The organism is Streptomyces sp. TSRI0107 (assembly GCF_001905845.1).
Classification (GTDB): Bacteria; Actinomycetota; Actinomycetes; order Streptomycetales; family Streptomycetaceae; genus Streptomyces.
In genome coordinates, this window is the sequence record NZ_LIVZ01000009.1 from 1 (window position 1) to 228,843 (window position 228,843).

At 72.2% G+C, this 228,843-nt stretch carries 196 protein-coding genes, 2 tRNA genes, 6 pseudogenes and 2 riboswitches (1 of these 206 only partly in view); of the genes and pseudogenes, 77 read left to right on the forward strand and 127 right to left on the reverse strand.

What is annotated here, in order from left to right; all coding sequences use genetic code 11:
• Window positions 1-49 precede the first annotated feature (49 nt).
• Window positions 50-1,012: a prolyl aminopeptidase gene (pip, locus tag AMK31_RS24265; protein ID WP_073942754.1), complete on the reverse strand. Its 963-nt coding sequence runs from the start codon at window positions 1,010-1,012 to the stop codon at window positions 50-52.
• Between the two features lie 91 nt (window positions 1,013-1,103).
• A complete protein-coding gene (locus tag AMK31_RS24270) occupies window positions 1,104-1,817 on the reverse strand; it encodes a uracil-DNA glycosylase (RefSeq protein WP_073942755.1) in 714 nt (237 codons plus the stop codon).
• A 345-nt stretch (window positions 1,818-2,162) separates the two neighbouring features.
• Here AMK31_RS24270 and AMK31_RS24275 point away from each other — a divergent pair, with 345 nt between their 5' ends.
• Complete coding sequence (locus AMK31_RS24275; RefSeq protein WP_073943037.1) at window positions 2,163-2,666, forward strand: RNA-binding S4 domain-containing protein; 504 nt, start codon at window positions 2,163-2,165, stop codon at window positions 2,664-2,666.
• An 81-nt stretch (window positions 2,667-2,747) separates the two neighbouring features.
• Here the strand turns inward: AMK31_RS24275 and AMK31_RS24280 are convergent, their stop codons facing one another.
• A complete protein-coding gene (locus AMK31_RS24280; RefSeq protein WP_107468708.1) occupies window positions 2,748-3,431 on the reverse strand; it encodes a class I SAM-dependent methyltransferase in 684 nt (227 codons plus the stop codon).
• A 229-nt stretch (window positions 3,432-3,660) separates the two neighbouring features.
• Between AMK31_RS24280 and AMK31_RS24285 the strand changes: the two genes are divergently transcribed.
• Entirely contained in the window at window positions 3,661-3,927 is a 267-nt protein-coding gene (locus AMK31_RS24285; RefSeq protein ID WP_073942757.1) for a DUF6343 family protein, read from the forward strand.
• On the opposite strand, the gene AMK31_RS24290 is transcribed toward AMK31_RS24285, so the two are convergent.
• The 4 genes from AMK31_RS24290 to rpsA form a co-directional block, all read right to left on the reverse strand.
• Complete coding sequence (locus AMK31_RS24290; protein ID WP_073942758.1) at window positions 3,924-4,301, reverse strand: tetratricopeptide repeat protein; 378 nt, start codon at window positions 4,299-4,301, stop codon at window positions 3,924-3,926. The two genes, AMK31_RS24285 and AMK31_RS24290, sit on opposite strands and share 4 nt — an antisense overlap.
• A gap of 73 nt (window positions 4,302-4,374) precedes the next feature.
• Window positions 4,375-4,995 (reverse strand): dephospho-CoA kinase, encoded by a 621-nt coding sequence (gene coaE, locus AMK31_RS24295; RefSeq protein WP_073942759.1) that lies wholly within the window; start codon window positions 4,993-4,995, stop codon window positions 4,375-4,377.
• An 84-nt stretch (window positions 4,996-5,079) separates the two neighbouring features.
• Window positions 5,080-6,018: a PAC2 family protein gene (locus AMK31_RS24300; RefSeq protein ID WP_073942760.1), complete on the reverse strand. Its 939-nt coding sequence runs from the start codon at window positions 6,016-6,018 to the stop codon at window positions 5,080-5,082.
• Window positions 6,019-6,251: 233 nt separating this feature from the next.
• On the reverse strand, window positions 6,252-7,742 hold the full coding sequence (gene rpsA / locus AMK31_RS24305) for a 30S ribosomal protein S1 (RefSeq protein ID WP_073942761.1): 1,491 nt from the start codon (window positions 7,740-7,742) through the stop codon (window positions 6,252-6,254).
• 368 nt (window positions 7,743-8,110) lie between these two features.
• Between rpsA and AMK31_RS24310 the strand changes: the two genes are divergently transcribed.
• A complete protein-coding gene (locus tag AMK31_RS24310; protein WP_073942762.1) occupies window positions 8,111-8,950 on the forward strand; it encodes a class I SAM-dependent methyltransferase in 840 nt (279 codons plus the stop codon).
• A 3-nt stretch (window positions 8,951-8,953) separates the two neighbouring features.
• The gene (gene hrpB, locus AMK31_RS24315; protein WP_073942763.1) at window positions 8,954-11,524 is read left to right on the forward strand and encodes an ATP-dependent helicase HrpB; all 2,571 of its coding nucleotides are present in this window, start codon (window positions 8,954-8,956) and stop codon (window positions 11,522-11,524) included.
• Here hrpB and AMK31_RS24320 read toward each other — a convergent pair.
• The 3 genes and pseudogenes from AMK31_RS24320 to AMK31_RS24325 all read right to left on the reverse strand — a co-directional run.
• Window positions 11,514-11,933: pseudogene (locus AMK31_RS24320) on the reverse strand (porin PorA family protein); the annotation flags it as partial. The gene hrpB and the pseudogene AMK31_RS24320 sit on opposite strands and share 11 nt — an antisense overlap.
• Before the next feature lie 32 nt (window positions 11,934-11,965).
• Window positions 11,966-12,100, reverse strand: a complete 135-nt coding sequence (locus tag AMK31_RS39990) for an SPW_0924 family protein (protein ID WP_107468709.1) — start codon at window positions 12,098-12,100, stop codon at window positions 11,966-11,968.
• A gap of 144 nt (window positions 12,101-12,244) precedes the next feature.
• The gene (locus AMK31_RS24325) at window positions 12,245-13,993 is read right to left on the reverse strand and encodes a lytic transglycosylase domain-containing protein (RefSeq protein ID WP_073942764.1); all 1,749 of its coding nucleotides are present in this window, start codon (window positions 13,991-13,993) and stop codon (window positions 12,245-12,247) included.
• A 260-nt stretch (window positions 13,994-14,253) separates the two neighbouring features.
• Between AMK31_RS24325 and AMK31_RS24330 the strand changes: the two genes are divergently transcribed.
• The gene (locus AMK31_RS24330; RefSeq protein WP_073942765.1) at window positions 14,254-15,114 is read left to right on the forward strand and encodes a DUF4184 family protein; all 861 of its coding nucleotides are present in this window, start codon (window positions 14,254-14,256) and stop codon (window positions 15,112-15,114) included.
• On the opposite strand, the gene AMK31_RS39250 is transcribed toward AMK31_RS24330, so the two are convergent.
• Complete coding sequence (locus tag AMK31_RS39250; RefSeq protein ID WP_198948565.1) at window positions 15,029-15,430, reverse strand: hypothetical protein; 402 nt, start codon at window positions 15,428-15,430, stop codon at window positions 15,029-15,031. The genes AMK31_RS24330 and AMK31_RS39250 overlap by 86 nt on opposite strands.
• 388 nt (window positions 15,431-15,818) lie before the next feature.
• Window positions 15,819-18,545 carry a DNA polymerase I gene (gene polA, locus AMK31_RS24340; RefSeq protein WP_073942766.1) on the reverse strand — a complete coding sequence of 909 codons (2,727 nt, stop codon included), beginning with the start codon at window positions 18,543-18,545 and terminating at the stop codon, window positions 15,819-15,821.
• Window positions 18,546-18,767: 222 nt separating this feature from the next.
• Here polA and AMK31_RS24345 point away from each other — a divergent pair, with 222 nt between their 5' ends.
• The 7 genes from AMK31_RS24345 to AMK31_RS24375 all read left to right on the forward strand — a co-directional run bounded on the left by AMK31_RS24345 (window position 18,768) and on the right by AMK31_RS24375 (window position 27,956).
• A complete protein-coding gene (locus tag AMK31_RS24345; protein ID WP_073942767.1) occupies window positions 18,768-21,047 on the forward strand; it encodes an FdhF/YdeP family oxidoreductase in 2,280 nt (759 codons plus the stop codon).
• A gap of 46 nt (window positions 21,048-21,093) precedes the next feature.
• Window positions 21,094-21,582, forward strand: a complete 489-nt coding sequence (locus AMK31_RS24350; RefSeq protein WP_073942768.1) for a hotdog fold thioesterase — start codon at window positions 21,094-21,096, stop codon at window positions 21,580-21,582.
• 668 nt (window positions 21,583-22,250) lie between these two features.
• A complete protein-coding gene (locus AMK31_RS24355; protein WP_073942769.1) occupies window positions 22,251-23,486 on the forward strand; it encodes a branched-chain amino acid ABC transporter substrate-binding protein in 1,236 nt (411 codons plus the stop codon).
• A 114-nt stretch (window positions 23,487-23,600) separates the two neighbouring features.
• The gene (locus AMK31_RS24360; RefSeq protein ID WP_073942770.1) at window positions 23,601-24,530 is read left to right on the forward strand and encodes a branched-chain amino acid ABC transporter permease; all 930 of its coding nucleotides are present in this window, start codon (window positions 23,601-23,603) and stop codon (window positions 24,528-24,530) included.
• 5 nt (window positions 24,531-24,535) lie between these two features.
• Window positions 24,536-26,359, forward strand: coding sequence for a branched-chain amino acid ABC transporter permease (locus tag AMK31_RS24365; RefSeq protein WP_073942771.1), 1,824 nt, complete (start codon window positions 24,536-24,538; stop codon window positions 26,357-26,359).
• A 5-nt stretch (window positions 26,360-26,364) separates the two neighbouring features.
• Window positions 26,365-27,243: an ABC transporter ATP-binding protein gene (locus tag AMK31_RS24370; protein WP_073943038.1), complete on the forward strand. Its 879-nt coding sequence runs from the start codon at window positions 26,365-26,367 to the stop codon at window positions 27,241-27,243.
• Window positions 27,240-27,956, forward strand: a complete 717-nt coding sequence (locus AMK31_RS24375; RefSeq protein ID WP_073942772.1) for an ABC transporter ATP-binding protein — start codon at window positions 27,240-27,242, stop codon at window positions 27,954-27,956. The genes AMK31_RS24370 and AMK31_RS24375 overlap by 4 nt, the downstream gene beginning before the upstream one ends.
• Before the next feature lie 73 nt (window positions 27,957-28,029).
• Here the strand turns inward: AMK31_RS24375 and AMK31_RS24380 are convergent, their stop codons facing one another.
• Window positions 28,030-28,683, reverse strand: coding sequence for an ANTAR domain-containing response regulator (locus tag AMK31_RS24380; RefSeq protein ID WP_073942773.1), 654 nt, complete (start codon window positions 28,681-28,683; stop codon window positions 28,030-28,032).
• 102 nt (window positions 28,684-28,785) lie between these two features.
• On the opposite strand from AMK31_RS24380, the gene AMK31_RS24385 reads away from it, so the two are divergent.
• Window positions 28,786-28,858, forward strand: a tRNA-Leu gene (locus AMK31_RS24385).
• Between the two features lie 81 nt (window positions 28,859-28,939).
• On the opposite strand, the gene pyk is transcribed toward AMK31_RS24385, so the two are convergent.
• Complete coding sequence (gene pyk, locus AMK31_RS24390; protein WP_073942774.1) at window positions 28,940-30,376, reverse strand: pyruvate kinase; 1,437 nt, start codon at window positions 30,374-30,376, stop codon at window positions 28,940-28,942.
• Between the two features lie 198 nt (window positions 30,377-30,574).
• Entirely contained in the window at window positions 30,575-31,294 is a 720-nt protein-coding gene (locus AMK31_RS24395; RefSeq protein WP_073942775.1) for an SIMPL domain-containing protein, read from the reverse strand.
• Window positions 31,295-31,473: 179 nt separating this feature from the next.
• Here AMK31_RS24395 and AMK31_RS24400 point away from each other — a divergent pair, with 179 nt between their 5' ends.
• The gene (locus tag AMK31_RS24400; protein ID WP_073942776.1) at window positions 31,474-33,279 is read left to right on the forward strand and encodes a bifunctional metallophosphatase/5'-nucleotidase; all 1,806 of its coding nucleotides are present in this window, start codon (window positions 31,474-31,476) and stop codon (window positions 33,277-33,279) included.
• Window positions 33,280-33,299: 20 nt separating this feature from the next.
• Here the strand turns inward: AMK31_RS24400 and AMK31_RS24405 are convergent, their stop codons facing one another.
• The 7 genes from AMK31_RS24405 to AMK31_RS24435 all read right to left on the reverse strand — a co-directional run bounded on the left by AMK31_RS24405 (window position 33,300) and on the right by AMK31_RS24435 (window position 41,742).
• Window positions 33,300-34,727 (reverse strand): lysine N(6)-hydroxylase/L-ornithine N(5)-oxygenase family protein, encoded by a 1,428-nt coding sequence (locus tag AMK31_RS24405; RefSeq protein ID WP_073942777.1) that lies wholly within the window; start codon window positions 34,725-34,727, stop codon window positions 33,300-33,302.
• Window positions 34,724-36,124: a pyridoxal phosphate-dependent decarboxylase family protein gene (locus tag AMK31_RS24410; protein WP_073942778.1), complete on the reverse strand. Its 1,401-nt coding sequence runs from the start codon at window positions 36,122-36,124 to the stop codon at window positions 34,724-34,726. The genes AMK31_RS24405 and AMK31_RS24410 overlap by 4 nt, the downstream gene beginning before the upstream one ends.
• A 77-nt stretch (window positions 36,125-36,201) precedes the next feature.
• Entirely contained in the window at window positions 36,202-37,035 is an 834-nt protein-coding gene (locus AMK31_RS24415) for an NmrA family NAD(P)-binding protein (RefSeq protein WP_073942779.1), read from the reverse strand.
• 341 nt (window positions 37,036-37,376) lie between these two features.
• Window positions 37,377-39,863, reverse strand: coding sequence for an aminopeptidase N (pepN, locus tag AMK31_RS24420; protein WP_073942780.1), 2,487 nt, complete (start codon window positions 39,861-39,863; stop codon window positions 37,377-37,379).
• Window positions 39,864-39,999: 136 nt separating this feature from the next.
• Window positions 40,000-40,350 carry a chorismate mutase gene (locus AMK31_RS24425; protein WP_073942781.1) on the reverse strand — a complete coding sequence of 117 codons (351 nt, stop codon included), beginning with the start codon at window positions 40,348-40,350 and terminating at the stop codon, window positions 40,000-40,002.
• Window positions 40,351-40,383: 33 nt separating this feature from the next.
• Window positions 40,384-40,836, reverse strand: a complete 453-nt coding sequence (locus tag AMK31_RS24430) for a GNAT family N-acetyltransferase (RefSeq protein WP_073942782.1) — start codon at window positions 40,834-40,836, stop codon at window positions 40,384-40,386.
• A 141-nt stretch (window positions 40,837-40,977) separates the two neighbouring features.
• On the reverse strand, window positions 40,978-41,742 hold the full coding sequence (locus tag AMK31_RS24435) for a S1 family peptidase (protein ID WP_073943039.1): 765 nt from the start codon (window positions 41,740-41,742) through the stop codon (window positions 40,978-40,980).
• Window positions 41,743-41,942: 200 nt separating this feature from the next.
• Here AMK31_RS24435 and AMK31_RS24440 point away from each other — a divergent pair, with 200 nt between their 5' ends.
• Entirely contained in the window at window positions 41,943-42,839 is an 897-nt protein-coding gene (locus AMK31_RS24440; RefSeq protein WP_073942783.1) for a hypothetical protein, read from the forward strand.
• A 27-nt stretch (window positions 42,840-42,866) separates the two neighbouring features.
• Here AMK31_RS24440 and AMK31_RS24445 read toward each other — a convergent pair whose 3' ends face one another.
• A complete protein-coding gene (locus AMK31_RS24445; RefSeq protein ID WP_073942784.1) occupies window positions 42,867-45,281 on the reverse strand; it encodes a polysaccharide lyase 8 family protein in 2,415 nt (804 codons plus the stop codon).
• Window positions 45,282-45,492: 211 nt separating this feature from the next.
• Between AMK31_RS24445 and AMK31_RS24450 the strand changes: the two genes are divergently transcribed.
• The 6 genes from AMK31_RS24450 to AMK31_RS24475 all read left to right on the forward strand — a co-directional run bounded on the left by AMK31_RS24450 (window position 45,493) and on the right by AMK31_RS24475 (window position 52,810).
• Window positions 45,493-46,572: a LacI family DNA-binding transcriptional regulator gene (locus AMK31_RS24450; RefSeq protein ID WP_073942785.1), complete on the forward strand. Its 1,080-nt coding sequence runs from the start codon at window positions 45,493-45,495 to the stop codon at window positions 46,570-46,572.
• Between the two features lie 87 nt (window positions 46,573-46,659).
• Window positions 46,660-48,441, forward strand: coding sequence for a glycoside hydrolase family 35 protein (locus AMK31_RS24455; protein WP_073942786.1), 1,782 nt, complete (start codon window positions 46,660-46,662; stop codon window positions 48,439-48,441).
• 163 nt (window positions 48,442-48,604) lie between these two features.
• A complete protein-coding gene (locus AMK31_RS24460; RefSeq protein ID WP_073942787.1) occupies window positions 48,605-49,915 on the forward strand; it encodes an ABC transporter substrate-binding protein in 1,311 nt (436 codons plus the stop codon).
• A gap of 41 nt (window positions 49,916-49,956) precedes the next feature.
• Window positions 49,957-50,877 (forward strand): carbohydrate ABC transporter permease, encoded by a 921-nt coding sequence (locus tag AMK31_RS24465; protein WP_079186918.1) that lies wholly within the window; start codon window positions 49,957-49,959, stop codon window positions 50,875-50,877.
• A gap of 2 nt (window positions 50,878-50,879) precedes the next feature.
• Window positions 50,880-51,791 (forward strand): carbohydrate ABC transporter permease, encoded by a 912-nt coding sequence (locus tag AMK31_RS24470; RefSeq protein ID WP_073942788.1) that lies wholly within the window; start codon window positions 50,880-50,882, stop codon window positions 51,789-51,791.
• A gap of 38 nt (window positions 51,792-51,829) precedes the next feature.
• The gene (locus AMK31_RS24475) at window positions 51,830-52,810 is read left to right on the forward strand and encodes a hydroxyacid dehydrogenase (RefSeq protein ID WP_073942789.1); all 981 of its coding nucleotides are present in this window, start codon (window positions 51,830-51,832) and stop codon (window positions 52,808-52,810) included.
• A 12-nt stretch (window positions 52,811-52,822) separates the two neighbouring features.
• On the opposite strand, the pseudogene AMK31_RS41635 reads toward AMK31_RS24475, so the two are convergent.
• Window positions 52,823-52,954, reverse strand: a pseudogene (locus tag AMK31_RS41635) (short-chain dehydrogenase); the annotation flags it as partial.
• Between AMK31_RS41635 and AMK31_RS24480 the strand changes: the two are divergent.
• Window positions 52,952-53,413 (forward strand): annotated as a pseudogene (locus AMK31_RS24480) (NAD(P)H-dependent flavin oxidoreductase); the annotation flags it as partial. The pseudogenes AMK31_RS41635 and AMK31_RS24480 sit on opposite strands and share 3 nt — an antisense overlap.
• 33 nt (window positions 53,414-53,446) lie before the next feature.
• Here AMK31_RS24480 and AMK31_RS24485 read toward each other — a convergent pair.
• The 3 genes and pseudogenes from AMK31_RS24485 to AMK31_RS24495 form a co-directional block, all read right to left on the reverse strand.
• The gene (locus tag AMK31_RS24485) at window positions 53,447-54,604 is read right to left on the reverse strand and encodes an acetyl-CoA C-acetyltransferase (protein ID WP_073942791.1); all 1,158 of its coding nucleotides are present in this window, start codon (window positions 54,602-54,604) and stop codon (window positions 53,447-53,449) included.
• Between the two features lie 24 nt (window positions 54,605-54,628).
• Entirely contained in the window at window positions 54,629-55,261 is a 633-nt protein-coding gene (locus AMK31_RS24490) for a TetR/AcrR family transcriptional regulator (protein ID WP_073942792.1), read from the reverse strand.
• Window positions 55,262-55,290: 29 nt separating this feature from the next.
• Window positions 55,291-55,722, reverse strand: a pseudogene (locus AMK31_RS24495) (SDR family oxidoreductase); the annotation flags it as partial.
• Between the two features lie 10 nt (window positions 55,723-55,732).
• Here AMK31_RS24495 and AMK31_RS24500 point away from each other — a divergent pair.
• Window positions 55,733-56,302 (forward strand): annotated as a pseudogene (locus tag AMK31_RS24500) (aldo/keto reductase); the annotation flags it as partial.
• 117 nt (window positions 56,303-56,419) lie between these two features.
• On the opposite strand, the gene AMK31_RS24505 reads toward AMK31_RS24500, so the two are convergent.
• The gene (locus AMK31_RS24505; RefSeq protein ID WP_073943041.1) at window positions 56,420-57,142 is read right to left on the reverse strand and encodes a vWA domain-containing protein; all 723 of its coding nucleotides are present in this window, start codon (window positions 57,140-57,142) and stop codon (window positions 56,420-56,422) included.
• 162 nt (window positions 57,143-57,304) lie between these two features.
• Between AMK31_RS24505 and AMK31_RS24510 the strand changes: the two genes are divergently transcribed.
• Window positions 57,305-58,222: a rhomboid family intramembrane serine protease gene (locus tag AMK31_RS24510; protein WP_073943042.1), complete on the forward strand. Its 918-nt coding sequence runs from the start codon at window positions 57,305-57,307 to the stop codon at window positions 58,220-58,222.
• A 112-nt stretch (window positions 58,223-58,334) separates the two neighbouring features.
• Here AMK31_RS24510 and AMK31_RS24515 read toward each other — a convergent pair whose 3' ends face one another.
• From AMK31_RS24515 to AMK31_RS24525, 3 genes are all read right to left on the reverse strand, one after another.
• Window positions 58,335-59,795, reverse strand: coding sequence for a glutamate synthase subunit beta (locus AMK31_RS24515; protein ID WP_073942793.1), 1,461 nt, complete (start codon window positions 59,793-59,795; stop codon window positions 58,335-58,337).
• The gene (gltB, locus tag AMK31_RS24520) at window positions 59,788-64,380 is read right to left on the reverse strand and encodes a glutamate synthase large subunit (protein WP_073942794.1); all 4,593 of its coding nucleotides are present in this window, start codon (window positions 64,378-64,380) and stop codon (window positions 59,788-59,790) included. The genes AMK31_RS24515 and gltB overlap by 8 nt, the downstream gene beginning before the upstream one ends.
• Window positions 64,381-64,783: 403 nt before the next feature.
• Window positions 64,784-65,515 (reverse strand): VIT1/CCC1 transporter family protein, encoded by a 732-nt coding sequence (locus tag AMK31_RS24525; protein ID WP_073942795.1) that lies wholly within the window; start codon window positions 65,513-65,515, stop codon window positions 64,784-64,786.
• A 259-nt stretch (window positions 65,516-65,774) separates the two neighbouring features.
• On the opposite strand from AMK31_RS24525, the pseudogene AMK31_RS24530 reads away from it, so the two are divergent.
• The 6 genes and pseudogenes from AMK31_RS24530 to AMK31_RS24555 all read left to right on the forward strand — a co-directional run.
• A pseudogene (locus AMK31_RS24530) lies at window positions 65,775-66,758 on the forward strand (ADP-ribosylglycohydrolase family protein); the annotation flags it as partial.
• The gene (locus tag AMK31_RS24535; RefSeq protein WP_385312593.1) at window positions 66,674-68,104 is read left to right on the forward strand and encodes an ADP-ribosylglycohydrolase family protein; all 1,431 of its coding nucleotides are present in this window, start codon (window positions 66,674-66,676) and stop codon (window positions 68,102-68,104) included. The pseudogene AMK31_RS24530 and the gene AMK31_RS24535, both read left to right, overlap by 85 nt.
• An 8-nt stretch (window positions 68,105-68,112) precedes the next feature.
• A complete protein-coding gene (locus tag AMK31_RS24540) occupies window positions 68,113-69,288 on the forward strand; it encodes an ADP-ribosylglycohydrolase family protein (protein ID WP_073942796.1) in 1,176 nt (391 codons plus the stop codon).
• Entirely contained in the window at window positions 69,276-70,649 is a 1,374-nt protein-coding gene (locus AMK31_RS24545) for an ADP-ribosylglycohydrolase family protein (RefSeq protein WP_073942797.1), read from the forward strand. The genes AMK31_RS24540 and AMK31_RS24545 overlap by 13 nt, the downstream gene beginning before the upstream one ends.
• Window positions 70,650-70,758: 109 nt before the next feature.
• A complete protein-coding gene (locus tag AMK31_RS24550; protein ID WP_073942798.1) occupies window positions 70,759-71,952 on the forward strand; it encodes a CaiB/BaiF CoA transferase family protein in 1,194 nt (397 codons plus the stop codon).
• Complete coding sequence (locus AMK31_RS24555; RefSeq protein WP_073942799.1) at window positions 71,949-72,773, forward strand: HpcH/HpaI aldolase/citrate lyase family protein; 825 nt, start codon at window positions 71,949-71,951, stop codon at window positions 72,771-72,773. Before AMK31_RS24550 ends, AMK31_RS24555 begins: the two co-directional genes overlap by 4 nt.
• A gap of 76 nt (window positions 72,774-72,849) precedes the next feature.
• On the opposite strand, the gene lgt is transcribed toward AMK31_RS24555, so the two are convergent.
• The 11 genes from lgt to hisI all read right to left on the reverse strand — a co-directional run bounded on the left by lgt (window position 72,850) and on the right by hisI (window position 81,694).
• A complete protein-coding gene (lgt, locus tag AMK31_RS24560) occupies window positions 72,850-73,818 on the reverse strand; it encodes a prolipoprotein diacylglyceryl transferase (RefSeq protein WP_073942800.1) in 969 nt (322 codons plus the stop codon).
• Window positions 73,819-73,910: 92 nt separating this feature from the next.
• Window positions 73,911-74,687 (reverse strand): thioredoxin domain-containing protein, encoded by a 777-nt coding sequence (locus tag AMK31_RS24565; RefSeq protein WP_073942801.1) that lies wholly within the window; start codon window positions 74,685-74,687, stop codon window positions 73,911-73,913.
• A 114-nt stretch (window positions 74,688-74,801) separates the two neighbouring features.
• Entirely contained in the window at window positions 74,802-75,617 is an 816-nt protein-coding gene (trpA, locus tag AMK31_RS24570; RefSeq protein WP_073942802.1) for a tryptophan synthase subunit alpha, read from the reverse strand.
• The gene (gene trpB / locus AMK31_RS24575; RefSeq protein ID WP_073942803.1) at window positions 75,614-76,897 is read right to left on the reverse strand and encodes a tryptophan synthase subunit beta; all 1,284 of its coding nucleotides are present in this window, start codon (window positions 76,895-76,897) and stop codon (window positions 75,614-75,616) included. The genes trpA and trpB overlap by 4 nt, the downstream gene beginning before the upstream one ends.
• Before the next feature lie 69 nt (window positions 76,898-76,966).
• Window positions 76,967-77,179 (reverse strand): tryptophan biosynthesis modulator TrpM, encoded by a 213-nt coding sequence (gene trpM / locus AMK31_RS24580; RefSeq protein ID WP_073942804.1) that lies wholly within the window; start codon window positions 77,177-77,179, stop codon window positions 76,967-76,969.
• A 22-nt stretch (window positions 77,180-77,201) separates the two neighbouring features.
• Window positions 77,202-78,011, reverse strand: a complete 810-nt coding sequence (trpC, locus tag AMK31_RS24585; RefSeq protein WP_073942805.1) for an indole-3-glycerol phosphate synthase TrpC — start codon at window positions 78,009-78,011, stop codon at window positions 77,202-77,204.
• Between the two features lie 138 nt (window positions 78,012-78,149).
• A complete protein-coding gene (locus AMK31_RS24590) occupies window positions 78,150-78,581 on the reverse strand; it encodes a DUF2752 domain-containing protein (protein ID WP_073942806.1) in 432 nt (143 codons plus the stop codon).
• A gap of 84 nt (window positions 78,582-78,665) precedes the next feature.
• The gene (locus AMK31_RS24595) at window positions 78,666-78,950 is read right to left on the reverse strand and encodes an HGxxPAAW family protein (RefSeq protein ID WP_073942807.1); all 285 of its coding nucleotides are present in this window, start codon (window positions 78,948-78,950) and stop codon (window positions 78,666-78,668) included.
• Between the two features lie 164 nt (window positions 78,951-79,114).
• On the reverse strand, window positions 79,115-79,765 hold the full coding sequence (locus AMK31_RS24600) for a TIGR02234 family membrane protein (RefSeq protein WP_073942808.1): 651 nt from the start codon (window positions 79,763-79,765) through the stop codon (window positions 79,115-79,117).
• A 52-nt stretch (window positions 79,766-79,817) separates the two neighbouring features.
• Complete coding sequence (locus AMK31_RS24605) at window positions 79,818-81,296, reverse strand: anthranilate synthase component I (RefSeq protein ID WP_073942809.1); 1,479 nt, start codon at window positions 81,294-81,296, stop codon at window positions 79,818-79,820.
• 11 nt (window positions 81,297-81,307) lie between these two features.
• A complete protein-coding gene (gene hisI / locus AMK31_RS24610; RefSeq protein ID WP_107468710.1) occupies window positions 81,308-81,694 on the reverse strand; it encodes a phosphoribosyl-AMP cyclohydrolase in 387 nt (128 codons plus the stop codon).
• A 141-nt stretch (window positions 81,695-81,835) separates the two neighbouring features.
• Here hisI and AMK31_RS24615 point away from each other — a divergent pair, with 141 nt between their 5' ends.
• Window positions 81,836-82,471, forward strand: a complete 636-nt coding sequence (locus tag AMK31_RS24615; protein ID WP_073942811.1) for a TIGR03085 family metal-binding protein — start codon at window positions 81,836-81,838, stop codon at window positions 82,469-82,471.
• A gap of 4 nt (window positions 82,472-82,475) precedes the next feature.
• Here AMK31_RS24615 and AMK31_RS24620 read toward each other — a convergent pair whose 3' ends face one another.
• From AMK31_RS24620 to hisD, 10 genes are all read right to left on the reverse strand, one after another.
• Entirely contained in the window at window positions 82,476-83,714 is a 1,239-nt protein-coding gene (locus tag AMK31_RS24620; RefSeq protein WP_073942812.1) for an MFS transporter, read from the reverse strand.
• A gap of 14 nt (window positions 83,715-83,728) precedes the next feature.
• Window positions 83,729-84,319 (reverse strand): ArsR/SmtB family transcription factor, encoded by a 591-nt coding sequence (locus AMK31_RS24625; protein ID WP_073942813.1) that lies wholly within the window; start codon window positions 84,317-84,319, stop codon window positions 83,729-83,731.
• A 141-nt stretch (window positions 84,320-84,460) separates the two neighbouring features.
• The gene (gene hisF / locus AMK31_RS24630) at window positions 84,461-85,216 is read right to left on the reverse strand and encodes an imidazole glycerol phosphate synthase subunit HisF (protein ID WP_073942814.1); all 756 of its coding nucleotides are present in this window, start codon (window positions 85,214-85,216) and stop codon (window positions 84,461-84,463) included.
• Window positions 85,213-85,617, reverse strand: a complete 405-nt coding sequence (locus AMK31_RS24635) for a RidA family protein (protein WP_073942815.1) — start codon at window positions 85,615-85,617, stop codon at window positions 85,213-85,215. The genes hisF and AMK31_RS24635 overlap by 4 nt, the downstream gene beginning before the upstream one ends.
• The gene (gene priA, locus AMK31_RS24640; RefSeq protein ID WP_073942816.1) at window positions 85,614-86,339 is read right to left on the reverse strand and encodes a bifunctional 1-(5-phosphoribosyl)-5-((5-phosphoribosylamino)methylideneamino)imidazole-4-carboxamide isomerase/phosphoribosylanthranilate isomerase PriA; all 726 of its coding nucleotides are present in this window, start codon (window positions 86,337-86,339) and stop codon (window positions 85,614-85,616) included. The genes AMK31_RS24635 and priA overlap by 4 nt, the downstream gene beginning before the upstream one ends.
• A gap of 4 nt (window positions 86,340-86,343) precedes the next feature.
• Window positions 86,344-86,985, reverse strand: coding sequence for an imidazole glycerol phosphate synthase subunit HisH (gene hisH, locus AMK31_RS24645; RefSeq protein ID WP_073942817.1), 642 nt, complete (start codon window positions 86,983-86,985; stop codon window positions 86,344-86,346).
• Window positions 86,985-87,149, reverse strand: coding sequence for a hypothetical protein (locus AMK31_RS41080; RefSeq protein ID WP_198948566.1), 165 nt, complete (start codon window positions 87,147-87,149; stop codon window positions 86,985-86,987). Before AMK31_RS41080 ends, hisH begins: the two co-directional genes overlap by 1 nt.
• Window positions 87,146-87,739 carry an imidazoleglycerol-phosphate dehydratase HisB gene (gene hisB / locus AMK31_RS24650; RefSeq protein WP_073942818.1) on the reverse strand — a complete coding sequence of 198 codons (594 nt, stop codon included), beginning with the start codon at window positions 87,737-87,739 and terminating at the stop codon, window positions 87,146-87,148. The genes AMK31_RS41080 and hisB overlap by 4 nt, the downstream gene beginning before the upstream one ends.
• The gene (locus AMK31_RS24655; protein WP_073942819.1) at window positions 87,736-88,842 is read right to left on the reverse strand and encodes a histidinol-phosphate transaminase; all 1,107 of its coding nucleotides are present in this window, start codon (window positions 88,840-88,842) and stop codon (window positions 87,736-87,738) included. The genes hisB and AMK31_RS24655 overlap by 4 nt, the downstream gene beginning before the upstream one ends.
• Window positions 88,839-90,164 carry a histidinol dehydrogenase gene (gene hisD, locus AMK31_RS24660; RefSeq protein WP_073942820.1) on the reverse strand — a complete coding sequence of 442 codons (1,326 nt, stop codon included), beginning with the start codon at window positions 90,162-90,164 and terminating at the stop codon, window positions 88,839-88,841. Before hisD ends, AMK31_RS24655 begins: the two co-directional genes overlap by 4 nt.
• Before the next feature lie 178 nt (window positions 90,165-90,342).
• Between hisD and AMK31_RS24665 the strand changes: the two genes are divergently transcribed.
• From AMK31_RS24665 to ybaK, 3 genes are all read left to right on the forward strand, one after another.
• Window positions 90,343-91,926 (forward strand): oxidoreductase, encoded by a 1,584-nt coding sequence (locus AMK31_RS24665; RefSeq protein ID WP_073942821.1) that lies wholly within the window; start codon window positions 90,343-90,345, stop codon window positions 91,924-91,926.
• Between the two features lie 81 nt (window positions 91,927-92,007).
• Window positions 92,008-92,748, forward strand: a complete 741-nt coding sequence (locus AMK31_RS24670; protein WP_073942822.1) for an LON peptidase substrate-binding domain-containing protein — start codon at window positions 92,008-92,010, stop codon at window positions 92,746-92,748.
• A 28-nt stretch (window positions 92,749-92,776) separates the two neighbouring features.
• Complete coding sequence (gene ybaK / locus AMK31_RS24675) at window positions 92,777-93,280, forward strand: Cys-tRNA(Pro) deacylase (protein ID WP_073942823.1); 504 nt, start codon at window positions 92,777-92,779, stop codon at window positions 93,278-93,280.
• A gap of 141 nt (window positions 93,281-93,421) precedes the next feature.
• Here ybaK and AMK31_RS24680 read toward each other — a convergent pair whose 3' ends face one another.
• The 4 genes from AMK31_RS24680 to AMK31_RS24695 all read right to left on the reverse strand — a co-directional run bounded on the left by AMK31_RS24680 (window position 93,422) and on the right by AMK31_RS24695 (window position 97,406).
• Entirely contained in the window at window positions 93,422-94,108 is a 687-nt protein-coding gene (locus tag AMK31_RS24680) for an AAA family ATPase (protein ID WP_073942824.1), read from the reverse strand.
• Window positions 94,109-94,142: 34 nt separating this feature from the next.
• Window positions 94,143-94,964 (reverse strand): ABC transporter permease, encoded by an 822-nt coding sequence (locus AMK31_RS24685; protein ID WP_073942825.1) that lies wholly within the window; start codon window positions 94,962-94,964, stop codon window positions 94,143-94,145.
• 64 nt (window positions 94,965-95,028) lie between these two features.
• Complete coding sequence (locus AMK31_RS24690) at window positions 95,029-96,003, reverse strand: ABC transporter ATP-binding protein (protein ID WP_073942826.1); 975 nt, start codon at window positions 96,001-96,003, stop codon at window positions 95,029-95,031.
• A 185-nt stretch (window positions 96,004-96,188) separates the two neighbouring features.
• A complete protein-coding gene (locus AMK31_RS24695) occupies window positions 96,189-97,406 on the reverse strand; it encodes an NYN domain-containing protein (protein WP_073942827.1) in 1,218 nt (405 codons plus the stop codon).
• Window positions 97,407-97,652: 246 nt separating this feature from the next.
• On the opposite strand from AMK31_RS24695, the gene AMK31_RS41085 reads away from it, so the two are divergent.
• Complete coding sequence (locus AMK31_RS41085) at window positions 97,653-97,817, forward strand: hypothetical protein (RefSeq protein ID WP_198948567.1); 165 nt, start codon at window positions 97,653-97,655, stop codon at window positions 97,815-97,817.
• 82 nt (window positions 97,818-97,899) lie between these two features.
• Here the strand turns inward: AMK31_RS41085 and dnaE are convergent, their stop codons facing one another.
• Window positions 97,900-101,439 (reverse strand): DNA polymerase III subunit alpha, encoded by a 3,540-nt coding sequence (dnaE, locus tag AMK31_RS24700; RefSeq protein WP_073943044.1) that lies wholly within the window; start codon window positions 101,437-101,439, stop codon window positions 97,900-97,902.
• A gap of 265 nt (window positions 101,440-101,704) precedes the next feature.
• On the opposite strand from dnaE, the gene AMK31_RS24705 reads away from it, so the two are divergent.
• From AMK31_RS24705 to AMK31_RS24725, 5 genes are all read left to right on the forward strand, one after another.
• Window positions 101,705-103,033, forward strand: a complete 1,329-nt coding sequence (locus AMK31_RS24705) for a DUF2252 domain-containing protein (protein WP_073942828.1) — start codon at window positions 101,705-101,707, stop codon at window positions 103,031-103,033.
• 75 nt (window positions 103,034-103,108) lie between these two features.
• The gene (locus AMK31_RS24710; protein ID WP_073942829.1) at window positions 103,109-103,807 is read left to right on the forward strand and encodes a hypothetical protein; all 699 of its coding nucleotides are present in this window, start codon (window positions 103,109-103,111) and stop codon (window positions 103,805-103,807) included.
• Between the two features lie 82 nt (window positions 103,808-103,889).
• Complete coding sequence (locus AMK31_RS24715; RefSeq protein WP_073942830.1) at window positions 103,890-104,690, forward strand: DsbA family protein; 801 nt, start codon at window positions 103,890-103,892, stop codon at window positions 104,688-104,690.
• A gap of 97 nt (window positions 104,691-104,787) precedes the next feature.
• Complete coding sequence (locus AMK31_RS24720; protein ID WP_073942831.1) at window positions 104,788-106,446, forward strand: alkaline phosphatase D family protein; 1,659 nt, start codon at window positions 104,788-104,790, stop codon at window positions 106,444-106,446.
• Between the two features lie 330 nt (window positions 106,447-106,776).
• Complete coding sequence (locus AMK31_RS24725; RefSeq protein WP_073942832.1) at window positions 106,777-107,781, forward strand: zinc metalloprotease; 1,005 nt, start codon at window positions 106,777-106,779, stop codon at window positions 107,779-107,781.
• A 5-nt stretch (window positions 107,782-107,786) separates the two neighbouring features.
• Here AMK31_RS24725 and AMK31_RS24730 read toward each other — a convergent pair whose 3' ends face one another.
• Window positions 107,787-108,359 carry a dienelactone hydrolase family protein gene (locus AMK31_RS24730; protein WP_073942833.1) on the reverse strand — a complete coding sequence of 191 codons (573 nt, stop codon included), beginning with the start codon at window positions 108,357-108,359 and terminating at the stop codon, window positions 107,787-107,789.
• Between the two features lie 108 nt (window positions 108,360-108,467).
• On the opposite strand from AMK31_RS24730, the gene AMK31_RS24735 reads away from it, so the two are divergent.
• Window positions 108,468-109,592 carry a mechanosensitive ion channel family protein gene (locus AMK31_RS24735; RefSeq protein ID WP_073942834.1) on the forward strand — a complete coding sequence of 375 codons (1,125 nt, stop codon included), beginning with the start codon at window positions 108,468-108,470 and terminating at the stop codon, window positions 109,590-109,592.
• Between the two features lie 7 nt (window positions 109,593-109,599).
• Here the strand turns inward: AMK31_RS24735 and AMK31_RS24740 are convergent, their stop codons facing one another.
• The 5 genes from AMK31_RS24740 to AMK31_RS42175 form a co-directional block, all read right to left on the reverse strand.
• Window positions 109,600-111,186, reverse strand: a complete 1,587-nt coding sequence (locus AMK31_RS24740) for a Na+/H+ antiporter (protein ID WP_073942835.1) — start codon at window positions 111,184-111,186, stop codon at window positions 109,600-109,602.
• A 58-nt stretch (window positions 111,187-111,244) separates the two neighbouring features.
• A complete protein-coding gene (locus AMK31_RS24745; protein ID WP_073942836.1) occupies window positions 111,245-111,715 on the reverse strand; it encodes a GNAT family N-acetyltransferase in 471 nt (156 codons plus the stop codon).
• The gene (locus tag AMK31_RS24750; RefSeq protein ID WP_073942837.1) at window positions 111,712-112,656 is read right to left on the reverse strand and encodes an RluA family pseudouridine synthase; all 945 of its coding nucleotides are present in this window, start codon (window positions 112,654-112,656) and stop codon (window positions 111,712-111,714) included. Before AMK31_RS24750 ends, AMK31_RS24745 begins: the two co-directional genes overlap by 4 nt.
• A 43-nt stretch (window positions 112,657-112,699) precedes the next feature.
• Window positions 112,700-113,320, reverse strand: coding sequence for a signal peptidase II (lspA, locus tag AMK31_RS24755; RefSeq protein WP_073942838.1), 621 nt, complete (start codon window positions 113,318-113,320; stop codon window positions 112,700-112,702).
• Between the two features lie 61 nt (window positions 113,321-113,381).
• Window positions 113,382-114,905, reverse strand: coding sequence for a TraR/DksA C4-type zinc finger protein (locus AMK31_RS42175; RefSeq protein ID WP_073942839.1), 1,524 nt, complete (start codon window positions 114,903-114,905; stop codon window positions 113,382-113,384).
• A 590-nt stretch (window positions 114,906-115,495) separates the two neighbouring features.
• Between AMK31_RS42175 and ileS the strand changes: the two genes are divergently transcribed.
• Window positions 115,496-118,636, forward strand: a complete 3,141-nt coding sequence (ileS, locus tag AMK31_RS24770; RefSeq protein ID WP_073942840.1) for an isoleucine--tRNA ligase — start codon at window positions 115,496-115,498, stop codon at window positions 118,634-118,636.
• Between the two features lie 102 nt (window positions 118,637-118,738).
• Here ileS and AMK31_RS24775 read toward each other — a convergent pair.
• The 17 genes from AMK31_RS24775 to rsmH all read right to left on the reverse strand — a co-directional run bounded on the left by AMK31_RS24775 (window position 118,739) and on the right by rsmH (window position 136,600).
• Window positions 118,739-118,812, reverse strand: a tRNA-Ala gene (locus AMK31_RS24775).
• A 90-nt stretch (window positions 118,813-118,902) separates the two neighbouring features.
• Window positions 118,903-120,051 (reverse strand): DivIVA domain-containing protein, encoded by a 1,149-nt coding sequence (locus tag AMK31_RS24780; protein ID WP_073942841.1) that lies wholly within the window; start codon window positions 120,049-120,051, stop codon window positions 118,903-118,905.
• 52 nt (window positions 120,052-120,103) lie between these two features.
• Window positions 120,104-120,388, reverse strand: a complete 285-nt coding sequence (locus AMK31_RS24785) for a YggT family protein (RefSeq protein ID WP_016435858.1) — start codon at window positions 120,386-120,388, stop codon at window positions 120,104-120,106.
• Between the two features lie 75 nt (window positions 120,389-120,463).
• Window positions 120,464-121,105, reverse strand: coding sequence for a cell division protein SepF (locus AMK31_RS24790; RefSeq protein ID WP_073942842.1), 642 nt, complete (start codon window positions 121,103-121,105; stop codon window positions 120,464-120,466).
• 129 nt (window positions 121,106-121,234) lie between these two features.
• Window positions 121,235-121,954 (reverse strand): YggS family pyridoxal phosphate-dependent enzyme, encoded by a 720-nt coding sequence (locus tag AMK31_RS24795; protein ID WP_073942843.1) that lies wholly within the window; start codon window positions 121,952-121,954, stop codon window positions 121,235-121,237.
• A 6-nt stretch (window positions 121,955-121,960) separates the two neighbouring features.
• Window positions 121,961-122,689 (reverse strand): peptidoglycan editing factor PgeF, encoded by a 729-nt coding sequence (pgeF, locus tag AMK31_RS24800; RefSeq protein WP_073942844.1) that lies wholly within the window; start codon window positions 122,687-122,689, stop codon window positions 121,961-121,963.
• Complete coding sequence (gene ftsZ / locus AMK31_RS24805) at window positions 122,686-123,888, reverse strand: cell division protein FtsZ (protein WP_073942845.1); 1,203 nt, start codon at window positions 123,886-123,888, stop codon at window positions 122,686-122,688. Before ftsZ ends, pgeF begins: the two co-directional genes overlap by 4 nt.
• 279 nt (window positions 123,889-124,167) lie before the next feature.
• Window positions 124,168-124,974 (reverse strand): cell division protein FtsQ/DivIB, encoded by an 807-nt coding sequence (locus AMK31_RS24815; RefSeq protein WP_073942847.1) that lies wholly within the window; start codon window positions 124,972-124,974, stop codon window positions 124,168-124,170.
• A gap of 20 nt (window positions 124,975-124,994) precedes the next feature.
• The gene (gene murG, locus AMK31_RS24820; RefSeq protein ID WP_073942848.1) at window positions 124,995-126,083 is read right to left on the reverse strand and encodes an undecaprenyldiphospho-muramoylpentapeptide beta-N-acetylglucosaminyltransferase; all 1,089 of its coding nucleotides are present in this window, start codon (window positions 126,081-126,083) and stop codon (window positions 124,995-124,997) included.
• Window positions 126,084-126,089: 6 nt separating this feature from the next.
• Complete coding sequence (gene ftsW / locus AMK31_RS24825) at window positions 126,090-127,436, reverse strand: putative lipid II flippase FtsW (RefSeq protein ID WP_073942849.1); 1,347 nt, start codon at window positions 127,434-127,436, stop codon at window positions 126,090-126,092.
• A 63-nt stretch (window positions 127,437-127,499) separates the two neighbouring features.
• Window positions 127,500-128,918 carry a UDP-N-acetylmuramoyl-L-alanine--D-glutamate ligase gene (gene murD, locus AMK31_RS24830; protein WP_073942850.1) on the reverse strand — a complete coding sequence of 473 codons (1,419 nt, stop codon included), beginning with the start codon at window positions 128,916-128,918 and terminating at the stop codon, window positions 127,500-127,502.
• A complete protein-coding gene (gene mraY, locus AMK31_RS24835; RefSeq protein ID WP_073942851.1) occupies window positions 128,900-129,970 on the reverse strand; it encodes a phospho-N-acetylmuramoyl-pentapeptide-transferase in 1,071 nt (356 codons plus the stop codon). Before mraY ends, murD begins: the two co-directional genes overlap by 19 nt.
• Window positions 129,970-131,376, reverse strand: a complete 1,407-nt coding sequence (locus AMK31_RS24840; protein ID WP_073942852.1) for a UDP-N-acetylmuramoyl-tripeptide--D-alanyl-D-alanine ligase — start codon at window positions 131,374-131,376, stop codon at window positions 129,970-129,972. Before AMK31_RS24840 ends, mraY begins: the two co-directional genes overlap by 1 nt.
• A gap of 28 nt (window positions 131,377-131,404) precedes the next feature.
• The gene (locus AMK31_RS24845) at window positions 131,405-133,075 is read right to left on the reverse strand and encodes a UDP-N-acetylmuramoyl-L-alanyl-D-glutamate--2,6-diaminopimelate ligase (RefSeq protein ID WP_198948568.1); all 1,671 of its coding nucleotides are present in this window, start codon (window positions 133,073-133,075) and stop codon (window positions 131,405-131,407) included.
• A 37-nt stretch (window positions 133,076-133,112) separates the two neighbouring features.
• On the reverse strand, window positions 133,113-135,083 hold the full coding sequence (locus tag AMK31_RS24850; RefSeq protein WP_274535976.1) for a peptidoglycan D,D-transpeptidase FtsI family protein: 1,971 nt from the start codon (window positions 135,081-135,083) through the stop codon (window positions 133,113-133,115).
• Between the two features lie 5 nt (window positions 135,084-135,088).
• Entirely contained in the window at window positions 135,089-135,580 is a 492-nt protein-coding gene (locus AMK31_RS24855) for a septum formation initiator family protein (protein WP_073942855.1), read from the reverse strand.
• Window positions 135,581-135,643: 63 nt separating this feature from the next.
• Window positions 135,644-136,600 carry a 16S rRNA (cytosine(1402)-N(4))-methyltransferase RsmH gene (gene rsmH, locus AMK31_RS24860; protein WP_073942856.1) on the reverse strand — a complete coding sequence of 319 codons (957 nt, stop codon included), beginning with the start codon at window positions 136,598-136,600 and terminating at the stop codon, window positions 135,644-135,646.
• Window positions 136,601-136,959: 359 nt separating this feature from the next.
• On the opposite strand from rsmH, the gene AMK31_RS24865 reads away from it, so the two are divergent.
• The 4 genes from AMK31_RS24865 (at window position 136,960) to AMK31_RS24880 (ending at window position 142,700) form a co-directional block, all read left to right on the forward strand.
• Entirely contained in the window at window positions 136,960-137,574 is a 615-nt protein-coding gene (locus AMK31_RS24865) for a beta-class carbonic anhydrase (protein ID WP_073942857.1), read from the forward strand.
• Between the two features lie 238 nt (window positions 137,575-137,812).
• Entirely contained in the window at window positions 137,813-138,847 is a 1,035-nt protein-coding gene (locus AMK31_RS24870; protein ID WP_073942858.1) for an AAA family ATPase, read from the forward strand.
• On the forward strand, window positions 138,847-140,208 hold the full coding sequence (locus AMK31_RS24875; RefSeq protein ID WP_198948570.1) for a DUF58 domain-containing protein: 1,362 nt from the start codon (window positions 138,847-138,849) through the stop codon (window positions 140,206-140,208). The genes AMK31_RS24870 and AMK31_RS24875 overlap by 1 nt, the downstream gene beginning before the upstream one ends.
• On the forward strand, window positions 140,205-142,700 hold the full coding sequence (locus AMK31_RS24880) for a transglutaminase TgpA family protein (protein WP_073942860.1): 2,496 nt from the start codon (window positions 140,205-140,207) through the stop codon (window positions 142,698-142,700). The genes AMK31_RS24875 and AMK31_RS24880 overlap by 4 nt, the downstream gene beginning before the upstream one ends.
• 108 nt (window positions 142,701-142,808) lie before the next feature.
• Here AMK31_RS24880 and AMK31_RS24885 read toward each other — a convergent pair whose 3' ends face one another.
• The 3 genes from AMK31_RS24885 to AMK31_RS24895 all read right to left on the reverse strand — a co-directional run bounded on the left by AMK31_RS24885 (window position 142,809) and on the right by AMK31_RS24895 (window position 144,977).
• The gene (locus AMK31_RS24885) at window positions 142,809-143,201 is read right to left on the reverse strand and encodes a DUF3040 domain-containing protein (RefSeq protein ID WP_073942861.1); all 393 of its coding nucleotides are present in this window, start codon (window positions 143,199-143,201) and stop codon (window positions 142,809-142,811) included.
• Window positions 143,202-143,477: 276 nt separating this feature from the next.
• The gene (locus AMK31_RS24890) at window positions 143,478-144,257 is read right to left on the reverse strand and encodes a methyltransferase (protein ID WP_073942862.1); all 780 of its coding nucleotides are present in this window, start codon (window positions 144,255-144,257) and stop codon (window positions 143,478-143,480) included.
• A 159-nt stretch (window positions 144,258-144,416) separates the two neighbouring features.
• Window positions 144,417-144,977, reverse strand: coding sequence for an SAV_6107 family HEPN domain-containing protein (locus AMK31_RS24895; RefSeq protein WP_073942863.1), 561 nt, complete (start codon window positions 144,975-144,977; stop codon window positions 144,417-144,419).
• 153 nt (window positions 144,978-145,130) lie between these two features.
• Between AMK31_RS24895 and AMK31_RS24900 the strand changes: the two genes are divergently transcribed.
• The 4 genes from AMK31_RS24900 to AMK31_RS24915 all read left to right on the forward strand — a co-directional run bounded on the left by AMK31_RS24900 (window position 145,131) and on the right by AMK31_RS24915 (window position 150,753).
• On the forward strand, window positions 145,131-146,072 hold the full coding sequence (locus tag AMK31_RS24900) for an ATP-binding cassette domain-containing protein (protein WP_073942864.1): 942 nt from the start codon (window positions 145,131-145,133) through the stop codon (window positions 146,070-146,072).
• Window positions 146,044-148,128, forward strand: a complete 2,085-nt coding sequence (locus tag AMK31_RS24905; protein ID WP_073942865.1) for a YhgE/Pip family protein — start codon at window positions 146,044-146,046, stop codon at window positions 148,126-148,128. The genes AMK31_RS24900 and AMK31_RS24905 overlap by 29 nt, the downstream gene beginning before the upstream one ends.
• A gap of 50 nt (window positions 148,129-148,178) precedes the next feature.
• Entirely contained in the window at window positions 148,179-148,808 is a 630-nt protein-coding gene (locus AMK31_RS24910) for a TetR/AcrR family transcriptional regulator (RefSeq protein ID WP_073942866.1), read from the forward strand.
• A 445-nt stretch (window positions 148,809-149,253) separates the two neighbouring features.
• The gene (locus AMK31_RS24915; RefSeq protein WP_073942867.1) at window positions 149,254-150,753 is read left to right on the forward strand and encodes a phytoene desaturase family protein; all 1,500 of its coding nucleotides are present in this window, start codon (window positions 149,254-149,256) and stop codon (window positions 150,751-150,753) included.
• Window positions 150,754-150,793: 40 nt separating this feature from the next.
• Here AMK31_RS24915 and AMK31_RS24920 read toward each other — a convergent pair whose 3' ends face one another.
• The 6 genes from AMK31_RS24920 to AMK31_RS24945 form a co-directional block, all read right to left on the reverse strand.
• Window positions 150,794-151,711: an SCO2102 family sporulation regulator gene (locus AMK31_RS24920; protein WP_073942868.1), complete on the reverse strand. Its 918-nt coding sequence runs from the start codon at window positions 151,709-151,711 to the stop codon at window positions 150,794-150,796.
• Between the two features lie 56 nt (window positions 151,712-151,767).
• The gene (gene metF, locus AMK31_RS24925; RefSeq protein WP_073942869.1) at window positions 151,768-152,691 is read right to left on the reverse strand and encodes a methylenetetrahydrofolate reductase [NAD(P)H]; all 924 of its coding nucleotides are present in this window, start codon (window positions 152,689-152,691) and stop codon (window positions 151,768-151,770) included.
• A 136-nt stretch (window positions 152,692-152,827) separates the two neighbouring features.
• Window positions 152,828-153,481, reverse strand: a complete 654-nt coding sequence (gene thiE / locus AMK31_RS24930) for a thiamine phosphate synthase (protein WP_073942870.1) — start codon at window positions 153,479-153,481, stop codon at window positions 152,828-152,830.
• A gap of 120 nt (window positions 153,482-153,601) precedes the next feature.
• Window positions 153,602-153,967, reverse strand: a complete 366-nt coding sequence (locus AMK31_RS24935) for an Rv2175c family DNA-binding protein (RefSeq protein WP_073942871.1) — start codon at window positions 153,965-153,967, stop codon at window positions 153,602-153,604.
• 91 nt (window positions 153,968-154,058) lie between these two features.
• Window positions 154,059-155,300 (reverse strand): NAD(P)/FAD-dependent oxidoreductase, encoded by a 1,242-nt coding sequence (locus AMK31_RS24940; RefSeq protein WP_073942872.1) that lies wholly within the window; start codon window positions 155,298-155,300, stop codon window positions 154,059-154,061.
• 32 nt (window positions 155,301-155,332) lie between these two features.
• Window positions 155,333-155,695, reverse strand: a complete 363-nt coding sequence (locus AMK31_RS24945; protein WP_073942873.1) for a hypothetical protein — start codon at window positions 155,693-155,695, stop codon at window positions 155,333-155,335.
• Between the two features lie 52 nt (window positions 155,696-155,747).
• Window positions 155,748-155,859: riboswitch (TPP riboswitch) on the forward strand.
• Here AMK31_RS24945 and thiO point away from each other — a divergent pair.
• The 5 genes from thiO (at window position 155,857) to AMK31_RS24970 (ending at window position 161,110) form a co-directional block, all read left to right on the forward strand.
• Window positions 155,857-157,128, forward strand: a complete 1,272-nt coding sequence (thiO, locus tag AMK31_RS24950; RefSeq protein ID WP_079186920.1) for a glycine oxidase ThiO — start codon at window positions 155,857-155,859, stop codon at window positions 157,126-157,128. It overlaps the preceding riboswitch by 3 nt.
• Window positions 157,125-157,325, forward strand: coding sequence for a sulfur carrier protein ThiS (gene thiS / locus AMK31_RS24955; protein ID WP_073942874.1), 201 nt, complete (start codon window positions 157,125-157,127; stop codon window positions 157,323-157,325). Before thiO ends, thiS begins: the two co-directional genes overlap by 4 nt.
• A gap of 3 nt (window positions 157,326-157,328) precedes the next feature.
• Complete coding sequence (locus tag AMK31_RS24960) at window positions 157,329-158,123, forward strand: thiazole synthase (protein WP_073942875.1); 795 nt, start codon at window positions 157,329-157,331, stop codon at window positions 158,121-158,123.
• 96 nt (window positions 158,124-158,219) lie between these two features.
• A complete protein-coding gene (gene pknB, locus AMK31_RS24965; protein ID WP_073942876.1) occupies window positions 158,220-160,139 on the forward strand; it encodes a Stk1 family PASTA domain-containing Ser/Thr kinase in 1,920 nt (639 codons plus the stop codon).
• 92 nt (window positions 160,140-160,231) lie between these two features.
• Window positions 160,232-161,110: a deoxyribonuclease IV gene (locus AMK31_RS24970; protein ID WP_073942877.1), complete on the forward strand. Its 879-nt coding sequence runs from the start codon at window positions 160,232-160,234 to the stop codon at window positions 161,108-161,110.
• A gap of 35 nt (window positions 161,111-161,145) precedes the next feature.
• On the opposite strand, the gene AMK31_RS24975 is transcribed toward AMK31_RS24970, so the two are convergent.
• Window positions 161,146-161,778 (reverse strand): sulfite oxidase-like oxidoreductase, encoded by a 633-nt coding sequence (locus AMK31_RS24975; RefSeq protein ID WP_073942878.1) that lies wholly within the window; start codon window positions 161,776-161,778, stop codon window positions 161,146-161,148.
• 176 nt (window positions 161,779-161,954) lie between these two features.
• Here AMK31_RS24975 and bfr point away from each other — a divergent pair, with 176 nt between their 5' ends.
• The gene (bfr, locus tag AMK31_RS24980; RefSeq protein ID WP_073942879.1) at window positions 161,955-162,431 is read left to right on the forward strand and encodes a bacterioferritin; all 477 of its coding nucleotides are present in this window, start codon (window positions 161,955-161,957) and stop codon (window positions 162,429-162,431) included.
• A gap of 32 nt (window positions 162,432-162,463) precedes the next feature.
• On the opposite strand, the gene AMK31_RS24985 is transcribed toward bfr, so the two are convergent.
• Complete coding sequence (locus AMK31_RS24985) at window positions 162,464-162,688, reverse strand: (2Fe-2S)-binding protein (protein ID WP_198948571.1); 225 nt, start codon at window positions 162,686-162,688, stop codon at window positions 162,464-162,466.
• A 167-nt stretch (window positions 162,689-162,855) separates the two neighbouring features.
• Entirely contained in the window at window positions 162,856-164,208 is a 1,353-nt protein-coding gene (locus tag AMK31_RS24990; protein WP_073942881.1) for a class II 3-deoxy-7-phosphoheptulonate synthase, read from the reverse strand.
• A gap of 117 nt (window positions 164,209-164,325) precedes the next feature.
• On the opposite strand from AMK31_RS24990, the gene AMK31_RS42440 reads away from it, so the two are divergent.
• Both AMK31_RS42440 and AMK31_RS25000 read left to right on the forward strand, forming a co-directional pair.
• Window positions 164,326-164,382: a trp operon leader peptide gene (locus tag AMK31_RS42440; RefSeq protein ID WP_073943045.1), complete on the forward strand. Its 57-nt coding sequence runs from the start codon at window positions 164,326-164,328 to the stop codon at window positions 164,380-164,382.
• 97 nt (window positions 164,383-164,479) lie between these two features.
• Window positions 164,480-166,360, forward strand: coding sequence for an anthranilate synthase family protein (locus AMK31_RS25000; RefSeq protein WP_073942882.1), 1,881 nt, complete (start codon window positions 164,480-164,482; stop codon window positions 166,358-166,360).
• On the opposite strand, the gene AMK31_RS25005 is transcribed toward AMK31_RS25000, so the two are convergent.
• From AMK31_RS25005 to AMK31_RS25040, 8 genes are all read right to left on the reverse strand, one after another.
• Entirely contained in the window at window positions 166,312-167,307 is a 996-nt protein-coding gene (locus tag AMK31_RS25005) for a 2-hydroxyacid dehydrogenase (RefSeq protein WP_073942883.1), read from the reverse strand. The genes AMK31_RS25000 and AMK31_RS25005 overlap by 49 nt on opposite strands.
• Before the next feature lie 58 nt (window positions 167,308-167,365).
• Entirely contained in the window at window positions 167,366-168,223 is an 858-nt protein-coding gene (locus AMK31_RS40470) for a hypothetical protein (RefSeq protein WP_073942884.1), read from the reverse strand.
• Between the two features lie 5 nt (window positions 168,224-168,228).
• Window positions 168,229-168,570 carry a hypothetical protein gene (locus AMK31_RS25015; protein ID WP_073942885.1) on the reverse strand — a complete coding sequence of 114 codons (342 nt, stop codon included), beginning with the start codon at window positions 168,568-168,570 and terminating at the stop codon, window positions 168,229-168,231.
• 29 nt (window positions 168,571-168,599) lie between these two features.
• On the reverse strand, window positions 168,600-172,316 hold the full coding sequence (locus AMK31_RS25020) for a CHAT domain-containing protein (protein WP_143204254.1): 3,717 nt from the start codon (window positions 172,314-172,316) through the stop codon (window positions 168,600-168,602).
• A 43-nt stretch (window positions 172,317-172,359) separates the two neighbouring features.
• Complete coding sequence (locus AMK31_RS25025; protein WP_073942887.1) at window positions 172,360-173,388, reverse strand: 6-phosphofructokinase; 1,029 nt, start codon at window positions 173,386-173,388, stop codon at window positions 172,360-172,362.
• Between the two features lie 165 nt (window positions 173,389-173,553).
• Entirely contained in the window at window positions 173,554-174,240 is a 687-nt protein-coding gene (locus AMK31_RS25030) for a response regulator (RefSeq protein ID WP_073942888.1), read from the reverse strand.
• Window positions 174,237-175,463, reverse strand: coding sequence for a MacS family sensor histidine kinase (macS, locus tag AMK31_RS25035; protein WP_073942889.1), 1,227 nt, complete (start codon window positions 175,461-175,463; stop codon window positions 174,237-174,239). Before macS ends, AMK31_RS25030 begins: the two co-directional genes overlap by 4 nt.
• Window positions 175,464-175,556: 93 nt before the next feature.
• On the reverse strand, window positions 175,557-176,330 hold the full coding sequence (locus tag AMK31_RS25040) for a lysophospholipid acyltransferase family protein (protein WP_073942890.1): 774 nt from the start codon (window positions 176,328-176,330) through the stop codon (window positions 175,557-175,559).
• 177 nt (window positions 176,331-176,507) lie between these two features.
• On the opposite strand from AMK31_RS25040, the gene AMK31_RS25045 reads away from it, so the two are divergent.
• Complete coding sequence (locus AMK31_RS25045) at window positions 176,508-177,293, forward strand: alpha/beta hydrolase (RefSeq protein ID WP_073942891.1); 786 nt, start codon at window positions 176,508-176,510, stop codon at window positions 177,291-177,293.
• Window positions 177,286-177,945 carry a hypothetical protein gene (locus AMK31_RS25050; protein WP_073942892.1) on the forward strand — a complete coding sequence of 220 codons (660 nt, stop codon included), beginning with the start codon at window positions 177,286-177,288 and terminating at the stop codon, window positions 177,943-177,945. The genes AMK31_RS25045 and AMK31_RS25050 overlap by 8 nt, the downstream gene beginning before the upstream one ends.
• Window positions 177,946-177,956: 11 nt before the next feature.
• On the opposite strand, the gene AMK31_RS25055 is transcribed toward AMK31_RS25050, so the two are convergent.
• The 6 genes from AMK31_RS25055 to AMK31_RS25080 form a co-directional block, all read right to left on the reverse strand.
• Window positions 177,957-178,715: an endonuclease/exonuclease/phosphatase family protein gene (locus AMK31_RS25055; protein WP_073942893.1), complete on the reverse strand. Its 759-nt coding sequence runs from the start codon at window positions 178,713-178,715 to the stop codon at window positions 177,957-177,959.
• Between the two features lie 108 nt (window positions 178,716-178,823).
• Window positions 178,824-179,777, reverse strand: a complete 954-nt coding sequence (locus AMK31_RS25060; protein ID WP_073942894.1) for an ROK family glucokinase — start codon at window positions 179,775-179,777, stop codon at window positions 178,824-178,826.
• 54 nt (window positions 179,778-179,831) lie between these two features.
• Window positions 179,832-180,359 (reverse strand): DUF5304 domain-containing protein, encoded by a 528-nt coding sequence (locus AMK31_RS25065; RefSeq protein ID WP_073942895.1) that lies wholly within the window; start codon window positions 180,357-180,359, stop codon window positions 179,832-179,834.
• A 57-nt stretch (window positions 180,360-180,416) separates the two neighbouring features.
• Window positions 180,417-181,592, reverse strand: coding sequence for an ArsA family ATPase (locus AMK31_RS25070; protein WP_073942896.1), 1,176 nt, complete (start codon window positions 181,590-181,592; stop codon window positions 180,417-180,419).
• 101 nt (window positions 181,593-181,693) lie between these two features.
• Window positions 181,694-182,137, reverse strand: a complete 444-nt coding sequence (locus tag AMK31_RS25075; protein WP_073942897.1) for an SRPBCC family protein — start codon at window positions 182,135-182,137, stop codon at window positions 181,694-181,696.
• A 150-nt stretch (window positions 182,138-182,287) separates the two neighbouring features.
• Window positions 182,288-183,094 carry a metallophosphoesterase family protein gene (locus tag AMK31_RS25080; RefSeq protein WP_073942898.1) on the reverse strand — a complete coding sequence of 269 codons (807 nt, stop codon included), beginning with the start codon at window positions 183,092-183,094 and terminating at the stop codon, window positions 182,288-182,290.
• A 316-nt stretch (window positions 183,095-183,410) separates the two neighbouring features.
• Between AMK31_RS25080 and AMK31_RS25085 the strand changes: the two genes are divergently transcribed.
• Window positions 183,411-185,207: an AMP-dependent synthetase/ligase gene (locus AMK31_RS25085; RefSeq protein WP_073942899.1), complete on the forward strand. Its 1,797-nt coding sequence runs from the start codon at window positions 183,411-183,413 to the stop codon at window positions 185,205-185,207.
• Window positions 185,208-185,222: 15 nt separating this feature from the next.
• Here the strand turns inward: AMK31_RS25085 and AMK31_RS25090 are convergent, their stop codons facing one another.
• Together AMK31_RS25090 and AMK31_RS25095 are read right to left on the reverse strand one after the other, a co-directional pair.
• A complete protein-coding gene (locus tag AMK31_RS25090) occupies window positions 185,223-185,993 on the reverse strand; it encodes an FAD-binding protein (RefSeq protein WP_079186921.1) in 771 nt (256 codons plus the stop codon).
• 139 nt (window positions 185,994-186,132) lie between these two features.
• A complete protein-coding gene (locus AMK31_RS25095) occupies window positions 186,133-187,275 on the reverse strand; it encodes a glycosyltransferase family 4 protein (protein WP_073942900.1) in 1,143 nt (380 codons plus the stop codon).
• Window positions 187,276-187,340: 65 nt separating this feature from the next.
• On the opposite strand from AMK31_RS25095, the gene AMK31_RS25100 reads away from it, so the two are divergent.
• Window positions 187,341-188,579, forward strand: coding sequence for a glycosyltransferase family 87 protein (locus tag AMK31_RS25100; RefSeq protein WP_073942901.1), 1,239 nt, complete (start codon window positions 187,341-187,343; stop codon window positions 188,577-188,579).
• Here the strand turns inward: AMK31_RS25100 and AMK31_RS25105 are convergent.
• Window positions 188,540-189,862 carry an MATE family efflux transporter gene (locus AMK31_RS25105; protein ID WP_073942902.1) on the reverse strand — a complete coding sequence of 441 codons (1,323 nt, stop codon included), beginning with the start codon at window positions 189,860-189,862 and terminating at the stop codon, window positions 188,540-188,542. The two genes, AMK31_RS25100 and AMK31_RS25105, sit on opposite strands and share 40 nt — an antisense overlap.
• Window positions 189,863-189,968: 106 nt before the next feature.
• Between AMK31_RS25105 and AMK31_RS25110 the strand changes: the two genes are divergently transcribed.
• The gene (locus AMK31_RS25110) at window positions 189,969-190,514 is read left to right on the forward strand and encodes a PadR family transcriptional regulator (protein WP_073942903.1); all 546 of its coding nucleotides are present in this window, start codon (window positions 189,969-189,971) and stop codon (window positions 190,512-190,514) included.
• On the opposite strand, the gene AMK31_RS25115 is transcribed toward AMK31_RS25110, so the two are convergent.
• The 5 genes from AMK31_RS25115 to AMK31_RS25135 form a co-directional block, all read right to left on the reverse strand.
• Window positions 190,499-191,689: a hypothetical protein gene (locus AMK31_RS25115; RefSeq protein WP_073942904.1), complete on the reverse strand. Its 1,191-nt coding sequence runs from the start codon at window positions 191,687-191,689 to the stop codon at window positions 190,499-190,501. The two genes, AMK31_RS25110 and AMK31_RS25115, sit on opposite strands and share 16 nt — an antisense overlap.
• A gap of 30 nt (window positions 191,690-191,719) precedes the next feature.
• Window positions 191,720-192,736: a C40 family peptidase gene (locus tag AMK31_RS25120; RefSeq protein WP_073942905.1), complete on the reverse strand. Its 1,017-nt coding sequence runs from the start codon at window positions 192,734-192,736 to the stop codon at window positions 191,720-191,722.
• 264 nt (window positions 192,737-193,000) lie between these two features.
• Window positions 193,001-194,035, reverse strand: a complete 1,035-nt coding sequence (locus tag AMK31_RS25125) for a C40 family peptidase (RefSeq protein WP_073943046.1) — start codon at window positions 194,033-194,035, stop codon at window positions 193,001-193,003.
• Between the two features lie 210 nt (window positions 194,036-194,245).
• Entirely contained in the window at window positions 194,246-195,589 is a 1,344-nt protein-coding gene (locus AMK31_RS25130; RefSeq protein ID WP_073942906.1) for an NYN domain-containing protein, read from the reverse strand.
• A 100-nt stretch (window positions 195,590-195,689) separates the two neighbouring features.
• On the reverse strand, window positions 195,690-195,929 hold the full coding sequence (locus AMK31_RS25135; RefSeq protein WP_014672226.1) for a hypothetical protein: 240 nt from the start codon (window positions 195,927-195,929) through the stop codon (window positions 195,690-195,692).
• Between the two features lie 157 nt (window positions 195,930-196,086).
• On the opposite strand from AMK31_RS25135, the gene AMK31_RS25140 reads away from it, so the two are divergent.
• The 7 genes from AMK31_RS25140 to AMK31_RS25170 all read left to right on the forward strand — a co-directional run bounded on the left by AMK31_RS25140 (window position 196,087) and on the right by AMK31_RS25170 (window position 202,272).
• Window positions 196,087-196,821 (forward strand): rhomboid family intramembrane serine protease, encoded by a 735-nt coding sequence (locus AMK31_RS25140; RefSeq protein WP_073943047.1) that lies wholly within the window; start codon window positions 196,087-196,089, stop codon window positions 196,819-196,821.
• On the forward strand, window positions 196,818-197,099 hold the full coding sequence (locus tag AMK31_RS25145; RefSeq protein WP_073942907.1) for an Lrp/AsnC family transcriptional regulator: 282 nt from the start codon (window positions 196,818-196,820) through the stop codon (window positions 197,097-197,099). Before AMK31_RS25140 ends, AMK31_RS25145 begins: the two co-directional genes overlap by 4 nt.
• A gap of 100 nt (window positions 197,100-197,199) precedes the next feature.
• The gene (locus AMK31_RS25150; protein ID WP_073942908.1) at window positions 197,200-197,481 is read left to right on the forward strand and encodes a small secreted hydrophilic protein; all 282 of its coding nucleotides are present in this window, start codon (window positions 197,200-197,202) and stop codon (window positions 197,479-197,481) included.
• Window positions 197,426-198,904 carry a sensor histidine kinase gene (locus tag AMK31_RS25155; protein ID WP_079186922.1) on the forward strand — a complete coding sequence of 493 codons (1,479 nt, stop codon included), beginning with the start codon at window positions 197,426-197,428 and terminating at the stop codon, window positions 198,902-198,904. The genes AMK31_RS25150 and AMK31_RS25155 overlap by 56 nt, the downstream gene beginning before the upstream one ends.
• A 22-nt stretch (window positions 198,905-198,926) precedes the next feature.
• Entirely contained in the window at window positions 198,927-199,592 is a 666-nt protein-coding gene (locus tag AMK31_RS25160; RefSeq protein WP_073942909.1) for a response regulator transcription factor, read from the forward strand.
• Window positions 199,593-199,649: 57 nt separating this feature from the next.
• Window positions 199,650-201,065: an SLC13 family permease gene (locus tag AMK31_RS25165; protein WP_073942910.1), complete on the forward strand. Its 1,416-nt coding sequence runs from the start codon at window positions 199,650-199,652 to the stop codon at window positions 201,063-201,065.
• A 10-nt stretch (window positions 201,066-201,075) separates the two neighbouring features.
• Entirely contained in the window at window positions 201,076-202,272 is a 1,197-nt protein-coding gene (locus tag AMK31_RS25170; RefSeq protein ID WP_073942911.1) for a glycerate kinase, read from the forward strand.
• On the opposite strand, the gene AMK31_RS25175 is transcribed toward AMK31_RS25170, so the two are convergent.
• The 6 genes from AMK31_RS25175 to ctaE form a co-directional block, all read right to left on the reverse strand.
• Window positions 202,227-203,594, reverse strand: a complete 1,368-nt coding sequence (locus tag AMK31_RS25175; RefSeq protein ID WP_073942912.1) for an aminotransferase class V-fold PLP-dependent enzyme — start codon at window positions 203,592-203,594, stop codon at window positions 202,227-202,229. The two genes, AMK31_RS25170 and AMK31_RS25175, sit on opposite strands and share 46 nt — an antisense overlap.
• 129 nt (window positions 203,595-203,723) lie before the next feature.
• A riboswitch (SAM riboswitch) is annotated at window positions 203,724-203,841 on the reverse strand.
• 76 nt (window positions 203,842-203,917) lie between these two features.
• The gene (gene trpD, locus AMK31_RS25180) at window positions 203,918-204,982 is read right to left on the reverse strand and encodes an anthranilate phosphoribosyltransferase (RefSeq protein WP_073943049.1); all 1,065 of its coding nucleotides are present in this window, start codon (window positions 204,980-204,982) and stop codon (window positions 203,918-203,920) included.
• A 135-nt stretch (window positions 204,983-205,117) separates the two neighbouring features.
• Window positions 205,118-206,755 carry a cytochrome bc1 complex cytochrome b subunit gene (qcrB, locus tag AMK31_RS25185; RefSeq protein WP_073942913.1) on the reverse strand — a complete coding sequence of 546 codons (1,638 nt, stop codon included), beginning with the start codon at window positions 206,753-206,755 and terminating at the stop codon, window positions 205,118-205,120.
• Window positions 206,752-207,810, reverse strand: coding sequence for a cytochrome bc1 complex Rieske iron-sulfur subunit (gene qcrA / locus AMK31_RS25190; protein ID WP_073942914.1), 1,059 nt, complete (start codon window positions 207,808-207,810; stop codon window positions 206,752-206,754). Before qcrA ends, qcrB begins: the two co-directional genes overlap by 4 nt.
• A complete protein-coding gene (gene qcrC, locus AMK31_RS25195) occupies window positions 207,807-208,619 on the reverse strand; it encodes a cytochrome bc1 complex diheme cytochrome c subunit (protein WP_073942915.1) in 813 nt (270 codons plus the stop codon). The genes qcrA and qcrC overlap by 4 nt, the downstream gene beginning before the upstream one ends.
• Window positions 208,620-208,698: 79 nt before the next feature.
• Entirely contained in the window at window positions 208,699-209,319 is a 621-nt protein-coding gene (ctaE, locus tag AMK31_RS25200; RefSeq protein ID WP_073942916.1) for an aa3-type cytochrome oxidase subunit III, read from the reverse strand.
• A gap of 146 nt (window positions 209,320-209,465) precedes the next feature.
• On the opposite strand from ctaE, the gene AMK31_RS25205 reads away from it, so the two are divergent.
• Window positions 209,466-209,867, forward strand: coding sequence for a response regulator transcription factor (locus AMK31_RS25205; RefSeq protein ID WP_073942917.1), 402 nt, complete (start codon window positions 209,466-209,468; stop codon window positions 209,865-209,867).
• Between the two features lie 22 nt (window positions 209,868-209,889).
• Here the strand turns inward: AMK31_RS25205 and AMK31_RS25210 are convergent, their stop codons facing one another.
• From AMK31_RS25210 to ctaC, 4 genes are all read right to left on the reverse strand, one after another.
• Window positions 209,890-211,152, reverse strand: coding sequence for a L,D-transpeptidase (locus AMK31_RS25210; RefSeq protein ID WP_073942918.1), 1,263 nt, complete (start codon window positions 211,150-211,152; stop codon window positions 209,890-209,892).
• Window positions 211,153-211,282: 130 nt separating this feature from the next.
• Complete coding sequence (locus tag AMK31_RS25215; protein ID WP_073942919.1) at window positions 211,283-211,681, reverse strand: cytochrome c oxidase subunit 4; 399 nt, start codon at window positions 211,679-211,681, stop codon at window positions 211,283-211,285.
• Window positions 211,678-213,408 carry an aa3-type cytochrome oxidase subunit I gene (ctaD, locus tag AMK31_RS25220; protein ID WP_073942920.1) on the reverse strand — a complete coding sequence of 577 codons (1,731 nt, stop codon included), beginning with the start codon at window positions 213,406-213,408 and terminating at the stop codon, window positions 211,678-211,680. The genes AMK31_RS25215 and ctaD overlap by 4 nt, the downstream gene beginning before the upstream one ends.
• Entirely contained in the window at window positions 213,405-214,364 is a 960-nt protein-coding gene (gene ctaC, locus AMK31_RS25225) for an aa3-type cytochrome oxidase subunit II (RefSeq protein ID WP_073942921.1), read from the reverse strand. Before ctaC ends, ctaD begins: the two co-directional genes overlap by 4 nt.
• Before the next feature lie 420 nt (window positions 214,365-214,784).
• On the opposite strand from ctaC, the gene AMK31_RS25230 reads away from it, so the two are divergent.
• Window positions 214,785-216,164, forward strand: coding sequence for a cysteine desulfurase/sulfurtransferase TusA family protein (locus AMK31_RS25230; protein WP_073942922.1), 1,380 nt, complete (start codon window positions 214,785-214,787; stop codon window positions 216,162-216,164).
• A 72-nt stretch (window positions 216,165-216,236) separates the two neighbouring features.
• On the opposite strand, the gene AMK31_RS25235 is transcribed toward AMK31_RS25230, so the two are convergent.
• Window positions 216,237-217,211, reverse strand: coding sequence for a carbohydrate kinase family protein (locus tag AMK31_RS25235; RefSeq protein WP_073942923.1), 975 nt, complete (start codon window positions 217,209-217,211; stop codon window positions 216,237-216,239).
• Between the two features lie 131 nt (window positions 217,212-217,342).
• Here AMK31_RS25235 and AMK31_RS25240 point away from each other — a divergent pair, with 131 nt between their 5' ends.
• Both AMK31_RS25240 and AMK31_RS25245 read left to right on the forward strand, forming a co-directional pair.
• On the forward strand, window positions 217,343-217,558 hold the full coding sequence (locus tag AMK31_RS25240) for a hypothetical protein (RefSeq protein ID WP_073942924.1): 216 nt from the start codon (window positions 217,343-217,345) through the stop codon (window positions 217,556-217,558).
• 91 nt (window positions 217,559-217,649) lie between these two features.
• On the forward strand, window positions 217,650-219,461 hold the full coding sequence (locus AMK31_RS25245; RefSeq protein ID WP_079186923.1) for a hypothetical protein: 1,812 nt from the start codon (window positions 217,650-217,652) through the stop codon (window positions 219,459-219,461).
• A 78-nt stretch (window positions 219,462-219,539) separates the two neighbouring features.
• Here AMK31_RS25245 and AMK31_RS25250 read toward each other — a convergent pair whose 3' ends face one another.
• Window positions 219,540-219,896, reverse strand: a complete 357-nt coding sequence (locus tag AMK31_RS25250; RefSeq protein ID WP_030582488.1) for an iron-sulfur cluster assembly accessory protein — start codon at window positions 219,894-219,896, stop codon at window positions 219,540-219,542.
• Window positions 219,897-220,258: 362 nt separating this feature from the next.
• Between AMK31_RS25250 and nadA the strand changes: the two genes are divergently transcribed.
• Window positions 220,259-221,443 (forward strand): quinolinate synthase NadA, encoded by a 1,185-nt coding sequence (gene nadA / locus AMK31_RS25260; RefSeq protein ID WP_073942926.1) that lies wholly within the window; start codon window positions 220,259-220,261, stop codon window positions 221,441-221,443.
• Window positions 221,444-221,494: 51 nt separating this feature from the next.
• Here the strand turns inward: nadA and AMK31_RS25265 are convergent, their stop codons facing one another.
• Window positions 221,495-223,732 carry a protein kinase domain-containing protein gene (locus tag AMK31_RS25265; protein ID WP_073942927.1) on the reverse strand — a complete coding sequence of 746 codons (2,238 nt, stop codon included), beginning with the start codon at window positions 223,730-223,732 and terminating at the stop codon, window positions 221,495-221,497.
• Between the two features lie 175 nt (window positions 223,733-223,907).
• On the opposite strand from AMK31_RS25265, the gene AMK31_RS25270 reads away from it, so the two are divergent.
• Both AMK31_RS25270 and AMK31_RS25275 read left to right on the forward strand, forming a co-directional pair.
• Window positions 223,908-225,335, forward strand: a complete 1,428-nt coding sequence (locus AMK31_RS25270; RefSeq protein WP_073942928.1) for an esterase/lipase family protein — start codon at window positions 223,908-223,910, stop codon at window positions 225,333-225,335.
• Window positions 225,328-228,843 carry the 5' portion of an ATP-binding protein gene (locus tag AMK31_RS25275; RefSeq protein WP_073942929.1) on the forward strand. 837 nt of this gene lie beyond the right edge of the window, so the window shows 3,516 of its 4,353 coding nt (coding positions 1-3,516); it begins with the start codon at window positions 225,328-225,330; the stop codon falls past the right edge of the window. The genes AMK31_RS25270 and AMK31_RS25275 overlap by 8 nt, the downstream gene beginning before the upstream one ends.

Here is a 228,843-nt window from a genome sequence, read left to right on the forward strand (position 1 = left end):
CAGGCCAATCGCCAATCAGCCGAGTGAACAACGCTCCAGGCCAATACACCTAGCCGCGGGCGTACCCGTCCGTCGCGGCGACCAGCAGATCCGCGATGCCGGGCGCGCCCGCGCTGTGCCCGGCCTGGTCCACGATCCGCAGCTCGCTGCCGGGCCAGGCCTGGTGCAGACGCCATACGACGCCCAGGAGGTTGCCGAAGTCGAGGGCGCCCTGCACCAGGGTGCCCGGGACGCCCTTCAGCAGGTGGGCGTCGCGCAGCACCACCCCCTCGTCGTTGCCGTCGCCGAGGAAGTGGTCGTGGCCCCAGTAGTGCGTCACCGTCCGGGCGAAGCCCATCCGGAACTCCGGGTCCTCGTAGCGCTCCACCGAGCGCGGCGGGGCCGGCACGATCGCCGTCTCCCAGTCGGTCCAGCCGCGCGCCGCGCGCTCCCGCACCTCCGGGTCCGGGGACTCCAGCAGCCGGTTGTACGCGGCGGCGAGATTGCCGTCGCGCTCGTCCTCGGGCACGAGGGACAGAAATCGCTCGAAGGCCTCCGGGAAGATCTTTCCCAGCCCCCTGGTCATCAGGGCCACTTCGGGGTTCGAGCCGGTCGCGACCCCCGTGAGCACCAGCTCCGAGACCACCCCGGGGTGCGTCTGCGCGTAGCGCAGCCCGAGCACCGAGCCCCACGATCCGCCCCACACCAGCCACCGTTCGACACCCAGATGCCGGCGCAGCAGTTCCAGATCGGCCATGACGTGGGCCGTCGTGTTGACGCTCATGTCGGTCCCGTGGACGCTCGCGTGCGGTGTCGAGCGCCCGCAGCCGCGCTGGTCGAGCTGCACGATCCGGTAGGCCGCGGGGTCGAACAGCCGCCGGAAGTAGGGCAGGCTGCCGGAGCCGGGCCCGCCGTGCAGCACCAGCGCCGGCTTGCCGCGCGGGTAGCCGCTGGTCTCCCAATAGACATGGTTGCCGTCGCCGACGTCCAGCATGCCGTGGTCGTACGCCTTGATCTCGGGGTAGAGGGCCATCGCAGCAACGTAACGCCGCCCCGGCGGACTGTCGCCCGGTTTCCGGCCGGGCGACAGTCCGCCGGGGCGGCGGCCGACAGCGGCTCCGGCCCTACGGCAGCCCGGCCGCGGTCGCCGCCGTGCGCAGTACCTCGCGCAGCATCTCCGGGGTGAGCCGGCCGGTGAAGGTGTTGCGCTGACTGACGTGGAAGCAGCCGAAGACGTCGAGGCCGACGGCGCTTTCGGGGGCGTCGGAGGCGTCGAGGTGGACGCGAGCGCCGTGTGCGAAGGCGGGGCGCGGCCTCGGCACGGTCCAGCCCGCCTCCGCGAACGCGGGCAGCGCCGCCTGCCAGCCGAAGGCACCGAGCACGACCACCGAGCGCAGCGTCGGACGCAGCAGCCTCAGCTCCTGGACGAGCCAGGACCGGCAGGTGTCCCGCTCCCCCGGCGTGGGCTTGTTGGCGGGCGGGGCGCAGTGCACGGGCGCGGTGACGCGCACCCCGTACAGCTCCAGGCCGTCGTCGGCGCTGACGGCCGTGGGCTGGGAGGCGAGCCCCACGTCGTACAGCGCCTGGTACAGCACGTCACCCGAGCGATCGCCGGTGAACATCCGCCCGGTGCGGTTGCCGCCGTGCGCGGCCGGGGCGAGCCCGACGATCAGCAGCCGGGCGCCCGCCGGCCCGAACCCCGGGACGGGGCGGCCCCAGTAGGTCCAGTCGGCGAAGGCGGCGCGTTTGACGCGGGCCACCTCCGTACGCCACGCGACCAGCCGCGGGCACGCGACGCAGTCCGCGATCCGGGCGTCCAGGTCGGCCAGGCTGTCCATGCCTCAACGGTACGGGCGCGGCGTTAAGGTCGGGGCATGGCTTCCGAGCGTACGGACAGGAACAGAGGCGACGGCCGCCGCGGGGACCGCCGACGGGGCACCGAGGTCCCCGGCCCCACCGGGAGCGGACCGCGGGACGCCGTGGCACGCCGGGAACCGGAGGGCACGGGGCCGGACGGAAGCCGGGAGCACGCGCGGCCGACCGCTCAGGATCAGGTCCTTCCGCGGACCGGCGACGGCGCGAAGCCCGAGGAGAGCGCCGCGGCGGCCGCGCCGGACACCGTCGGCACCGGCTCCGGCTCCGACGGCCACCCCGCTCCCGCCCCCGACGCCGGCTCCGGCCCCGTGGATCCCAAGGTCGCCGCGGCCATCGCCGCCGCCGAGGCCGCCGCGCCGGCGAGCGGCGAGACCGTACGGGTGGACAGCTGGATCTGGTCGGTACGGCTGGTCAAGACCCGCTCGCTCGGCGCCGCCGCCTGCAAGGGCGGGCACGTCCGGGTGAACGGTGAGCGGGTCAAGCCCGCGCACTCGGTACGGATCGGCGACGAGGTGCGCCTGCGGCACGAGGGCCGCGAGCGTGTCGTCGTCGTCAAGCGGCTGATCCGCAAGCGGGTCGGTGCGCCGGTCGCCGTGCAGTGCTACATCGACAACAGCCCGCCTCCACCACCCCGCGAGGCCGTGGCCCCCGCCGGAATCCGCGACCGCGGCGCCGGCCGGCCGACCAAGCGCGACCGCCGCGAGCTGGAACGCCTCCGCGGCCTGGGAGGCCTCGGCGGCCCCGGCGGCCCCGGGGGTGTCGGAGGCTCCGGAGGTCCCGGAGGCCTCGGAGGGCGCCCCGGAGGGCGATGAAGCCAGGTGGGGGCGGCGTACGGCCTGACAGATGCACGGGGACGGCGGCCTAACGGCCGACGGGCCTACCGGCCTACCGGCCTACCGCCCCACCGGCACCGACCTCACCCATATCCGGTCATCCGTCAGATATCTGTCCACCTTCAGCCCTGCCTCCGCCAGCGCGTCCTCGAACTGCTCCTTGGTCAGGGGCCGCGCCCGGAACGTCTGGGTCCAGGAGGCGTCCGGGAACTCGTACTCCGCGCGCACCGAGCGCAGGCCGTCGCCGACCGGTTCGGACGACACGATCCGCACGGTGAAACCGCTGGGGTCGACCCGCTCACGCGGCACGTCGGTGTGGTAGTCCTCGCCCTCCCGCTGGATCAGCACGCAGCCGTCCTCCGCCACGTGCCGCACACAGGTCCGCAGCAGCCCCCTCCGCACCTCCGGGTCCCCGGTGTGCACCAGGAAGGAGGCGAGCAGCACCGCGTCGAACGTCTCACCCAGGTCCAGGTCCTCGATCGGGCTGAGGACCGTCCGCGCCCCGCGGACGCGCTCCAGCATCTCGGGTGACTCGTCGACCGCCGTCACCCGGAAGCCACGCTCCAGCAGCGGATGTGTCATCCGACCCACCCCGCTGCCCAGCTCCAGGATGTGCGCGCCCGCCGGCAGGGCGGAGGCGACGACGTCCGGCTCCGGCCCGGCCGGAAGCCGTGAGTAGAGCTCGACCGCGCAGCCGTCCGGGGTGATCGCCCCGGGCCCCGTCCCCTGATGTCCCGCTCGCATTTTCAGCTCCATGACCGGCCAACGGACCGCTCCCGCACGCCCGTTCCCACCCCACCGCGACACCACCCGTTCGAGTGACACCCGGCGAAGCCCGGTCGACGCCTGGTCGACTTCCGGCCGGCACCCCGGCCGGCACCCGGCCGGGAGAACGCCTGGCGGGACGGGGGTGGGCCCGGGCCTGGAGCGTGACGGCGCCCAGGAGTACGTTTCAAGGAGGAGTGGTGGTCCGATGCGTACCGGCAGTGAGCCGATGACCGCGCGCAGTGCACTGCGGGCGCGCTTCTGGCTGAGCCTGTGGGGGCTGACCTGGGCGATCTTCGGCACGGCCGCGTTCGCGCTGGTGGGGCGGGTCGGCTGGGCGATCGCCTGCGGCGTGCTGTGGCTGGTGGCCACGATCGACATGATCATGGTCCTCCGGCACATCCGCCAGGGCCCGCACTACCAGCCCGGTCCCGACGTCCCGCCGTACGAGCCGCCGAAGGGCCCCCCGCGTTAGTCGAAGCGCGCCGCCTTCAGGTACTCCGGGTTGGGGTCCAGCGCGGCCGCCAGGCGGAAGTGGCGCTTGGCCTGGTCGGGGCGGCCCTGGCGCTCGTAGGTGCGGGCGAGCGCGAAGTGCGCGAACGCGTTGTCCGGCTCGCGCTCCAGCACGATGGTGAACTCCAGCTCGGCGGGCCGCAGTTGCGCGGCCGCGAAGAAGGCGCGGGCGCGCAGCAGCCGCGCGGCGGTGTTCTCGGGGTGCGCGGCGATGACTCCGTCGAGCAGCTTCACCGCGCCCCGCGGGTCGCGCGCGGCGAGCAGTTGCTCGGCAGCGCGGAAGTCGATGACGTCCGTCTCCGGCGTACGTCCGGTCGAACCGCTGATCTCGGGCACGGCTTGTTCCTTCCCTCGCTGCACCCGTTCAACGCCCGCAAGACGGGCCGCTATTCCTGGCCCATGCCCCGGCCTACTCCTGGGCCGGCTGCTTCGGCGTGCGCGCCCGGCGCGCCAGTTCGGCCCAGACGTCCTTCACCCGCCGCTCCAGCTCCTCCAGCGGTACGTCGTTGTCGATCACGATGTCCGCGATCTCCCGGCGCTTCTCGCGGGTCGCCTGTGCCGCCATCCGCGCACGGGCGTCCTCCTCGGTCATGCCGCGCAGCCTGACGAGGCGGTCGAGCTGGGTCTCCGGGGCGGCGTCGACGACGATCACCACGTCGTACAGCGGGGCCAGGCCGTTCTCCGTGAGCAGAGGTACGTCGTGCACGACGACGGCGTCCGGCGCGGCCGCGGCCTCCAGCTCGCGGGAGCGGGCGCCGACCAGGGGGTGCACGATCGAGTTGAGGACGGCCAGTCTCCCGGGATCGGAGAAGACGATCGAGCCCAGCTTGGGCCGGTCCAGGCCGCCGTCCGGGCCGAGCACGTCCTCGCCGAAGGCCTCGACGACCTCGGCGAGCCCGGGCGTCCCGGGCGCGACCACCTCACGTGCGATGCGGTCGGCGTCGATCAGTACGGCACCGCACTCCACGAGGAGCCGCGACACCTCGCTCTTGCCGGCGCCGATGCCGCCGGTCAGGCCCACTGTCAGCATGAGCGGAAGCTTAGGCCCTGCCGACGACGGCGCACCCCGGCGGGGCGTCGGCCGGGAGGACCCGGCCCACCCCGCCCCCGCGTCTCAGCCGTCTCCCTCACGTTCCGCGAGGAACCGCTCGAACTCCCGCCCGATCTCGTCCGCCGACGGGATCTCCACGGGCTCGGCGAGCATGTTGCCGCGTGTCTCGGCGCCGGCGACCGCGTCGTACTGGTGCTCAAGACCCTGGACGAGCGCCGTCAGCTCCTCGTCGCCCTCGCGGATCTGGCGCTCGATCTCCGTCTGGGTGCGGTGCGCGTCGGTGCGCAGGGAGTGCGCGATGCCGGGGAGGACGAGCCCGGTGGCCGCGGTGACGGCCTCCAGGACGGTCAGCGCCGCGTCCGGGTACGGCGAGCGGGCGATGTAGTGCGGCACGTGCGCGGCGACGCCCAGCACGTCGTGCCCGGCCTGCATCAGGCGGTACTCGACCAGCGACTCGGCGCTGCCGGGCACCTGCGCCTCCTCGAAGGGGCTGCGGTGGCCGGGCACCAGCTCGCTGCGGTTGCCGTGCGGCGTGAGGCCCACGGGGCGGGTGTGCGGGACGCCCATGGGGATGCCGTGGAAGTTCACGGCGAGGCGCACGCCCAGCCGCTCCACGATCTGCTCGACGGCCGCCGCGAAGCGCTCCCACTCCACGTCCGGCTCGGGGCCGGACAGCAGCAGGAAGGGCGCCCCGGTGGCGTCCTGGACGATCCGGACGGCGAGCGTGGGCTCCTCGTAGCCGGTCCAGCGGTCGCGCCGGAAGGTCAGCAGCGGACGGCGGGCCCGGTAGTCCACGAGCCGGTCGTGGTCGAAACGGGCCACGACCTGGTGGGGCAGCGAGTCGAGGAGCCGGTCGACGATCTGGTCGCCGGTCTCGCCCGCGTCGATGTATCCGTCGAAGTGGTAGAGCATGACAAGACCGGCCGACTCCTGGGCGAGCGCCATGTCGACGACGGCCAGGCCCTTCGGCTCCCACGTGTACAAACCCTGCGGATCAAGCACTGTGACCGCTCCTCCTCGTGTTCGTACTGCACAACGCGGTGCGGAGCGCGGGCATTCCCGTCCGGTCCCGATCAACTACCGCGCGTGGTGGGCGGCTTCGCCACGGGGCACCGAGTCGCCCGCGTGCGGTCCCGGAAACGGAGATGCCGAAGGCCCGCATCCCTGACAGGATGCGGGCCCTCGGTCATCGGCTAACCCTCAGCGAGGAGCTGGGGTGCCCCCTCGGGGGGAGCTCAGCTCTGGCCGCCGGCGAGCTTCTCGCGCAGCGCGGCAAGCGCCTCGTCCGACGCCAGGGCGCCGGAGGTGTCGCCGCCCTCGGAGGAGTACGAACCGCCGGTCGCGGCCGGAGCGGCGGCCTCGCCACCCTCGGCGGCGGCAGCGGCGTCCGCCTCGCGGGACTTGATGACCTGCTGCTGGTGCTGCTCGAAGCGGGACTGCGCCTCGGCGTACTGGCGCTCCCACTCCTCGCGCTGCTTCTCGTAGCCCGGCAGCCAGTCGTTGGTCTCCGGGTCGAAGCCCTCGGGGTAGATGTAGTTGCCCTGGTCGTCGTAGGACGCGGCCATGCCGTACAGGGTCGGGTCGAACTCGACCGCGGACGGGTCGGCACCGAAGGACTCGTTGGCCTGCTTCAGCGAGAGGCTGATGCGACGGCGCTCGAGGTCGATGTCGATGACCTTGACGAAGATCTCGTCGTTGACCTGGACGACCTGCTCCGGGATCTCCACGTGGCGCTCGGCCAGCTCGGAGATGTGGACCAGACCCTCGATGCCCTCGTCCACGCGGACGAACGCACCGAACGGAACCAGCTTCGTGACCTTGCCGGGCACGACCTGGCCGATCTGGTGGGTGCGGGCGAACTGCTGCCACGGGTCTTCCTGGGTCGCCTTCAGCGACAGGGAGACGCGCTCGCGGTCCATGTCCACGTCGAGGACCTCGACGGTGACCTCCTGGCCGACCTCGACGACCTCGGACGGGTGGTCGATGTGCTTCCAGGACAGCTCGGAGACGTGGACCAGACCGTCGACGCCACCCAGGTCCACGAAGGCACCGAAGTTGACGATCGAGGAGACCACGCCGGAGCGGACCTGACCCTTCTGCAGGGTCGTGAGGAACGTCTGGCGGACCTCGGACTGGGTCTGCTCGAGCCAGGCACGGCGGGACAGGACCACGTTGTTGCGGTTCTTGTCCAGCTCGATGATCTTCGCCTCGAGCTCCTTGCCGACGTACGGCTGAAGGTCGCGAACACGGCGCATCTCGACCAGGGAGGCCGGAAGGAAGCCGCGGAGGCCGATGTCGAGGATGAGACCACCCTTGACGACCTCGATGACGGTACCGGTGACGATGCCGTCCTCTTCCTTGATCTTCTCGATGGTGCCCCAGGCACGCTCGTACTGGGCGCGCTTCTTCGAGAGGATCAGGCGGCCTTCCTTGTCCTCCTTCTGGAGGACCAGGGCCTCGATCTCGTCGCCGACGGCGACGACCTCGTTCGGGTCGACGTCGTGCTTGATCGAGAGCTCGCGGCTCGGGATGACACCTTCGGTCTTGTAACCGATGTCGAGCAGGACCTCGTCCCGGTCGACCTTCACGATGACGCCGTCGACGATGTCGCCGTCGTTGAAGTACTTGATCGTCTCGTCGATCGCTGCGAGGAAGGCTTCCTCGTTACCGATGTCGTTGACCGCTACCTGCGGGGTGGTGGCGGTGGTCTCGGTGCTGCTCGTCATGTGGGAAAGGGCTCCGGTACGGACATTGAAGTCGTAGGTACTGCTACGCCGGGAGCCCGTTTCGCTCTGCAGAAGCCGGACAGCCAAGGAAGCGCCTCACCGGCGGAAACCGGTGTTGGCGCCTCGACAACCGAGGGGACAACAACAGATGCGAGCGCAGCCTGCTACGTCTGAGGTGCGCAGGCCCGCAGCGCAACTTGTAGCATACGGGGGCAGCCGGGCAGGGTCAATGCGCGAAGCCGCACACCCGGGGCGGTTCGCCGCATTCCCGGCACAAATCCTGTCTCCTGAGGCCACGATGGCCTCGGCGCGTCCCCGCGGCGACGCCGCCTGGACGGGTTGCACGGAAGAGTACGACGAGGGAGCCCATCATCCAAGAGCCCGTTTCTCCCGAGCCCTTTTCCTCCGAGCCCGCATCCGAGCCCGAGGCCACCCGCCGTGACGCCGGGGTCGCCGAGAGCGCTCGGGCCAACCGGGGCTGGTGGGACCGCAACGCCGACGAGTACCAGACCGAGCACGGCACGTTCCTCGGCGACGACCGGTTCGTGTGGGGCCCGGAGGGCCTGGACGAGGTGGAGGCCGAGCTGCTGGGCCGGCCGGAGGAGCTGAAGGGCAAGGACGTCCTGGAGATCGGCGCCGGCGCGGCGCAGTGCGCGCGCTGGCTGGCCGGCCAGGGGGCCCGCCCGGTCGCCCTGGACCTCTCCCACCGCCAGCTCCAGCACGCCCTGCGGATCGGCGGATCGTTTCCGCTGGTGTGCGCCGACGCGAGCGCGCTGCCCTTCGCGGACGCCTCCTTCGACCTGGCGTGCTCGGCGTACGGCGCGCTGCCGTTCGTGGCGGACCCGCGGCTGGTGCTGCGGGAGGTGCGCCGGGTGCTGCGGCCGGGCGGTCGCTTCGTCTTCTCGGTGACCCATCCGATCCGGTGGGCCTTCCCGGACGAGCCGGGCCCGGAGGGGCTGTCGGTCTCCGCCTCCTACTTCGACCGCACGCCCTACGTCGAGCAGGACGACGAGGGCCGCGCGGTGTACGTGGAGCACCACAGGACGCTCGGCGACCGGGTCCGGGACGTCGTGGCCGCCGGTTTCCGGCTGGTGGACCTGGTGGAGCCGGAGTGGCCCGCGTGGAACACCGCCGAGTGGGGCGGCTGGTCGCCGCTGCGCGGCAGCCTGATCCCCGGTACGGCGATCTTCGTCTGCGAGCGGGACTGAGGCGTGATCCGGCACGACGCACTGGACGCCCTGCCCGTCCGCGATGCCCTGCCCGCGCTGCGGGACGCCCTGGAGGGGCCCGGTGCCGCCGTGCTGGTGGCGCCGCCCGGTACCGGCAAGACGACGCTGGTGCCGCTGGCGCTCGCGGGGCTGCTGGGTGAGGGGCCCGCGCGGCGGGTACTGGTCGCCGAGCCGCGGCGGATCGCCGCGCGGGCGGCGGCCCGGCGGATGGCGTGGCTGCTGGGCGAGAAGGCGGGCGGGACCGTCGGCTACACGGTGCGCGGCGAGCGGGTGGCCGGGCGGCACACGCGCGTGGAGGTCGTCACGACCGGTGTGCTGCTGCAGCGGCTGCAGCGGGACCAGGAGCTGACCGGGGTCGACGTGGTCGTGCTCGACGAGTGCCACGAGCGGCATCTGGACGCGGACACGGCGGCGGCCTTCCTGTGGGACGTACGGGAGGCGCTGCGGCCGGAGCTGCGGCTGGTGGCCGCGTCGGCGACGACGGACGCCGAGGGGTGGGCGCGGCTGCTGGGCGGGGCGCCGGTGGTCGAGGCGCGGGGCGTCTCCCATCCGGTGGAGGTGGTCTGGGCGCCGCCGGCCCGTCCCGTACGGCCGCCGCACGGGATGCGGGTGGATCCGGCGCTGCTGACGCATGTGGCGTCGGTGGTGCGGCGGGCGCTGGCCGAGCGGCCGGGGGACGTCCTGTGCTTCCTGCCCGGTGTCGGGGAGATCGCCCGGGTCGCCGGGCAGCTGGGGGATCTCGGGGACGTCGAGGTGCTCCAGGTCCACGGGCGGGCCCCGGCGGAGGTGCAGGACGCGGTGCTGGCGCCGGGGGCGCGCCGTCGGGTGGTGCTGGCGACGGCGGTCGCGGAGTCGTCGCTGACGGTCCCCGGGGTGCGGGTGGTCGTCGACGCGGGGCTGGCGCGGGAGCCGCGGGTGGACCACGCGCGCGGGCTGAGCGCGCTGACGACGGTACGGGCCTCGCAGGCGGCGGGGCGGCAGCGGGCCGGGCGTGCGGGGCGTGAGGCGCCGGGTGCGGTGTACCGCTGCTGGGCGGAGGCCGAGGACGCGCGTCTGCCGCGTTTCCCGGCTCCGGAGATCCAGGTGGCCGACCTGACGGCGTTCGCGCTCCAGGCCGCCTGCTGGGGCGACCCGGAGGCGACCGGGCTGGCGCTCCTCGATCCGCCGCCGGGTGGCGCGATGGCGGCGGCGCGGCAGGTGCTGTCGGCGGTCGGCGCGGTGGACTCCGCCGGGCGGGCCACCGAGCGCGGCGTACGGCTCGCCCGCCTCGGTCTGCATCCCCGGCTGGGCCGTGCCCTGCTGGACGCCGCGCCGCTCGTGGGTGCCGACCGGGCCGCCGAGGTCGTGGCGCTGCTCAGCGAGGAGCCGCCGCGTGAGTACGGTGACGATCTGGCCGGTGCCCTGCGGGCCGCCCGGCGCGGCGGTGACGGGTACGCGGCTCGGTGGCGCGCGGAGGTGCGGCGGCTGCGGGCCCTGGCCGGCGAGGCCGGCGGTTTCGACCGGGCGGCCGGGGCGGACGGCGCGAACGATCGGACGAACACGGCTGGTGAGCGAAGTGCGGGCGGTCGGGCGGACACCGGAGAGGACCACCTCGTCGGGCTGGTCGCCGCCCTGGCCTACCCGGAGCGGACGGCCCGCGTCGACGGTGGCTCCTATCTGATGGTGTCCGGGACGCGGGCCGAGGCCGGTGAGGGCACGGCGCTGCGGGGGGCGCGGTGGATCGCGGTCGCGGTGGCCGACCGGCCCGTCGGCCGGGGGCACGCGCGCGTGCGGCTCGCGGCGGTCGTCGACGAGGACGTCGCGCGGCGGGCGGCGGGGGCGCTGCTGGCGGAGGGCGACGAGATCCGCTGGGCGGACGGCGACGTCGTCGCCCGGCGCGTGGAGCGGCTGGGGGCGGTCGAGCTGGCCGTACGGCCCCTCGCCGAGCCCGCACCGGGTCTCGTGCGGGAGGCGTTGCTCGACGGCCTGCGGCGGGAGGGGTTCGGGCTGCTGCGGTGGTCGCGGGAGGCCGTCGTGCTGCGGCAGCGGCTCGCGTTCCTCCGGCTGCACCTCGGCGAGCCCTGGCCCGAGGTCTCCGACGAGGCGCTGCACGCGCGCGTGGCGGAGTGGCTGGAGCCGGAGCTGGGCCGGGCGCGGCGGCGGGCGGATCTGGCGCGGATCGACGCCGGGGAGTGTCTGGCGCGGCTGCTGCCGTGGGCGTCCGGCGACGCCGCGCGGTTCGACGAGCTGGCGCCGGAGCGGATCCCCGTGCCGAGCGGGTCGGCCGTACGGATCGACTACGCGGATCCGGAGCGGCCGGTGCTCGCCGTGAAGCTCCAGGAGATGTTCGGGCTGCAGGAGTCGCCCCGGGTGGCCGGTGTGCCGCTGCTGGTGCACCTTCTCTCCCCCGCCGGGCGGCCGGCGGCCGTCACCGCCGATCTCGCCTCGTTCTGGAAGGACGGCTACCGGGGTGTCCGCGCGGAGCTGCGCGGCCGGTATCCGAAGCATCCGTGGCCCGAGGATCCGGCGACGGCGGAGCCGACCCGGCACACCAACGCGCGGCTCAGGCGGTGAGCGGGGCGGGTTCGGTGGTCCGCGCGGGGGGCGGGCCGCCGGGCCGGCGGCCGCGGGCCTCCAGGAGGAGGGCGCAGGCCAGCAGGAGGGCGCCGACGATCAGCAGGCCCCAGGGAAGGTAGGACGTCATCAGCAGGACGAGGACGCGGTTGGCGCGGACGAGGTCCACGGTGTCCCGGATGTAGGCCTCGCGCATCTTCACGTGCCCGGCGAAGGCCGTCACCTTGTCGCGTCCGCCGAGCAGGGTGCCGCCCCGCAGTTCCTCCCGGTGGATCTCCTCGCCGTAGACGGGGGCGCCGGTGAGCGGTTCGACCCAGAACCTGCGGACCGTGGTGTACCAGCGGGTGGTGCCGGTCCCGGCGGCGGACTCGGGGGTGACGCCCTCCACCGGCATGGTCTTGGGGAACGGCCTTGCGGCGCATCTCGGCCTCCCTCCCGGGGTCACGGGTGTGCGGGCACGGTCGTCAGCAGCGGGTTCGGGGAGGTCTCGCCGTCCGGTGTGCCGAGCGCGGTGAGGGTGAGGACGAGGGCGAACGCGAGGGCGAGACCGGTCGCGGCGGCGATCAGGGCGCGCATGCGGGCCTCCCGGCTCCGGAAGCTGATACATCGTCAGATCGGGGCACCGTAGCAACGCCGGGGTGAGATGAGAACACGTCGCACGCATGACGAGGGCGCCCGTCCGCCGCAGCGGAGGGGCGCCCTCGGGTGTGCCGGGTGCGGTTACGCGCCGGCCGGGGCCGACTCGCTCGCCGACGGGCTGGGCGACGCCTCGGGTGCCGTCACCGTCAGCTCCACGGTCAGCGTGGCGCCGCCCGTGGTGGTGATGCGCAGCAGGAACGTGCCGGTGGCGTCGTCCGCGTACAGCTTCGGCAGCGTCAGCAGGCCGTCCTCGTCGGTCTTCAGGTCCTTCAGGGTGCGTACGGGCTTGCCGTCCGCGTCCTTGAAGTAGGGGCCCTTGTCGTTGGCCGTCGGGTCGTCCGCCGACTTGACGAGGGTCGCGGTGGCCGCGACACCGTCCGCGACGTCGCCCTTGTACGTCGCCTTCACCTGGACCTGGTCGGCGAACTCGCCGCCCGCGACGCAGGTGAGCGCGGTGTCGCCGGTGCGGGCGAGGGTGTCGGCGGCCCGCGCGGTGACGGTGGCGGTGTAGCCGACACCGCTGATCGAACGGCCCACGACGTTGGCGCGCACGGTGAACGCGCCGGTCTTCTCCCCCGCCTGGAGGGCGGGCGCGACGGCCACGCCGGCGCTGCTGGTGACGACGGTGGCGACCTTCTCCCCGCCGGGGAAGGTGGCGTCCGTGGTGCCGACGATGGTGAAGCGGACCCGCACCTTGCCGACGCCCTCGCCGGACTCGGTCTCCGCGCGGGTGCTGATCCGCTCGGCGAACGTGTCGCCCGCCATGGCGGTCAGCTTCCCGGTGCCCGCGTCCTCCAGATGGTGCACGGTGTCGGTCGGGGTCGGCGGGGTCGTGGCCGGCGGCGGGGTGGCCGGCGGGGTCGTGCCGGGCGGGGTGGTCGGCGGGGCCGGGGTCTGGGAGCCGCCGCCCGGGGCGGGCGGGGTGGGCTTCGGCTTGTGCGTGGGCGGCTTCGAGGTCGCGGGCGGCGTCGGCGACGGGCTCGCCCCCACGGTGTCGTCGCTGCGGTCGGCAGGCAGCTGGCCGGTGCCGTCCGGGACCTCGTGGGTGCCCTTGCGGTAGTACTCCAGCCACGACAGGACCGTGTTCAGGTAGTCCGTCGAGTTGTTGTAGCTGAGGATCGCGCTGCGCAGATCGGCGTCGGTGGACAGGTCCCAGCCGAAGCGGCACAGGTAGTGGCCGGCCGCGAGGGCGGCGTCGTAGACGTTGTTGGGGTCCTTCTTGCCGTCGCCGTTGCCGTCGCGGCCCGCCCACTCCCAGGTGGACGGGATGAACTGCATCGGGCCGACGGCACGGTCGTAGGAGGCGTCCCCGTCGTAGGCGCCGTCGTCGGTGTCGCTGATGTTGGCGAAGCCGACGCCGTTGAGCTGGGGGCCGAGGATCGGGCTGATCGTGGTGCCGTCGGTGGTCACCCGGCCGCCGCGGGCCTGACCGGACTCCACCTTGCCGATGGCGGCGAGGAGTTGCCACGGCAGGTTGCAGCCGGGCTTGCTCTCGCGCAGCTCGGCCTCGGCCTTCTTGTAGGCGTCGAGGACGGTGGCGGGTATGCCCGCCGCGGTCTCGCCGGTGACGCCCGGGGTGGCGGTGGCGCCGCTGGAGGGCGAGGGTTTCGGGCTGTTCAGCGGCGGCAGGTCCGTGTAGTACGGCGAGTTGCCGGTCGCGCTGTCGTCGGCGGGCGCGTCGGGCGAGGGCGTGCCGGAGGTGGTCGGTCTGCCGGCGCCGTCGGTCGTCAGATCGGGAGCCTGGGACGCGGCCAGGGCCGCGACCGCGGCCGCGGCCACGGCGGTGTTCGCCGCCCCCTTGCGCAGCCTCGTGCCGAAATGCGCCGCCATGAAGTGAACCCCTCCCAGCGGGCGTCCCAGCGCCCGCGTCTGCCTGTCCTGTTGGCGTTGATCCGCTTTTGTGATTTTGTTGGCCGGCTCGACGCGCTCCCCGCACGCCAACCCTGGCGACCCTACGACAACTTGGTACGCACGGGCACCCGTCGGTGCCCGTTTTCCCCTACTTGGCACGCGACAGTCACACACGCGGTTCCCGAGGGCGCGGACACCCGGCGCATACTGGGCGTCAACGTTCTTCGCGGGGGGTTCCGTTGCCGTTCACACTCAGCCACGCGGCAGCCGTACTGCCCGCCGTACGCACCGACGGAACCGGCCGGTGGCGCCTGCTGCCGGCCGTGCTGGTCGCGGGGTCGTTCGCGCCGGACATGACGTACTACGCGGCGAGCGCCCTGCCCGAGGCGATGGAGTTCGGCGACGTCACCCACTCCTTCCCCGGGGTGTTCACGGTCGATGTGGCGGTGGCCTGGCTTCTGGTGGGGCTGTGGCTGCTGATCCGGGAACCGCTGGTGGCACTGCTTCCGCGCACGGGGCAGCACCGCGTGGCGTCACTGCTGCGGTGCGGGGCGCCCCGCGCGCGCGTGCGGGCCGATCTGGTGCTGCGCTGGTACGCCTCCGCGTCGCTCGGGGCGCTGACCCATGTCGTGTGGGACGCGTTCACCCACTTGGACCGGTGGGGCATGCGGCTCTTCCCGGTGCTCGGTGAGGAGATCGCGGGTTCGCCGCTCTACTGGTACCTGCAGTACGGCGGTTCGGCGGTGGCGGCGGCCGTGATCGCCGTGTTCGCCGCCCGGGCGCTCCGGCGTGCCCCCGCCGCGCAGCCGTCGGGCGTGCCGGTGCTGTCGTCGCGGGACCGGTGGTGGGCGGCGGCCCTGATCGGCGGTTGCGCCGGGGTCGCGGCGGCGCGGCGGGTGATGCGGTGGTGGGACCGCTGGGGTGCCATGGCCGAGCCCTGGGAGCTGATCCCCACGCTGTGCTTCGGCGCGGGCGCCGGGCTCGTGGTCGGCGTGCTGCTGTACGCCGTGGGTGTCAGGGTGTGGCGCCCGGTCCCGGTGCCGGACGGTACGGGCACGGGCGGCGCGGACCGGCCCCGGAGCCGTTCGGCGGCTCGCTGAGCGCGGGGACCGTCGCGGTGAAGACGGTCACGGTGTACGCCGGCCGGGGTCGTGACAGCAGACGTGACATCAGGGCCAGGAACAGGGCCAGATAGCCGCGGACCAGATCGGCCCGCAGCCGCCGGGCCCCGGTGGCGTCACGCAGGCGTACGGCGGACGGCACGCGTCGGCCGATCCGGCGCCGGAGGTCCGTCGCGGTGTGCCGCAGGACCGTCGCCGGGCCGGCGACACGGGCGGTGCTTGCGCCGGCCGAGAAGGCCGGGGCCGGCCGGAGCGGGGTCGCCGTCCGGCGGAGGCTGAGCATGCGTATACCCATGGCGGCATCTTGACGGCAGCGGTGGGTGGGGGGCGTTTTCACGGGGGCCACGCGGGTGAAGGTGCCCTCCGGGGTCAGCCGGGTCTTCCCTGAGCGTCTGCCGGGTTGCTTGTCGTCCGCGGGTGCGGGTCGGCTGTGGCTGGTCGCCCGGTTCCCCGCGCCCCTTGGCGGCACAGCCGTCCCGCCCCCGGAAACACCCCTGCTAGGCCCTGTCGTTTGGATCACCCCGGCGTCGCGGGGTCTGGCACGCCCATCTGCCGCGTTGTCGTCGGTCCCCGACGCTCCGCGTCGACTCCCTCCTCCGCCTTGCAGCTGCACGCACCAGACCCCGCTCGACTCGGCCAAGACGCACCGTCCCTCACAGCCGGCCTGATCCAAACGACAGGGCCTAGTGCGCCGCCGACTCCCAGTCCGGGCCCACGCCCACCGAGACGTCCAGGGGAGCCCTGAGCTGTACCGCGGTGGCCATCTCGTGGCGGACGATCTTCTCGACGGTGTCGCGTTCGCCGGGGGCGATCTCCAGGACGATTTCGTCGTGGACCTGGAGGAGCATGCGGGAGGTGAGATCCGCCTCCCTCAGGGCGCGGTCGACGTTCAGCATGGCGATCTTGACGATGTCCGCGGCGGTGCCCTGGATGGGGGCGTTGAGCGCCATCCGCTCGGCGGCCTCGCGGCGCTGCCGGTTGTCGCTGTTGAGGTCGGGCAGGTAGCGGCGGCGCCCGAAGAGCGTCGCCGTGTAGCCCGTCGCCCGCGCCTCGTCGACGACCCTGCGCAGATAGTCCCGCACGCCGCCGAACCGGTCGAAGTAGGCGTCCATCAAGGTGCGGGCCTCGGCGGCCTCGATGTTCAGCTGCTGGGAGAGACCGAAGGCCGACAAGCCATAGGCCAGGCCGTACGACATGGCCTTGATCTTGCGGCGCATCTCCGCGTCGACCGCGCCGGGCTCGACGGAGAAGACCTGCGCGGCGGCGGTGGTGTGCAGGTCCTCGCCGGAGGTGAACGCCTCGATCAGGCCCGCGTCCTCCGACAGGTGGGCCATGACGCGCAGCTCGATCTGGCTGTAGTCGGCGGTCATCAGGGACTCGAAGCCCTCGCCGACCACGAAGCCGCGCCGGATCGCCCGGCCCTCGTCGGTGCGGACCGGGATGTTCTGCAGGTTCGGGTCGGTCGAGGAGAGCCGGCCCGTCGCGGCGACGGTCTGGTTGAACGTGGTGTGGATCCGGCCGTCCGTCGCGATCGTCTTGATCAGGCCCTCGACCGTGACCCGGAGCTTCGCCTGCTCGCGGTGGCGGAGCATGATCACCGGCAGCTCGTTGTCGGTCTGGCCGGCGAGCCAGGCCAGGGCGTCGGCGTCGGTGGTGTAGCCGGTCTTGGTCTTCTTGGTCTTGGGCAGGCCCAGCTCGCCGAAGAGGACCTCCTGGAGCTGCTTGGGCGAGCCCAGGTTGAACTCGTGCCCGGCCGCCGCGTGGGCCTCCTTCACGGCCTGCTGCACGGCGCCCGCGAACATCTGTTCCATGGCTTCCAGGTGCGCGCGGTCCGCCGCGATGCCGTGCCGCTCCATCCGGGCCAGCAGCGCGGAGGTGGGCAGCTCCATGTCCCGCAGCAGGTCCGCCGCGCCGACCTCACGCAGCCGCTCCTGGAAGGCCTCGCCCAGGTCCAGCACCGCGCGGGCCTGGATCATCAGCGCCTCGGCCTCCGCGCCGTCGTCCGTGCCGAAGGCGAGCTGGCCGTCGGCCGCGGCGGCGGGTGCCAGCTCGCGGTGCAGGTACTCCAGGGACAGCGCCTCCAGGTCGAAGGAGCGGCGGCCCGGCTTCACCAGGTAGGCGGCGAGCGCGGTGTCCATGGTGACTCCGGCGACGGTCCAGCCGTGCTCGGCGAAGACCCGCATCGCGCCCTTGGCGTTGTGGAAGACCTTGGGCCGGGCCTCGTCGGCCAGCCAGCCGGCGAAGGCCGTCTCGTCGGCCTCGTCGAGCTGCGAGGGGTCGAACCAGGCTGCCGGTCCGGAGGCGGCGGCGAGGGCGACCTCGGCGACCGAGCCGGTGCCGAGCGCCCAGGTGTCGACGGTGGCCACGCCGAGCGGGCCGGTGCCGTGCTCGGTGAGCCAGCCGGCCAGCTCGCCGGTGCCGAGCACCGTGCCGTCCAGCTCCACCCCGTCCGCGATGACCGGGGTGGTCTCGGCCTCCTGGGCGCCGGGGTCGACGGCGAGCAGCCGCTCGCGCAGCGAGGGGTTGCGGATCTCCAGGGTGTCGAGGACCATCGCGACGGCCTTGCGGTCGTACGCCGCCCGCTCCAGGTCGGCGACGGTCTTCGGCAGCTCGACCGTGCGCACCATCTCGGTGAGCCGGCGGTTGAGCTTGACGGCCTCCAGGTGGTCGCGCAGGTTCTGGCCGGCCTTGCCCTTGACCTCGTCGACCCGCTCGACCAGCTCGGCGAAGGACCCGAACTGGTTGATCCACTTCGCGGCGGTCTTCTCGCCGACGCCGGGGATGCCGGGGAGGTTGTCGGACGGGTCGCCGCGCAGGGCGGCGAAGTCCGGGTACTGGGCGGGCGTCAACCCGTACTTCTCGATGACCTTCTCCGGGGTGAACCGGGTCAGCTCGGAGACGCCCTTCGTCGGGTAGAGCACCGTGGTGTGCTCGCTGACCAGCTGGAAGGAGTCGCGGTCACCGGTGACGATCAGCACCTCGAAGCCCTCGGCCTCGGCCTGGGTGGCGAGGGTGGCGATCACGTCGTCCGCCTCGAACCCGTCGATCGCGAAGCGGGAGACGTGCATCGCGTCGAGCAGCTCGCCGATCAGCTCGACCTGGCCCTTGAACTCGTCCGGGGTCTTGGAGCGGTTCGCCTTGTACTCGGTGAACTCCTCCGAGCGCCAGGTCTTGCGGGAGACGTCGAAGGCCACCGCGAAGTGCGTGGGCTCCTCGTCACGCAGAGTGTTGGCGAGCATCGACGCGAAGCCGTAGATCGCGTTGGTCGGCTGGCCCGTCGCGGTCGTGAAGTTCTCCGCGGGCAGCGCGAAGAACGCGCGGTAGGCCAGGGAGTGCCCGTCCATGAGCATCAGCCGGGGACGGCTCCCGCCGGAGGGGTTGTCGGTCTTCTTCGATGCTGTCTCTGCCACGTCCCCGATCCTGCCACGCCCCACTGACAGTCGGCCCCCACCCGGGGACCGCCGCCGTGCCCGGGCGCCGCGCGGAAAGGGGCCGCGACGGGGCGCGCGAACCCCGGGGCGTTCCGCAAGCATTGCTCACGCGGGCCCCCGACCCCGCGGGCTGATCGTCGTCGGTGCCCCGTGCGAGGATCGGAGACGTACCTCACACGAGTACGCGAAGGAGAGCGCGCGATGGCGACGAAGCCCCCGAAGGCCGATCCGGTGCAGGACGCGCCGCGGGTCGCCGAGCCGAAGCACGCCGCGGCGGGGCTCCCGGCCATCGGGCACACCCTGCGCGCCGCCCAGCGGCAGATGGGCCTCAAGCGGACGGCGCTGACCCTGCTCAGCGTGAACCAGAAGGACGGCTTCGACTGCCCGGGCTGCGCCTGGCCGGAGCCGGAGCACCGGCACAAGGCGGAGTTCTGCGAGAACGGCGCGAAGGCGGTCGCCGAGGAGGCGACGCTGCGCCGGGTCACCCCCGAGTTCTTCGCCGCGCACCCGGTGGCAGACCTCGCGAACCGCAGCGGCTACTGGCTCGGCCAGCAGGGCCGTCTCACGCACCCCATGTACCTGCCGGAGGGCGGCGAGCACTACGAGCCGGTCACCTGGGAGCGGGCCTTCGACATCGTCGCCGAGGAGATCGCCGCGCTCTCCTCCCCCGACGAGGCCGTCTTCTACACCTCGGGCCGCACCAGCAACGAGGCCGCGTTCCTCTACCAGCTCTTCGCCCGCGAGCTGGGCACGAACAACCTGCCGGACTGCTCGAACATGTGCCACGAGTCCTCCGGCTCGGCACTGGGCGAGACGATCGGCATCGGCAAGGGCAGCGTCCTGCTGGAGGACCTCTACCAGGCCGACCTGATCATCGTGGCGGGCCAGAACCCGGGCACGAACCATCCCCGCATGCTCTCCGCCCTGGAGAAGGCCAAGGCGGGCGGCGCGCGGATCATCAGCGTCAACCCGCTGCCCGAGGCGGGCCTGGAGCGCTTCAAGAACCCGCAGACCCCGCAGGGCATGCTGAAGGGCGCCGCCCTCACCGATCTCTTCCTGCAGATCCGCATCGGCGGCGACCAGGCCCTCTTCCGGCTGCTGAACAAGCTGATCCTGGAGACCGAGGGCGCGGTGGACGAGGAGTTCGTCCGCGAGCACACCCATGGCTACGAGGAGTTCGCCGAGGCAGCCCGCGCCGCCGACTGGGACGCCACGCTCACCGCGACCGGTCTGACCCGGCCGGAGATCGAGGAGGCCCTGCGCATGGTGCTGGCCTCGAAGCGCACCATCGTCTGCTGGGCCATGGGCCTCACCCAGCACAAGCACTCGGTGCCGACCATCCGCGAGGTGGTCAACTTCCTTCTGCTGCGCGGCAACATCGGCCGCCCCGGCGCGGGCGTGTGCCCGGTGCGCGGTCACTCCAACGTGCAGGGCGACCGCACGATGGGCATCTTCGAGCGGCCCGCGCCGGCCTTCCTGGACGCCCTGGAGAAGGAGTTCGGCTTCGCTCCCCCGCGCGAGCACGGCTACGACGTCGTGCGGGCGATCCGCGCGCTGCGCGACGGCGAGGCGAAGGTGTTCTTCGCCATGGGCGGCAACTTCGTCTCCGCCTCCCCCGACACGGAGGTCACCGAGGCGGCGATGCGGCGGGCGAGGCTCACCGTGCACGTGTCGACGAAGCTGAACCGCAGTCACGCGGTCACGGGCGCCCGGGCGCTGATCCTGCCGACGCTGGGCCGCACCGAGCGCGACGTCCAGGGCGGCGGCGAGCAGTTCGTGACCGTCGAGGACTCCATGGGCATGGTGCACGCCTCGCGCGGACGCCTGGAACCGGCGAGCCCGCGGCTGCTCTCCGAGCCGGCCATCGTGTGCCGGCTGGCCCGCCGCGTGCTGGGCGAGGACAGCCGTACGCCGTGGGAGGAGTTCGAGAAGGACTACGCGACGATCCGCGACCGCATCGCGCGCGTGATCCCCGGCTTCGAGGACTTCAACGCGCGCGTGGCCGTCCCCGGCGGCTTCGCCCTGCCGCACGCCCCGCGGGACGAGCGCCGCTTCCCGACGGCCACCGGCAAGGCGAACTTCACCGCCGCGCCCGTGGAGTACCCCGAGCTGCCCGAGGGCCGGCTGCTGCTGCAGACCCTGCGCTCGCACGATCAGTACAACACCACGATCTACGGCCTGGACGACCGTTACCGGGGCATCCGGAACGGCCGCCGCGTGGTGCTGGTGAACCCCGAGGACGCCGCCGCTCTCGGCGTCGCGGACGGGTCGTACGTGGACCTGGTGAGCGAGTGGAAGGACGGGGTCGAGCGGCGCGCGCCCGGGTTCCGGGTGGTGCACTACCCGACCGCGCGGGGCTGCGCGGCCGCGTACTACCCGGAGACCAATGTCCTGGTGCCGCTGGACGCCACCGCGGACACCAGCAACACCCCGGCCAGCAAGTCGGTCGTGGTGCGTCTGGAACAATCGGCGACCGACTGAGCGTTTGCTCAGCCAGTGCGACGACAGACGAACGGAGCCGGGTCCCATGGGCGAGCAGCACACCGTGAAGTTCCCGCAAGAGGTCATCGACGAGTACGCGGCGCTGGGCGTCGACCTGCCCGCCCTGTTCTCCGCCGGGCACCTCGGCACGCGGATGGGCGTGCAGATCCTGGAGGCCTCGGCGGACCGGGTCGTCGGCGTCATGCCGGTGGAGGGCAACACCCAGCCGTACGGGCTGCTGCACGGCGGCGCCTCGGCGGTCCTGGCCGAGACGCTGGGCTCGGTGGGTTCGATGCTGCACGGCGGTGTCTCGAAGATCGCCGTCGGCGTCGACCTGAATTGCACGCATCACCGCGGCGTGCGCTCGGGCATGGTCACCGGTGTGGCCACGCCCGTGCACCGGGGGCGGTCCACGGCGACGTACGAGATCGTGATCAGCGACGAGGAGGACCGGCGGGTGTGCACCGCGCGGCTGACCTGTCTGCTGCGCGAGGTGACCCCGAGCGACGAGAAGCGCGCGAGCTCGCTGGGCTGACGACCCGCCAGGTCTCCCAAGAGCCGCCGTGTACCGGCCCGTTGCCTCGGGCCGGCGCGGCGGCTTTCGCGTGTTCCGGAGCCTTTCCGTGACGGAACCTCACCCGTCTTTCCGGACGAAGACCGGCGAAGACCGCCGAAGACCGGCGAAGACCGCCGAAAACCGGATTCCTCCGCAAGATCACCCTTCCCATGCCGGTGATCGAATGCGCGAAAGCACCTCCGGAACCTCAGATTCCCTTTCACGGGTGTAACTCTTCGTAATACGCGCGCAATACAAAGGCGCCCTTTTCGGCATCCCCTCACACCCGGCGGACCCCGCCGTACGGCCGCTCCCCCAGGCCTCTCAAGTAGCCTGCAGCAACGATTCCGCGACATCAGCAAATGGCAAGAACACTACTGATAGAGGCAATGAAGGCCTGCGCGTCTCACGATATGGAACGGGCGAATCGGCCAGAATTCCGCTCTTCCACCCGTCGAGTACCGCTCTGCATTACGCCGTGTCATAACAAGAGAGTCACAGCCTTCGACAGGGTCTCCTCCACGTTCCCCACACACGCTTAGAGTCACGGCCAGTCACCGCGCCAACGGATTCGAAGTCACTTCGGTCCCGCGCTCGACTCGGCGTGCTCCACAGGGAGCCGGCGTGCCAGGGAAAGGACCTGATTCGTGCGTCAACGTTCGCTCATTGCCATCACGGCCGCGCTCGCGGCGGGATCGCTCACCCTCACCGCATGCGGGTCGCGCGACGACAGCAGCAACGGCGGCGGCGGCGGTGGCGACAAGACCACTGTCGTGATCGGCGTCGACGCCCCTCTGACGGGTGACCTCTCCGCCCTCGGCCTCGGCATCCGCAACTCTGCCGAGCTGGCCGTCAAGACGGCCAACAAGGAGGAGTTCGTCGAGGGCGTCGAGTTCAAGCTGGAGGCCCTGGACGACCAGGCCCAGCCGTCCGTCGGCCAGCAGAACGCCCAGAAGTTCATCAGCAACAAGGACGTCCTCGGCGTCGTCGGCCCGCTGAACTCCAGCGTCTCGCAGCAGATGCAGAAGCCGTTCAACGACGCCGGCCTGGTCCAGGTCTCCCCGGCCAACACCGGTACCGAGCTGACCCAGGGCGACGGCTGGAAGACCGGCAACTCGGTCCGCCAGTTCAAGACGTTCTTCCGCACCGCCACCACGGACGAGATCCAGGGCGCCTTCGCCGCCGAGTACCTGTACCAGAAGGCCGGCATCAAGAAGGTCTACCTGATCGACGACCAGAAGACCTACGGCGCCGGTCTCGCCGCCTCCTTCAAGACGAACTTCACCAAGCTCGGTGGCAAGATCGTCGGCAGCGACCACATCAACCCCGACGACCGCGACTTCAACTCCGTCGTGGCCAAGATCAAGAAGACCGGCGCCGAGGCCCTCTACTACGGCGGCGAGTACCCGGCCGCCGGCCCGCTGAGCCAGCAGCTCAAGGACAGCGGCCAGAAGATCCCGCTCATGGGCGGCGACGGCATCTACTCCGCCGAGTTCCCGAAGCTGAACAAGAAGGCCGAGGGCGACCTCGCCACCTCCGTCGGCAAGCCGGTCGAGCAGCTCGACTCCGCCAAGACGTTCATCAAGAACTACGAGGCCGAGAACTTCGAGGACGACTACGAGGCCTACGGCGGTCTGACGTACGACGCCACCTGGTCGATCATCGAGGCCGTCAAGCTGGCGGTCGAGGGCAACGACGGCAAGCTTCCGTCCGACGGCCGCAAGGCCGTCCTGGACGCCATGGCCAAGGTCAAGTTCGACGGCGTCACCGGCACCATCTCCTTCGACGAGTTCGGCGACACGACCAACACGCTGATGACCGCGTACAAGGTCAAGGACAACGCCTGGGCGCCGGAGTACAGCGCCTCCCCCAAGGTGGACTGAGCAGGGGACGAGTAGAGAGAGCATCCCCCTCACACATTGATCAGGCCGCGCGGGTAGCGCCCACCAGCGCTCCCGCGCGGCGCCATATCCGAACCACTCCACGGAGGCCCTGCGGTGCACGAACTGCCGCAACAGCTGGCCAATGGACTCATCCTCGGCGCGATGTACGGACTCATCGCGATCGGCTACACGATGGTCTACGGCATCGTTCAGCTCATCAACTTCGCCCACGGCGAGATCTTCATGGTCGGGGGCTTCGGGGCCCTCACCGTCTGGCTGATACTCCCCGACGGCTTCGCGCTCGGCGCGGCCGTCCCCCTCATGATCGTCGGCGGCATCCTCGCCTCGGTGGCCGTCGCCACCGCGGCGGAACGCTTCGCCTACCGACCGCTGCGCACCGCGCCACGGCTCGCACCGCTGATCACCGCGATCGGCCTGTCCATCGTCCTCCAGCAGGTCGTGTGGATGTGGTACCCGGACGCGAAGAAGGACGTCTCCTTCCCGCAGTTCGACGGCGACCCCATCGAGATCCTCGGCGCCAACATCCAGCGCGGTGACCTCTTCGTCCTGATCGCCGCCCCGCTGTGCATGGTCGCGCTCGGCCTCTTCGTCACGAAGACCCGCTCCGGCCGCGGTATGCAGGCCACCGCCCAGGACCCCGACACGGCCAAGCTGATGGGCATCAACACCGACCGCATCATCGTCATGGCCTTCGCCATCGGTGCCGCGTTCGCCGCCATCGCCGCCGTCGCCTACGGCCTGAAGAACGGTCAGGTCGGCTTCCGCATGGGCTTCCTGATGGGCCTCAAGGCCTTCACCGCAGCCGTGCTCGGCGGCATCGGCAACATCTACGGCGCCATGCTCGGCGGCATCGTCCTCGGCGTCGCCGAGTCCCTCGCCACCGGATACATCGGTGACATCCCCGGCATGGAACTCTTCGGCGGCGGCGCCTGGAAGGACGTGTGGGCCTTCTCGCTGCTCATCCTCGTCCTGCTCTTCAGACCACAGGGCCTGCTCGGCGAACGCGTCGCGGATCGGGCGTGATACCCATGACCACGAACACCACCAAGACCGACGCCACCACCAAGGTGGCCACCGCACCGACCACCCCGATCGTCCCGCTGCCGCCCGCCGCGGCCCGCGCGATCGCCGTCGCGGGCTCCGCCGTCGCCTTCGTCGGCACCTTCCTCGCCTGGACCTGGACCAGGGAGTTCCCCGGCAACCTCACGGTGACGGGCTACCCCGGCGGCCTGCAGGTGCTCACGCTCGTGGGAGCACTGCTGACGCTGCTGTTCGCCGTCTCCGGCTACGGCATCCGGGGCCTTCGCTGGCTCACCCCCGGCGGCACCAACAGCCCCGTCCTGCTGAGCGCCCTCGGCGTCCTCGGCGTCACCGGCTACGCGCTCGGCGCGATCAGCTACGAACTCGGCGGCCTGGTCAACCTGGAGCCCGGTGCCTACGTCTCCGGCGCCGGCGCCCTGCTCGCCCTCGTCGGCGCCCTCGGCCTCCCGGCCGACCAGCCCTACGACGCCGGCGACCCGGACCCGAGCCTGTGGGGCCGCGTCCGCCACGCGTTCACCGCACCCGAGCCCACCCGCGCCAAGGAACTGCCCTCCTGGGCGGAGATCCTGATCATCGCCGCCGGCTTCGGTGTCGGCCTGTACGTCTTCGCGTACGGCATCGGCACCGAGTACTCCGAGCTGTTCATCGGCTTCCTGATCGTCACCGCGCTCGGTTTCACCGCCGTCACCCGCGCGGGCCTGCTCAAGCGGCTCTCGGCGCTGACCGCCAAGCACCGCAACGTCACCATGGCGGCGGCGTTCGTCGCGGCGATCTGCTTCCCGTTCACCCAGTCGAACGACCAGTTCGCGCTGATCGGCGCCAACATCCTGATCTTCGCCACGGTCGCCCTGGGCCTGAACGTGGTCGTCGGCCTCGCCGGCCTGCTCGACCTCGGTTACGTCGCCTTCCTCGGCGTCGGCGCCTACGCGGCAGCCCTGGTCTCCGGCTCCCCGCAGTCGAGCATCGGCGTCGAGTTCCCGTTCTGGGCGGCCGTCCTCACCGGTGCCCTCGCCTCGCTGATCTTCGGCGTGGTGATCGGCGCCCCGACCCTGCGGCTGCGCGGCGACTACCTCGCCATCGTGACGCTCGGTTTCGGTGAGATCTTCCGCATCACCATGAACAACCTGAACGGCAACAGCGGTCCGGACGTCACCAACGGCTCCAACGGCATCCCGAACATCCCCGACCTGGAGGTCTTCGGGTTCAACCTCGGGATCCCGCACAACGTCCTCGGCCACGAGCTGACCCGCTCCGGCAACTACTACCTGCTGATGCTGCTGTTCACGGCGATCGTCGTGCTGGTCTTCCGCCGCTCCGCGGAGTCCCGCATCGGCCGTGCCTGGGTCGCCATCCGCGAGGACGAGACCGCCGCCACCGCCATGGGCATCAACGGCTTCCGTCTGAAGCTGCTCGCCTTCGCGCTCGGCGCCTGCCTCGCCGGTCTGGCCGGCACCGTCCAGGCGCACGTGTCGTACAGCGTCACCCCCGAGCAGTACCAGTTCGCCGGTTCCGTGCCGCCGAACTCGGCCTTCCTGCTCGCCGCCGTCATCCTCGGCGGCATGGGCACCATCAGCGGCCCGCTCATCGGTGCCGCGCTGCTCTACCTGATCCCGGCCAAGCTGCAGTTCATGGCGGAGTACCAGCTGCTCCTCTTCGGCATCGCGCTGATGCTCCTGATGCGCTTCCGCCCCGAGGGCCTGGTCGCCGACCGCAGGAAGCAGCTCGAATTCCACGAGACCGGACAGCTCGACGTACCGGAGGACAAGTCGCTGCCCGAGGGCGCGACCGGCGTCGCCAAGGCAGGGGCGTGACCGCCATGACCACCACCACGACCGCACCCACCAGCACCACGGTGCTCGACGCCAGCGGCGTCACGATGCGCTTCGGCGGCCTCACCGCCGTCCGCGGCGTCGACCTCACCGTGAACACCGGGGAGATCGTCGGCCTCATCGGCCCCAACGGCGCCGGGAAGACGACCTTCTTCAACTGCCTCACCGGCCTGTACGTGCCGACCGAGGGCAAGGTCTCCTACAAGGGCACCGTCCTGCCGCCCAAGCCGCACCTGGTCACCCAGGCCGGCATCGCCCGTACGTTCCAGAACATCCGGCTCTTCGCCAACATGACCGTTCTGGAGAACGTGCTGGTCGGACGGCACACCCGCACCAGGGAAGGCCTCTGGTCGGCCCTGCTGCGCCTGCCCGGCTTCAAGAAGGCCGAGCAGGAGTCCCGGGAACGCGCCATGGAACTCCTGGAGTTCACCGGTCTCGCCGCCAAGGCCGACCACCTCGCCCGCAACCTGCCCTACGGCGAGCAGCGCAAGCTGGAGATCGCCCGGGCGCTGGCGAGCGAGCCGGGTCTGCTCCTCCTCGACGAGCCGACCGCCGGCATGAACCCGCAGGAGACCCGGGCCGCCGAGGAGCTGATCTTCGCGATCCGGGACAAAGGCATCGCCGTCCTCGTCATCGAGCACGACATCCGGTTCATCATGAACCTCTGCGACCGGGTCGCCGTGCTCGTCCAGGGCGAGAAGATCGTCGAGGGCCCCGCCGAGGTCGTCCAGGCCGACGAGCGGGTCATCGCCGCCTACCTCGGTACGCCCTTCGAGGGCGCGCCGGGCAAGGAGGAGGCCGCCGAGGTCGAGGCCGCGGAGGCCGAGGCCGAGGCGCACAGCACCACAGAGGGAGACGACAAGTGACCGCACTGCTGGAGGTCGAGGACCTCAGGGTCGCCTACGGCAAGATCGAGGCCGTCAAAGGCATCTCGTTCAAGGTGAACGCGGGCGAGGTCGTCACCCTCATCGGCACCAACGGCGCGGGCAAGACCACCACGCTGCGCACGCTGTCCGGGCTGCTCACGCCGGTGTCCGGCGAGATCCGCTTCGACGGCAAGTCGCTGAAGAAGGTCCCCGCCCACAAGGTCGTCTCGCTGGGCCTCGCCCACTCCCCCGAGGGGCGGCACATCTTCCCCCGGATGACCATCGAGGACAACCTCCGTCTCGGCGCCTTCCTGCGCAGCGACAAGGAGGGCATCGAGAAGGACATCCAGCGCGCCTACGACCTGTTCCCCATCCTCGGGGAGCGCCGGAAGCAGGCCGCGGGCACCCTCTCGGGCGGTGAGCAGCAGATGCTCGCCATGGGCAGGGCGCTGATGTCCCGGCCCAAGCTGCTGATGCTCGACGAGCCCTCCATGGGCCTGTCGCCGATCATGATGCAGAAGATCATGGCGACCATCCAGGAGCTGAAGTCCCAGGGCACCACCATCCTGCTCATCGAGCAGAACGCCCAGGCCGCGCTCTCGCTGGCCGACCACGGCCATGTCATGGAGGTCGGCAAGATCGTCCTGTCGGGCACGGGCCAGGACCTGCTGCACGACGAGTCGGTTCGGAAGGCGTACCTCGGCGAGGACTGATCGCCCCTACGGGTGAGGCCCGCGTCCCCCTCGGGGGGCGCGGGCCTCACTCATGCCGGTGCGGTGCCGGGCGTCAGCCCTTGGCGGCCTTCTTCTCCTCGGCGTCCTGGATGACGGCCTCGGCGACCTGCTGCATGGACATCCGGCGGTCCATGGAGGTCTTCTGGATCCAGCGGAACGCGGCCGGCTCGGTCAGGCCGTACTCCGTCTGCAGGATGGACTTCGCCCGGTCGACGAGCTTGCGGGTCTCCAGTCGCTGGGTGAGGTCGGCGACCTCCTTCTCCAGCTCCTTGAGCTGCGTGTACCGGGAGACGGCCATCTCGATCGCCGGTACGACGTCGCTCTTGCTGAACGGCTTCACCAGGTACGCCATCGCACCGGCGTCCCGGGCCCGCTCGACGAGGTCGCGCTGGGAGAAGGCGGTGAGCATCAGCACCGGGGCGATGGACTCCTCGGTGATCTTCTCGGCCGCGGAGATGCCGTCGAGCTTCGGCATCTTCACATCGAGGATCACCAGGTCGGGCCGGTGCTCGCGGGCCAGCTCCACGGCCTGCTCGCCGTCGCCGGCCTCGCCGACGACCGTGTAGCCCTCTTCCTCCAGCATCTCTTTGAGGTCGAGCCGGATCAGGGCCTCGTCCTCGGCGATGACGACTCGGGTCGTCAGCGGAGGCACGTGCGACTTGTCGTCGTCGGGCGCGTCTACGGGCTGGGGCGACTCGGCGGTCACGGGGGCTCCTTGTTCAGGGCAGGGGTACTGCTGACAAGAGCCTACCTAGCTGCGGTAAGGTGGGGACACGGCGGGTAGCCGCCAACCTTCTTTTTGAAGGGGGCCCCGGTAGCCCAGCGGTAGAGGCAATGGTCTCAAACACCATCCAGCGTCGGTTCGAATCCGACCCGGGGTACTTTTCCTTAATCTCCAAGGTCACGCCAAAAGCGGATGTCCACACTCATGTGAACATCCGCTTTTCTTCGTTCTCCGCGGCTTATCGCGTACCGCGGTCCTCTCCGATGTGGTGGACGTGAACCAGATTGGTCGTGCCGGACACACCGGGCGGGGAGCCGGCGGTGATGACGACCGTGTCGCCCTTCTGGCAGCGGCCGTATTCGGTGAGGAGTTCGTCCACCTGGGCGACCATGGCGTCCGTCGACCCGACGTGCGGCCCGAGGAAGGTCTCCACGCCCCACGACATGCTGAGCTGGGAGCGGGTGGCCGGGTCCGGGGTGAAGGCGAGGAGCGGGATCGGGGAGCGGTAGCGGGAGAGGCGGCGGACCGTGTCGCCGGACTGGGTGAAGGCGACCAGGAACTTCGCGCCGAGGAAGTCGCCCATCTCGGCGGCGGCGCGGGCGACGGCTCCGCCCTGGGTGCGGGGCTTGTTGCGCTCGGTCAGCGGCGGCAGGCCCCTGGCGAGCAGGTCCTCCTCGGCGGCCTCGACGATCTTCGCCATCGTGCGGACCGTCTCCACCGCGTACTTGCCCACGCTCGTCTCGCCGGACAGCATCACCGCGTCCGTGCCGTCGATCACCGCGTTGGCCACGTCGCTGGCCTCGGCACGGGTCGGCCGCGAGTTCTCGATCATCGAGTCCAGCATCTGGGTGGCGACGATGACCGGCTTGGCGTTGCGCTTGGCCAGCTTGATCGCGCGCTTCTGGACGATCGGGACCTGCTCCAGCGGCATCTCGACGCCCAGGTCCCCTCGCGCGACCATGATGCCGTCGAAGGCGGCGACGATGTCCTCGATGTTCTCGACCGCCTGCGGCTTCTCGATCTTGGCGATGACCGGGAGGCGGCGGCCCTCCTCGTCCATGATGCGGTGGACGTCCTCGGCGTCCCGGCCGCTGCGGACGAAGGACAGGGCGATGACGTCGAAGCCGTTGCGCAGGGCCCAGCGCAGGTCGGCCTCGTCCTTCTCGGACAGGGCGGGCACGGAGACGGCGACGCCGGGGAGGTTGAGGCCCTTGTGGTCGGAGACCATGCCGCCCTCGACGACGGTGGTGCGGACGCGGGGGCCGTCGACCTCGGTGACCTCCAGGGTGACCTTGCCGTCGTCGACCAGGATGCGTTCGCCGGGGGTGACGTCGGCGGCGAGCCCCTTGTAGGTGGTGCCGCAGGAGTGCCGGTCGCCCTCGGCGCCGTCCTCGACGGTGATGGTGAAGGTGTCGCCGCGTTCGAGGAGTACAGGGCCTTCGGTGAAACGGCCGAGCCGGATCTTCGGGCCTTGAAGGTCGGCGAGGATCCCGACGCTGCGGCCCGTCTCGTCGGCGGCCTTGCGCACCCGGTGGTAGCGCTCCTCGTGTTCGGCGTGGCCGCCGTGGCTGAGGTTGAAGCGGGCGACGTCCATTCCGGCGTCGACCAGGGCCTTGATCTGGTCGTACGAGTCGGTGGCGGGCCCAAGGGTACAAACGATCTTTGCTCGGCGCATGTTTCGAGCCTATGACTTACCGGCGGGTAGACAATTGGCCGGGCATGACTACTCAACAACCTTTGCGTGAAGGGGTGTTGACAAGCGTTGAATTGTGCGGCAGGGCGCTCTGATGAGCATTTCGAGCAACCCATTTGCCGGTACTCCCTTTCCGGACTCGACCGCTTATTCGACTTCCGGGCCGGCCCGGCATTCTCCTCACAGCCGGGGCGGCGCCATGGTGAAGCGGGCGTTGACCGCGGCGAACACGTGCTGCCGCTGCGGTTCCAGGTCGAGCGGCGGTGCCGCGCCGGGCTCCGCGGGGCCGGCGAGGGCCGCGGCCCGCGCCCGGCCGGGAGCCCGCGGGAAGGACGCCTCCGGCCCCTCCGCGCCGATGTCGGCGAGTTCGACGAGGGCCGCGAGGGTGGTGCCCAGCGCGTCGGCGTACTCGCGGGCACGCTGCACCGCCTCCCGGACCGCCTGCCGGCGGGCGTCGCGGTAGGCGGGTGAGTCGCGGCGCAGCGCCCACCAGGGGCCGTCGACCCGGGTGAGGTCGAGGTCGGCCAGACGGGTGGTGAGTTCGCCGAGCGCCGTGAAGTCGGACAGTTCGGCGGTGACGCGGACGCCGCCGTGGTAGGTGCGGACGCGTTCGCCGCGGCCGTGCTTGACGAGTTCGGGGGTGATGGAGAAGGCGCCGGTCTCCAGCCGTTCCACCGCGTCGCCGTAGGACTTCACGAGCTCCAGGACGGTGGCGTTGCGGCGGGTGAGGTCGTCCAGGGCGGCGCGCCGGTCGCGGCCGCGGGCGCTGACGGTGATGCCGAGCCGGGCGATCTCCGGGTCGACTTCGAGGCGCGCCTCGCCGCGGACGGCGATACGCGGGGCGTCGGGGGTGCCGTAGGGGACGGCGGGCTGGTCTTCGGCTGCGGCGGGGCTGGTCATGGGACCCACTCTGTCACTCGTGCGCGGGGTCCAACCCCCCGGCGGCGCACCAGGGTTTCACCGGTGAGGTCACCAGATCGAAACCTCGCGGACCTGTTGCGGTCGGGCATGTCCGGGTCAGAATCTACGCGCGTTTCGTCTACGCGCGTCATCGACCGTGGCACCGAGGAGAGCACGACATGCCGTTGAACCGCCGGAAGTTCCTGAAGAAGTCCGCCGTGACCGGAGCCGGGGTGGCGCTCGCCGGTGCGGCGGCGGCGCCGTCGGCTCAGGCCGCGGAGACGGAGAAGGGCGCGAAGCCGGCCAAGCGGTACTCGTTCACCGTGATGGGCACCACCGACCTGCACGGCAACATCTTCAACTGGGACTACTTCAAGGACGCGGAGTACACCGACGCCAAGGGCAACGCGAAGGGCCTGGCGCGGATCGCCACGCTGGTGGAGCAGGTCCGCGAGGAGAAGGGCCGCCGCAACACCCTGCTGCTGGACGCCGGTGACACGATCCAGGGCACCCCGCTGACGTACTACTACGCGAAGGTCGACCCGATCACCGCCGAGGGCGGCCCGGTGCACCCGATGGCGCAGGCGATGAACGCCATCGGCTATGACGCGGTGGCGCTCGGCAACCACGAGTTCAACTACGGCATCGAGACCCTGCGCAGGTTCGAGGAGCAGTGCGACTTCCCGCTGCTCGGCGCGAACGCGGTGGACGCGAAGACGCTGAAGCCCGCGTTCCCGCCGTACTTCATGAAGAAGTTCAAGGTGCCGGGCCTGCCGCCGGTCAAGGTCGCCGTGCTCGGCCTGACCAACCCGGGCATCGCGATCTGGGACAAGGCGTACGTGCAGGGGAAGCTGGCGTTCCCGGGTCTGGAGGAGCAGGCCGCGAAGTGGGTGCCGAAGCTGCGTTCGATGGGCGCGGACGTGGTCGTGGTGTCGGCGCACAGCGGTTCCTCCGGCACGTCCTCCTACGGCGACCAGCTGCCGCACGTGGAGAACGCCGCCGCGAACGTGGCGAAGCAGGTGCCCGGGATCGACGCGATCCTGGTCGGCCACGCGCATGTGGAGATCGAGGAGCTGCTGGTCACCAACGAGAAGACCGGCCGGACCGTCGTCCTGTCCGAACCCCTGTGCTACGCCGAGCGGCTGACCCTGTTCGACTTCGAGCTGGTCTTCCGCAAGGGCCGCTGGCACGTCGAGTCGGTGAAGGCGTCGCTGCGCAACTCCAACACCGTCGAGGACCACCCGTACATCGGCAAGCTGCTCGACGACGAGCACGCCAAGGTCGTGGCGTACGTCAACCAGGTCGTCGGTACCGCCACCGACACCCTGACGACGGTCGACGCCCGGTACAAGGACGCCCCGATCATCGATCTGATCACCAAGGTCCAGGAGGACGTGGTGAAGGCGGCCCTGGCGGGCACCGAGCACGCCTCGCTGCCGGTGCTGGCGCAGGCCTCGCCGTTCTCCCGGACCAGTGAGATCCCGGCCGGCGACGTGACGATCCGGGACCTGTCCAGCCTGTACGTGTACGACAACACGCTGGTCGCCAAGCTGATGACGGGCGCGCAGCTGCGGGCGTACCTGGAGTACTCGGCGGAGTACTTCGTGCAGACGGCGGCCGGCGCGCCGGTCGACGTGGACAAGCTGACCAACGCGAACGGCCGTCCCGACTACAACTACGACTACGTCTCCGGCCTGTCGTACGACATCGACATCGCCCAGCCGGCCGGCTCCCGGATCAGGAACCTCACGTACGGCGGTGCCCCGCTGGACGACGCGGCGCGGTTCGTGCTCGCGGTGAACAACTACCGGGCCAACGGCGGCGGCGCGTTCCCGCACGTCGCCTCGGCGCCGGAGCTGTGGGCGGAGTCGACGGAGATCCGCACCCGGATCGCCGAGTGGGTGACGGCGAAGGGCGTGCTGGACCCGAAGGACTTCGCGTCGGTGGACTGGAAGCTGACGCGCAACGGCACGCCGGTCTTCTGAGCCCGGCTCGGAGAACGGCCTCAGATTCCGTCCGCCAGCGGAGTCAGCGCCTTCGGGTGCTGGGCGGACGGGATCCGGGGCCGTCCCTGTTCCAGGCCGAACGTGGTGAACGCGGTGCGGTCGGGCAGCGGGTAGGGCTCCTTGCCGGTGAGGGAGTTCAGGATGCTCGCGCCGCGCCAGGCGGCGAGGCCGAGGTCGGGGGTGCCGACGCCGTGGGAGTGCGGTCCGGCGTTCTGCACGTACACCGAGCCGGTCACGGACGGGTCCAGGACCAGCCGGAACTCGTCGTCCACGCGCGGGCGCTCGCGGCTGTCGCGGCGCAGGTAGGGGTCGAGACCGGCGAGGATGCGGCCGAGGGGGCGCTCGCGGTAGCCGGTGGCGAGGACGACGGCGTCGGTGGTGAGCCGGGAGCGGGTGCCCTGCTGGAGGTGCTCCAGGTGCAGTTCGATCCTGGTGGTGGCGATCCGGCCGGCGGTGCGCACCCTGACTCCGGGGGTGAGGACGGCGTCGGGCCAGCCGCCGTGCAGGGTGCGGCCGTACAGCTCGTCGTGGACGGCGGCGATGGTTCCGGCGTCGATGCCCTTGTGGAGCTGCCACTGGGCGGCGACGAGTCCGTCGCGGACCGGTTCGGCGAGGGCGTGGAAGTAGCGGGCGTAGTCGGGGGTGAAGTGCTCCAGGCCGAGCTTGGAGTACTCCATGGGCGCGAACGCCTCGGTGCGGCCGAGCCAGTGCAGCCTCTCCCGGCCGGCCGGGCGGCCGCGCAGCAGGTCGAGGAAGATCTCGGCGCCGGACTGCCCGGCACCGACGACGGTGACGTGCCCGGCGGCGAGCAGGGCGTCGCGGTGGGCGAGGTAGTCGGCGGCGTGCACGACGGGCACGCCGGGCGCCTCGACGAGGGGGCGCAGCGGGTCGGGGACGTACGGCTCGCTGCCGATGCCGAGGACGACGTTGCGGGTGTACGTCCGGCCCAGGGCCTCCGCCTCCCCGTCGGCGTCGAGCTGGGTGAAGTCGACCTCGAAGACATCGCGTTCCGGGTTCCAGCGGACGGCGTCGACCTGGTGGCCGAAGCGCAGTCCGGGCACGCTCTGCGACACCCAGCGGCAGTAGGCGTCGTACTCGGCGCGCCGGATGTGGAAGCGCTCGGCGAAGTAGAAGGGGAAGAGCCGGTCGCGGCTCTTGAGGTAGCTGAGGAACGACCAGGGGCTGGCCGGGTCGGCGAGGGTCACCAGGTCGGCGAGGAACGGCACCTGGATGGTGGCGTCGTCGAGGAGCAGGCCGGGGTGCCAGTCGAAGGCGGGGCGCTGGTCGTAGAAGACGGCGTCGAGTTCGGTGAGCGGGTGGGCGAGGGCGGCGAGGGAGAGGTTGAACGGTCCGATGCCCACGCCGACCAGGTCGCGGGGTGCTTCGGGTTCGGTCCGGGGGGCTCGGGGGGCGGGGGCCGGGGTCATCGGGGGGTGTGTCCTTCCACCAGTTCCAGGAGCGCGGCCAGGTCGTCGGGCCGGGCGTGCGGGTCGAGCAGGGTGGCCTTCAGCCAGAGCCGGCCGTCGATGCGGGCCCGGCCGAGGACGGCCCGGCCGTCGGCGAGGAGGGCGCGGCGTACGGCGGCCACGGCGTCGTCGGCGGCCCGTGCGGGCCGGAAAAGGACCGTGCTGATCGCGGGCCGGTCGTACAGTTCGAGGGCGGGGCGCGCGGCGATCAGGCCGGCCAGTTCGCGGGCGCGGTCGCAGACCCGGTCGACGAGGGCGCCGAGCCCGGCGCGGCCGAGGGCCTTGAGGGTGACGGCGATCTTGAGGGCGTCGGGGCGGCGGGTGGTGCGCAGGGAGCGGCCGAGCAGGTCGGGCAGCCCGGCCTCGGTGTCGTCGTCGGCGTTGAGGTAGTCGGCGCGTTGGTGCAGGGCGGCGAGGTCGCGGGCGTCGCGCACCGCGAGGAGTCCGGCGGCGACCGGCTGCCAGCCGAGTTTGTGCAGGTCGAGGGTGACCGTGTCGGCGGCGTCGAGTCCGTCGAGGAGGGCCCGGTACCGGTCGCTGAACAGCAGGCCGCCCCCGTAGGCGGCGTCGATGTGCAGCCGGGCGCCGTGGGCCCGGCAGCGGGCGGCGATCTCCGGGAGCGGGTCGATGATCCCGGCGTCGGTGGTGCCGGCGGTGGCGGCGACGAGCAGCGGGCCGCGCAGGGCCGTGAGGGCGTCGCCGAGGGCGGCCGGGTCGAGGGTGCCCGCGGGTGCGGGGACGACGACGGGTTCCGGCAGGCCGAGCAGCCACGCGGCGCGGGTGAGCGAGTGGTGCGCGTTGGCCCCGAGGACCAGGCGCACGCCGCCGCCCAGGGCCTCGCGGGCGAGGAGGAGAGCGAGGTGGTTGGACTCGGTGCCGCCGGTGGTGACGAGGCAGTCGGGGCCGGGGGCCTCGTCCGTCTGTGGTCCGGGGGCGTCCGCGCGGCCGTACACCTCCGCCGCGAGCGTCTCCGTCACCAGCGCCTCCAGGGCGGAGGCGGAGGGGGCCTGGTCCCAGGAGTCCAGGGACGGGTTCAGGACGCTCGCGGCGAGGTCGGCGGCGGTGGCGACGGCGAGCGGCGGGCAGTGCAGGTGGGCGGCGCAGAGCGGGTCGGCGGGGTCGGCGGCGCCCGCCGCGAGGGCGTGCACGAGCAGGCGCAGGGCGTCCGGGTCGCCTTCGTCGGGGAGCACCTCCCCCACCGCCGCCCGCAGCCGCGCGGCGACCGCGTCGGGGCCGCCCCTCGGGAGCGGGCCGCCTCGCGCCCGGCCGCCGGCCGCCAGCGCGTCGAGGACCGTGTCGAGCAACGGCCGCAGCGCGCCGGGGCCTTGGGGGCCCGAGGCGAGAGGCGGCATGTGCATGCGGTCAGCTTGTACACGGCCGTGGCCGCGCGCCCGGGAAGCGTGGAATCAGTACCCGAAAGGGGGTACCGCCGGCTTCAGCGCCGGAAGTCCGCCGCGTGGTCCTCGGCCCACTCGGTGAAGGTGCGGGCCGGGGTGCCGGTGACCTTCTCCACGGTCCGGGTGATCTCGGGTTCGGTGCCGACCATGTCCCCCATCGTCTTCAGCAGGACGCGCAGCATGCCCTCCGGGACGTGCGGGAAGAGGTCGGGGCCCGCCTCGTGCGGCGGGACCTCGACGAAGCGCAGGTCCCGGCCGATCGCCCGGCCGATCGCCGCGACCTGACCGGCGTGGGTGACCGCCTCCGGCCCGGTGAGCCGGTGCACGGCGCCTTCGTGGCCGTCGTCGAGGAGGGCGCGTTCGGCGACGGCGGCGATGTCGTCCTCGTGGATCGGCGCGGCGGGCGCGTCGGCGAAGACACCGCGCACGGTGTCGCCGGAGCGGATCTGCGGGAGCCACTGGAAGGCGTTGGTGGCGAACGCGTTGGGACGCAGGAAAGTCCACTCCAGGCCGCTGTCGCGGACCTGGCGTTCGACGGTGGCGTGCATGACGTGGATCGGGTGGGTCTCGTCGGCGCCGTCCTGGATAATCCCGGAGGAGAGCATCACGACGTGCCGCACCCCGGCCTCGCGCGCGGCGGCGAGGAAGGCGCCGGTGCGGTCCCCGGCACCCTGCGCGTACAGGAACAGCCTGGAGGCACCGGCGAACAGCGGCGCGGGGTCGTCGAGGTCCAGCCGCGCCACCTCGGCTCCCTCGGGCAGCGCGGCACGCGCCGGGTCCCGGGTCAGTGCCCGGACCGGGTGCTCGCGGGCGATGAGACGGCCGACGAGGGCACGGCCGACGTTGCCGGTGGCTCCGGTCACCACGATCACGGGTTGCCTCCTGGGGGCGCTGGGCTGATCGGTCTTCGCCCGGTCGAGCCTAGGAAGACCGATCAGCCGCCCGCGTCGGCTGATGGGAGGAGCCGCGCCCTACGTCGAACGCCCTAGGGCTCCAAGGGGCGCGGCCCTAGGGCGTGTCCGCAAAGTCCCGCCTGGCTCGCGACGCCTGGCACGCACTCCCCCAAGCTCTTCGAGCAGGGGGGACCCCCAGCCGCGTTGTCGGGCCGCCCGCGTACGCCCAGTACGCGGGCGGCCCTCCGCCTTGCGATCGCACGCACCAGACGCCGCGAGCCCTGCCCTCCGGGCAGACGGCGCTACTTTGCGGACACGCCCTAGGACGCGGCCTCCCGGACCCGCAGCGCGCGGGCCAGGTCGTCGAGCTGGTCGACGAGCTTGCGGCGCAGCGCGGGGATGGGGTCGCCGTCGCGCAGGCACCGCTCGCCGAGGGCCAGGTTCTCGGCGTCGACGGCGTGCGCGGGGAACGCCCAGCGGCCGGCGGCGTCGGCGATGGCGGGGCCGCGCCGGGCGGCGACGGCGAGCGCGTCGTCGTAGAAGCGCGCCACGTACGGGCGTACCAGCTCGGCCTGTTCGGGCTGCCAGAAGCCGCGGGCGGTGGCCGTGAACAGGTAGTTGGACAGGTCGTCGTGGGCGAACATCGCCTCCCAGGCGCGTTCCTTGGCCTCCGGGTCGGGCACGGCGGCGCGGCAGCGGGCGGCGCCCTCCTGCCCGGTGGCGCTCGGGTCGCGGTCCAGTTCGGCGGCGATGGCGGCCTCGTCGGTGGCGCCGAGGACGGCGAGCCGGCCGAGGATGCGCCAGCGCAGCTCCGGGTCGAGCTCGGGGCCGCCGGGCACGGTGCCGTCGGCGAGCCACGCGGCGATGGTCTCCGGGTGGGCGGCGACGTCGATGAAGTGGCGTACGGCGATCAGACGCAGGCCGGGGTGGTCGCCGTCCTCGGTGCGGCGCAGCAGGTCGCGGCAGAGGCCGGCGACGGTGGCGAGGGCCGCCGGGCGGGCCTCGGGGGCCAGGTAGCGGTCGGCGACCTGGCCGGTCGCGAAGCCGAGGACGCCCTGGACGAGGGCGAGGTCGGTCTCGCGCGGGAGGTGGGCGCGGGCGGTCTCCAGATAGGCGGAGGCCGGGAGTTCGCCGTCGCGGACGGCGTCGCGGAGCGCGTTCCACACCACCGCGCGGCTGAGCGGCTCGGGCAGTCCGGACAGGCCGGTGCGGACCGCCTCGAAGGACTCCGCGTCGAAGCGGACCTTGGCGTAGGTGAGGTCGCCGTCGTTGGGCAGCAGCAGGGTGGGCCGCTTGCCGATGGGCTGCGCGGCGGTCTGCGGCACGTCGAGTTCGAGGCGTTCGCGCAGGGTGAGGCGGCCCTCGTCGGCGACGTCCAGGTCGTACAGGCCGACGGCGATGCGGTGCGGGCGGCTGCCCGCGTGGTCGACGGTCAGGGCGCAGGTGCCGTCGGCGCCGGCGGTGACGCGCGGGGTGAGGGTGTCGACGCCGGTGGTGCGCAGCCAGGCGTCCGCCCAGGCGTGCACGTCCCGCTCGGTGGCGGAGGCGAGGGAGTCGATGAAGTCGGCGAGGGTTGCGTTGCCGAACCGGTGCCGGGCGAAGTGGGCGTTGATGCCGGCGAGGAAGTCCTTCTCGCCGAGCCAGGTGACCAGCTGGCGCAGCGCGGAGGCACCCTTGGCGTAGGAGATGCCGTCGAAGTTGAGCAGTGCGGCGGCGGTGTCCTCGACGGCCTCGGGGGCGACGGGGTGGGTGGAGGGGCGCTGGTCGGCGTCGTAGCCCCAGGCCTTGCGGACGACGCCGAAGTCGGTCCAGGTGTCGGTGAAGCGGGTGGCCTCGGTGAGGGTCTGGTAGCCCATGTACTCGGCGAAGGACTCGTTCAGCCAGATGTCGTCCCACCACTTGAGGGTGACGAGGTCGCCGAACCACATGTGGGCCATCTCGTGGGCGATGACCATCGCGCGGGTCTGCCGCTCGGTGTCGGTGACGGCGGAGCGGTAGACGAACTCGTCGCGGAAGGTGACCAGTCCGGGGTTCTCCATCGCGCCGGCGTTGAACTCGGGGACGAACGCCTGGTCGTAGGAGTCGAAGGGGTACGGCTCCTCGAACTTCTCGTGGTAGCGGTCGTAGCACTGCTGGGTGATCTCGAGGATCTCCTCGGCGTCCGCGTCCAGGTAGGGGGCGAGGGAGCGGCGGCAGTGGATGCCGAAGGGCAGGCCGCGGTGCTCGGTGCGCACCGAGTGCCAGGGGCCGGCGGCGACGGCGACGAGGTAGGTGGAGATCAGCGGGGTCGGCGCGGCCTTCCACACGCCGTCGGTGTGCTCGGTGACGCCGTTGGCGAGGACGGTCCAGCCGTCGGGGGCCTTCACCGACAGCTCGAAGACGGACTTGAGGTCGGGCTGGTCGAAGGCGGCGAAGACGCGCTGGACGTCCTCCATGAAGAGCTGGGTGTAGACGTACGTCTCGCCGTCGGTGGGGTCGGTGAAGCGGTGCATGCCCTCGCCGGTGCGGGAGTAGCGCATCGCCGCGTCGACGCGCAGCTCGTGCTCGCCGGCCGTGAGGTTCTTCAGCGGCAGGCGGTTCTCGACCAGGGTCTCCGGGTCGAGGGGCTGTCCGTCGAGGGTGACGGAGCGCAGCTCGGCGGGCTTGAGCTCGACGAAGGTGTCCGCGTCCGTGCGGGTGGTGAACCGGATGACGGTGAGGGAGTCGAAGGTCTCGTCCCCGGTCGTCAGATCGAGGCCGATCGTGTACCGGTGGACGTCGAGGAGCTGGGCACGGGTCTGCGCTTCGTCGCGCGTGAGTACGGACATGCAGCACATGCTGCCTGATGGCATCGGCACGGGACAGAGGCGGAGGGGGGAGGGGGACGGGGAGAGGTACGGAGGGGGGTGCGGGGCGGGCGCGTCCCGCCCCGGGCCGGGCGCCGGGGCCGACCGGCGTTCGCGGTCAGCCGGCGGTCGCCGTCCGGCCGTTCACCGCGTCCTCGGCGATCCGCTCGTGGTGCCTGATCACCTCGGCGATGATGAAGTTCAGCAGCTTCTCCGCGAACGCGGGGTCCAGCTTGGCGCTCTCCGCGAGCGCCCGCAGCCGCTCGATCTGCCGCGCCTCGCGCGCGGGGTCGGCGGGCGGCAGCTGGTGCACGGCCTTGAGGCGGCCGACCTGCTGGGTGCACTTGAAGCGCTCGGCGAGCATGTGGACGACGGCCGCGTCGATGTTGTCGATGCTGTCCCGCAGCCTGGCGAGCTCCTCGCGGACGGCGGGGTCGACGTCACCGGTACCGGTGTTGCTGGTGGTCATGGGGGGCACCCTACGGGGCGGCGTCCCGGTCGCTCATGTGCCGATCACCTTGTGGAACGACACGTCGGCGTGGCCGCCGGGAACGCCGGGGGTGCGCCCCGTCTCCCGGAAGCCGAGCCTCAGGTAGAACTCCGGGGCCTGGAAGGTGTACGTCGAGACGACCATGTCGGTGCAGCCGCGCCGCACGCCCTCCTCCTCGGCGGCCCGCATCAGCCGGCTCCCCCACCCGTCGCCCCGCACGTCCTCGCGCACCCACAGCAGGTGGACGGCGCACAGGCCGCCCCAGGTCCACCCGGTGAGGCCGCCCACCGGTTCACCGGCGGCGTCGTCGACCCGGACGCTGAACTCCTTTGGGGCCCCGGCGCCGCAGGCCGCGCCGTTGAAGGCGGTGAGTTCGTCGTCGAGGAGCTTTTCCAGGGCTTCGTCCTGGCCGCCGGTCCGCAGGGTGAGCGGGGCGGCGCCGGGGTGCTGCTGTTCGGCGGTCACGCGCCGGATTGTGCCAGGGGGCGGGGCGGGGGCCGAACGGTTTTCGCCGGGTGCGAGTGAGCTCCGCACGGGCGCCGGAACGTCAACGGCGGAGCCGTCTCCCCCTGGGGGCGGCTCCGCCGTGCGTCTCGCGTCGGCCGGTTACAGCGCCGACGCGGCCTTGGCTATGTCCTTGGCGAAGGTGCTGACCTCGGTGTAGACGCCGGGCACGCCGGTGCGGGCGCAGCCGTCGCCCCAGCTGACGATGCCGACCTGGATCCACTTGCCCGCGTCGTCCTTGCGGAACATGGGACCGCCGGAGTCACCCTGGCAGGTGTCGATGCCGCCGCTGGTGTAGCCGGCGCACAGCTCCTCCTTGGGCACCAGGCGGTTGCCGTAGTGCCACTTGCAGGCCCGGTCGCTGACGAAGGGGACGGACGCCTTCTGGAGCTTGGTGGTGCCGGTGCTGGCACCCTCCTTGGTGTCGCCCCAGCCCGCGATGGTGAAGGTGCCGCGGTTGTAGCGGGTGGTGGTGGCGATCTTCAGCGTGGGCTTGTCGATCGGCTTGGCGAGCTTGATCAGCGCCCAGTCCTTGCCCGTGCCGTCGTAGCCGGGCGCCACCTTGACCTTGGTCGACTTGACCTTGATCGCGGAGGAGGAGTTCAGGTCGGCGACACCGGCGGTGACGGTGATGCTGGTGTTGTTGCCGGAGCCGTCCATGCAGTGGGCGGCGGTCAGGACGATGTCCTTCTTGTAGAGCGCCCCGCCGCAGCCCATGGAGAGGTGGACCATGAAGGGGTACTCGTTCTGCGCGGCGGGCTTCCCGCCGATGACACGCGCGTCCGCGGCGTGCGCGCTGACCGGCTGGAGGCTGGCGACCGCGAGGGCGACGGCACCGGCCGCGGCGGCCTTCTTCGCCAGCGCCAGGCCGCCTCTCTTGGCGGCGGTGGTCGAGGTAAGTGTCAACGTATGTCCTTTCGTGGGGGGTTGGGCGGCTCGCAGTATGTGATCAGATGCCGTTCATGACAAGGACGGATCTCACGTCGTGCGGAAGGAACCCCTCGGGCGAAAATCCGCTCCCCTGCTCGTAGAGTGGGAAACGGGTTCCAGACGTCCTGGGGGTCGGCGTGGCGAACGGCGGACCGGTCGAGCACGGCTACCCACATCTGGAGACGGTGCGGGCCGCCGTCACCGCGCTGTACAAGCGCCTGTCGTACGACACCGTCCAGACCTTCGCGACCAGCGTGGCCCCGGCCGACGTGGCCTTCTGCGACACCGACGACCTGTATCTCGGGGCCCAGCGGGTGGCCCGGGAGCTGGTGCTGCACTACCGGCTGCCGGACGCCCGGCTCGTCGTGAGCTTCCGCGAGATGACCCACGCGGCGAACGTCGAACTGGCGGCGGGGCCCGAGTACTTCGTCGAGCTGAACGACCGTTTCCGCACCCATCGCCGGGACATCGGCGCGGCCCTGGCGCACGAGGTGACGCACGTCTATCTGCACCGCCTGGGCCTGGCGTTCGCCGGCACCCGCGACAACGAGATCCTGACGGACACGGTGACGACGTACCTGGGCGCCGGGTGGCTGCTGCTGGACGCCTACCGGGAGGACGCGGCCTCCAGCCAGAAGCTCGGCTATCTGACCCCGGAGGAGTTCGGCTACGTACTCGCCAAGCGGTCCCTGGTGTTCGGGGAGGACCCGTCGACGTGGTTCACCAGCCCGCAGGCGTACACGGCGTACACCAGGGGCATGGCCCTGGCCCGCCATGACGGGGAGCAGCCCCCGCTGACGGCGGCCGGCTGGGCGGGCCGCCGCCGCTACGCCCGCGACCGGCGGCATGCCCAGGACCGGCACACCGGCGTCACCGCGCCCGGCGCGCCCTACGCGTTCACGCCCGACGCGCAGGGCCCGCTGCGGGTGTCGTTCCCCTGCCCGACCTGCCATCAGCGGATCAGGGTGCCGGTGCGGGGGCGGATGCGGGCGCGGTGCGCGCTGTGCCGGACGGTGCTGGAGTGCGACACCTAGGGCGCGTAGGCGAGATCCGGTGAGGACCTAGCCGAGGCGGACGTCCGCCTTGTGCACCGCGCCCAGGGTTCCCGGAGTGATCCGCAGCGACAGGGACGCCCCGGTCGACAGCACCTGCACCGACGAGTCGTGGGACGTCACCGCCGGTACCGCGCGGTGCCACGTCACGTCGATCGGCGCGCCGTCGCGCAGGGGTCCGGAGACGCAGACGGTGGCCGTCGGACCGGTCTGGCGGATCAGCACGCTCGCCGGGGCGCTCGCCGTGACGTCACCCACCGTGCCGCCGAACCAGAAGTTGACGCCGGTGAGGCCGAGGGAGGGGACCCGGACGCCCTGCTGGTCGTCGGTGTTGGCCAGGACCGTCAGCCAGCCGGTGTCGGCCGCGCGGGCGGCCGTCTGCGCGGTGCTCGCCCCCGGCAGGACCACGTAGGCGTAGTCGGCCCGGGTCGGGTCGGTGCCGTGGTCGAACCACAGGGTGAGGTAGCGGCGGGTGACCGGGTCGGTCGTGCCGCCGGTGTTGATGTCCGACCAGGCGCCGGTACGGGCCTCGCGCAGCGCCCGGAGCGTGGCTCCGCCGGGGAAGACGTAGCCGCCGAAGCCCGCGAGGTGGGCCCATCCGGTGCCGGTGAGGGTGGCGGTCCAGCCGAGCGCGGTCGGCTGGGCGGTGCCGTCGGTGGTGAGGACGTGGGTGCCGTTCGCGCCGAGGTTGCGGTTGTCGACGGTCGTCTCGACGCCGGTGCCGTCGCGGCCGTGGATGCCGGCGCCGAGGCAGACGATCGCGTCGTCGAGGAAGAACCAGGACTTCTTGGCCAGCAGGGTGGAGGACAGGCCCTTGAGGTACTGGCCGACGGCGGCGTACGTGCCGTCGGTGGCGCCGCCCACCCAGCGCACGTCGGGGCGGGCCGCGCCCCAGGTGCCGCCCTCGCCGTCGGCCAGGGGCTTGCGGGAGGCGGTGGTGCCGGGCAGCCGGGTGGGGTCGACCGTGGGCCAGAAGGCGTCGCTGTACTGGCCGTTGCCGTAGGTGCCGCCCCACCAGTAGAGCATTCCGGAACCGCTGTGCCAGGCGCGGGTGTTCTCGCCGTTGCCGTTCTCGTAGTAGGTGACGCGGTTCGAGGCCATGGACACGTTCGCCGCCCAGGCGGGCCTGCGGTGCACGGCCCGGTCCATGCCGGGGAAGAGGCGGTGGCCGGTGGGCTCGGGGGTGGCGGCGGTCGTGCCGTCGGCGATCGCCTTCAGGCGGGCGAGCTGGGCGACGCCGAGGGCGTCGCTGGTCAGGAGGGGACGGTAGTAGGCGCGGCTGATCCAGCCCTTGACCATGCCTTCCCAGCGGGTGCGTTCGGCCGTCGAGGCGCTCTGGGCGAGCAGCGCGACGCACGCGATGATCGAGTGACCGCGCAGATGATCGTCCTGGAGGATCCCGCGGGTGTCGGTCCTCTGCACCCCGCGGCTGACCGCCCGGCCGGAGACGCTGTCCATGGCGAGGCCGTTGAACAGGAACGGCGCGTACGCCTTCTCGACGGAGTCGAGGACGATCTGCCGGTTCGGGTCGGTCACCTCCCAGGCCGATCCCTTGAGCAGGGCGAACAGCAGGGACAGGCCGCCGAGCATGACGGCGCCGTACGAACCGGCGTAGGGCACGTAGGTGTGCTGGATGAAGCTGCCGTCGGCGTACAGGCCGTCCCCGGAGGTGACGTACGGGAAGACGGGGCTCAGGGCGTCCCTCGCGAGGGTGATCTTCGCGGAGCTCCTGCCGATCACACCGCGCAGGGCGAGGACCCGGCACAGGTCGACGCGGTTGGCGCCGGTGGAGGTGCCGGTGTAGGCGGCGACGGCGCTGTCGGGGACGAAGTGGTCGACCGCGGCCGTGTGGTTCGCGATGCGGGCGGCGCCGAGGTGGTCGTACAGGTGGGCGCAGATGTCGAGCAGGGCCTGCGGGATGCCGATCTGCCAGTTGTACCAGTTGCCGTAGCGGGCCCGGCCCGCGTTGTAGGCCTCGTCGTGGAGGTGGTCGAGGCCGGTGAGGATGTCGGCGAGCAGCCCGGCGTCGCCGGTCAGGCCGGTGCCGGGCTGGACGTAGGCCTCGGTGAGGGTGCGCAGCCGCTGGTAGCTGGTCTGGAGGTTGCCGGAGTAGGTGTAGGACTCGCTGTCGGTGTCCGGTTCGGGGTCGGCGTAGCCGAGGCCGGGCCACAGCGAGCCGGCGGCCGGGGCCATGGTGGCGCGCAGTCCGGCCGCGGTGACGCCGAGGGCGGCGAGGCGGGCGGCGTAGGGCTCGGCCGTGGGGTCGTAGCCGGTGCCGAGGAGGAGGTCGCGCCACTTCAGGCGGAGGGTGTCGTAGGCGTCGGCGGCGTGGGCGGTGCCGGTCGCCGCGAGCGGCAGGGGTGCGGTGGCGGCGGCCACGAGGGCCGCGCGCAGGACGGTGCGGCGGGAGAGGGAGGAGGGCATGCGGGATTACCTCCGCAGGGGATGGAGGGTGCGGCGTGGGGCCCGGGTCCGCGCTAGGGTGAGCGGTTTCTAGCACAAGCGCACAGAGAGCGGCAATGAAACGCACATTGCTCCGCTCAATTGATTGTTCGAGCAGAAACATGCACATTCGATCAGGCGGGCGCTAGACTCCAGGTCGGCCCGGTCGACAACACGAGGGGAGCCCGGTCACGTGCACGCCGAAGAGAGGCACCAGGAGATTCTCCACAGGCTGCGCGAGCGGGGGTCGATCCGGGTCACGGACGTCGCCGCGGTGCTGAACGTCTCCCCCATCACCGTGCGCCGGGACGTCGAGGCACTGGCCGAGCGCGGCCTCGTCACCCGGGTGCACGGCGGCGCGGTGCTGCCCGAGGACCGCACGGAGACCGCGGGCCGGGAGACGCCAGCACCCGCGACGGCTCCCGGCCGGGGCGGGCGGGAGGCGGTCTTCGGGCTGATCGTGCCGGCCGCCGACTACTACTACCCCGAGGTCATCAAGGGCGCCCGGGAGGCCGCCGCCGCCCGCGGCGTCCGGCTCGTCCTCGGCATCTCGCAGTACGACCCCGAGGAGGAGCGGACCCAGGCCCAGCGGATGCTCGCCGACGGCATCGACGGCCTGCTGATCACCCCGTGCGGCCCGGCCGGGGCGCGCGCCTGGCCGGCCGGGCTCGGCGTGCCGTACGTCCTGGTGGAGCGGCGGCCCGACGACGACGCCTGGGGCGCGGAGCGGGTGGTCACCGACCACGCCTACGGCGCCCGGATCGCCGTACGCCATCTGGCCGACGGCGATCGGGAGCAGATCGGGCTGCTGCTGCGCGAGGACAGCCCGCACGGCGCGCTCGTCCTGGAGGGCTACCGGGCCGGTCTGGCGGCGGTGGGACTGCGGGCGGCGGCGGACTCCGCGCTGTTCCGGCTGCCGCCGCCGGGCGGCGACACCGCCGAACGCGAGCGGGTGCTCGCCGAGTTCGCCGACGCGGTCGTCGGCGGCAGGCTCGACGCGGCGATCGTCCACAACGACCACGACGCCATCGTCGTCCTGCAACGGCTGCGCGCGCGGGGCGTCGAGGTGCCGGGCGACGTGGCGCTCGTCGCCTACGACGACGAGGTGGCCGCGCTCGCCGACATCCCGCTGACCGCGGTCGCCCCGCCCAAGCACGCCGTGGGCGCCGCCGCGGTGGACCTGCTCGCACAGCGGCTGGCCGACCCGGGCCGCCCCCGGCACCGGCTGGCGATCCTGCCGGAGCTGCACGTCCGGGAGTCGAGCACCCCTTAGGGGGTGTCTCAGCCCACCGGGCCGTTTCCCCGCCCCCCGCGGGAAGCGGCCCGCAACGAACCGGCACACAAGAACCGGAGAACCCTCATGTTCGAGATATCACCCGAGGGTTTCTCCCTCGGCGGCCGTCCGCTGCGTGTGCTCTCGGGCGCGCTGCACTACTTCCGCGTCCTGCCCGAGCAGTGGCCGCACCGGCTGCGCATGCTGCGCGCGATGGGCCTGAACACCGTGGAGACGTACGTCCCGTGGAACCTCCACGAGCCGCGCCCCGGCGTGTACGACTTCACCGGGATCGCCGACCTGGACCGCTTCCTGCGCACCGCCCGCGCGGCGGGGCTGCACGCGATCGTGCGGCCCTCGCCGTACATCTGCGCCGAGTGGGAGAACGGCGGGCTGCCCTGGTGGCTGCTCGCCGACCCCGAGGTGCGCGCGCCGCGCAGCCGGGACGCCGCGTACCAGGCGCACGTGGACCGCTGGTACGACCGGCTGGTGCCGCTGATCGCCGCGCACCAGGTCACCCGGGGCGGCAATGTGCTGATGGTGCAGGTGGAGAACGAGTACGGCTCGTACGGCACCGACACCGGCCATCTGGAGCACCTGGCGGCGGGCCTGCGCTCGCGCGGCGTCGACGTGCCGCTGTTCACCTCGGACGGCCCCGACGACTTCTTCCTGACCGGCGGCACCCTGCCGGGGGCCCTCGCCACGGTGAACTTCGGCAGCCGGGCCGGGGAGGCGTTCGCCTCACTGGCGCGGCTGCGGCCGAAGGACCCGCCGATGTGCATGGAGTTTTGGTGCGGCTGGTTCGACCACTGGGGCGAGAGACACGTCGTGCGGGAGCCCGGGGACGCCGCCGGCACGCTCGCCGAGATCCTGCGCGCGGGCGCCTCGGTGAACATCTACATGGCGCACGGCGGGACCAACTTCTCCACGTGGGCGGGCGCCAACACCGAGGACCCGGCCACCGGGGCGCGCTACCAGCCGACGGTGACCTCGTACGACTACGACGCCCCGATCGACGAACGCGGCGGTGTCACCGAGAAGTTCGAGGCGTTCCGGGAGGTGCTGCGGCCGTACGCCGACGGGCCGCTGCCGGAGCCCGAGCCGCCCGCGCCGCTGCTGCCGGCCACGCAGGTCGCGCTCACCGAGTCGCTACGGCTGTTCGACGTCTTCGACGAGCTGGCCGGGCCGGAGACGGTGGCCCCGTTGCCGCCGTCCTTCGAGGAGCTGGGCGTCGGGCACGGGCTGGTGCGGTACCGCTCACGCGTTCCCGGACCGCGCGGGCCGTATCCGCTGTCGGCGCAGGGGCTGGGCGACCGCGCCCACGTCTACCTGGACGGGGCGTACGCCGGGGTGCTGGAGCGGGACGGGACCGAGTCGGTCCCGGACGTGCCGGTGCCGGAGGCGGGGGCCCGCGTGGAGCTGCTGGTCGAGTCGATGGGGCGGGTCAACTACGGTGCCGCGCTCGGCGACCGCAAGGGTGTGCGCCGGGTGCTGCACACCCAGCAACTGCTGCACGGCTGGACGGCGCGGGGCGTGGAGCTGGGGCACGGGACGCCTCGGCGGCTGCCGTGGGACGCCCCGGCGGGCGCCCGCGCGGAGAACGGGCCGGTGTTCCTGCGGGGCTTCCTGGACGTGGCCGAGCCCGGCGACGCCTATCTCGCGCTGCCCGGCGCGGGCAAGGGCTACCTCTGGGTGAACGGCTTCTGCCTGGGCCGCTACTGGCCCGCGCGCGGCCCGCAGCGAACGCTGTACCTGCCGTGGCCGCTGCTGCGGGCGGGACGCAACGAGGTCGTGGTGCTGGAGCTGGACGCGGACGCGGGGACGGTCCCGGCGGCGGTGGAGACGCGGGACGCGCCGGAGCTGGGCTGAGAGCGGACGGGGTCGGGCGGGGTCGGACGTCCTCGCAAAACGAACAACGGTCAGATCGTTCCTGTCGCTTTCTCTGATCACTTGCTCGTTTCTATTGACTCTGATCGATCCTGCACGAATGATGTGCGTCATTCGCCTCGCCCTATCGGTAGGAGTCAGTGCAATGAAGCCGTCCTCGCCCGCCCTCGCCGCCGCGGTGGCCTCCCTCGCCCTCCTCGCCACCGCGTGCGGCGGCTCCGGTGACGACCAGGCGGGCGCCGGCACCGCCGGGCAGCCCGTCGAGATCACCTACTGGTCCTGGATGCCCGGCACCAAGGAGATGGCCGAGGAGTTCAACCGGACCCACGAGGACATCGAGGTGACGTTCTCGGAGATCCCGGCCGGCCTCAACGGCGGCTACGACAAGCTCGCCAAGGCGGTGAAGGCGGGCAACGCGCCCGACGTCGTCAACGTCGAGTACCAGGCGCTGCCCGACCTGGTCACCCAGGGCCTGCTGCGCGACTCCTCCGCGGAACTGGCGAAGCCCGTCGCCGCGTACGCCCCCGCGTCCGTCCGCGGCCTCGTCACACTCGGCGGCAGGACCTGGGCGGCCCCCTACGACGTGGCCCCGCAGACCCTGTACTACCGCAAGGACCTCTTCGCGAAGTACGGCGTCGAGGTCCCCGAGACCTGGGACGAGTTCCGCGCGGCGGCCGAGAAGGTGCGGACCGCGTCCGGCGGCGAGGCCCGCATCCTCGACTTCTGGGGCGACGACACCGCCACCTGGGCCGGGCTCGCCCAGCAGGCCGGCGCCCGCTGGTACGGCTCGTCCGGCGACGCCTGGACGGTGAACATCACCGACCCCGCCACCAAGAAGGTCGCCGACTACTGGAAGGACCTGGTCGAGGACGACCTCGTGCTCAACCACAAGGCGTGGAGCCCCGAGGCGACCAAGGCGGTCACCGACGCGAAGGCGATCGCGCTGATCGGCGCCTCCTGGAGCGCGGGCAGCATCAGGACGACGTACCCGAAGCAGTCCGGCGACTGGGCCGAGGCGCCGCTGCCGCACTGGGGAACGCCCGCGACCGGCGCGGTCGGCGGCTCCTCGTTCGCGCTCACCAAGGACACCGACAAGGCCGCGGCGGCGGCCGAGTTCGCCCTGTGGGCCACCACCGACCCGGCCGCGGTGAAGTCCCGCCTCGCCGCGGGCACCTCCAGCGCGCTGCCCGCGAACGAGAAGCTGCGCGCCACCGCGAAGGCGTCCTTCGACGCCGAGTACTTCGGCGGCCAGGACATCTACGAGGTGGCGGGCGCGCAGGTGCCGACGATCGCCGAGGACTGGGTGTGGAGCCCTGTGCACAACTCCACGACGCTGACCCTCCAGACGGAGTTCGGCAAGGCGCAGAAGAGCGGCGAGTTCTGGGCGGCGTTCCAGGCGGGCCAGCGGGCGGCGGAGAAGGCGATCGCGGACCGCGGCCTGAAGCTGGCCGGCTGACGGCCCCGGCGCGGTCCCCTCCCCGGCCCACAGGAGTTCCCATGGCATCCACCCGGCCCCTGCCCGCTCCCCGCGGACGGCGTGCCGCCGCGTTCACGCCCGCTCTCTTCCTCGCCCCGTTCCTGCTCCTCTTCGCGCTCACCCTGCTCGCCCCCGTCGGCTACGCGATCTGGATGAGCCTGTTCCGTGAGCAGGCGGCGTCCGGGCTGGGGTTCGGCGGGACACGGACGCTGTTCGTCGGCGTCGACAACTATCTGCGCGCCCTCGCCGACCCGGGTTTCCGGCGCGGCTTCGCGCACATCGCGCTGTACTGCGCGGTCTACATCCCGGTGATGGTGGGCGGCGCCCTGGCGCTGGCACTGCTGCTGGACTCGGCGCTGGCCCGCGCGAAGCGGTTCTTCCAGCTGGCGTACTTCCTGCCGCACGCGGTGCCCGGTCTGATCGCCGCGATCATCTGGGGCTTCCTCTACACCCCCGGCCTCAGTCCGGTGATCGACTTCCTGTCCGTGTTCGGTGCGGACATCGACCTGCTGGGCCCGGACGCGGTGCTGTTCTCCATGGCCAACGCGGCGACCTGGCAGTGGATCGGCTACAACATGGTGATCTTCTACGCCGCTCTCCAGGCCGTCCCGCGCGAGACGCTGGAGGCGGCCGTGATGGACGGCGCCGGCGGGCTGCGGACCGCCTGGTCCGTGAAACTGCCGATGATCCGTTCCTCGATCGTGCTCACCTGTCTGTTCACGGCGGTCGGTTCGATCCAGTTGTTCAACGAGCCGGAGGTGCTGCGCGCCCGCTCGTCCGCGATCTCCCCGGAGTGGAGCCCGGTGATGTTCATCTACCAGGCCGCCTTCACCGAGCACGACTACGGTCTGGCCGCCGCGGCCTCCCTGCTGCTCGCGGTGCTGGGTGCCGCCCTGTCGTTCGTCATCACCTCGCTGGGCAACCGCCGGAAGGAGGCCTGAGCATGGCCGTCGACACCGCCGCCCCGCCCCGCGTGGCATCCCCCGTGTCCGCCCCGGCCGCCCGCCCGCGCGGCGGCGGCCCCTCCTGGTCGTCCCGGGTCGCCGTCAACACGGTGCTCGTCATCGTCGCCCTCTACACGCTGATGCCGTTGAGCTGGCTGCTGCTCAACGCGACGAAGTCCAACGGCGATCTGTTCGGCCGCCCGGGCTTCCGCCTCGGCGACTTCAGCCTCTTCTCGAACATCGCGGAGCTGTTCACCCACCAGGACGGCGTCTTCGGCCGCTGGCTGGCCAACAGCCTGCTGTACTCGGGCGTCGGCGCGCTCGCCTCGACGCTGATCTCGCTGCTCGCCGGGTACGCGTTCGACAAGTACGCCTTCCCCGGCAAGGAGAAGCTGTACGGCCTGGTGCTGCTCGGCATCCTGGTGCCGCACACGGTGATCTCGCTGCCGATGTACCTGCTCGCCTCGAAGGCCGGCCTGGTCGACACCTACTGGGCGGTGCTGATCCCGGGCCTGGTCAATCCGTTCGGTGTCTATCTGGCCCGGGTGTTCTCGGAGGCGTACGTGCCGCCGGAGACCCTGGAGGCGGCGCGCATGGACGGGGCGGGCGAGCTGCGCGCCTTCCGCGCGGTGGCGCTGCCGATGCTGTCCCCGGCCTTCGTGACGATCTTCCTGTTCACCTTCACCGCCAGCTGGAACAACTTCTTCCTGCCGCTGGTGATGCTCAACGACTCGTCCCTGTACCCGGTGGGCCTCGGCCTGTTCGGCTGGAACGCCGTGCTGCCGCAGGAGCCGCAGCTGTACGCCCTGGTGATCACGGGCTCGCTGCTGTCCGTCGTCCCGCTCGCCGTCGCCTTCCTGTCGCTGCAGCGCCACTGGCGCTCCGGCCTGACCGCGGGAGCCGTCAAGTGACTCCTCCTTCCCCCCGCCGCCCGCGCACCGTCCTCGCGATGGACGCCCCCGTCCGTCAGGCGCTGTTCGACGCGGCGGCCCTGGACCGGCTGACGCGGGTCGCCGACACCGATCCGTCGCTGGTCGTGGGGGACTTCACCGACCCCGCCGCGGCGGGCGCGCTCGCCGAGGCGGAGGTGCTGTTCACCGGCTGGGGCTGCCCGCCGCTGACCGCGCAGGCGCTGGAGCGGATGCCGCTGCTGCGGACGGTGGTGCACGCGGCGGGCTCGGTGAAGCACCACATCACCGACGCCTGCTGGGCGCGCGGCCTCACGGTCGCCTCCGCCGCCGACGCGAACGCGATGCCGGTGGCCGAGTTCACGGTCGCCGCGGTCCTCTTCTCCGGCAAGCGGGTCCTGCACGCGGCCCGCGTGTACCGGGAGCGGCGGTCCTGGGTGAGCCCCATCGAGGTGATCGGCGCGGGCGGCAACTACCGGCGCACGGTGGGCGTCGTCGGGGCGTCCCGCATCGGCCGCCGGGTGCTGGAGCTGCTGCGCCCGTACGATCTGCGGGTCCTGCTGTACGACCCCTATGTCGACGCCGAGCAGGCGGCGCGGCTCGGCGCGCGGTCCGTCTCCCTGGACACGCTCGCGCTCTCCAGCGACATCGTCACGATCCACGCGCCCCAGCTCCCGGAGACCCGGCACCTGTTCGACCGGGCCCGTCTCGCGCTCCTCCCGGACGGCGCGACGCTGATCAACACGGCCCGGGGCTCCCTGGTGGACACCGCCGCGCTGACCGACGAACTGGTCTCCGGGCGGATCGACGCGGTCCTCGACGTGACGGACCCCGAGGTCCTGCCGCCCGGCTCGCCGCTGTACGACCTCCCGAACGTGCTGCTGACCCCGCACATCGCGGGCTCCCTCGGCAACGAGCTGTACCGCATGACCCAGGCCGCGCTGGACGAACTGGAGCGGTACGCGCGGGGGCTGCCGTACGTGTCGGGGGTCCGCGCGGAGGAGCTGGTCCGCTCGGCGTGATCCTCCGGTGCCTCAGGGCGCGCCCCGCGCCCCGTACACCGCCCCGGGCGGCTCGGCCCGTGCCAGCAGTTCCCGCGCCGCCTGCCCCGCCTCTCCCGGGCTCCACCGCCTGCCCTTGTCCGCGGTGGGTCCGGGGCGCCGGCCGCGTGGGGCGCGGACGCGGTGATCGTGCAGGGCGGTGAGGGCGGCGGGCACACCGGCGAGGTGGCGACGACGGTGCTGCTGCCGCAGGTGGTGGACGCCGTGGACGTCCCGGTGGTGGCGGCGGGCGGCTTCTTCGACGGGCGGGGCCTGGTCGCCGCGCCGGCCTACGGGGCGGCCGGCGTCGCCATGGGCACCCGGTTCCTGCTCACGTCGGACTCGACGGTGCCGGACGCGGTGAAGGCGCGCTATCTGGCGGCGAGCGTCCGGGACGTGACCGTCACCCGCGCGGTGGACGGGCTGCCGCACCGCATGCTGCGCACGGACCTCATGGCGGCGGGGCAGGTCGCCGGAGTGATCGACGACCTGCCGTCCTGCGCGGAACTCGTGGACCGGGTGATGGCCGAGGCGGCGGAGGTCCTGGACGCGTTGCCGGAGGGCGGTGCTCCGACGCGCGCGTGACGGAGACGGCCGGCGCCGCCCCGAGGGTGGCCGTCAGACCCGCTCGATGATCGTCACGTTCGCCTGTCCGCCGCCCTCGCACATGGTCTGCAGCCCGAACCGGCCGCCGGTGCGCTCCAGTTCGTGCAGCAGGCTGGTCATCAGTCTGGCGCCGGTCGCGCCGAGCGGGTGGCCGAGGGCGATGGCGCCGCCGTTGACGTTGACCTTCTCCGGGTCGGCGCCGGTCTCCTTCAGCCAGGCGAGGACGACCGGCGCGAAGGCCTCGTTGATCTCGACGAGGTCGATGTCGTCGATCGTGAGGCCGGTCTTCTTCAGGGCGTGCGCGGTGGCCGGTATCGGAGCGGTCAGCATGCGGATGGGGTCCTCGCCGCGCACCGAGAGGTGGTGCACGCGCGCGCGGGGCGTCAGCCCGTGGTCGTGGACGGCCCGCGCGGAGGCGACCAGCAGGGCGGCCGCGCCGTCGGAGACCTGGGAGGAGCAGGCGGCGGTGACGGTGCCGCCGTCGAGGACGGGCTTCAGCGCGGCCATCTTCTCCAGGGAGGTGTCCCGCCGGGGGCCCTCGTCGGCGGTGACGCCGCCGTACGGCACCAGTTCCCGGTCGAAGCGGCCCTCGTCGATCGCCCGGACGGCGCGTCGGTGCGACCGCAGCGCGAACTCCTCCTGCGCGCGCCGGTCGATCCCCCACCGGGAGGCGATCGTCTCGGCGCCCGCGAACTGGTTCACCAGGCGGTCCCCGTACCGGGCCCGCCAGCCCTCGCTGCCCGCGAAGGGGCCCTCGGTGAAGCCCAGGGGCTTAGCCGCCTGCCGGGTGGCGTAGGCGATGGGGATCTGCGACATGTTCTGCACGCCGCCCGCCACCACCAGGTCCTGGGTGCCGGAGAGCACGGCCTGCGCCGCGAAGTGCACGGCCTGCTGCGAGGAGCCGCACTGCCGGTCGACGGTCACCCCGGGCACCTCCTCGGGCAGCCCGGCCGCCAGCCAGCAGGTGCGGGCGATGTCCCCGGCCTGCGGGCCGACCGTGTCCAGGCAACCGAACACGACGTCCTCCACGGCCGCCGGATCGACGCCCGCGCGGTTCACCAGTTCCTTCAGGACGTGCGCGCCGAGGTCGGCGGGGTGCGCCCCGCTCAGTCCTCCCCCGCGCCGCCCGACGGGCGTGCGGACCGCTTCGACGATGTAGGCCTCGGTCATGGCGACTCCCTGAGGGATGAGGGCTTATTCGCGTACGGCGATCCCGTCCAGCACCATCGACAGGTACTGCCGGGCGATCTCCTCCGGGCTGTGCCGTCCGCCCGGCCGGTACCAGGACGCGGCGACCCACACCGTGTCGCGCACGAACCGGTAGGTGAGCCGGACGTCGAGGTCGGCCCGGAACACCTCGGCGGCGACCCCGCGCTCCAGGGTCGCGAGCCACGCCTTCTCGAACCGGCGCTGGGACTCGGCGAGGAACGCGAACCGCTCCTGCGCCGCCAGCTGCCTGTTCTCCTTCTGGTAGATCGCGACGGCCGCGCGGTGCCGGTCGATCTCCCGGAACGACTCGGTGACCAGCGCCTCCAGCGTCTCGCGCGGCCCCAGACCGGCTTCCAGGACGGCGTCGTAGCCGCTCCACAGCTCGTCGAGGAAGCCGCGCAGGATCTCCTCCAGCATCGACTCCTTGGAGTCGAAGTGGTAGTAGAGACTGCCCGCGAGCATGCCCGCGTGGTCCGCGATCCTGCGTACGGTGGTGGCGTTGTAGCCCTGCTCGGCGAAGACCTCGGCGGCGATGCCGAGGAGTTCGCGACGGCGGGCCGGGGCGGCGCTGGCCGCGGGCTTCGCGACGGTCACCTGGGGCGGCTTCTTGGTCGGCACGGGTCCATTGTGGTCGTAGGGAGACACCCCTAGGGGTGCCGGCTGCTGACGGAGACGACCTCGCCGGTCATGTACGACGCGTAGCCGGACGCCAGGAAGACGATCACGTTGGCCACCTCCCAGGGCTCCGCGTACCGTCCGAACGCCTCCCGCGCGGTCAGTCCCGCGAGCAGTTCCGGGGTCGTCACCTTCACCAGGTGCGGGTGCATGGCGAGGCTCGGCGCGACCGCGTTGACCCGCACCCCGTACTCCGCCGCCTCCATCGCCGCGCACCGCGTCAGCGCCATCACGCCGGCCTTCGCGGCGGCGTAGTGGGCCTGGCCTGCCTGGGCGCGCCAGCCGGCGACGGAGGCGTTGTTGACGATCACCCCGCCCCGGCCGTCCGCGCGGAAGTGCCCGAGGGCCGCCCGCACGCACCGGAACGTGCCGTTCAGCGTCACGTCGAGGACGGTCGCCCACTGGTGCCTCGGGGTGCCCCTGTTCGACACCGCCGACGCCTACGCCCTCGGCGCGAACGAGGAGTTGCTGGCCGAGGCGCTGCGCCCGCACCGCGACGACGTGGTGATCGCGACCAAGGCGGGCGTGCTGCGGCCCAGCCCCACCGAGTGGGTCGCCCACGGCCATCCCGCCTATCTGCGGCAGCAGGCGGAGCTGAGCCTGCGCCGGCTGGGCACCGACCGCCTCGACCTCCTGTACCTGCACCGCGTCGACCCCGACTACCCGCTCGCCGACCAGATCGGCGCGCTCCGCCGGCTCCAGGAGGAGGGCAAGGTCCGGCACATCGGTCTGTCCGAGGTGTCGGTGGCCCAGATCGAGGCGGCGTCCGAGATCGCGCCGATCGCGGCCGTGCAGAACGTGTACAACCTCGCCGAGCGCGGCCACGACCCGGTGGTCGACCACACCGCGAGGCGGGGCATCGCCTTCGTGCCGTACTTCCCGATCGCCATGGGCGAGCACGCGGCGGACGGGAGCCCGGTCGCCGCCGTCGCGGACGAGCTGGGCGCCACCCGCTCGCAGACCGCGCTGGCGTGGCTGCTGCACCGCGCGCCGAACGTGGTGCCCATCCCCGGCACGTCGTCGCCGCAGCACCTCGCGGAGAACCCGGGGCGCTCGGCGTCACCCTCACCGAGGAGCAGTTCGAGCGGATCTCGTGAGCGGCTACGGCCGTACGATCCCCTGGGCCCGGGCGGCCGTCAGCCACGCCGGGAACTCGCCCACCAGGCGGTCGTACAGCTCCGCGTCGGACACCGCCCGCGGGTCCTCCCCCGCGTGGAAGAACCCGGCGTTGTCCACCGTCCGCTTGGCGGGCACCGGCAGTTCGTCCAGCTTGCGCAGGAACTCGAACTGCCGGCTGCCCGGGTCGCCGAAGCCGATGAACTGCCAGAACAGCGGCAGCCGGGAAGCCTTGCACAGGAACCGCTCGGCGGCGAACTTGTTGATCGGGCCGCCGTCGGTCTGGAAGAAGACCAGGGCGGGGTCGGTGACGCCGCTGTCGAGGTAGTGGTCGATGACGGCGTCCATCGCCAGGTGGTAGCTGGTCTTGCCCATGTGGCCGAGCCCGGCCACGATCCGCTCGATCCGCCCCTGGTGGCCGTCGAGCGCGATGTCGGTGACGGCGTCGACGTCCGTGGAGAAGAAGAACACCGGCACCCGGCCGTCGTCGTCGAGGTGGGCGGAGAGCCCGAGCACCCGGTCGGCGAGCGCCTGCACGGTGCCGTCCTTGTAGTACGGCCTCATGGACCCGGAGTAGTCGACGACGAGGTACACGGCGGCCCGCTGCCCGTCCAGTCCGTGCCTGGCGAGCGAGACCCCGGCGCTCTTGTACAGGTTCACCAGCGCGGGCGCGGTCTCCCGCACCTTGCTCAGACTGATCGCCGCCATACCGCACCGCCCCCTTGTGATCACCGCTCCCCGGCCCGCCGAGCGTACGGCAACCGGGGCCTCGCGGGCCCCACCTTCCCCTTCTGCCACCGGCGTTCGTTATTTTGTTCGCCGCCGTCCCCACCGGCTCAGTCCGTCCCCCAGCCCCCAGAGGAGCCGGCCGTGGAACCCGAGTCCACCGTCACGACCTGTTACCGCCATCCCAAGGTGGAGTGCCACGTCCGCTGTGTCCGCTGCGACCGGTACATCTGCCCGGACTGCATGCGCGAGGCCGCCGTCGGCCACCAGTGCCCGGAGTGCGTGAAGGAGGGCGCCCGGTCCGTCCGGCAGGCCCGGACGGTCGTCGGCGGCAGGATCTCGGGCACGCCCGTGGTGACGTACGTCCTGATCGGGCTGAACGTGCTGGCCTACCTGCTGCAGCTGGTGTTCCCGGACTTCCAGGACCGGTTCGCGATGCTCGGCGCCCGGCTGGTGGGACCGGACGACGTCCACTACGTCTACCAGGGCTCCTACTTCGGCATCTACCACGCGGAGGGCCTGGTCGCCGGGGAGTGGGAGCGGCTGGTCACCAGCGGGTTCCTGCATCTGATGCCCACCGAGGGCACCTTCGGGCTCGCGCACATCGTGATGAACATGCTCGCCCTGTGGCACCTCGGGCGGATCCTGGAGACCCAGCTCGGCCGGGCCCGCTACCTCGCCCTCTACCTGCTGGCGATCCTCGGCGGATCGGTCGCCGAACTGCTGCTCGCCGAGCCGTCGGCCGTCTTCGTCGGCGCCTCCGGCGGCCTCTTCGGCCTGGGCGCCGCCTACTACGTCATGGCCCGGCGCTTCGGCGGTGACATGGCCACCGTCAACCGGGACACCGCCGTGCTGCTGGTCTGGCTGCTGATCTCGGCGGGCGTCACCTCATGGCAGGGCCACCTCGGTGGCCTGCTCGCGGGCGGCGCGGTGACGGCGGCGTACGCCCTCGTGCCCCGGGGGCCGCGCCGCACCCTCGTGCAGACCGCGGCCTGCGCGGGACTGCTGGTGCTGCTCCTGCTGCTGGCGTACGCGAAGGTCTCCCAGATGAAGGGAATGTGAAACCGGGCGCGCACAAAGGCGGCGGCGCCTGCCCATCGTCCGGTCGGGGACTGTCGGGCAGGCGCCGTCTGTGTTCCGTACGCCTTTGTACGGGACGTTCTGTGGTGGACCGTCAGACGGTCAGGGCGCGGTCCGTCGGGCGGATCGGGGCCGGCAGGTCGCTGGCACCGGTCAGGAACCGGTCCACGCCGCGGGCGGCCGAGCGGCCCTCGGCGATCGCCCACACGATGAGCGACTGGCCGCGGCCCGCGTCACCGGCGACGAAGACACCCGGGACGTTGGTCTGGAAGTCGGCGTCGCGAGCGATGTTACCGCGCTCGTCGAGGTCCAGGCCGAACTGCTCGACCAGACCGTTCTCCCGGTCCGTGCCCGTGAAGCCCATCGCCAACGTCACCAGCTGGGCGGGGATCTTGCGCTCGGTGCCCGGCTTCTGGGTCAGCTTGCCGTCGACGAACTCGACCTCGACCAGGTGCAGCCACTGGACGTTGCCGTCCTCGTCGCCCTCGAAGTGGGTGGTGGAGACGGAGTAGACCCGCTCGCCGCCCTCCTCGTGCGCGGACGTGACCTTGTAGAGCATCGGGAAGGTCGGCCACGGCTGGTTCGCGTTCCGCTCCTCGCCCGGCCGCGGCATGATCTCCAGCTGCGTGACGGAGGCCGCGCCCTGGCGGTGGGCGGTGCCGACGCAGTCCGCGCCGGTGTCGCCGCCGCCGATGACCACGACGTGCTTGCCCTCGGCCGAGACCGGGGTGGTGACGTAGTCACCCTCCTGGACCTTGTTGGCCAGCGGCAGGTACTCCATCGCCTGGTAGACGCCCTTGAGCTCGCGCCCCGGCACCGGCAGGTCGCGCGCGGTCGTCGCGCCGACGGCCAGGACCACCGCGTCGTACCGCTTCTTCAGGTCGGTCGCCTTGAGGTCGCGGCCGATCTCGACGCCGGTACGGAAGCGGGTGCCCTCCGCGCGCATCTGCTCGATACGGCGGTTGATGTGCCGCTTCTCCATCTTGAACTCGGGGATGCCGTAGCGGAGGAGGCCTCCGACGCGGTCCGCGCGCTCGTAGACGGCGACGGTGTGGCCGGCGCGGGTCAGCTGCTGGGCGGCGGCCAGACCGGCCGGGCCCGAGCCGACGACGGCGACGGTCTTGCCGGACAGCCGCTCCGGGATCTGCGGGGCGACGTCACCGGTCTCCCACGCCTTGTCGATGATCGAGACCTCGACGTTCTTGATGGTGACCGCCGGCTGGTTGATGCCCAGCACACACGCCGACTCACAGGGAGCGGGGCACAGACGGCCCGTGAACTCCGGGAAGTTGTTCGTCGCGTGCAGCCGCTCGGAGGCGGCGCCCCAGTCCTCGCGGTAGGCGTAGTCGTTCCACTCGGGGATCAGGTTCCCCAGCGGACAGCCGTTGTGGCAGAACGGGATGCCGCAGTCCATGCACCGGCTGGCCTGCTTGCTGATGATCGGCAGCAGCGAGCCGGGGACGTAGACCTCGTTCCAGTCCCTGACGCGCTCCTCGACGGGGCGGGACTTGGCGACCTCGCGGCCGTGGTTCAGAAAGCCCTTCGGGTCAGCCATTGATCGCCGCCTCCATCATCTTCTCGGTGATCTCGGACTCGGAGAGACCGTCTCGCTCGGCGGCGTCCTTGGCGGCGAGCACTGCCTTGTACGTGCTGGGGATGATCTTGCTGAAGCGCTCCGCGGCGGAGTCCCACTCGGCGAGCAGCTTCTCGGCGACGGTCGAGCCCGTCTCCTCGTGGTGGCGGCGCACCACGTCGTGCAGCCACTGCTTGTCCGCGTCGTCCAGCGCCTCGACGGCGTCCAGGTTGCCGACGTTGACGTTGTCCCGGTCGAGGTCGATCACGTAGGCGACACCGCCGGACATGCCGGCCGCGAAGTTGCGGCCCGTCTCGCCGAGCACCACCGCGTGACCGCCGGTCATGTACTCGCAGCCGTGGTCGCCCACGCCCTCCGAGACGACCAGCGCGCCGGAGTTGCGGACGCAGAACCGCTCGCCGACCTTGCCGCGCAGGAACATCTCGCCGCCGGTGGCGCCGTAGCCGATGGTGTTGCCGGCGATGACGCTGTACTCGGCGAGGTGGTCGGCACCGCGGTCCGGGCGGACCACGATCCGGCCGCCGGAGAGGCCCTTGCCGACGTAGTCGTTGGCGTCGCCCTCCAGGCGCAGCGTGACACCGCGCGGGACGAAGGCGCCGAAGGACTGGCCGGCGGAGCCGGTGAAGGTGATGTCGATGGTGTCGTCGGGCAGGCCCGCGCCACCGAACTTCTTCGTCACCTCGTGGCCGAGCATGGTGCCGACCGTGCGGTTGATGTTGCGGATCGCGACCTGGGCGCGCACCGGCTGGGCGTCGGTGGCGTCCGAGGCGGCCAGGGCGTCCGCGGCGAGCTTGATCAGCTCGTTGTCGAGCGCCTTCTCCAGGCCGTGGTCCTGGGCGATCAGCTGGTGGCGGACCGCGCCCTCGGGCAGCTCGGGCACGTGGAACAGCGGCTCCAGGTCCAGGCCCTGCGCCTTCCAGTGGCTCACCGCGCGGGTCACGTCGAGGACCTCGGCGTGGCCGACGGCCTCCTCGATGGAGCGGAAGCCCAGCTCGGCGAGGAGCTCGCGGACCTCTTCGGCGATGTAGTTGAAGAAGTTGACGACGTACTCGGCCTTGCCGGAGAACCGGTCGCGCAGGACCGGGTTCTGGGTGGCGATGCCGACCGGGCAGGTGTCCAGGTGGCAGACGCGCATCATGACGCAGCCGGAGACGACGAGCGGCGCGGTCGCGAAACCGAACTCCTCGGCGCCGAGCAGCGCGGCGATGATCACGTCACGGCCGGTCTTCAGCTGGCCGTCGGTCTGCACCACGATCCGGTCGCGCAGGCCGTTGAGCAGCAGGGTCTGCTGGGTCTCGGCGAGGCCGAGCTCCCAGGGGCCGCCCGCGTGCTTCAGCGAGGTGAGCGGGGAGGCGCCGGTGCCGCCGTCGTGGCCGGAGATCAGCACCACGTCCGCGTGCGCCTTGGACACACCCGCCGCGACCGTGCCGACGCCGACCTCCGAGACCAGCTTGACGTGAATCCGCGCCTGCGGGTTCGCGTTCTTCAGGTCGTGGATCAGCTGGGCCAGGTCCTCGATGGAGTAGATGTCGTGGTGCGGCGGCGGGGAGATCAGGCCGACGCCCGGCGTCGAGTGACGGGTCTTGGCCACCCACGGGTAGACCTTGTGGCCGGGCAGCTGGCCGCCCTCGCCGGGCTTGGCGCCCTGGGCCATCTTGATCTGGATGTCGTCCGCGTTGACCAGGTACTCGGAGGTCACACCGAAGCGGCCGGAGGCGACCTGCTTGATGGACGACCGGCGCGCCGGGTCGTACAGGCGCTCCGGGTCCTCGCCGCCCTCACCGGTGTTGGACTTGCCGCCCAGCTGGTTCATGGCGATGGCGAGGGTCTCGTGCGCCTCCTTGGAGATGGAGCCGTACGACATGGCGCCGGTGGAGAAGCGCTTGACGATCTCGCTGGCCGGCTCGACCTCGTCGATGGAGATCGGCTGCCGGTCCGACTTGAAGCCGAACAGGCCGCGCAGCGTCATCAGCCGCTCGGACTGCTCGTTCACGCGCTCGGTGTACTTCTTGAAGATGTCGTAGCGACCGGTGCGCGTGGAGTGCTGGAGGCGGAAGACCGTCTCCGGGTCGAACAGGTGCGGCTCGCCCTCGCGGCGCCACTGGTACTCGCCGCCGATCTCCAGCGCGCGGTGCGCGGGAGCGATGCCGGAGGCCGGGTAGGCCTTGGCGTGGCGGGCGGCGACCTCCTTGGCGATCACGTCGATGCCGACGCCGCCGATCTTGGAGGCGGTGCCGTTGAAGTACTTCTCGACGAAGGCCTCCTCGAGGCCGACGGCCTCGAAGACCTGGGCGCCGCGGTAGGAGGCGACGGTCGAGATGCCCATCTTCGACATGACCTTCAGGACGCCCTTGCCGAGGGCGTAGATCAGGTTGCGGATGGCCTTCTCGGGCTCGATGCCGGGCAGGAAGGTGCCCGCGCGGACCAGGTCCTCGACGGACTCCATCGCCAGGTACGGGTTGACCGCGGCGGCGCCGTAGCCGATCAGCAGGGCGACGTGGTGGACCTCGCGGACGTCACCGGCCTCGACCAGCAGGCCCACGTGGGTGCGCTGCTTGGTGCGGATGAGGTGGTGGTGGACGGCCGCGGTGAGCAGCAGCGACGGGATCGGCGCGTGCTCGGCGTCCGAGTGGCGGTCCGACAGGACGATCAGCCGGGCGCCGTTCTCGATGGCGGCGTCGGCCTCGGCGCAGATCTCCTCGATGCGCGCGGCGAGGGCGTCACCGCCGCCGGAGACCCGGTACAGGCCGGAGAGGGTCGCGGCCTTCATGCCGGGCATGTCGCCGTCGGCGTTGATGTGGATGAGCTTGGCCAGCTCGTCGTTGTCGATGACCGGGAAGGGCAGCACGACGGACCGGCAGGACGCGGCGGTCGGGTCGAGCAGGTTGCCCTGCGGGCCCAGCGAGGAGCGCAGCGAGGTGACCAGCTCTTCGCGGATCGCGTCCAGCGGCGGGTTGGTGACCTGCGCGAACAGCTGGGTGAAGTAGTCGAAGAGCAGCCGGGGGCGCTCGGAGAGGGCGGCGATCGGCGAGTCGGTGCCCATCGAACCGATCGGCTCGGCGCCGCTCTTGGCCATGGGGGCCAGGATGACGCGCAGCTCCTCCTCGGTGTAGCCGAAGGTCTGCTGGCGGCGGGTGACCGAGGCGTGGGTGTGCACGATGTGCTCGCGCTCGGGCAGGTCGCCCAGCTCGATCTCGCCGGCTTCCAGCCATTCGGCGTAGGGCTGCTCGGCGGCGAGCTGCGCCTTGATCTCGTCGTCCTCGATGATGCGGTGCTCGGCGGTGTCGACGAGGAACATCTTGCCGGGCTGGAGGCGGCCCTTGCGGACGACCTTGGCGGGGTCGATGTCGAGGACGCCGACCTCGGAGCCGAGCACGACGAGGCCCTCGTCGGTGACCCAGTAGCGGCCGGGGCGCAGACCGTTGCGGTCGAGCACGGCGCCGACCTGGGTGCCGTCGGTGAAGGTGACACAGGCCGGGCCGTCCCAGGGCTCCATCATCGTGGAGTGGTACTGGTAGAAGGCGCGCCGGGCCGGGTCCATGGAGTCGTGGTTCTCCCACGCCTCCGGGATCATCATCAGCACGGAGTGCGGCAGCGAACGGCCGCCGAGGTGCAGCAGCTCCAGGACCTCGTCGAAGGAGGCGGAGTCGGAGGCGTCCGGGGTGCAGATCGGGAAGACGCGGTCCAGCTCGCGCTCGCCGAACAGGTCCGAGACCAGCTGCGACTCGCGGGCGCGCATCCAGTTGCGGTTGCCCTTGACGGTGTTGATCTCACCGTTGTGCGCGACGAACCGGTACGGGTGGGCGAGCGGCCACGACGGGAAGGTGTTCGTGGAGAACCGGGAGTGCACGAGCGCGATCGCGGAGGCGAAGCGGCGGTCGGACAGGTCCGGGAAGAAGGGCTCCAGCTGGCCGGTGGTCAGCATGCCCTTGTAGACGATGGTCCGCGCGGACAGCGACGGGAAGTAGACGCCGACCTCGCGCTCGGCGCGCTTGCGCAGCGCGAACGCCTTGCGGTCCAGGGCGATGCCCGTGCTGGTGCCGTCGGCGACGAAGATCTGCCGGAAGGCGGGCATGGTCGAGCGGGCGGTGGCGCCGAGCAGGTCGGGGGCGACCGGGACCTCACGCCAGCCGAGGACGTCCAGGCCCTCCTCGCCGGCGATCGTCTCGATACGCGAGACGGCGTCGGCGGTGCCGTCCTCCGGCAGGAAGGCGGTGCCGACGGCGTAGGCGCCGGCCTCGGGCAGCTGGAATCCGGCCACCTCGCGGAAGAAGGCGTCCGGCACCTGCGACAGGATGCCCGCACCGTCGCCGGAGTCCGGCTCGGAGCCGGTGGCGCCGCGGTGCTCGAGGTTCCGCAGGACGGTGAGGGCCTGCTCGACCAGCGTGTGGGACGCCTCGCCGGTGAGGGTGGCGACGAAGCCGACGCCACAGGCGTCGCGCTCGTTGCGGGGGTCGTACATACCCTGCGCAGCAGGGCGAGCATCCATGAAGGACCAGTTCTGGCCATTCGCGGAGTGCTGGGACGGCTGGCGCGGCGTACGCATCGGCTCTCCCGTCGTCGTCATGTGGCTGGTGGTACCTCCCAGGCCCGAAAGGCTCTGGGGGAGCTGCCGAGGGACGACGTTGGCCCTCTGCGAGATCTGCGATGAGATCAAAATTTCGTGCAGGTTACATGATGGAGCGGTTCTCGGGAACCGGATACTCCGTTCCAGCATGCGGACACCGCGGTGGCGGCGAGTGCCGCGCTCGGCGGCGGAAAGTATGGGGGACCGGTGCGAACAGATCGGTGTCCGACGGCCCGAAGGCGGGGTCAGCAGCGTCGCTCACCCCGCGGTGCGCCGCGGGCGTCATTGCCCGCAGCGCTTACGGCTCATGCCCGCTGGTCACGTATCCGAAACCAACGAGTAACGGCTACTTATGCGGCCCATCGCATAAGTTCCAGCCGGGTCATCCTACGGCCACTCCGAACGCCATGCCCAGGACGTACGTCACACCGGCCGCCGCGCCACCCAGGGCGAGCTGCCGCAAACCGCTGAACCACCAGCTGCGCGCGGTCACCTTGGCCACCACCGCGCCGCACAGGAACAGCCCGAGCAGCGCCAGCAGCACGGCCGGCCACAGGGCGCTCGCCCCGAGCAGGTACGGCAGTACGGGAAGCAGGGCGCCCAGCGCGAAGGAGCCGAAGCTCGACACCGCGGCGACCATCGGCGACGGCAGGTCACCGGGGTCGATGCCCAGCTCCTCGCGGGCGTGGATCTCCAGGGCCTGCTCGGGATCCCTGGACAGCTGCCGGGCCACGTCCCGCGCCAGATCGGGATCCACGCCCCGGGACACGTACAGCGCGGCCAGCTCGGCCTCCTCGTCCTTGGGGTGCTTGCGCAGCTCGCGCCGCTCCACGTCCAGCTCCGCCTCGACCAGCTCGCGCTGGGAGGCCACGGACGTGTACTCGCCGGCCGCCATGGAGAACGCGCCGGCGGCGAGCCCCGCGAGCCCGCTCAGCACCACGGTGTGCTGACTCGCCGCACCGCCCGCGACACCGGTCATCAGAGCGAGGTTGGAGACCAGGCCGTCCATCGCGCCGAAGACGGCGGGGCGCAGCCAGCCGCCGTTGACGTCCCGGTGGGTGTGGTTGTCGCGGTGCGCCTCGTGCAGCGGCGCCTCGGTCTCGATGATGGCCATGAGGGCCCCCCAGAAAGCTTATTTGGACTGCTTCTACTTTTCGACAACGCCCACGTTACGTCGCGAAATTCCCTCCCGCCAGCAAGGAAAGGCTGGGCTAACCTGCGGTTTTACCTCCTTCCGCTCAACCGTGCGAGGGCCTGCACATATGTCGACCGGGTGACGCTGAGCTGCCTGAGGCTGCGCCGCACACCGCGCCGGGGGACAGTTCCGCAAAGGGCTCCGCGCCGTCTCGGCGCCCTTGAGAGGAGAGGCCCGTATGGCATCGATCGCCTGCACTCCCTCGGTCCCGGCGCCCGGCGACGCCGCCGAGTTCCGCGAACGGGCACGCGGCGCGCTGCTCGGGCTCGCCGTCGGGGACGCGCTCGGCGCGCCGGCCGAGAACATGAAGCCGTCGGAGATCCGCGCCCGCTGGGGCCGCATCACCGGCTACGTCACCGACACCCCGTCCGGCACGGACGACACCGAGTACGCGATCTTCTCGGGCCTCCTCCTGGCCCGGCACGGCTCCGCGCTCACCCCGGCCCATGTGGAGGCCGCCTGGCACGAGTGGATCGCCGACCGTGCCGAGGGCCCCTTCCGGGGCGCCGGCTTCAGCGAACGCGGCACCCTGGAGAACCTGCGCCGGGGCCTGGCCGCCCCCATCTCCGCCCAGCACCGGCACGCCTGGAGCGACGGTCTGGCCATGCGCGCGGCCCCCTTCGGCGTCTTCGCGGCCGGCCGCCCCGCCGAAGCCGCCCGCCTGGTGGCGATCGACGGTTCCGTCAGCCACGACGGCGAGGGCATCTACGGCGGCCAGGCCGTCGCCGCGGGCGTCGCGGCGGCGATGGCCGGCGCCCCGACGATCGCGGTGGTGGCCTCGGCCCTCGCCGTGGTCCCGGACGACTCCTGGACGGCCCGGTCGCTGCGCCGGGCCGTGACCGTGGCCCACCGGGGCGAACGCGCGGTCCGCTCCGCGGTCGTCATCGGCGGCTACCCCTGGACCGACCTCGCCCCCGAGGCGGTGGCCCTGGCGTTCGGCGCGTACGCCGCCGCCGACGGCGACTTCAAGGAGGCCGTCCTGACCGCCGTCAACATGGGCCGCGACGCCGACACCACGGCCGCGGTCGCGGGCGCCCTCGCCGGGGCGACCCAGGGCGTGTCGGCCATCCCCGCCGACTGGGCGTCGGCGATCGGCCCGGCCCGCGGCAGCTGCCTGCCGTCGATGGCGGGCCACCACGTCCTGGACGTGGCGGACCTGCTGACCGCGAAGACGACGGAGAGGGCGACGGACAGGGCGACGGAGACGGTGACGGAGAAGACGCCGGAGGTGACGCGGTGACGCCCCCGGCCCCGTGGGACGACGCAGCGGTTCTCCAGGACCGCCTGGAATCCGCACCCGCCGACGGCGCGAGCCCCCCACTGGGGCCGCCCGCACCCGACGACGAAACCCGCACGGGCGGTGCGAGTGGGAGCGAACGGGCCGAAGGCGAAGCCGGGGCCCGGATCGAAGGCCTCCTGCTCGGCCTCGCCGCAGGCGACGCCGCCGGCTGGCCCGCCGCCCGCCACCGCGCCGCCCGCATGCCCGACTGGACCCGCCGCCTCACCCGCGAGCTGGACACCTTCGCCGAGCACAACGCGACCACCACGCTCCCCGTCCCCATCGCCCTGAACCAGCCCCCGGAACCCCTCCGCCTCGGCCCCTCCGACGACGCCGAGTGGGCGGCGTTCGCCGCCGAGGCGGTCCTGCGGGCCGGCGACGACACCGCCCTCGGCGACCTCAGCCGGGACCGCCGGATGCGCGCGGCGATCGACCTCACCTGGAACGCGGTCGCGAGCGAGGTCGCCGCGGCGGCGGAACGCGCCCCCGAGGTCGAGTCCGCCGTACTCCCGCTGCGCGCCCGCATCTCGGTCCGGGCGGGTCTCGGCAACCTCGCCGCCGGCCTGCGTCCGCCCGCCACCGGCCACGACAACCCGCACTACTTCGACGACGCGGCCTGCGTCCGCGCCTGCGTGCTGGCCGTAGCGCACGCCGGCGACCCCCAGGGCGCCGCCGGCCTCGCCGAGTTCGACGCCCGCTACACCCAGGACGGCGACGGCGTGCACGGCGCCCGCGCGATGGCCGCGGCGGTGGCCGTCGCGCTGACCGGCGCGGACCCGCGGGCCTGTGCGTCGGCGGCGCTCGCCGAACTGCCGGCGGAGACGGAGATCGGCCGCAACGCCCGGCACGCCCTGGCCCTGGCGGACGAGGCCGACGGCGCCTTCGCGCTGGTACCGCTGCTGGAGCACCAGATCGTCGACCACGTCTACAGCTACGGCATCGCCGCCGCCGAGACCGTCCCGGTGGCGCTGGCGCTCGCCGTCGCCGCGCGGGGCCGGATCGCCGAGGCGATCCCCGCGGCGGCCTGTCTGTCCCGGGTCGCCGACTCCGCCCCGGCCCTCGTCGGCGCCCTGACCGGAGCGCTGGGCGGCGGCGCGGCGGTCCCCGCGTCGTGGCGGGACGCCTGCCGGGTGCTGTCCGGCTGTGTGCTGCCCCGGCTCACCGGCACCGACCTGGTGGAACTCGCCGAACTCCTGGAAGCGGCACAACCGGCCCCTCCAGGAGGATGATTCGGGGCATGACGCCCAAAGGAGAAGAAAGCCGAGCGGAGTCCCTGGCCGAGCGGATCACCGGCGCACTGGTCGGCGCCGCCGTCGGCGACGCGCTCGGCGGCCCGGTGGAGGGCTACTCCCCCGACCAGATCCTCGAACGCCACGGCGGCCGCGTCCACGGCGTCGTCGGCCCCTGGAACGGCGACGCCTGGCGCACCGCCCGCCCCATCGCCCCGTACCACAAGGGCGACGGACACGTCACCGACGACACCTTGATGACCCACGCCCTGGTCCGGGTCTACGCCCGGGTCCGCGACCATCTGGACGCCTACGCGATCGCCGAGCACCTGGTCCCGGACCTGATGACGACACCGCGCTGGATCCCCGAACTGGAGGCCGAGGCACTGCCGTTGCACCGCGTCTTCCTGGCGGAGAAATGGCTCGTGACGAGACTCCACTACGGCCATGCCGACCCGCGCGAGGCGGGCGTCGGCAACATCGTCAACTGCGGGGCCGCGATGTACATGGCGCCGGTCGGCCTGGTCAACGCGGCCCATCCGGCGGGCGCGTACGCGGAGGCGCTGGACGTCGCGGGCGCCCACCAGTCGTCGTACGGCAGGGAGGCGGCCGGGGTCTTCGCGGCGGCGGTCGCCGCGGCCTGCGCCCCGGACGCGACCCCGGACTCGGTGGTGGCGGCCTGTCTGTCGCTGGCGAAGGACGGCACACGGACGGCGATCGAGCGGGTCTGCGAGACCGCCGCCCGGCACGGCGACTTCGAGTCGGCGCTGGTGCCGCTGCGGGAGGCGGTGGCCCCGTACGACACGGTGGGCCCCGACTACCGGGCCCCCTCCCTGGGCGCCCGCCGCCCCTCCCGGCTGCACGCGATCGAGGAACTGCCCATCGCGCTGGGCATGTTGCTGGTCGCGGACGGGGACTACCGGCACGCGGTCCTCGGGTCGGTCAACTACGGCCGTGACTGCGACTCCATCGCGACCATGGCCGGGGCGCTGGCCGGCGCGCTGGGCTCGCCGGTCCCGGAGGACTGGGCGAAGACGGTCGCCGAGGCCAGCCGCCTCGACCTGCACGAACCCGCCCGCGTCCTCACCGAGGTGACCCGGGAGGTCTTCGCCCGTGACGTACGGCGCCGCCGCGACCACGAGGCGGCGTTCGCCGCGCTGGGAGGTGCCGGATGCTCCGACTGACCTGGGTCCAGCCGGAGGACCTGCTCGGCCACGAACTCCGCCAGGCCGCCCTGGACGGCCGTGAGCCGTCGGCGATCGCCGAACGCTGGAAGGCGGCGGGCGGCTGCGAGGCCCCCGCCCGCGCCGGCGCCTCCCCCGAACCCGCGTCCCGCTATCTGCGTCTGCTCGCGGAGGACCTGCTCGACGAACTGGCCGACCTGCCCAGCAGGTTGGCGGACCAGGAACCGACCGACCTGGGCCGGATCACCGCCCTGTGCCCCGACTGGCCGTCCACGCCGACCACCGCACCCGCGCCTCCGGACGCCCTGCTCCCCCGGCTGCACGCCGCCTGGCTGGGCCGGGCCGTGGGCTGTCTGCTCGGCAAACCCGTCGAGAAGCTCCCCCTCGACGGCATCCGCCAGATCGCCCACGCCACCGGCAACTGGCCCCTCACCACGTACTTCACCGCCCGGGGCCTGCCCGACGACCTCGCCGCGAAGTACCCGTGGAACCGCCGCTCGGCCACCACCTCGCTCGCCGAGAACATCGACGGCATGCCCGAGGACGACGACCTCAACTACCCGCTGCTGAACCTGCTTCTGCTGCGCCGCCACGGCCGGGGCTTCACCACCGACGACGTTGCCGCCCTCTGGCTCGACGCACTCCCCGCGGGCCGCGCCTTCACCGCCGAGCGCGTCGCCTACCGCAACCTGCTCTGCGGTCTGGAACCCCCGCGCACGGCCCGCCACCGCAACCCGTTCCGCGAGTGGATCGGCGCGCTGATCCGCGCCGACGTGCACGGCTGGACCAACCCCGGCGACCCGGCCCGCGCCGCCGCCCAGGCCCACCGCGACGCCACCCTCACCCACACCGCCAACGGGGTCTACGCGGCGATGTTCACGGCCGCCGTCATCGCCTGCGCCGCCACCGGGACGTACGACGTCCACACCTGCCTGCGCACCGGCCTCACCGTGGTCCCGCCGCGCTCCCGGCTCGCCGGGGCCGTCCGCCACGCCGTCCGGCTGGCGCGGACCACACCGGACTTCGACACGGTCGTGGACGAACTCCACGCCACCCACGCCGCCCGCCACCACTGGGTGCACGCCGTCCCCAACACCGCCCTGATCGCCGCCGCGCTCACCCACGCCGACGGCGACTTCACCGGCTCCGTGTGCCGCACGGTGTCCGGCGGCTGGGACACCGACTCCAACGGCGCCACGGCCGGCAGCGTCGCCGCCCTCCTCGCCGGGCACCCGGACGCCCTGCCCGAGCGCTGGACGGCCCCGCTGAAGAACCGCCTGGCCACCTCCGTCGCCGGGTTCGACGGCACCGGCTTCGACACCCTGGCCCAGCTCACCCTCCAGGAGGCAACCCGCCCATGACCCATATCGCCGTCCTCGGCAGGACGAACATGGACCTCGTCGCCTACGTCGAGAAGGGCGCGTCGGCGTCGATGCCGTCCCGCCAGGAGATCGAGGCCGGGTTCACCTCATGACCCAGGCACCCCCGCTGACCGGTCTGCGCGTCCTCGACCTCGCCACCCTGTTCGCCGGCCCGCTCGCCGCCACCCTCCTCGGCGACTTCGGCGCGGACGTCGTCAAGGTCGAGCACCCCACCCGGCCCGACCCGTCCCGCGGCCACGGCCCCTCCAAGGACGGGGTGGGCCTGTGGTGGAAGCTCCTCGGCCGCAACAAGCGCACCATCACCCTCGACCTGTCCAAGCCCGGCGGCCGCGCCACCCTGCTGCGGCTGGCCGCGACCGCCGACGTCGTCGTCGAGAACTTCCGCCCCGGCACCCTGGAGAAGTGGGACCTCGGCTGGCCCGAGCTGTCCGCCGCCAGCCCGCGGCTGGTGCTGGCCCGGGTCACCGGCTTCGGCCAGTTCGGGCCGTACGCCCGCCGCCCCGGCTTCGGCACCCTCGCCGAGGCGATGAGCGGCTTCGCCGCGATCACCGGCGAGCCGGACGCGCCGCCGACGCTCCCGCCGTTCGGCCTCGCCGACTCGATCGCCGGGCTGGCGACGGCGTACGCCGTGATGACCGCGCTCGCCGCCCGCGAGCACACCGGCGAGGGCCAGGTCGTCGACATGGCGATCATCGAGCCGATCCTGACCGTCCTCGGCCCGCATCCGCTCTGGTACGACCAGCTGGGTCACGTCCAGCCGCGCACCGGCAACCGCTCCCAGAACAACGCGCCGCGCAACACCTACCGCACGGCGGACGGCACCTGGGTCGCCGTCTCCACCTCCGCCCAGTCCGTCGCCGAGCGGGTGATGCGGCTGGTCGGCCGCCCCGAGCTGATCGCCGAACCCTGGTTCGCCACGGGCGCCGACCGCGCCCGCCACACCGACGTCCTCGACGAGGCGGTCGGCAGCTGGATCGCCCGGCACACCCGCGCCGAGGTCATGGACGCCTTCGAGAAGGCGGAGGCGGCCATCGCCCCCATCCAGGACGTACGGGACGTGATGACCGACCCGCAGTACGCCGCCCTCGACACCGTCACCACCGTCGACGATCCCGAGCTGGGCCCGCTGCGCATGCAGAACGTCCTCTTCCGGCTGTCCGCGACCCCCGGCGCGATCCGCTGGGCCGGCCGCCCGCACGGCGCGGACACCGACGCGGTCCTCACCGAACTGGGCCTGACCCCGGACGAACTGGCCGCGCTGCGCGCGGAGGGCGCGCTGTGATCCCGCTGACCTGGCTGTACGCCCCCGGCGACCATCCCCGCACCGTCGCCAAGGCCCTCGTCAGCGGCGCGGACGTGGTGATCGTCGACCTGGAGGACGCGGTCGCCCCGGACCGCAAGGAGTACGCCCGTACGGCCACCGCCGAGCTGCTCGCCGAGCCGCAGCCGGTGCCGGTCCACGTCCGGGTCAACGCCCTCGACGGTCCGCTCGCCGCGGCCGACCTGCGGGCGATGGCCGGTCTGCCCGGGGTGTCGGGGCTGCGCCTGCCGAAGGTGACCGCGCCCGGGCAGATCGTGCGGATCGCCGAGCACGCGGCACCCGCCGAGGGCGGGGCCCCCGCGCTGTACGCCCTCCTGGAGTCGGCCCTCGGCGTGGAGCACGCCTTCGCCATCGCCGCCGCCCACCCCGCGCTGCGCGGTATCGCGCTCGGCGAGGCGGACCTGCGGGCCGACCTCGGGGTACGGGACGACGCGGGCCTGGAGTGGCCGCGCTCCCGGGTGGTCGTCGCGGCCCGCGCGGCCGGCCTGCCGCCCCCGGCCCAGTCGGTCCATCCCGACACCCGGGACCTGAAGGGCCTGGCCGCCTCCTGCGCCCACGGCCGCGCGCTCGGCTTCCTGGGCCGCGCGGCCATCCACCCCCGGCAGCTGCCCATCATCGAACGGGCCTACCTCCCCACCCACGAGGAGATCGAGCAGGCGGAGACCGTCCTGAAGGCGGCGGCCCTGGAGCGGGGCGCCCAGGCGCTGGAGGACGGCACCTTCATCGACGCGGCGGTGGTGGTGGCGGCGCAGCGGACCCTGGCACTGGCCCACCGGCTCTGATCGCCGGCGGCCGGCGCGGACGCCGAGAGGGCGCCCGGAAGATCTCCCGGCGCCCTCGGTGACGTGGGAGCCGCCGTCAGCTCTGCTTCGCCGACCCGGCCTCGTCCTTCGCTTCCGCGTCCTTGCCCTCGGCGTCCGTGTCCTTGCCCTCGGCCTCGGCGTCCTCGGTCCCGGCGTCGCCGCCGTCCTCGGTCTTCGCCGCCGTGTCACCGTCGCCGTCCGACGGCTGCGCCCCCGGCTCCACGACGTCCTCACGGCCGGGCCGCTTCTTCGCCGACAGCACGATGTAGGTGACGGCGAGCAGGAAGACGACCAGCGCGGTCCAGTTGTTCAGGCGCAGGCCCAGGATCTCGTGGGCGTCGTCCACGCGCATGTACTCGATCCAGAACCGGCCCGCGCAGTACGCGGCGACGTACAGCGCGAACGCGCGGCCATGGCCCAGCTTGAAGCGCCGGTCGGCCCAGATCACCAGCAGGGCGACGCCGACGCACCACAGGGACTCGTACAGGAACGTCGGGTGGTAGTAGCCGGGCATCCGGCCGTCCGCGGTGGAGGTGATGTGCAGCGCCCACGGCAGGTCGGTCTCCCGGCCGTACAGCTCCTGGTTGAACCAGTTGCCCCAGCGGCCGATGGCCTGCGCGAAGGCGATGCCCGGGGCGACGGCGTCGGCGTAGGCGGGCAGCGGGATGCCGCGGCGGCGGCAGCCGATCCACGCGCCCAGCGCGCCGAAGGCGATGGCGCCCCAGATGCCGAGTCCGCCCTCCCAGATCTTGAAGGCGTCCACCCAGTCACGGCCCTCGCTGAAGTACAGCTGATAGTCCGTGATCACGTGGTACAGCCGGCCGCCGATCAGGCCGAACGGCACCGCCCAGACCGCGATGTCGGCGACCGTGCCGGCCCGCCCGCCGCGGGCGATCCAGCGTTTGTTGCCGAGCCAGACGGCAACGAACACGCCGATGATGATGCAGAACGCGTAGCCGCGCAGCGGAACGGGTCCGAGGTGGATCACCCCGCGCGACGGGCTGGGAATGTAGGCAAGTTCCATGGCAAGGTCGACGCTACCGTGCCGGACCGGCCCGGCGACGGGCAGCCCGGCTACGGGTCCATAACGGGCGGTCGCCCGGCGTCATTTCCCGGTCACGACTTCGCGGCCTGCTGCACCTGCTGCTTCAGCTTGGCCGGGGTCATCGTCTGGTCGTCGAAGATGTTCTTGCCGTTGAGCAGCACGGTCGGGGTGCCCCGGAAGCCGCCGTTGCTGAACGCCTGGGCGGACTTGTCGACCCAGCTGTCGTGGGTGCCGTCCTCGACGCACTTTCTGAACGCGGGCGTGTCGAGACCGTCGACCTTGCCCGCCAGCTCGATCAGCTTGTCCGTCTTGGCGAACGCGTCGTCGGTCTCGGGGGGCTGGTTGTCGAACAGCACGTCGTGGTAGGCGACGAACTTGCCGGCGTCCTGGGCGCAGGCCGCGGCGTTGGCGGCGGTCCGGGAGCCGCTGCCGCCCATGTTGCCGTCGATGATCGTGGCCAGGCGGTAGTCGACCTTGAGCTGTCCGGCGTCCGTCAGCTCGTGGACCGTCTGCCGGTACGTCGTCTCGAAGGACTTGCAGGCCGGGCAGCGGAAGTCCTCCCAGACGGTGAGCGTCGACTTGGCGCCGCTCTCGCCGACCGGGATGACGAGGCTGTCCTCGCCGTTGGCGCCCGAGGGGGCCACGACCGGGCCCGCGCTGTCGCCGCCGTCGTCCTTGCCGGCGTTGGCGGCGACCACGCCGATCACCGCCGCGAGGCCCAGGACGCAGACGACGCTCGCGCCCACGATCAGCGCCCGCCGTCGCCTCTCCGCGTTCCTCTGCTTCGCGCGCTCCGCCGCCAGCCGCTCTCGGGCCGTGCGCTTTCCGTCACGGTTGTTCTCGCTCACACCCGCAGAACGAACCGGGGAGACGCAGCGCGCCTCCCCGGCTCCAGGACCACCCGTTCGAGCGACCCGTACGACGATCGCTCTGTTACTCCCGGCGAGTCACCCGGGCGACCGTCACGCCTGTCGGCGCACGCCCCGCGCGAGCTCACCGGCGAGCGCGCGGACGGCCTCCACGCCGGCCGCGTCGTCCGGGGCGTCCAGCATCCGCTTGACGAACGCCGAGCCGACGATCACGCCGTCGGCGAAGCCGGCCACCTCGGCGGCCTGCGCGGCGTTGGAGACGCCGAGGCCGACGCAGACCGGCAGCTCGGTGGTGGCGCGGGTGCGCTCCACCAGGTTCTGCGCCTGCGTGCCGACCGACTCGCGGGTGCCCGTGACACCCATCAGCGAGGCGGCGTAGACGAAACCGCTGCCCGCCGCGGTGATCTCGGCGAGCCGCTTGTCCTTGCTGCTGGGCGCCACCACGAAGACGGTCGCGAGACCGTGCTTCTCGGCGTGCTCCCGCCACAGGGCGGACTCCTGGACGGGCAGGTCGGGCAGGATGCAGCCCGCGCCGCCCGCCTCGGCCAGTTCGGCGGTGAACCGCTCGACGCCGTAGCGGTCGATGGGGTTCCAGTACGTCATGACGAGGATCGGCTTGCCGGTGGCCTGGTGGGTCTCCCGGACGGTCCGCATCACATCGGCGATCCTCACGCCGCCGCGCAGGGCGATGTCGTCGGCGGTCTGGATGACCGGGCCGTCGAGGACGGGGTCGCTGTGCGGCAGGCCGACCTCCACGACGTCGGCGCCGCCGTCGAGGGCGGCCTTGATCGCCTCGATGCCGCCGTCCACGGTCGGGAACCCGGCCGGGAGGTAGGCGATGAGGGCGGAGCGGCCCTCGGCCTTCGCCGCGGCGAGCGTGTCGGTCAGCAGCTGGACGTTCCCGCTCACTTGGCGTCCCCCTCGATCTCGGCGACGTCGGCGGCGTCGGCCGCGACCTCGGCGTCGGTGTCGTACAGGCCGAAGTAGCGCGCGGCGGTGTCCATGTCCTTGTCGCCGCGGCCGGACAGGTTGACCACGATCAGCCCGTCCGGGCCCAGTTCCCGGCCGACCTCCAGGGCGCCGGCCAGGGCGTGGGCGCTCTCGATGGCGGGGATGATGCCCTCGGTGCGGGACAGCAGGCGCAGTGCCTGCATGGCCGCGTCGTCGGTGACCGCGCGGTACTCGCCGCGGCCGCTGTCCTTGAGGTACGAGTGTTCGGGGCCGATGCCCGGGTAGTCCAGGCCGGCCGAGATGGAGTACGGCTCGGTGATCTGGCCCTCGTCGTCCTGGAGGACGTAGGAGCGGGAGCCGTGCAGGATGCCGGGCTCGCCGGCGGTCAGGGTCGCCGCGTGCTCGCCGGTCTCGACGCCGTGCCCGGCGGGTTCGCAGCCGATGAGGCGGACGCCCTCGTCCGGGATGAAGGCGTGGAACAGGCCGATCGCGTTGGAGCCGCCGCCGACGCAGGCGATGGCGGCGTCCGGCAGGCGTCCGGCGCGCTCCAGGAGCTGGCGGCGGGCCTCGACGCCGATGACGCGGTGGAAGTCGCGGACCATGGCCGGGAAGGGGTGGGGGCCGGCGACCGTGCCGAACAGGTAGTGGGTGTGGTCGACGTTGGCGACCCAGTCGCGGAACGCCTCGTTGATGGCGTCCTTCAGGGTGCGGCTGCCGGACTTCACGGCGATGACCTCGGCGCCGAGCATGCGCATCCGGGCCACGTTGAGGGCCTGGCGCTGCGTGTCGATCTCGCCCATGTAGATGGTGCAGTCGAGGCCGAACAGGGCGCAGGCGGTGGCGGTGGCCACGCCGTGCTGGCCGGCGCCGGTCTCGGCGATGACGCGGGTCTTGCCCATGCGCTTGGTGAGCAGGGCCTGGCCGAGCACGTTGTTGATCTTGTGGGAGCCGGTGTGGTTCAGGTCCTCGCGCTTGAGGAAGATCCGGGCACCGCCGGCGTGCTCGGCGAACCGCGGCACCTCGGTCAGGGCGCTGGGACGGCCGGTGTAGTTGACGAGCAGATCGTCGAGTTCACGGGCGAACTCGGGGTCGTTCTTGGCCTTGTCGAACTCCACGGCCACCTCGTCGACCGCCGCGACGAGGGCTTCCGGGATGAACTTGCCGCCGAACGCGCCGAAGTAGCCGTCCGCGCTCGGAACCTGGCCCTCCGGATCGGGGATGAAGAAGTTGCTGGGCATGCTTGAGCCTCACGGTGAGTGTGGTGAAGAGACACTGTTCGCCGTGGGGGCGGGGCTTGTCGTATGGCCTCAGGTCGTCTGTGGCTTTTCGCGCAGTTCCCCGCGTCCCCGAAAGCCCTGCTGCCATCGACGGCCGTTGACCTGCCCCGGTTCGTCACCGATGACGTACCGCACCCGGCGGCCGTGCACCCGGCGGGCGGGGGCACGGCAGCCACGGGGCCGGCAGCCGCGCGCGAGGCGGGCGTACGGGTCCCTGGCGGTCTCGGTGATCGGAGGGGTCATCGTCGGTCAGCCTAGCGAAGGATCAGCCCCGGCCGTGGCGCAGTGCGGGGTGCTCGCCCGCGGCCACCAGGTCGGCGACGGCCGCCTTCGGGTCCTTGCCCGTGACGAGGGACTCGCCGACCAGGACGGCGTCGGCGCCGGCGTTGGCGTAGGCGATGAGGTCGTGCGGGCCGCGCACACCGGACTCGGCGACCTTGACGATGTGGTCCGGGATCTCCGGGGCCACCCGCTCGAAGGTGCCGCGGTCGACCTCCAGCGTCTTGAGGTTGCGCGCGTTGACACCGATGACCTTGGCGCCGGCGTCCACCGCGCGGTCGACCTCCTCCTCGTCGTGGACCTCGACGAGCGGGGTGAGGCCGATGGAGACGGCACGCTCGATCAGCGACTCCAGCGCGGACTGGTCGAGGGCGGCGACGATCAGCAGCGCGAGGTCGGCGCCGTACGCGCGGGCCTCCCACAGCTGGTACGAGGTGACGATGAAGTCCTTGCGCAGCACCGGGATGTCGACGCGCGCGCGGACCGCCTCGAGGTCGGCGAGCGAGCCGCCGAAGCGGCGCTGTTCGGTGAGGACGGAGATGACGGCCGCGCCGCCCGCCTCGTAGTCCGCGGCGAGGCCCGCGGGGTCGGCGATCGCGGCCAGCGCGCCCTTGGACGGGCTGGAACGCTTGACCTCACAGATCACCTTGACGCCGTCGCCCTTGAGCGCGGCGACCCCGTCCTTGGCGGCGGGCGCCTTCGCCGCGCGCTCCTTGAGCTCGTCGAGGCTGACGCGCGCCTGCCGCTCCGCGAGGTCGGCACGGACTCCGTCGATGATCTCGTCGAGCACACTCACGCGAGCGGCCCCCTTCCAGTCGGCTGACTGTCACAGCGGTCGGTCGAAACCTATGGTCATAGCGATGGTATCCGGGATGGGGCGAAGGCCCCGCATCCGGTTGACGCCGGTCCCAGTACCTGGACATCCGTCCGGTGATCAAGGATGCAGCCAGCCACCGAACGGCAGGTTCCGGACAACCGTGAAGACCAGCACCAACGCGCCGACGGCCCACAGGTGCGCGGACCGCAGATCGAGCCGCAGCGGCCGGCCGCGCGCCGCGCGGACCACCCAGACGGTCCACGCCACGGCGAACAGCGCGTAACCGGCGACCGCCACCGCGTTGGCCTGGAGCGCCGCCGCGAGGTCACCGTGGACGACGGCGTGCGCGCTGCGCAGCCCGCCGCAGCCGGGGCAGTACAAGCCGGTGAGACGCAGCAGCGGGCAGACCGGGTAGTGGCCGGGTTCGTTGGGGTCCACGGCCCCGACGTACGCGAAGGCCCCGGCGACGGCCGCCAGCACTCCGGCGGGCACGGCCAGCCGGCCCGCGGCCGGTGTCGTTCTGGGGGTGTCGGCGCTCACGCCTCGCATTGTGCCTCGCGGGGCCCCGGACACGCGTGAGGGGCGGCCCGTGGGCCGCCCCTCGACGAAGTACGCCGCGCTGTGTCGCGCCGGTCAGCTCTCGGCGGCGACGGGCTCACGGGTCGCGGTGGCGGCCGGCTTCACCGTGGTGGCGCCCTGGACCATCTTCAGGGGCTGCGACTTCGGCATGCCCAGGCCCATGGTGCGCATCACGCCGCCCACGACACCGCCGAGGAGCACGATGGCCATGCCGCCCCAGAAGCCCATCGGGTTGGCCATCACCATGAAGGCACCCGCGACGGTGAAACCGATGAAGGCGATGATGACACCGGTCCAGGCGGCCGGGGTGTGACCGTGCCCGTGGCTGCTGTCCGCCATTGCTTGCTCCTCGTAGCCGTGTGCGTGTGTGAGCCTCGCGCTCGTCGTCCATTGTCCCGTACGCGTGCGCGTGCCGTGCGCGGGGGTGGCCCCGGCGTCGCGTCTGTTTCGCCACATCCGGGCGCCGGTCCGGGGCGTCGGCGCCCCGCCGGACGTCAGGCCGGTCAGGCCGGTCCGGTGCCGGTCGGGTCCTCGCCGCGGTCCAGGGCCTTCCACAGGTCCTCGGGCCGGTCCGGGTCGACGGCCGGCGCGGCGCGGCGCGGGCGGGGGGCGCCGGAGCGCTCGTAGCGGCCGGACATCGCGGGCCACAGCCGGCCGTAGCGCAGGGCGAGCAGCCCGGCCAGCAGGATCAGGGCGCCGCCGACGGCCGCGACGTACGGCCACGCGGAGTGGCTGAGCGCGTGCACGGTGGCGGAGGTGTCGCCGGAGACGCGGGCGGCCTGCTCGTCGAGCGCGGAGCTGTCCGAGGCGCCGAGCACGGCGGAGACGACGGTGCCGACGCCGCAGAGCGCGAGCAGCGCCGCGACCAGCAGCCGGCCCGCCCGGCGGACGGCGAAGACGGCGACGAGCGCGGCCAGGCCCACTATGGCCAGGGCCGCGGGGACGCCGGTGACGTCGCTGCCCTTGGCGGTCAGGGGGAAGGCGCCGCCGGCCACCGTCGCGGTGCCCTCCGACCACTGCTGGCGGGTGGCCAGCAGCGCCACGGCCGCGCCGAGCGCGCCGCACAGCAGCGCGATGGCGAGACTCCGGCGTCCGGCCCGCGCGGGTCGTGCGGCTTCGGTACGGGGGTGAGGTACGGCAGTCACGTACTCCACTATCGCCTGAACCCCGGGCGAACCGTCACCCGGGGTTCACGTGATACGCGCCCTACTCACCGAGCCGGTTGGCCGTGTGGACGGCCCTGAGGACCGCGGCGGCCTTGTTGCGGCACTCGGTGTCCTCGGCGACCGGGTCGGAGTCGGCGACGATGCCGGCGCCCGCCTGCACATAGGCGGTGCCGTCGCGCAGCAGGGCGGTGCGGATGGCGATGGCGGTGTCGGAGTCGCCCGCGAAGTCGAGGTAGCCGACACAGCCGCCGTACAGGCCGCGCCGCGACGGCTCCAGTTCGTCGATGATCTGCATCGCGCGCGGCTTCGGGGCGCCGGAGAGGGTGCCCGCCGGGAAGCAGGCGGTGAGCACGTCGAAGGCGGTGCGGCCGGCGGCGACCTTGCCGGTGACCGTGGAGACGATGTGCATGACGTGCGAGTACCGCTCGATGGACATGAAGTCCACGACCTCGACCGAGCCCGGCTCGCAGACCCGCCCCAGGTCGTTGCGGCCCAGGTCGACGAGCATCAGGTGCTCGGCGCGTTCCTTGGGGTCGGCGAGGAGTTCGTCGGCGAGGGCCTGGTCCTCCTGCGGGGTGGCGCCGCGCCAGCGGGTGCCGGCGATGGGGTGGACCATGGCCCGCCCGTCCTCCACCTTGACCAGCGCCTCGGGGGACGAGCCGACGACGTCGAAGCCGTGGAAGCGGAACAGGTACATGTACGGCGACGGGTTGGTGGCCCGCAGCACCCGGTACACGTCCAGCGCGCTCGCCGTGCACGGCGTCTCGAACCGCTGCGAGGGGACGACCTGGAAGGCCTCGCCCGCGCGGATGCGCTCCTTGATGTCCTCGACGGCCGTCCGGAACTCGGGGCCGCCCCACCGCGCGGTGTACTCGGGCAGCTCGGAGGGCGGGAGGACGGCGGGCGGCTGGGCGACCGCGCGGGACAGGTCGGCCTCCATGGCGTCGAGGCGGGCGATCGCGTCCGCGTAGGCCTCGTCGACGCCGGTGTCCAGGTCGTTGTGGTTGATCGCGTTGGCGATCAGCAGGACGGAGCCCTCCCAGTGGTCCATCACCGCGAGGTCGCTGGTGAGGAGCATGGTCAGCTCGGGGAGCCGCAGGTCGTCCCGCTCGCCGGGGCCGATCTTCTCCAGCCGGCGCACGATGTCGTACCCCAGGTAGCCGACCATGCCGCCGGTGAAGGGCGGCAGGCCCTCCTGGTGGGGGGTGTGCAGCGCCTCGATGGTGGCGCGCAGCGCGGCGAGCGGATCGCCGTCGACAGGGACGCCGACGGGCGGCGTGCCCAGCCAGTGGGCCTGCCCGTCGCGCGCGGTGAGGGTCGCCGCGGAGCGGACGCCCACGAAGGAGTAGCGGGACCAGGAGCGGCCGTTCTCCGCGGACTCCAGGAGGAAGGTGCCGGGGCGCTCGGCGGCCAGCTTGCGGTAGAGCGCGACCGGGGTGTCGCCGTCGGCGAGCAGCTTGCGGGTGACGGGGATGACCCGGCGGTCGGTGGCGAGCTTGCGGAACGTCTCGATGTCCATGGCCGCCGTCCTCACTGACCCGGCGCCGGTACGCCGGCGTCCTTGAGCAGCACGTCCTCGTCGAAGCAGGTGCGCGCGCCGGTGTGGCAGGCGGCGCCCACCTGGTCGACCTTGACCAGCACGGTGTCCGCGTCGCAGTCCAGGGCGACGGACTTCACCCACTGGAAGTGGCCGGAGGTGTCGCCCTTGACCCAGTACTCCTGGCGGCTGCGCGACCAGTAGGTGCAGCGGCCGGTGGTGAGCGTGCGGTGCAGCGCCTCGTCGTCCATCCAGCCGAGCATGAGCACCTCACCGGTGTCGTACTGCTGGGCGATGGCGGGCAGGAGCCCGTCCGCGCTGCGCTTGAGGCGCGCGGCGATCTCCGGGTCGAGGCTGCTGGGCGGCGGCGTGCTGGTCATGGATGCCATTGTGCCGCGCGCCGCAGACAGTCCCGGCCCGGCGTCCACTGGTTGGGCAAGGCGGCGCGCAGCGCCTCGTCGAGGGGTGGTGGCCGGGTGACGGGTGGGCGGACTCGTCCGGGCGGTCGTAGGCTGAACCGCATGTCGACCTTTGCCAAGCGTGAACGGCTCCTGCTCGCCGACCTCTTGGAAGCTCTGGGCCCGGAGGCCCCCACCCTGTGCGAGGGCTGGCAGACCCGTGAGCTGGCCGCGCACGTGGTGGTGCGGGAGCGCCGCCCGGACGCCGCCACCGGCATCCTGATCAAGCAGCTCGCGCCGCGCCTGGACAGAGTGATGGACGAGTTCACGGCGAAGCCGTACGAGGAGCTGATCCAGCTCATCCGCACCGGCCCGCCGCGCTTCTCCCCCTTCGCGCTCAAGCAGATCGACGAGATGTCGAACACCGTCGAGTTCTACGTCCACACCGAGGACGTCCGCCGCGCCCAGTCCGACTGGTCCGCCCGCGTCCTCGACCCCGTCTTCCAGGACGCCCTGTGGTCCCGCCTGGAACGCACCGCCCGCCTCATGGGCCGCTCCGTCCCCACGGGCCTCGTCCTGCGCCGCCCCGACGGCCAGACGGTGGTCGCCCACCGCGGCACCCCGGTGGTGACGGTGACGGGCGAGCCCTCTGAACTCCTCCTCTTCCTCTACGGCCGCCAGCGCGCCGCCAAGGTCGACCTGGACGGCGACGCGGACGCGATCGACCGCCTGCACGACAGCAAGCAGCTGGGCATCTGAGACCTCAGAGTTCCGCGCGGCGCACCGCGGACGACCCGAGGCCGACGACGCCCGCCATCGCGCAGACGGCGGCACAGGCCGTGAACACCGGGCCGGTGCCCCACACGCCGATCGCGGCGCCGACCAGCGGCATGGTGAGCGGCGCGACACCCAGGCTGACCAGGCTGGACACGGCCGTGACCCGGCCCAGGCAGGCGGGGTCGGACTCGGTCTGCAGCAGCGCCCCGCACAGGGCGCCGCTCAGCCCGGCCAGCAGGCCGATCACCACTGCGGCGGCGACGGCGGCCGGGACCGAGGGGACGTGGGCGAGCGCCGTGATGGCGCCGGCGCCGCCGACGATGGTGACCGACAGCACCAGCCCGGCGCGCGGTATCCGGCCCCGGACCGCGAGCAGCAGGGAGGCGGCCCCGGCGCCGATCCCGAACCCGGCGAGCACCCAGCCGACGCCGGAGGCGCCCCAGCCGCGCCGGTCGGCGAGCAGCGTCAGGCCCACGTTGAGCGGCCCCACGAACCCGAGGTCGCCGAGGGCGACGACCAGGAGGAGCGGCCCGAGCACCCGGTGCCGCCGGATGTACCGGAGCCCCGCGCGCAGGTCTTGCCGGGCGCCGGGCCGGGTGCCGCAGCCGTCGGGCGGCAGCTCGCCCACCCGTACCGAGACCAGCAGCGGCACCGAGACCGCGATGAGCAGTCCGGCGATCCCGAAGGCCGTGGCGGCACCGCCGAGCGCCACACCGAGGCCGCCCAGGGGGGCGCCCACCACATGGGCGAGCTTGACGACGAGGCCGCGCATGCCCTGCACCCGGGCCAGCTGGTCCCGACGGGTGATCCGGGCGGGGAGGGCCCCCACCGCGGGCATGAAGACGGCGTCGACGGCGCCGAAGAGCAGGGCGAGCAGCGTCAGCGGCCACAGTCCGGGCTCGGCGGCGAACAGCAGCAGGGCCACCGCGAGCACGGCCGCGCAGCGCACGGTGTCGCTGCCGATGACGACCCGGCGCGGCCCGAACCGGTCGGCGATCACTCCCCCGCCCAGCATCAGCAGCGCCCGGGGTACGGCGCTGAGCGACATCACCAGCCCTGCCTGGGCGGGGGTGCCGGCGCGGACGGCCGCCCAGGACAGGGCGATGTAGTAGACGTTGTCGCCGATCGCCGAGGAGGCGTACGCGCCGAGCCAGCGCAGGACGTTGGGGTCGCGGTGGGCGGGTCGGGCGATGTCCGCCGCCGCCGGTAAGCGGGTCGTGGTCATGCGGAAACCCCCGGTCAGACGCGGAACGGGAACGTGTACGTGTGCACCGCGACGTTCTCGCGGCCCGCGCTCTCCCCCGCCGCCTCGGCGGCCCGGCCGCGTTCCTCGTACTTGCGGGCCAGGGCGAGCAGTTCGGCGTTGAACTCGGCCAGTTCGGCGGCGGTGAGGCGCAGCACGGACTCCGCGGAGTCCGCGGAGGTGTTCCACTCGGGGCCCCAGTGCGCCCGCTCGTCGAGGTAGCGGCGGTACATGTCCATGCGCTGGTCGGCGAAGAGCCGGCTGGCCGCGGTGTGCGCGGCTGCCTTCTCCGGGGCGTCCCGGAAGTCCTCGTCGCGGATGCTCACTCCGTCGGAGGCGGGCTGCCACCAGCGTTCCCGCCCGTCCGCGCTCTGCGGTTCGGCCTCCTCGATCAGACCGTGCTCGGCGAGTTTCCGCAGGTGGTAGCTGACGAGCGACACCGCCTCGTCGACCTGTTCGGCGAGCTGGGAGGCGGTGGCGGTGCGCGCCACGAGCAGCCCTCGGTAGAGCTTCATCCGCAGCGGGTGGGCGAGTGCCTTGAGGGTGCCGAGGTCGGTGATCCGACGGCCTCTCTCCTTGTCTGCCATGCCTCCACGGTAGTCAGGAAAGGAAACTTGCACAATAAATATTGCGCAAGTTTCCCTTCGCGTCGGCTCGCGAAAGAGCCCCGGCCGAACGACCGGGGCTCAAGGGCTCGGCGAGCGGGCGGCTCGGGCCGGGGGCCGGGGTCACCTGACCGCGTGCCCGGCCTCCCGCAGCGTCTCCTTGACCTGGCCGATGCGCAGGTCGCCGAAGTGGAAGACCGAGGCGGCCAGGACCGCGTCCGCGCCGGCGGAGATCGCCGGGGGGAAGTCGGTGAGCCTGCCCGCGCCGCCGGAGGCGATCACGGGGACGGTGACGTGCTTGCGGACGGCGCGGATCATCTCCAGGTCGTAGCCGTCCTTGGTGCCGTCCGCGTCCATGGAGTTCAGCAGGATCTCGCCGGCGCCCAGCTCGGCGGCCCGGTGGGCCCACTCGACGGCGTCGATGCCGGTGCCCTTGCGGCCGCCGTGGGTGGTGACCTCGAAGGAGCCGTCCTGCGTGCGGCGGGCGTCCACCGACAGGACCAGGACCTGCCGGCCGAAGCGCTCGGCGATCTCGCGGATCAGCTCGGGGCGGGCGATCGCGGCGGTGTTCACGCCGACCTTGTCCGCGCCCGCGCGCAGCAGCTTGTCCACGTCGTCGGCCGTGCGCACGCCGCCGCCCACCGTCAGCGGGATGAACACCTGCTCGGCGGTTCGGCGGACGACGTCGTACGTCGTCTCGCGGTTGCCGGACGAGGCGGTGATGTCCAGGAACGTCAGCTCGTCGGCGCCTTCGGCGTCGTACACCTTCGCCATCTCGACGGGGTCGCCCGCGTCGCGCAGGTTCTGGAAGTTGACGCCCTTGACGACCCGGCCGTTGTCCACGTCCAGGCAGGGGATGACTCGGACCGCCAGGGTCATGACTGCTCGGCTCCTCTGAATGCTTCTACTTCGACTTCGACCAGGATGCGCGGGTCCACGAAGCCCTCCACGACCAGGAGGGTGGACACCGGCCGCACCGCGTCGAAGATCTCCTTGTGGGCCCGGCCCACCTCGTCCACGTCCCGGACGTGGGTCAGGTACATCCGGGTGCGGATCACCGACCCGACCCCGAGTCCGAACTCGCCGATCGCCTCGATCGCGCTGGTGAAGGCCACCTTGGCCTGTTCGTAGGGGTCGCCCTCGCCGTACAGCACCCGCCCCTTGAAGGACGTGGTGCCCCCCACCAGCACACGGTCGCCCGCCGCGACGGCGCGTGCGAAGCCGAAGGAGTCCTCCCAGGGGCTTCCGCTCTGCACGCGCCGTACGGCTCCGGACGTCATGACGACACCGTCTCCAGGGCCTCTTCGAGGGTGAACGCCTTCGCGTACAGGGCCTTTCCGACGATGGCGCCCTCGACACCGAGGGGCACCAGCCCGGACAGCGCGCGCAGGTCGTCCAGGGACGACACGCCGCCGGACGCCACGACCGGGCGGTCCGTCGCCGCGCAGACGTTCTTCAGCAGCTCCAGGTTGGGGCCCTGGAGGGTGCCGTCCTTGGCGATGTCCGTGACCACGTACCGCGCGCAGCCCTCCTTGTCGAGACGGTCCAGCGTCTCGTAGAGGTCGCCGCCGTCGCGGGTCCAGCCGCGGCCGCGCAGGGTCGTGCCCCGTACGTCCAGGCCCACCGCGATCTTGTCGCCGTGCTCGGCGATGACCTTGGCGACCCACTCAGGGGTCTCCAGCGCGGCCGTGCCGAGGTTGACGCGGGTGCAGCCGGTGGCGAGCGCGGCGGCCAGGGTGGCGTCGTCGCGGATGCCGCCGGACAGCTCCACCTTGATGTCCATCGCCTTCGCGACCTCGGCGATCAGCTCACGGTTGTCGCCGGTGCCGAAGGCCGCGTCCAGGTCGACCAGGTGCAGCCACTCGGCGCCCGCCCGCTGCCAGGCCAGGGCGGCCTCCAGGGGGGAGCCGTACGAGGTCTCCGTGCCGGACTCGCCGTGCACGAGGCGGACGGCCTGGCCGTCGCGGACGTCGACGGCGGGGAGCAGTTCGAGCTTGGCCATGTCTCTACAGGGTTCCGATCCAGTTGGTGAGCAGCTGCGCGCCGGCGTCGCCGGACTTCTCGGGGTGGAACTGCGTGGCCCACAGGGCGCCGTTCTCCACGGCGGCCACGAACGGCTTGCCGTGCGTGGACCAGGTGACCAGCGGTGCGGCCATCGCCGGGTTGGTGGTCTCCAGGGTCCAGTCGTGGACGGCGTAGGAGTGCACGAAGTAGAAGCGGGCGTCCGTGTCCAGACCGGCGAACAGCTCGGAGCCGGCCGGTGCCTCGACGGTGTTCCAGCCCATGTGGGGCACGATGTCGGCTTGGAGCGGTTCGACGCTGCCGGGCCACTCGTCGAGGCCGTCGGTCTCCACGCCGTGCTCGATGCCGCGCGCGAAGAGGATCTGCATGCCGACGCAGATGCCCATCACGGGCCGCCCCCCGGACAGCCGGCGGTCGATGATCCAGTCGCCGCGCGCCGCGCGCAGCCCCTGCATGCAGGCGGCGAAGGCGCCGACGCCCGGCACCAGCAGGCCGTCGGCGTTCATGGCGGCGTCGAAGTCGCGGGTGATCTCGACGTCGGCGCCGGTGCGGGCGAGGGCACGCTCGGCGGAGCGGACGTTGCCGAAGCCGTAGTCGAAGACCACGACCTTCTTCGGGGTGCTCATCAGTTCCACACCTCCAGCCGCATGACGCCCGCGACGAGGCACATCGCGGCGCCGATGGAGAGCAGCACGATCAGGCTCCTGGGCATCTTCTGCTTGGCGAAGGAGATGATGCCGCCGACCAGGAACAGCCCGACGACGATCAGGACGGTCGACAGCCCGTTCACAGCGCGCCCTTCGTGGAGGGAAGGATGCCCACCGCGCGCGGGTCGCGCTCGGAGGCGTACCGGAGGGCGCGGGCGAGCGCCTTGAACTGGCACTCCACGATGTGGTGCGCGTTGCGCCCGTACGGCACGTGCACGTGCAGCGCGATCTGGGCCTGCGCGACGAAGGACTCCAGGATGTGCCGGGTCATCGTGGTGTCGTACTCGCCGATCATCGGCGCCATCTTCTCGGGCTCGGTGTGCACGAGGTACGGCCGGCCGGACAGGTCGACGGTGACCTGGGCGAGGGACTCGTCCAGGGGGACCGTGCAGTTGCCGAAGCGGTAGATCCCCACCTTGTCGCCGAGGGCCTGCCTGAAGGCGGCGCCCAGCGCGAGAGCGGTGTCCTCGATGGTGTGGTGGGAGTCGATGTGCAGGTCGCCCTCGGTCTTCACGGTGAGGTCGAACAGACCGTGCCGGCCGAGCTGGTCGAGCATGTGGTCGTAGAAGCCGACTCCGGTGGAGATGTCGGTCTTCCCGGTGCCGTCGAGGTCTATCTCGACGACGACGGAGGTCTCCTTGGTCGTGCGCTCCACGCGTCCCACGCGGCTCATGTGTTCTGCTCCTTCTTCACTTCACGGACCGCGTCGAGGAACGCGTCGTTCTCCTCCGGGGTGCCGGCGGTGACCCGCAGCCATCCCGGTACGCCGTTGTCCCGGACCAGGACGCCCCGGTCGAGGATCCTCCGCCAGGCCTCGTGGGCGTCGGCGAACCGGCCGAACTGGACGAAGTTGGCGTCGGACTCCGTCACCTCGTAGCCGATCGCGCGCAGCTCGGTGACCAGCCGGTCCCGTTCGGCCTTCAGCTGCTCGACGTAGCCGAGCAGGGTGTCGGTGTGCTCCAGGGCGGCGAGGGCGGTGGCCTGGGTGACGGCCGACAGGTGGTACGGCAGCCGGACCAGCTGGACGGCGTCCACGACCGCCGGGTGCGCGGCGAGGTAGCCGAGGCGCAGTCCGGCCGCGCCGAACGCCTTCGACATCGTGCGGGAGATCACCAGGTGCGGGCGGCCGTCGAGCAGCGGCAGCAGCGAGTCGCCGTGGCTGAACTCGACGTACGCCTCGTCGACCACGACGATCGACGGTTTCGCGGCCTGCGCCGCCTCGTACAGCGCGAGCACCGTCTCGGGCGGGACGGCGTTGCCCGTGGGGTTGTTGGGGGTGGTGACGAAGACGACGTCCGGCCGGTTCTCGGCGATGGCCTTCTCGGCCGCCGCCAGGTCGATGGTGAAGTCGTCGTTGCGCGGGCCGGAGATCCAGCCGGTGCCGGTGCCGCGCGCGATCAGGCCGTGCATGGAGTACGACGGCTCGAAGCCGATCGCCGTACGGCCCGGTCCGCCGAAGGTCTGCAGCAGCTGCTGGATGACCTCGTTGGAGCCGTTGGCCGCCCACACGTTGGCCGGGCCCACCTCGTGGCCGGACGTCTTCGCCAGGTACTCGGCGAGCCGGGTGCGCAGCTCCACCGCGTCCCGGTCCGGGTAGCGGTTGAGGCCGCGGGCCGCCTCGCGCACCCGCTCGGCGATCCGCTCGACCAGCGGCTCGGGCAGCGGGTAGGGGTTCTCGTTGGTGTTCAGCCGTACGGGGACGTCCAGCTGCGGGGCGCCGTAGGGGGACTTGCCGCGCAGTTCGTCCCGGACGGGGAGATCGTCGATGCCAGTCACTTGCCCTGCGGAACCTTCCAGTCGAACCTCGCCTTGATCGCCGCGCCGTGCGCGGGCAGGTCCTCCGCCTCCGCCAGCGTCACCACGTGGTGCGCGACCTCGGCCAGCGCGTCCTTCGTGTAGTCGACGATGTGGATGCCGCGCAGGAAGGACTGCACGGACAGACCCGAGGAGTGGCAGGCGCAGCCGCCGGTGGGCAGGACGTGGTTGGACCCGGCGGCGTAGTCGCCGAGGGAGACGGGCGCCCACGGGCCGATGAAGATCGCGCCGGCGTTCTTCACCCGGTCGGCCACGGCCGCGGCGTCGGCGGTCTGGATCTCCAGGTGCTCGGCGCCGTACGCGTCGACCACCCGCAGGCCCTCGTCGACCCCGTCGACCAGCACGATCGCGGACTGCTTGCCCTTCAGGGCCGGGACGATCCGGTCGTCGACGTGCTTGGTGGCCGCGACCTGCGGCTCCAGCTCCCGCTCCACGGCGTCGGCCAGCTCCACCGAGTCGGTGACCAGCACGGCGGCGGCCAGCGGGTCGTGCTCGGCCTGGCTGATCAGGTCGGCGGCGACGTGCGCCGGGTCGGCCGTGGCGTCGGCGAGGACCGCGATCTCGGTCGGGCCCGCCTCGGCGTCGATGCCGATCTTGCCGGTGAAGAAGCGCTTGGCGGCGGCGACCCAGATGTTGCCGGGGCCGGTGACCATGTTGGCCGGCGCGCAGGACTCGGTGCCGTAGGCGAACATCGCGACGGCGGTGGCGCCGCCCGCGGCGTACACCTCGTCCACGCCGAGGAGCGCGCACGCGGCGAGGATCGTCGGGTGCGGCAGCCCGCCGAACTCGGCCTGGGCCGGTGAGGCGAGCGCGATGGACCCGACGCCGGCCTCCTGGGCGGGCACGACGTTCATGACCACGGAGGACGGGTAGACCGAGCGGCCGCCCGGCACGTACAGCCCCACGCGCTCCACCGGCACCCACTTCTCGGTGACCGAGCCGCCGGGCACCACCTGGGTGGTGTGGGTGGAGCGGCGCTGCGCGCGGTGGACGAGCCGGGCGCGGCGGATGGACTCCTCCAGGGCCGCGCGGACGGCCGGGTCCAGCTCGTCGAGGGCGCGGGTGAGCGCCTCGGCCGGCACCCGGACCCGCTCCAGCTTCACGCCGTCGAACTTCTCGGCGAAGTCGATCAGCGCCGCGTCGCCACGATGATGCACGGCCTCGCAGATCGGACGCACCTTCTCAAGGGCGACGGATACGTCGAAGTCGGCTCGGGGCAGCAGGTCGCGCAGGGCGGGACCCTCCGGGAGGGCGTCGCCGCGCAGATCGATTCGGGAGATCACAGGCCCAATTCTCGCAGACCGGTGACGGCGGCCGTCCGCACGTATCAATGGCTGATACAGAGCGTCCAGCGAACCGGGAGGATTCCCCTCACTTACCGTGTTCCATCTGTCACAGAGCGGGCATGAACAGCTGTACGAAGGGATGAACCCGTGAGTATCCGGGAGGGGAGTGACAGCTGTGACCGAGGGGGCCGCCCTGCGGGCCGGGGACGTTCCGGACGATCTGACCGCCGCCGAGGCCGGCATGTGGCAGGCCTTCCGCAACGGCACCGTCTACGACCTCACCAGCGGTGACGCCGTCGTCGACGATCCGCACGGCGGGCATCCGTGGGGCCCGGAGCGGACCGTGCGGGCCCGCATCGTGTGCTGGCTGCTTCTGGACGGCCCGCCCGCGCTGGCCGGCCGGGTGTCCTCGCTGAAACTGTCCGGCGTGCGGATCAGCGACACGATGGATCTGTCCGGCGGGACCGTGGTGCCGTACGTCGAGCTGACCGGCTGCCGCTTCGAGCGGGAGGTCAGACTGCCGGAGGCCCGCTTCAGCACCGTGCGCCTGGTGAACTGCTCGGTGCCGCGGCTGGAGGCGGCCCGGGTGCACACCGAGGGCGACCTGCATCTGCCGCGCAGCCGGTTCCTCGGCGGGATGCGGCTCACCGACGCGCACATAGGCACCGACCTGCTGCTGAACCAGGCGATCGTGTACCGCGACCGCAGCGGCCGCTCCATCGCCGGGGACGGTATGACCGTCGGCCAGGACCTCCAGGCCGAGCTGCTGGAGTCGCACGGCGAGATGAGCCTGCGCGGCGCCACCGTCGGCGTGTCGCTCAGCCTGCGCGGCGCGCGGCTGCGCAACCCGTACGGCAGGCTCGCGCTGAACGCGCCGCAGCTGACCGTCGAACGGACCCTGTACCTCACCCCGGCGGGCGTCGGCAGCCTCCAGCTGAGCGGCCGGACGCCCGCGCAGGGGACCCGGATCCAGCGGTTCGAGTGCCAGGGCGGGCTGCGGCTGGACGACGGCCGGTTCGGCGACGCGGTCGACTTCGACGGCGCCCGCCTCGTCCTCGACGACGACCAGGAGCTGTCCCTGCGCCGCGTCCAGGTGCCGGAACTTCGCTTCCTCGGGGACGGGCCGCAGCGCGGCAAGGTGGTGCTGTCCGGCGCGCGGGTCGTCAACCTCGTCGACCGGGCGAGCAGCTGGCCGGGCCCCGGCCGCCTGCACATGCCGGGCTTCACCTACGAGAACCTGGTCCCGCAGGGGCCGTTCCCGCTCGCCGAGCGGCTGGAGTGGGTGGCCGCGGCCACCGCCGAGTACAACCCGGACCCGTACGAACGCCTCGCCTCCGTGCTGCGGGCCGGCGGCGAGGACGAGGACGCCCGCGAGGTGCTGCTCGCCAAACAGCGGCGACGGCGCGAGACGCTGCCGCCCGCGGCCAAGTTCTGGGGCTACGCGCAGGACTGGACCGTGGCCTACGGCTACCGGCCGGGCCGCGCCGCGGTGTGGATGGCGGTGCTGTGGGCGGCGGGCTCCCTCGCCTTCGCGTACGCCGGGCGGCCCGAGGCGGCCGGCGGCAGCGCCGCGAAACCGCCCTGGAACCCGGCCCTGTTCGCCCTCGACCTGCTGCTGCCCGTCATCGACCTCGGCCACGCGGGCGGCTGGCAGCTGCGCGGCGGCTGGCAGTGGCTGGGCGCGGCGATGATCCTGCTGGGCTGGGTCCTCGCGACGACGGTCGCGGCCGGGGCGACCCGGCTGCTGAGCCGGAACTGACCGGGCGGGACAGGGCCCGGCCCGCCCGGTCCGCGGGCGGGGCGGACACGCCGCCCTCCGCGACCATTAGGCTTTTGCGTCGTGACCACCGTCCGGCTGCCGCTCTTCCCCCTCAACTCGGTGCTGTTCCCGGGACTCGTCCTCCCGCTGAACGTCTTCGAGGAGCGCTATCGCGCCATGATGCGCGCGCTGCTGAAGACCCCCGACGACGAGCCGCGCCGGTTCGCCGTCGTGGCGATCCGCGACGGCCACGAGGTGGCCGCGAGCGCACCGGGCATGCCCGACCCGACCTCCCTGCCGGAGCGCGGCCCCGCCGCCGGATTCGGCCCGGACCCCGTCAAGGCGTTCCACGGCACCGGCTGCATCGCCGACGCGGCGACCATCCGGGAGCGGGCCGACGGCGGCTTCGAGGTGCTGGCGACCGGGACCACCCGGGTGCGGCTGCTGTCGGTGGACGCGTCGGGGCCCTACCTCACGGCCGAGCTGGAGGAACTGCCCGAGGAACCCGGCGACGAGGCGGGGGCGCTGGCCGAGGGCGTGCTGCGGGCGTTCCGGCAGTACCAGAAGCGGCTGGCGGGCGCGCGGGAGCGGTCGCTGGCGACCGGCGGGGACCTGCCGGACGAGCCGTCGGTGGTGTCCTACCTGGTCGCGGCCGCGATGATGCTGGACATCCCGACCAAGCAGCGGCTCCTTCAGGCGCCGGACACCGCGTCCCGGCTGCGCGACGAGCTGAAACTCCTTCGCGCGGAGACGGCGATCATCCGTACGCTGCCGTCGCTGCCCGCGGTGGACCTGACGCGCGGCCCCACAAGCCTGAACTGAACCCCGAACTGGACGAGCGGAAGCCCGGATGGCGAAGAAGTCGAAGAAGCAGCAGCAGTCCGGCGGCACTCCGGCGACGGTGGCGTTGACGGCGGCGGGCGTGGAGTACACGGTCCACGCCTACGACCACGACCCCTCCCACCCGTCGTACGGCGAGGAGGCGGCCGAGGCGATGGGCGTCTCCCCCGAGCGGGTCTTCAAGACGCTGGTCGCCGACGTCGACGGCAGCCTCACCGTGGCGGTGGTGCCGGTCGCGGGCCAGCTCGACCTGAAGGCCCTCGCGGCGGCGGTCGGCGGCAAGCGCGCGGCCATGGCCGACCCCGCCCTCGCGGAACGCACCACCGGCTACGTCCGGGGCGGCATCTCCCCCCTGGGCCAGCGCAAGAAGCTCCCGACGGTCCTGGACGCGTCGGCCTCGTCCCACGCGACGATCTGCGTCTCGGCCGGCCGCCGTGGCCTGGAGGTGGAACTGTCCCCCACGGCCCTGACAAAGCTCACGGACGCGGTGGTGGCCCCGATCGGCCGGACGTAGCGCTTTGCGCTTGGCCGCAGGGCGGGCCTTCACCTAAACCGCGGGCATTCGTGCCGCCCAGGGCGGCACGGGTGGGCGCGGGCGGCACCCCGTCGCGCCGGGCCGCGCAACACCCCGCCCCAGCGAAAACGCCGGCCCAGCTCAGCCCTGCCCCGCCGCAGCCCCCTTCGGCCCGTACCCGTACGGCACCTCCGGATCCCGGGGCCCGAACAGCGCCGTGAGCCCGAGGTGTACCAGCAACGCGGCGAAGGACCACGTCAGCAGCGCCCCCTTCGCGCCCAGCTTCACCGGCGCGGAGAACGTCACCCCCCGCCCGGCCTCCTTCGCGTGCGCCAGCACGTCCTGCGACGGTCCGAGCCACACGCCGACCCGCCACGCCACCAGCGATCCGAGCAGCCCTCCGACGCCCAGCGCCAGCACCAGCGGCACTCCGCCGCGCCGCCGCAGCAGGAACACCACCACGCCGGTCAGCACACCGAACGCCAACGCGAGCAGGGTGAACGTTCCGTCGACGCCGACCGCCTGCTCGCCCTCGGTGTCCTTGACGTACACGACCCAGCTGCCGTCGATCACTTCCCCGACCAGCGGCACCCGGGGCGCCAGCCAGTTCCACAGCACCCCGAGCAGCACCCCGGCGAGTGCCGCCGCCACCGTGATCACCGCGGCGTCCCGCACTTCGGTCTTCATCCCGGGGCCGTCCTGTCCCTGCCCTCCGTGGGCTCCGTACGCCACTGCCCCGTACCCGGCGCCGGCGGCACCCGAGGGCGGCCACCGGCCGTGCGAGGAGTGTTCGTGCGGCGGCGGAGGCGGAGTCAACGGTGCTGTCACCCTGACATCGTGCCAGGCCCGTCCACCGGGCGCGTCACCGGACGGCGGCCCGCCGATACGCCCAGGTGGCGACGGCCAGCGAGATCACTCCGACCCCCGCGCACACCGCGAGGTCCACCGCCACGACGGCCCAGTCCGGGTCGGCCGCGAAGGTCCGCGCGTAGGCCTCCACCCCGTACGTGGACGGCAGCAGGTCCCGCGCCAGCCGGATGATCTCCGGCATCCGCTCCGGCGGCAGCACCCCGAGCAGCAGCGCCGCCGACATGCCCAGCTGCCCGAGCAGGGTGGCCAGCTCCGGCCGCGGCGCGAGCAGCCCGCATGCCGCGCCGAGCCCGGCGAGCGCCGCGCCGGCGAGCGGGACGACGGCGAAGAGGATCCACAGATGGGTCAGCGGCAGCCCGAAGAGGACGCAGCCGAAGACGGCGGTCACGAAGGTGCCGGGCACGGTGAACGAGGCGTACGCCCCGGCCGCCCCGAGCACCACCGCCGCGGGCGGCACCGGCAGGGTGGCGTAGTGGTCGAGCCCGCCGGTGGCGCGCAGCTGCCCGAAATACTGCGCGAGCAGGTTCAGCGCGACGAAGGCGACGACCACGACGGAGGACCCGGCGACGACGGAGTGCGCCTCGCCGCCGCCGTCCACCACTCCCCGCATCATGATCATGATGCCGATGGACTGGAAGGTGGCCACGAACAGCAGCGGGATCCGCGCCACCCGCGCCCGGGACAGCTGGGCCCGGTACACGGCGGCGAGCGCCGGCCACAGCCGGGCCGGCGGCGCCAGCTCGGCGGCCGGACGGTCCGCCCCGTCCGCGGCCACGGCACCGCCCGGCAGAACCTCTGCGGGTACGACACTCACGTCGTGCTGCTCCTCTTCCCTGCGGCGGTGGCCCTGTTCCGTACGGATGCGGCGGCCCGGCTGCTCATGCCTTCACCAGTCCCTGCCGCGCGGCCCCGCCGAGCGCCATGTACACGTCCTCCAGGCTCGGCGTGGTCAGCGTGAAGTCGTCCAGCGCGGCGAAGGCCGCCCCGCCGGTGACGGTGGAGACGACCGCGCGGGCCTCCTCGGGGGCCAGCCGGAGCGTCCAGCGCCGTCCGGCCTGCTCGGCCCGGTCCTGGAGCGCGGCGACCTCCGGCACGTCCAGCGGTGCCCGCTCCCGCCACACCAGGTCGACCCGCACCTCGCCGGCGACCTGCTCCTTGAGCCCGGCGGGGGTGTCGCAGGCGATCACCCGGCCCTCGTCGAGCACCGCGACCCGGTCGAGGACGGTCTCCGCCTCGATGACGTTGTGGGTGACGAGGACGACCGTGGTGCCCCGCTCGGCGCGCCGCCGGTCGACGGCGGACCACACCGCCCGGCGCGCCACGGGGTCCATCGCGGTGGTCGGCTCGTCGAGCACCAGCAGCGGCCGCTCCCCCACCAGCGCGGCGGCGAAGCAGGCCAGCCGCCGCTGCCCGCCGGAGAGCTTGCGCAGCGGCCGCCCGGCGATCGGCGCGAGCCCGAGTTCGTCGAGGACGGCGTCCCGCTCGGCCCGCGCCCGGCGCACGTCCAGCCCGCGCAGCCGCCCGGTGGTCTCGGCGGCGAGGGAGACGGTCAGGTCGTCGAGGGCGGTGGACTCCTGGCCGAGGTAGGCGAGGATGCGGGAGGCGCGCTCGGGGTGGCGGACGATGTCGTGGCCGAGGATCTCGACGCGGCCGCTGTCGGGCCGCATCAACCCGGTGAGCTGGCGTACGAGGGTGGACTTGCCGGCGCCGTTCGGTCCGAGCAGCCCGAAGATCTCACCGCGCCGCACGTCCAGCCGTACGTCGTCGGTGGCGCGCACCTCGGGGGTGCCCGGAGTGCCGCGCCGTCCCCGCGTCGCGGGGTACGTCTTGGTCAGTCCGCGCACCGCGCACACGACCTCATCGCTGTCCCCGAAGGCCTGTCCCGCGCGCGTACTCACAAGGGACGAGACTACGGGGTCCCGGACCGGCGGCCGAGCCCGGGGCGCCGTCCGCGCCCAAAAACCACCGTTACCGATAAATCCGCCGCTTTCCGCGGGGCCGTCCCGGGCCGCGTTCCGCGGGGCCGTCCCGGGCGCCGCTACTCGCCCGCCGGCGCGTGTTCCACGCCCGTGCGGCCGTCGACCTCGCGCCAGAACCCGGCCCGGATCGCGTACCGGTCGTGCTCGTCGATCTGGTCGTCCTTGTGCGCCAGCAGCCCGAACCGGGCGGCGTAGCGCAGCAGCTCGCCGTCGATGCGGTGCGGGATGCGCGGGTACATGCCGGACAGCCGTTGCAGATGCCCCTGGTCGCCAAGCCGGGAGATCCAGCGCCGCGCAAAGACCTGCCCGACCTCGTACGGGTCGCCGCCGACGGTGGTGATGTCCTCCTCCCGGTCGGCCCACCGCTGCTCGGCGGTGGTCAGCTGGGCGAGGGTCGGCATGGAGACGGCCTCGGGGGGCTCGGCGGTGACGCCGGGCCGGTCCACCCACCCCTTGTCGGAGGACCAGCGCAGGGTCGCGGTGGCGGGATGCCGGTCCGCGGGCTGGGCGCCGTGCGCGCGCAGCGCCGCCAGGTCCTTCGGCGTCGGCACGCCCTTGGACGCCGGCACCCGCTCCTCCGCGCCGTTCTGCGCGGCGGCGGGCGCCGGGTGCGGGGGTTCCTCGGTGGTGCGTTCCGCCGCGCCGAGCGCCGACTCGGGCAGCGGCGCGGACAGGATCGCGGCGATCTCCGGGCGCGGCACGGGCGGCGGCGCGCAGACTCCGCCCAGTTCCTTCGCGCGTACCGCCTTGGTGATCCACGTGCGGTCCAGCACGCGCCGCTCGTCGGCCTCGGCGACCAGGTCCTCGGACTGGTTGTAGTCGCCGTCGGCGGCCTGCACGGCCCACAGGTGGACGGCGACCCCGTGCTCCTTGGCCGCCATCATGCCGGGCAGCAGATCGCCGTCCCCGGTCACCAGCACCACGTCGGAACAGGCCCGGTTGCGGGCGAGTTCGGTCAGTTCGGCGTGCATGGCGGCGTCCACGCCCTTCTGGGCCCAGCGGCCGTCGCTGCGGGTGAGCGCGCCCAGCCGGACGGTGACCCGGGGCATCACCCGCAGCCGGCGGTGCTCGGGTTGCGGGACGCGGTCGGGGGCGCCGTCGAACCAGTAGATGCGCAGCAGCGGCTGCTGGGTGTCCGACTCGGCGCGTTCTCGCAGGCCCTGGATGAGGGCGGTGTGGTCGACGGTGATCCGGGACCTCGACGGCTCTCCGGCGAGGAGGCTGGCGGCGGCCCCCAGCAGATACCCGGCGTCCACCAGGACGATGCAGCGGTCCACGCGACTCACCCTCTTCCCGGGAGGTTTGCTTCGGGCTTCCTTCGAGTCTGCCCGACCGCGCGGGGGTTAACGGCCCGAACTCGATCTTCGGCGTGGCGTTTATGCGAATCGGCTCGCGGCCGCGCCCCTGGCGCACGCCGACAAGCCCTGTTACAGACGGTAATTGTCCGACATGCGCTGCGTGTCGGCGTATGTGAATCTGAACGCGGCCCTGGCCCCTAGATCCCCCAAGGGAGGCAGATCCCCATGGCCAAGAACAAGAACCGTGACCGTAAGCAGCCCCAGTCCGAGCGCGGGCGGCAGCAGGCCCAGCAGAGCACGATCGAGCCGCAGGCCGAGCAGGACGCCCAGCAGACGAGCCCCGGCGACTACGCCCACAAGGGCCGGCAGAAGCGCTTCGGCCACAACTGACATCCGTGTGACGGGCGTTGAGGCCCAGGCACAGACCGAGGGGCGCATCCCGGCCGGGATGCGCCCCTCGTGGTGGGTGCGGTCAGCCCGCGAGGCAGGACGGTCCGAGCAGCACCTTCAGGTCGCCGAAGAGCGCCGGGTCCGGCTTCACCCGGTGCCGGTCCAGGCGCAGCACGGTCGTCTTGGTCGGGCCCTGGAGCTTGATCCGCACCTCGCTGTCGCCCTTGTGGTGGGTGAGGATCTCACCGAGGCGGCTGACCATGGGCGGGGTGACCCGGGTGGCCGGGATGGTGAGCACCACGGGCGCGTTGGTGCCGGCGTTGGACAGGTCGGGGACCATCAGCTCCATGGCGACCAGCCGGGGCACGTCCTCCCGCTTGTCGAGGCGGCCCTTGACGAACACCACGGCGTCCTCGACGAGTTGGGTCGACACCAGCTGGTAGGTCGCCGGGAAGAACATGCACTCGATGGAACCGGCCAGGTCCTCGACGGTGGCGATCGCCCAGGCGTTGCCCTGCTTGGTCATCTTGCGCTGGAGGCCCGAGATGATGCCGCCGATGGTGACGACCGCGCCGTCCGCGTGCTCACCGCCGGTGAGCTGGGCGATGCCCGCGTCCGCCTTGTCGGACAGCACGTGCTCCAGACCGAAGAGCGGGTGGTCGGAGACGTACAGGCCGAGCATCTCCCGCTCCTGGGCGAGCAGATACGTCTTGTCCCACTCGTCGGTGGAGAACTCCACGTCGAGCCCGAAGCCGGGTTCGCCGCTGTCCTCCTCGCCCATGCCGCCGAAGAGGTCGAACTGGCCCTCGGCCTCCTTGCGCTTGACCGCGACCACGTTGTCGATCATCGGCTCGTACTGCGCCGTCAGGCCCTTGCGGGTGTGCCCCATGGAGTCGAAGGCGCCGGCCTTGATCAGCGATTCCGTGGTCCGCTTGTTGCAGACGACCGCGTCGACCTTGTCGAGGTAGTCCGGGAAGGAGGAGTACTTCCCCTTCGCCTTGCGGCACTTGATGATCGACTCGACGACGTTGGTGCCGACGTTGCGGACGGCGGACAGGCCGAAGAGGATCACGTCGTCGCCCTGGGCGGCGAAGTTGGCCTCCGACTCGTTCACGTTCGGCGGCAGCACCCGGATGCCCATGCGGCGGCACTCGTTGAGGTAGACCGCCGACTTGTCCTTGTCGTCCTTGACCGAGGTGAGCAGCGCCGCCATGTACTCGGCGGGGTGGTTCGCCTTGAGGTAGGCGGTCCAGTACGAGACCAGGCCGTACGCGGCGGAGTGGGCCTTGTTGAACGCGTAGCCGGCGAACGGGACCAGCACGTCCCAGAGCGCCTGGATGGCCTCGTCGCTGTAGCCGTTCTTGCGGGCGCCGGCCTGGAAGATGACGAAGTTCTTCTCCAGTTCCTCCGGCTTCTTCTTGCCCATCACGCGGCGGAGGATGTCGGCCTCGCCGAGCGAGTAGCCCGCGATGATCTGGGCGGCCTTCTGCACCTGCTCCTGGTAGACGATCAGGCCGTAGGTGACGTCCAGGACCTCCTTGAGCGGCTCCTCCAGCTCGGGGTGGATCGGCGTGATCTCCTGCTGGCCGTTCTTGCGCAGCGCGTAGTTCGTGTGGGAGTTCATGCCCATCGGGCCCGGGCGGTACAGGGCCGACACGGCGGAGATGTCTTCGAAGTTGTCCGGCTTCATCAGCCGGAGCAGCGAGCGCATCGGGCCGCCGTCGAACTGGAACACGCCGAGGGTGTCGCCGCGCTGGAGCAGGTCGAAGGTCGTGGGGTCGTCGAGCGGGAGGCTGAGGAGATCGATGTCGATCCCCTTGTTGGCCTTCACCATCTTGACGGCGTCGTCCATGATCGTGAGGTTGCGCAGGCCCAGGAAGTCCATCTTCAGCAGGCCGAGCGACTCACAGCTCGGGTAGTCCCACTGCGTGATGGTGACGCCGTCGGTGTGCCTCACCCAGACCGGGACGTGCTCGGTGATGGTCTCGCTGGACATGATCACGCCGGCCGCGTGCACGCCCATCTGCCGGACCAGGCCCTCCACACCGCGCGCGGTGTCGATGACCTTCTTCACATCCGGCTCGTTCTCGTACATCGACCGGACCTCGCCCGCCTCCGAGTAGCGGGGGTGGTTCGGGTCGGTGATGCCGGACAGCGGGATGCCCTTGCCGAGGACGTCGGCGGGCATGGCCTTGGTGATGCGGTCGCCCATCGCGTACGGGTAGCCGAGCACGCGCGCGGAGTCCTTGATCGCGTTCTTGGCCTTGATGGTGCCGTACGTGCCGATCATGGCGACCTTGTCGGCGCCGTACTTCTCCGTCACGTACCTGATCACCTCGACGCGCCTGCGCTCGTCGAAGTCGATGTCGACATCGGGCATCGAGATGCGCTCGGGGTTGAGGAACCGCTCGAAGATCAGGCCGTGCGGGATCGGGTCGAGGTCGGTGATGCCGAGGGCGTAGGCGACGATCGAGCCGGCCGCGGAGCCACGGCCGGGGCCGACGGCGATGCCCTGCTTCTTCGCCCACATGATGAAGTCGGCGACGACGAGGAAGTAGCCCGGGAAGCCCATCGAGATGATCGTGTCCATCTCGTACTCGACCTGCTTCATGCGGTCGTCCGGGATGCCGTCCGGGAAGCGGCGCTGCATGCCGCGCATGGTCTCCTCGCGGAACCAGCTGACCTCGGTGTAGCCCTCGGGGATGTCGAACTTGGGCATGAGGTCGCGCTTCTCGAACATGCCGGTGGTGTCCACCATCTCGGCGATGAGCAGCGTGTTGGCGCAGCCCTCCTGCCAGGCGTCCGAGGAGTCGATGGCGTACATCTCCTCCGTGGACTTCAGGTAGTAGCCGGTGCCGTCGAACTTGAAGCGGTCCGGGTCGGAGAGGTTCTTGCCGGTCTGGATGCACAGCAGGGCGTCGTGCGCGCCCGCCTCGTGCGCGTACGTGTAGTGCGAGTCGTTGGTGACCAGCGGCGGGATGCCGAGCTTCCGGCCGATCTCCAGCAGGCCGTCGCGGACCCGGTGCTCGATGTCGATGCCGTGGTCCATCAGCTCCAGGAAGTACCGGTCCTTGCCGAAGATGTCCTGGTAGTCGGCGGCGGCCTTCAGAGCCTCGTCGAACTGTCCGAGCCGCAGCCGGGTCTGCACCTCGCCCGAGGGGCAGCCGGTGGACGCGACGATCCCCTCGGACCACTTGGAGATCGTCTCCTTGTCCATCCGGGGCCACTTCTGGAGCCAGCCCTCGGCGTAGGCGTCGGAGGAGAGGCGGAAGAGGTTGTGCAGCCCCGTCCGGTTCACGGCCCACATCGTCTTGTGGGTGTAACCGCCCGAACCGGAGACGTCGTCCCGCTTCTGGTGCGGCTGGCCCCACTGGATCTTGCGCTTGTTGCGCCGGGACTCGGGGGCGACATACGCCTCGATCCCGATGATCGGGGTGATTCCGGCCTTCTTCGCGGAGTGGAAGAAGTCATACGCGCCGTGCAGGTTGCCGTGGTCGGACATGGCGATATGGGTCATGCCCATCTCGTTGCACGCGTTGAACATGTCCTTCAGCCGCGCGGCACCGTCCAGCAGCGAGTACTGGGTGTGGACGTGCAGGTGCGTGAACGGCGGCTTGGACACGGCTGCGGCCTCCAATTGTTAGATGCGGCGCGAAGCGCCTCGTTCAGGGGTGGCGGTCGGGCGACGGGTGGGCGTGGGTCGACGGGGGCCCGACAGGCTGCGGACAGTCTGGGGGACAGCGTCGAAGTCTATGCCTCGGGACTGACAACCCGCGGGCACTCACGCGTACCGTCGGACGTTGGAAGGTGACGGACACCGTGTCCGAATCCTGTCCCATTCCCGTCCGCACAGGTCACGCACCACCCGTACCAGGAGGCACCCAGCGATGTCGTTCCCGCAGCTCAGCGACGAGCACCGCGGCGAGGAGATCCTTGCCGTCCTCGACACCGCATTCGGCGAGCTCCTGGCCGCCGACCCGGCCGCGTTCCGGGTGAAGTTCCGGAAGATGGCCGCGTCCGCGTTCGCCTTCTACCGGGGCACGGCGGCGCTCTTCTACCACGACCTGGACGAGGAGAAGCGAGGCGGCCCGTACCTGGACGAGCGCACCTCCCGGGTGTGGATCCACGGTGATCTCCACGCCGAGAACTTCGGCACGTACATGGACTCGACCGGCCGCCTGATCTTCAACGTCAACGACTTCGACGAGGCCTACGTCGGCCCCTTCACCTGGGACCTCAAGCGCTTCTCCGCCTCGATCGCGCTGATCGGGTACGCCAAGGCGCTCAGCGACGAGCAGATCACCGAGCTGGTGCGGACCTACGCGGCGGCGTACCGCGAGCGCATCCACGCCCTGGCCACCGGCGCCAAGAGCGACGAGGTGCCGCCGTTCACCCTGGACACCGCCGACGGCCCGCTGCTGGACGCGCTGCGCGACGCCCGCTCGCTGACCCGGTTCGGGCTGCTGGACTCGATGACCGAGATCCGCGACTTCGAGCGCCGCTTCGCGCCCGGCGGCGGCGCCGTCGAGCTGGACGCCGCCACCCGCTACAAGGTGCTGGCCGCCTTCGACGGCTACCTGGAGACGCTGCCGGAGACCTCCCTGGCCCGCCCGGACTCCTACCGCGTGAAGGACGTCGTCGGCCGCCGCGGCATCGGCATCGGCTCGGCGGGCCTGCCGTCGTACAACATCCTGCTGGAGGGCCACAGCGACGCCCTGGAGAACGACGTCGTGATCTACATCAAGCAGGCCCAGACCCCGGCCGTCTCCCGGCACGTCACGGACCCGTCGATCCGCGAGTACTTCCGGCACGAGGGCCACCGCACGGTGATCTCCCAGCGCGCCCTCCAGGCGCATGCCGACCCGTGGCTGGGCTGGACCGAGCTGGACGGCGCGGGCCAGCTGGTCGCCGAGGTCTCGCCGTACGCGGTCGACCTGGACTGGGGCGACATCGACGACCCGGAGGAGATCGCGGCGGTCGTCGCCGACCTGGGCCGGGCCACGGCCACCATGCACGCGGCCGCGGACGACGAGAGCGGCCACTCCGACCTGGTGCCGTTCTCCACCGAGCGGGCCATCGACGCGGCCCTCGCGGGCGACGAGGAGAGCTTCGCGCCGCTCCTGGTGGACTTCGCGCACGACTACGGGGCACGCGCGCGTGCCGACCACCAGATCTTCCTCGACCTGTTCCGCAACGGCCGGATCCCCGGCCTGTAGCACCGGTCCGCCCGGCTCCCTCACAGGAACCCTTTAGGGGTCCCTTACGGGAGCCCATGACACACTCTCCAGACGATGGACATATCCGGGACCCAGCTCAGAGCCGTACGCGCGGCGCTGTTCACGGCGATCGTCGTGACGCTCAGCACCGCGTCCCACGTGCTGCTCTCCGGCGTCCCGCTGCCCGTGGGGACGGTGGCGGCGATCGCCGCCGCCGTGTTCCTGATCGCGTACGCGCTGGCCGGCCAAGAGCGCGGCTTCGGCCGGATCGCGGCGCTGCTGATCCCGCTGGAGCTGGCCGCCGACACCGTCTTCACCGCCGGCCAGCACGCCTGCTACGGCCGCGCGGGCGGCCCGGTCGCCGGTCCGCTGCGCTCGGTCGGCCTGGACGTGCTGTGCGCCGGCGAGGTGGGCGGCCCACTGGCCCGGATGGCCGGGACGACCGGCACCGACCGGGTCGCCGCGCTGCTCGCCGACGCCCACCCGGAGACCGCCTGGCTGCTGCTGGGCGCGCATGTCGGCGTGGGTCTGCTGGCGGCGGCGTGGCTGCGCCGCGGCGAGCGGGCGCTGGCCCAGCTGCTGCACGCGATGACCGCGACCACGTTCCGGCCGCTGCTGTTGGCGGCCGCCGCGGTGGCGGCCCGGCCGGCCCCGGCGGTCCGCCGGCTGCCGCGCCCCGCGCACCGCACCGCCCCCGTCCGTGACCTGCTCCTCGCGCACTCCCTGGGACGGCGTGGACCGCCGTGCTCGGCCACCGTCGCTCTCGCCGCCTGAGCGAAGCGACACATCCGAACACGAGCAGTCCTTCGTCCGTATCCGCGCACACCGGTGCGCGACCTTCAGGGAGAACACGAACATGAGCAAGCGGAACAGCCAGGCGGCGAAGACGGCGGCCCGGGAGCGGCTGCGCCAGGAGCGCGAGCGGCAGGCCAAGCGGGAGAAGACCAGGCGGCAGCTGATCGTCGCCGGGTCCATGGTCGCGGTGCTGGCGCTGGCCGGCGGCATCGGCTACGCGGTCGTGCAGACCAACCAGCCCTCGGCGTGGGAGGCGGCCGCCGACGCCAAGGTCGTCGCCCCGGCCAACACCTCCGGCAAGAACGGCACCACGATCCTCGTCGGCGACTCCAAGACCGACAACGTCGTCCACCTCTACGAGGACCCGCGCTGCCCGGCCTGCGCCTCCTTCGAGCAGACCATCGGCGAGACCGTCAACAAGGGCATGGAGGACGGCGACTACAAGCTCTCCTTCACCCTCGGCACCTTCCTCGACGGCAACCTCGGCGGTGAGGGCTCCAAGAACGCGCTGAGCGCGCTGGGCGCCGCGCTGAACGTGAGCACCGACGCGTTCCTCGACTACAAGGCCGCGCTGTACTCGGCGGAGTACCACCCCGCGGAGACCACCGACGAGCTGGCCGAGGACGACTACCTGATCAAGGTGGCGAACACGGTCGACGCTCTGAAGGGCAACAAGAAGTTCCAGGACGCGGTCGAGAAGGGCACCTACGACGCCTGGGCGATGAAGATGAGCGACTCCTTCGACAAGACGGAGGACGTCAAGTCGACCCCGACCATCAAGATCAACGACAAGGTCATCACCAACCCCGAGACCGTCGACCAGTGGAAGGCGGCGCTCAAGGACGCGGGCGTCACGAAGTAACGCCGGATACAAGTGCGGGCGAACTCTTGATCGGTTCGCCCGCTCTTCATGTCCGTTGCCTTACCAAGCCCCTTACCGATCAGTAATCTGATCGGCCGTGACCAGTCGTAACAGATCCCACACCGCCGCCAACCCGCCCGCCCCGCGCCGCCGTACGGTCGTCAAGGCCGCCGCGGCCGGGGCCGTTCTCGCGGCCCCGCTGGCCGTCCCCGCCCCGGCGCTCGCCGCCGAGGCCCCCGCCTTCCTGCACGGCGTCGCCTCCGGCGACCCGCTGCCGGACGGCATCCTGCTCTGGACCCGGGTGACGCCCACCCCGGAGGCCGTCCCCGGCTCGGGGCTCGGCCCCGATGTCGAGGTGCGCTGGACCGTCGCCCTGGACAAGGCGTTCACGAACGTCGTCGCCAAGGGCTCCGTCACCGCCACCGCCGCCTCCGACCACACCGTCAAGGCCGACGTACGCGGCCTCTCGCCCGCCACCGACTACTGGTTCCGCTTCTCGGCCGGCGCCACCGACTCCCCCGCCGCCCGCACCCGCACCGCCCCGGCCGCCTCCGCCGCGGTCGCGAACCTGCGCTTCGGCGTGGTCTCGTGCGCCAACTGGGAGGCCGGGTACTTCTCCGCGTACCGCCATCTCGCCGGCCGCGGCGACCTGGACGCCTGGCTGCACCTCGGCGACTACATCTACGAGTACGGCACCGGCGAGTACGGCACGCGCGGCACGGTCGTCCGGCCGCACGTCCCCGCCCACGAGATCCTGACCCTCGCCGACTACCGTGCCCGGCACGGCCGCTACAAGACCGACCCGGACCTCCAGGCGCTGCACGCCGTGGCCCCGGTCGTCGCCATCTGGGACGACCACGAGATCGCCAACGACACCTGGTCCGGCGGCGCCGAGAACCACACCGAGGGCGCCGAGGGCAGCTGGGCGGCGCGCCAGGCCGCCGCCAAGCGGGCCTACTTCGAGTGGATGCCGGTCCGCCCGGCGATCGCGGGCACCACCTACCGCCGGCTGCGCTTCGGCAAGCTCGTCGATCTCTCCCTGCTCGATCTGCGCTCCTTCCGTTCCCAGCAGGTGTCCGTGGGCGACGGCGGGGTCGACGACCCGGAGCGGACCCTCACCGGGCGGGCCCAACTGGACTGGCTGAAGGCGGGACTGGCCTCCTCCGACACCACCTGGCGGCTGGTCGGCAACTCGGTGATGATCGCGCCGTTCGCCGTCGGCTCGCTCTCCGCCGACCTGCTGAAGCCGCTGGCGAAGCTGCTGGGCCTGCCGCAGGAGGGCCTCGCCATCAACCCCGACCAGTGGGACGGCTACACCGACGACCGCCGGGAACTGCTGGCCCATCTGCGGGCGAACGCCATCCGCAACACCGTCTTCCTCACCGGCGACATCCACATGGCGTGGGCCAACGACGTGCCGGTGAACGCCGGTACGTACCCGCTGTCGGCCTCGGCCGCCACGGAGTTCGTGGTCACCTCGGTCACCTCCGACAACCTCGACGACCTGGTGAAGGTGCCGGAGGGCACCGTCTCCGCGGTCGCCGCCCCGGCGATCCGGGCCGCCAACCGGCATGTCCACTGGGTCGACACCGACCGGCACGGCTACGGCGTCCTGGACATCACCGCCGACCGTGCGCAGATGGACTACTACGTCCTGTCCGACCGCACCGAGGCGGACGCGACCGCGTCCTGGGCCCGCTCGTACCGGACCCGCAGCGGCACGCAGAAGGTGGAGCGCACGTACGACCCGGTGTGACAGCCACACCTGAGGGGTCATTTTCAGCCAAGAACAGCAGCACGGTGAGCTGTTAAGGCGAGATCACAGCATCCTTCTCCTCGCTACGGCGGGTGGTGCGGGCCATGGCTCGAATCCGGACACACCACCCGCCTGGTAACGGCCTTCGTTACGTCGAGATCTCAAACCTCGGACAGGCCGTCAGTTCATCTCCTCAATTCTCCCTGTTTGCCGGGAATTTGATTGGGCCTGATCGCTCCTCTTCCCGTCTGAGCATGTCCACGTAATCTCCGGGCGGCGGCCAGGAAGACCCCTGCGCCCCCTTCCCCACCGCATCCGCTAGGAGCCAGCATGCGTGCGCTTGCCCGGATATCTCCCTCGACGCGCAGACGTGTTCTCGCCACCGCCGTCGTGGCCGGAACCCTGATGCTCACCCCCCTGTCGGCACCCACGGGCGTCGCGGCGGCCGGCACCCTCGCCGCCGCCGACTGCGTCGAGGACACCCACGCGGACACCCACGCGAACGCTCCGGCCACGGCCCGCGAGGCCCGCCCCGGGTCCGGCGAGCACGCCGCCGAGCCCAACGCGGTGAGCGCGGCGAAGGCCCAGGCCATGGAGGCCGACCTGCGCAAGAAGCTCGACAAGCTGCCGGGCAACGGCCGCAGCCTGTCGGCCACGGCCACCATCCCCGTGTACTTCCACGTCGTCCACGACGGCGCCGCCGGGCAGCTCGACCCGGCCGACATCAGCGCCCAGATGAACGTGCTCAACGCGGCGTTCGGCGGCCAGGGCACCGGCAACGTCGACTCCGGCTTCCAGTTCTCGCTGGCCGGCACCGACTACACGGACAACGCCGCCTGGTACAACGTCTCCTCCGGCTCGGCGGAGGAGAAGGCGATGAAGTCCGCCCTGCGCAAGGGCGGCGCGAACGCGCTGAACATCTACACCGCCAACCTCGGCGGCGGCCTGCTCGGCTGGGCCACCTTCCCCAGCTCCTACAAGTCCAGCCCGTCCATGGACGGCGTCGTCCTGCTGGACGCCTCGCTGCCCGGCGGCTCGGCCGCGAACTACGACGAGGGCGACACCGCCACCCACGAGGTCGGCCACTGGCTCGGGCTGTACCACACCTTCCAGGGCGGCTGTAACGGCAACGGCGACTACGTCGACGACACCGCGGCCGAGAAGAGCCCGGCCTACGAGTGCCCCGAGGGCCGCGACACCTGCACCCGCAAGGCGGGCGCCGACCCGATCCACAACTTCATGGACTACACGTACGACGCCTGCATGTACCAGTTCACCTCCGGCCAGGTGACGCGCATGCAGCAGAGCTGGGCGGCCTACCGCGCCGCCGGCTGAACCGGCTAGCCGAGCGAGTCGAGGAAGCCGAGCGCCACCCGCCAGGTGGCCTCGGCCGCCTCCGCGTCGTAGTCCGGCAGGCCGGGGTCGGTGTACAGGTGACCGGCCCCGGCGTACCGGTAGACCTCCACGTCCGCGCCCGCGCGGCGCATCTGCAGATACCAGGAGCTGAGCCAGTCGTCCGTCTCGAACGGGTCGGGCTCGGCGACGTGCAGCTGCACCGGCAGGTCGTCCACCGCCGCGTTCGGCGCGATGTCCGAGGTGCCGTGCAGGAGCAGCAGCCCCTTGGCCTTCTCGTCGCCCAGCGCGAGGGTCTGCGCGATCGAGGCGCCGAGGGAGAACCCGGCGTAGACGAGGCCTCTCTCCGAGTAGGGCGCGGCGGCCAGCACGGCCCGCTTCAGCAGCTCGTCCTTGCCGATCTCCTCGTTGGCGGCCATGCCCTCCTCGACCGTGTCGAACGTGCGCCCCTCGAAGAGGTCCGGCGTCCACACCTCGTGCCCGGCGGCGCGCAGCCGGTCCGCCGCGGCACGCACCGCGGGCCTGAGGCCATAGGTCGAGTGGAAGAGCATGATGTTCATGAGGCCAATGGTGCCAGCCGGGTGTGACACAGCGGGTCCGGGGCAGTACCCGCAACCGCCCCGGATTCACATGTTCAGGCCCGGCCATGGCCGGTTACGTTCGAGGACATGGAGAACGTACTCCGCCCACTGATCGTGGTCGGCGGCGCCGTGCTGCTCACTCTGGTGATCGGCTGGGCCACCGACCTGCTGCTGCGCAGGGCCGACGGACGGCAGAGCGAAACCCCGCTGTGGGGTCTGCTGCGCCGCGGCCGTGTCCCCTACCAGCTCCTGCTGTGCGCCGCCCTGCTGAGAGGGTCGTACGACGAGGCCCAGCTGTTCCAGGACCACCGCGTCGGGATCGGCCGCACCCTGACGGTCGTGCTGATCGGCTCGGCCGCCTGGCTGGTGATCCGGATCGCGGCGGCCGTCGTCGAGACGTCGTACACCCGCTACGCCAGCTCCCGCGCCCACCGCGACCCCGCGCGGGTCCGCCGGGTGCGCACCCAGGTGACGCTCATCATGCGGGTGGTGTCGGCGGTCGTCGGGGTGGTGGCGGTGGCGGCGATGCTGCTGACGTTCCCCGCGTTCCGCGCGGCGGGCGCCTCGCTGCTGGCCTCGGCGGGCATCCTCGGCATCGTCGCCGGTGTCGCGGCACAGTCCACGCTGAGCAACATGTTCGCGGGGTTCCAGATCGCGTTCGGCGACATGGTGCGCATCGGGGACACCGTCGTCGTGGACGGCGAGTGGGGCACCGTCGAGGAGATCACGCTGACCTATCTGACGGTGCGGACCTGGGACGAGCGCCGGATCACCATGCCGGTGTCGTACTTCACGTCCAAGCCGTTCGAGAACTGGTCGCGCGGCACTCCGCAGATGACCGGCGTCGTCTACTGGCAGCTGGACCACTCCGCGCCGGTCGACGAGATGCGCGACAAGCTCCGCGACATCCTGCGCGAGTGCCCGGCCTGGGACGGACGGGCCTACGACCTGTCCGTCACCGACACCACGCCGAACACCATGGAGGTGCGGGCGCTGATGACGGCGAAGGACGCCGACGACGTCTGGACGGTCCGGGTCACGGTCCGCGAGCGCATGATCGGCTGGCTGGTCCGCGAGCACCCGTACGCGCTGCCCCGGGTCAACACGGCCGACGCGCTGCTGCCGCCGCACCGGCCGCCGGCCCCCCGCCGCTCGCCCGACGGCTTCCCGAACCGGCGGGCCGTGGAGACTCCGAGGGCGGACCGGGGCTGAGCCGCGCTCAGCGCAGGCTGCGCACGTCCAGCTGGCGCAGCACCCTGTCCACCACCTCGGGGTCCGCCCCGGGCTCGCTGCGCGCCGCCAGGACCTCGTGCCGGGCGGCGCTCAGCAGCTCCCCCTCGATGCGGCGCACCCGCTGCAGCCGCCGCACCCGCTTCGCGTGCGCCTCCAGCCGCTCCTCCTCGCCCATCTCCGGGCTGATCCGCACCCCGATCTCGAAGGCCCGCCGCAGCATCCGCTCCGACAGCTCGTCCGGCAGCTCCTCGACCGACTCGATCTCCCGCAGCCGCCGCTTGGCCGCCTTGGCCGCCCGGATGGCCAGCGCCTTCTCGAACTCCTTCTCCCGCTCGGTGTCGGCCTGCACGCCGAGCCGCTTCACCAGCCACGGCAGGGTCAGTCCCTGGAGCACCAGCGTCACCATGATCACGCCGAACGCGATGAAGACGATCTCGTCCCGGTCGGGGAACGGCGAGCCGTCGTCGGTCCGCAGCGGAATGGCCAGCGCCAGCGCCACCGATGCCACGCCCCGCATCCCCGACCACCACATGACGACCGTCTCCCGCCAGCTCATCGGGATGTCCTCGTCGTAGTCGCGCCGCGCGTGCAGCCGTTTGGTGAGCCAGGTCGCGGGCAGCAGCCACAGCAGCCGTACGAGGACGACGACCCCGGCGATCGCGAGGGCCCAGCCCAGCATCTCGCCCCAGCGCCCGGACGCGGTGCGGACCGCGTTGTGCAGTTCGAGCCCGATCAGGCCGAAGGCGACCCCGGTGACGAGGGTGTCGACGATGTCCCAGAAGGTGTGCCCGGCGAGCCGGGTCATCACGTCGTCGGCGTCCGTCGCGTACTCGGAGATGAACAGCGCGGTGGTCAGCACGGCCAGCACACCGGAGCCGTGCAGCTCCTCGGCGAGCACGTAGGAGGCGTACGGCACCAGCAGGGTGAGCCCGATCTGCAGGGTCGCGTCGCCGAGCAGGTCCATCAGCTTGTTGGCGCCCCAGCCGAGGACGAGCCCCACGGCGACCGCGACCACGGCGGAAAGCACCAGGTCGAGCCCGGCGCCCCAGGGCGAGAAGGTGCCGCTGACCACGGCGGCGATCGCCACGTGGTAGAGCACGATGGCCGTCACGTCGTTGAACAGCCCCTCGCCCTCCAGGATCGACACCAGCCGGCGCGGCAGCCCCAGCTGCCCGGCGACGGCGGTCGCGGCGACCGGGTCGGGCGGCGCGACCAGCGCGCCGAGCGCCAGGGCGGCGGCGATCGGCAGCCCCGGCACGATGGCGTGGGCGACCCCGGCGACGCAGAACATGGTGACGAACACCAGCGCCACGGCGAGCAGGAAGATCGGCCGTTTGTTCGCCGTGAACTGCCGCCAGGAGGTCCGCCGTACGGCCGCGTAGAGCAGCGGCGGCAGCAGCAGCGGCAGGATCAGATCCGGCGGGACCTCGACGTTCGGCACGAACGGGAGCAGCGCCAGCGCGACGCCCAGCAGGGTCATCAGCACCGGCGACGGCAGTCCCAGCCGGTCCCCGACCGGCACGCTCACCACGGCCCCGAGCAACAGGACGAACAACAGGGCCAACTGGTCCACGCTCAGCGCTCCGACGGTCTAGGCGATCACAACCCCCGGCCCCAGCCTGCCACGCGCGCTACAGAACGCGGCGCATCCCCTGGTGCGGGATCCCGGCCTCCAGGTACTCCGGTCCGTAGGCCTCGTACCCCAGCCGCTCGTAGAAACCCAGCGCGTGCGTCTGCGCGTGCAGGTCCACCACCGCGAGCCCGCGCGCGCGTGCCGCGTCCTCGATGGCCCGCACCAGCACCGCGCCGAGGCCCAGCCCCCGCGCGTCCTTGGCGACCGCCAGCCGTCCCAGGGAACCCACGGACGGGTCGCCGCCGGTGCGCTCCTTCGCGCTCTCGCCGTACAGCAGCCGCCCGGTGCCCAGCGGGGTGCCGTCCTCGCGCACGGCGAGGACATGCAGCGCCACCGCGTCGAACTCGTCGTACTCCAGGTCCTCCGGTACGCCCTGCTCGGCGACGAAGACCTCCTTGCGCACCGCGAAGCACGCCTCGCGGTCGGCGGCCTCCACCGCGACGCGGACCGCGTACGACGGCGAGGTCATCCGTAGGTCTCCTCACGGACCCGGTCCAGCGCCTGCTGAAGGTCCTCGGGGTAGTCGCAGGCGAACTCGGCCCACTCGCCGCTGCCCGGGTGCTCGAAGCCGAGGCGGACGGCGTGCAGCCACTGGCGGGTCAGCCCCAGCCGCTTGGCGAGCGTCGGGTCGGCGCCGTAGGTCAGGTCGCCGACGCAGGGGTGGCGGTGCGCGGACATGTGGACGCGGATCTGATGGGTGCGGCCCGTCTCCAGCTTCACGTCGAGCAGGGAGGCCGCGCGGAACGCCTCGATCAGGTCGTAGTGCGTGACCGAGGGCTTGCCCTCGGCGGTGACCGCCCACTTGTAGTCGTGGTTCGGGTGGCGGCCGATGGGCGCGTCGATGGTGCCGCTGGTCGGGTCCGGATGGCCCTGGACCAGGGTGTGGTAGCGCTTGTCGACCGTGCGCTCCTTGAACTGGCGCTTCAGCGACGTGTACGCGTACTCCGACTTCGCCACGACCATCAGGCCGGAGGTGCCGACGTCGAGGCGGTGCACGATGCCCTGGCGCTCGGCGGCGCCGGAGGTGGAGATCCGGTAGCCGGCCGCGGCGAGGCCGCCGATGACCGTCGGACCGGTCCAGCCGGGGCTGGGGTGGGCGGCCACGCCCACCGGCTTGACGATGACGACCACGTCGTCGTCGTCGTGCACGATCTCCATGCCCTCGACCGGCTCGGCCACCACCTGCACCGGCGCGGCGGCCTGCGGCATCTCGACCTCCAGCCAGGCGCCGCCGCGCACCCGCTCGGACTTGCCGACGACCGTGCCGTCGACCAGCACCTTGCCCGCCGCGGCCAGCTCCGCGGCCTTCGTACGGGAGAAGCCGAACATGCGGGAGATGGCGGCGTCGACGCGCTCGCCCTCCAGGCCGTCCGGCACGGGCAGGGTACGGATCTCGGGAATCGTGCTCACCCGTCGAGTATGCCGGACGGGTCCGGCGACCCTGCACGCGCGTTCAGTCCTTGTGGACGGTCCCGTCCGGGTCGAGGCCCTTGAACGACAGCAGCACGATCAGGATGCCGCCGCACACGATCGCCGAGTCGGCGAGGTTGAAGACCGCGAAGTGCTTGGGCGCGATGAAGTCCACCACCGCGCCCTCGAAGACGCCCGGCGAGCGGAAGATCCGGTCGGTGAGGTTGCCCAGCGCGCCACCCAGCAGCATGCCGAGCGCGATCGCCCAGGGCAGGCTGTAGAGCTTGCGGGCGAGGCGGGCGATGACCACGATCACGGCCGCCGCGATCACCGTGAAGATCACGGTGAAGGCCTCGCCGAACCCGAAGGCCGCGCCCGCGTTGCGGATCGCCTCGAACCGCAGCCAGTCGCCGATGATCTCGATCGGCTCCTGGTGCTCCAGCTTCTCGACCACGATTATCTTGCTGACCAGGTCGAGGACGTAGGCGAAGGCGGCGACCGCGAACAGCACGGCGATCCGCCGCTTGCCCCGCGGCCGCGCGGGAGCGTCCCCGGCCTCGGACCCGCCGTCGCCGGTCCCCTCGACGTCCGGCCGCTCCGGTCCCTCGGCCCGCGCCGCGTCCGAATCGTCCGGCGTACCGATGATGCGTTCCGCCTCTGCCACGTGAGTCCCTCAACTTAGGTACCTGACTGAGGACGAGGGTACGGCACGCCCTCGGCGCCGATCAGTACCGGCGTTCCTGCTTCTGCTTGCACTCCACACAGAGGGTTGCCCGCGGGAAGGCCTGCATGCGTGCCTTTCCGATCGGGTTGCCGCAGTTCTCGCACAGGCCGTAGGTGCCGGCGTCCAGGCGGTGCAGGGCGCGCTCGGTCTGGTCGAGCATCTCGCGGGCGTTGGCGGCGAGCGCCAGCTCGTGCTCGCGGGTGATGTTCTTGCTGCCGGTGTCCGCCTCGTCGTGGCCCGCGCCATCCCCTGGGTCCCGCATCAGGCCGGCCAGGGACGCCTCGGAGGCGGCGATCTCGGCGCCCAGCCGCTCCAGCTCGCCGGTCAGCTCCGCGCGGGCCTCCTCGACCTCCTCCGCGGTCCAGGGGTCCTCACCGGGGCGCACCGCCAGCTCGCCGGGCTCCGCCGCGGCGACGCGTGCCTTGGGAACGGCGGTCTGGGCCGCCGCGGCCGTGCCAGGAGTCTTCTTCGCAACCACCGTCGTGGCTCCCGTCTGCTCCGCGGCCTCAGCCGCGCCCGCCTTCTTGGCCCTGCTCTTCCCGCCCGCACTCCGGGCGACGCCCAGGCTCTTGACGCCCGCGCCCTCCGCCGCCCCTCCGGCGGCGACATCCTCGTCGGCGACGGCCTTGTCGGCGACGGTCCGCTTGGCGGCGGTCCTCTTGGCCGCTCGCTTCTCAGGGCCCGTCTCACCAGCGACACCCTTTGGGGCAACCGCTTCATCGGACACCCCGGCACCGGCCGCCACCTTCCCGGAGGCCGACCGCCTGGCAGCCGGCTTCTTGGTCGCCGCCTGCTCAGCCGCCGTCTCACCGGCGCCTGTCTTGCCGGCGGCAGTCTTCTTGACGGCCGACTTCCTGGCGGCCTGCTTCTTCGCCGCCGCCTTCTCCCCGGCAGCCGCCTGAGGAACCGCCGTCCTTCCCACCTGCTCCTGCGCAGCCGGGGTCTTCTTCACGGCGGCCTTCTTGACCGAGGCCTTCTCCACCGCGGCCTCCGTCGCGGTCTCCCTCGCCGCGCTCTTCTTGACGGCGGCTTCCTTGGCGACCGCTTCCTCGGCCCTACCGTGCCTGGCCGCCTTCGCGCCGGAGCCCGGCTCCTTGGCAGCCGACTCCTTGGGGGCCTGCCCCTCGGGAGCCGACTTCTTCGCAGCTGTCTTCTTCCCCGGCGACTTCTTGCCCGCGGTCCTATCGGCCGCAGTCTTCCTGGCCCCCGCCTTCTTCCCGGCCGTAACCCCCGTCCCGGCCTTCGTCTGCGCCACAGCCGCCGAATCCGCGCCCGCCACCGCCGTCCGCGCGGCCCCGGCATCCGCCCCCACCCGCGCCCTCACGCCCGCGGCTCCCGCCCCCGAGACCGTCTCCCCCCGCACCGCCCTCACAGACTTCACCGCACGCTTCGCCGCCCCCTCCCCCCGCGTGCCCTTCTTCCCGCTCGCGTCCTTGGCCGTACCCGCGGCGGCGTCGGCGCCGGCGCCGGTGCGTGTGGGCCGGCCGGACGCCGACTGCTGTACGGCGGTCTTCTTCGCCACCATGGCCGCGGCCCCTTCACATATTGTGATCTTGCTCGCGAATCGTGCTGGGACGATAAATCGACTCGAGTCCCGCGGCAACGGGGCACGCCGCCCGATTCGCCCGCCCCGCGCCCCCCGCGCGTCCGGCATGCATGCGTTGTGCCCAGCTCCCCGCGTGGTAATCCGCCGAGCCGGACATCCCCGGATCCGGGCCCGCACACCTGACCATTCGGGTCATCCCGCACCCGGTCCGCCCCGCGCCCGTAAACCGGTCGGCCGCTGTCCGTGCGGCGCCGTACACTGGGCGGAGCGAAAAGCGTGGATGGGGACGAGTAGCGGCGTACGCAGCCCAGAGCGACCCGGGGACGGTGGAAGCCCGGGGGCGAGCGCGACGTGAAGATCACCCCGGAGCCGTCGGAAGAAAGCCGCAGCCAGCGAGCCGCGGCGAGTAGAACCGGCATCGCGACCCCAATGAGGGGGCTCACCGAGGCACGACCTGCCCCGGAGGGCCAAGGAGGGTGGTACCGCGGGAGCGCGCCGAAGGCGGCGTAAGGAAAGACGTAGCTCTCGTCCCTCCGACGGAAGGCAGCAAGTCCGCCGGAGGAAGATCGATGACGACGTACCGCCAGGTGCCCGCACAGGTCGACCTGCCCGCCCTTGAGCACGCCGTGCTCGACTTCTGGCGCGAGCAGAAGATCTTTGCCAAGAGCCTGGAGCAGTCCCAGGGCCGCCCCGAATGGGTGTTCTACGAGGGCCCGCCCACCGCCAACGGCATGCCCGGCGCTCACCACATCGAGGCGCGCGTCTTCAAGGATGTCTTCCCCCGCTTCCGCACCATGCGCGGCTACCACGTGGCCCGCAAGGCGGGCTGGGACTGCCACGGCCTCCCCGTCGAGCTGGCGGTCGAGAAGGAGCTGGGCTTCAGCGGCAAGCAGGACATCGAGGCGTTCGGCATCGCCGAGTTCAACGCCAAGTGCCGCGAGTCCGTGACCCGCCACACCGACGCCTTCGCCGACCTGACGACCCGCATGGGCTACTGGGTCGACCTCGACGACGCCTACCGCACGATGGACCCCGAGTACATCGAGTCGGTGTGGTGGTCGCTCAAGGAGATCTTCGACAAGGGGCTCCTGGTCCAGGACCACCGCGTGGCCCCCTGGTGCCCCCGCTGCGGCACCGGCCTGTCCGACCACGAGCTGGCGCAGGGCTACGAGACGGTCGTCGACCCGTCGGTCTACGTCCGCTTCCCGCTGACCTCCGGCCCGCTGGCCGGCGAGGCCGCGCTGCTGGTCTGGACGACCACTCCGTGGACCCTGGTCTCCAACACCGCCGTGGCCGCCCACCCCGAGGTCACCTACGTCGTCGTCACCGACGGCGAGGAGAGGCTGGTCGTCGCCGAGCCGCTGGTCGCCAAGGCCCTCGGCGAGGGCTGGGAGCTCACCGGCCAGTCCTTCACGGGCGCCGAGATGGAGCGCTGGACGTACCAGCGCCCGTTCGAGCTGGTCGACTTCCCGGCCGAGGCCCACTTCGTGGTCAACGCCGACTACGTCACCACCGAGGACGGCACGGGTCTGGTCCACCAGTCCCCCGCCTTCGGTGAGGACGACCTCAAGGTCTGCCGTGCGTACGGCCTGCCCGTGGTCAACCCGGTCCGCCCGGACGGCACCTTCGAGGAGGAGGTCCCGCTGGTCGGCGGCGTCTTCTTCAAGAAGGCCGACGAGAAGCTCACCGAGGACCTCGGCGCCCGCGGCCTGCTCTTCAAGCACCTGCCGTACGAGCACAGCTACCCGCACTGCTGGCGCTGCCACACCGCGCTGCTCTACTACGCGCAGCCGTCCTGGTACATCCGCACGACGGCCGTCAAGGACCGCCTGCTCCAGGAGAACGAGAAGACCAACTGGTTCCCGGACACGGTCAAGCACGGCCGGTTCGGCGACTGGCTGAACAACAACATCGACTGGGCGCTGTCCCGCAACCGCTACTGGGGCACCCCGCTGCCGATCTGGCGCTGCGAGGAGGGCCACCTCACCTGCGTCGGCTCCCGCGCGGAGCTGACCGAGCTGACCGGCACCGACCAGTCCGGCCTCGACCCGCACCGCCCGTTCATCGACGACGTCACGTTCACCTGCACCCACGAGGGCTGCTCCCTCGACGCGGTGCGCGTGCCGGAGGTCATCGACGCCTGGTACGACTCGGGCTCGATGCCGTTCGCGCAGTGGGGCTACCCGTACAAGAACAAGGAGCTGTTCGAGAGCCGGTACCCGGCGCAGTTCATCTCCGAGGCCATCGACCAGACCCGCGGCTGGTTCTACACGCTGATGGCGGTCGGCACGCTCGTCTTCGACAAGTCGTCGTACGAGAACGTGGTCTGCCTCGGCCACATCCTCGCCGAGGACGGCCGGAAGATGTCCAAGCACCTGGGCAACATCCTCCAGCCGATCCCGCTCATGGACCAGCACGGCGCGGACGCGGTCCGCTGGTTCATGGCGGCCGGCGGCTCCCCGTGGGCGGCACGCCGCGTGGGCCACGGCACCATCCAGGAGGTCGTCCGCAAGACGCTCCTCACGTACTGGAACACGGTCGCCTTCCAGGCCCTGTACGCGCGTACGTCCAACTGGGCGCCCTCCGAGGCCGACCCGGCCCCGGCCGACCGCCCGGTGCTGGACCGCTGGCTGCTGTCCGAGCTGCACGCGCTGACCGACCAGGTGACCCAGTCCCTGGAGGCGTACGACACCCAGCGCGCCGGCAAGCTGCTGTCCGCGTTCGTCGACGACCTGTCGAACTGGTACGTCCGCCGCTCGCGGCGCCGCTTCTGGCAGGGCGACAAGGCCGCGCTGCGCACCCTGCACGAGGTCGTCGAGACGGTCACCAAGCTGATGGCCCCGCTGACCCCGTTCATCACCGAGCGGGTCTGGCAGGACCTGATCGTCCCGGTCACCCCGGGCGCGCCGGAGTCGGTGCACCTGGCGTCCTGGCCGGAGGCGGACCTCGGCGCCATCGACCCGGAGCTGTCGAGGCAGATGGTGCTGGTGCGCCGCCTGGTGGAGCTGGGCCGGGCCACCCGCGCGGAATCCGGCGTCAAGACGCGTCAGCCGCTCAGCCGCGCGCTGATCGCGGCGACCGGCTTCGAGACGCTGGACCGCGAGCTGCACACCCAGATCACCGAGGAGCTGAACGTCGAGTCGCTGGCGTCGCTCTCCGATGTCGGCGGCTCCCTGGTCGACACGACCGCCAAGGCCAACTTCCGTGCCCTGGGCAAGCGGTTCGGCAAGCGGGTCCAGGACGTCGCCAAGGCCATCGCGAACGCCGACGCGGCCGCGCTGTCGCTGGCCCTGCGCGAGGGCACCGCCTCCGTGGAGGTCGACGGCGAGACGATCACCCTGGCCCCGGACGAGGTGATCATCACCGAGACCCCGCGCGAGGGCTGGTCGGTGGCGTCCGACGCGGGTGCCACGGTCGCCCTGGACCTGGAGATCACCGAGGAGCTGCGGCAGGCGGGGCTCGCCCGTGACGCGATCCGGCTGATCCAGGAGGCCCGCAAGAACAGCGGCCTGGACGTGGCGGACCGGATCGCGCTGCGCTGGACGGCCACGGACCCGGCGGTCGTCGCTGCCCTGTCCGAGCACTCCGGGCTGATCGCGGACGAGGTGCTGGCCACGGACTTCGCCCAGGGTGAGGCGGACGACTCCGGTTACGGCGAGCCGTTCACCGACGAGGGCCTGTCCCTGACGTTCCGCCTGCGCAAGGCGTAACGCGCCAGGCGTGCGACACGAAGGCCCGGCCCCCCTGCGAAGGGGAGCCGGGCCTTTTGCGCCGCACGTCGTCACAGGTCACGGAAAGGGCGACGGGCAGACCGGGGCGGGCCGGATTCGAACCGGCGTCATCCTCGATGCCATCGAGGCGCGACTACCTCTGCGCTACGCGCCCCCGCACACCCTATGCGAAAGGGCGGGGCCCCGGATCGGAATCCGGGGCCCCGCCCTGAACGCTGCCGACTGCTACGCCGTACTACGAACCGTCAGTTGTCGTCCTCGTCGATGAGGAACCCACGCATCGGCGAGGGGGCCTGGCCCATCGGCGACGGGCCCTGCGGCCGCACCGGAGCCATCGGCTGGGTCATCGCCGGGGACATCTGCTGCTGACCGCCGTAGGACGGAGCGGACGGGCTCGGCGCACCCCCCATCGACTGGTTGCCGCCGTACGACGGGGCGCTCGCGCCGGCCGGCGCCATGGAGGGCGACGGGGACGGCGGGAGGGACGCGGCCGCCGGGGTCCGCGGCGGGGCGAGGGAGTCGTCGGCCTGGGTCTCCAGCTGGCGCAGCTGCGACTCCAGGTACGACTTCAGTCGCGTGCGGTACTCGCGCTCGAAGCCGCGCAGGTCCTCGACCTTGCGCTCCAGCGTGGCGCGGGCGGACTCCAGGGAGCCCATCGCGACACGGTGCTTCTCCTGCGCGTCCCGCTCCAGGGCGTCGGCCTTGGCACGGGCGTCACGCTCCAGACCCTCGGCACGCGAACGAGCCTCGCCGACGATCTTGTTGGCCTCGGAACGGGCCTCGGCGATCGCCTGGTCGGCCGTCTGCTGGGCCAGCGACAGGACACGGGCGGCGCTGTCGCCACCGGGACCCTGACCGGGGCCGCCCATCGGACCGCCCATGGGGCCGCCCATCGGACCCGGGCCCATCTGGCCCTGCATCGGGCCCTGGCCCATCGGACCCTGACCCATCGGGCCGGGACCCTGCGGACCCTGACCGCCGGGACCGGCGGGCAGCTGCGGGGCACCGCTCGGCAGCTGGGGCGGACCACCCATGGGGCCACCCATCTGCTGCTGCGGCGGGCCCGATATGCCGGCGGGTACCGGAGCGCCCGGACCTCGCATGCCCTGCTGCGGCATGCCGCCCTGCTGGGGCATACCCTGCTGCGGCATACCCTGCTGCGGCTGCTGCTGGTCCTGCGGTTCCTGCGGCTTGCGCATGTTCTGCTGGTTCTGCGCGGCGGCACGCGTGGCGGCGGCCAGCTTGGCGCGCAGATCCTCGTTCTCGCGGAGCAGACGGGTCAGTTCGGCTTCGACCTCGTCGAGGAAGGCATCGACCTCGTCCTCGTCATAGCCTTCTCGGAGGCGGACGGTCGTGAACTGCTTGTTCCGCACATCCTCGGGGGTCAACGGCATCTCTTCACCTCAACGTAGTCGTCGGCATCGGCAAGACGGTAGGTCACATCGCTCACAGCCGGCTCACGATCGAGATCAGGATGTAGACGATGATCATCAGTACGAAGAAGGACAGGTCGAGCGCCACGCCCCCGAGACGCAGCGGCGGAATGAACCGCCGCAGAAGCTTGAGCGGTGGATCAGTGACAGTGTAGGTGGCCTCCAGAACGACCACCATCGCCTTGCCGGGTTGCCATGAGCGGGCGAACTGGAAGACGTAGTCCATGACCAACCGGAAGATGAGCACGATGAGGAAGCACATCAGCGCGATGTAGATGACATCCAGGACCACGCTCATGACCCGTGCTTCCCTCTCCCCTGTTTCCCGTGCTGTGTGGGTACTGCTTTGTACCGCGTTTTCCGGTCGTGCGTCTCAGCTCTGGTTGAAGAACCCGCCCTCTGCGATGCGGGCCTTGTCCTCCGCCGTGACATCGACGTTAGCAGGCGACAACAGGAACACCTTCTGCGTCACCCGCTCGATGCTGCCGTGAAGACCAAACACCAAACCCGCCGCAAAGTCGACAAGTCGCTTCGCATCTGTGTCATCCATCTCAGTCAGATTCATGATCACCGGGGTGCCCTCACGGAAGTGTTCCCCGATGGTACGGGCCTCGTTGTAGGTCCGCGGGTGAAGCGTGGTGATCCGGTAAGGCTCTCGTTCCGACACGACCTTGGGCATGATCACCGGTGCGTTCTTCTCCAGACTTGAGCGTTCTTGTGTGATGGACGCCACGGGCGCGATGCGCGCGGGGCGCCCGGATTCCGCGGGTAGCGAAGCCGAATGGGACACCGGCTCCCGAGGGGCCGGCGGATGTACCACTCTTACCGATTCGTCCCTTTGGGGCTGATGCGAACCATGAGACTGGTGGGACGGTTCGTGCCGTCGGTGATCCCGCTCGGGCTCCGGGTCCAGTTCGGGCTCGAAGTCGTCATCGGGGTCGAATCCCCGGCCGTCGTACCCATCGTCCTCCACGAGGCCGAGGTAGACCGCCATCTTGCGCATCGCGCCGGCCATGCTCTGAGTCCTCCGCTCTGTGGTGGATCGACTGACGACTGCCAAGTGCCCGCGATCCACGAGGTCGTTGCGCCCGCCCTTCGACGGTAATGACCATATTTTCTGCTGTGGTCCGACTTCTTGGCGACGTTACCCGAGCCTGGGGCGGACTCCGAGTACCGCGCTGCCGACGCGCACATGTGTCGCTCCGGCGGCCACGGCCTGCTCGAGGTCCGCACTCATCCCCGCGGAGACCATGTTGGCAGCCGGATGGGCTCGGCGCAGGTCGGTCGACAAATCCATCAACCGCTCGAAGACCGCCTGTTGGCGCCCGGCGTACTCGCCGGTGAGCGGTGCCACGGTCATCAGTCCGTCGAGCCGCAGCCCCGCCGAGGCGGCGACCAGACCGGCCAACTCCTCGATCCCCTCGGGCGCCACGCCGCCCCGCTCGCCCCGGCCGCTCGCGCCCGCGTCGAACGCGACCTGGAGCAGGCACCCGATCTCCCGTTCGGCCCGTACGGCCTCCCGGGACAGGGCCGTCACGAGCTTGGCGCGGTCGACGGACTGCACCACGTCCGCGTAACCGACCACGGAACGGACTTTGTTGGTCTGCAACTGGCCGACGAAGTGCCAGGAAAGGGGCAGATCCGAGCATTCCGCGGCCTTCGGTGCCGCATCCTGGTCGCGGTTCTCGGCGACATGACGCACACCGAGTTCCGACAGGATCCGCACATCGCTCGCGGGGTAGGTCTTGGTGACCACGATCAGGGTCACCTCTTCACGCTTGCGCCCGGCCGCCACGCAGGCCGCGGTGATGCGGTCCTCGACCCGCGCCAGGTTTGCGGCGAGTTCGCCCTTACGGTCCGTCATGCCCCATCAGTCCAGCCAGACATAGCCCGCCAGCCGACCGGTGGTGCGGTCGCGGCGGTAGGAGAAGTGGTCCTGCGACTCCAGCGTGCACACCGGCGACTGCTCCCGGTCGTGCACCCCGAGCCGTTCGAGCTGCGCGTGCACCCCGGCGGCCACATCGACCGCCGGCGTGCCCCAGCTCGTCTCGGCGTACGCCCCCGGCTCCACGGCGGCCACCTCGGCGCGCATCGCCTCCGGCACCTCATAGCACCGGCCGCAGACGGCGGGTCCGGTGCGGGCGACGATCCGGGAGGGATCGGCGCCGAGCCTCACCATGGCCGCCACGGCGGCGGGAACGATCCCGGCGACCATGCCGGGCCGGCCCGCGTGGGCCGCGGACACCACACCGGCCACCGGATCGGCCAGCAGGACCGGGACGCAGTCCGCCGTGAGCACGGCGAGCGCGATGCCGCGCCCGGCGGTCACCAGCCCGTCGACCTGGGGGACGTGCTCGACGTTCCACGGCCCGTCGACCACGGCCACCTCGTTGCCGTGCACCTGGTTCATCCAGACGACCAGGCGGGGGTGAAGTCCGAGCGACTTCGCCACCAGCTCCCGGTTGGCCCGTACGGCGTCGGGGTCGTCGCCGACCGCGCCGCCGAGGTTGAGCTCCTCATACGGAGCGGCGCTCACCCCGCCCCACCGGTCGGTGAAGGCGAAGTGCGCGCCGCTCACGTGTCCGTGCTGTCCTATCACTTGAGGAAGTCCGGGACGTCCAGTTCCTCGGCCGCGCTGTCCGTGTAGGTCCGCGGCGCCGGCGGGACCGGCGGGGCGACCGGGATGTCGGCGACCGGCTCCGGGGCGGGCTCCGGCTCCTCCTTCGGCGTGACGCTGCCGAGCGAGCCGAAGGACGGGCGGCTCTCCGGCTGCCGTACCGGAGCGGGCTCCTCGCGGCGGGCCGGGGCGGAGGAGGCCGATCCGAGGACGTTGTCCCGGCGGGCGGGCGGCTGGCCGCCGTCGAAGCCTGCCGCGATCACGGTGACCCGGACCTCGTCGCCGAGGGCGTCGTCGATGACCGCGCCGAAGATGATGTTGGCCTCGGGGTGGGCGGCCTCGCTCACCAGCTGGGCGGCCTCGTTGATCTCGAACAGACCGAGGTCGGAGCCGCCGGAGATGGAGAGCAGCACGCCGCGGGCGCCGTCGATGGACGCCTCCAGCAGCGGCGAGGAGATCGCCATCTCGGCCGCGGCCACCGCGCGGTCGTCGCCGCGGGCCGAGCCGATGCCCATGAGGGCGGAACCGGCCTCGGACATGACCGACTTGACGTCGGCGAAGTCGAGGTTGATCAGGCCGGGGGTGGTGATGAGGTCGGTGATGCCCTGAACACCGGAGAGCAGGACCTGGTCCGCCGACTTGAAGGCGTCGAGGACCGAGACCTGGCGGTCCGAGATGGACAGCAGCCGGTCGTTCGGGATGACGATGAGGGTGTCGACCTCTTCGCGGAGCTCGGCGATGCCGTCCTCGGCCTGGTTCGCGCGGCGCCGTCCCTCGAAGGTGAACGGGCGCGTGACCACGCCGATGGTGAGCGCGCCGAGGGAGCGTGCGATGTTGGCCACGACGGGCGCGCCGCCGGTGCCGGTGCCGCCGCCTTCACCGGCCGTCACGAAGACCATGTCGGCCCCCTTGAGGACCTCCTCGATCTCCTCGCGGTGGTCCTCGGCGGCCTTGCGGCCGACGGCCGGGTTGGCTCCGGCGCCGAGTCCGCGGGTGAGTTCGCGGCCGACGTCGAGCTTGACGTCGGCGTCGCTCATCAACAGAGCTTGCGCGTCGGTGTTGATGGCGATGAACTCGACGCCCTTGAGACCGACCTCGATCATCCGGTTGATGGCATTGACACCACCGCCGCCGACACCGATGACTTTGATGACTGCGAGGTAGTTCTGCGGTGCTGCCACGTCGAAGGCCTCTCGCCTCGAGTTACGTGTCGCCGCCTCGCGGGTGCGCCGCGGTCCGACGACTGATGCCGAATGGGACGGTCCGTTTCGCCGACCCGAACCCTAACGTTGAAGTTTAGGGTTACCAGTGTGTCTGTTCCCTGGAGTCTTCTGAACAGGACACTAAGTCGACAAGTGGCGCACGTTCAACGAACACGCCGAACCTCCCGTTTTTCTTTTCACCCTATGTGATCAGCCGTAGCAGTGCCCAACCAGGGTGCTGGCCTGCGCTGATGTGCGTCAACTCCCCGATGACGCCGGGGCGGTGGGCACGCTCACGTCGAAGTGCCGCGCGTCCGGGGCCGCTTTCATCAGCGCGTTGAGGGTACGGGCCTTCAGGGCGCCCTTCTCGCCGCTCCCCCAGGCGACGGTCCGGCCGTCGCCCAACTCCAGCGAGATGTCGTCGTACGAACGCACCTTGACGACCCGGGTGAGCCGCGCGACCCGGTCCGGCAGGGCGCCGGCCACCCGCACCGCCTCCCGGGTCAGCCGGGCCTCGCCGAAGCGGCGCAGACTGGCCGCGGCGGAACTGGAGCGGGAAACCCTCAATTCCAGGAGGGGAACACCTTTCGGCGCGTCAGAAACCGTAGCGAAACGGACACCTTCGTCGTCCACTTCGACGAACTTCCCGCCCTTTTCGACGAGCAGAACCGCCGTCCGCTCGGTCACTTTCAGCCCCATTCCATGCGGCCAGGAACGCTCCACGTCAACCGTGTCAATTCGGGGCAATTTCCGGCGCAGTCGGCTCTCCATCGCCTCGGTGTCGACGGAAATCAGCGGTTCCCCGACCGGCGCGTCGGCCGCCTCGCGCACCTGCTCGGGCGTGAGCACGCGGGTGCCGGAGACGGAGACGCGCTCCAGACGCAGCAACTGCGAGCCGTACAACAGCCAGCCGCCGCCCGCGCCGAGGAGCGTCAGGGCGACGGCAAGGATGATGATCGTACGGAGCCGGGGCGACCGCAGCAGCAGCCGCAGCCGCCGGACGGGGGGCGGGCCGGACGGCTCCTGCCGACGTGCACCGCGTTCGGCGGTGGTGGGTCCGGCCACACTCGCTCCCTTTCTGGGCGTTACCGGCGCGAGGCGATCGCCTCGTACACCATGCCGACGAGCAGGTCGTCGGCGTCCCGGCGGCCGAACTCGCTGGCGGCGCGGGACATCTCGTACAGCCGGTGCGGGTCGGCGAGCACGGGCAGCACGTTCTGCTGCACCCACTCGGGGGTGAGTTCCGCGTCGTCGACCAGCAGGCCGCCGCCGGCCTTGACCACCGGCTGGGCGTTGAGCCGCTGTTCGCCGTTGCCGATGGGCAGCGGGACGTAGGCGGCCGGGAGCCCGACGGCGGAGAGTTCGGCGACGGTCATCGCGCCCGCGCGGCAGAGCATCATGTCGGCCGCGGCGTACGCGAGGTCCATCCGGTCCAGGTAACTTACCGGGATGTAGGGGGGCATTCCCGGCATCTGCTGCACCTGCGGCAGTTCGTTCTTCGGGCCGACCGCGTGCAGGATCTGGATGCCCGCCTGCTGGAGCCAGGGCGCGACCTGCTGGACGACCTCGTTGAGGCGGCGGGCGCCCTGCGAGCCGCCGGAGACGAGCAGCGTCGGCAGGTTCGGGTCGAGCCCGAACATCGCGCGGGCCTCGGGGCGGACCGCGGCCCGGTCGAGGGTGGCGATGGAGTGCCGCAGCGGGATGCCGATGTAGCGCGAGTTCCTCAGCTTGCTGTCCGGGGTGGCGACGGCGACCTGGGCGGCGTACCGGGAACCGATCTTGTTCGCGAGGCCCGGGCGGGCGTTGGCCTCGTGGATGACGATCGGCACGCCGAGGCGCTTGGCGGCCAGGTAGCCGGGCAGCGCCACGTAGCCGCCGAAGCCGACCACGACGTCCGCCTTGGTGCGCTCCAGGATCTGCTCGGCCGCCTTGATGGTGCCGCGCAGCCGGCCCGGGACGGTGATCAGCTCGGGGGTGGGCTTACGGGGCAGCGGGACGGCCGGGATCAGCGCCAGCTCGTAGCCCCGCTCGGGGACCAGCCTGGTCTCCAGGCCGCGCTCCGTGCCCAGGGCCGTGATGCCCACGGTCGGGTCCTGCCTGCGCAGGGCGTCCGCGAGGGCGAGCGCGGGCTCGATGTGGCCCGCGGTACCCCCGCCGGCGAGTACGACATGCACCGAAATTCACCGCTCTCCGGACGAACGCACCGCCGAGGTGCGCCGTCGCATCGTGTTCCATCTCCGGGGCCCCGCAGAGCCCCCAGCCCCCCGCTTTCTACCAAAGCGGGGTTGCCGCATCGCAAGCGCCGCCCGCGCAGCGGGCTCGTCGCGCGCGAAGGCGATCAGCAGCCCGATGGCGAACATGGTCGGCAGCAGGGCGGATCCTCCGTAGGAGAACAGCGGGAGCGGGACGCCGGCGATCGGCAGCAGACCGAGCACCGCACCCATGTTGATCACGGCCTGGGCCGTGATCCAGGTGGTCACGCCTCCCGCGGCATACCTGACGAAGGGGTCCTCCGTGCGTCCGGCCACGCGGATACCCGCATAGCCTAGAGCGGCGAAGAGGGCGAGCACCGACAGCGTCCCCGCGAGGCCCAGTTCCTCACCGGTGACGGCGAAGATGAAGTCGGTGTGCGCTTCGGGGAGTTGGCCCCATTTTTCCACACTCGCGCCCAGTCCGGAACCGAAGAGTCCGCCGGAGGCGAGGGCGTAGATCCCGTGCACGGCCTGCCAGCAGGAGCCGTCGGGGCCCATCTCGGTGGCGCCGACGCAGGCGAAGCGGTCCAGCCGGTTGGCGCTGGTCTTGATGAGGACCGTGCCGATCACGGCGGCGACCGCCAGCACCCCGACGAACAGCCGGGTCGGCGCCCCGGCCAGCCAGAGCAGGCCGAACAGGATCGCGGTGAGGATGATCGCCGTGCCCATGTCGCCGCCGAGCATGATCAGCCCGAGCAGCAGGAACGCCACCGGAACGAGCGGCACCAGCATGTGCTTCCACTGCGCCAGCAGCCTCTTGTCCGACTTGCGGGCGAGCAGGTCTGCGCCCCACAGGACGAGGGCCAGCTTGCCGAACTCGCTGGGCTGGATCTGGAAGGAGCCGCCGAGGGAGATCCAGTTCTGGTTGCCGTTGACCGCCATCCCTATCCCGGGCACCTGCACCAGCGCCATCATGACGACGGCGCCCGCGAGGATCGGGTACGCGAGCGCGCGGTGCAGCTTCACCGGCATCCGCGAGGCCGCGTACAGCAGCCCGGCGCCGATCACGGCGGCGAGCAGCTGCTTGCGGAAGAAGTACGACCCGGGCAGCGACATCTGGAGCGCGGTGATCTGGGAGGCCGAGTAGACCATCACCAGCCCGAGCACGGTGATCAGCAGGCTGCCGCCGAGGATCAGGTAGTACGCGGTCAGCGGCCGGTCCCAGGCCCGGCGGGTGCGCGTGTAGAACCCCACGACGGGATTCTCGCGGGGGGCGGTGGAGGGCCGCACCACCCGCCGCTGGACGGGCGGACGCCCGGTACGGCTACCGGGCATCGGCGTCTTTGCTGTACGGTCCCACGCGTCGTCCCTCCCAGGGTCGCCCGGCAGGCGGCCGGGTCAGGCTCCGAGTCCGCGAACCGCCTCCGCGAACGCTTCACCGCGCTTGTTGTAGTTGGCGAACATGTCCATGGAAGCGCAGGCCGGGGCCAGCAGCACCGTGTCGCCGGGCCGGGCGAGGCGCCGGGCCTCCTGGACAGCCGCGAGCATCGCCCCAGTGTCGGTCCGGTCGAGGTCGACGACGGGTACTTCCGGGGCGTGTCGCGCGAGCGCTTCACGGATCAGCGCGCGGTCGGCGCCGATCAGCACGACCCCGCGCAGCCGCTTCGCCGACTTGGCGACCAGTTCGTCGAAGGTGGCTCCCTTGGCGAGGCCGCCCGCGATCCACACGATCGACTCGTACGCCGCCAAAGAGGCTTCCGTGGCGTGGGTGTTGGTCGCCTTGGAGTCGTCGACGTACGCGACGCCGTCCACGTCGGCGACGTGCTCGATCCGGTGGGCGTCCGGCCGGAAGGCCCGCAGCCCGTCCCGTACGGCCTGCGGGGGCACCCCGAAGGCGCGGGCGAGGGCCGCCGCGGCAAGGGCGTTGGCGATGTTGTGCGGGGCCGGCGGGCTGACGTCGGCGACCTCGGCGAGCTCCTGGGCGTTCTTCTGCCGGTTCTCGACGAAGGCGCGGTCGACCAGGATGCCCTCCACGACGCCGAGTTGGGACGGCGCCGGGGTGCCGAGGGTGAAGCCGATGGCGCGGCAGCCCTCCTCGACGTCCGCCTCGCGCACCAGGTCCTCGGTGGCCTTGTCGGCCACGTTGTAGACGCAGGCGACCCGATTGCCTTCGTAGACGCGGCCCTTGTCCTTGGCGTACGCCTCCATGGAGCCGTGCCAGTCGAGGTGGTCCGGGGCGAGGTTGAGGACGGCGGCGGAGTGGGCGCGCAGCGACGGCGCCCAGTGGAGCTGGTAGCTGGACAGCTCCACGGCGAGCACGTCGTACTGCTCGTCGCCGAGGACCGCGTCCAGCAGCGAGACGCCGATGTTGCCGACGGCGGCGGTGCGCAGCCCGGCGGCCTTCAGGATCGACGCCAGCATCTGCGTGGTCGTGGTCTTGCCGTTGGTGCCGGTCACGCAGAGCCAGGGCGCCGAGTCCGGGCCGCGCAGCCGCCAGGCCAGTTCGACGTCGCCCCACACCGGCACGCCGGCCTGCTCGGCGGCCGTGAACAGCGGCTTGTCCGGCTTCCAGCCGGGCGCGGTGACGATCAGCTCGGTGCCGTCGGGCAGGGTCGCGCCGTCGCCGAGGCGGACGGTGACGCCCAGGGCCTCCAGCTCGGCCGCCTGTGCCCGGGCACGCTCGTCGTCGCCGTCGTTGACGACCGTGACGATCGCGCCGAGCCCGTGCAGCACCTTGGCCGCCGGGACGCCGGAGACGCCGAGCCCGGCGACGGTGACGCGCTTTCCCTGCCAGTCGGTCACTTCTCTGCTGCCCATCCCGCGTAGAAGAGGCCCAGTCCGACGATCACGCAGATGCCCTGGATGATCCAGAAACGGACCACGACGAGCACTTCGGACCAGCCCTTGAGTTCAAAGTGGTGCTGGAGCGGAGCCATCCGGAAGACCCGCTTCCCGGTGAGCCGGAACGAGCCGACCTGGATGACCACCGACATGGTGATGAGGACGAACAGACCGCCGAGGATGGCGAGCAGCAGCTCGGTGCGGGAGCAGATCGCGAGACCCGCGAGCACACCGCCGAGCGCCAGCGAGCCGGTGTCACCCATGAAGATCTTGGCCGGCGAGGTGTTCCACCACAGGAAGCCGAGGCAGGCACCCATCAGCGCGGAGGCGACCACCGCGAGGTCGAGCGGGTCGCGTACCTCGTAGCAGGCGCCGGGGTTGGTGAGCGTCTGCGCGTTGGCGCAGGACTCCTGGAACTGCCAGACGCCGATGAAGGTGTAGGCGCCGAAGACGAGGACGGAGGCGCCGGTGGCCAGACCGTCGAGGCCGTCCGTCAGGTTCACGCCGTTCGACATGGCGAGGATCATGAACAGCGCCCAGACCACGAACAGCACCGGGCCGATCGTCCAGCCGAAGTCGGTGATGAACGACAGCTTGGTGGAGGCCGGGGTGTTGCCGCGGTTGTCCGCGAACTGCAGGGAGAGCACCGCGAAGGCGATGCCGACGATCAGCTGGCCGGCCATCTTCGCCTTGGCCCGCAGACCCAGCGACCGCCGCTTGACGATCTTGATGTAGTCGTCGAGGAAGCCGACCAGGCCCATGCCGACCATCAGGCCGAGCACCAGCAGACCCGAGTAGGTCGGGGTGTAGCCGGTGATGACCTTGGACAGGAAGTACGCCGCGACCGTCGCCAGGATGAAGGCGATACCGCCCATGGTCGGCGTACCGCGCTTGCTGGCGTGCTCGCGCGGGCCGTCGTCACGGATGTACTGGCCGTAGCCCTTGCGCGCGAGGAGCTTGATCAGCAGCGGGGTGCCGACCAGCGTCAGGAAGAGCCCAATGACTCCCGCGAACAGGATCTGCTTCATCATCGGGCGGCAACCTCACCCTCGGCACCGGACTCGAGCAGCGCCTGGGCAACGCTTTCGAGGCCGACCGAACGGGACGCCTTCACGAGCACGACGTCCCCCGGGCGCAACTCGCTGCGCAACAGGTCGACCGCCGCCTGTGCGTCGGACACGTGCACCGACTCCTCACCCCACGAACCCTCGTTATATGCGCCCAGTTGCAGCCAGGCGGCTTCCCTGCCCCCGACCGCGACGAGCTTGCTGACGTTGAGCCGGACGGCGAGCCGTCCGACCGCGTCGTGCTCGGCGAGCGCCTCGTCCCCGAGCTCGGCCATCTTGCCGAGCACCGCCCACGTACGACGCCCCTTGCCCATCGCCGCCAGCGCACGCAGAGCGGCCTTCATGGACTCGGGGTTCGCGTTGTAGGCGTCGTTGACGACCGTCACGCCGTCCGGGCGCTCGGTGACCTCCATCCGCCAGCGGGAGAGGGAGCCCGCCTCGGAGAGCGCGGTGGCGATCTCTTCCGCGGACATGCCCAGCTCATGGGCGACGGCGGCCGCGGCGAGCGCGTTCGACACGTGGTGCTCACCGTACAGGCGCATGGTCACATCGCTGCACCCGGAGGGTGTGTGAAGGGTGAAGGAGGGCTGCCCGGTGTCCGTCAACCGCACGTTCTCGGCGCGTACGTCCGCTTCGTCGGACTCTCCGAAAAAGAGCACCTTCGCCTTCGTACGGGACGCCATGGCCCGTACGAACGGATCGTCCGCGTTGAGGACCGCCGTACCGTCCTCCGGGAGGGCCTCGACCAGCTCGCCCTTGGCCTGGGCGATCTGCTCGCGGCCGCCGAACTCGCCGATGTGGGCGGAGCCGACGTTGAGGACCAGCCCGATCTTCGGCGGGGTCAGTTCGGTGAGGTACCGGATGTGCCCGATGCCCCGGGCGCCCATCTCCAGGACCAGGAACCGGGTCTCCTCGGTGGCGCTGAGGGCGGTCAGCGGCAGCCCGATCTCGTTGTTGAGGGAGCCGGGCGTGAACACCGTCGGTGCCTTGCGCCGCAGGACCTGCGCGATGAGGTCCTTGGTGCTGGTCTTGCCCGCCGAGCCGGTGAGCGCGACCAGCGTGGTGCCGAGCTTGCGCACCACGTGCCGGGCGAGAGCGCCGAGCGCCGCCTGGACGTCGTCCACGACGATCGCGGGCACGCCGCAGGGGCGCGAGCCCAGTACGGCGGCCGCGCCCGCCGCCACGACCTGTGGTGCGAAGTCGTGGCCGTCCACGCGTTCGCCGACGAAGGCGGCGAAGAGGGCGCCGGGCTCCACCTCACGGGAGTCCCGGACGACCGGCCCGGTCACCATGACCGACGGATCCGGTATGTCGTACGTCTGCCCGCCGACGACTTCTGCGATCTCGGCGAGAGAGAGGGCGATCACAAGTTCATCCCCTGGGTCTGCTGGATTCTCATCCCTGGGTGTTCGGGCCCTGGGTGTTCTGGATGGCTTCGCGAAGCACCTGGCGGTCGTCGAACGGACGGATCACGCCGGCGATGTCCTGGCCCTGCTCGTGCCCCTTGCCCGCGACCAGCACGGTGTCGCCCGGTCCCGCCCGGTCGACGGCGGCGGCGATCGCGGCGGCGCGGTCCTCGAAGAGCAGGACCTCGCCGCGCTCGTGCACCGGCACGGACGCCGCGCCCTGGAGCATGGTGGCGAGGATCGCCAGGGGGTCCTCGGAGCGGGGGTTGTCGGAGGTCAGTACGGCGACGTCGGCGAGCCGCGCCGCGGCGGCGCCCATCGGCGCGCGCTTGGTGGTGTCCCGGTCGCCGCCGCAGCCGAGGACGACGTGCAGCCGGCCCTTGGTGACCTTGCGCAGCGCCTTCAGCACCGATTCGACGGCGTCGGTCTTGTGGGCGTAGTCCACGACCGCGAGGTACGGCTGTCCGGCGTCCACCCGCTCCAGCCGGCCCGGCACGCCCGGCACGGCCGCGATGCCGTCGGCGGCGGTCTGCGGGTCGAGACCGGCGACGGCCAGGGCGACCAGCGCGGCGAGGGTGTTCGCCACGTTGAACGGGCCCGGCAGCGGGGACTTGGCGGCGATCCGCTCGCCGTTCGGGCCGAGGACGGTGAACGTGGAGTCGAGCTGGCCGATCCGGACGTCCTCGGCGCGCCAGTCGGCGTCGGGGTGGCCCTCGGCGGAGTAGGTGACGACCGGGACCGTGGCCTCCTCGGCGAGCCTGCGGCCGTACTCGTCGTCGACGTTGACCACGCCCAGTCTGCTGCGTTTCGGCGTGAACAGCTGCGCCTTGGCCCGGAAGTAGTCCTCCATGTCGGAGTGGAACTCCATGTGTTCCGGGCTGAGGTTGGTGAAGACGGCGACGTCGAAGACGCAGCCGTCGACCCGGCCGAGGACCAGGGCGTGGCTGGAGACCTCCATGGCGACCGCCTCGACGCCGCGTTCCCGCATGACCGCGAACAGGGCCTGGAGGTCGGTGGCTTCGGGGGTGGTGCGCTCGGACTTGATGCGCTCGTCGCCGATGCGCATCTCGACCGTGCCGACCAGGCCGGTGGACCTGGCCGTCCGCAGGCCGCCCTCGACGAGGTACGCGGTGGTGGTCTTGCCGGAGGTGCCGGTGATGCCGATCTGGAGCAGGTCCGCTCCGGGCCGGCCGTAGATCGTGGCGGCCAGCTCGCCCATCCGCGCGCGCGGGTCGTCGACGGTCAGCACCGGCAGCCCGGTGGCGGCGGCGCGTTCGGCGCCGGCCGGGTCGGTCAGCACGGCGGCCGCGCCGAGACCGGCGGCCTGCGTGACGAAGTCGGCGCCGTGCGCGCGGGCGCCCGGCAGGGCGGCGTACAGGTCGCCGGGGCGGACGGCGCGCGAGTCGTGGGTGATGCCCGTGACCCCGGCGGTGCTGTCCGGTACTGCGACACCCAGCTGACCGGCGAGTTCCGCGAGGGGTGTGGCGGAGACCTGCGTCGGCCGGGGCGGACCCGGGTATGTCACGGGGTGGCCCTTCTGGGTGGTTTGGGACTGATCAGCGTGTGGCACGGCGGTGAGCGTACCGGGCGTACCCGCTCCGGAGCGAAGCGAGGGGCGGGGGGCGCCTTGGTTCCCGGCATCCGGGGTGATCGTGGTCACGGGTGGTTCCTGGTTGCTCGGTACGGGTCGGGTCTGCTCAGGGCCGGTAGGTCACCGGCAGATTCGCGGGCGGTGCGCCGGTGGGCGGGATCTGGAGGGTCTTGAGCGCGAACTCCATCACCTGCTTGTAGACCGGCCCGCAGATCTGGCCGCCGAAGTAGCTGCCCTTGGTGGCGTTCTGGATGGCGCAGTAGACGGTGACGCGGGGCTGGTCGGCGGGCGCGAAGCCGGCGAACGACGACGTGTAGCCGCGGTACTTGCCGGTGGCCGGATCCACGCGGTTCGCGGTGCCCGTCTTGCCCGCCACCCGGTAGCCGGGGATACGGGCCTTGGTGCCGGTGCCCTCCTCGTCGTCGACCACCGACTCCAGCATCCGGGCCAGCGTCTTCGCGGTCTTCGTGCTGATCACCCGCGTCTTCTCGGGCTTGGGGGCCGGGGTGAACTGTCCGTCGGGGCCCTTGGTGCCGCGGATCAGGGTGGGCTCGATCCGGACGCCGCCGTTGGCGATGGTCGAGTACACGGACGCCGCCTGCATGGCGTTGATGGACACGCCCTGGCCGAAAGGAATCGTGTACTGCTGCGAGGTCGACCACTGCTGCGGCGGGGCGAGGATGCCCTTGGTCTCGCCGGGGAAGCCGAGTCCGGTGGGCTCGCCGATGCCGAACTTGCGCAGGTAGGAGTGGAGCACCTTGTTGGCCTCCGCCTGGTCCTTGCCGAGCTGGCCGGTGGCGAGGATGGTGCCGATGTTGCTGGACTTGGCGAGCACGCCGTTCAGCGTCAGGTACCAGGTCGGGTGGTCGATGTCGTCCTGGAAGAGCCGGTCGCCGCGGTGCAGCCGGTTCGGCACCACCACATGCGTCTCCGGGGTGGCGGCCTTCTCCTCGAGCACGGCGGCCATCGACATGACCTTGGCGGTGGAGCCGGGCTCGAAGGCGTCGACGAGGGCCGCGTTGCCCATGTTCGCCGAGGTGGCGGTGGACAGGTCGTTGGGGTCGAAGCCGGGCGAGTTCGCCATGGCCAGGATCTCGCCGGTCCGGGTGTCCTGCACGATCACGTAGCCGCGGTCCGCCTGCGACTTCTCCACCTGCTCGGCGATGGCGTTCTGGGCCGCCCACTGGATGTCGCGGTCGATGGTCAGCTCGATGTCCGTGCCGGGCACGGCGGGCGTCTCCTCGGCGCCGATGGTGGGCACCTGGCGGCCGCCGGACTGGGCGTAGCGGATCTCGCCGTCCTCGCCGGCCAGCTGCTTCTCCAGCTGCTGCTCGATGCCGCCGCTGCCCTTGCCCTCGGCGTTGACCCAGCCCAGTATCCCGGCGGCCAGCTCGCCGTTCGGGTACACGCGCTTGCTGCTGGGGGTGGCCAGGACGCCCGCGAGGACGTTCACCGTGCCGGCGTCCGTCTGCTGCTTCTTGGCGAGCGCGGACTTCAGGTCCTTGATCTGCTTCCAGACCTGCGGGGTCTGCCGGTCGGCGAGCTTGACGTAACGGAGCGTCTCGTCCTCGGGGCGGAGCTTCGCGACCAGCTCCTCCTGGTCCTTGTCGAGGATCGGCGCGAGCAGGGCGGCCGCCTGCTCGGGGCCGTCGTCGACCTTCAGCTGCTCGCGGGTGAACAGCGTCGGGTCGGCGGTGATGTCGTAGGCGTCCACGCTGGTGGCCAGGGCCACGCCGGCGCGGTCGGTGATCTCGCCGCGCTCGGCGGCCAGCACCTGGCCGACGTACCGGTTCTTCTCCGCCTTGGCCGCGTACGCGCTCGCGTCGACGGCCTGGACCTGGAGCAGACGGACGACGAAGACGAGCAGGACGAGGGTGAGCGCGACGCCGACCAGGCGCAGCCGGGGGCGCGGGTTGCCGAGCCGGATGACGCGGGGGGCCTGGCCGCGGGGCGGGGCCGGGCGCGCCGCCGGGCGGCGGGCCGGGCGGGCGCCGGGGGCGGGGCGCCGCTGCGCGCCGGGGCGGGCGGGCCGTGCGGGGCCGGGCACGCGGCGGCGCGGCGGTTCCCTGTCGGTCACTTCCGTCACCTGCCGGGATTCGTCGGGGTCGGGGTGAGAGGGGCGGCCGCCGCGGTGGGGGTGGTCGCGGCCGGCAGGGGCGCGGCGGCGGTCAGCGCCTCCGGGGCGAGGACGAGGGGCGCGCCCGCGGTGGCCGGGGCGGGTGAGGGGACGCCCCTGACCGTGCCGTCGGGGTTCAGGAAGGCCGGGTCGCCGCCGGGGACCATGCCCAGCTCACGGGCGCGGTGCTGGAGGGCGTCGGGGGCGGAGTAGGCGTCGATGTCGCGCTGGAGGGCCTGTTCCTCGTCGGTGAGGTTCTTGGTCTCCCGCTGGAGGTCGTCCAGCTTGAACGAGCCCTCGCTGAGCGCGGAGTTCAGCACCAGAAGGCTGATCAGCCCGCCGCCGAGGAGAAGGACGACGAGGAGTACGAACGGGGTGCGGGCCGCCTGGCCCCGGGCGGCGGGGAAGAGCCGCGCGAGCCGCGCCGCCCTGCCCCTCAGTTCGGGTTTCCTACTCACTCGCCCTCCCCCTGGGTCCAGGTTTCCAACCCGCGACTGCGCGCTCCCGCCCCTCCGCCCGGCTCACTCCACGTCCTCCCTGATGCGCTCGGCGCCGCGCAGCCGGGCCGGGGCGGCCCGCCGGTTCTCGGCGACCTCTTCCTCGGTGGGAAGTTCGGCACCGCGCGTGAGCAGCTTGAGCCGGGGCTGGTAGCGCTCGGGGACGACGGGCAGACCGGGCGGCGCGGTGGTCGCGGCACCGGCCGCGAACACCTGCTTGACCAGCCGGTCCTCCAGCGAGTGGTACGACAGCACGGCGATCCGCCCGCCCACGGCGAGCGCCTTGACGGCCGCCGGGATCGCCCGCTCCAGCACCGAGAGTTCGCCGTTGACCTCGATCCGCAGCGCCTGGAAGGTGCGCTTGGCCGGGTTGCCGCCGGTGCGCTTGGCGGCCTGCGGCAGCGCGTCGCGGATCAGCTCCACCAGGCGGGCGCTGTTGCTGAACGGCTCCTTCTCGCGCTCGCGCACGATGGCCGCGACGATCCGCTTGGCCTGCTTCTCCTCGCCGTACGCGCGCAGGATGCGCACCAGCTCGCCGGCCGGGTAGGTGTTGAGGACCTCGGCGGCGCTGATGCCGGTCGTCTGGTCCATCCGCATGTCGAGCGGGGCGTCCTGCGCGTAGGCGAAGCCGCGGTCGGCCTCGTCGAGCTGCATGGAGGAGACGCCGAGGTCGAACAGGACGCCCTGCACGCGCGGCAGGCCGAGCCGGGCCAGGACGTCGGGCAGCTCGTCGTAGACGGCGTGCACGAGGGTGGCGCGCTCGCCGTAGGGGGCGAGTCGCTCACCGGACAGGCGCAGCGCCTCCTTGTCCCGGTCCAGGGCGACCAGGCGCGCCTCGGGGAAGCGGGTGAGCAGGGCTTCGCTGTGGCCGCCGAGGCCGAGGGTGCAGTCGACGACCACCGCTCCCGGTTCCTGGAGGGCGGGGGCCAACAGGTCCAGGCACCGCTGGAGCATCACCGGGACGTGTCGACTCTGGCTCAAGGGGCCCTCTCAGGTCCGGCGGGCGGTACGCACCGCCGGGTCCCCGCCCGCTCGTGAAGGGGAGACCGGCCGGCGCCGGAGGCGTCGGCCGGCCGGAGCGGGTGGAGGCCGAGCCGTACGTACGCGCCGCGCACGTGGGGGATCTCCGGTACGTCGCCGGGGACTCCGGGGGAATTCAGTCCAGCAGGGAGAGCGCGCCTCGCCTCCCGCTTCGCGTCACTTTAGTCCACCCTGTCTTCCGGTCAATCAACCGGCCTGCGCGTCGCGGCGGGGCTACGTTCGACACCGTACGAGGGGGTGGACCACCCGTCCCGGCGCCTCCGCGCCGCATCTGTGGGTTACCTCACACAACAACCCCGATGGCGCTCTTTGTCCTCTCTCACGGCAGGACCGGACCGGGCGTGACCAGTAACGTCATAACCATGACGACTTCTGCATCGGTTCCCGCCGGTCCCCAGGACCCCGCCGCCACCCGAGGCGGCACCGTCACCGACCGGCTCGTCGAGGCCAACGAGCGATACGCGGCCGGCTTCACCGACCCCGGCATGGACGCCCGGCCGGTGCTCCGCGTAGCGGTCGTGGCCTGCATGGACGCCCGTCTCGACCTGCACGCGGCGCTCGGCCTGAACCTCGGCGACTGCCACACCATCCGCAACGCGGGCGGCGTCGTGACCGACGACGTGATCCGCTCGCTGACCATCAGCCAGCGCAAGCTGGGCACGCGCAGCATCGTCCTCGTCCACCACACCGGCTGCGGCCTGGAGTCCCTCACCGAGGACTTCCGCACCGAGCTGGAGCAGGAGGTCGGCCAGCGCCCCGCCTGGGCGGTGGAGTCCTTCCGGGACGTCGACCAGGACGTACGGCAGTCGATGAAGCGGGTGCGGACCTCGCCCTTCCTGCAGCACACCGACGACGTGCGCGGGTTCGTCTTCGACGTGAAGTCCGGCCTGCTGCGCGAGGTCGACCCGGCGTAACCTGCCGCCACGCAGCTGTCGTTTCGCTGTCAATTCTCGCCTGTGGCGCCACGAAAGGCACCAAAGCCGACATATCGCGGGCAGTTGTCCACAGGCGAGTGACACGAACCGGTAACGGCAACAAGAATGCGGTGAGTGGCGTCACGCGGAACTATTCACGCGTGGTGCCCGTGTTTCGGGGTGGGCCGGTTTCGCATGCCAGAGCGTCGGCCCGGAAGAACGGGCCGAGGAGGGCCGGGTGACGACCTATGACGATCGAGCGAGCCTCACTGATCTGACTGCCACCGTGGAGCGGATCCGCAGCTCGGTGGAGGAAGTGATCGAGGGCAAGCCCGAGGTCGTACGGCTTTCGCTGACCGTGCTGCTCGCCGAGGGGCACCTGCTGATCGAGGACGTCCCCGGCGTCGGCAAAACGATGCTCGCCAAGACGCTCGCGCGGTCCATCGACTGCTCGGTGCGGCGCATCCAGTTCACGCCCGACCTGCTGCCGTCCGACATCACCGGCGTGTCCATCTGGGACCAGCAGCGCCGGGAATTCGAGTTCAAGCCGGGCGCGATCTTCGCGCAGATCGTGATCGGCGACGAGATCAACCGCGCGTCGCCGAAGACCCAGTCGGCGCTCCTCGAGTCCATGGAGGAGCGCCAGGTCACCACCGACGGGCAGAGCTACGAACTGCCCAGCCCGTTCATGGTGGTGGCCACCCAGAACCCGGTCGAGATGGAGGGCACCTACCCGCTGCCCGAGGCCCAGCGCGACCGGTTCATGGCCCGGGTCTCCATCGGCTATCCGAGCCCGGAGGCCGAGCTGCAGATGCTGGACGTGCACGGCGGCGTCAGCCCGCTGGACGACCTCCAGCCGGTGGCCCACGCGCACGAGATCGTGAAACTGATCGAGGCCGTGCGCGGCGTCCACGTCGCCGAGACCGTCCGGCGGTACGCGGTCGACCTGGTCGCCGCCACCCGCGTCCACCCCGACCTCAGACTCGGCGCCTCCCCGCGCGCCACGCTGCACCTGCTGCGCGCCGCCAAGGCGTCCGCCGCCCTCAGCGGCCGGGACTACGCGCTGCCGGACGACGTCCAGGCGCTCGCCGTGCCCGTGCTCGCCCACCGCCTGCTGCCCACCGCCCAGGCCCAGCTGAACCGGCGCACGTCCGAGCAGGTCGTCCAGGAGATCCTCCAGCGCACCCCGGTGCCCGCCGCGCCCCAGCAGAACGGCTACGGCCTGGGCCACGGCGCGCCGGCGTACGGCCAGCAGCCGCCGCGGAGGCTGTGATGAGCGCGGGGGCGGGGCAGCCGGAGGACGAGCGGGGCGGGCTTCGCACCGCCCTCGCCGGTCTGACCACCCGGGGGCGCTCCTTCCTGGCCGCCGGAGTGGCCGCGGCGATCTGCGCGTACGTCCTCGGGCAGAGCGATCTGCTGCGGGTCGGCCTGCTGCTCGCGGTGCTGCCGCTGGTGTGCGCGGTCGTGCTCTACCGCACCCGCTACCGGGTCGCGGGCAGCCGCCGCCTCTCCCCCGGCCGGGTGCCCGCCGGCAGCGAGGCCCGGGTCCACCTGCGCGTCGACAACGTCTCACGGCTGCCCACCGGCCTGCTGATGCTCCAGGACCAGGTGCCCTACGTGCTCGGCCCGCGCCCCCGGTTCGTGCTGGACCGGGTGGAGGGCGGCGGGCGGCGCGAGGTGTCCTACCGGGTCCGCTCCGACCTGCGCGGCCGCTACCCGCTGGGACCGCTCCAGCTGCGCCTGACCGACCCGTTCGGGATGTGCGAGCTGACCCGGTCCTTCTCGGCGTACGACACCCTGACCGTGGTCCCGCGCGTGGAGGCGCTGCCGCCGGTGCGGCTGACCGGTGAGGCCAAGGGGTACGGCGACGGACGGCAGCGCTCGCTGGCGCTGGCCGGCGAGGACGACGTGATCCCGCGCGGCTACCGCTACGGCGACGACCTGCGCCGGGTGCACTGGCGCTCCACCGCGCGGTACGGCGAGCTGATGGTGCGCCGCGAGGAACAGCCGCAGCGCTCCCGCTGCACCGTGCTGCTGGACACGCGAGGCGCCGCCTTCCGCGGCGCGGGCCCCGACTCGGCCTTCGAGTGGGCGGTGTCGGGCAGCGCGTCCGTGCTGGTGCACATGCTCGAACGCGGCTTCTCGGTGCGGCTGCTGACGGACACCGGCAGCTCGGTGCCCGGCGAGGGCGCCGACGGGTTCGCGGGCGCGAGCCAGGAGTCCGCGGACGCGGCCGGACTGATGATGGACACCCTCGCGGTGATCGACCACTCCGACGGCTCGGGCCTCTCCCGCGCCTACGACGTGCTGCGCGGCGGCAACGAGGGACTGCTGGTCGCCTTCTTCGGCGACCTCGACGAGGAGCAGGCCGCGGTGGCCGCCCGGATGCGCCAGCGCAGCGGGGCCGCCGTCGCCTTCCTGCTGGACAGCGAGACCTGGGTGCGCGAACCGCACGACGTGCCCGGACCGGTGAACCGGAGTGAGGAGCGGCTGCGGATGCTGCGGGACGCGGGCTGGACCGCCGTGAGCGTCCCGCGCGGGGCGTCGCTGAACGACGTGTGGCGGCAGGCCGACCGGGACCGGGGCGGCGTGGTCGCCGCGGGCGGTCCGGGTGGCGGGGAGGTGCGGCGATGAGCGGGCGGGCCCGGATGGCGGTGTGCGCGGCGGCGGCCACGATGATGGCCGCGTGCGCCCTGCTGCCGCTGGTGGACCCGGCCACCTGGTTCCTCCAGGCGGCCATCCTGCTGGTGATACAGACCGCCGTCGGCGCGGCCGCCCGCCGCATACCGCTGGCCCGGCCGCTGACCGTGGCGGCGCAGCTCGTGGTCACGCTGATGCTGTGCACCCTGGTCTTCGCCCGCGAGCAGGCACTGCTCGGGCTGATCCCGGGCCCGGAGGCGTTCGCCCGCTTCGCGGACCTGCTCCAGCAGGGCACGGACGACGTCTCGCGGTACGCGATCCCGGCGCCGCTGTCCGACGGCATCCGGCTGCTGCTGATCGGCGGTGTGCTGCTGATCGGGCTGGCCGTGGACACCCTCGCGGTGACCTTCCGCAGCGCCGCCCCGGCCGGGCTGCCGCTGCTCGCGCTGTACTCGGTGGCCGCGGGGCTGTCCGACGGCGGTGCCGACTGGCTGTGGTTCCTGATCGCCGCGGTCGGCTACCTGATGATGCTGCTCGCCGAGGGCCGGGAGCGGCTGTCGCAGTGGGGCCGGGTGTTCGGCGGGCCGCCGCGCACCCCGGGCGGGGAGCCCGGGGCGGTGTCCCCGGTGCGCACCGGACGGCGGATCGGCGCGGTCGCGCTGGGCGTCGCCCTGGTGGTGCCGCTCGCGCTGCCCGCGATGAACGGCGGACTGCTGGACGGCACCGGGAGCGGTGTCGGCGCCGGGACCGGGGGCGGCGGCACGATCTCCGCGGTGAACCCCCTGGTCTCCCTGCGCGACAGCCTGAACGTCGACGAGGACCGTCAGGTGCTGTCGCTGCGCACCGAGACGAGCAACCTGTCCAACCTGTATCTCCGGATCGTCTCCCTGGACGACTTCGACGGCACCACCTGGAAGCCGTCCCGCCGCGGCATCATCGGGGTGCCGGACGAGTTCCCCACCCCGCCGGGCCTCGGCCCGGACGTGCGGCGCGCGGAGGTGCGGACCCGGATATCCGCGGCGGAGTGGTACGCGCAGGACTGGCTGCCGATGCCGTACCCGGCGAGCGGTGTGGACGTCGACGGAAACTGGCGGTACGAGCCGGTCGGCATGACCGTCGTCGGTGACCACGGGCAGAACACGCGCGGCGCGCAGTACACGGTGACCAGCCTCGACGTACAGCCGACCGCGCGGCAGCTCGCCAACGCCCCGGCGCCGTCGGCGGCCCTCGTGCGCGACTTCACGGAGGTTCCCGACTCGCTGCCGGCCGTGGTCTCCCGGACCGCCCGCGAGGTCACCGAGGGCGCGGCGAACCCGTACGAGCAGGCGGTGAAGCTGCAGGAGTACTTCGCCCTGAACGGCGGGTTCCAGTACGACACGGAGGTCGACGCGGGCAGCGGTTCGCAGGCGATCGCCAAGTTCCTGCGGGACAAGCAGGGCTTCTGCATCCACTTCTCGTTCGCGATGGCGTCGATGGCCCGCACCCTCGGCATCCCGGCCCGGGTCGCCGTGGGCTTCGCGCCCGGCACCCCGCAGGCCGACGGCTCGGTGTCGGTGGGGCTCAGGGACGCGCACGCCTGGCCGGAGCTGTACTTCGAGGGCGTCGGCTGGACCCGCTTCGAGCCCACCCCGAACCGGGGCACCACCCCGCCCTACACCGTGCCGGAGATCCCGGGCAGCACCATTCCGGAGCTGCCGGAGCAGTCCCGGCCGACGGCCGAGGCCCCGTCGGCGGAGCCGTCGGCGAGCACCAGCTGCACCGTGGAGCAGAAGCGGCTCCAGGAGTGCGGCGCGGCCGTCCCGGTGGATCCCGGCACTCCGGAGGACAAGAGCGGGCCGTGGTACGAGACGGCTGCCTGGGTGGCCCTCGGGGTGGTGGTGGTCGTACTGCCGCTGCTGCCCATGCTGTGGCGGTTGAGACGGCGGTCGGTGCGGCTGGCCTCGACCCTGCACGCCCCGTCCGGCGCGGCCGGGGTGCTCGGCGGAGGCCGGGACCGGGGCGCCGGGAGCCGTGCGGACGGCATCCGGGTGGAGGCCGTGCCCGGTGAGGCGGAGCGGCGGGCGGCCGAGGCGGCCGCCGGGCATGTGCTCGCCGTGTGGCGGGAGCTGACGGACAGCGCCTGGGACTACGGCATCGTGCCGGACGAGGCGCTGACCCCGCGCAAGGCGGCCGCGCGGATCGTCCGGCTCGGGGAGCTGGAGGAGGAGCCGGCCGCGGCGGTGCACCGGGTGGCCGGGGCGGTGGAGCAGGTGCTGTTCGCGCCGCGGCCGCAGGCGGTGACCGGGCTGGCCGCCGAGGTGCGCGAGGTGCGTGCGGCGCTCAGGTCTCGGGTGGGCTGGCGCACCCGGGTGCGGGCGGTGCTCGCGCCGCGGTCGGCCGTACGCGCGCTCTGGGACGTGGCGGACCGCTGGTCGGCCTTCAGGGCCCGCTGGGCGGGGCGCCGGTCGGCCCTGCTGCGCCGGCCGTCCGGTCAGCAGAGCGGCTGAGGACATGTGTGAGGGGGTTGCCGCCCGGTGGCGGCAACCCCCTCACACACGTTCTATGGGTTCCGGTGTCCTACGTCAGAGGAGCGGGATCAGAGGAGCGAGAAGGGGCTAGTGACCCTGCTGCTCGTCACGGCGCCGCTGCCAGCGCTGTTCGATGCGATCCATCATCGAACGCCGCTGACGTCCCTGATGGCGGGCGTGGGGACCGCCGCCGGGCTGTTCGCCTGGTCGGGGGGCCTTGCGCCAGCCGGTCACGGCGAGCACCGCACAGCCCAGCATGACGAGGAAGCCCACCACGCTGAGCCAGACCTGCTTGGCGACCATTCCGGCCATGAGGAGCGCGATACCTACGAGGAAGCCCGCGACCGCCTGGTAGACCCGTCGCCGGGTGTACGTACGCAGCCCGCTTCCCTCAAGCGCTGTCGCGAACTTGGGATCTTCGGCGTACAGCGCTCGCTCCATCTGCTCGAGCATGCGCTGCTCGTGCTCTGAGAGCGGCACGGAGTCCTCCTCATCGTGCAGTCGCCGGGGCGACTCGGGGGGTCCCTTCAGGATAGGCAGGGAATCGCCCCCGTGAAACCCGCCCCTCTACGCCAATTGGCCAACCGGGTGCCGCCATGTCGGCCCGGCTCGCTGAGGCTTGCATTCCCCAGCGACCGACCCGTCATGCCGGGCGGTCTCCCTCGATCATACGGCGACAACCGCCCGATCGGGTGGCCTGTGGCGTACTCCATCCGCAACCAATGCCCTGATCAGCGGCTCGTCACAGGAGGTGACTCAGGACTCCTGCGCCGCGTCGGTCCCGGGAGTCTCACCGAGCACATGGAGCTGTGTGGCCACGGCGTGGAACGCCGGCAGCTCGGCCGCGGCGGCCTCCAGCTTGAGCAGCGCCTCCACCGCTCCGGGCTCGGTGTCCACCAGGACCCCGGGAACGAGGTCGGCGAAGACCCGCACGCCGTGCACGGCGCCGACCCGCAGACCCGCGCCCTCGACCAGTCCGGTGAGCTGTTCGGCGGTGAAGCGGCGCGGCATGGGGTCGCCGGCGCCCCAGCGGCCGTCGGGGTCGCCGAGGGCCTGCCGGGCCTCCGTGAAGTGGCCGGCGAGGGCCCGGGCGAGCACGGCGCCGCCGAGGCCGGCGGCGAGCAGGCTGAGGACGCCCTCGGGGCGCAGGGCGGCGACGGCGTTGCGGACGCCCTCGGCCGGGTCGTCGACGTACTCCAGGACGCCGTGGCAGAGCACCGCGTCGTAGCCGCCGCGCTCCACCACGTCGAACAGGCCGTGGGCGTCGCCCTGCACGCCCCGGACCCGGTCGGCGACGCCGGCCTCGGCGGCGCGGCGCTCCAGGGCGAAGAGCGCGTTGGGGCTGGGGTCGACGACGGTGACCCGGTGGCCGAGGCGGGCGACGGGCACCGCGAACTTGCCGCTGCCGCCTCCGGTGTCGAGGACGTCCAGCGACTCCCGCCCCGTGGCCTTGACCCGGCGGTCCAGGGCGTCCTGAAGGACCTCCCAGACCACGGCGGTACGGAGAGAGGCGCGGGGGCGCATCGGGTCCGACACGGCAGATGACTCCTCGGCACGGCCACCGCCTGTCCAACGGCGGAGCGGAACGGGGTGCCTTCCCGCCCGGGGTACGGGGCGGGAAGGCCTCAGGCGCCCTCCACCCTATTGCCTCCGGCCCCTGCCCGGTCACCGTGGTTCGCCCGGCGGCGCCGGTGCTCAGCCCGCGTCCGGCATCGCGTGCCCGGCGTCCGGGTCGTCCTCCCCCTTCCGGTCCCGGCGCGGCTGCGGGAGCACCGGCTGGGGCACCAGCATCCGCTCGACGAGGCGGAGGAACATCGCCACGTCCCGTATCAGATCGTCGGCGTCCCGGGGACTGGCCGCGCCCTGGATGCCCGCCTCGGCGCGGGCGCGGCGGCGGGCGCCGGAGGCGAACAGGGCGCTCCACTCGGTCAGCTCGGGCGCGATCTCGGGGAGCACTTCCCAGGCGCTCCGGATGCGGGCCCGGCGTCGCGGGTTGGGCTCGGGGCGACCGCGGGCGGCGAGCACGGCGGCGGCGGTGCGCAGGGCGGCGAGGTGGGCCGTCGCGTAGCGCTCGTTCGGGGTTTCCAGGACGGCGGCCTCGTCGAGTCCGGCGCGGGCCCGGGCGAGCAGGTCGAGGGCGGCGGGCGGGGCCGAGGCCCGGCGGAGGACGGGGTGCACATCGCTCGCGGGGCCGGTCAGTGAGGGGGCAGGGCCGGTGGCGCGGCGCCGGCGCGCGGCGGCGGACGGGTTGGCCATGACGAACCTCCTGTCGTCTGGGTGACGGCATCGTGGCCGTATGTGCCCATCGTGAGGTATGGCACTGACAATCCGTTCTGACCTGGGCTTTTGCCTCGATCGAAGGTTCGGGTTAGTTTTTGCACTGACCAGTCAGTTCAAATTGGTCGGCTCATGGGACGGCCGGCTCGCGAGGTGGAGGGACGTGCTGTGGGGGAGCCAGCCGCGAGGGGACTCGCCGTAAGCGCCCGGGACTTCGGGGTGAAGGGGCCCCGCGGCTGGGCGTTCCGCGGGATCTCACTGGAGGCGGAGCCCGGCTCGCTGATCGCGATCGAGGGACCGTCCGGCTCCGGCCGTACGAGTCTGCTGCTCGCGCTGACCGGGCGGATGAAGCCCACGGAGGGGACGGCGGTCGTCGGCGACGTCCGGCCGCCGAAGCGGATGGCGGCCCTCCGCCAGGTCAGCGCTCTCGCGCACGTCCCGGGCGTCACCGACCTCGAACCGGCCCTCACCGTCGCGGAGCACCTGCGCGAGCGGGCCCTGCTCCAGCGCCGCTTCGGCGACTCGCTGCGCGGGCTGTTCCGGCCGCGCCGTGAGCGCCGCGACGAGGCCGCGCTGCGCGTCGACGCCGCCCTGGCCGCCGCCGGCCTCGACCCGGCCGACCTGCCCAAGGGCACCCGCACGGCCGTGCGGGACCTGGAGCGCCTGGAGGCGCTGCGGCTGTCCGTCGCGCTCGCCCTGATCGGCGGGCCGCGCCTGCTCGCCGTCGACGACACCGACCTCAAGCTGTCGGACGCGGAGCGGGCCGAGGTGTGGACGCTGCTGCGCTCCATCGCCGCGGCCGGGACGACGGTGCTTGCGGTGTGCAGCGAGGCCCCGCGGGACGCGGTGGTCGTGTCCACGCGGGCGTCGCGGGACGCGGAGGACCCTGCGGGGGACGGCGGCACGGAAGAGGCGGACGCCGCAGACGGAGCCGACGAAACCGGCACCGAAGACACCGGCACCGAAGACACCGGCACCGAAGACTCCGGCACCCCGGAAGCCGCTGACGACGAAGCCGACGACGACGAAGCGAAGGAGACGGCCGATGCGGTCGCCGAAACTGGCCGCGCTTGAGCTGCGGCGCTTCGCGCGGGGCAGGCTGCCGCGCGCGGGCCTGGTGGCGCTGTTGCTGCTGCCGCTGCTGTACGGGGCGCTGTACCTGTGGTCCTTCTGGGACCCGTACGGTCGTCTCGACCGCCTGCCCGTGGCGCTGGTGAACGACGACAAGGGGGCGACGGCCGATGGGAAGAAGCTCCACGCGGGTGACGACATCGTGGACGGGCTGCGCGACAGCGAGGTCTTCGACTGGCACGAGGTGAGCGCCGCCGAGGCCCGCACGGGTGTGGAGGACGGCCGGTACTACCTGTCGCTGACCATGCCGGAGGACTTCAGCGCGCGGATCGCCTCCAGCTCCGGCGACTCCCCGGAGACGGGCGCGCTCCAGGTGCGCACCAACGACGCCAACAACTACATCGTCGGGCAGATCTCGCGGACCGTGTTCAGCGAGGTGCGCACCGCGGCGTCCACCAAGACGTCGCGGTCGTTCCTGGACAAGATCTTCATCTCGTTCTCCGACATCCACGGCGAGACGGTGAAGGCCGCGAGCGGCGCCGACAAGCTGAAGGGGGGCATCGGGAAGGCGGAGAAGGGCTCCAAGGACCTCGCCGACGGCCTGAAGGACGCCAAGGACGGCAGCGGCGACCTGTCCAAGGGGCTGAAGAAGCTCCACACGGGCGCCGGTGACCTGGAGGACGGTTCCAAGCGGGTCGCGGAGGGCACGCAGGCCCTCGCCGACAAGGTCAACGGGATCTCCGGCAAGATCGGGCCGTTCCTGAAGGACAACGAGAAGGCCATCGGCGACACCGCCCAGTTCGTCGCCGACTCCGCCGGCACGATCCGCGACAACCTGGACAGCCTCTCCGAGACGGCCCCGGCCGCGGCGAAGAAGGCCCGCGAGTCCTCCGACAGCCTGGCCGGCGTCTACACGGCCCGCTGCGAGAAGGCCGTCCTGCCCGACGCCGCCTGCCCCGACCTGAAGCTGGCCAAGGACACCGCCGCCGACGTGGCGTCGATCGCCGGCGACCTCGACACACTGGTCACCGAGCACAGCGGCGAGCTGAAGCAGCTGGACAAGCACCTGGCCACCCTGGAGCAGCAGGCCCAAGCGCTCGCCGACCGCGCGCCGCACCTCTCCGAGGACCTGGACGACGCCGTCAAGCAGATCAACAAGCTGAACGAGGGCGCAGGGAAGGTCGCCGCGGGCGCCGTGAAGCTCCACTCGGGGCTCGGCACCGCGAAGACCGGTGCCTCGGACCTGGACACGGGCGTCGGCAAACTGAAGACGGGCGCGGACGACCTCAGCGGCGGCATGTACAAGCTCGTCGACGGCTCGGTGAAGCTCGCGGACGGGCTGCACGACGGCGCGGAGCAGATCCCCGACTACGACGAGCGGGAGCGCGACAAGCGCACCGAGGTCATGGCGGACCCGGTCCAGCTCGCCGCCAAGTCGCTGCACCAGGCGCCCAACTACGGCACCGGCTTCGCCCCGTACTTCATCCCGCTGTCCCTGTGGGTGGGCGCGATGGTGGCGTACATGCTGATCCCGCCGCTGAACCGGCGCGCCCTGGCCGCCGGAGCCGCGGCCTGGCGGATCGCCCTGGCCGGCTGGCTGCCGGTGCTGGCGATCGGGATCGCGCAGACCGTGGCGCTGATGGCGGTGCTGCACTGGGCGATCGGCCTGGAGATGGCCCGCGCGGCCGGCACGGTGGGCTTCCTGTTCCTGGTGACGGGCTGCTTCGCGGCGATCGTGCAGCTGCTCAACGCCCGCTTCGGGGCGGCCGGCCGGATCCTGGTGCTCGCCCTGCTGATGCTCCAGCTGACGTCGGCGGGCGGCACGTATCCCGTGCAGACCAGCCCGGGCTTCTTCAACGCGATCCACCCCTTCCTGCCGATGACCTACGTCGTCGAGGCCCTCAGGAGGCTCATCACGGGCGGCGGCCTGGGCCCGGTCTGGCAGGCGTGCGCGGTGCTCACGGCCTTCACGGTGGGCGCGCTCGCGCTGACCGCCCTGTCGGCCCGCCGCCGCCAGGTGTGGACGCTGGACAAGCTGCACCCGGAGCTGAGCCTGTGACCTCGCCTCCCGTGCCGTGCCCCGACGCCGTTCCTGTGACAATCGGGGCCATGGAAAGCAGCAGCGCCCCGTCGGGCGGCAGCACGCGCCGCGAGGCCACCCGGCAGAAGCTCTACGAGGCGGCCGTCACCCTCATCGCCGAGCAGGGCTTCTCGGCGACCACCGTGGACGAGATCGCCGAGCGGGCGGGGGTCGCCAAGGGCACGGTGTACTACAACTTCGCCAGCAAGTCGGTCCTCTTCGAGGAGCTGCTGCGGCACGGCGTGGGCCTGCTCACCGCGTCCCTCCAGGAGGCGGCCGAGCAGACCGAGCGCGACGGCGGCAGCAAGGTCGACGCGCTGGACGCGATGATCCGCGCGGGGCTCGGTTTCATCGCCCGCTACCCGGCTTTCACCCAGCTCTACGTGGCGGAGCTGTGGCGCACCAACCGCGCCTGGCAGTCCACCCTCATGGTGGTGCGCCGGCAGGTCGTGGCGGTGGTGGAGGACGTGCTCCGCGCGGGGGTGGAGAACGGCGAGCTCTCCGACGAGATCGATGTCCAGTTGACCGCGGCGGCGCTGGTCGGCATGGTCCTGGTGGCCGCCCTGGACTGGCAGTCGTTCCAGCCCGAGCGCACCCTCGACGACGTCCACTCCGCGCTGTCCCGGCTGCTTCAGGGGCGGGTGAGCGGCCGCCCCTGAGACGGCACTGCATAGAAAGGCGAAAGCGCCGGTCCTGGACCGTGGCCGCGTCCCCCGCGGGCCACCATCCGGACCGGCGCCTTCCGTTCCCCCGTACTCCCCCGTGCGTCCCCCCGTAGGAACCCCCGTTCGGTCGTTCCCCCGGGTCTCCCCCGTGCCTCGCCTCCGCCGGCCTTCGCCGGCGGAAGGAGCGGATCGAGGGCCGCTCCGTTCCGGCGCCCCGTGTCGCCGGTGCCGGAGCCGCGCCCTTCCTCCGTGCCTCAACTCTGTCGTTCGCGCGGGGTGGTCCCCATCCGCGCGCGTACTCATCTCGCCACCTAGGTACGGATACTCAGCCGTCCGTGCTCGCCCCCAGACGGCCGTCTCCGCCGGGCGGGCCGCACGCGGCCGACCAGGGCCGGACCACCGGTCGGGACTGTCGGTGGCGGCCGATAAAGTCGCGGGCATGGCACGGATTGCGGTGATCGGCGCCGGGATGGGCGCGATGGCGGCCGCTGCCCGGCTGGCCGTCGCGGGCCACCGGGTGGCGGTGTACGAGCGTACGGAGACGTACGGCGGTGGTGTGCGCCGCCGGGAGCGGGACGGCTTCCGCTTCGACACCGGGCCGGGCCTGCTTCCGCTGCCCGCGGTCTACCGCGATCTGTTCGTCAAGACCGGCAAGGAGCCTCTGGAGGACTGCGTCGAGCTGGTCCAGGTCGACCCGTCGGCCCGGCACGTCTTCGCGGACGGCACGGCGGTCTCCCTGCCGAACGCCTCCCGCGCGGGCGTCGTCGCCGCCCTGGACGAGGCCCTGGGGGCGGGCGCGGGCGGCCGCTGGGGCGACTTCCTGGTGCGGGCCCGCGAGGCCTGGGACCGCACACGGCGGCCGCTCCTGGAGGAGCCGCTGTGGCCGAACTGGACGGTGCTGGCCGAGCGCGAGCCCTACCCGGCGGTCCCCCACAAGCGGCTGCTGCGCACCCGCCGGGCCGGCACGCCGGCCGAGATCGGCGCCTGGGAACTGCGCGACCCCCGCCTGGCCGCCCTGCTGGAGAGCCACGTCCTCGGCCACGGCCTGGACCCGCGGGTGGCTCCGGCGAGCGTGGCCGTGCTGCCGTACATGGAGCACGCCTTCGGCGTCTGGTACGTCCGCGGCGGTCTGCGCGAACTGGCCCGCGCGGTGTACGACCGCTGCCGGGCCCGCCGCATCGAGTTCCACTTCGGTGCCGAGGTCGCGCGCGTGCTGGTGCGGGACGGCCGCGCGGCCGGCGTGGAACTGGCCGACGGCACGACGGCGGAGGCGGACTTCGTGATCGCCGGTGTCGCCCCCGGCGTACTGGACGGCCTCACCGCGGGCACGGCGGTGCGCGGTGCGGACGAGGTCCCCGCGCGGGGCGGGCTGCCGAGCCGGCTGACGGTGCTGCTGGCGCTGCGCGGCGGCCGCCCCGAGGGAACGCCGTGTCGCACGGTGGTGCATCCGCGGGACCGCCACGCCGAGTTGGCGTACGTGTTCGACGGCGGCGCCGGGACGGAGGTGCGGCCCACGGTCACCGTGCTGCGCCCGGACGACCCCGAACTGGTCCCGGACGCCGGCCACGAGGCGGTCACGCTGACGGCGACCGTTCCGGCGGGCGCCGCCGGGCCGGAACTGCGGCTCCACGCGGAGCACATGGTCTCCGCCGCCGAACGCGCCGTACCCGGTCTGCGTGACCGGCTGCTGTGGCAGGAGGAGCACACCCCGGCCGACATCGCGGAGGAGACCGGCGGAGCGGGCGGGGCCGTGCCCGCGCCCGCGCTGGCGGCGGGCGGGGGGCGTCTGCTGTACCCGGCCAACTCCACCGCCGTGGAAGGGCTGTTCACCGTGGGCGGCTGGTCGCATCCGGGCGGCGGACTGCCGCACGCCGGGATGTCGGGCGCGCTGGTCGCCGGGCTGATCGTCGAGGGGCCGGAGTTCCGGGGCTCCCAGTGAGCCCCTGAGCCGCCGGGAGAGACCGGCGGCTCGACACCCGTCAGAACCGGTAGTGCTCGTCGTAGCCCTGGCCCTGCGCCTGCCCGTCGCCCTGGTACGGCTGCTCCGGCGGGAGTCCGGCGCCCAGGGGGTCGTCGGTGGTGCGCTGCTGCGGGACCCACACCCCGCCGGGCGGGGTCTCGCCGCCGTAGCCGCCGGTGGCGTACTGGTCCTGCCCGTAGGCCTGCTGGCCGTACTGCATGTCGTAACCGGGGTCGTACGAGACACCGCTGTAGGTCTGGGTGCCGATGTACGGGTCGGAGTAGGCGGCGTACTGCTGCTGGCCGGTGGTGTCGTAGCCGTACTGCTGCGGGTAGCCGGAGTAGCCGTCGTAGCCGTATCCCTGGCCGTGGTCGGCCGTCTGGGCGGTGGCCGCGTACTGGTCCTGGGAGCGGTCGCCGCCGTGGGCCGGGTCGCCGTATATGCCGTAGGAGCCGGTCTCGTCCGGGAGCGGCTGAGGCTCGTAGACGGCGGTGGTCTCGGCGGCGGAGGCGGCGCCGGAGCGGGCCGGGGTGAAGACGTCGTCGCGGTCGTGGTCGTCGCCGTAGGACCCGAAACCGTCACTCGGAGTGGTGACGGCGTGATCCGTCTCCTCGAGGTCGGAGACCTCCAGGGTCGGGTCCTGGCGCACCTTGCGGTCACGCCTGCCGCCGCCCGCGCCAGGGCGGCCGGTGACCGCCCAGCCGGCCGCGAAGCCGCGGCGGAACGACAGCGTGACGTAGGTCTGCCCGACCGCGAACGCGGCGGCACCCAGCCCGATCACGATGACGGACGGGATCAGTACACCGACGACGACACCCAGGAAGCCCGCGAACGCCAGCAGCCGCCAGCGCAGCCGGGCCTTGTACTGCAGCAGGACCTCGCCGAGCAGCCACAGCGCGACGATGCCGAACGCGATGTAGAGGACCGTCCAGCCCATGTACGCCCCTCTCCCAGTGGCCGCTACGCAGTGTGTCGTATGACCGTGCGACCGGTCTAGGCCCGCGGTGGGTGGTGCAGGCCCAGGTTCTCGTAGATTTCCAGCGTCGCCGTGGAGTTGTTCAGCGTGATGAAGTGCAGTCCGGGCACTCCTTCGGCCAGCAGCCGCGCGCAGAACTCCGTGGCGAAGTCGATGCCAATGGAGCGTACAGCGGCGGGATTGTCTTTTGCTGTGAGGATCCGCTCTTTCAGGGCGTCCGGGAACGCCGCGTTGGTGAGGGACGGGATCCGCTCCAGCGTCCTCACGCTACCGATGGGCATGACCTCGGGGATGATCGGGGTCTCGCAGCCGGCCGCCGCGACGCGGTCGCGCAGCCGCAGGTAGTCCTCCGGGTGGAAGAACATCTGGGTGATCGCGTAGTCGGCGCCCGCGCGGCACTTGTCGACGAAGTGGCGGACGTCGGTGTCCCAGTCCGCGGACCGCGGGTGCATCGCGGGGAAGGCCGCGACGCCCACGCAGAAGTCGCCGGAGGTCTTGATCAGTTCGACCAGGTCGGCGGCGTAGGTGAGGCCCTGCGGGTGCGGCACCCAGTCGCCCATCGGGTCGCCGGGCGGGTCGCCGCGCAGCGCGAGCATGTTGCGGATCCCCGCGTCGGCGTACTGGCCGATGATGTTGCGCAGGTCGGCGACGGAGTGGTCGACCGCCGTGAGGTGGGCGATCGGGGTGAGGGTGGTGTCCGAGGCGATCGCCTCGGTCGCCTTGACCGTGCCCGCGCGGGTGGAGCCGCCCGCGCCGTAGGTCACGGAGACGAAGTCGGGAGCCACGGCCTCGACCCGGCGCAGCGCGTTCCACAGGTTCCGCTCGCCCTTCGGGGTTTTCGGGGCGTAGAACTCGAACGAGTACGTCGTCTTGCCGGTCGCGAGCATGTCGCGGACGGTCGGAGCGTGATCCGACCTGGTGGATGCGGTGCCGAGGGCCATACGGGCAGGTTAGCCAGGGCTTCGTGGTCCCCCAACCGGAGTCGGGAAATTTGCCCGATTTGTCACTTTGTTGTCCACCCCTTGGACAGATCCGTGGACAGACACGTGGACAGACACGTGGACAGACACGTGGGCATCACGCCTCCCGCAGCCGCTTCACCAGCTCCGCCGTCGCCGCGGCCGGGTCGTCCGCCTCGGTGATCGCGCGGACGACGACCACCCGGCGGGCGCCCGCGTCCAGCACCTCGTCGAGGTTGCCCAGGTCGATGCCGCCGATGGCGAACCAGGGGCGGTCGGTGCCCAGGGCGGCGGTGTACCGCACCAGGTCGAGACCGGGGGCGTGCCGGCCGGGCTTGGTGGGGGTGGGCCAGCAGGGGCCTGTGCAGAAGTAGTCCACGCCCTCCTGAACGGCTGCCGCGGCGGCCTCGGACTCGGCGTGCGTGGAGCGGCCTATGAGCACGTCGTCGCCGACGATCGCGCGGGCCGCGGGGACCGGGAGGTCGCCCTGGCCCAGGTGGAGCACGTCCGCGCGGGCGGCGTGGGCGACGTCCGCGCGGTCGTTGACCGCGAGGAGCCTGTCGTGCCGGGCGCAGGCGTCGGCGAAGACCTCCAGGTGCTCCAGCTCCTCGGCCGCCTCCATGCCCTTGTCGCGCAGCTGCACGATGTCGACACCGGCGGCCAGCACCGCGTCCAGGAACTCGGGCAGGTCGCCCTGGCGCCTGCGGGCGTCCGTGCAGAGGTAGAGCCGGGCGTCGGCGAGGCGGGCGCGGGCGGTGGTGGCGTCGGGCATGGGTGTCCCCCCGTTGTCGGTGGCGTACGGGCAGCGGCGGGCCGCAGTGAACCGCGGCCGTGGCGACTGTGCGTGCCGCGGCCCGTACGCCGGACGGTTGTTCAGATCAGCGTGCTCAGATCACACGGCGAGCGCCTGGGCCCGGCGCTTCACCTCCGTGCCGCGATTCTCGCTGAGGGCCTGCGCGGGGGTGCCGGGCAGGCTGTCGTCGGGGGTGAAGAGCCACTCCAGCATCTCTTCGTCCGTGAAGCCGTCGTCCCGCAGGAGCGTCAGGGTCCCGGACAGGCCCTTGACGACCTTGTCCCCGTCGATGAAGGCGGCGGGGACGTGCAGCGCGCGGTTCTCACCACGGCGTACGGCGATGAGCTGGCCCTCCTTGACCAGCTGCCGCACGCGCGTCACCTCGACGCCGAGCTGTTCGGCGATGTCGGGGAGGGTGAGCCAGGCGGGGACGAGAGCATCGATCTTTGCGTCAATCTCGGTCACGTCACCAAGCCTGCCATCCCGGACCGACAGTCGGTAGCCAGCACGGGCGCGGCGGGGCCGACGGAGTGGACCGTAGCCCTCCGGGCGGAGCCTACGCCGTCGCCGCCTTCAGCGGCCGACCGGGGTCGGTCAGCAGCTCGGGATCCATCGGCGCGCCCGACTCGATCAGCCGGCGGCCCTGGGCGAGGTCCCTCGGGCGGCCCACCGCCAGCAGGGCGACCAGGCGCTTCTCGCGCAGCCAGCACACCGACCAGGCGGGCCCGGACGGGTCGCCGCGCCACAGCAGCGTGTCGGCGGACGCGTGGTGCCCGGCGTACTGGACGAAGCGGCCGAACTGCTCGGACCAGAAGTACGGGACCGGGTCGTACACCGCGGGGGCCTCGCCCGTGGTGGCGCCGACGATGTTCGCGGCGACCGTGCGCGGGCCCTGGAGGGCGTTGTCCCAGTGGTGGACGAGCAGCCGCTCGCCGTACCGCGCGGAGGGGAAGGACGCGCAGTCGCCGACCGCGTACACGTCCGGCACGGAGGTGCGCAGACCGGCGTCGGCGACGACCTCGCCGTGCGCCCCCAGCTCGATGCCGGAGCCCGTCAGCCAGACCGTGGCGGGCCGGGCGCCGATGCCGACGACGACGGCCCCGGCGGGCAGCCGCGTCCCGTCGTCGAGGAGCACCGTGCCGGGCTCGACGCGCGCCACGCGCGCGTGGGTCCGCAGTTCGGCGCCGGCGTCGGCGTACCAGGAGGTCATCGGGGTGGCCACCTCGGCGGGCAGCGCCCCCGCGAGCGGCCGGTCGGCGGCCTCCACGACGGTCACCGCGCAGCCCGCCTCCCGCGCGGCGGTGGCGAACTCGGCGCCGATCCAGCCCGCGCCGACGACCACGACGTCGTGCTGGCGCGCGAGCACCGGCCGCAGCCGTTCCGCGTCGTCCAGGGTGCGCAGCAGGTGCACGCCGGGCACGCCCTCGGCGCCGGGCAGCCGAATCGGTTCGGCGCCGGTGGCGACGACCAGGACGTCGTACGGCTCCGGCCCGGCCTCGGTGTCCAGCTCGTGATCGGCGGGGCGCACCCCCTGGACCTCACGCCCGAGGTGCAGCTCGATGCCGAGCGCCTCGAAGTCGACGTCGAAGGCGGAGCCCTCGGCCGTGCCGAGCAGGACCGCCTTGGACAGCGGCGGCCGGTCGTACGGCTGGTGGGGTTCCGCGCCGATCAGGGTCACCGTGCCGGTGTAGCCCTGTTCGCGCAGGGCGACCGCGGTCTGCACACCGGCCATGCCCGCGCCGGCGACGACCACCCGCCGCGGTGCCGACGATCCCCGTTCCTGGGTCTGCTCGCTCACCTGATCACCATAGACAACTGACATCTCGTCAGTCAGTGCTCGTGCGTCGTGACCTGCTCCACAACACTGGTCCCGGAGCCCTCCTGGGACTCCCACCGCCATGTCTCCTCCAGCCGCAGCCGCCCGTCGGGCAGCTCCACCACGAGCGACACGCAGTGCCCGGAGGCGGTCGTCCCGTCCGTCTTCAGCTGGACGTACCGGAAGTCCAGCCGGTCGCCCTCCCGGGTACCCACCAGATGCCCGCGGACGACGTCTCCGCCCGCGTACTCGGCCCAGATCTCGCCGTCCTTCTCGTGATAGCCGAACCGGGTGCGGGTGCCCACCTGGCCGGGGGCCTGGTCGGCGACGGGGGCGAGGACGAGACCGTCGAGGGATCGGTGGTGCGGGCGTGTCACGGGCGGAGGCTCCCTTACTGAGCGGCACGGGGTCGGGCTAGGGTGGCCAACGTAAAGCACTCGCGGGAGCCCGGACGCACCGGGCTGAGAGGGAGGCTGGCGGCCTCCGACCGTACGAACCTGATCCGGGTCATGCCGGCGAAGGGAGGGGCTGGACGCCCATGTCGCGTACGTCCGACACATCCGACGTCCTCGTCATCGGGGGCGGGATCATCGGTCTGGTCACGGCCTGGCGGGCCGCGCAGCGCGGTTTCGCCACGGCGGTGGTGGACCCCGAACCGGGCGGCGGGGCCGCCCAGGTGGCGGCCGGGATGCTCGCCGCCGTCACGGAACTGCACTACGGCGAGGAGACCCTGCTCGGTCTGAACCTCGCCTCGGCGCACCGCTACCCGGAGTTCGCGGCCGAACTGAGCGACCTCACCGGCCACGACCTCGGCTACCGCCGGTGCGGCACGCTCGCCGTCGCCCTCGACGCCGACGACCGGGCCCATCTGCGCGAACTGCACGCCCTGCAGCGGCAGTCGGGGCTGGAGTCGGAGTGGCTGTCGGGCCGCGACTGCCGGCGGCTGGAGCCGTTGCTCGCGCCCGGGGTGCGCGGGGGCCTGCGGGTGGACGGCGACCACCAGATCGACCCGCGGCGGCTGGCGGCGGCCCTGGTGGCGGCCTGCGAGCGCGCGGGGGTCGTGTTCCACCGCGTGTGGGCGCAACGGCTCACCGTCGCGGGGGGCCGGGCCACGGGCGTCGTCACCGCCGACGGCACCGCGCTGGGCGCCGGGCAGGTGGTGCTCGCCGCGGGCAGCCTCAGCGGACGTCTGGCGGGCGTCCCGGACGAGCTGCTGCCGCCGGTGCGGCCGGTGAAGGGGCAGGTGCTGCGGCTGACCGTGCCCGCGCGGTACGCGCCGTTCCTCAGCCGGACCGTGCGGGCCATGGTGCGCGGCAGCCACGTCTACCTGGTGCCGCGCGAGAACGGCGAGCTGGTGGTCGGCGCGACCACCGAGGAGCTGGGCTGGGACACCACGGTGACCGCGGGCGGGGTGTACGAGCTGCTGCGCGACGCGCACGAGCTGGTGCCGGGCATCACCGAGCTGCCGCTGACGGAGACCCGCGCGGGACTGCGCCCCGGCTCCCCCGACAACGCGCCGCTGCTCGGCCCGACCGAACTGGACGGGCTGCTGCTGGCCACCGGCCACTACCGCAACGGGGTGCTGCTGACCCCGGTGACCGGTGACGCGATGGCCCACGTCCTGGCCACCGGTGAACTGCCGGAGGAGGCCCGCTCGTTCACGCCGAAGCGTTTCACCGCCGCACGCACGGAGGCCGCACCGACGGAACCGGCGCTCGCGGAACCCGCCCGCACGGAACCGGCGCTCAAGGAACCGGCGCTCAAGGAACCCGCCCGCACGGAGCCCGCACTCACGGAGCAGTCCGCATGAACATCTCGGTCAACGGCGAGAGCCGCGAGGTCGCGCCCGGCACGGCGCTCGACGCCCTCGTCCGCACGCTCACCGCGGCGCCCTCCGGAGTGGCCGCCGCCCTCAACGAAACCGTCGTCCCGCGCGCGCAGTGGGCGGCCACCGCGCTCTCCGACGGAGACCGCGTCGAAGTCCTCACCGCCGTCCAAGGAGGCTGACCCATGGCCGACGACCCCTTCGTCCTCGGGGACACGACGTTCACCTCCCGGCTGATCATGGGCACCGGCGGCGCCCCCAGCCTGGACGTGCTGGAGCGGTCCCTGGTGGCCTCCGGGACCGAGCTGACGACCGTCGCGATGCGCCGGGTGAACCCGGACGTGCACGGCTCGGTGCTCTCCGTGCTGGACCGCCTCGGCATCCGGGTGCTGCCCAACACGGCGGGCTGCTTCACCGCCGGGGAGGCGGTGCTCACCGCGCGGCTGGCGCGGGAGGCGCTGGGCACGGACCTGATCAAGCTGGAGGTCATCGCCGACGAGCGGACCCTGCTGCCGGACCCGATCGAGCTGCTGGAGGCCGCGGAGACCCTGGTGGACGACGGGTTCACGGTGCTGCCGTACACCAACGACGACCCGGTGCTGGCGCGGAAGCTGGAGGACGTGGGCTGCGCCGCGATCATGCCGCTCGGCTCCCCCATCGGTTCCGGCCTCGGCATCCGCAACCCGCACAACTTCCAGCTGATCGTGGAGCACGCGCGCGTGCCGGTGATCCTGGACGCCGGGGCCGGTACGGCGTCCGACGCGGCGCTCGCCATGGAGCTGGGCTGCGCGGGTGTGATGCTCGCCTCGGCCGTCACCCGCGCCCAGCAGCCGGTGCTGATGGCGGAGGCCATGCGTCACGCGGTGGAGGCGGGCCGGCTGGCCCACCGCGCGGGCCGCATCCCCCGCCGGCACTTCGCCGAGGCGTCCTCCCCGACGGAGGGCCGGGCCCGCCTCGACCCGGAGCGCCCGGCGTTCTGACCCGACCGGCCCGGGACGGTCACAGGTCTGCTGCAGTCCGTCCCCGGGCCCCCGGAAGGGACGGGCGTGTCGGTGGCGGCTCGTACACTCACCTGCGTGGACACGACCCTTCAGGACCCTCTGGTCGGGCAGCTGCTCGACGGCCGTTATCGCGTCGACGCGAGGATCGCGGTCGGCGGGATGGCCACGGTCTACCGGGCCGTGGACACCCGCCTCGACCGCGTCCTCGCGCTGAAGGTGATGCACCCCACGCTGGCGGCCGACGCGTCGTTCGTGGAGCGGTTCATCAGGGAGGCGAAGTCGGTCGCCCGGCTCGCCCACCCCAACGTGGTCCAGGTCTTCGACCAGGGCGCCGAGGGGGCGTACGTCTACCTGGCGATGGAGTACGTCGCCGGCTGCACCCTGCGCGACGTGCTGCGCGAGCGCGGCGCGCTCGCTCCCCGGGCCGCGCTGGACATCCTGGAGCCGGTGCTGGCCGCGCTCGGCGCCGCGCACCGCGCGGGGTTCGTGCACCGCGACATGAAGCCGGAGAACGTCCTCATAGGGGACGACGGCCGGGTCAAGGTCGCCGACTTCGGCCTGGTCCGTTCCGTCGACACCGTCACCAACACCACCGGCACGGTCCTCGGCACGGTCTCCTACCTGGCCCCCGAGCAGATCGAGCACGGCACGGCCGATGCGCGCGTGGACGTCTACGCCTGCGGTGTCGTGCTGTACGAGATGCTGACGGGCGGCAAGCCGCACACCGGCGACACCCCCGCCCAGGTGCTGTACCAGCACCTCCACGCGGATGTGCCGCCGCCCTCGGCCGCCGTCCCCGGTCTGGCGTACGAGCTGGACGAGCTGGTCGCCTCGGCCACCGCGCGCAGCCCGGAGGTCCGCCCGTACGACGCCGTGGCGCTGCTCGCGCAGGCCCGGGAGGCGCGGGCCGCGCTGAGCGAGGACCAGCTCGACGCGGTGCCGCCGCAGGCCCTGACGGCGGAGCACGACAACGCCGAGGACCGCACCAGCGTGATCCCGCGCGCGCTGACTGTGCCCCGCCCGCTGCCCGTCGACGGGGACGACGAGCCGCGGGTCGAGCGGACCAGCCGGCTCCAGGCGCCGCCGCCGACGGCTGCTCCCCGGCGCCGGCCGCCCCGCGCGGTGGTGACGATCGTCGCGGCCGTCCTGCTGGTGCTCGGCGTCGGCGCGGGCGTCTGGTACATCAACTCGGGCCAGTTCACCCAGGTCCCGCCGCTGCTGGCGAAGACCCAGGAGCAGGCCGAGGACCGGCTCGCGGACGCCGGTCTGGAGGTCGGTGACGTCGAGCACGCCTACAGCGACACCGTCGAGCGCGGCACGATCATCAGCACGGACCCGAAGCCGGGCAGCCGGATCCGGCAGAACGACTCGGTCACGATCACCGTCTCCGACGGGCCCCGGACCGTGAAGGTGCCCAACCTGGCGGGCTACCGCCTGGACAAGGCGCGGGAGGTGCTGAAGGACGAGGGCCTGGAGCCGGGCATGGTCACCCGCGCGTTCTCCGAGGACGTGGCCCGTGGTGTCGTGATCGGCACGGAGCCGGTGGCGGGCACCGAGCGCAAGGCGGGCTCCGCGATCGCGCTCACCGTCAGCAAGGGCAGCCCGATCGACGTCCCGGACGTCACCGGGCAGGACCTCGCCGACGCCCGGCAGCAGTTGGAGGAGGCCGGTCTCAAGGTGCGGGTCGCCGAGCAGCAGGTGCACTCGGAGTTCGACAAGGGGCAGGTCGCCGAGCAGACCCCGGACGCCGGGCGGCGCGCCGCCGAGGGCGACACGGTGACGCTCACGGTGTCCAAGGGCCCGGTGATGGTCGAGGTCCCGGACGTGGTCGGCGACAGTGTCGACGAGGCGAAGGACAAGCTGGAGGCCGCCGGCTTCCAGGTCGAGGAGGACCGCGGACTGCTGGGCCTGTTCGGCGACGAGGTCAAGAGCCAGTCGGTCGAGGGCGGCGAGACGGCCCCGAAGGGCGCCACGATCACGATCACGATCCGCTAGAGACCGGTGAGGGATCAGCTGAGAGACCAGCTGAGAGGCACCCCACACGCTCCGCGGCCGGGGCGCGGGAAGCGTCATGACACCCTGAAAGGGTGAAGAGTGAACTTCCCGGCCCCTTGCGCAACCCCGTCGGCGGTCACGTCCCCGTGGCGGGCGGTCTCAGCTCCGTAGGACTGTCGTACGCCCGCGATCTGAAGGCCGAGACCGTGCAGGTCTTCGTCGCCAACCCGCGCGGCTGGGCCACCCCGGCCGGCAATCCGCGGCAGGACGAGGAGTTCCGGGCGGCGTGCGCGGCCGAGTCGATACCGGCGTACGTGCACGCGCCGTATCTGATCAACTTCGGCTCGCACACCGAGGCGACGGTGGAGCGGTCGGTGGAGTCGCTGCGGCACTCGCTGCGGCGCGGCCGGGAGATCGGCGCGCTCGGCGTCGTCGTGCACACCGGCAGCGCGACCGGCGGGCGGGAGCGGTCGGTGGCGCTGAAGCAGGTGCGGGAGTACATGCTGCCGCTGCTGGACGAGCTGACCCATGACGACGACCCGTACCTGCTGCTGGAGTCGACGGCCGGCCAGGGCTTCTCGCTCTGCTCACGGACCTGGGACTTCGGGCCGTACTTCGAGGCGCTGGACGCCCACCCGAAGCTCGGCGTGTGCCTGGACACCTGCCACATCTTCGCCGCGGGGCACGACCTGACCGGCCCGAACGGCATGCATCAGACGCTGGACCTGCTGGTGGACACGGTGGGCGAGGGCCGGCTGAAGCTGATCCACGCCAACGACTCCAAGGACGTGGTGGGCGCGCACAAGGACCGGCACGAGAACATCGGCGTCGGCCACATCGGCGAGGATCCGTTCCGGGCGCTGATGACGCACCCCGCGACCGAGGGCGTACCGCTGATCATCGAGACGCCGGGCGGCAAGCAGGGGCACGCGGCGGACGTTGAGCGGCTGAAGAAGCTGCGCGACGGCTGAGCCCTCCCTCGAAAAAGCCGAGGTCAGTGCCGGGGTCAGAGCTCGGGGCCGTCTCCGGGTCCCTCCTGGTAGGAGTAGCGCTGCTCCCGCCAGGGGTCGCCGATGTTGTGGTAGCCGCGCTCCTCCCAGAAGCCGCGGCGGTCGGCGGTCATGTACTCCACGCCGCGGACCCATTTGGGTCCCTTCCAGGCGTACAGGTGCGGCACCACCAGGCGCAGGGGGAAGCCGTGCTCGGCGGTGAGGAGCTCACCGTCCTTGTGGGTGGCGAAGATCGTGCGCTCGGCGGCGAAGTCGGACAGCCGCAGATTCGAGCTGAAGCCGTACTCCGCCCACACCATCACATGGGTGACATTCCCGGCGGGCGGCGCGATCTCCAGGATGGTCCGCGCGGGGATCCCGCCCCACTCCGCGCCCAGCATGCTGAACTTCGTCACGCAGTGCAGGTCACCCGTGACGGTGGTGTAGGGCAGGGCCGTGAACTCCTCGTGGGTCCAGCAGTGCTTCTCGCCGTCGGCGGTGGCCCCGAAGACCCTGAACTCCCAGCGCTCGGGCCGGAACTTGGGTACCGGGCCGTAGTGCGTGACCGGCCAGCCGCGCTGCAGTCGCTGTCCCGGCGGAAGCTCGTACCGTGCCGCTTCTCCTGTTTCGCGCTCCACCGGATGACCCATGACTCCATCCTGACAGACCCCGACCGGTGCACATGACCACGTGGGGCCCTGAAACGGGCAACTAGCACTAAGCATGCACTTACTTACTAAGTACGCACTTACTGGACGATCTTCGATCGTCGGTGCAATCATGCGGCGCAACCTGCCAGTTCCCCCGCGTGGAAGGAGCCTCTGCGATGCAGGGCGACCCCGAGGTCCTCGAATTCCTGAACGAGCAGTTGACCGGCGAGCTGACGGCGATCAACCAGTACTGGCTGCACTACCGGATCCAGGACAACAAGGGCTGGACGAAGCTCGCCAAGTACACGCGTGAAGAATCCATCGACGAGATGAAGCACGCGGACAAGATCACCGAGCGCATCCTGATGCTGGACGGCCTGCCCAACTACCAGCGCCTGTTCCACGTGCGGGTCGGCCAGACGGTGACCGAGATGTTCCAGGCCGACCGGCAGATCGAGGTGGAGGCGATCGACCGCCTCAAGCGGGGCATCGAGGTGATGCGCACCAAGGGCGACATCACGTCCGCGAACCTCTTCGAGTCGATCCTCGAGGACGAGGAGCACCACATCGACTACCTGGACACGCAGCTGGAGCTCATCGACAAGCTCGGTGAGGCGCTCTACCTCGCGCAGCAGATCGAGCAGCCGAGCTAGGGGATGTTTCCCCAGGACCCGAGAGGCAGGATCTAGGCCGCGTCTTCCAGTCCGGCCAGCACCGGCTTGCCCTGGTCGGCCAGCTCGCGGCGCGGGCACGCGCCCCTGCCCAGGAGTGCCTGGATGCGCCGTACGCACGAACCGCAGTCCGTGCCGGCCTTGCAGGCGGAGGCTATCTGGCGGGGGGTGCAGGCGCCGTTCTCCGCGTGCTGCTTGACCTGCTGCTCGGTGACGCCGAAGCAAGAGCAGACGTACACGCGGTTCACCTCCCGCAGGGATCGATAAGTGGTGCCGTCCCCGTTGATCGGTGAGGCTAACCTAACCTTACCCATCAGACAGGACCCGGAAAAGTGCGGTGGGGCGCGGATCGTATGTGATCCGCGCCCCACTCATGGCTGGAAACAGCCGTTGATCGGCGAGAACGTCACTGGTCCCGGTACATCTCCGCGACCAGGAACGCCAGGTCCAGCGACTGGCTGCGGTTGAGCCGCGGGTCGCAGGCCGTCTCGTAACGCTGGTGCAGGTCGTCGACGAAGATCTCGTCGCCGCCGCCCACGCACTCGGTGACGTCGTCACCGGTCAGCTCCACGTGGATGCCGCCCGGGTGGGTGCCGAGGGCCTTGTGGACCTCGAAGAAGCCCTTGACCTCGTCGAGCACGTCGTCGAAGCGGCGGGTCTTGTGGCCCGAGGCCGCCTCGAAGGTGTTGCCGTGCATCGGGTCGGTCACCCAGGCCACGGTCGCACCGGAGGCGGTGACCTTCTCGACCAGCTCGGGCAGCTTGTCGCGGACCTTGTCGGCGCCCATCCGGACGATGAAGGTCAGCCGGCCGGGCTCGCGGTCGGGGTCGAGGCGCTCGATGTACTGGAGCGCCTCCTCGGCCGTGGTCGTCGGACCGAGCTTGATGCCGATCGGGTTGCGGATCTTCGACGCGAACTCGATGTGCGCGTGGTCCAGCTGCCGGGTGCGCTCGCCGATCCACACCATGTGCCCGGAGACGTCGTACAGCCGGCCGGTGCGGGAGTCCACGCGGGTCAGCGCCGACTCGTAGTCGAGCAGCAGCGCCTCGTGCGAGGCGTAGAACTCGACGGTCTTGAACTCCTCCGGGTCGGCCCCGCAGGCGTGCATGAAGTTCAGCGCCTGGTCGATCTCGCGCGCGAGCTGCTCGTAGCGCTGCCCCGACGGGGACGACTTCACGAAGTCCTGGTTCCAGGCGTGCACCTGACGCAGGTCGGCGTAGCCGCCGGTGGTGAAGGCGCGCACCAGGTTCAGCGTGGACGCCGAGGCGTGGTACATCCGCTTCAGCCGCTCGGGGTCCGGGACGCGGGCCTCTTCGGTGAAGTCGAAGCCGTTGACGGAGTCGCCCCGGTAGGTCGGGAGCGTCACGCCGTCACGGGTCTCGGTCGGCTTGGAGCGCGGCTTGGAGTACTGGCCGGCGATCCGGCCGACCTTCACCACGGGCACGGACGCGGCGTACGTCAGCACGGCGCCCATCTGGAGCAGGGTCTTCAGCTTGTTGCGGATGTGATCGGCGGACACCGCGTCGAAGGCCTCGGCACAGTCGCCGCCCTGGAGGAGGAACGCCTCTCCCTTGGCGACGGCCGCCATCCGGGCACGCAGCTGGTCGCACTCGCCTGCGAAGACGAGCGGCGGATACGACTCGAGGTCCGCGATCACTGCGCGCAGAGCCTCGGGGTCGGGGTACTCGGGCTGCTGCGCCGCGGGCAGGTTTCGCCAGGTGTTGCCAGCGCTCGCGCTGGTCTTAGCGTTCACGGTCACAACCCCAACATTACGGGGTGATGTCCTTGCTTCCGGACCACGACCAGCAAGTGAGACGCAGCCGACGTGTGACGGACACGGGGTCACATGTGACGGACATCGGGTAGGGTGCGCCGTATGTTCGCGCACTCGAACCAGAACTGGTGGTGGACCGCTTCTCCGGCGGCCCACTGACTGCGCGTATCCAGACTTCGCGAAGGCCGCCCGAGGGGCGGCCTTCGGTGTTTCCGGCGGTCCGCTCCTCTCCTGAGACTGAGAAGGAGCACGGACCATGAACCTGCTCGGCTTGCTGGACGACTCCCGTCCGTTCGCCCTGCTGCGCCGCCGCACCCCGGGCCACGACCACGACCGCGTCGAGGTGCTGATCGGCCCGGTCGGCACCCGCGAGCGGCTCGCCGACCTGCCCGACGAGGGCCTGGCCCTGGTGCCGTTCCGGCAGATCCGCGAGCGCGGCTTCGACGTCCGCGACGACGGCACCCCGCTGCTGGTCCTGACCCCCGAGGAGTCGTACGACGTCCCGCTCGCCGAGGCGCTGGAGCAGCTGCCCGCGCACGAGGTGCGGGTCGAGGGCGGCGGCTTCGACGTCGGCGACGAGGAGTACGGGCGGATCGTCGGGCGGGTGCTGGACGAGGAGATCGGGCGCGGCGAGGGCGCGAACTTCGTGATCCGGCGCACCTACGAGGGTGAGATCCCGGGGTTCGGACGTGCCGACGCGCTGGCGCTGTTCCGGCGGCTGCTGGCGGGCGAGCGGGGCGCGTACTGGACGTTCGTGGTGCACACCGGGGAGCGGACGCTGGTCGGCGCCAGCCCCGAGGTGCATGTGCGGATGTCCGGCGGCACCGTCGTGATGAACCCGATCAGCGGCACGTACCGCTACCCGGCGCAGGGGCCGACACCCGAGCACCTGCTCGACTTCCTGGCCGACGGCAAGGAGATCGAGGAGCTGTCGATGGTCGTCGACGAGGAACTGAAGATGATGTGCACCGTCGGCGACATGGGCGGGGTGGTCGTCGGGCCCCGGCTCAAGGAGATGGCGCATCTCGCCCACACCGAGTACGAGCTGCGGGGGCGGTCCTCGCTGGACGCGCGGGAGGTGCTGAAGGAGACCATGTTCGCGGCGACCGTCACCGGCTCGCCGGTGCAGAACGCCTGCCGGGTCATCGAACGGCACGAGGTCGGCGGGCGGCGCTACTACGCGGGCGCGCTCGCCCTGCTCGGCCGGGACTCCGGCGGGGCGCAGACCCTCGACTCCCCCATCCTGATCCGCACCGCCGACATCGACGCGGCGGGGCGGCTGCGGGTACCGGTCGGCGCCACCCTCGTGCGCGGCTCGGACCCGGTGAGCGAGGTCGCCGAGACCCACGCGAAGGCGGCCGGGGTGCTGGCCGCGCTCGGGGTCCGTCCGGGCCGGCCGCGCGAGGAGGCGGTACGGCCGCGGCTCGCCGACGATCCGCGGGTGCGGGCCGCGCTGGACGGGCGGCGCGCCTCGCTGGCGCCGTTCTGGCTGCGGATGCAGGAGCGGGCGGCCGAGCTGGACGGGCACGCGCTGGTCGTCGACGGGGAGGACACCTTCACCGCGATGCTGGCGCACGTCCTGCGGTCGAGCGGTCTCGAGGTGACCGTCCGGCGGTACGACGAGCCGGGGCTGCGGGAGGCGGTGCTCGCGCACGAGGGGCCGCTGGTGCTGGGCCCCGGGCCGGGCGATCCGGGGGACCTCGACGACCCGAAGATGCGGTTCCTGCGGGCCCTGACCGCCGAGGTCGTCCGCGGCCACCGGCACGGCGTCCTCGGCGTGTGCCTCGGGCACGAGCTGATCGCCGCCGAGCTGGGCCTGGAGATCGTACGGAAGGAAGTGCCGTACCAGGGGGCGCAGACGGACATCGATCTGTTCGGGCGGCCGGAGACCGTCGGTTTCTACAACAGCTTCGTCGCGCGCTGCGACGACGAGGCGGCGGCGGAGCTGGCCGCGCACGGGGTGGAGGTGAGCCGGGCCGCGAACGGTGAGGTGCACGCCGTACGGGGGCCCGGGTTCGCGGGCGTGCAGTTCCACCCCGAGTCGGTGCTGACGCTGAACGGCGCCGCCGTCGTGCGGGAGCTGGTCGGTCAGCTGCGCGGGACCAGCACGTTCTCCGAGCGGCGGCCCGCCCGGTAGTCCAGGACGTTCTTGACGGTGGTCTCGACGATCTGACCGACGGCGTCCCGCGTGTAGTAGGCCTGGTGGGAGGTGACCAGGACGTTGGGGAAGGTGACGAGGCGGGCCAGCGTGTCGTCGTCGACGGCCTCCAGGGACTTGTCGAGGAAGAACAGGCCCGCCTCCGCCTCGTAGACGTCGAGACCGACGCCGGTGAAGCGGCCCTCGCGCAGTTCGGCGACGAGGGCCGCCGTGTCGATGAGGCCGCCGCGACTGGAGTTGACCAGGATCGCGTCGTCCTTCATCGACTTCAGCGCGGCCGCGTCGATCAGGTGCTGGGTCTGCGGCATCAGCGGGACGTGCAGGGTGATCAGGTCGGACTCGGCGAGCAGCTCCTCCTTGGGGACGTATGTCATGCCGAGCTGCATGCAGGCGGGGTTCTCGGCGATGTCCCAGCCGAGCAGCCGCATGCCGAAGCCGTGCGCGATCCGGGCGAAGGCCTCGCCGATCTTGCCGGTGCCGAGGACGCCGGCGGTGCGGCCGTGCAGGTCGCGGCCCATCAGTCCGTCGAGGCGGAAGTCGAAGTCGCGGGTGCGGATGGAGGCGCGGACGATCCGGCGGTTGACCGCCATGGCGAGCGTCCAGGCGAACTCGGCGACCGCGTACGGCGAGTAGTACGAGACGCGGGCGACGGTCATGCCGAGGCGTTCGGCGGCATCGAGGTCGATGTTGTTGAAGCCGGTGGAGCGCTGGGCGACCATGCGGGTGCCGCCCGCCGCCAGGATCTCCAGGACGCGCCCGCCCAGCTCGGCGTTGACGCTGGAGGAGACGATCTCGTGGCCGGCCGCGATGGGGGCGGTGTCCTCGTTGAGGAGGACGTCCAGACAGCGGACCTCGTGGTGGCCCGCGAACGCCTCCTCGATCAACGGCTTCTCGTCGGCCTGGACGCCGAACGCCAGGATCTCCACGGGGTCCCTCCGGGGTTTTGACGGAATTTGCCGGGTTCCTGTGAATATAGACAGCTTCCTACAAGCCCCTTCTCAGACGCTCCGTCAGGGCTCGGCCCTGCTGGGGGGACGGGCGGGGCTCCGCCAGGCGGGCCAGCAGGCGGTCCAGGTGGAGATCGACGGCCGACTCGACCAGCTCCGCGTACACCTCGGCGGCGAGGCGGGCACGGTGGCGGGCGACGGCCGCCGCGACCAGGGCGATCAGCGCGGCCGGCCACCACAGGGCGGCGAGCGGCAGATACAGCACCGCCCAGCCGCCGAGCGTGAACGCGGTGTCGAGGCGGGCGCGGGTCTCGGTGAGGGTGCCCCGGGTGGCGGCGGGCAGCAGCAGCCACAGCCGGGGCCAGACGGTGGCGAGGTCGATGCCGTACTCCTGGCGCAGCCGTACGGCGGGGGCGTGCAGCCGGTCGCCGAGCCAGGTGGGGTGGCACGGCGGGATCGGCGCGAGCGCGTTGCGGCGGGCGGCGTCCTCGGGGCGGCCGTCGGTGCGGTACGCGGTGTCGGCGGACTGCCAGGCGTCGGCGCGGCGGGCGGTGCGGCGGGCCGCGAGGGCGGCGAGGGGGCGCGGCCAGGCGCCGGTGAGCGCGCGTTCGACGGGGCCGGCGAGGGCCTGGGCGAGCAGGCCGAGCCCGGCGGAGAGCGGTACGGCGGCCACGACCAGCAGGACCGCGCGGACCGCGAGGGCGTTCTGACCGCCCGGTTCGCCCTGGGTGAGCGAGACGAAGGCGTCCCCCAGGGCGCGCCAGTCGGACCAGCCGCGGTGGCCCAGCTCGACGGCGGCGCCGGCGACCAGCAGATAGCCGAGGCCCGGCAGCACCAGCAGTGTGAACCAGCGTTCGGCCAGCTTGCGGCCCAGCTCGGCGAGGAAGCCCGTCACCGCGGTCAGCCGTCCGCGACGAAGTCGAGCACCCGCTCGTGCACCAGGCACTCCGGTGGTCCCTGTCCGGCCCGGCGCTGCTCGACGCGTCCGCAGCTGCCGACCGGGCACAGGTACAGGCCCTCGACGGGCGGGCCGGGCGCGCCGACCGGTGTGGGGGCGTGGCGGGCGAGCAGCGGGCCGGTGACGGTGACGTCGAGGGAGCGCAGCACCTCGTCGAAGTCGGCGCCCTCGCGCAGTCGCCGCACCGCCTGTTCCAGGGCCGCGCGCCGGGGGCCGCTGAGGAGTCGCAGGGTGGCCAACTCCCGGCAGAACTCGGCGCGCAGGTCGTCGTCGGCTGGTTCCACGGGCTCGATCGTAGGACGGGTCATGCGCCTCACGCCCCGGAATGCACATGTGCGGCCCAGCTGAGCGGCCGGTCCGGGTGGCGGGCGCGCAGCCGCCGCACCGCGTGGTGCAGGGCGAGGGCGGCGGGCGGGGCGTGACCGGGCCTCCGGTTCGCCGCTGCCAGCGCCCCGTACACCTCCCGGGCCAGCTCCGCCGACGAGTCGTCGTCCACGCGCCACAGGGTGCCGATGACCTGTGAGAAGCCGGCGAGTTGGAGGGAGGCGGCCAGATGCAGGGCCTCGTCGGGGAGGCGGGTGCCACCGACGGCGGTCTCGCAGGCCGAGAGGTAGGCGAACTCCGCGCCGGGCAGGTCGAGCCGGGAGACGTCCAGCACGGACAGCTCGCCGCCGGGGAGCAACAGGCGGCCCTGGGAGGGGTGTTCGGGGTCCTGTACGCCGTGGCAGGCGAAGTGGGCCCAGGAGTGCGTGGTGAGCGCGGACCGTATCGCGTCGGCGTGGGCGTCGGCTCCCCGGAGCAGGGTGCCGCCGACCGCGGTGTGGGCGAGGGCGGCCTCGCGCAGGGCGCCCGGGAGCGGAGCGAGGCCGTCGAGTTCGGGGACGGCGACGATCAGCGGCCGGGGGCCCGCGGCGGGGGCGCGCCGGGTACGGGCGCGCAGCAGGGCGGCCACGCTCGGGGTGTAGGAGGACACCACCCGGTCCGGGACCTCGCCGGCCGCGTGCAGCGGCAGGAAGGACAGGGCCCCGGCCGGGCACCACCACAGCCGGGGCGGTGGCTCGCCGGGCGGCGGCGGGCCGGTGATGCCGAGGGCGTCGAGGACGGGGGCGGCGACCGTGCGCCACAGCCAGTCGAGCACGTCGGCGACGGCCTGTTCGGCGAAGGCGCGGGCGAGGCCGGAGCGGGCGGCCGCGGCGGTGGCCGTGAGGAGTGTGCCGACGCGTTCCCGGGCCTCGGTGTCGGAGTACTCCGGCAGCGGGCAGACCTTGAGGTCCCCCGGGTCCGGGCCGTCCAGCAGCAGGGCGTACCCGCCGGGGTCCGGGCCGCCGGTGATCACGACGACCGGCCCGTGCGCGCCCGCGGCGAGCAGCCGGTCCGCGCGGGGCGGGCGCAGGAAGTCCGCGAAGCCGGGTCGGGCGCGGATGGCCTCCAGGGTCTCCTGCCACTCGCGGGCGAGCCGGTGGCGGCGGTCGGCGTCCTCCCCGGTCAGGCCGTCGCCGGTGGCGTGGTCGAGGCCTTGTCGCACCGCTTCCAGCCGGGCGGCCAGCGCGGGTTCCGCGGCGGCCAGTTCGTCGGTCTCGGTGCGCAGTTCCAGCGCCTGGGCGGCGAGCACGCCGCGGCCGGCCTCCAGCAGTTCGAGGGCGTCGGCGGGCCGGCCGGCGGCCAGGGCGGTCAGTCCGGCGAACGCGCCGGCGCGGGCGACGCGGGCGAGCATCTCCTCCTGGTCGGTCCGGTCGACGCCGCGCCAGGCGAGCAGCGGCAGGGTCTCGACGGCGCTGCGGGCCGCGGCGAGGGACCGCTCGGTGTCGCCGGTGGCGCGGGCCACGGCGGCCAGTTCCAGCGCGGCGGAGGTGCGCACCAGGGCGGACTGGGCCGGATCGGCGGCGAGTTCGGCGTTCACGGCGAGCGCCTCGTCGCGCACGGCGTCGTGGCTGCCGTCGACGCGGGCGATCTCGGTGAGCGCCCGGGACAGCGCCGCCAGGGCGCCGGCGCGCCGCTGGTCCCCGGGCGGTATCAGGCGCACGGCGGCCCGCGCGGCCGTCACGGCCCGGTCCAGGTCGGCCCGGTCGCCGCGGTGCCGGTGGCGCTCCCACAGGGCGTGGGCGTGGTTGGCGTGCAGGGCGCCGGCGCCCTGCGGCGGGCCGGTGTGCGCGGTGTCCCGCAGGGCGGTCTCGAAGTGGTGTACGGCGATGTCGGCGGCCTCGGGTGGGGCGCCGGGTCGGCGGGCGCGGGCGAGCAGGACGCCGCCGAGGGCGTTCAGGAGCTGGGCTCGCCAGTGGTGGCCCGGGGAGGTGGTGGCCAGGGCGCGCTCCACCAGTTCCTGGGCGTGGTCGAGTCCGGCGGGGTCGTCGGCCTCGCGGGCGTACTCGACGAGCAGGCCGACGAGGACGCCGAGGACGACGGGGTACTCCGCGCCGAACTCGGGTGTGGACCGGGCCAGTCGCTCGGCCGCGGTGACGGCCTCGCGGAGCGAGGAGAGGTGCCGGACGCGGGTGTACCGCTCGCTCAGCGCCATGACGAGACCGGCGGGCAGCTGGGCGGGTACGTCGGCGTCCGGCGGCAGGAGGGCGAATCCCGCACGGCAGCAGTCGACGGCCTCGTCGAGCAGGGCGAGGTCGGAGGTGTCCCGGTAGCGGGCGATCAGGATCTCCGCCAGCCGGCCGAGGGCGTCGACGCGGCGGGCGGCGGTGCCGGCCAGGTCGACGGCGCGGCGGGCGGCGGCCTCGGCGGGCCCGAGGTCGCTCGTCGGGGACAGCTCGCGCTGGGCGAGCAGCAGGACGACGAGGCTGTTGAGGACGGCGCTGTCGTCGGCGTGGGCGGCGCCCGGCGCGGTCAGCCGGCGCACGGTGGCGAGGGCGCGTGTGACGACCTCCGGGTCGCCGTGCGCGCGGTACTCGTGCAGCGCGGCGGCGGTGTAGGACGTCACGGCCTCGGGGTCGGGGCGGTCGCCGGTCAGTCCCTCGGCCATCAGCTCCAGGGCGCGTCGCCGGTCCGCCGGGTCGCCGCGCAGCTGGTAGCGGTACTGGTGGTGGCGGCCGAGGTCGGCGGCGTACCGGGCGGGTTCCTCCCGGTACAGCTCGGTGTAGGCCTCGACGGCCTGGTCGAGGATCTCCGGGTCGCGGCGGCGGGCGAAACGCTGGGCGAGCACACCGGCGTGGATCGGCCGGTCGTTGCCTTGGAAGAGGTGGTGGTGGGGGTTGCCGCGCATGTCGCGCATCAGTGCCAGGGCCTCGTCGAGGACGGTGACGTCCTTGTGCTCGTGGGCGGTGGCGTCGAGCAGGATGCCCACGGTCCACGCGGCCTGGACCAGCCACTCGAGGCTCGCCGGGTCCAGCGCCGCGAGCACGGCGCGGGCCAGGTCGGGGGCGTCCTCGGCGAGGGAGGGGTCCCCGAGTCGTCCGGCGCGGGCGGACAGGAGGGTGGCGAGGTGGGCGGCGCGTTCCGGCGCGGTGGCCGGTGTGGCGGCCTGGTGGGCGGCGCGGGCGTGGCGGATCGCGGTGTCCTGGTCGGCGGGGTCGGCGTCCCGCGCGAAGCGCTCCGCCGCGAGGTGTGCCACGAGGTGGTGGACGTCGCCGTGGGCGGCGGGATGGGGGGCGGGGCCGTTCAGGGCGCGGACGGCGCAGATCAGGGCGGCGTCCAGGCACCAGGGGCGCAGCCAGTCCGGGGTCTGCTCGGCACGGGCCCGGGCGGCCAGACCGGCGGCAAGGCTCCCGACGGCGAGGGCGGCAGCGGCGTCGACCTCCGCCGCCGGGTCGACGAGGGCGCGCAGGGCCGGGGGGACGGCGACGGGGCGGGCCCGGTACAGCACGGCGGTGGTGAGGAGGACGACCGCGTGTTCCGGCGCGTCCTCCCCGCCGTCGGCGGCCGCCCTGGCCGCCGCCGTGGACAGCGCCGCCAGGGAGCGGGCCTCGGCGGGCGGCGGGGGCGGCGGCGGCTCGCCGTCGCGTAACGCGGGCCAGACGCCGCGCAGCGTCTCGCGGTGCCCTTCCAGCAGGGCGCGCAGGCCCAGCGTCCGCAACCATCGCCCCATGACTCCCCCGCCCCCCGGCTCGCTCAGCTCCCGTGACGCCCCGTCAACCGAAGAACACCCCGACCTCGTCGTAGAGTTCCGGGTTCACCCTTTTGAGTTGCGCGGTCGCCTCGGTGAGGGGCACGCGGACGATGTCCGTGCCGCGCAGGGCGACCATCGTGCCGAAGTCGCCGTCGCGGACGCAGTCGATGGCGTGCAGGCCGAAGCGGGTGGCGAGCCAGCGGTCGAAGGCGCTGGGGGTGCCGCCGCGCTGGACGTGTCCGAGGACCGTGGTGCGGGCCTCCTTGCCGGTGCGCCGCTCGATCTCCTTGGCCAGCCACTCGCCGACGCCGGACAGCCGGACGTGCCCGAAGGAGTCCAGCGACCGGTCCTTGAGGACCATGTCGCCGTCCTTCGGCATCGCGCCCTCGGCGACGACGACGATCGGCGCGTACGACGCCTTGAACCGGGAGGTCACCCAGGCGCACACCTGGTCGACGTCGAAGCGCTGCTCGGGGATGAGGATGACGTTGGCGCCGCCGGCCAGTCCGGAGTGCAGGGCGATCCAGCCGGTGTGGCGGCCCATCACCTCCACCACCAGGACCCGCATGTGGGACTCGGCGGTGGTGTGCAGCCGGTCGATGGCCTCGGTGGCGATGCCGACGGCGGTGTCGAAGCCGAAGGTGTAGTCGGTGGCCGACAGGTCGTTGTCTATCGTCTTGGGCACGCCGACGCAGGGCAGCCCGTACGTGTCGGACAGCCGGGCGGCGACGCCGAGGGTGTCCTCGCCGCCGATCACGATCAGCGCGTCGACGTCGTGCTTGGCCAGGTTCTCGCGGATCCTGCGGACGCCGTTGTCGTCGTTGAGGGGGTTGGTGCGCGAGGAGCCGAGGATGGTGCCGCCGCGCGGGAGGATGCCGCGCACGGCGGGGATGTCCAGGCGCGTGACGTCCCCCTCCAGGGGGCCGCGCCAGCCGTCCCGGAAGCCGGTGAAGTCGTAGCCGTACTCCTGCACGCCCTTGCGGACGATGCCCCGGATGACGGCGTTGAGCCCGGGGCAGTCGCCGCCTCCGGTCAGTACTCCGACCCGCATGGAAAGTCCCTTCGCCGGGTTGCCGTGAGCCGTGCCGTGCCGTGCCGTGCGTGTGACGGTGTGCCGTACGAGCAGGCTAGGGGTGACCCAGGTCACTTCGGCAGGGTCCGGAGGGGCGGTTCCGGTGCGGTGTCAGCCGGTCGGCCGAATCCCGGCCGGGTGGCGCTACTCCTCGTCGAGGCCGCGCTCTATCGCGTACCGCACCAGCTCCACCCGGTTGTGCAGCTGGAGCTTGCCGAGGGTGTTCTGGACGTGGTTCTGCACCGTGCGGTGCGAGATGACCAGGCGTTCGGCGATCTGCTTGTAGCTCAGGCCCTTGGCGACCAGGCGCAGCACCTCGGTCTCCCGGTCGGTGAGCCGGGGCGCCCCCGGCTGGTCGGTGTCGGCGGCGGGCGCGGGCTCGGAGGCCAGCCGCCGGTACTCGCCGAGGACCAGGCCCGCGAGTCCCGGGGTGAAGACCGGGTCGCCGACGGCCGTACGGCGCACCGCGTCCAGCAGTTCCTCGGTGGACGCCGACTTCAGCAGGTAGCCGGTCGCGCCGGACTTCACCGCCTCCAGGACGTCGGCGTGCTCACCGCTCGCGGACAGCACCAGGACGCGCAGCGCGGGGTCGGCGGCGACGACCTCCTTGCAGACCTGGACGCCGGGCTTGAGGGGCAGGTTGAGGTCGAGGACCAGCACGTCGGGCGCGGCGGCCTTGGCGCGGCGCACCGCCTGTTCGCCGTCGCCCGCGGTGGCGACCACGTCGAAGCCGTGCTCGGTGAGGTCGCGGGCGACGGCGTCGCGCCACATGGGGTGGTCGTCGACCACCATGACCTTGATCGTGGTCGTCGTCGTGGTCTGCTCGCTCATCGCTTCCCCCGTGCCGTCCGTTCGCTCTTCTCGCTCTTCGGGACCTTCAGTTCCACCTCGGTGCCCTGTCCGGGCGTGGAGAACAGCTCGGCGCTGCCGCCCAGGTCGCGCAGCCGCCCCCGGATGGACAGGGCCACCCCCATCCGCCCCTCGCCCTCGGCCTGCGCGAGGCGCCCCTCGGGGATGCCGGGTCCGTCGTCCCGTACGGACACGATCACCTCGTCGGGCTCGTCCTCGATGAGGATCCACGCGCGCGCCTGCGCGCCCGCGTGCCGCTCGACGTTGTCCAGGGCGGCGCCGACGGCCGCGGCCAGTTCCCGGGCGGCGTCCGCCGGCAGGGTGACGGGCGCGCCGGGCTCGGCGACGCTGACCCGGGCCCCGGCGTACGGCATGAGCAGCCCGCGCAGGTCGACGGGACCGTCGCTGCCGTCCGGCTCCTCCACGGCCCGTACGACCGCGCCCTGGGCGGCGTCCTCGGAGACCCGGGAGACCGGCACCATCCCGCCGGAGACCAGGGTGCGCAGCGCCACCTCCTGCTCGCCGGCCAGCCGGCCCAGCTCGGCCGCCTCCCCGCCGAGGGCGGCGCCGCGGCGCTTCACCATGGCCAGCACCTGGAGCACGCTGTCGTGGATGTCCCGGGCGAGCCGCTCCCGCTCCCGGGTGGCGGCCTCGATCTCCAGGGCGCGGGCGAGGGTGCGCTCGGAGGCGCGGGCGACCTCGACGACGTAGCCGATGGCGATGGAGGCGACCCAGACCAGGATCACGTTGTGGACGGTGTCGCGGGCCGGGGCGCCGCGTTCGACCAGGTTGGCGACCGCGACCGCGGTGGAGGCGAGGGCCGCCCAGCGCCAGCCGCCCTTGATGGCGAAGGCCAGCACGGAACCGGCGGTCCATATGGACGGCAGGGTGGGGCCGCCCCCGAGGATGCGGTCGTGGTCGTCGGCGACGAGGGTGAGCAGGATGCCGCCGACGGCGATGGCGAGGTCGACGGCGAGGAACCGCCTGGTGCAGCCGGCCTCGCTCGCGACCTTGGGCAGGGTCGCCAGGGTCCACACGGCGAGGAGGGCGTAGAAGGCGACGGCGACCCAGGGGCGGGCGAACTCGTCGTACGCGGCGACGAAGAGGCCGATCGCGTACATCATCGTCAGCACCCGGTAGGCGGCGAGCGCACGCCACAGCGGCTGCTCGACCGACATCCTCATGACTTTCTCGCGCCTGGTCATGTCCCCCACCCCCGCCCTGGACCGACGCGTCCAGGGCCCGGACCGTTCCCGGTCCGCTCCGGCAATCCGGTGATCCGGTACCGCGCCGCGTGCCTAGTCCGCCTGCTCCCGGTGCGTCTTCTCCTTCTCGGCCTGTTCCTTCTCGGCCTGCGCGAGCGCGGCCTTGGCCGCCTTCGCCGCTTCCTTCTCGGCCTTGGCCGCGTCCGCGATCTGCCGCTTGGCGGCGGTCGCGTACATGTCGACGTACTCCTGGCCGGAGAGCTTCATGATCTCGTACATGACCTCGTCGGTCACCGCGCGGAGCACGAACCGGTCGTGCTCCATGCCCTGGTAGCGGCTGAAGTCCAGGGGCTTGCCGATGCGGATGCCGGGGCGCATCACCTTGGGGACGACCTTGCCGGGCGGCTGGATCTTCTCGGTGTCGATCATGGCGACCGGGATGACGGGCGCGCCGGTGGCCAGCGCCACGCGCGCGAGGCCGCCGGGCTTGCCCCGGTAGAGGCGGCCGTCCGGCGAACGGGTGCCCTCGGGGTAGATCCCGAACAGCTCACCCCGCTCGATCACCTCGATGCCGCTCTTCACGGCGGCCTCGCCCGCGCCGCGCGCGCCGGAGCGGTCCACCGGCAGCTGGCCCACGCCCTTGAAGAACGCGGCGGTCAGCCTGCCCTTGACGCCCGGGGTGGTGAAGTACTCCGCCTTCGCGATGAAGGTGACCTTGCGGTCGAGCACCGCGGGCAGGAAGAAGGAGTCCGAGAAGGACAGGTGATTGCTCGCGAGGATCGCGGGGCCCTCGGCGGGAACGTTCTCCAGGCCCTCCACCCAGGGCCTGAAGACGAGCTTCAGCGAACCCCCGACGGTGACCTTCATCGCGCCGTAAAACAACCGAGTGCCTCCTGTGTCTGTGGATCAGACCTTAACCCGGAGGCCGGGCAAAGCGACCGACGGCCCTGGTCGGTGTCAGTGCGGTCGCGTACGGTGAAGCATCACCTGGACTCGTTTCACGCCCCTTGGGATGAAACCCCCGAGATGAACAGGAGACCGAAGGTGCCGGTCCTCCCTGGAGCCGAGCCGTACCGCCACGAGGGCGGAGAGGTCGGCGTCCTCCTCTGCCACGGCTTCACCGGTTCCCCGCAGTCGCTGCGCCCCTGGGCGGAGTACCTGGCCGAGCGCGGCCTGACGGTCTCGCTGCCGCTGCTCCCCGGGCACGGCACCCGCTGGGAGGACATGCAGCTCACGAGCTGGCAGGACTGGTACGCCGAGGTGGACCGCGAGCTGCGCGCCCTGCGCGAGCGCTGCGCACAGGTGTTCGTGTTCGGGCTGTCGATGGGCGGCGCGCTCGCGCTGCGGCTGGCCGCCAGGCACGGCGACGCGATCAGCGGCGTGGTGGTCGTCAACCCGGCGAACAAGGTGCACGGCCTGTCCGCCTACGCCCTGCCGGTGGCCCGGCACCTGGTCCGCACCACCCGGGGCATCGCCAGCGACATCGCCAAGCCGGGCAGCGTGGAGGTGGGGTACGACCGGGTGCCGCTGCACGCGGCGCACTCCCTGCGGATCTTCTTCCGGGTGGTCGACGCCGAGCTGCCCCAGGTCACCCAGCCGCTGCTGCTGCTCCACAGCCCGCAGGACCACGTGGTGCCGCCCGCGGACTCGGCCCGCATCCTCAGCCGGGTGTCGTCCACGGACGTCACCGAGCTGCTGCTGGAACAGAGCTACCACGTCGCGACGTTGGACCACGACGCGGACCGGATCTTCCAGGAAAGCCTGGCGTTCGTCGGCCGGCTCGCACCCAGTGTCGGCGCCGGCAAGGAAGGGACGGCCGCAGGTGGCTGAGTTCGACTCGGAGCGGGAGGACCGCGAGAGCCGGGAGGAACGGGAGGCCCGCGAGGCCCGGGAGAGAGGCGTGGGCGGGCTCGCCGGGGTCGGCGGCACGGGCCGCCCGGACCGCGAGCCCGAGGAGCAGTCGGTGCCGTTCGACGAGGACGCCGCGTGGGCCGCGATCGTCGCCGGGTACGGCGAGGAGCCGCCGGACCCGCCGGGCGCCAAGCCGTTCAAGTCGGTGGAGGACCTGGCCCTGCTGGAGCCCGAGACCAACGACGACGACGGCGGCGAGGCGCCGCGCAAGGGGGCGGCGAAGCCGCTGGGCAGCTCCGTCTCCTTCGCCCCCGGCGTCGGCGGCGGCCCCCGCGACTACTCGGTGCCCGAGCCGGCGGAGGACGACTTCGACGAGGACGACGAGGGGCACTTCGTGCCGCCCGAGCCGCCCCCGCTGCCCGCCGCCGACACGACCGCGAAGTTCGCCTGGCTGGCGGTGATCGGCGGCCCGGTGCTGCTCCTGCTGGCCGTCCTGTTCCGCTGGGACATGACGTGGTGGCTCACCACCCTCGGCATCGGCGGCTTCGTGGGCGGTTTCGCCACGCTGGTGATGCGGATGCGGACGGACGACGAGGACGACGACGATCCGGGGCGCGGAGCGGTCGTCTGACGGTCGGGCTCTCAGTTCGCCGGCACTCTGAGGGCGGCCAGGACCGGAAGGTGGTCCGTGGCCGCCCTCAGGTCGCTCTCGGTGACCCCGGGATGGCCGGCCGGGACCCCACAGCCCAGCACCTCGACACCCTTCGTCGCGAAGATCGCGTCGATGCGCTGGTGGGGTTCGACGGGCGTGGAGGTGAACTCGGCGCCCCAGGGGGCGGCGGCCCGGCAGTCCTGGAGGTCGGCGGCGAGCCGCCGGAAGGTACGGCCGTCCGGGCGCTCGTTGATGTCACCGCCCACGATCGCGTGCTCCACGCCCATCGCGGCGAGCCGGTCGAGGACCATGCCGCCCTGCTCGTACCGTTCGTCCTTCTGCAGGCTGAGATGGCAGCTCACCACCCCCAGCCGGGCGCCCCCGAACCGTACGACGGCGGTGGCGAGGCCTCGCCGGTGCAGGCCGGGGGTGAGCGGCAGCAGCACGTCCTCGGTGCGCTCGACGGTGGCCCGCAGTGAGCACAGCAGGGCCGGTCCGGCGGCCGTGGCGCCGCCGGAGAGGATCACCAGGCCGGCGGCGCCGGCGAGCCGGGCGAGTTTCTTGCGCCAGCGGAAGAAACGGGGCGCTTCCTGGACGAAGACCAGATCCGGGGAGCAGGCGGAGATCACCCGGGCGAGGGCGGCGGTGTCGTCCCGCAGGGACCGGACGTTGTAGCTGAGGACCCGCAGCACGACGGAACCGTCGGATTCCGTACGGGAGTTGGGCAGCAGCGGAGTCGGATTCGCCATACGGACGAAGTTACGCCCAGGATCCCCACCCAGGGGCGCGGGGAACTGCGCGACAGGCCACGATTCACCCGCGGCCGAGATCGCGCAGAACCCCTGCGGCGAAACCACTCACATGATCGGGTCGGGCTCCCGGGCCAGGTCGGCCGCGCCGACGAGACCGGCCTTGTTGCCCAGCTGGGCCGCGATCACATCGGCGACCGGACGCCAGTTGCCGCCCACCAGCCAGCGCTTGTACGACTTGCGGATCGGGTCGAGCACCAGCTCGCCCTCGTCCGAGAGGCCGCCGCCGACGATGAACGCGGACGGGTCGAACAGCGACGCGAGGTCGGCGAGGCCCGCGCCGGCCCAGCGGGCCAGCTCACGGTAGGAGTCCACGGCGACCGGGTCGCCCTGCCGGGCGGCCATGGAGATGTGCTTGCCCTCGATGCCGTCGGGGGTGCCGTCACCCAGCCCCAGCAGCACCTCGGCGCGCTCCGGGGTGGCGTTGGCGCGCTGCTTGGCGTACCGGACGAGGGCGCGGCCGGAGGCGTACTGCTCCCAGCAGCCCTGCGAGCCGCAGCCGCACAGCAGGCCGTCCGGCACCATCCGGATGTGGCCGAACTCGGCGGCGACGCCGAAGTGGCCGCGGCGCAGCTTGTTGCCGATGATGATGCCGCCGCCGAGGCCGGTGCCGAGCGTGATGCAGATGACGTTGCGGTGGCCCTTGCCCGCGCCGAACTTGTACTCGCCCCAGGCGGCCGCGTTGGCGTCGTTCTCCACCACGACCGGGAGGCCCACGCGGGCCTCGACCTTGGCCTTCAGCGGCTCGTTGCGCCAGTCGATGTTCGGCGCGAAGTAGACCTCGGAGCGCTGGCGGTTGACGTAGCCGGCGGCGCCGATGCCCACGCCGACGATGTCGTGACCGGCGCGCGCGCCTTCCACCGCGGAGGCGATGGCGTCCACGATGCCCTCGGGCGTGCCCGGGGTCGGCACCTTGTGGGTCGAGAGGATGTTGCCTTCCTCGTCGACCACGCCGGCCGCGATCTTCGTGCCGCCGATGTCGACGCCGATGGTGAGTCCCATGAATCCCTCAGTTTCGGTCGAGCCCCGCTATGGCCAACCGTACCCGAGGGCGGTTCAGTCCAGGTCGATACGTTGCCCTGGACCGGTGCCCTCACCGGGGTCGCGGCGGGGGTCGGACGTCTCGTCGAGCTCTTCTGTCCCCGCCGTCCCGGCAGTCCCCGTGGTCCCGCTGGTCCAGCGGTGTTCCTGGTTCTGCACGGCGGAGCGGTAGGCGGCGAGGAGTTCCTGGCCGACCGCGGCGAGGTGGTCGAAGACGTCCGGGTTGCGTTCGATGACCGGTTCGACGGCCGCCTTGGCCTGCTGGACGACCTGCTGCACCACCTGCTGGGCGGCGGGTCCCGCGACCGCTCCGAGCAGCGGCGACTGGAGCCCGGCCAGCTTGTCGAAGGCCGCGTCGACGAACTTGCGCAGCTCCTCGGCCGCGGAACCGGGTGGCGGTCCCTGGCGGACGCGGTGGCGGGCCTTCTCCGCCTCCAGGTCCTCGGCGCAGGCGGTCGCCCACGCGTCGGCGTCACCCGGCGGACGGGTGTCCTCGGCCGCCTGCTCCCGAGCGGCGTCGTGGGTGGGGCGCTCTTCGCTCATGGCGGACTCCTGACTGCGTTTCGTCCCTACGACGTTACCCGAACGGGTGCGGCGGCTTCATCTGGTCGCGGGCCACAGCCGGGGATCGGGGGCGAACCGGACGCGCAGCTCGCCGTCGCTGAGGCCCGCCCCGTCGACGGTGCAGCGGCGCAGCGCGGACGGAAGCGGAACGATACGGCGGAACTGCCCGGCGGTGACGACGAGTTCGTCGCCGCGCCGGATCAGGTCGAGGTCGTCGCGGACCGCGCCGGGCAGCGGGATGTGCCAGACGAGCACACCGTCCTCGGCGAGCCGGTCGGTGACCGGCCAGGTGACGCGGGCGGAGCCGGGGGCGGCGGCCGGCACGGGGAGCGCGGCGAGGTCGTCGGTGCCGCGCGGGTCGCGGCCGAGGTGCGGCACGGGACGGACGTCGTACGCCTCCTGCCAGTCCGCGAGGACCTTGCGCTGCTGGGCGAGCGGCCCGGCCAGCCAGCCGTCGGCGTCGCCTCCGGGTTCCGGGAACACCCGGTTGGCGAGCAGCGCCTCCGGGCGGTGGCCGTGCAGGGCGAGGCCGAGGGTCGCGGTGCGTACGGCGTCGGCGCCGGCCGGGGTGGGGTCGGCTACCAGGCGGACCCGGGTGGTGCGGTCGGCGAGGACGGCGGTGAGGGCGGCGAGTTCGACGTCCCAGCGGGCGGCGGTCTCGTACAGCCACTCCGCGGGCATCGGCACTCCTGCCAGCCGGCCGAGGACGGGGCGCAGGGCGCGGGCCGCCTGGCGTTCGGGCGGGAGGAGGCGGCGCAGGTAGCGGCGCAGTTCCTCGGGGAGGGCGAGCAGGGCGAGGGCCTGCGGCGCGGGCGGGAGGTCGACGACGACCAGGTCGTGGGCCTCGGAGAGGGCGGCGTCGCGCAGGGCGCGGAGCACGGCGAGTTCCTCCGCGCCGGGCAGCGGGGTGACCTCCTCGGGGTCCAGGCGGGCGGCGCCGAGCAGGTCGAGGGCGGCGGAGGCGCGGTCCTGGAGGGCGGCGAGGTCGTCCCGGAAGGCGGCGGTCGCGTCGGGGCGCCAGGCGGTGAGGTGGTCGGTGATGCGCACCGGGGCGGGTCCCGTGGGGGTGCCGAGGGCGGCGCCGAGGGTGTCGGTGCGGTCGGTGCCGAGGAGGAGGGTGCGGGTGCCCTCGCGGGCGGCGGCGAGCGCGGTGGCGGCGGCGAGGGTGGTACGGCCGGTGCCGCTCTGGCCGGTGAGCAGGAGGGTGCGCATGGGGGTGAACGGTACTCGGGGTGATCGCCGGGGGTGGGGGTGCGTGGTCCGGCGCGACCGGGTGCCGCCGCGCCCGCCCTCCCCGGCGTCCTCGCCGGCGCTTACTTCGCCCCCGACTCCACCCTCTTCTTCAGGCCCGCCAGCGCGCGGTCGATGATGACCTTCTCCGCCTTGCGCTTGATCATGCCGAGCATGGGGATCTTGACGTCGACGGTGAGCTGGTAGGTGACCTCGGTGCTGCCGGCGGGGCCGGGCTCGAGGAGGTAGGAGCCGTCGAGGGAGCGCAGCATCTGGGACTTGACCAGGGTCCAGGAGACCTCGTGGTCGCCGGTCCAGGTGTAGGCGAGGATCTGGTCGTCCTTGATCGCGCCCGCGTCCATGACCAGGCGGACCTGCTCGGCGCGGCCCCGCTCGTCGGTCTTGAGGACCTCCGCCTCCTTCACCTCGCCGGTCCAGTCCGGGTAGCGGGCGAAGTCGGCGATGACCGCCATGACGTCGGCCGGTGCCGCCTCGATCGTGGTGCTCGAGCTGGTGTGTTCCGCCATCGCCGTGGCTCCTCCAGATGCGGGCCGTACTGAGGAAGTGTGCGCACGTGTGTGCCGTGTGAAGGCTATCGCGCGGTGACCGGGCCGATGTCACCCGTATCCGCCGCGCCCGCGCGGAGCGCGCGGCCCCGGCCACCGGCGTGCCGCCGTTCACCACTCCAGGGCCCACGGCCGCCCGGCGCCCGCGAAATGCCCGACGTTCACGCACTCGGTCGACCCGATCCGCATCCGCCGGACCAGCGGCTGGTGGACGTGCCCGAAGAGGGAGTAGCGGGGTCTGGTGCGCCGTATCGCCTCCAGGAGCGCCTTGCTGCCCCGCTCGAAGCGGCGGGCGACCGTGTCGTATACGAGTTCCGGCACCTCCGGCGGGATGTGGGTGCACAGCACGTCCACCTCGCCTACCGCCTCGATCTTCGCCGCGTACTCCTCGTCGCTGATCTCGAACGGTGTCCGCATCGGGGTGCGCAGGCCACCGCCGACGAAGCCGAAGGTCCAGCCGCCGATCTCGACCCGCTCGCCGTCCAGCACCGTCGTGCCGGGGCCGGCGTACTCCTTCCACAGACGCGGCAGGTCGACGTTGCCGTAGGTGGCGTACGTAGGGGTCGGGAACGCGGCGAACATCTCGGCGTACTGTGCCCGCACCGCCCGTTCGATCACCGTGGCCCGGTCCCCGTCGACGCCCGCCCACAGCCGGGCGCCCAGTTCACGGGCCTCGTCGAAGCGGCGGGCGGTGCGCAGGGCGACCAGGCGGTGGGCGTTCTCGACGCCGAACAGGTCGGGGAAGATGCCGCGCGAGTGGTCGGCGTAGTCCAGGAACAGCACCAGGTCGCCCAGGCAGATCAGGGCGTCGGCGCCGTCGCCGGCCCTGGCCAGGTCCGCCGAGTTGCCGTGCACGTCGCTGACGACATGGACACGGTGGGTGCGCGTTCTGCCGTTTCCGACCGGTGTGGGTGCCATGGCGATCAAGCGTAGGCGTGTGCGGCAAACGTGAACAGTAGCGGTCGGACCTGCGCTTACTCGCGAGTCGGGAGAGGGGTGGACTACTGTGCGCGAAGTAGCAGCAATCCGTGTGACGCAGCGAACATCTCGCCGGGACCCCCTGTCGTAGACGCCATACCGGCGGGTAACGTCCGGGCAGTCCAGTCGTGCTCAGGATTTCAACCACTGGGGTCCCCACCCCTGGCGGACGTCCTGGCGCACTTGCCCGAGCCTTGGACCGCACCGTCGCATCACACAACGTCGTGGCGCCGGCGCCCTATGAGGAGCAGCAGTCTTGCGCGAGTTCAGCCTTCCGGCTTTGTACGAGGTCCCCTCGGACGGCAACCTGACCGACATCGTCCGCAGAAACGCCGCGCAGCACCCCGAGGTCGCCGTCATCGCCCGCAAGGTGGACGGTGCCTGGCAGGACGTCACCGCGACGGCCTTCCTCGCCGAGGTCCACGCGGCCGCCAAAGGCCTGATCGCCTCGGGCGTGCAGCCCGGCGACCGGGTCGGCCTGATGTCCCGCACCCGCTACGAGTGGACACTGCTCGACTTCGCGATCTGGAGCGCCGGCGCGGTCACCGTGCCGGTGTACGAGACCAGCTCGCCGGAGCAGGTGCAGTGGATCCTCAGCGACTCGGGCGCCACCGCCTGCGTCGTGGAGACCGACGGCCACGCCGCCGCCGTGGAGTCGGTGCGCGCCTCGCTGCCCGCGCTGAAGAACGTCTGGCAGATCGAGGCCGGCGGCGTCGAGGAGCTGGGGCGGCTCGGGCAGGGCGTCAGTGACGAGACGGTCGAGGAGCGCAGCTCGCTGGCGAAGGCCGACGACCCGGCGACCATCGTCTACACCTCCGGCACGACCGGCCGCCCCAAGGGCTGTGTGCTCACCCACCGCAGCTTCTTCGCCGAGTGCGGCAACGTCGTCGAGCGCCTGCGGCCCCTGTTCCGCACCGGCGAGTGCTCGGTCCTGCTCTTCCTGCCGCTCGCGCACGTCTTCGGCCGCATGGTGCAGATCGCGCCGATGGTGGCGCCGATCAAGCTGGGCTGCGTCCCGGACATCAAGAACCTCACCGACGAGCTGGCGGCGTTCCGCCCGACGCTGATCCTGGGTGTGCCGCGGGTCTTCGAGAAGGTCTACAACTCGGCGCGCGCCAAGGCCCAGGCGGACGGCAAGGGCAAGATCTTCGACAAGGCCGCGGACACGGCGATCGCGTACAGCAAGGCGCTGGACACCCCGTCCGGCCCGTCGCTCGGGCTGAAGCTGAAGCACTTCCTCTTCGACAAGCTGGTCTACAGCAAGCTGCGCGCGGTGCTCGGCGGTCGCGGCGAGTACGCCATCTCCGGCGGCGCCCCGCTGGGCGAGCGGCTCGGCCACTTCTTCCGCGGCATCGGGTTCACGGTGCTGGAGGGCTACGGCCTGACCGAGTCCTGCGCGGCCACCGCGTTCAACCCGTGGGACCGGCAGAAGATCGGCACGGTCGGCCAGCCGCTGCCGGGCTCGGTGGTGCGGATAGCGGACGACGGTGAGGTGCTGCTGCACGGCGAGCACCTGTTCAAGGAGTACTGGAACAACCCGGGCGCCACCGAGGAGGCGCTGGAGGACGGCTGGTTCCACACCGGCGACATCGGCACCCTCGACGAGGACGGCTATCTGCGGATCACCGGCCGGAAGAAGGAGATCATCGTCACCGCGGGCGGCAAGAACGTCGCCCCGGCCGTGATCGAGGACCGGATCCGGGCGCACGCGCTGGTCGCGGAGTGCATGGTGGTGGGCGACGGGCGGCCGTTCGTGGGCGCGCTGGTCACCATCGACGAGGAGTTCCTGGGCCGTTGGGCGGCCGAGCACGGCAAGCCGGCCGGTGCCACCGCGGCGTCGCTGTCCGAGGACGCCGACCTGCTGGCCGCGATCCAGTCGGCGGTCGACGACGGCAACGCCGCGGTGTCGAAGGCGGAATCGGTGCGGAAGTTCCGCATTCTGTCCTCCCAGTTCACCGAGGACTCGGGCCACCTGACGCCGTCGCTGAAGCTGAAGCGGAACGTGGTGGCGAAGGACTTCGCGCACGAGATCGAGGCGATCTACGCGAAGTAGTCACGCGGTACGGCCCTATGGCGCGGTGTCCTCCACGAGGACCCGCGCCATCGTGCGTTCGGCGAGCGCGGTGATGGTGACGAACGGGTTCACCCCGATCGAGCCGGGCACGAGCGAGCCGTGGTTGGCGCGTCCGAGCATCACGTTGCCGTTGGGTCCCCAGCCGGTGCCGAGGCTCGGGTCGAGGTCGGGCAGGGTGCCGGTCTCCCGGGCGCGGAGCAGGAGTTCGGTGGTGCCGAGGCTGCCGGCGCCGAGGAAGAGGCAGGTGCAGCCGTACTCCTTGGTCTCGACGAGGCGTCCGGCCGCGTCGAGGCGCTCGGCGGTGAGCACGTACGTCCCGTCGGGTTCGTGGCGGACGCCGGTGACCTTCTCCAGGGTGTGCACGGTGACGTTGCCGGTGCCGAGGGCGGCGGCCAGGTACGTCTTGTCCAGGCTGCGCGTGCCGTGGTTGTTGCCGTAGATGACCTCGCCGGTGAGCGCGGACCTCGGTGCGGTGCCGGCCGCCTCGCGCCGCATGTGCCCGAAGTCGTAGACACTGGGCACGAAGGTGGTGCGCAGGCCGGCGTTGGCGGCGTGCTTGCGGGAGATCCGGCTGAACCGGCCCATCTCGAGCACGAGGGTGCGGATCCCGGCCTGGCCGAGCCGGAGGGCGGCGACCGCGCCGCCGTAGCCGGAACCGACCACGACGGCGGGGGCGGACTCGACCGCGTCGGGCTCCGCCGCGTGGGCGGACCGGAGACCGACGCGGGTGAAGCCGAGGGCGGCGGCCGTCTGGAGGGCGGCCACGCCGAGGATTTGACGTCACGTCAGCTGACGCTGCATCAGAAATGGGGTCATGCTGCGCAGCATGCGGCGATTTTCCGGTTCCGCCCAGAGGGCCGCCGCTTCGTCCGCGTCGGGGGCCGCGGGTTGTCCGGGGTCCCCCCTACAGCAGCGTTCTCAAGTCCTCCGCGAGCAGGTCCCAGCGCCACTTCTCCTCGACCCACCGGCGGCCCCGCTCCCCCATCCGGCGGCGCAGTTCCGCGTCGCCGAGGAGGGTGACGATCCGGTCGGCGGCCTCCTCGGGGTCGCCGCCGCGCACCACCCAGCCGGTCTCGCCGTCGAGCACCGCGTCGGGCGCGCCGCCGGAGTCCCCGGCGACGACGGGCAGCCCGGTCGCGGAGGCCTCCAGGTAGACGATGCCCAGGCCCTCGACGTCGAGCCCGCCGCGCCGGGTGCGGCACGGCATGGCGAAGACGTCCCCGGCGCCGTAGTGCGCGGGCAGCTCCGCCCAGGGCACGGCGCCCGTGAAGCGCACGGAGCCGGCGACGCCGGTCTCGCGGGCGAGCCGCCGCAGGTCCTTCTCGTAGGGGCCGCCGCCGACGATCAGCAGCACCGCCTCCGGTTCCGCGGCGAGGATGCGCGGCATGGCCTGGACGAGGGTGTCCTGGCCCTTGCGCGGCACGAGCCGCGAGACGCAGACCACGACCGGCCGGCCGGTGAGCCCCAGCCGGGCCCGCACCTCGGCGCCGCCCGACTCCGGGTGGAAGGTCTTCTCGTCGACGCCGGGCGGCAGCTGCACCATGCGCGCGGCCGCCTCGGGGGTGAGCGCGCCGGCTATCCGGGAACGCGTGTACTCGCCCAGGTAGGTCAGGGTGTCCGTGCTGTCGCCGATCCGCCGCAGCAGCTGCCGGGCGGCGGGCAGCTGGGCCCAGCCGGCCTCGTGCCCGTGGGTGGTGGCCACCAGACGCTCGGCACCGGCCCGGCGCAGCGCGGGCGCCATCAGCCCGAGCGGCGCGGCCGCCCCGAACCACACCGCCGTACAGCCGTGCTCCCGCAGCAGCCCGACGGCCCGCCGGGTGGCGGCGGGGGTCGGCAGCAGCATGGTCGTGCTGTCCCGTACGACGGTGAAGGGCTGCTCGGCGTCGAACGCGGCCGTCGCCTCCCGGCCCTCGCGGCCACGCTTCCAGGTGGAGGCGTAGACGACCAGCCGGCCGGGGTCGAGGCGGAGTGCCATGTTGTGCAGGAACGCCTGGATGCCGCCGGGGCGCGGCGGGAAGTCGTTCGTCACGATGAGGGTCTTGCGCATCGCCGCCGACCCTACCCAACGTAGACTCACAGGCCGGCACGGCCGTACGGAACAGGGGCTCGAAGGTGAACAGGACGGACAGCCGAGGGCACCTGGCGTCACTGCTGGTGGCGTGGTGCCTGACACGCCTGTTCCTGCTGCTGTTCGTCTTCAAGGTGTACGTGTTCCCCGGCCCGGACGTCACCAGCGACATCTCGGTGATCTACCAGGGCTGGTACGGGGTGCTGCGCACCGGAACGTTTCCGCTGGGCGACGTCACCTGGCAGTACCCGCCGGCCGCCGCCCTCGCCGTCCTCTCCCCCGCGCTGCTCCCCTTCCTCGACTACGCGCACGCCTTCTTCGTCCTGGCCTTCCTCGCCGACCTGGTCGTCCTCGCCCTGCTGTGCCGCGCCGGCCGGCGGCCGGAGCGGACCCTGCGCGGCGCCTGGGTGTGGGTCGCCGGGGTGCCGCTGCTCGGGCCGACGGTCTACGCCCGCTACGACGTGATGGTCACCGCCGTCGCGGTCGCGGCGCTGCTCGCGGGCGCGCGGCGGCCCCGGCTGATGGGCGCGCTGGCCGCGTTCGGGGCGCTGCTGAAGGTGTGGCCGGTGCTGCTGCTGGTCGCCGTCCGCAGACGGGGCACCTGGGTGGCCGCGGCGTGTACGGCGGGCGGTCTCGCGGCGCTGTTCGCCCTCGCCATGCCCGGCGCCTTCGCCTTCCTGACCTTCCAGCGGGACCGGGGCACCGAGGTCGAGTCGCTGGGCGCGCTGGTCTTCCACGTGGCCCGGCACTTCGGCTGGGACGGCGAGGTGCTGCTGAACTACGGCTCGGTGGAGTTCCTCGGCCCGTACGTCGAGGTGGTCAGCACGGCCGCGCTCGCGCTGACCGGCGCGGCGTTCGGCTGGCTGCTGCTGTGGCGGCTGCTGGCGGTGCGGTTCGAGGCGGACACGCTCGCGGACGCGGCGTTCGTGGCGGTGCTGATGTTCACCACCACCAGCCGGGTGATCAGCCCGCAGTACCTGGTGTGGCTGGTCGGGCTGGCCGCGGTCTGCCTGGGCTTCCGGGCGAGCCGGATGCGGCTGCCGGCCGGCCTGGTGCTGGCGGCGTGCCTCGTGACCGTGCTGGAGTTCCCCGTCTGGTTCGCGCACGTCGTCGCCAGTGACGGCCTCGGCGTCACGCTCCTCGCGGTCCGCAACGGCCTGCTGGTCGCCGCCACCGTCGTCGCGGCCCGCGCGCTGTGGCGGGCGACGGTGCCCCGCACCGCCCGCCGCACCCAGCTGCCCGCTCAGGCCGCCCGCGCCAAGGAGCCGACGGTCTCCTCCTGACGCCGCCGGGCACGGCGCGCCAGCACCGCCACCGCCGCGCACTGCACCGCCATCGCGAGCGCCAGCGCCAGGCACACACCCGGCAGCCCGAGCCCGGACAGGCCGTACGCCAGCGGCAGCTGTACCGCCGTGCCGAGCACGGTCACCCGCAGCAGGAGCGGCGCAGCACCGCCGCCCTCGAAGACCCCGCCCAGCGCGATGAAGCAGGCCATGAGCAGCAGATACGGCCCGACGCAGCGCAGGAACAGCGCGCCGGCGGCGGCGACCTCGGGCCCGGCGCCGAAGGCGGCCATGATCCAGGGCGCGGCCAGGGCGAACAGCACGGCGGCGAGAGCGCCGGCCGTCCCGGAGAGCAGCACGGCCGCCCGGCCGATCGCCCGCCGCTCGTCGCGGCCCGCGCCGAGCAGGTGGGCGGTGTGGATGGCGGCCGCCTGCCGGACGGAGTAGAAGGCCATGGTGGCGACGTAGAGGGACTTGTAGGCGATGGCGTACGCGGCGACGGCGGTCACCCCGATCCGTGCGACAACGGCGACCAGGACCAGCGCGCCGCCCTGGCGGACGGTGAAGTCGGCGGCCATCGGCAGCCCGGTGCGCAGGGTGCGGCGCAGGGCGGGCCGGACGCCTTCTGCGGGGCGGGCGGAGCGGGCCGCTCGCAGCGGCGCGGAGCGGCGCAGCACCGCCAGCCCCGCCGCGAGTGCCGCGCAGCGGCAGAGGACGGTCGAGAGGGCGGCGCCCTGGACCCCGTACCGGTGGATCAGCCAGGGGTCGCAGACGAGGATCAGGCCATTGGTGAGGAGCGCCAGCCGCATCGGGGTCCTGGTGTCGCCGGTGCCCTTGAGGATGCCGTCGACGAGGTTCTGGGCGAAGAAGACGGCCATGCCCGGCAGGGAGATCGCGAAGTAGCCGACGGCGAGCGCGAGAGCGGCGCTCTCGTCGCCGAGCACCGCTCCCGCCAGAGGCTCCCGCAGCAGGAAGCCGCCTCCCGCGACCACCGGTGTGATCAGCGCCCACACCGCCCAGCCGCCCCGCACTGCGGCCCGGACCGCGCCCGGGTCGCGGGCCCCTCGGGCGCGCGCGACCAGCACGGTCGTCCCCGAGCCGAAGACCAGCGCCACGCCGAGCAGCACGTTCTCGGTGTTGGTCGCGACGGCGACGGCCGCCACCGCCGGGCCGCCGAGCCGGGCCACCCAGACGGTGTTGATGATCCCGGCGGCCACGGAGGCGAGGAGTTCGACATAGACGGGCCGGGCGAGCGAGACGAGCTGTCCGCGATGCGTGTCCACGACTGGCAATCCCCCCTCGAAGCGAGCTACCTCGATTCGAGGTAGCTCGACAAGAGGTACCATCGTCGTCACCACCGCCGCAAGGAGGAAAGGACGAACCGAGCGCATGCTGGAGCTGTCGATCCTCGGCTTCCTCGCCGAGGAGCCCCTGCACGGCTACGAGCTGAAGGAGCGCATCAAGGCCCTCAGCGGCCACGTCCGCCCCGTCAGCGATGGCGCCCTCTACCCGGCGATCACCCGCCTCGTCGCCGCCGGCAAGCTGGCGCAGCACACCGAGCCCGGCACGAGCGCCGCGCCCCGCCGCGTCCTCTCCCTCACCGACGAGGGCCGCGCCGACCTGCGCGCACGCCTGCGGCAGCCCAAGCAGACGGAGATCACCGACCAGGTCCGTTTCAACACCCTGCTGGCGTTCCTGCGCCATCTGCCGGACCCCGCCGAGCAGGCGGCGGTGCTCCGCAGGCGCCTGGACTTCCTCGAGACCCCGGCGAGCTTCTTCTACCGCGCGGGAGAGCCGGTGCGGGCCGAGGAGGCCGGCGATCCGTTCCGCCAGGGCATGCTGCGCGTGGCCCGGGCGACCGGCGAGGCGGAACGGGCCTGGCTGAGGGAGGCCATCGCGCTGCTGGAGGACGGACCGGCTCAGCCGCCGAGCTGATCCCGCAGATACTCCCGCCACAGCGCCGTGAAGTCCTCCGGCGTGGTCCCCAGCACCTCGGCCGTCGCCGCCTCGACCGCCCCGTCCCGCTTCCCGTGCTCCCCTACGGCCCGGTAGAACGCGCCGAGCCGCGCCTCGCCCCAGCGGTCCGCGATCAGCCGGCAGGCCAGCCAGCCACCCTCGTACGCCTGCGCCAGCGCCGCAGCGTCCCCGGTGAAGCCGAAGTCCTCGTCGGCGGGCAGAGCGGCGGGCACCCGCCCCTCGGACACCGCGCGCGCCAGCTCCGGCGCGGCCTGCGCCGGGGAGCGCCCGGTGTCCCGGTAGCCGACCCAGTCGGCGTAGCCCTCGGACAGCCACAGCGGGGTGGCGGCGTTGGTGTGGGCGCGGGTGGCGACGTGGGTGGCCTCGTGGGTGAGCACGACCTGCCGGCCGACCGGCCCGAGGACGCCGTACGCGTCCGGGTTGACGATGATCCGGTCGGCGGGCGCGCTGCCCGCGCCGGTCTCGCCGGTGGTGACCGCGGCGATGCCCCGGTAGGAGGAGGCGGGCGAGCCGAGCAGCGCCGCCATGCCGTCCAGCGACTTCGGCACGAGCACCACGAGCCGTCCGCTCCACGCGGTGCGCCACGTCCCGGAGACGGCGGGCACCGCGCGGTCCGCGAGGCCGGCGAAGGCCCGCAGCTCCTCGCGGGACTGTCCGACGCCGAGGACCAGGCTGTCGGCGCCGCGCACGGCGGTCACCGTGCCCTGGTCCCACAGTTGCTGGGCGGCCTTGGGCGCGGGCCGGTCGGAGACCACCGTCCACCGCCCGTCGGTGCCGCGGTCGAGGGTGAGGGTGCGGCCGGCGGTGACGGGAGCGGCGTCGTATCCGGCCACGCGGTAGCGCAGGTCGACGTCGGCGGTGGCGGTGTCGCCGCTGCGCTCCAGGGACTTCAGCCGGTACGACCAGGCCGCGAGCGGCACCGCGCGCAGCCGGTCGAAGCCGGCGGTCGCGCCCGTCGCGCGGTGGGCCGCCGGGTCGTGGTCCAGGACGGCGGCGGCCCGCCGGTCGAGCAACCGCTGCACCTCGGCCCGCGCGGCGTCCGTGGCGGGCCGCCCCCCGCATCCGGTCAGGGCGACGAGCAGCAGGCACAGCGCCATCACCCAGGGCACTGACGCCCGCCTTCGATCAGCCACCTTCCCGAGGGTAAGCGGCCCCGGGCCGGTTCAGACCCGGGTGACCGCCGAGACCGGCATCATCCCGACCGGGTCGTAGCGCACCGGCGCGCCCGGGTAGGGCGCGTGGATCACCTGGCCGTTGCCCACGTACATGCCGACGTGGCTGGCGTCGGAGCGGTAGGTGACGAGGTCACCGGGCCGGGCCTGGGAGAGCGGGACGTGTCTCCCGGCCGCCCGCTGGGCCTGCGAGGTGCGCGGCAGGGAGACCCCGGCCTGCGCGTACGACCACTGCATCAGGCCGGAGCAGTCGAAGCCGCCGGGGCCCGCGGCGCCCCACACGTACGGCTTGCCGAGCGCCGAGCGGGCGGCGGCGACCGCCGCGGCGGCGCGGCCCGAGGCGGGGGCGGCGTCCCCGAGGTCGGGCATGCCGTCGCGGCCGGAGCGGGAGGCCCGGTCGTAGGCGGCGCGTTCCTCGTCCGGCAGCGAGTCGAGCAGCCGCCGGGCTTTGGCGAGCTTGCGCTCCACGGCACGCTTGTGCGAGGCGACGGCCTTGCGGGTCTTCTCCAGCTCGCCGAGGGTCTCGGTGGCCTCCGCGCGGTCCTGGGTGAGTTCCCGCAGGGCCGTCTGGAGGTCCTTCAGCCTGGCGGCCTGGTGGACGGAGATCCGGTCCAGGACGGCTGCCTTGTCGAGGTAGTCGTCCGGGTCCTCGGAGAACAGCAGGGCGAGCGACGGGTCGAGGCCGCCGGAGCGGTACTGGGCACCGGCCAGCGAGCCCAGCGCCTCCCGCATGGTGTTGACGCGTTCCTGCTGCCGGGCGATCCGGTCCTGGGAGCGGTTCACCTGGCGGCGCAGTGTGTCGGCGCGCTCGTCGGCCTTGTTGTAGGCCTCGGTGGCCTTCTCGGCCTCCGCGTAGAGGCGGTCGACCTCGGCACGGGTGTCGTCGTGCGGCGCGGCCACGGCCGGGATCGCGCCGAGCGCGGCCGCCGCGGCCGACAGGAGGGAGACCGCGACGGTCGTGCCGCGGTCGAGACCGGACGACGGTGCCTGACGGCGATGGGACCCCACGAGAAGCCGCGCTCCTTCCACTGGCGGACAGGAAAACCCCCGCCGCCGGGCGGGATGAGGGACCCGGCGTGGGGGAAACGCGGCAGACAGTAGCCCCGTCACACGGTGACGACCAAAGACCTCCACGGACACGCACAGTGACGCCCCGCCGCTGACGCAGGTCATCGGCGGGGCGCGAGGTCAGAAACCGTTCCGGTGATTCCCTCGTTCGGGGGGCATGGTGTCCCGATCTTGGAGCGGATCAGTGACGGAACGGCGCGTGGATCAGATCCGGACGCCGAACTGGAACGGCATGTTGTTGATCGACTCGTAGCGCACGACGGTGCCGGTGCGCGGGGCGTGCAGCACCTGGCCGTTGCCCGCGTAGAAGCCGACGTGGTGCAGGTCGCCGTAGAAGATGACCAGGTCGCCGACCTTCAGGTCGGACTGGCTGTAGATCCTCGTGCCGGCGTTGGCCTGGTCCTGCGAGATGCGCGGGATGGCGACGCCGGCCTGGGCGAAGGCCCAGGAGGTCAGGCCCGAGCAGTCGAAGGAGGACGGGCCGGTGGCGCCGTAGACGTACGGCGAGCCGATCTTGCCCTGGGCGGCCTGGAAGGCGGCCATGGCGCGGCCGGAGGCCGGAGCCGCGTTGCCGAGGTCGACGCGCTCGGCGGAGGACCGGCTGGCGCGCTCCTCCTCGGCGGCGATGGCCGCCTTCTCCTGCGCGGTGAGGGTGTTCAGGAGCTTCTGCGCCTCGGCGAGCTTGGCCTGGACTTCCTTCTTCTTCTTGCCCAGCTCCGTGCGGGTGGAGGAGAGGTCCTTCAGCTTGTCGGAGGCCTCGGCGCGCTGCTGCGCGAGGTCGCGCTGCTTGTCCTGGATCTTCTTCAGCGCCTCGACCTGCTGACCGCTCAGCTGGTCGAGCGTGGACGCCTTGTCGAGGTAGTCGTCCGGGTCGGCGGAGAGGAAGAGCTGGAGGGACGGGTCGAGGCCGCCGGAGCGGTACTGGGCACTGGCCATCGAACCCAGGCCGTCGCGCAGCTCGTTGACCTCTTCCTGGCCACGGGCGACGTTGTCCTGGATGGTGGAGATCTCCTTCTGGAGCTTCTCCTGCTTCTCCTTGGCGCCGTTGTACTTCTCGGTGGCCTGCTCGGCCTGCTCGTAGAGCTTGTCGACCTTGGACTTGACCTCGTCCTTGCTCGGCTTCTCGCTCGGTGCCGCGTTGGCGGCCTGGGAGCCGAGGGCGACGGCAGCGGCGGCTGCGGTGGTCAGCACGGTCACACGGGCGCGACTGGGCTGCTTGGGTCGACGGTGGGACGCCACGGAGGTGAACTCCTTCTTCTGAGTGATCACCCGCTCGGAGGTACGAGCCCAGACCCTAGTGATGTTCTTGTGATCAGTTCAAATCCTCACAAGAAAATTCTCGTCACACGCGGCATTCTTTGCCCACAACTCACGGGGTGCTGTTGACGGTTGACGCTACGTTGCGTGACGGTTCCGTCAATTCGGGCATCGGAGCCCGTACGCCGTCCTTCAGGACAGTCGCTTGAGAAGTACCGCGGAAGCCACCGGTCGGGCACCGGCCCGCGCCACCCCGTCGGCGACCTCGCGGTCGGTGGAGGCGACGATGACCGGTCGGCCCGGCGGCTCCGCGCGCACCAGCTGGCGGATCAACTCGTCGGCGGTCACACCGGGCTTGGAGAACAGCACCCGCACGCCGCGCGGCGGCGCCAGCAGCACCGGCGCGGCCAGCTCGGCCCCGTCGAAGACACAGGTGACCTCGGCGCCGGTCTGTGCGGCGAGCTGGGAGAGCTGGCCGAGCAGCCGCAACCGCTGCTTCTCCAGGGGCATCTGGGGATAGCCGGTCTTGGTGACGTTGTAGCCGTCGACGACCAGATGCGCCTGCGGCAGCGCGAGCAACTGGTCGAGGATGGCCGGATCGTTCTCCGACAGGGCGCGCGCGGCGATGTCCTTCGGGGTCATACGTCCCGGTTCGACCGCGTCCACGGTCTCGGCCGGCCGTACCGAGACCGGCGGCAGGGCGAGTTCGCGACGCAGGCCCTGGGTGGCGTCGAGCAGGGTGTCCAGCAGCAGCCGTACCCGCATGTCCTCCACGCTGCGTCCCTCGCGGGCCGCCCGGCGGGTGGCCTCCAGGGCGGCCTCCGCCTCCCCCAGCCGCGCCTTGAGCCGCCGCACCTCGCTGTCGGCGGCGGACGCCTGGGCGTGCCCCTCGGCCCGTACGGCGTCGATCTCGGCGTGCACCTTGCGCAGTGCCGCCTCGCCGCGCTTGACGTCGCTGAGGGCGGAACGCAGTTTGCGGTGAAGCGATTCCGCTTCCTTGCGGGCGGCGTCCAGTTCGGCGCGCAGCCGCTCGGTCTCGGCGCGGGTGTGCTCGCGGGCGGCGTCCAGTTCGGCGCGCAGCCGCTCCAGTTCGGCCCGGCTCTCCTCGTCGGCGCGTTCGGCGTCGGCGCGCTGGGCCTCCTCGCCGGCGGCGGTCACCAGCTTCACCCAGCCCGCGGGCCGGAGCACGTAGGCCGCGGCCGCCACGTCGAGCGGGTCCGCGGCCGGCGGCGGCGAGCCGGAGTCGAGGGCGCCGGCCAGTTCCGGCTGGGCCTCTCTCAGCTTCTCGCCGATGCGCTGCCGGAACAGCGGGTCGGTCTCCAGCGCCGAGGCCATCGCGTTGCCCGCGAACTTGGCCCGGCGATTGGGGGCGAACCGGGCGTACTGCCGCAATTGTGCGGGCAGTTCGGTCATGGTCAGTCCGCCGAAGCCGTCCGCGACGATCTGCACGACGCGGCGGCGCACCCCTTCGGGCAGCGGGCGGTCGAGCACCTCAGCGGCGCCGTCGCCCGGCCCCCCGCCTTGTGTCTCCACCATCCGTCACACCCCAATGCCTCTACGGGACCCCCTGGAGGGGGCCGCGCCTGCGGGGCCCTCCCGCGCTCTCGACCTCGCGTGAGCGGAAGGACCCCCGTCGTCAGGAGCCGGCGCCCGGCCTGTCCACGAGTTCCACCTGGTCCACGGCGTTGCACCAGCGGCAGCGCACGGACTCGATGGTCTCACTGACCACCTCGCGCTCCTCGACCGTCGGCTCTCCGGCCAGATCCAGGTGGACGTACTCGACGACCTTCGACGAGCGCGTCACGTCGAAGCGGGTGAGGTTGCCGCAGAGGGTGCAGCGCCACCGCGTCGTGGCGGTCGGCAGGGGAACCGTCATCGTGACTGTTCGCTTTCCTTCTAGTGTCCGTGACACGCCGGACTTCCCGCGGCGTGTGGCTCGTAACCCTACGGCCTGCGGGGACCCGGGCGCCCGTCCGTCCACGGCGGCGAGGCGGTCTGTGCGGTTGCGTCCGGTTACGTCATGCTCTGTGTTCATGATCAGCAACTGGAGGGTGCCGGACTGGCGGACGTTCCGCCGGCCGTCGGCCCCGGTGACGTACGCACTGATGGCGCTGTGCTGCCTGATCTTCGTGATCGGCCCCGCCTCGGGTCTCAGCCCCGTCTACGGCTCCGGCGACGAGCTGCTCGCCGCGCAGCGGGCCTATTTCCGGCGCTGGGGAGTGGTTCCCGCAGAACTGTTCGAGGGGTCCCCCCGGGCGGCCCTGACCCCGGCGACGGCACTGTTCGTGCACGGCACCTGGGTGCATCTGCTCGGCAACATGCTCTTCCTCTACGTCTTCGGGGCCATGACCGAGGAACGGATGGGCCGCGTGCAGTTCACCCTCTTCTACCTCGGCTGCGGCTATCTCGCGCTGCTCGGTTACGCGTGCGCCAACTCCGACTCCGCTCAGTCGCTGGTCGGGGCGTCGGGCGCGATCTCCGCCGTCCTCGGCGCGTTCCTCTTCCTCTTCCCCCGGGCGCGGGTGACCAGTCTCCTGCCGTTCCTGTTCTTCCTGCCGCTGCGGTTCCCGGCCTGGCTGGTGCTGCCGTTCTGGGCGGCCCTGCAGTGGCTGGCGGCCGGGCAGGCCTCGCAGGGGCCGGGGGTGGCGTATCTGGCGCACGTCGTGGGCTTCGCGCTGGGCCTGCTGTTCGCGTGGGCCCGGTTCGGGCCTGCGACTAGAGTGAAGGCCGCCCCAGCTCCGGCACCCGAGGGAGAGAACCAGCCGTGATCACCGCGATCGTCCTCATCAAGACCAGCGTGGACCGGATCCCCGAGATCGCGGAGTCGATCGCCGCGCTGGACAACGTCAGCGAGGTCTTCTCCGTGACCGGCACCTACGACCTGATCGCCATGGTCCGGGTGAAGGAGCACGAGGAGCTGGCGGAGGTCATCCCCGGTCGCATCAGCAAGATCCCCGGCGTCGAGGGCACGGACACCCACGTCGCGTTCCGCACGTACTCCCAGCACGACCTGGAGGCGGCGTTCTCGATCGGCCTGGACAACTGAGACGCCGCGAGGGGCGCGGCCGGCCGCCAGGGCCGCAGATGAAGGCTTCCTCATCCGCCCCTCATCCGCACCGCACCGGACCGGGGCCAGGATCGGGCCCATGGTCTTCACACGCCGGATGGCGGCCCTGGCCGCGGTCGTAGTCATCCCCCTCGGCATCGCCGCGACCAGCTTCGCCCTCACCGACAGCCCCGAGTCGCCGAAGGTCCCGGCGAAGGTCGAGCTGGAAAGCGGCTCCCCCACGCCGGCACCGACGCCGACTCCGACGCCCAGCGACGAGGTCGTCTCCCGGCCTCCGGTGACCGACGACCCCGCGAGTGACGACGATGACGACGACCGCGGCACCGGCACCGACGACGACGGCCCCGGCGACGACGGCTGACCGACCGCGCCGGCGGATCTCCGCCCGCGTCCGCATCCTGCTCTGGCTGCTGCTGGTGATGGCGGTCGCGCTCGCGTCGGTGGCCACCACCACCCGTTCCATCCTGCTGCGCGACACCGACCAGCGGATCAACAACCTGCTCGCGCAGGAGGCCGGCGAGTTCGCGCACTTCGAGGAGGCGGGCGTCGACCCGGAGACCGGCCGCCCGTTCACCGACCCGGCACGGCTGCTGCGGGTCTTCCTGGAACGGCAGTACGCCGACCTGGACGAGGAACTGGTCGGCCTGGTCGGCCGCCCGGGCGGCACCCCCGCGCAGATCGTCCAGCAGCGGGAGATCCCCGTCGCGCTGCCGCTGCACCGGGACACCGACGCCCGCCGCCGCATCTTCGCCTCCCCGGACTCCAGCGGCACCCTGCACCGCCCGTCCGGCGACATCCGCTGGGCGAAGGTCTCGGTCGCCCGGTACGGCGGCGAGCCGGAGGCCGCGTTCGTGGTGGCGTTCCACCCGGGCCGCGAGCAGGACCGCGCGGACGAGGTGTTCCGGGTGCTGCTCGCCATCTCCGGGGTCGCCCTGCTGATGACCATCGGCATCGCCTGGGTGGTCGCCGGGCGCATCCTGAAGCCGGTCCGGCTGGTGCGCACCGCCGCCGCACAGCTCACCGAGCAGGACCTGACCCGTCGTATCGCCGTGGTGGGCCGGGACGACGTGGCCGCGCTCGCGGAGACGTTCAACGCGATGCTGGACCGTCTGGAGCGGGCCTTCGGCGCCCAGCGGCAGTTCGTCGACGACGCGGGCCACGAGCTGCGCACCCCGATCACCATCGTGCGCGGCCATCTGGAGCTGATGGGCGACGACCCGGCCGAGCGCGAGGAGACGATCCGGCTGGTGACCGACGAACTGGACCGGATGAGCCGGATCGTCGAGGATCTGCTGCTGCTCGCCAAGGCCGAACGCCCCGACTTCGTCACCCCGGAGCCGGTCCAGCTCGCCGAACTCACCGCCGACGTCTACGTCAAGGCCCGCACCCTCGGCGACCGCGACTGGCGGCTCGCCGAAGTCGCCGACGCGGAGGCCGAGTTGGATGCGCAGCGGATCACGCAGGCGATGGTGCAGCTCGCGCAGAACGCGGTGCAGCACACCGCGCCCGGCCAGACCATCCGCATCGGCTCCCGCGCCGGCGCCGACGGGATCGAGCTGTACGTCGCCGACTCCGGGTCCGGGGTCCGGCCGCAGGACGCCGAGCTGATCTTCGAACGGTTCCGGCGCGGCACCGCCCGGCGCGGGGCGCGCGGTTCCGGCGCCGGGCTCGGGCTGTCGATCGTGAAGGCGATCGCGGAGGGCCACGGCGGCCGGGTCCGGCTGCGCCCCACCGAGGGCGGCGGCGCCACCTTCGTACTCACCCTGGGCGGGCCGCGCCCATGAACCCGCTGGAAGGGGCACGCCCGTGAACCGCATCCTCATCGTGGAGGACGAGGAGCGCATCGCCTCCTTCGTCGAGAAGGGCCTGCGCGCCAACGGCTTCACCACCACCGTCGTCGGCGACGGCGACGCCGCCTTCGACTACGCCCTCACCGGCGGCTTCGACCTGGTGGTGCTGGACATCGGCCTGCCCGGCCGGGACGGCTTCACGGTGCTGCGCGAACTGCGTGAGGCCCGGGTGACGGTCCCGGTGATCGTGCTGACCGCGCGGGACTCCGTCCGCGACACGGTGGCCGGCCTGGAAGGCGGCGCCGACGACTGGATGACCAAGCCGTTCCGCTTCGAGGAACTCCTCGCGCGGGTGCGCCTGCGGCTGCGTACGGCGGCCAGGGCGCCCGAGGTGACCGTGCTGCGGTCGGGCACGCTCAGCCTGGACCTGCGCACCCGTCGGGCCCGCTCCGGGGACCGCACGGTCGATCTGACGGCCCGTGAGTTCGTGCTGCTGGAGCTGTTCCTGCGCCACCCCGGGCAGGTGCTGTCCCGCGAGCAGATCCTGTCCCATGTATGGGGCTACGACTTCGACCCCGGCTCGAACATCGTGGACGTGTACGTCCGGGCGCTGCGCAAGAAGCTCGGCGCGGAGCGGGTGGAGACGGTCCGCGGGATGGGGTACCGGCTGCCTGCCGCGTGAAGTTCCCTTCATGTCCGGCTCATCGGCGGCTCACCGCCGCCCGGGACTCTCGACGATGTGACCCTCACTCCCCGTCTCGCCGTGACCCTGTGCGTGGCGCTGTCCCTGTGCGCGCTGCTCGCCGTGCCCGGCAACTTCCCCGGCCTGAGCGGTGACGCGCGCCTCACCCTCGCGGTGTTCGCGCTGGCGGCCTGCGCCTGGATCGGCACCCCGATCGACGACACGTACATCGCGCTGGGCGCCGGACTCGCGCTCACCGCGACCGGGGTGATCAGCAGCGACACCCTGTTCGGCACCCTCGGGGACTCCACGGTCTGGCTGCTGATATGCGCGTTCGTGCTGGCGGCGGCGGTCACCCGGACCGGGCTCGCGGCCCGGGCGGCGGCCTTCCTGGTGGGCGGCGCGCGCACGGTGCGCCAGCTGGTGCACCTGACCACGGCCGCGTTGGTCGTCACGGCGTTCGCGGTGCCGGCCACCTCCGGCCGGGCGGCCCTCGCGCTACCCGTCTTCCTGGCGCTCGCCAAGGCCCTCGCCGACCGGAAGCGACTGGTCGTGATGCTGGCGCTGCTGTTCCCGACCGTGATCCTGCTGTCGGCGGTGGCGACCCTGATCGGTGCGGGCGCGCATCTGATCACCGTGTCGGTGCTGTGGGAGGCCACCGGGGAGCGGATCGGGTTCGTGGAGTGGCTGCTGCCGGCCCTGCCGCTGGCGGTCGCGTCCTCGCATCTCGCCGCCGAGGCCGTGCTGCTCACCACCACCCGCCGCGCGGACCGCCGCGGCCCGGTGCGCGTCACCGCCGAGGAGATCCAGCGGCACAGCGAGACCCCGGTGACCGGCCCCTGGACGCCGGAGGAGACCCGCTGCGCGCTGCTGCTGGCCACGGTGGTGCTGCTGTGGTGCGGCGAGCCGCTGCACCGGGTGCCGCCCGCCGTCGTCGCGCTGATCGGCGCGGTCGTCGCCGCGTCACCGGCCCTGGGCACCGTACGGCTGAAGGACGCGCTGCGCACGGTCCCCTGGTCGCTGCTGCTGTTCATGGCCGCGACCATGGCGATGGGCGTGGCGCTCGCCGACTCGGGCGCCGCGAGGTGGCTGGTGTCGGGGCTGCCGTCGGGGGTCGGTCCGGTGGTGTTCCTGGCGGTCGTCGTCGCGGTCAGTACGGCGGCGCACCTGGTCCTGCAGTCCCGCTCCGCCCGCTCCTCCGTCCTCGTGCCGCTGGTGGTGGCCGCCGCGGTGGGAGCCGGCGTCAACCCGGTCGCCGCGGCGCTCGCCTCGACCGCCGCGGCGGGCTTCTGCCACACCCTGCCCGCCTCCGCCAAGCCGGTCACGCTCTTCGCGGACATCCCCGGCACCCCCACCTACACCCCGCGCGACCTGCTGCGCCTGTCCGCCGTGCTGGCCCCGCTGACCGCCGCCCTCGTCCTGCTCTTCGCCGTGGCGGTGTGGCCGCTGCTCGGCGTTCCCCTGACCCGTTAGGAGACCCGCCATGCTGAGCCGAGTCGTCGTAGCCCCCAGCGGCTTCAAGGAGTCGCTGTCCGCCCAGGCCGCCGCCGACGCCATCGCGGACGGGGTCCGCCGGGTGCTGCCGGACGCCGAGATCGATCTGGTCCCGCTGGTGGACGGCGGGGAGGGCACGGCCGTCGCGCTGGCCGCCGCGACCGGCGGGCGGCTGGTGGCGCTGCCCGCGACCGGTCCCGTAGGCGACCGGCTCGGCACCCACTTCGCGCTGCTCGGCGGCGCCGGGGACACCGCGCTGGTGGAGATGGCCGCGGTCGCCGGGCTCGCCCTCGTCCCGCACTCCCTGCGCGACCCGGGCGCCACCACCACCTATGGCGTCGGCGAGCTGATCCGCGCCGCGCTCGGCACCGGCGTACGGCGGATCCTGGTCGGCTGCGGCGACTCCGGCACCTCGGACGGCGGCGCGGGTGCCCTGCAGGCCCTCGGCGCCCGCCTGCTGGACGCCGACGGTTTCGAACTTCCGCCCGGAGGAGCCGAGTTGATCCGGCTGCACCGCGTCGACCCGACCGGCCTCGACCCCCGGCTGCGCGACACGGAACTGCTGGTCGCCTGCAACCCGTACAACGTGCTGTGCGGCGAGCGGGGCGTGGCGCGGGTCTTCGGACCGCAGAAGGGGGCGACGCCCGCGCAGGTGGAGCATCTGTCGGCGGGCCTGGAGAACTGGGCGTACGTCCTCACCCGCGATCTCCGGGTCACGGGCACCGATCTGCGGCTCGGGCCCGGCACCGGCGCGTCCGGCGGGCTCGGCGCGGGCCTGGCCGCGCTCGGCGCCCGGCTGCTGCCCCGCTTCGACGTCCTCCTCGGCCATCTCGACCTGGACGCCCGGCTGGCCCGCGCCGACCTGGTCGTCACCGCGGAGGGCGCCCTCGACCACCAGACGCCGCACGGCAAGGTCCCGGCGGAGGTGGCCCGCCGCGCCAAGCGGTACGGCCGTCCGGTGCTCGCCCTGGCCGGCACGCTCGGCGACGGGGCGCACGAGGTGCCGGGCGTGGACGCGTTCAGCGGGATCCTGCCCGCGCCGATGGCGCTGGCGGAGGCGCTGGTGCGGGCGAGCGAACTGCTCACGGACGCCGCCGAACGCGCCCTGCGGATGATCCTGCTGGGCGCCCGGCTACCGGCTCACGCGGAGGTGTCCGGCACGCAACGCCCGTCCTCGGTGCGGTAGTTCCAGCGGGCGCCGTCCCGGACCAGTTCCCGCACGGCGGCCAGGAACCGCTCCACGTGCTCGTCCGGCGTGCCCGCGCCGAAGCTGACCCGGATGGCGTTGAGGGACTTCTCGCCGGGCGCGGCCTCCGGGGCGCCGCACTCGCCCTGGGTCTGCGGGTCGCTGCCGAGCAGGGTGCGGACGAGCGGGTGGGCGCAGAACAGGCCGTCGCGCACGCCGATGCCGTACTCCGCGGAGAGCGCGGCGGCGAAGTGCGAGCTGTTCCAGCCGTCGACGACGAAGGAGATCACGCCGACGCGCGGGGCGTCGTCGCCGAAGAGGGAGAGGACCCGCACCTCGGGCACCTCGGCGAGGCCCGCGCGGACCTTCTCGATCAGGTACCGCTCACGGGCGACCAGGCTGTCGAACCCGGCGTCGGTCAGCGCCTTGCAGGCGGAGGCGATGGCGTAGGCGCCGATGACGTTCGGCGAGCCCGCCTCGTGCCGGGCGGCGCTCTCGTGCCACTCCACGTCCACGCCGCCGTCCTCGCGCCGGCTCACCTTGCGGCTGGCGCCGCCGCCCGCGAGGTACGGCTCGGCCTCCCGCAGCCAGTCGGCGCGGCCCGCGAGGACGCCGGAGCCGAACGGGGCGTACAGCTTGTGGCCGGAGAAGGCGACCCAGTCGACGTCCAGGTCCCGTACGGAGACCGGGTGGTGGGGGGCCAGCTGGGCGGCGTCGAGCACGATCCGGGCGCCGTGCGCGTGCGCCGCCGCGGCGAGCTCGCGGACCGGCCACAGCTCGCCGGTGACGTTGGAGGCGCCGGTGACGCAGACCAGCGCCGGGCCGTGGGGCTCGCGGTCGGCGAGGGCGCGCTCCAGGGTCGCCACCGCCTCAGCCGGGGTGCGCGGCGCGTCCAGGTAGGTGACCTGGGCGTTCTTCCAGGGCAGCAGGGAGGCGTGGTGCTCGGTCTCGAAGACGAAGACCCGGCAGTCGGCGGGCAGGGCGGCGGCGAGCAGGTTGAGCGAGTCGGTGGTGGACCGGGTGAAGACGACCTGGTCGCCGTCGCGGCAGTCCAGGAACCCGGCGACCGTGCGGCGGGCGTTCTCGAAGAGGTCCGTGGACAGCTGGGAGAGGTATCCGGCACCGCGGTGGACGCTGCCGTAGTACGGCGCGTAGGCGGCGACGTCGTCCCAGACCCGCTGGAGCGCCGGCGCGCTGGCGGCGTAGTCGAGCGCGGCGTAGGCGACCTCGCCGCCGGTGACGAGCGGCACGGTGACATCTCGCCCCAGAACGGGCAGCGGGGCACAAACGGACTTGTCGGCGGCAGCGGTGGAGACGGACATGGCGAAGCTCCCGTGAGGGTGAGAGAAGAAGAGAGAAAAGGGGATGCGGAGGCGGGGCTCTGCGGCCCTATCGCATTCGCTTGCTCACGGGAGACTCCCTCGAACGACCAGGACCCCTGGTTTGCGAGGGGTCCGCGCTTGCCGTAGGCCTTGCTGCCGTACGGCCTGGTCTTCACCCGGGGCACCCCGCCACGGACGGAGGGTTGCCGGACAGTCGGCCGGGGCCTCATGACTGTCACTCATGACCTGGTACGGGAACGTACGCGAAATGATCGTCGTCCCGCAACCCGTGTCCGGATCGCGGGACGCTCCTCGGTGGAACGCTACGCGTTGCTGGCCGCCACCCAGCGCTCCAGCGTCCGCTTCGCGGCGCCCGAGTCGATCGACTCCGCCGCCTTCGCCATCCCGGCGCGGATCTGCTCCGCCAGCGGCTCCCCGGTCGGCTCCAGCGCGACCAGCGCCGCCGCCGAGTTCAGCAGCACCGCGTCCCGCACCGGGCCGGTCTCGCCGTCCAGCAGACGGCGGGCGACCTCGGCGTTGTAGGAGGCGTCCGCGCCGCGCAGCGCCTCCACCGGGACCAGTTCGAGGCCGACGTCCCGCGGGTCGAAGGTCTCCTCGGCGACCTTGCCGTCGCGGACGATCCACACCCGGGAGGTGGAGGTGGTGGTCAGCTCGTCGAGGCCGTCGTCGCCGCGGAACACCAGGGAGGAGTTGCCGCGTTCGGCGAAGACGCCCGCGACGATCGGCGCCATCCGCAGATCCGCCACACCGACCGCCTGGGCCTTCACCCGGGCCGGGTTGGTCAGCGGGCCGAGGAAGTTGAACGTCGTGCGGATGCCCAGCTGGCCGCGGGCCGCCGCCACATGGCGCAGCGCCGGGTGGAACTTCACCGCGAAGCAGAAGGTGATCCCGGCCTCCTCGGCGACCTCCGCCACCCGCTTCGGCGTCAGCTCCAGATTGACGCCCAGCTTCTCCAGCACGTCGGAGGCACCGGACGCCGACGACGCGGCCCGGTTGCCGTGCTTGACCACCTTCGCGCCGGTGCCGGCCACGACGACGGACGACATCGTGGAGATGTTCACCGTCTTCGCGCCGTCGCCGCCGGTACCGACGATGTCGACGGTGGCGCCGGGCACCTCGATCACATTGGCGTGCGCGTACATCGCGCGGACCAGGCCGGTGATCTCCTCGACCGTCTCGCCCTTGGCCCGCAGCGCCACCGCGAACCCGGCGATCTGCGCGTCGGTCGCCTCACCGCGCATGATCCGGTCCATGGCCCAGGCCGTGTCGTCGGCGCCCTGGTCCCGGCCCTCCAGCAGCGCGTTCAGTACGACGGGCCAGGAACGGCCCGCCGCGGTGTCGCCTCCAGCGGGGGTCACAGCGCTCATCAGCCGCTCCTGATCGTCGTGGAACACATGAAACACATCGGTGCGACCCCAGCCTATCCAGCCCCGGGCACGGCGAAGGGCCCCCGTCCGAACACCGGACGGGGGCCCTTCAGCGTGGCGTGGCGAACGCAGCGATCAGTGGTGGCCGTGGCCGCTCGTGATCTCCTTGTACTCCTCGACGGTGGGCTTGGCGATCTGGGACTCCTCGCCGTAGTACGCCTTGCTCAGCTTGGCGCGCAGCTTCTCGGAGCCCTTCACCTTGCGCTCGACGCCGTTCTCGTCGACCGTCGGGCCGATCTCGGCCGGCTTGTACTGCTCGTGCGCGGTGAGCGTGTACAGCTTGTCCTGGCTGAGCGGCTCGTGCACCTCGATGAACTCACCGTGCGGCAGGCGCTTGATGGTGCCGGTCTCGCGACCGTGCAGCACCTTGTCCTTGTCCCGGCGCTGCAGGCCGAGGCAGATCCGCTTGGTGATGATGAACGCGAGGACCGGGCCGGCGAAGAAGCCGATCCGCACGAACCAGGTGACGTCGTTGATCGACAGGTTGAAGTGCGTGGCGACGATGTCGTTGCCACCGCCGATCAGCATGATCATGTAGCCGGTCACCCAGGCGACACCGAAGGCCGTACGGGTCGGGGCGTTGCGCGGGCGGTCCAGGATGTGGTGCTCGCGCTTGTCCCCGGTGATCCAGGACTCGATGAACGGGTAGAGCGCGATCACCGCGAGGAACACACCGAAGAGCATCAGCGGGATGAACACGCCGAGGACCAGCGTGTGACCCCAGAAGTTGACCTCCCAGCCCGGCATCGCACGGATCAGACCCTCGGCGAAGCCCATGTACCAGTCGGGCTGGGCGCCCGTGGACACCTGGTCCGGACGGTACGGGCCGAGGACCCAGATCGGGTTGACGGACGCGATGCCGGCGATGGCCGCGATCACACCGAAGACCAAGAAGAAGAAGCCTCCGGCCTTGGCCATGTAGACCGGCAGCAGCGGCATGCCGACGACGTTCTTGTTGTTCTTGCCGGGACCCGCGAACTGCGTGTGCTTGTGGTAGAAGACCAGGATCAGGTGCGCCACCACGAGGCCGAGCATGATGCCCGGCAGCAGCAGGATGTGGATCGAGTAGAACCGGGCCACGAAGTCGGTGCCGGGGAACTCGCCGCCGAACAGGAACATCGAGATGTACGTGCCGACGATCGGCACGGACAGGATCGCGCCCTGGGTGAAGCGGACACCGGTGCCGGAGAGCAGGTCGTCCGGGAGCGAGTAGCCGGTGAAACCGGTGAACATGCCAAGGACGAACAGCAGGAAGCCGAACAGCCAGTTGATCTCACGCGGCTTGCGGAACGCGCCGGTGAAGAAGACGCGCATCATGTGCACGAACATGCCGGCGAGGAAGACGATCGCCGCCCAGTGGTGGATCTGCCGGATCAGCAGACCGCCGCGGACGTCGAAGCTGATGTCCAGCGTCGAGGCGAACGCCTCCGACATGAGCTGGCCCTGCAGCGGCACGTACGAGCCGTGGTACTCCACCTCGTTCATCGACGGGTGGAAGAACAGCGTCAGGTACACACCCGTGAGGATGATGATGATGAAGCTGTAGAGGCAGACCTCACCCAGCATGAACGACCAGTGGTCGGGGAAGATCTTGCGCATGTTGGCCTTGGCCAGGGAGTAGATCCCCAGCCGGCCGTCGGCCCAGTCGGCGACGCGCTCGCCGGCCGGTGCCTTCCCGCGTGCGCGGGACCCGGTGGTGTCTTGAGTGCTCATCCGCGCTCCCAGAAAGCAGGACCGACGGGCTCTTCGAAGTCGCCGAGCGCCTCGAGGTAGCCCTCGTCGTTCACGCCGATGCGCAGCTGCGGAAGGGCGTGGCCGGCGGGGCCGAAGATGACCCGGGCACCGTCGGACAGGTCGAAGGTGGACTGGTGGCAGGGGCACAGCACGTGGTGCGTCTGCTGCTCGTACAGGGAGATCGGGCAACCGACGTGGGTGCAGATCTTCGAGTACGCCACGATGCCCTCGTGCGACCACTCGAGCTCTTGCTTGTCCTTGATGTCGCCCGGCTCCAGCCGGACGACCATCAGGGCGGCCTTGGCGATCTCGTTCTGGAAGTCGTGGTCGTGCTCCTCCAGGCCCTCGGGCATGGCGAAGGTGAGCGAGCCGACGGCGACGTCGGAGGGACGCAGCGGCTCGTGCGTGTTCATGTTGACCAGCAGCTTGCCCTTGGACCACAGGGTGTGGCGCAGCTTGTCCTCGGGCAGCGGACCGAGGTCGCGCAGCAGGACGACGCCGGAGAGCGGCACCAGGGTGAGCGCGCCGAACATCGTGTTGCGGATCAGCTTGCGGCGGCCGATCGCCGATTCCTTGGCGCCCTGCTTGAAGTCGGCGAACACCTGGGCACGGACGTCGGCCGGGGCCTCGATCGGGTGCCGCTCCTGGACCAGCTCCTCGTCGGACATCAGGGTGCGGCCCCAGTGGACCGCGCCCGCGCCGATGCAGAACAGGGCGAGGCCGAGCGTCAAGCCGAGCGCGAGGTTCAGCGCGCCCACGTGGCCGAGCGGCCACACGTAGATCGACTTGTCGACGGGGATCGCCACGAACGAGGCGATGAAGCCGATGGTGGCCAGCATCGACACCGTGAACAGCAGGGCGACCGTGCGCTCGGACCGCTTGGCGGCCCGCTCGTCGATGTCCTGGATCCGGTGCTCGTGGGGCGGCAGCCCGGGGTCGGCGAACGGGTGCTTCTCGTCCGCGACGTCCACCGCGCCGTGGGCGGCGTCCTGCGCAGCGGGCAGGTTCTCTTCTGGAATGTCTTGGCTACTCATGACTTCTTGGCCTTTGCGGTCCGGGCGGCGACCCACACGGCTACGGCGATCAGCCCGCCGAGACCGGCGATCCAGCCGAAGAGACCCTCGCTGACCGGCCCGAGGCCGCCCAGGTCCGTCCCGCCGGGGTTCACGGTGTCGTCACTGTTGACCGCGTTCAGGTACGCGATGATGTCCTTCTTGTTCTGCTCCGACAGCGTGGTGTCGGGGAAGGAGGGCATGTTCTGCGGGCCGGTCTGCATGGCCTCGTAGATGTGCTTCGGGTCCACGTCCTCGAGGGTCGGCGCGTACTTGCCCTTGGTCAGGGCACCGCCCTTACCGGTGAAGTTGTGGCACTGCGCGCAGTTGGTGCGGAACAGCTCGCCACCCTCGGCGATGTCCGCGCCCTGCGGGCCGTACTGCTCCTCGGTGGGCACGGACGGACCGGCGCCCAGCGACGAGATGTACGCCGCGAGCTGGTCGATCTCGGCCTGGGTGTAGATGTTCTTCTTCCGCGGCACCTGGGCGCCCTGGGAGGTCGCGGCAGGCATACGGCCGGTGGCGACCTGGAAGTCGACGGCCGCCGCGCCCACGCCGACCAGGCTCGGACCGTCGGAGGTGCCCTGACCGCCGGTGCCGTGGCAGCTGGCGCAGCCGACGGCGTAGAGCTTCTTGCCCTCGTCGATGGCGAGGGACTGCGCGGCTTCATCGGCCTGCGCCTTGCCCGCGGGTGCGAAGGCGGCGTACAGCCCCCCGGTAGCCGCCAGCGCGAGGAGTAGGACGACGACCGCCGCCAGCGGATGGCGTCGTCGTGCGGAGAGCTTTTTCACGGATTACCCCGGTGTCAGGATCTTCTGCGTCGATGCTTCTGGAGGTGCGCTTCGGTAACGCGCGTGGGATCGGGTCCGGCTACTTGATCATGTAGATCGTGGCGAAGAGGCCGATCCAGACGACATCGACGAAGTGCCAGTAGTAGGACACGACGATGGCGGCGGTCGCCTGCTCGTGGGTGAACCTGCGGGCCGCGTAGGTACGGCCCAGGACCAGCAGGAAGGCGATGAGACCGCCCGTCACGTGCAGGCCGTGGAAGCCGGTGGTCAGGTAGAAGACCGAGCCGTAGGGGTCGGACGAGAGCGAGAGGCCCTCGTGCTTGACCAGCTCGGTGTACTCGTACACCTGGCCGCCGATGAAGATCGCACCCATGATGAAGGTGACGATGAACCAGCCCCGGAGCTTCTTCACGTCACCGCGCTCGGCGGCGAACACGCCGAGCTGGCAGGTGAGGGAGGAGAGGACCAGGATCGTGGTGTTCGTCGCCGAGAACGGGAAGTTCAAGGCGTCCGCCTTCTCACTCCAGAACTCGGGTCCTGTCACCGATCGCAGGGTGAAGTACATCGCGAAGAGGGCCGCGAAGAACATCAGCTCGGAACTCAGCCAAATGATGGTTCCGACACTGACGAGGTTCGGTCGGTTGACCGACGGGTGCGCGTGCCCGGTGTCTACTGTCGTTGCTGTCGCCACGACCGACATTATGTCGGTCGCTTATCCCGCCCTCACTCCGGGGGGTGCCGTTCGGAGTGTTGCCCTCGCCCATACCGGTGTTGACGTGGTGTTCAGAGGAGTAGCATCCGGGCCTACGGGCCTTTCCGTACGACGCCGAAGTCACGGAGGAAGCTATGCAGCCGACCGCCACGGTGCTGGTCTACAGCGACGACTCCAACACCCGCGAGCAGGTGCGGCTCGCCTCCGGCCGACGGCCGGCTCCGGACGTCCCCGTGGTGGAGTTCGTCGAGTGCGCGACGCCCGCGGCGGTCCTCGGGGAGCTGGAGAAGGGCGGGATCGACGTCTGTGTGCTGGACGGGGAGGCCGTGCCCATGGGGGGCATGGGGCTCTGCCGGCAGATCAAGGACGAGGTCTTCGAGTGCCCGCCGGTGCTGTTGCTGATCGGGCGGCCGCAGGATGCGTGGCTGGCCACGTGGAGCCGCGCGGAAGCGGCTGTGACGTTGCCGGTGGATCCGGTGGAGTTCGCGGGGGCGCTGGCGGCTCTGCTGCGGCAGAAGAGGCTTCAGAGCGCCTAGGAGTCCGGGAGTCCGAGGGGCGTCACACTGCCGTCGGTCTGAGGCGTGCCGCTTGCTCCGGTCCCGCGGTCTCCGGCTTGCCGGCCGTCAGGGCGCTGCCCTCGCGCCACTGGGTCCAGCTGAGGTTCCAGTCGCCGAAGCCGTTGCCGAAGGGTTCCATGGGGTCGCCGTAGGAGTTGACGACCTTCACGAGGTCGCCTTCGCGGACGTTCTGGAAGAACCAGGCCGCGTTGTCGGTGCTCATGCCGGTGCAGCCGTGGCTGGTGTTGGCGGCGCCGTGGGAGCCGGCGGACCAGGGGGCGGCGTGGACGTACTCGCCGCTCCAGGTGACCCGGGTGGCGTAGTAGACCGGCAGGTCGTACGACTCGGAGGAGCCGGCGGCTATGCCGATGCTGGTGCTGCGCATCCGTACGAAGTACTCCTTGCCGAGCACCACCTTGACACCGTTGCGGGTCTCGAAGCCGGGCTTGCCGGTGGTGACGGGTATGGAGTTGATCTTCTCACCGTTGCGGTAGACGGTCATCGAGTGTGAGGCGGCGTCCGTCACGGCGACTATCTGGTCGCCGGTGGATATCTTCAGCGGCTTGGCCGCCCCGCCCCACAGCCGGTCGCCGACCTTGATGCCCTCCAGGTTGCTGCGGACCTGGACGGTGGCGTGGGTGGGCCAGTACTCCTTGGGCCGGTAGTGGAGTTCCTTGTCGTTCACCCAGTGCCAGGCGCCCTCCACGGCGGGCGTGGACTGCACCTTCAGGGCGCGTTCGACGACGGCCCGCTGTGCCGGGTCCCGGACCGCGTGGCTGAGTTCGGCGGTGACGGGCTGCCCGACCCCGTACGTGCCCGCCTTGGGGCCGAAGGTGATGTCCAGCTGCTTGCGGGTGACGGGCTTGCCGGTGTCGAAGGCCAGGAGGCGGCGGCCGGGCCTGCCGTCCTCGTCCTCGGTACTCACCCGGACCGTGTAGTGGGTGCCGGCGGCGAGCGGGGAGGTGGAGTGCCAGCGGGTGCCGTCGGCGGTGAGTTCGCCCGCCAGACGGCGTCCTGCCGCGTCTGTCGCGGTGACGTCCGTGATGCGGCCCTCGTCGCCCTCCCGGGTGATCTCCAGGGCCTTGTCGGGGTCGGCCTTCTGCCCCCCGCCGGTGGGGCCGTTGAAGGAGATCTGGTCCGTCGCGTCGTAGGGCGCGGCCGACAGGGGGTGGTCCTCGTCCCCGCAGGCGGAGACGGCCGGGGCGATGGATATCGCCAGCAGAGCGCAGGCGGTGACGGTGCGGGTGCGCGGTGTGTGCCTCATGAGCTCACGCTAGGGAGCTTCGTCAAGCACGGCGCGCCGAGTCACCCGGTCGAAGGACCGATGTTGCTGCAAAAGCGGGAGCCCGGACTCTCCTGACGGAGTGTCCGGGCTCCCGTGGGATCAGCGGGTGCTACTGGGTTTGGTTCTCACCGCGGTAGTACTCGAAGACCCAGCCCCAGATGCCGATGAGGATCAGCGGGGCGGAGAAGTACAGCAGCCACCAGCCGACCGCGACACCGAGGAAGGCGAGGGCGCCACCGATGGCCAGGGACAGCGGCTGCCAGCTGTGCGGGCTGAAGAAGCCCAGCTCGCCCGCGTCGTCCGCGACATCGGCCTCCAGGTCGTCCTGGGCACCGGCGTCGACTCGCCGGGCGGTGAAGCCCAGGTAGAAGCCGATCATGATGCACAGACCGAAGGCCAGGAAGAGGGCCGTGGTGCCGGCCGGCTCCTTCGACCACACGCCATAGACGATCGCCATGGCGAGGACGAAGACGCTCAGCCACATGAACATCTTGCCCTGGATCTTCACTTGCCGGCCTCCTTGCTACCCGCGAGCGCTTCCTGGCCGCCGGTGTGGCCCAGCTGCTCGAGGGCGGCGATGTCGGGGTGGTGCAGGTCGAACGCCGGGGATTCGCTGCGGATCCGCGGCAGGGTGAGGAAGTTGTGCCGCGGCGGCGGGCAGGAGGTCGCCCACTCGAGGGAGCGGCCGTAGCCCCACGGGTCGTCGACGCCGACCGGCTTGCCGTACTTGGCCGTCTTCCAGACGTTGTAGAAGAACGGCAGGATCGACAGGCCGAGCACGAACGAGCTGATCGTGGAGATCGTGTTCAGGGCGGTGAAGCCGTCGGCCGCCAGGTAGTCGGCGTACCGGCGCGGCATGCCCTCGGCGCCCAGCCAGTGCTGGACCAGGAAGGTGCCGTGGAAGCCGACGAACAGCGTCCAGAAGGTGATCTTGCCGAGGCGCTCGTCGAGCATCTTGCCGGTGAACTTCGGCCACCAGAAGTGGAAGCCGGAGAACATCGCGAAGACGACCGTGCCGAAGACCACGTAGTGGAAGTGGGCCACCACGAAGTACGAGTCGGAGATGTGGAAGTCCATGGGCGGCGAGGCCAGGATGACACCGGTCAGACCACCGAAGGTGAAGGTGATCAGGAAGCCGGTCGCCCAGAGCATCGGTGTCTCGAAGGACAACGAGCCCTTCCACATCGTGCCGATCCAGTTGAAGAACTTCACACCGGTCGGGACGGCGATGAGGAACGTCATGAAGGAGAAGAACGGCAGCAGCACACCACCGGTGACGTACATGTGGTGGGCCCACACGGTCACGGAGAGACCGGCGATGGCGATGGTCGCCGCGATCAGGCCCCAGTAGCCGAACATCGGCTTGCGGGAGAAGACCGGGATGACCTCACTGATGATGCCGAAGAACGGCAGGGCGATGATGTACACCTCTGGGTGTCCGAAGAACCAGAAGAGGTGTTGCCACAGTAGTGAGCCGCCGTTGGCCGCGTCGAACACGTGAGCGCCGAACTTGCGGTCCGCCTCCAGGGCGAACAGCGCGGCCGCCAGGACCGGGAAGGCCAGCAGGACCAGGACACCGGTCAGCAGGACGTTCCAGGTGAAGATCGGCATGCGGAACATCGTCATGCCGGGTGCGCGCATGCAGATGATCGTGGTGATGAAGTTGACCGAGCCGAGGATGGTGCCGAAGCCGGAGAAGGCCAGACCCATGATCCACATGTCGGAGCCGATGCCGGGCGAGCGGATCGCGTCGGACAGCGGGGTGTAGGCGAACCAGCCGAAGCTGGCGGCGCCGTTCGGGGTGAGGAAGCCACCCACCGCGATCAGCGAGCCGAACAGGTAGAGCCAGTAGGCGAACATGTTCAGTCGCGGGAACGCGACGTCGGGCGCGCCGATCTGCAGCGGCATGATCCAGTTCGCGAAGCCCGCGAACAGCGGCGTCGCGAACATCAGCAGCATGATCGTGCCGTGCATCGTGAACGCCTGGTTGAACTGCTCGTTCGAGAGCATCTGCGTACCCGGCCGGGCGAGCTCGGCGCGCATGACGAGCGCGAGCACACCACCGATGCAGAAGAACGCGAACGACGTCGCCAGGTACAGCGTGCCGATGGTCTTGTGGTCGGTGGTCGTCAGCCACTTCACCACGACGTTGCCGGGCTGCCTGCGTCGGACCGGCAGCTCGTTCTCGTAGGTGCCGGCCTCGGCGGCACCCGAGGGTTCGTTGACGATACTCACAGGACGTTCGTCTCCCGGTTCTTCTCGTGCTCGGTCTGCTCGATACCGGCGGGCACGTAACCGGTCTGGCCCTTCTCGGCGAGCTCCTTCAGGTGCTGCTCGTAACGCTCGGGGGAGACCACCTTCACGTTGAACAGCATCCGGGAGTGGTCGACGCCGCACAGCTCGGCGCACTTGCCGAGGAAGGTGCCCTCATGGTTGGGAGTCACCTGGAAGGCGTTGGGGTGGCCCGGGATGACGTCCTGCTTCATGAGGAACGGCACCACCCAGAAGGAGTGGATGACGTCCCGCGAGGTGAGGACGAAGCGGACCGTCTTGCCCTCCGGCAGCCACAGCGTGGGGCCGGGGTTGCCGGTCTGCGGGTTGCGCTCACCCGGCGTGCCGCAGGTGTAGACACCGCCCGCGTTGTCCGGGAAGTCCTTCTTGTAGCGTTCCGGGACCGCGTCCAGTTCCTTGGCGGTCTTGGCGTCGCCGGTGGAACCTTCGACGTCCTCGACGTAGTTGAAGCACCAGCTCCACTGGAAGCCGACCACGTTCACCGTGACGTCGGGCTTCTTCTCGAGGCTGAGCAGCTTCGACTCGTCGCGGGCCGTGAAGTAGAACAGGACCGAGACGATGATGATCGGAACGACCGTGTACAGCGCCTCGATGGGCACGTTGTACCGGGTCTGCGGAGGTACCTCGATCTTGGTGCGGCTGCGCCGGTGGAAGATCGCACTCCACAGAATGAGGCCCCACACCAGCACGCCGACGGCGAGCGCGGCAGCCCAGGAGCCCTGCCACAGGGAGAGGACGATCGGCGCCTCTTCCGTGGTGGGGGTGGGCATGCCAAGGCGGGGGAAGTCCTCCCATGTGCAACCGGTGGCGGTCGCCAGGACCAGGCCCGCGGTCAGTGCCTGCAGCAGCTTCCGCCGCATCGGGCGCCGCGGCGAGCGGTCGGAGCCGTTGGGACTCACGTAGCGCCTTCCCGAGAGTCTCGCCCGCGCGGTCGGCTGCGGCCTGGCCTTCTCGCTGGTCGGTCGCCGCCCTGCGTCGGGCAGGGGTTTGGATGTTTATGCGGACCAAACCCTACTGGACGCGTTTTGGGGTCGCGCGGGGAGGGTCCCTACACGCGCGGGGGGTCACTCAGACGGGGTGGAACGCGGTGTTCCGGGGGGATCTGACGCCCAGTGGAGTGACACGTCCGGCGAGGCGGGGTGCGGGTCGCCGGCGGGTGCCGGTGCGCGGCGGACGGTCGCGGCCCGCGCGGCGCCCGCCTCGTGTCCGCGCAGGCCGCGCAGGTCACACGGGTCGCGCGGGCCACGCGGGGGTGGCGCGGGTCGCGCAGGTCGCGCCCCTGACGGCGTCCGCTCGGCCCGGCGTTCTAGCGTTGCTGTGTGTCCTACTTCGATGCCGCTTCCGCCGCCCCCCTGCATCCCGTGGCCCGGCAGGCCCTCCAGGCCTCCCTCGACGAAGGGTGGGCCGATCCCGCGCGGCTCTACCGGGAGGGGCGACGGGCCCGGTTGCTGCTGGACGCGGCGCGGGAGGCCGCCGCGGACGCCGTCGGGTGCCGGCCCGACGAGCTGGTGTTCACCCCTTCCGGCACCCGGGCCGTGCACGCGGGGATCGCGGGCGCGCTGGCGGGCAGGCGGCGCGCCGGACGCCACCTGATCGTGTCAGCGGTCGAACACTCCTCGGTGCTCCACGCGGCCGAGTCCCACGAGGCGGACGGCGGCACGGTCACCCGGGTGCCGGTGCGGCGGACCGGCGAGGTGGAGGCGGCGGAGTACGCCGCCGCGCTGCGCGACGACACCGCGCTGGCCGTGCTGCAGTCCGCCAACCACGAGGTGGGCACGGTCCAGCCGGTGGCCGAGGCCGCCCGGGCCTGCCGGGCGGCCGGGGTGCCGCTGCTGGTGGACGCGGCGCAGTCGCTGGGCTGGGGGCCGGTCGCCGGCGACTGGTCGCTGCTGACGGCGAGCGCCCACAAGTGGGGCGGGCCGTCCGGGGTGGGGCTGCTCGTCGTCCGCAAGGGCGTGCGGTTCGCGCCGCAAGGGCCCACGGACGAACGGGAGTCGGGCCGGGCCGCCGGGTTCGAGAACATCCCGGCGATCGTCGCCGCCGCGGCGTCCCTGCGGGCGGTGCGGGCGGAGGCGGCCGCCGAGGCGGTACGGCTGCGGGAGCTGACGGAGCGGATCCGGGCGCGGGTGCCCGCGCTGGTGCCGGACGTGGAGGTGGTGGGCGAGCCGGAGCGCCGGCTGCCGGGGATCGTCACCTTCTCCTGTCTCTATGTCGACGGTGAGGCCCTGCTGCACGAGCTGGACCGGGAGGGTTTCTCGGTTTCGTCCGGATCGTCCTGTACGAGCAGCACCCTGACGCCCAGCCATGTGCTGAAGGCGATGGGCGTGCTCAGCGAGGGCAACGTCCGGGTGTCGCTGCCGCCGGGGACGCCGGAGGAGGACGTCGACCGGTTCCTGCGGGTGCTGCCGGGGGCGGTGACCGGGGTGCGGGACAAGCTCGGGGCTCCGGCCGGCGCCGCCGTCGTACGGCAGGAGGACACGCTCGTGCTGGACGCGCTGGGCAAGCTGTGCCCGCTGCCGGTGATCGAGCTGGCGAAGGTCATCGGGCAGGTGCCGGTCGGCGGGACCGTCCGGGTGCTCGCGGACGACGCGGCGGCCCGGCAGGACATCCCGGCGTGGTGCGAGATGCGGGGCCAGGAGTACGTCGGGGAGGAACCGGCGGAGCGGGGTACGGCGTACGTGGTCCGCCGGATGGCGTGACCCCTCCGCCCGAGGGGGCGCGGGGAACCGGGCGACCGGCCCCCGCGCGCCCACGGACCCGCGGGCGGAGGATCAGCCCAGATGCGCCTGGACCTCGGCGGCGGCGTCGTGCCCGTACGCCTTGGTGAAGCGGTCCATGAAGTGAGCCCGCCGCAGCTGGTACTCCTGCGTGCCCACCGTCTCGATGACGAGGGTCGCCAGCATGCACCCGACCTGCGCGGCCCGCTCCAGCGAGACGCCCCAGGCCAGCCCTGACAGGAACCCCGCGCGGAACGCGTCGCCGACGCCGGTGGGGTCGGCCTTGCGGTCCTCCTCCGGGCAGCCGACCTCGATCGGGTCCTCGCCGACCCGCTCGATGCGCACACCGCGCGAGCCGAGGGTGGTGACCCGGTGGCCGACCTTGGCCAGGATCTCGTCGCCCGTCCAGCCGGTCTTGGACTCGATGAGGCCCTTCTCGTACTCGTTGGAGAACAGGTACGTGGCGCCCTCCAGCAGTATCCGGATCTCCTCCCCGTTCATCCGGGCGATCTGCTGGGAGAAGTCGGCGGCGAAGGGGATGTTCCGGGAGCGGCACTCCTCGGTGTGGCGGAGCATCGCCTCCGGGTCGTCGGCGCCGATGAGCACCAGGTCGAGGCCGCCCACCCGGTCGGCGACGGTCTTCAGCTCGATCAGCCGGGCCTCGCTCATCGCGCCCGTGTAGAAGGAGCCGATCTGGTTGTGGTCGGCGTCCGTGGTGCAGACGAAGCGGGCGGTGTGCAGGGTCTCGGAGATCCGGACCGAGCCGGTGTCGACGCCGTGCCGGTCCAGCCAGGCGCGGTACTCGTCGAAGTCGAAGCCCGCGGCGCCGACCAGGATCGGCTTCGTGCCCAGCTGACCCATGCCGAAGGCGATGTTCGCGCCGACGCCGCCCCGGCGGACGTCGAGGTTGTCGACCAGGAAGGAGAGCGAGACCGTGTGCAGCTGGTCCGCGACCAGCTGGTCGGCGAAGCGGCCGGGGAAGGTCATGAGGTGGTCGGTGGCGATGGAGCCGGTGACTGCGATGCGCACGGCGTGGACGCTCCTGAGTGGAGGGGTAATGACAGTTCACGCTACCCGGTGTGCGCGGTGACCCTGAAGTGTGGAAAACTACCCGATAGTAGACGTTTCTACGTGAGTCGATCCGTGCATACGGTGCCGCTATGACGAACCTCGACGGACCCGCCCCCGCCCCCGCCCCCGCCGACCTCGAAGGCGACCTGGCGTCGCTGCGCTGCGACTGCGCCCGGATGGCCAGGCGCTGGACGGCCCCGGAGCGGGGCGCGGTGCCGCACGTCCCGCTGACCCTGATCCACGGCGTGAGCGTGCCGCCGGCCTCCGCGCGGCTGCTGGACGCGATGTCCGACTACGGCGACTGAGCCGCCTCCGCGCCCCAGGGGAACCGTGCGCTCCCCCGCCGCGTCCCATCGCTGTCCCCCGTAACAGCTGTGTGGCCGAAGGAGCGATGCGGTGAACAGCGAGCGACCCGACAACGACGACGAGGTCGTGGAGGAGGCCGGCGCCGTCGAACGTGAGACGGAAGGGCGTGCGACGGAAGAGCGCGTGGCGGAGGAGCGCGCTGCGGAGGATCTTGGGCCGCAGGAGCGTGAGCCGGACGAGCGTGAGCCGCAGCAGCTTCAGCCGAAGGATCTTGGGCCGCAGGAGCGTCAGCCGAGCGAGCGTGAGCCGCAGCAGCTTCAGCCGGAAGAGCCCGACCCGCCGCAGCCTGGGCCGGAAGAACTCGACCCGCGCCGGCGTGAGCCGGAAGAGCTGGACCCGCAGGAGCTCGACCCGGAGCGCGCCGAGCGCAGCGCCCCGGACCCGGACGCCGCGCCCAGCGGTTCCCGGCACCGCTCCCCCGCCCTGATCGCCGCCGTCGCCGCGGCCGTGCTGCTGGTCGGGGGCGGCGGAGCGTATCTGGCGGCGTCCGCGGGCGGCGGGTCCGGCGCCGGTTCGGGGTCCGGCGTGCCCGGCGGGAACGGCACGCCGCCTCCGCTCGCCCTCGACGGCTACTCCGAGGGCGGCGGGAACGGCATCGCGCCGGGAGAGCCCGACCCGAACGGCGTCACGTACACGGCGTCCGGCGACCTTCCGAAGGGTCCGGGCTCCGCGCCCGTGCACTGGGCGAAGGGCGATGTCACCCGGGAGGACGTCACCCGGCTGGCGGCTGCGCTCGGCCTGGAGGGGAAGCCGGTGGCCGAGGGGCAGGCCTGGAAGGTGGGCTCCGACAAGGACGGGCAGGGGCCGAGCCTCCAGGTGAACCGGCAGGCCCCCGGCACCTGGACCTTCCACCGGTACGCGCCCGGCACCGACGACTGCGAGGGCGTCACGGTCTGCTCCAAGCCGCCCGCCTCGCCGTCCGCCGACCCGGTGAGCGAGGCCGCGGCGCGCAAGGCCGCCGCCCCGGTGCTGCGGGCGCTCGGGCAGGACTCCGCCGAGGTGGACGCCTCCCGGACCCTGGGCGCGCAGCGGGTGGTGAACGCCGATCCGGTGGTCGGTGGGCTGCCCACGTACGGCTGGCCGACCGGGCTGACGGTCGGCGCGCAGGGCGAGGTGGTGGCGGGCAGCGGCCAGCTGAAGACGCCGGTGAAGGGGGACACGTACCCGGTGCTGGACGCCCGGCGGACGCTGGACCGGCTGAACGGGGCCCAGGAGCCCGTCCGTACCGGCGGCATCGGCGGCTGCGCCAGTCCCGTACCGCTGGAGGGGGACGGCCCGCAGGCGTCCTGCGAGGTGTCGGAGCCGTCGGTGTCCCCGCGGGAGCCGGTCGTGGTGGAGAAGGCGGTGTTCGGGCTGGCCTCGCACTCCGTGGACGCGCGGCCGACGCTGGTGCCGTCCTGGCTGTTCGAGGTGCGGGCGCCGGGCGCGGCGGACGGCTACACGGTGACGTATCCGGCGATCGACCCCCGGTATCTGACCTCGCCCGCGCCTCCCGGTGAGCCGAGCGGGCAGCCCAGCCCGCGGCCGACGGGCCCGGACGCGCCCGGCGACACCCGGGACGTGAAGGTGGAGGGCTACACGACCGAGGGCACGGAGCTGACCGTGGCCTTCACAGGCGGGGTCTGCTCGGACTACGAGGCGACGGTGAAGGAGAGCGCGGACCGGGTGACGGTCACGGTGACCGAGACGCCCTGGCCGGACAAGGTCTGCATCATGATCGCCAAGGTGCACCACCGCACGGTCGAGCTGGACGAGCCGCTCGGCGACCGCAAGGTGGTCGGCTCGGACGGGGAGGGGGTCCCGCTGGAGAAGCCGGGGGCGCGGCTGCCCGCGCCGCAGTAGGACGCCCCACCACCGTGGCACATACGCGAAGGCGGTGGCCTCCCTTCCGGGGGACCACCGCCTTCCGCGTCATTCGGCTCAGCTGAAGGAGTCGCCGCAGGCGCAGGAACCCGTCGCGTTCGGGTTGTCGATCGTGAAGCCCTGCTTCTCGATGGTGTCGACGAAGTCGATGGACGCGCCGCCGAGGTACGGGGCGCTCATGCGGTCGGTGACGACCTTGACGCCACCGAAGTCCTTGACGACGTCACCGTCGAGCGAGCGCTCGTCGAAGAAGAGCTGGTAGCGCAGGCCGGAGCAGCCGCCGGGCTGAACGGCGACACGCAGGGCCAGGTCGTCGCGCCCTTCCTGGTCGAGCAGGGCCTTGACCTTCGCCGCGGCGGCGTCGGACAGGATGATGCCGTCGGTGACGGTGCTGGTCTCGTCCGATACGGACATCTACATCTCTCCCGGGTTGTACGGAGACTGCTTGCCGACGGTTGCAACCGGCGGGGCCGCGGATTCATTCCGGGACGGGCCCGAGTCTTTTTCTCCTTGGCTTCTTTTCATGCTCGCACATGCGCGGGCGGGCGCACAGCGCCCTGTGGACAAGCTGACGGCACCCCGCGCGTAAGGCCGGGGAAGGCGACGATCCGGACATAGGGATTCACGTCACATCGACGCAATGGCCATCGTCAAAGTGACGTGAAGCGGTTATGATAGATAGCGTCATTTCGACGAAAAGGTCGAAACGCCGTCCCGCTATCCCGCCGGTCCGGTCCCCCGGACCGGCGAGCCGCAGAAAAGAAAGGGTGCGTGTCGTGACCACCGCCCAGACCCAGGAGCTCGACGTACAGCCGACGCCCCTCGCCCTGCTGCTCCTCGGCCGTGAGGCCGACCCCAGGAGCGAGCGCGGTGTGGAGTGCCCCGGTGATCTGCCCTCGCCGTCCGACCCGGACCTGGTCGAGCGCGCCCGCGCGGCCAAGGAGAAGCTGGGCGACAAGGTGTTCGTGCTCGGACACCACTACCAGCGTGACGAGGTCATCCAGTTCGCCGACGTCACGGGCGACTCCTTCAAGCTGGCCCGCGACGCGGCCGCCCGCCCCGAGGCCGAGTACATCGTCTTCTGCGGCGTCCACTTCATGGCGGAGTCCGCCGACATCCTGACCTCCGACGACCAGAAGGTCGTACTGCCCGACCTCGCGGCCGGCTGCTCGATGGCCGACATGGCGACGGCCGAGCAGGTGGCGGAGTGCTGGGACGTGCTGACCGAGGCCGGCATCGCCGAGCAGGTCGTCCCCGTGTCGTACATGAACTCGTCCGCGGACATCAAGGCGTTCACGGGCAAGCACGGCGGCACCATCTGCACCTCGTCCAACGCCAAGCGCGCGCTGGACTGGGCCTTCGAGCAGGGTGAGAAGGTGCTGTTCCTCCCCGACCAGCACCTCGGCCGCAACACCGCCGTGCGCGACATGGGCATGTCCCTCGACGACTGCGTCGTCTACAACCCGCACAAGCCGAACGGCGGCCTGACCGCCGACGAGCTGCGCGCGGCGAAGATGATCCTGTGGCGCGGCCACTGCTCGGTGCACGGCCGCTTCAGCCTGGACTCGGTCAACGACGTGCGCGAGCGCATCCCGGGTGTGAACGTCCTCGTCCACCCCGAGTGCAAGCACGAGGTCGTGGCCGCGGCGGACTACGTCGGCTCGACCGAGTACATCATCAAGGCACTGGAGGCCGCCCCGGCCGGCTCCAAGTGGGCCATCGGCACGGAGCTGAACCTGGTCCGCCGTCTGGCGAACCGTTTCGCCCCCGAGGGCAAGGAGATCGTCTTCCTCGACAAGACGGTCTGCTTCTGCTCCACCATGAACCGCATCGACCTCCCCCACCTGGTGTGGGCCCTGGAGTCGCTGGCCGAGGGCAACCTGGTCAACCGCATCGAGGTGGACAAGGAGACCGAGGCGTTCGCCAAGCTGGCGCTGGAACGGATGCTGGCGCTGCCGTAGGTGGCGGTGACGGGGAGAGTGTGACCGACCCCGCTCACCCCGACGATCGGATCAGCCCGCCGCGGGCTTCCGGTCGGGGTGGCCGGGGTCGACGGTGAAGAGGGTGCCGTCCGGGGTGACGACCACCAGGCCGCCCTCGTGCAGGACGACCTCGGGCTGGGCCCAGCCGTTGGCCGCGACCCGCGCCGAACGCGGCCGTGTCTCCCACAGCAGCGTCCCCTCACGGGCGTCCAGGGCCGCCACCCGGCCGCTGAGGCTCGCCAGGAACAGGGTGCGGCCCCGCTGGTCGAGCACCGCCCGGCCCGGCTGTTCCAGCGTGGTCCCGGTCTCCCACAGCTCCTTGCCGGTGGTCGGCGAGACGGCCCGTACGACACCGTTGGACATCGTGAACAAGAGGCGGCCGTCCGTCAGCGTGGGGTGCCCGCCGAAGTCCTCGGCCAGCGTCACCCGCTTGCGGTCCCCGGTGTCCGGGTCCACCAGCAGGATCGCCTCGTACGCGTCGTCGGTGGTGCCCAGGCCCCCGCTGTCCTCGGCCCACTGGAGGAAGGCCAGCCGGCCGTCGACGACGCCGTAGAGCGTGCTCTCGATCGGCACTTTCACCTGCCGGACCGAGCCGTCGGCCGCGTCGAGCTCCAGGATCACCGAGTTCTCGGACTCGGTCTCGGGGCTGCACTCCGTGTACAGGCCGGGGGCCATCCGCAGGAACGTGCAGTAGTGGCCCGCGGGCAGCTTCGCCCTCCAGCGCTCCTCGCCGGTACGCGCCGCGCGGGCGACGAGCGCGCTTCCGCCGGCGTCCGGAGTCACCACCAGACCATCGGCGAAGGAACTGTCGGCGTACTGCTCGTTCCCGGGGCGCGTCCACAGCCGTCCGCCGTCGTCCGCGTCGAGGCCGATGAGGGTGACCTCGTCGTTCTCCCACTCCTCGTCGGAGACGACCAGGCGCACGACCACCACGCCGTCCGCCACTCCCAGGACGGCGGCGGAGGAGAGCCGGTCCCCGGACACCCCGTCCGGCAGCAGGTCGGCCCGCCACGCGGTCCTCCCCGTGAGGGCGTCCACGCGCACCGGCAGCATGGCGTCACCCCCGCAGTAGACGGCACTCTCGTGCAGCAAGCACTCCGGCCCGGTCATCGCGCCGTTCTCGCCCAGGGGCTTCGCACCGCGCGCGGGCTTCTCGAACACCGTCGTCTGCCAGGGCTGCCAGCCCTTCGGCAGGTCCGCCCACCGGGACGGCGCGCTCACCTTGGGCACGGCCGACGGTCCGGGCGCCGCCCCGCCGTCCGCGCCCGGCCCCAGCAGATACGCCGTGAGCCCGAGGGCCAGCGCGCCGACCGTGCCGGCCGCGGCCAGCAGCGGGCGGACACGGCCGGGACGGCGCCCGGACTGCGTGGTCCGCTGGTCGGCGACCGTGCCGGGGTGCGTCGTCGCCAGGTCCGACGGGTCCAGGCGCAGCGTGACGGTCGCCGGGTCGCCCGGGTCCGGCTCGGGCAGGGCCGCGGCGAACTCCCGGGCCAGCTCGTCGAGTCCGGGGCGGTCCTCGCGCTCCTTGGTCAGGCAGCGTTCCAGCAGGGTCCGCAGCTGCCGCGGCACACCCTCCAGCACCGGCTCGTCGTTTATGACCCGGTACGCCGTCAGGTACGGGCTCTCCGCGTCGAACGGCCCACGCCCCGTCGTCGCGTACGCCAGCAGCGCGCCGAGCGAGAAGACGTCCGAGGCCGGGCCCACCGAGCGGGCGTCGGTGAACTGCTCCGGGGACATGAACGGCGGGGTGCCGATCATCTGCCCGGTCTCGGTCAGGGTGAGGTTCTCGGTGGCGCGGGAGATGCCGAAGTCGATGACGCGGGGCCCGTCCTCGGCCATCAGCACATTGGCCGGTTTGAGATCCCGATGCACCACCCCGGCCCGGTGGATGTCCCGCAGCGCCTCCACCAGGCCCAGCGCGAGCCGCCGCAACTCGGCGTCCCTGAGCGGCCCCTGTGCCCTTATCCGCTCGGCGAGCGACCGGCCCGGCACGTACTGGGTGGCCATCCACGGCCGGTCCGCCTCCGCGTCGGCGTCCACGACCGGCGCGGTGAAGGCACCGCTGACCTTGCGGACGGCCTCGATCTCCTGGCGGAAACGGGCGCGGAAGACGGGGTCCTGCGCGTACTGCGCGTGCACCACCTTCACGGCGACCTCACGCCCGGACCGCGCCCTGCCCCGGTAGACGACGCCCATGCCTCCGGCCCCGAGCCGGTCGACCAGCTTGTATCCGCCGACCGACCGCGGATCGTCCTTGCTCAGCGGCACCGCGGTGATCCTCTCCCCCGTCACATCCCCCGCACGCAGTTCGAGCGACAGGATACGTAAGGGGGGTGGTGGGCCGGGGGTGCCCCAGCCTGTTGATTGTGGCCGTACCGGGTCTCTTCCCCCTCCTGCGTCACTACCCTTGTCTCCTCACGGCACGTGTACGCGCGGGGGCGGAATGGCGTATCGGCGCAACCAGGTCGACGATCTCGTGGTCGTGGTCCCGGGGATCATGGGCAGTCGGCTGGCGGACGCGGACGGCAGGGAGGTGTGGGGGCCGTCGGGCGAGGCGCTGTTACGGGGGATCAGAACCCTGGGCGGCTCCCTGAAGGGCCTGGCCCTGCCGAGGGGGGTGCTGGACGGCCATCCCGGGGACGGCGTACGCGCGGTGGGCGTGATGCGGGACGTCCACGGCCTGCCGGGCCTCTCCCCCCTCGTCGAGGGATACACGGACCTGCTCGGCTGGCTGCGACGGCACTTCACCTTGGACTGCCGACAGTCCGGCGACGACCCGAGGACCCCGGCCAATCTGATCGCCTTCGCGTACGACTGGCGGCTGTCCTGCCGCTACAACGCCGAGCGGCTGGGCGAGCGGGTGAGGGAAGAGCTGGGCCGGTGGCGGGACGCCGGGCACCCGGACGCCAGGGTGGTCTTCGTCTGCCACTCCATGGGCGGGCTGGTGGCCCGGCAGTACGTCGAACTGGGCGGCGGAGCGGAGATCACCCGGCGGGTCGTCACCCTGGGCACGCCGTACCGGGGCTCGCTGGACGCCCTGCTGTACCTGGTCAACGGACTGCGCGTGAGCGAGCTGCGGGGCGGCCTCGCCCGCCTGATACCGCTGAACCTCTCGGACTTCGCCCGCAGCCTGCCGTCGCTGCACCAGCTGAGCCCCGACTACGCCTGCCTGGACGGGGTGCCCGGTCAGACAGGACTGCGGTACGCGCGTGAGGTGACCGGACTGCCGGGGCTGGACGCGGAGTTGCTGGGCGATGCCGAGAAGTTCCACTCGGATCTGCGGGAGTCCCGGGCAGGGGCGGCGTACGGGGTGGAGTACGCACCGGTGAGCGGCGTACTGCAACCGACGCCCACTACGGCCGTCGTGGACGGTGAGGGCGTACTGACCCCTCTGCTCACCATCGGCGGCGCCGACGAGGGCGGTGACGGCCGGGTGCCCCGGCTGTCCAGTGCGCACGTGGGGGCGGGACGGCCCGCGTACACGCCGTGGGAGCAGCACGGTTCCTTGCAGAACAACCCGGCTGTACGGGAGGGGTTGTCGGGGTGGCTGGCGGGCGAGCCGACCTATCACCGGGGGCCGGGCGACGAGACGACGGCGCTGGGCGTGCGGGTGCCCGACGTGGTGGCCGAGGGCGAGCCGTGCGAGGTGGCGGTGACGGCCGCGCGGGATGTGCCCGGGTATGCGGAGCTGGCCGTGGGGGTTCGGGTGGACGGTGAGGACGGGGTGCGGCGGTTGCAGAATCTCGACGGCGGGCGCTACGTCACCGCGCTGACCGGTCTGACGCCGGGCGTGCACCGGCTGGAGGTGGGCGCCGGGAGCCGGCCCGAGCGGACGGCGACGGCGCTGGTGCTGGTGGTGGGCTGTGAGTGAGTCGCCGGCTGAGGCGTACGCGGCGACCGCGCTGTGCGTGGTCTGCGAGGGGTACGAGGGCGCGCCCCCGTCGCGGCGGCTGACCGGTGCGCGGGAGCAGATGCGCGGGATCGCGGAGCGGTTGCGGGGCCTCGGGTTCGCCGTGCGGGTGGTCGGCGCGGAGGAAGACCCGGATCTGGCGACATTCCGGCGGGAGAAGGAGGAGTGGCGGGCCTTCTGGCAGCGGGAGGGCGGGAACGGGCCTGCGCTGATCCTCTGGTCGGGGCACGGCGAGCTGGACGACCGGGATCTGAGGCTGGTGCTCGGGGACCTGAAGCTGACCGGCAACCAGTTCGAACGCGCGATGCTGCTGCGGGAGCACGGCGTCTCCGCCCAGGACCTCGTCGACGCGGCGATGGCCTCCGGCGCCGATCAGGCTCTGCTGGTGGTGGACACCTGCCATTCGGGGGCCGGTCTCGCCCCGAGTGTCGACCGCGCCTTGGCTCATCTGCGGCAGACGTCACTGCCCCAGGGTCGGTCGAAGTGGCTGGGGGTGATGGCGAGTTGCCGTCCCGGTGAACTCGGCGAAGGCTACGGGCCGCTGATGGAGGCCGTGGCGCAAGCACTGGCCACCGGCCCGCATATCGACCACTACCGCACCGCGTGGAGCACTCGCAATGAGCTGGTCACCGGTACCGACCTGATGTCGGCGATCAGAAGCCACTGGGCGGAGGACAAGCAGACCCCGGAGAGGGTGGCGGTCGGCGACGAACGGCCGGCGTTCCCCAACCCGAAGTCCGACCCGGCCGCACCACCGGTTCTGGTCGAGCACCTGGTCCTCGCGGCACGCGGAGTGGGGCATCTGGAGGAAGGCTGGTTCTTCACCGGGCGGCGGCGGGTGCTCGGCGAGATCGTCGACTGGATGCGGGCGGCGGCGCCCGGTCTCTTCCTCGTCACCGGTCCGGCCGGGTGCGGCAAGTCGGCGGTGCTGGGGCGTATCGCGACCCTTGCGGACCCCGCACAGCGCAGCAAGGCCGAGGAGCAGGGAGCGATCCGGGACGGAGACCCGGATCCCGGCGAAAGGTCCGCCCGGAGCTTCGCGGCCGTGCACATGCGGGGCCTGAACGCTACGCAGGTGGCGGCGGACATCGCCGCTCAGCTCGGTCTCGACGAGCCGAGGAGCGCGGACGCGCTCAGAGCGGAACTGCGAGAGCTTCCGACCCCGCCGGTCGTGGTCCTCGACGGGCTCGACGAGGTACCGGTCGAACACACCCAGAGCGTCATCGAGGAACTGGTCTTCCCGCTGAGCCGGATGCTGCCGGTGCTGGTCGGCTCCCGGGAACGGCCCTTCCGGAACCTGCTGAAGCCCGACACGACCCTCTCCGACGCCCTGGTCCAGCACATCGGTGACAGCGTCCACAGGGTCGACCTGGAGGACGAGCCGGACACCCGGGACGACATCGCGGAGTACGTACGGCGCCGTTGCGAGGTGGCCGGGGTCGACGGCACCGCGGTCGCCGAGGCCCTGGCGGACCGTGCGACGGCACAGGACGGGGGCTTCCTCTTCGCGCGGCTGGTGACGGGATTCCTCATCGCCCGGCTGCGTGAGGGGATCGTTGTCGCGGAGGAGCTGCTGGCCGGGCTGCCGGACTCAGTGGAGGCCGCGTTCGAGGAAGACCTGCGTGGCGGCGAGCGGCCGTCGGCGGCGCGAGACCTCCTCACGGCTCTCGCGTGGTCCGCCGGGCGCGGCATGCCGGCGGGCGGGGTGTGGGAGGCGGTGGCCTCGGCGCTCGGCGGGGAGGGGGTCTCCTACGACGAGGGTGATGTGGACTGGGTGCTCTCGGAGTACGGCCGCTACATCGTCGAGGACAGCGCGGGTCCGCAGGCCGTGTACCGGCTGTATCACCGGGAGTTCGTCACTCACTTGCGGAAGCGTGGGGGCCCCGGGGGTGCCGCCGCCGGGGAGGTGGTGCTGAGGGCGCTGATGGATCTCCTCCGGCGGCAGGCCGAGGTCGGCGACTGGGAACGGGTCGATCCGTACGTGCGGATGTGGCTGCCGCACCACGCCGTATGGGCGAGCACTCCCGGGCCGGGCATTGACGTGCTGCGTGAGCTTGCGACGTGGGACCCGGACAGCGCGCGTCCCCTGCTCGCAGAGGCGCTGCTGGGAGTCGCGACGGCCTTGTCGGAGAGCGCGAATCACGTGGCTGCCGTGGAGTTGGCTCACGAGGCGGTGGACATTTTCAGGGACTTGGCCGCCATCGAGCCCGGCCACCTCCCCAACCTCGCCATGGCCCTCAACAACCTCGCCAACCACCTGGCCGACACCGGAGACCGCCAAGGCGCCCTCGAACCCGCCCACGAAGCCGTACGCATCCGACGCCAACTCGCTGACATCAACCCCGCCGCCTACCTCCCCGACCTCGCCGGATCTCTCAACAACCTCGCCGCACACCTGGCCGGAACCGGAGACCGCCAAGGCGCCCTCGAACCCGCCCAGGAAGCCGTACGCCACTACACGCAACTCGCCCACACCAACCCCGCCGCCTACCTCCCCGACCTCGCCATGGCCCTCAACAACCTCGCCGAACACCTGGCCGAGACCGGAAACCCGGAAGGCGCCCTCGAACCCGCCCACGAAGCCGCACATCACTACACGCAACTCGCCCGCACCAACGCCGCCGCCTACCTTCCCAACCTCGCAGCGACCCTCAACAACCTCGCCAACCACCTGGCCGACACCGGAGACCGCCAAGGCGCCCTCGAAGCCGCGCAGGAAGCCGCACGCCACTACACGCAACTGGCCCACGCCAACCCGGCCGCCTATCTCCCCGACCTCGCCATGGCCCTCAACAACCTCGCCAACCGCCTGGCCGACACCGAAGACAGCCAAGGCGCCCTCGAAGCCTCTCAGGAAGCCGTACGCCACTACAGGCAACTGGCCCACGCCAACCCCGCCGCCTACCTCCCCGACCTCGCCACGGCCCTCAACAACTTCGCCGCGCACCTGGCCGACACCGAAGACAGTCAAGGCGCCCTCGCAACAGCCCACGAAGCCGTACGCATCCGACGCCAACTCGCCCACGCCAACCCGGCCGCCTATCTCCCCGACCTCGCCATGGCCCTCAACAACCTCGCCAACCGTCTGGCCGACACCGAAGACAGCCAAGGCGCCCTCGAAGCCGCCCAGGAAGCCGTACGCCACTACACGCAACTGGCCCACGCCAGCCCCGCCGCCTACCTCCCGAAACTGTCCACGGCCCTGAACAACCTCGCCAACCACCTGGCCACCACCGGAAACGAATCAGCTTCCCTGCAGGCGTACACACGTGCGGCCGCCGCGCTCTCCGAGGCCCACCCGGCCGCTGGACGCAGGATCGAGTACGAGCGCGATGCGTTTCAGCTCGAACGTCCCGAACCCACCCGGACAGCCGGCCTGCGGGGACTCATCCGAATGGCCGGCGGCGAGCCGGCCGACCAGCCCGCCGAGGTGACTCTGCGCGCCCGGCAGAAGCTCCGGAACTACGCC

Excerpts from the sequence above, each read along its gene's own strand:
- AMK31_RS24865 (WP_073942857.1), top strand. The coding sequence starts at position 136,960 with ATGGCGCTCTTTGTCCTCTCTCACGGCAGGACCGGACCGGGCGTGACC.
- AMK31_RS24515 (WP_073942793.1), bottom strand. The coding sequence starts at position 59,795 with ATGGCTGACCCGAAGGGCTTTCTGAACCACGGCCGCGAGGTCGCCAAG.
- priA (WP_073942816.1), bottom strand. The coding sequence starts at position 86,339 with ATGGCCAAGCTCGAACTGCTCCCCGCCGTCGACGTCCGCGACGGCCAG.
- hisH (WP_073942817.1), bottom strand. The coding sequence starts at position 86,985 with ATGAGCACCCCGAAGAAGGTCGTGGTCTTCGACTACGGCTTCGGCAAC.
- AMK31_RS24410 (WP_073942778.1), bottom strand. The coding sequence starts at position 36,124 with ATGCACATGCCGCCTCTCGCCTCGGGCCCCCAAGGCCCCGGCGCGCTG.
- bfr (WP_073942879.1), top strand. The coding sequence starts at position 161,955 with ATGCAGGGCGACCCCGAGGTCCTCGAATTCCTGAACGAGCAGTTGACC.
- AMK31_RS24550 (WP_073942798.1), top strand. The coding sequence starts at position 70,759 with ATGACCCAGGCACCCCCGCTGACCGGTCTGCGCGTCCTCGACCTCGCC.
- AMK31_RS39250 (WP_198948565.1), bottom strand. The coding sequence starts at position 15,430 with ATGGGTATACGCATGCTCAGCCTCCGCCGGACGGCGACCCCGCTCCGG.
- AMK31_RS25030 (WP_073942888.1), bottom strand. The coding sequence starts at position 174,240 with ATGAGCGAGCAGACCACGACGACGACCACGATCAAGGTCATGGTGGTC.
- pip (WP_073942754.1), bottom strand. The coding sequence starts at position 1,012 with ATGGCCCTCTACCCCGAGATCAAGGCGTACGACCACGGCATGCTGGAC.
- metF (WP_073942869.1), bottom strand. The coding sequence starts at position 152,691 with ATGGCCCTCGGCACCGCATCCACCAGGTCGGATCACGCTCCGACCGTC.
- AMK31_RS25250 (WP_030582488.1), bottom strand. The coding sequence starts at position 219,896 with ATGTCCGTATCGGACGAGACCAGCACCGTCACCGACGGCATCATCCTG.
- AMK31_RS41085 (WP_198948567.1), top strand. The coding sequence starts at position 97,653 with ATGGCCAAGAACAAGAACCGTGACCGTAAGCAGCCCCAGTCCGAGCGC.
- AMK31_RS24620 (WP_073942812.1), bottom strand. The coding sequence starts at position 83,714 with ATGACCACGACCCGCTTACCGGCGGCGGCGGACATCGCCCGACCCGCC.
- hisI (WP_107468710.1), bottom strand. The coding sequence starts at position 81,694 with ATGACCAGCACGCCGCCGCCCAGCAGCCTCGACCCGGAGATCGCCGCG.
- AMK31_RS25040 (WP_073942890.1), bottom strand. The coding sequence starts at position 176,330 with ATGAAGGTCACCGTCGGGGGTTCGCTGAAGCTCGTCTTCAGGCCCTGG.
- AMK31_RS24525 (WP_073942795.1), bottom strand. The coding sequence starts at position 65,515 with ATGGCCATCATCGAGACCGAGGCGCCGCTGCACGAGGCGCACCGCGAC.
- AMK31_RS24715 (WP_073942830.1), top strand. The coding sequence starts at position 103,890 with ATGAGCAAGCGGAACAGCCAGGCGGCGAAGACGGCGGCCCGGGAGCGG.
- AMK31_RS24605 (WP_073942809.1), bottom strand. The coding sequence starts at position 81,296 with ATGGACATCGAGACGTTCCGCAAGCTCGCCACCGACCGCCGGGTCATC.
- AMK31_RS24615 (WP_073942811.1), top strand. The coding sequence starts at position 81,836 with ATGTCGACCTTTGCCAAGCGTGAACGGCTCCTGCTCGCCGACCTCTTG.
- AMK31_RS24725 (WP_073942832.1), top strand. The coding sequence starts at position 106,777 with ATGCGTGCGCTTGCCCGGATATCTCCCTCGACGCGCAGACGTGTTCTC.
- mraY (WP_073942851.1), bottom strand. The coding sequence starts at position 129,970 with ATGAAGCAGATCCTGTTCGCGGGAGTCATTGGGCTCTTCCTGACGCTG.
- AMK31_RS24735 (WP_073942834.1), top strand. The coding sequence starts at position 108,468 with ATGGAGAACGTACTCCGCCCACTGATCGTGGTCGGCGGCGCCGTGCTG.
- murD (WP_073942850.1), bottom strand. The coding sequence starts at position 128,918 with ATGGGCAGCAGAGAAGTGACCGACTGGCAGGGAAAGCGCGTCACCGTC.
- AMK31_RS25095 (WP_073942900.1), bottom strand. The coding sequence starts at position 187,275 with ATGCGCAAGACCCTCATCGTGACGAACGACTTCCCGCCGCGCCCCGGC.
- AMK31_RS24595 (WP_073942807.1), bottom strand. The coding sequence starts at position 78,950 with ATGGCGGACAGCAGCCACGGGCACGGTCACACCCCGGCCGCCTGGACC.
- AMK31_RS24795 (WP_073942843.1), bottom strand. The coding sequence starts at position 121,954 with ATGACGGACCGTAAGGGCGAACTCGCCGCAAACCTGGCGCGGGTCGAG.
- AMK31_RS24915 (WP_073942867.1), top strand. The coding sequence starts at position 149,254 with ATGGCACGGATTGCGGTGATCGGCGCCGGGATGGGCGCGATGGCGGCC.
- AMK31_RS24705 (WP_073942828.1), top strand. The coding sequence starts at position 101,705 with ATGTCGTTCCCGCAGCTCAGCGACGAGCACCGCGGCGAGGAGATCCTT.
- AMK31_RS24625 (WP_073942813.1), bottom strand. The coding sequence starts at position 84,319 with ATGGCAGACAAGGAGAGAGGCCGTCGGATCACCGACCTCGGCACCCTC.
- ybaK (WP_073942823.1), top strand. The coding sequence starts at position 92,777 with ATGGCGAAGAAGTCGAAGAAGCAGCAGCAGTCCGGCGGCACTCCGGCG.
- AMK31_RS24350 (WP_073942768.1), top strand. The coding sequence starts at position 21,094 with ATGGGCGAGCAGCACACCGTGAAGTTCCCGCAAGAGGTCATCGACGAG.
- pepN (WP_073942780.1), bottom strand. The coding sequence starts at position 39,863 with ATGTCCGTACTCACGCGCGACGAAGCGCAGACCCGTGCCCAGCTCCTC.
- AMK31_RS42175 (WP_073942839.1), bottom strand. The coding sequence starts at position 114,905 with ATGGTGGCGAAGAAGACCGCCGTACAGCAGTCGGCGTCCGGCCGGCCC.
- AMK31_RS25075 (WP_073942897.1), bottom strand. The coding sequence starts at position 182,137 with ATGGCGGAACACACCAGCTCGAGCACCACGATCGAGGCGGCACCGGCC.
- AMK31_RS24895 (WP_073942863.1), bottom strand. The coding sequence starts at position 144,977 with ATGGCCAACCCGTCCGCCGCCGCGCGCCGGCGCCGCGCCACCGGCCCT.
- thiS (WP_073942874.1), top strand. The coding sequence starts at position 157,125 with ATGAACATCTCGGTCAACGGCGAGAGCCGCGAGGTCGCGCCCGGCACG.
- AMK31_RS24460 (WP_073942787.1), top strand. The coding sequence starts at position 48,605 with ATGAAGCCGTCCTCGCCCGCCCTCGCCGCCGCGGTGGCCTCCCTCGCC.
- ftsW (WP_073942849.1), bottom strand. The coding sequence starts at position 127,436 with ATGCCCGGTAGCCGTACCGGGCGTCCGCCCGTCCAGCGGCGGGTGGTG.
- AMK31_RS24425 (WP_073942781.1), bottom strand. The coding sequence starts at position 40,350 with ATGACCACCAGCAACACCGGTACCGGTGACGTCGACCCCGCCGTCCGC.
- AMK31_RS25240 (WP_073942924.1), top strand. The coding sequence starts at position 217,343 with ATGACGAACCTCGACGGACCCGCCCCCGCCCCCGCCCCCGCCGACCTC.
- AMK31_RS25020 (WP_143204254.1), bottom strand. The coding sequence starts at position 172,316 with ATGGGGCGATGGTTGCGGACGCTGGGCCTGCGCGCCCTGCTGGAAGGG.
- AMK31_RS24745 (WP_073942836.1), bottom strand. The coding sequence starts at position 111,715 with ATGACCTCGCCGTCGTACGCGGTCCGCGTCGCGGTGGAGGCCGCCGAC.
- qcrA (WP_073942914.1), bottom strand. The coding sequence starts at position 207,810 with ATGAGTAGCCAAGACATTCCAGAAGAGAACCTGCCCGCTGCGCAGGAC.
- trpD (WP_073943049.1), bottom strand. The coding sequence starts at position 204,982 with ATGAGCGCTGTGACCCCCGCTGGAGGCGACACCGCGGCGGGCCGTTCC.
- AMK31_RS25110 (WP_073942903.1), top strand. The coding sequence starts at position 189,969 with ATGCTGGAGCTGTCGATCCTCGGCTTCCTCGCCGAGGAGCCCCTGCAC.
- AMK31_RS24505 (WP_073943041.1), bottom strand. The coding sequence starts at position 57,142 with ATGGCGGCGATCAGTCTGAGCAAGGTGCGGGAGACCGCGCCCGCGCTG.
- AMK31_RS25210 (WP_073942918.1), bottom strand. The coding sequence starts at position 211,152 with ATGAGGCACACACCGCGCACCCGCACCGTCACCGCCTGCGCTCTGCTG.
- hisF (WP_073942814.1), bottom strand. The coding sequence starts at position 85,216 with ATGACCCTGGCGGTCCGAGTCATCCCCTGCCTGGACGTGGACAACGGC.
- AMK31_RS24875 (WP_198948570.1), top strand. The coding sequence starts at position 138,847 with ATGAGCGCGGGGGCGGGGCAGCCGGAGGACGAGCGGGGCGGGCTTCGC.
- AMK31_RS24455 (WP_073942786.1), top strand. The coding sequence starts at position 46,660 with ATGTTCGAGATATCACCCGAGGGTTTCTCCCTCGGCGGCCGTCCGCTG.
- AMK31_RS24710 (WP_073942829.1), top strand. The coding sequence starts at position 103,109 with ATGGACATATCCGGGACCCAGCTCAGAGCCGTACGCGCGGCGCTGTTC.
- AMK31_RS25025 (WP_073942887.1), bottom strand. The coding sequence starts at position 173,388 with ATGCGGGTCGGAGTACTGACCGGAGGCGGCGACTGCCCCGGGCTCAAC.
- AMK31_RS24790 (WP_073942842.1), bottom strand. The coding sequence starts at position 121,105 with ATGGCCGGCGCGATGCGCAAGATGGCGGTCTACCTCGGCCTCGTGGAG.
- AMK31_RS25150 (WP_073942908.1), top strand. The coding sequence starts at position 197,200 with ATGGTCTTCACACGCCGGATGGCGGCCCTGGCCGCGGTCGTAGTCATC.
- ileS (WP_073942840.1), top strand. The coding sequence starts at position 115,496 with ATGACGACGTACCGCCAGGTGCCCGCACAGGTCGACCTGCCCGCCCTT.
- coaE (WP_073942759.1), bottom strand. The coding sequence starts at position 4,995 with ATGCTGACAGTGGGCCTGACCGGCGGCATCGGCGCCGGCAAGAGCGAG.
- AMK31_RS25270 (WP_073942928.1), top strand. The coding sequence starts at position 223,908 with ATGGCGTATCGGCGCAACCAGGTCGACGATCTCGTGGTCGTGGTCCCG.
- AMK31_RS24905 (WP_073942865.1), top strand. The coding sequence starts at position 146,044 with ATGCGGTCGCCGAAACTGGCCGCGCTTGAGCTGCGGCGCTTCGCGCGG.
- AMK31_RS25140 (WP_073943047.1), top strand. The coding sequence starts at position 196,087 with ATGATCAGCAACTGGAGGGTGCCGGACTGGCGGACGTTCCGCCGGCCG.
- AMK31_RS24960 (WP_073942875.1), top strand. The coding sequence starts at position 157,329 with ATGGCCGACGACCCCTTCGTCCTCGGGGACACGACGTTCACCTCCCGG.
- AMK31_RS25055 (WP_073942893.1), bottom strand. The coding sequence starts at position 178,715 with ATGGCGAATCCGACTCCGCTGCTGCCCAACTCCCGTACGGAATCCGAC.
- lgt (WP_073942800.1), bottom strand. The coding sequence starts at position 73,818 with ATGGAACTTGCCTACATTCCCAGCCCGTCGCGCGGGGTGATCCACCTC.
- AMK31_RS24590 (WP_073942806.1), bottom strand. The coding sequence starts at position 78,581 with ATGCGAGGCGTGAGCGCCGACACCCCCAGAACGACACCGGCCGCGGGC.
- AMK31_RS25205 (WP_073942917.1), top strand. The coding sequence starts at position 209,466 with ATGCAGCCGACCGCCACGGTGCTGGTCTACAGCGACGACTCCAACACC.
- AMK31_RS24395 (WP_073942775.1), bottom strand. The coding sequence starts at position 31,294 with ATGACCAGCCCCGCCGCAGCCGAAGACCAGCCCGCCGTCCCCTACGGC.
- AMK31_RS24405 (WP_073942777.1), bottom strand. The coding sequence starts at position 34,727 with ATGACCCCGGCCCCCGCCCCCCGAGCCCCCCGGACCGAACCCGAAGCA.
- AMK31_RS25065 (WP_073942895.1), bottom strand. The coding sequence starts at position 180,359 with ATGAGCGAAGAGCGCCCCACCCACGACGCCGCTCGGGAGCAGGCGGCC.
- AMK31_RS24485 (WP_073942791.1), bottom strand. The coding sequence starts at position 54,604 with ATGACCGAGGCCTACATCGTCGAAGCGGTCCGCACGCCCGTCGGGCGG.
- rpsA (WP_073942761.1), bottom strand. The coding sequence starts at position 7,742 with ATGACGAGCAGCACCGAGACCACCGCCACCACCCCGCAGGTAGCGGTC.
- thiE (WP_073942870.1), bottom strand. The coding sequence starts at position 153,481 with ATGCCCGACGCCACCACCGCCCGCGCCCGCCTCGCCGACGCCCGGCTC.
- pyk (WP_073942774.1), bottom strand. The coding sequence starts at position 30,376 with ATGCGCCGAGCAAAGATCGTTTGTACCCTTGGGCCCGCCACCGACTCG.
- AMK31_RS25155 (WP_079186922.1), top strand. The coding sequence starts at position 197,426 with ATGACGACGACCGCGGCACCGGCACCGACGACGACGGCCCCGGCGACG.
- AMK31_RS24910 (WP_073942866.1), top strand. The coding sequence starts at position 148,179 with ATGGAAAGCAGCAGCGCCCCGTCGGGCGGCAGCACGCGCCGCGAGGCC.
- AMK31_RS24780 (WP_073942841.1), bottom strand. The coding sequence starts at position 120,051 with ATGCCGTTGACCCCCGAGGATGTGCGGAACAAGCAGTTCACGACCGTC.
- AMK31_RS24785 (WP_016435858.1), bottom strand. The coding sequence starts at position 120,388 with ATGAGCGTGGTCCTGGATGTCATCTACATCGCGCTGATGTGCTTCCTC.
- AMK31_RS25080 (WP_073942898.1), bottom strand. The coding sequence starts at position 183,094 with ATGGCACCCACACCGGTCGGAAACGGCAGAACGCGCACCCACCGTGTC.
- AMK31_RS24270 (WP_073942755.1), bottom strand. The coding sequence starts at position 1,817 with ATGGACAGCCTGGCCGACCTGGACGCCCGGATCGCGGACTGCGTCGCG.
- gltB (WP_073942794.1), bottom strand. The coding sequence starts at position 64,380 with ATGCGTACGCCGCGCCAGCCGTCCCAGCACTCCGCGAATGGCCAGAAC.
- AMK31_RS25130 (WP_073942906.1), bottom strand. The coding sequence starts at position 195,589 with ATGGTGGAGACACAAGGCGGGGGGCCGGGCGACGGCGCCGCTGAGGTG.
- AMK31_RS24545 (WP_073942797.1), top strand. The coding sequence starts at position 69,276 with ATGCTCCGACTGACCTGGGTCCAGCCGGAGGACCTGCTCGGCCACGAA.
- AMK31_RS25170 (WP_073942911.1), top strand. The coding sequence starts at position 201,076 with ATGCTGAGCCGAGTCGTCGTAGCCCCCAGCGGCTTCAAGGAGTCGCTG.
- AMK31_RS24920 (WP_073942868.1), bottom strand. The coding sequence starts at position 151,711 with ATGGGCTGGACGGTCCTCTACATCGCGTTCGGCATCGTCGCGCTGTGG.
- AMK31_RS24975 (WP_073942878.1), bottom strand. The coding sequence starts at position 161,778 with ATGGGTCATCCGGTGGAGCGCGAAACAGGAGAAGCGGCACGGTACGAG.
- AMK31_RS24365 (WP_073942771.1), top strand. The coding sequence starts at position 24,536 with ATGACCACGAACACCACCAAGACCGACGCCACCACCAAGGTGGCCACC.
- AMK31_RS24345 (WP_073942767.1), top strand. The coding sequence starts at position 18,768 with ATGGCGACGAAGCCCCCGAAGGCCGATCCGGTGCAGGACGCGCCGCGG.
- AMK31_RS24280 (WP_107468708.1), bottom strand. The coding sequence starts at position 3,431 with ATGCGAGCGGGACATCAGGGGACGGGGCCCGGGGCGATCACCCCGGAC.
- AMK31_RS24325 (WP_073942764.1), bottom strand. The coding sequence starts at position 13,993 with ATGGCGGCGCATTTCGGCACGAGGCTGCGCAAGGGGGCGGCGAACACC.
- AMK31_RS24730 (WP_073942833.1), bottom strand. The coding sequence starts at position 108,359 with ATGAACATCATGCTCTTCCACTCGACCTATGGCCTCAGGCCCGCGGTG.
- AMK31_RS24880 (WP_073942860.1), top strand. The coding sequence starts at position 140,205 with ATGAGCGGGCGGGCCCGGATGGCGGTGTGCGCGGCGGCGGCCACGATG.
- AMK31_RS24470 (WP_073942788.1), top strand. The coding sequence starts at position 50,880 with ATGGCCGTCGACACCGCCGCCCCGCCCCGCGTGGCATCCCCCGTGTCC.
- qcrB (WP_073942913.1), bottom strand. The coding sequence starts at position 206,755 with ATGAGCACTCAAGACACCACCGGGTCCCGCGCACGCGGGAAGGCACCG.
- AMK31_RS24475 (WP_073942789.1), top strand. The coding sequence starts at position 51,830 with ATGGACGCCCCCGTCCGTCAGGCGCTGTTCGACGCGGCGGCCCTGGAC.
- AMK31_RS24635 (WP_073942815.1), bottom strand. The coding sequence starts at position 85,617 with ATGACGTCCGGAGCCGTACGGCGCGTGCAGAGCGGAAGCCCCTGGGAG.
- trpB (WP_073942803.1), bottom strand. The coding sequence starts at position 76,897 with ATGCCCAGCAACTTCTTCATCCCCGATCCGGAGGGCCAGGTTCCGAGC.
- AMK31_RS24445 (WP_073942784.1), bottom strand. The coding sequence starts at position 45,281 with ATGCCCTCCTCCCTCTCCCGCCGCACCGTCCTGCGCGCGGCCCTCGTG.
- AMK31_RS24900 (WP_073942864.1), top strand. The coding sequence starts at position 145,131 with ATGGGACGGCCGGCTCGCGAGGTGGAGGGACGTGCTGTGGGGGAGCCA.
- AMK31_RS24465 (WP_079186918.1), top strand. The coding sequence starts at position 49,957 with ATGGCATCCACCCGGCCCCTGCCCGCTCCCCGCGGACGGCGTGCCGCC.
- AMK31_RS39990 (WP_107468709.1), bottom strand. The coding sequence starts at position 12,100 with ATGCGCGCCCTGATCGCCGCCGCGACCGGTCTCGCCCTCGCGTTCGCC.
- macS (WP_073942889.1), bottom strand. The coding sequence starts at position 175,463 with ATGACCAGGCGCGAGAAAGTCATGAGGATGTCGGTCGAGCAGCCGCTG.
- AMK31_RS25060 (WP_073942894.1), bottom strand. The coding sequence starts at position 179,777 with ATGGGACTCACCATCGGCGTCGACATCGGCGGCACGAAGATCGCGGCC.
- AMK31_RS25175 (WP_073942912.1), bottom strand. The coding sequence starts at position 203,594 with ATGTCCGTCTCCACCGCTGCCGCCGACAAGTCCGTTTGTGCCCCGCTG.
- ctaE (WP_073942916.1), bottom strand. The coding sequence starts at position 209,319 with ATGTCGGTCGTGGCGACAGCAACGACAGTAGACACCGGGCACGCGCAC.
- AMK31_RS24400 (WP_073942776.1), top strand. The coding sequence starts at position 31,474 with ATGCCGTTGAACCGCCGGAAGTTCCTGAAGAAGTCCGCCGTGACCGGA.
- AMK31_RS25135 (WP_014672226.1), bottom strand. The coding sequence starts at position 195,929 with ATGACGGTTCCCCTGCCGACCGCCACGACGCGGTGGCGCTGCACCCTC.
- AMK31_RS24285 (WP_073942757.1), top strand. The coding sequence starts at position 3,661 with ATGCGTACCGGCAGTGAGCCGATGACCGCGCGCAGTGCACTGCGGGCG.
- trpM (WP_073942804.1), bottom strand. The coding sequence starts at position 77,179 with ATGACCCCTCCGATCACCGAGACCGCCAGGGACCCGTACGCCCGCCTC.
- AMK31_RS24540 (WP_073942796.1), top strand. The coding sequence starts at position 68,113 with ATGACGCCCAAAGGAGAAGAAAGCCGAGCGGAGTCCCTGGCCGAGCGG.
- AMK31_RS25070 (WP_073942896.1), bottom strand. The coding sequence starts at position 181,592 with ATGCGCACCCTCCTGCTCACCGGCCAGAGCGGCACCGGCCGTACCACC.
- AMK31_RS24370 (WP_073943038.1), top strand. The coding sequence starts at position 26,365 with ATGACCACCACCACGACCGCACCCACCAGCACCACGGTGCTCGACGCC.
- AMK31_RS25000 (WP_073942882.1), top strand. The coding sequence starts at position 164,480 with ATGAACCTGCTCGGCTTGCTGGACGACTCCCGTCCGTTCGCCCTGCTG.
- thiO (WP_079186920.1), top strand. The coding sequence starts at position 155,857 with ATGTCGCGTACGTCCGACACATCCGACGTCCTCGTCATCGGGGGCGGG.
- hisB (WP_073942818.1), bottom strand. The coding sequence starts at position 87,739 with ATGAGCCGCGTGGGACGCGTGGAGCGCACGACCAAGGAGACCTCCGTC.